The sequence below is a fragment of the Promicromonospora noduliphila genome (assembly GCF_056951025.1).
On record NZ_CM167806.1, the window covers coordinates 2,800,091 to 3,028,031 of the forward strand.

The window sequence follows — 227,941 nt, forward strand, 5'->3', positions numbered from 1 at the left end:
CATAAGTTCGTTACGGTCGATGGCGCCATGCAGAACCTCGATGAGGAACTCAAGCACATCCATCCGACCGAAACCACGGTGGCGCTGAGGGAGCCCACCGTCGCCGACGGAGCGGCGATGTGGCGCCTCGCCCGCGACTCCAAGACGCTGGACCTCAACTCTTCCTACGCGTACCTGCTCTGGGCCAGGGACTTCGCCCGGACCTCCGTGATCGTCACCGTGGACGACGAACCCGCCGGGTTCGTCACGGGATACGTCCGCCCGGACGAGCCGACCACCCTGATGGTCTGGCAGGTCGCCGTCGACCACGCCTATCGCGGGCAGCGGCTGGCCTCCCGGATGCTCGCGCACCTCGCCGGGCAGCATCCGGGGTGCACCCACGTGGAGACCACCATCACCTCGGACAACACGGCGTCCATCGCCCTGTTCATGTCCTTCGCGTCGGCCCAGGGTGCGCCCGTCGACGTGCGGACCGTCTTCCCGGCGGAGGCGTTCCCGGACGGCCACGATGCGGAGCTGGTGTTCCGCATCGGCCCGCTCACCTGACCCCGTCACACCGATCGACCCCAGAGCCGTGTCCGGTCACCGAGGCCGGACCGTGGAAGGAGCCATGCGTCCGAACACCACCATGCCAACGGACAGGTCCGACGACGTGTCCACCACCCAACCCCAGCCCGACGTCTTCGCCGAGCTCGAGTCGCAGGTCCGCAGCTACTGTCGCGGCTGGCCCACCACCTTCACCACGGCGTCCGGCAGCACGCTGCGCGCCGAGGACGGCCGAAGCTACCTCGACTTCTTCGCCGGAGCGGGCGCCCTCAACTACGGGCACAACCACCCGGTGCTGCTCGACGCGCTGCTCGACTACCTGCGCGACGGCGGCATCGTGCACGCGCTGGACATGCACACCACCGCCAAGCGGGAGTTCCTGGAGACGTTCCGCGACCTGATCCTGGCGCCGCGCGGCCTGGACTACAAGGTCATGTTCCCCGGGCCCACCGGGACCAACTCCGTGGAGAGCGCGCTCAAGCTCGCGCGCAAGGTGACCGGCCGGCAGCACATCCTCTCGTTCACCAACGCGTTCCACGGGATGACACTGGGCTCCCTGTCGGTGACCGGCAACTCCATGAAGCGCAACGGTGCAGGCCTGCCGCTCACGAACAGCTCGAAGATCCCCTACGACGACTACTTCTCCGGCGCGATCGAGGACTTCCTGTGGCTCGAACGCGTGCTCAGCGACAGCGGGTCGGGCGTGGACCAGCCCGCAGCGATCATCGTGGAGTCGGTCCAGGGCGAGGGCGGCCTGAGCGCGGCGCGGCCGGAGTGGCTGCGGGCCCTCGCCGACCTGTGCCGCGCCCACGAGATCCTGCTGATCGTCGACGACGTGCAGGCGGGCTGCGGCCGGACCGGGGACTTCTTCAGCTTCGAGCAGGCCGGCATCACACCCGACATCGTGTGCCTGTCCAAGTCGATCTCCGGGTTCGGCCTGTCGATGGCGCTCACGCTCATCCGGCCCGAGCTCGACCAGTGGGAGCCAGGCGAGCACAACGGGACGTTCCGCGGCCAGAACACGTCGTTCGTCACGGCGACGGCGGCGCTCCGCGAGTTCTGGTCCGACGACGCGTTCGCCGCGGGGGTCCGCGAGCGCAGTGAGGACCTGCACGAGGGCCTGGCGCAGATCGCGAACGGCTACGAGGGCGCTGTGGTCAAGGGCCGGGGCTTCCTGACGGGCATCAAGTTCCCGGACCCGGCGGCGGCGTCGAGCATCGCGGCGGCGGCGTACGAGCGGGGCCTGCTGGTCGAGACGTCGGGGCCGGAGGACGAGGTGCTCAAGGCGATGCCCGCCCTGACCATCACCGCGGACGAGCTGCGCTCGGGGGTGGACATCATCGCGGCGGCGACCGCGGAGGTGCTGGGGCCGCCGGCGATCTCGGACGCCGCGCGGGGTGGCGTTGCGCGGGGCGGCGTCGCACGAGGAGAGGAACCGCGAGGAGAGGAGAACACGTGATAGTCACCCGAATTGCCGACCTGGAAGGTACCGACCGCGACGTGCGGACGGAGACCTGGCGCAGCCGGCGGCTCGTGCTGGCGCAGGAGGGCGTGGGGTTCTCGTTCCACGAGACCACGATGTACGCGGGCACGGAGACCGAGATGTGGTACGCGAACCACGTCGAGGCCGTGTACTGCGTGGGCGGTACCGGTGAGCTGGAGAACCGGGAGACCGGTGAACGGCACCAGATCGCCGACGGCACGATGTACCTGCTGGACGGCAACGAGAAGCACACCATGCGTCCGACGACGGACCTGCGGCTGATCTGCACCTTCAACCCGCCGGTCACCGGGCGGGAGGTGCATGACGCCGACGGCGTGTACCCGCTGCTGACCGAGAGACCGATCACCGAGGAGGAGGCCGCCGTATGACGACGGACACCATGAACGACACCGGGAACCTCGCCGACCAGCCGGAGGACCTGTACCCGACACGCGTGGAGGGCGACGCCGTCGAGCTCCCGCGGCAGGACCGGGTGGTCTGGGGCGGGGCCGACGACGGCCCGCTGGACCAGGAGCTCCTGGACGGGTTCGAGCGGAACGGGTACCTCGTGCTCGAGGATCTCGTGACGCCGGCGGAGATCGAGGAGTTCCGCGCGGAGCTGCGCCGTCTGGCCACGGATCCCGTGGTGCGGGCGGACGAGCGCACCATCATCGAGGGGACGTCGCAGGAGGTGCGGACGATCTTCGAGGTGCACAGGACCAGCGAGGTCTTCGCCCGCATCGCGAACGACCCGCGGGTGGTGGGCCGGGCGCGGCAGCTCCTCGGGTCGGACGTGTACATCCACCAGAGCCGGGTGAACCTGAAGCCGGGGTTCGGCGGGGGCGACTTCGCGTGGCACTCGGACTTCGAGACCTGGCACGCGGAGGACGGCCTGCCCCGGATGCGGACGGTCAGCATCTCGATCTCGCTGACCGACAACTACTCGTTCAACGGTCCGCTGATGATCATGCCGGGGACGCACAAGACGTACGTCTCGTGCAGCGGGAAGACGCCGGAGGACAACTTCCGCAAGTCGCTGGTGATGCAGAACGCCGGCACCCCGGACGAGGGCATCCTGACCCGCATGGCCGACGAGCACGGCATCGACGTGCTGACCGGCCGGGCCGGGAGCGCCATCATGTTCGACTGCAACTGCATCCACGGCTCGAACGGCAACATCTCGCCGTACCCGAGGTCGAACATCTTCCTGGTCTACAACAGCGTGGAGAACACGGCGGTGCGGCCGTTCGCCGCGGCGTCGGCGCGGCCGACGTTCCTCGGGGCGCGGGACTTCGCGCCCGTCGGCTGATCCGTGCTCGGCCTCGGGGTCGGTCTCGGGGGCCTCAGGCCCCCGGGATCGACCCGGACGCCGACTCCAGGTGGGCGCGGACGAACCACTGGAACTGCTCGAGGTCGTGCAGGTGGCCGATGAGCAGGTCGTTGGTGACGTCGTCGACGCCGGCAGTGTCGGCGGCGGCCTTGCGGTGGAATGTGATGATGGAGTCGTAGACGTCGTCGAGCGCGCCGAGGTGCTCGATGGCGGGGGCGCGGCCGAGCTTGTAGTCGTCCCAGTTCCGGGCGGCGACGAGGGCGCCGGGCGTGCCGACCGGGACCGAGCCGAGCGTCGCTATGCGTTCGGCGATCTGGTCGACCATGGCGCGCACGGCGTCGACCTGGGGGTCGATCATCTCGTGGACGCCGATGAAGTGCGGACCCACCACGTTCCAGTGCACGTGCTTGAGGGTCAGGTGCAGCTCGTTGAGCGCGTGCAGCCGCTGCTGCAGGATCTCGGCGACCTCGGCCCCCTGCTCTGGCGTGAGGGACGGGACGGTGTACCGGGGCAGCTCCGGGGACATGTGGCCTCTCCTGTTCAGCCGGCGATCAGTCCTGTCCATCGTCACGCGCGGAGCCACGGGTCGCCAGCGCGGCGAGCGCGGTCCCGAGCACCGCGAGCGCGGCGAGCAGGATTGCGCCCGGCAGGGTCGCCCCGGTGGCGAGCAGGGCGAGGCCGCCGAGCAGGCCGGTCGCGCCGAGGACGACGGCGTCGCGCCGCCAGCCGGTCGCGAGCGCCGCGAGCTCGGCGCGTCCGCGGAACGGGACGTGCGCAGCCCACCAGGAGACACGGGCGACCAGGTAGCCGAGGAGCGCGACGAGGAGTGCCCACGGGTCGAACGGCTCGGCGGTGAAGCCCCACAGGAGCACCCCGGACAGCACGATGATGCCGCCCGCTGTCGTGGGGCCGGGGCGCAGGACGGCAAAGCCGGTGCTCAGGGCGACCACCGTTCCGACGATCGCGGCCGACAGGCCGGGCGTGCGGGAGGCGGCGACCAGGAGCAGCGTCGGCACGAGCAGGAGCAGTGCGGCCCGCAGCATCCAGCCCCGGAGGGTGGGGCCGGTCTCGACGGTCACCTCGGGCAGCGGTCGCGCGGCGGGGTCGGACAGGCGCAGCCTGAGCCGGGCCCAGCGTCGTCCGGCCCCGGCCGACAGGCCGCGGATCATGGCACACGCCCGGGGACGTGGCGCTGCGCGGCCCTGGCCAGGGCCTCGAACTGCACGGCCGCCCGCTCGCGCTCTGCCCCTGCCGACCGTGCGGCCCAGCGCACCACTGGCACGCCCTCGCCCGCGAGGGCGGCGAGCCGGTCCTCGCGTTCCAGGCGGGCGATGCGCCACGCGATCCACAGGTGGTGCTCGACGACGGGGTGCACGTCGGGCAGGGTGTCGACCACCACGACGGGGTGGCCCTTGGCCCGCCAGGTGCGCACCAGGTGCAGCGGCTCGTCGTCAAGCACGGTGGTGAACAGGTAGACGATGGCGTCGGCGGGCACCTGCGGCGGGCGCACCCGGTGCACCGCGGCGCGGTCCTTCGGGTGGGCCAGGGCCAGGCCGTGCACCACGCGCCGCAGGTGCCGCCGTCCCGAGGCGGGTGGGAGCGGGCGCCGTCGGCGGGCGAGGTCTTCCAGGCCGACCCGGTCGCCCGCCTCGACGAGGGCCCTGGCCACGGAGGCGGCCGCGTGCCGGGCGAGGTCGAGCGACGTCGGCTCGTCGACGCGGAGCGTGCCGTAGCCGCGCCAGGTCCGCACGTCCGGGCCGACGTCGTCCCGCGAGTCCACGACGAGCACGGCGGTCGCCTCCGCCGGGGCGTAGGTGCGCCGGACGTACAGGGTGTCGAGGTCGGGAGACCGGCGGGCGGTGGTGCGCCAGTCGATCCGGCGCAGCCGGTCGCCGGGCGTGAAGGGGTGGATGTCGCGCAGCTCGGCGCCGTCGCCCAGCCGCCGCGACGAGTGCGGTCCGGTCAGGCCGCGCAGGCGGTGCGGCAGCGGGAGCCGGCCCAGCGGGGCCGCGCCCGGCAGCACGAGGCGGCGTGCGCCGCCGACCTGTGTGGGCTCCTGCTCCCAGGCCTCGTGCCGGGACGCACGCAGGTCGACGGCGAAGGTGTCCTGCGGTCCGGTGCGCACGGAGGACAGGCGCAGCGGGATCCGCCGCTCCTCCGCGCGCGTGACGAGCGCGATGTTCGTGCTGCGGTGGCCGGCGGCTCCGATACGGAGGTGGGCGACGGCCGTGCCCGTGGTACCGGTGGCGCCCGTGAGGTGGAGCGTCGCGGTGAGCTCGCCGGCGGTGGCGGGACCCTCTGGCTCGTGCAGGCTGCCGCGCAGGAGCGGCCCGGGACGCACGGAGCGGGCCCAGGCCACCGCGAGCAGGCCCGGTACGCCGAGGAGGGCGAGGTCGGCGCGGCCCCCGGCGACGCCGAGGCCGAGCAGCACCACGCCGGTCACGACGGCGGCGGTGTGCGCGGAGGTGAGCCGCCAGCCGCGGTGACCGTCGGCCGGTGTGCCGGCGGAGGTCCGCCCGCGGGCGACGATGATGCCGCCGACGGTCATCGGGTGCGCACCGTCGCGGGCGTCGGCACGAGGTGCAGGAGGTCCGAGACCACGGTCTCGGGCCGGGTGGCGGAGGCCCACGCGGTCGGGGTGAGGGTGATGCGGTGGGCGAGGACCGGCACGGCGACGCGCTTGACGTCCTCCGGCAGCACGTAGTCGCGTCCGTCGAGGACGGCGACGGCGCGGGCGAGGAGCACAAGGTTCTGTGACCCGCGGGGCGAGGCGCCGACCTCGAGGGCCTGGTGGCCGCGCGTGGCCGCGGCGAGGTCCACGCAGTAGCGGACGACGTCGGGGTCGACCGGGACCGCCTCGGTCCCCGCCTGCATGGCCAGGACCGTCGCCGGGTCGACGACCTGCGCCACGGGGGCCGCCTCCTGCCTGCGGGCGAGCCGCCGGTCGAGGACCTCCGCCTCCTGGGCCGGGTCGGGGTAGCCGACCGCGAGGCGGACCATGAACCGGTCGAGCTGGGCCTCCGGCAGCGGGTACGTGCCCTCGTACTCGACCGGGTTGGAGGTGGCCAGCACGTGGAAGGGGCGGGGCAGGGAGCGGCTGGTGCCCTCGATGGAGACCTGCCGCTCCGCCATGGCCTCCAGGAGCGCCGACTGGGTCTTCGGCGCCGTGCGGTTGATCTCGTCGGCGAGGAAGAGGCCGGTGAAGACGGGACCCGAACGGAACTCGAACGTGCGCGTGGCCGGGTCGAACACGGAGGAGCCGGTGATGTCGGCAGGGAGCAGGTCGGGGGTGCACTGCAGCCGGGCGAAGTCGAGGCCGAGGGCCGTCGCGAGGGACCGGGCCGCGAGCGTCTTGCCGAGGCCGGGCACGTCCTCGAAGAGCACATGCCCGCCGGCGAGGATGGTGGCGAGCGCCACCTGCAGCGCCTCGCGCATGCCGACGACGGCGGTGCCCACCTCGGCGAGGACCCGTTCCCCCAGCGCGGCGACGTCGGCGACGGGAAGGGGTGCCGGGTTGGTGGTGCTCGGATCGGTGCTGCTCGGACGGGTGTGGTCAGGCACGGTTCTCCTCGGTGGTGGGCGCTGGCGGGCGCGCGGCAGGACTGACTGTCGGGGCCGACGGCGCCGGTCCCAGACGTTCGATCGCATCGAGCCACGTCTGCAGGGTGCGTGCCGTTGGCGGCTCGCGGGACCAGAGCTGGCTCAGGACACGGGCGCCGAGCAGGCGTTCGGCGTCGGGCCGGGCGGCGGGGTCGGACGGGTCGACGCCGTGCGCACGCAGCCGGTCGATAGCGAGCGCCCGCACGCGGCGCACGACCCGGTCGGTGACGCGCCCGTCGCGCCCGAACACGGACCAGCCCAGGTCGGAGACGTCGTGCCGTCCGCCGGGACGGGCCTCGACGACGACGCGCGGCCAGTCGGGGTCTTCGACACCCGTCTCGGTGCCGGACCAGAGCACGCCCGCCGCCACGGCGAGCGCGGCCGCGCCCACGGCGTGCCACAGGTCGATGACCTGCCAGAACGCGAGCGCGCCCGTGGCGAGGCCCGCCAGGACCGCGACGGTGGTGACACGCCGCCAGTTCACGGGCACCCCCGGCTCATGCCGGTCCACGGCCGGCGGCCGGTGCGGCGTCGTCGAGGCCCGTGCCGGGATCCTGGCCGGGATCGCGGACGTCCAGGCTGCGCGCGATGTCCGCGAGCGCCGACCGGGCCTGGGTGACGGCGGTGCTGTCGATGGGCCGGTCGGTGAAGCGGGCGCGCTGGTAGAGGGTGCGCAGCCGGGCGACGGCGGCGGGTGGTGCGGGGGTGGCGGCGAGGACGGCGCCGGCGAACTCGGTGGGCGTCTGGGCGGGGTCGCGGTGGGTGCCTGCGCGGGCGGCGGCTTCTTCGAGGGCTACCCAGGCGGCGACGACGGCGTCGCGGGGGCGGGCGTGGCCGTCGAGGTGGGCCAGGGCGCGGGTGACGGCGTCCTGCAGCTCGGGGAGGTCGACGTCGTCGCCGGTGGTTGTGGTGGTTGCCCCGGGGGTGAGGTGGTCGCGGGCGGTGTCGGTGCGTTCGCGGCGGGCGGCGAGGAGCTGTCGGACGACGAGGGTGAGGAGGGCGGCGACCAGGAGCACCGCGAGGGCGATCATGACCAGGCCGATCCAGGGCGGGCTGGGCGGGCCGGTGGGTGGCGGAGGTGGTGGGGTGGCGTCGGCGGTCGCTGTGTGCTGGGGCTGGGTGGGCAGGGCGATCTCCGGGACGGGTAGCTGGGGTGGGCTGAAGCGCCAGGGTCCGGCGGTGGCGGCGCCGAGTACGGCGATGGTGACGAGCAGGCAGACGGCGGTGAGGCGGGCGCGGGGGGTCATGCGGTGGGTGTGGTGTCGGTGGCGAGTGTGTGGGCGTGGAGGCCGGCGACGGCGGCCGCGACGAAGGAGGCGGGGTCGCCGTCGAGGCTGCGGCCCATGGTGCGCAGTCCGCCGGGGCAGGTGCGCAGGGTGTCGACGAGTGCGGTGTCGGCGGGGACGTCGACGAGGGTGTGCCGGGCGGTCCCGGCGTCCTCGACCAGGGACCGGGCCTGCTCGTCGATGCGGCGGGTGAGGTCGGCGCCCCAGGCGGGCAGGTTCTCGACGTCAGCGGTGGGGACGGGGACGGGGATGTCGGCGGGCGCGAGCGCGACGCGGCCGTAGGCGGTGAGCGAGTGGTGGGAGATGCCGAGGTGGCGGTCGCGCAGGTCGGCCCCGGAGACGCGCAGCGAGGCGACGGGCCGCCCGCGGAGGGTGGCGGCGGCGTTGACGGCCTCGCCCGCTGCGACGCCGGAGTAGCCCCAGCGCGTTCCGGTCCCGAGGTTGCCGGGCCCCTGGACGACGACGGCGACGTCGCACCCGGCGACGTGCCGGGCGGCCAGGAGGCCGGTGTGCACGGTGACGGCCTCCAGGTCGCCGCCGAACGCCTGGCCGACGGTGACGCAGGTGGTGAGCCAGCCGGCGTCGCGCAGGGCGGCGATGGTGCGGGAGAACGCGGCGGGCAGGGCGCCGCCGTCGGTCATGACGTAGGCGACCTTGAGCGCGTCGGGGCTTGTGTTGCCGGCGGCCGCCGCGTGCCGGAGGCCCGCGACCACGGCGGGCAGCGCGGAATGCAGGTCGGCGACGACGACGGGCATGCCGTCGAGGCTGTCGGCGTCGGCGAGGAGGCCGTGGTGGGGCGACTCCTGCTCGTCGACGCCGAGCACCATGGCCTGCAGGGGCGTGTACCGGGCCTTGACGAGGTGGCCGGGTCCGGGCGCGGGGTCGGGCGGGAGCTGGGCGGTGGCGGGGCCGACGACGAGCGCGTACCCACCGGTGCCCAGGCCGCGGCCGAGGGCGGACACGTTCAGCAGCAGGGCGTCGCCGGGGGCGGGCCGGCCGACCAGGTCGGTGTAGGCCAGGGCGCGGACGGTCACGCCGTGCGCCGTGCCCGCCATACTCCCCGCGGTGCCGAGCGGCCGGTCGAGCGTCACCTCCAGCTCGAGGGCACCCCGCCACGACTTGCCTGTGGAAATCACGGTCCCGATCCGCCACGTCATCACACGATGGAGGCTACCCAACGCTAGCGTTGTCCTGATGCCCATCGATCTGCCCCCGACACCGAGCTCGACCCCCGGCCTGAACCCCGCCGAGCGGCTCCTCAACCTCGTCATCGCGCTCGTGAACACCAACGCGGCCATGACCAAGCAGCAGGTGCGCTCCGCCGTGGCCGGCTACTCCGACGCGCCCAGCGACGAGGCGTTCGAGCGGATGTTCGAGCGCGACAAGGACATGCTGCGGGCCCTCGGCATCCCTGTGGTCACGGTCGGGACCGGTGGGCACACCGACGAGCTCGGGTACCGGATCGACCAGGACGCGTACGCGCTGCCGCCCATCGACCTCACGCCGGCCGAGCTCGGCGTGCTGTCCCTGGCGGCCCAGTTCTGGCAGGACAAGACCCTGCAGACCGACATCACCCGCGCCATGGTCAAGCTCCGCGCCGCCGGGGCGGGCGACCCGTCCGCCGACGCCCTGGCCGGGCTCGCGCCGTCCGTACGCGCGGTCGGCGACGCCTACGGACCCCTCATGGAGGCGATCGAGGCCCGGCGGGCGGTGTCGTTCAGCTACCGGGCCGCGTACAACGGCGTGGTGCTGACCCGGCACGTCGAGCCGTGGCGCATCGCGGCGCGCGACGGCGGCTGGTACCTCATGTGCTTCGACCGCGACCGGCAGGGGCCGCGCGTGTTCCGCATGTCGCGCATCGAGTCACGCGTGCGCATCACCGGGCCGGCCGGGGCCTACGAGATCCCAGACTTCGAGACCGACGCCATGCTCGGCAAGGCACACGGCGAGGTCAAGGAGGCCGTCGTCGCCGTCCGCCCCGAGCGCGCCGGGGCGCTGCGGGCCCGCGCCAAGGCCGTGCCAGAGGGCGAGCGGGAGGTCTACAGCGAGCGCCTGGTGGGCTCCGCCGCTGGTGACCAGGCGGGCTGGGACATCCTGCAGGTGCCCTACCGGTCCCTGACCGGGATGGCGTCGGAGGCCGCGGGGTACGGCGCGGCCCTGGTCGTGCTCGAACCGGAGGCCGTCCGCGAGGAGACGCTGCGCCGGCTCACCGCGGCGGCGGCGCTGGGTACGGGGGAGGGGTCCCGTGGCTGAGCGCGCCGACGACCGGCTCCTGCGCCTGCTCGGCATCGTCGCCTACCTCGACGGCGCTGGGCCCGTCCCCGTGGCCGACCTCGCCGAGCGGTTCGGCACCACGCCCGCGCAGATCCAGAAGGACGTCGACGCGCTCTGGGTCTCCGGCACGCCCGGCTACTGGCCCGACGACCTGATCGACTTCGACGCCGCGTCCATCGACCGCGGCGTGGTGCACCTCACCGAGGCGCGCGGCATGACCAGGCCCCTGCGGCTCGGTACCCGCGAGGCGGTCGCCCTGGTCGCGGCCCTGCGGGCCATGCGGGCCACCGACGCCGTCCAGGCCGACCCCGCGCGGTCCGCCGTCGTCGAGTCGGCGCTGCGCAAGCTCACCGACGCCACCGGCGAGGCAGCGAGCGCCGTGGACGTGCGGCTCGCCGCGGGCGGGGACCGGCAGGTGGTGGCGGTGATCTCGTCGGCGCTGGCGGCGCGGCACCGGCTGCGGATCCGGTACGTGACGTCGTCGGACGTGGTCAGCGAGCGGGACGTGGACCCGGTGCGGCTGCACACGCAGGACGAGTTCGCCTACCTGGCTGCCTGGTGCTACCGGGCGCAGGCGCCACGCACGTTCCGGGTGGACCGCATCCTCGAGGCCACCGAGACGGACGTGCCGGTGCAGGAGCATCCCGGGGTGGGGGAGCCGTCGGCGGAGATAGACTTCGCGGCGCTGTTCGCTGGGGGTTCCTCGCCGCTCGCGACCATCCGGTTCGCTCCGCGGGCGCGCTGGTTCGCGGAGGAGACGCCGGTCGAGTCGGTGCGCAACCTGCCGGACGGCGACTTCGAGGTGACCCTGCGGGTCACCAATCCCGGCTGGCTGCGCAGCACGCTGATCCGGCTCGCGCCGTTCGTGCGGTCGGTCTCGCCGCCGGCACTTGCCGACGACGTGGCGGGTGCCGCGCGGGAGGCGCTGGCGGTGTACGGGGCGGGCGAGGGGGCCGGTGACGCAGCCGCATCGCGAGATCGGCACTAGGCTGGTCGACCATGTGGTTCTGGGTGTGGACCCTGCTGGTCGTCGGCAGCCTGGTCGGCGCGTTCTTCCTGGCCCGCTCGCTGTGGCGGTCCGCGAAGGGCCTGATGCAGGAGCTGGGCCGGTCTTCCCGCCTGATCGCGGAGTCGACGGAGCGGCTGCAGGAGATGTCCGACCGGGCGCGTGAGGCGGCGACGCAGCACGCGGGGCCGAGCCTGTTCGACGACGTGACGATCCACTACCAGCGGGTCAACGCGCAGCGTCAGGCCCGTGCGGTGCGCAGGGAGGCGCGCCGGGCGCGGAACGTGGCGACGTGGCAGAAGTGGAAGCACTTCAACGACTGAGAGGACGCCGCCGGCGGTCGTCTCTCGTGGCCGTTCCGCGGCCCTTTCCGGGCTCCTTCTCCGGCCTTTCCCCGCCGGCGCTACCTGCCGTCCACCAGGGGGCTACCAATGTGCCCCTCCGGTCCGCGTAGGATCGGGCATATCAGCACCGCACCGCGTACCAGCACCGCACCGTAAGGAGACACCATGACTGGCGCCATGCAACCTTGGCACTGGCTCGTCCTACTCGTCGTCGTCCTGCTGCTGTTCGGGTCCACCCGCCTGCCGGGACTGGCCAAGAGCGTCGGCCAGTCGATGAAGATCTTCCGCCGGGAGATCAAGGACCTGCGCGACGACAAGTCGGAGACGTCGAACGCCGCCGACAACGCCCCGGGTAGCTCGACGAGCCCCAGCACGGGTTCGACCACCAGCACCGGTGCGAGCTCGACCACGGGCCAGGTCCCCGGCTTGATCAGCGACAAGGGCCCGGACATCCCCAAGAGCTGACCGGTGGCACGTACGAGGCGGCCGTCGGACGGCCGGATGCCTCTGCTCGAACATCTTCTCGAGCTGCGCAAGCGTTTCGTCCTGGTCGCCGCCGGGCTCCTGCTCGGCGCGATAGCGGGCTGGGTCCTGTACGAGCCGCTGCTGGTCACGCTGCAGCAGCCCCTGGAGGCCGCCGCCGAGGTCACGGGCAACGACGTCACACTGAACTTCACCGGGCCGGCATCGGCGCTGGACCTGAGGATCAGGGTGGCGTTGTTCCTCGCCGTGTTCCTGTCCTGCCCGTGGTGGCTGTACCAGGTCTGGGCGTTCGTCACGCCCGGCCTGAACAAGCGGGAGAGGTACTACGCGTACGGGTTCGTCGGCGCCTCGGTGCCGCTGTTCCTCGGCGGGGCCTACATGGCGTGGGTGGTGATCCCGCACGCCGTGCGGATCCTGACGGGGTTCCTGCCCGACAACGCCACGAACTTCACCGACGCCCAGATGTACCTGGACCTCGTGATGCGGCTCCTGCTGGCCTTCGGCGTCGCGTTCGTGTCCCCGGTGCTGCTGGTCGGCCTGAACTTCGCGGGCCTGCTGACGGGCAAGGCCCTGCTCGGCGGCTGGCGCTGGGCCGTGCTCATCGCGTTCACGTTCGCCGCCATCGCGACGCCGACGCCGGACGCGCTCACGATGATCCTGGTGGCCCTGCCGATCTGCGTGCTCTACTTCGCCGCCGTCGGCGTGTCGCTGCTGCACGACCGGCGCGTGGAGCGGCGGCTCCTGGAGGACGTGGAGGTCTGACGGCCCTGCTCCTGACGGCTCTGTCAGACGGGGACCGTAGGCTGTGCCCATGAGCGACCTGAGTCCCGCCGAGCGGTACACGGCCTTCCGGTCACAGAGCCGTTCGGAGGCGGAGCACCCCGAGCTGAGCCGCTTCCGGGAGATCCTCGGGTTCCAGCTCGACGACTTCCAGGTCGCCGCCTGCGAGGCGCTCGAACAGGGGCGCGCCGTGCTCGTGGCGGCCCCGACCGGGGCTGGCAAGACGGTGGTGGGCGAGTTCGCCGTCCACCTCGCCCTGGCCTCCGGGCGCAAGGCGTTCTACACGACGCCGATCAAGGCCCTGTCCAACCAGAAGTACGCCGACCTCGTGCGCAGGCACGGGCCCGAGAACGTCGGCCTGCTCACGGGCGACTCCACGATCAACGGCGACGCGCCCGTGGTGGTCATGACCACCGAGGTGCTGCGCAACATGCTGTACGCCGGCTCCTCCACCCTGGACGGGCTCGCCTACGTGGTCATGGACGAGGTGCACTACCTCGCCGACCGCTTCCGCGGCCCCGTCTGGGAAGAGGTCATCATCCACCTGTCCGACGACGTGCAGCTCGTCTCCCTGAGCGCCACCGTGTCCAACGCCGAGGAGTTCGGCGACTGGCTGGAGATGGTGCGCGGCGACACCGCTGTCGTCGTCTCCGAGCGCCGGCCCGTGCCGCTGTGGCAGCACGTGCTCATGTCCTCGCCCGAACCGCGCGGCAAGCCGCGCCTCCTGGACCTGTACGCCGGGCACGTCGACCCGACCGACCCCGGCACCAGCCCGCCCATCAACCCCGACCTGTCCGCGGCCTTCCGGTCCGGGCGCGGCGGCAGCCGCTCCGGCGGGTACGGCGGCGAGAACGGGCGAGGCCGCGGGTACCGCGGGCGGGGCGACCGCGGCTACCGCGGGCCGGGCGGGCGCCGCACCGGACCGACGGGCGACGGCGGAGGCATCGGGCCGAGCCGGCGCACCCCGCCGCGGTTCGTCGTCATCGACGCCCTCGACGACGACGGCCTGCTGCCCGCCATCTACTTCGTGTTCTCCCGCGCGGGCTGCGAGGCCGCCGTCGAGCAGTGCCTCAAGGCCGGGCTGCGGCTGACCTCCCCGCAGGAGGAAGCGACGATCCGCACCGTGGTGGAGGAGCGCACCGCCGCCATCCCGCCTGAGGACCTGGACGTGCTCGGCTACTGGTCCTGGTCGCAGGCCCTGGCCCGCGGCGTGGCCGCCCACCACGCCGGCATGCTGCCGGTGTTCAAGGAGACGGTCGAGGACCTGTTCTCCCGCGGCCTGGTCAAGGTCGTCTTCGCCACCGAGACCCTCGCCCTCGGCATCAACATGCCCGCCCGCTCCGTGGTCCTGGACAAGCTCGTCAAGTGGGACGGGTCCAGCCACGTCCCGGTCACCCCCGGCGAGTTCACCCAGCTCACCGGCCGCGCCGGGCGCCGGGGCATCGACGTCGAGGGGCACGCCGTCGTCGTCGACCACCCCGCACTGGACCCCGTGGCCCTGGCCGGCCTCGCGTCCAAGCGCCTGTACCCGCTGCGGTCCAGCTTCCGGCCCACGTACAACATGGCGGTCAACCTCGTGGCACAGGTCGGCCGCGACCGGGCCCGCGAGGTGCTGGAGACCTCGTTCGCCCAGTTCCAGGCCGACCGCGGCGTCGTCGGCCTGGCCAAGCAGGCGCAGGCGCACGCGGAGGCCCTCGACGGGTACGCCAAGGCCATGTCCTGCGACGTCGGCGACTTCTCCGAGTACATGGACCTGCGCCGCGCCATCAAGGACCGCGAGAAGGACCTGTCCCGCGCGGCCTCCGGCGCCCGGCGCGCCGAGGTCGTGGCCTCCCTGGAGAAGCTGCGCCGCGGCGACGTCGTCGAGGTGCCCTCCGGCCGACGGCGCGGGTACGTCCTCGTGCTCGACCCGGGCGAGCCCGGCGGGTTCGACGGGCCGCGCCCCACCGTGCTCACCCAGGAGCGGCAGGTCAAGAAGCTCACCCTGGCCGACGCCCCCGCCGGCCTGGAGACCGTCACCACGGTCCGGATCCCCAAGACGTTCAACCCCCGCAAGCCCGACGCGCGCCGCGACCTGGTCTCGACCATGCGCAACGCCCTCGGCGCCCTGGCCGACGACGTCCCCTCCGCCCACTCCGGGGCCCCGGCGGCGGCCCACTCCACCACCAGCCCGGCACGCGCCGCGCGCGGCGGGCGGGCCCCGGTCGGCCGCCGGTCCGACGCCGCGACCGACGCGGAGCTCGCGCGCCTGCGCAAGGCCCTCAAGAGCCATCCCTGCCACGCCTGCCCCGACCGCGACGACCACGCCCGCTGGGCCGAACGCTGGAACAAGCTCAAGAAGGAGCACGACCAGCTCGTACGCCGCGTCGAGGGACGCACCGGCTCCATCGCCCGCACCTTCGACCGCACGCTGGACGTGCTGCTCGCCCTCGGCTACCTGCAGCGCACCGGCACCGGCCGGATCCGCGTCACCGACGACGGCCGCTGGCTGCGCCGCCTGTACGCCGAGAACGACCTCCTGCTGGCCGAGTGCCTGCGCCGCGGCGTCTGGGACGGGCTCGACCCCGCCGGGCTCGCCGCGGTCGTCTCCACCGTCGTGTACCAGGGGCGGCGCGACGAGGCCCCCGACCCGTACATCCCCGGCGGGCCGACCGGCCGCCTCGCCGGCGTCCTCGACGACACGCAGCGCGTGTGGTCCGAGGTCGACGACCTGGAGGAGGCGCACGGCATCGAGGCCACCGGGCCGCTCGACCTCGGCCTGGTCGGCGCGATGTACCGGTGGGCGTCCGGCAAGGGCCTGGACAGTGTGCTGCGCGGCTCCGACCTCGCCGCCGGCGACTTCGTGCGCTGGTGCAAGCAGGTCATCGACGTGCTGGACCAGCTCGGCGGCGCCGCGCCGTCGGAGAAGCTGCGCTCGACGGCGCGCAAGGCGCAGGACGCCGTGCTCCGGGGGGTCGTGGCGTACTCCAGCCTGTGACGGGGCGCCGACGGTACGTTCTGGCCGTTCACCAGGGCACATGCCGAGGGGATCGTTTACAGTTCCCACCGTGAGCCAGCCCGCCCGATCGATCCTGTACCGCAACGGAGTCGTGCACTCCGCCGCCGACCCGTTCGCCGAGGCGATCCTCGTGGACGACGGCGTCGTGGCCTGGCTCGGCGCCGACGACACCGCGGCGGGGCTCGCCGCACGTGCCGACCGCGTGATCGACCTCGACGGCGCGCTGGTGACCCCCGGGTTCGTCGACGCGCACGTCCACGTGCTGGAGACCGGCCTCGCGGCCGACTCCGTCGACCTCACGCCCGCCGGGGGCGTGCACTCGCTCGCCGACGCCCTGGCCGCCCTGCACGACGGCGCACAGCGGCTCGCCGCGACCGACCCGTCCGGCGACGAGGTGCTGCTCGCCTTCGGCTGGGACGAGCAGGCCTGGCCCGAGCGGCGCGCCTTCACCCGCGAGGAGCTCGACGCCGCATGTGGCGGCCGCCCCGTGTACGCGGCGCGCGTCGACGTGCACTCCGCCGTCGTCTCGACGTCGATGGCCGTGCGCGCGGGCATCGAACGCGACCCGGCGTGGACGGGGATGGGCCTGTCCGGGTCGGGCTGGTCCGACGCCCCCGCCGACACCGGCCTGGTCACCGCGGACCTGCACCACACCGTCCGCGCCGTCGCCCACGCCCTGTCGCCCGAACGCCGCACCCGCCTCTACCGCCAGGTGCTGGCCGCCTGGGCCGCGCGCGGCATCGTCTCCGTGCACGAGATGAGCGGCCAGCACCTCGACACCCGCGCCGGCCTGGCCGAGCTGTACGCCATGACCGCGGACTCCGTCTCGGCGGACGCCCGCACGGATCCGGACGCCGCGCCTGCCCTGCCTCACCTGGCCGCCTACCGCGGCGAGCTGTGCGCGACGGCGGACGACGCCCGCGCGCTGCTCGCCGAGCTGCCGTTCCTCACCGGGATCGGGGGAGACCTCAACGTCGACGGGTCGATCGGCTCCCGTACCGCCGCCCTGCGCAGCCCCTACGCGGACCTGCCGGCCGACCCGTCCACCGGCTCCTTCGCCGGGGCCCTGACCAACCCCGACGGCACGCCGTGGACCGGCAACCTGTACCTGTCGGCCGACCAGATCGCGAACCACCTCACGGCCGTGCAGGCCGCCGGGGCGGACGGTCGCGGCCGCCAGGCCGCGTTCCACGTCATCGGCGACCGGGCCATGGACACCCTCGTGCTCGGACTGCAGATCGCCGCGCAGATGGGCGGAGAGGGCGCCCTGCGCGCCGCGCACCACCGCGTCGAGCACGCGCTGTTCGTCGACGCGGCGACCCTCGCGGCGCTCCTCGTGCACGGCGTCGGCCTGTCGGTGCAGCCCGCGTTCGAGTCGACGTTCGGCGGGAGCAAGGGCGTGTACGCCTCCCGGCTCGGCGCGATGCGTGCGGGGGCGCTCATGCCGTTCGCCGACCTCGCGCAGGCGGGCGTGCCGCTCGCGTTCGGCTCCGACACGCCCGTGACCCCCGTCGACCCGTGGCAGGGCGTGCGCGCCGCGACCAGCCACGAGGACCCCGACCAGCGCATCTCCGCCGGAGCGGCGTTCCGTGCCCACACCCGCGGCGGCTGGCGCCTGGCCGGGCTCGACCACACCGGCGCCGGCCAGCTCCGGGTGGGCGCGCCCGCGCACCTCGCCGTCTGGCGGGCCGAGCAGCTCGGCGTGCAGGCCGCCGCCGGACGGCTCAGCTCCTGGAGCGAGGAGGCCCGCGCCGGCACACCCCTCCTGCCCGACCTCTCGCCGGGCGCCGCCGAGCCGGAGTGCCTGCACACGCTGCGCGACGGCGTCGTGCTGCATGACACCTTCTAGCCGTACTGTGCTCGGCCCGGGGAACCACGCCGCACGAGGCCCGCGTTCCCACGGATAAACTGCGATCGTGCGCCTCCCCGAGCCGTCCCGGCTGCTCTCCCTGTTCCTCGCGGTCGCCGGCGGTTTCGTCCTCTGGTCCGCGTTCCCCGACGCCGGGTTCTGGCCTGCCGCGTTCGTCGCGGTCGCCGCCCTGTACTGGGCGCTCGGCCGCGACAACGCCTGGTGGAACCTGCTGGCCGGGTTCCTGTTCGGCCTCGCGTTCTTCCTGCCGCACCTGTGGTGGGCCCACGAGTCGACGGCGACCGCGCCCTGGATCGCGATGTCCACCGTCGAGGCGCTGTTCATCGGCCTGTTCGGCGCACTGTGGACCTGGGTCCGCCGCGCGCGGTTCCTGCGCCGTCGCGGCTGGCGGCTCGCCGCCGCGTTCGCCTTGCTCTTCGTCGCCGTCGAGCAGCAGCGCGCCGAGGTCCCGTTCGGCGGGTTCCCCTGGGGCCGCCTCGCCTGGACCATGGTCGACGCCCCGACGGGACGCGCCGCCTGGCTCGGCGGCACCGTCGCCGTCAGCCTGCTCGTCGCCTTCGCGGGCGTACTGCTCGCCCTGTCCGTCGCGAGCCTGGCCCGGGCGGTGCGGCGCCGGAGCGTGGGCGAGCAGGGCGGCAACCAGCACGGCCGCGCCCTGCCCGAGGTGGGCCGCGCCGCCGCGGCCCTCACGCTGGGGGTCGCGGTCGCCGTCGTGCCGCTGGTGCTGCCGCTGCCCACGTCCGGGAGCGCCGGTGCCGTCCGGACTCCCGAGGGCAACGAGGTGTACGACGCTGGGAGCGACCTGGCCGAGCGCGGGCAGCTCTGGGCGGGTGCGGTGCAGGGCAACGTGGCGGAGCCGGGTGCCGGGGCGTTCGCGAACCGGGCCGAGGTGCTGAACAACCACCTGGAGGGTACGTACACGCTCGCCGAGGACTACGCGGGTGAGCTGGACGTGGTGCTGTGGCCGGAGAACGGTTCGGACCTGGACCCGCAGACGACGCCGGAGGTGGCGGGAGGGCTGGATGAGGCGTCGGCGGCGGTCGGGGCGCCGATCCTGGTGGGGGCGCAGGAGTTCCCCGAGACGGGTGGGCGGTACAACGTGCTGCTGCTGTGGCAGGCGGGCAACGGGGTGATCGGGCGGTACGCGAAGCAGCATCCGGCGCCGTTCGGTGAGTACATACCGATGCGGTCGGTGCTGCGGCTCCTCTCCGACCAGGTGGACCGGGTGGTGACGGACATGATCGCCGCCGTCAACCCGCCGTACGTGGACGTGCCGAGCCGGCTGGGTCAGGGTGCCTACCGGCTGGGCACGATCATCTGCTTCGAGGTGGCGTACGACGAGATCGTCCGGGACGCGGTCCAGGAGGGGGCGCAGGTGCTGGTGATCCCGACGAACAATGCGTCGTTCGGGTTCACGGCGGAGTCGACGCAGCAGCTCGCGATGTCGCGGATGCAGGCGATGACGACGGGGCGGGCCGCGGTGCAGATCTCGACGGTGGGGGTGTCGGCGGTGATCACCCCGGACGGCACGGTGGTGCGGCGGACAGGCCTGTTCACCGCGGACGAGTTCGTCGCGAACCTGCCGCTGCGGTCCTCGGTCACGCCGGCGGTGGCGGCGGGGTACTGGCCGGGCTGGGTGGTCGGCGTCCTCGCGCTCGCGCTGGTGGTGGCGGGCGTCGTCAGCGGGGTGCTTGCCCGACGGCGGAGGCGGCTGGCTCTGCGGGCGGCGTACCCGGGGGCGGGGGAGACGCAGCGGGCCGACCAGGCCGGCGACGACGAGCTGGTGGGACCGCGGGGGTAGCGAAACGACGGTCGGCCCGGACCATGGGGTCCGAGCCGACCGTCGTTAGGGTTCGGTATCTGCTGGCGCGGCTCAGGCCGAGCGGCGCAGCTTGCCGGCGCGCAGCAGCTCGAGACGCTCGTCGAGCAGGTCCTCGAGCTCCTTCACCGTGCGGCGCTCCAGCAGCATGTCCCAGTGGGTGCGCTGCGGCTTGGCCGCCTTGGGCTCCGGCTTCTCAGTGTCACGCAGTACCGCCTCCTCGCCGCAGCGGCACTCCCAGATCGGGGGAACGTCCGCGTCGGTGGCGAAGGGCAGGATGATGGTGTGGCCGTTGGGGCAGTCGTAGTAGGCCTGGAACCGAGGGGCGAAGTCCACGCCCTCGTCGGACTCCATGCTCTTACTACCGATGCTCATACCGCGCAGGGACCGGTCAGGCACGATGTCCTCCAGAGGGTTGTCGGGATAGGTGGCGGAAAAAGGTCCGTACTGCCAACGCAGGGACCCTCTGTGATGTTCCAGCCCAGTTTCCGGCCGTTCATTTCCAGCCGTCTCATCAGGCTACGCGTCCGATGTGCGCTCGCAAGCGCACTACGCCCAAACTGGGCGTGGATGTGCGCGATCTCACGTGCGTCGGGGCCGGTGGGCGCCGTGGATGCGGGAACAATCGGCCCCGGCGGCCGGTTGAGGGCCACGTACATGCATCTGCATGAACAACTCAGCAGCACGATCAGCAGCAACACGATTGGGAGCGCAGCATCATGCAGTTCGGGATCTTCAGTGTCAGCGACGTGACGACGGACCCGACCACGGGGTACACCCCGGACGACACCGAGCGCGTCCGGTCGATGCTCACCATCGCGAAGCACGCGGACGAGGCAGGCCTCGACGTCTTCGCCACCGGTGAGCACCACAACCCTCCGTTCGTGGCCTCCAGCCCGACGACGATGCTCGGCTACCTCGCCGGAGTCACCAAGAACATCACCCTGTCGACGGCGACCACCCTCATCACCACCAACGACCCGGTCCGGATCGCCGAGGAGTACGCGATGCTCCAGGTCATCTCGAACGGCCGGATGGACCTCATGATGGGCCGCGGCAACACCGGCCCCGTCTACCCGTGGTTCGGGCAGGACATCCGCCAGGGCATCCCGCTCGCGATCGAGAACTACGCGCTCGTGCGCAAGCTGTGGACCGAGGACGTCGTGGACTGGGAGGGCAAGTTCCGCACCCCGCTGCAGGGCTTCACCTCGACCCCGCGGCCGCTGGACGGCATGCCGCCGTTCGTGTGGCACGGCTCGATCCGCAGCCCCGAGATCGCCGAGCAGGCCGCCTACTACGGCGACGGGTTCCTGCACAACAACATCTTCTGGCCCATGAGCCACACCAAGCAGATGGTGCAGTTCTACCGCCAGCGGTTCGAGCACTACGGCCACGGCCGCGCTGACCAGGCGATCGTGGGCCTCGGCGGCCAGGCCTTCATGCGCAAGAACAGCCAGGACGCCTGGAATGAGTTCCGCCCCTACTTCGACAACGCGCCCGTCTACGGGCACGGCCCCAGCATGGAGGACTTCACGCGCGAGACGCCGCTGACCGTCGGGTCCCCGCAGCAGGTCATCGACCGGTACGGGTCGTTCATCGACGAGGTCGGCTACTACCAGCGCCAGCTCTTCCTCACCGACCACGCCGGGCTCCCGCTCAAGACGGTCCTGGAGCAGATCGACATCCTCGCCTCCGACGTCGTGCCGGAGCTGCGCAAGATCGCCGACGCCAAGCTGCCGGCGGACGTCCCGGCGAACCCGCCGACGCACGCCGAGCGCGTGGCCGCGGCGCGGGCCAAGGGTGAGGCCGGCGCCACGCACGTGGGCGACGGCGGGGACGAGTTCACCGGCCGGCGGGCCGAGGAAGTGCTCTCGTGACCACCCCTGACATCGAGCCGGGCCGCACCGGGGCCGGCCGCACCATCGCCGTCGTGCACGCGGGGCTGGGACAGCCCTCATCCACGCGCCTGCTGGCTGACCGCCTGGCCGACGCCACGGCGCGCGAGCTCGAAGCGCTCGGCCACGACGTGACCGTCGAGATGATCGAGCTGCGCGACCACGGCCACGCGATCATCGACGCGATGCTCACCGGGTTCCCCACGGGCGACCTCGCCCGCGCCATCGAGGTGGTCACGCAGGCCGACGGCGTCATCGCCGTCACCCCGCTGTTCACCACCACGTACTCGGGGCTGTTCAAGTCGTTCGTCGACATCCTCGACAAGGACGCGCTCACCGGGATGCCCGTGCTGCTCGGCGCGACCGGCGGTACCCCGCGCCACTCCCTCGCGCTCGAGTACTCCCTGCGGCCCCTGTTCACCTACCTGCGCGCCGACGTCGTCACGACGTCGGTCTTCGCCGCCACGGACGACTGGGCACAGTCCGGGGACAGTCCCGGGCGCGACGACACGGCGAGCCTGCCGCAGCGCATCGAGCGGGCGGGCCGGTCGCTGGCCGGACTCGTGGTCGCGCGAGGGGAGCAGCCCAAGCCGGCCGACCCGTTCGCGAGCACCCCGAGCTTCCTGGACCTGCTCGGCGGGGACTAGGCCAGGTCGAGCGTGGCTGGTCGCAGGATCCGTGGCTGGTCGCAGGATCGCTGAGCGTGGTCGGTGGTCGAGCCGTCGCCGTCGGTCTCATGGTGGCAAGGGCCCCTGGGCGGGAGCAGGGGTCGGGAGGGTGCGGTGGGGCGTCCCGCCGAACCGCACGTTACGTGTCGTCAGAGTCGCCGAACCGCAAGACGCGCGTCGATCGGCGCGCTGGAGCACTGACATCTTGCGGATCGGCGGCCTCAGCCACAGTTATGTTGCGGTTCGGCGCGGGTGGGATCACGTGCGACCTGCGGTTCGACCGTCCCGCGACCGAACTGGGGGTGTCTGCGGCCGAACCGATGAGCGGACACCCTGACTGGCGGACACCCTGACGATTTGATGCCGTGCCCCGGGGCTTGCACGCCTCGTGCCTGACAGGGAACATATGGGACAGCGGTCGCCGCTGGTCGTGGCCGCGCCGAGGGTGAGGAGCGCGGTCATGGCGGACGGTACGGAGGACCGGGTCTCGGCTGATTCGAGCTCGGCCGAGTCGAGCCCAACCGGATCGAGCTCGACCGGCTCCAACCCAGCCGGTCCGGACGCTGACCTGAAGGCTGACGAGTCGCACACTGACAGGTCGAACGCCGACAGGTCGAGCACGGCCGGCACCGCTGCCGACAGCCCGGAGACGGGCGACATGCGTGCCGACTCCGGACGAGTCGCCCGGATCGTCGCGGCGTTGCGGAAGGCCCACGCCGAACAGGCCGCTGCTGCCGGTGCGCCGGCCGCCTCATCGGCTGACTCGCCCGGCACGTCGTCGCCTGCTGCAACGTCGGCTGGTTCTCCTGGCGTGTCGTCGCCCGCCGCAACGTCGGCTGGTTCTCCTGGCGTGTCGTCGCCCGCCGCATCGTCGCCTCGTTCGCCCGAGGTGCCGTCACCCGCCGCGCTCCCGCCTGGCGCGCCTTCGCCGGCGCTGTCCGAGGCCACCGCCTCGTCGGAGGCCGAGACGTCGCCCGCACCCGCGGAGCCGGAGCCCGAGCCGTCGGACGTTCCCGCTCCCCGCCGCGAGACCACCGGCGTGCGGTCCACGAAGCCGAGCACCCCGACCCTGCGCTGGAACCCTGGCGCCCGGTACCGCGCGTCGCAGCTCGCGAACCGCCCGGTGCCGCCGCCACCCGCGCCGAGCGTCGCCGACGGGCAGGCTCACGTCCCGCCCGTCCCGCCGCCCCCGGCCCTGGCGGGACGCCTGTACCGCGGCCCGGCCCGCCGGACCGCCGTCTTCGAGCGCGACATCTGGTACCCCGCGTCTCGGTCGGCCCGCATCCCGCGGGACGTCGGTGAGGCGCTCGTCGCCGCCGTCGAGCGCTACCGCAAGGGGTCGATCTCGACGTCGGGCCTCGTGCGCGCGATCGCGAGAACGCACGCCGCCTGACGCCGACGGCGGTAGTGCCCCGCGGCAGCCTCCGTGACGCGGGAGCCTCCGTGACGATGCCCCGAGCGCTGTGGGCGTGAACCCGGCCTCCTGCCGGTCATCCAGTTTTCACATCGCGGCAAAACTGGCCTCTCGACCGAGCTCGGTTCGCCCAGGTGAGCCCTTGTTCCGCCGTCCTGCACCAAGGGAGCATTCGTTGCAGTTGTCAACGATTTCACGGCAGACGCACCAGGCGCCGCGCCGGCCGCTCTCTCCTGTTGAGGGCACCGAACGCGGCGCCCGACAGCAAGGACGAGGGGGCAGGACGGCACGATGCGCAGGCACGTGTGGGCATTCCTCGGCGCGCTGGTCGTGGCCGGGCTCCTCAGCGGTTGTGCGCGGGACGCCGGCACCGCCGACTTCACGGTGCCGGAGGAGTACCAGACGGTCGAGCAGCTCGTCGCCGACGCCGACGTCGTCGCGCTGGTCCAGGCGGGCGGCTCCGCGGTCGTCGCCGTCGACGGCGTGCCCCATACGCGTACCGAGCTCCGGCTGCGCAAGGTGCTGCTGGGCGCGGTGGCCGCGGACGCCGACATGACCGCCACGCAGATCGGGTCCCTCTCGTCGCCGCCAGGGGCCAAGCTCGCGTCCGTCCTGCGGCCGGGACACGAGTACGTGGTCGCCCTGCACCGCACCGCCCCGGGGGAGTTCGAGGTGGTGGGACCGGGCGTCTGGCGCGCCGACACGCTGGGCGCCAGCCTCACCCTGTACACGGCCCGGCCGACCTGCATCCCGGCCGCCATCCCGCACGTGACGACGCCGTCGGACCTCGAGGTCGCGCTCGCCGAGGTCAGGGCGGCGCTCGGCACGAGCGTCATCGGCAGGCGCTGACGCTGACGCAAACGACGGGCTGGCGCAGGCCGCCGTCGGCCAGACTGGGTGCATGACGCGCAGCCTCGTCCTCACCGCCGACGACGCCGGGACCGACCCCGATGCGGACCGCGAGATCGCGGCCCTCCTTGCCGGGTCTCCGCTGACGGCGGTCGGCGTGATCACCACCGGACCGGGAACCACCGGTCCCCGAACGACCACCGATCCACGCACCACGACCGGGTCAAGCACCAGTACCGCGCCAGGCACCAGGGCCCGAAACGGCTGGGACGACCCCGACCCCGCACGCGCCGTCCGGCTCATCGCCGAGGCCGCGCCCGACGTCGCGCCGGGGGTGCACGTGGTGCTCCCGACGCCGGGGCCGGACGACGGCTTCGACGACGTCGTCGACCGGATCACTGCCCAGACCGACGTCCTCGCGCGGGCCGCCGACGCGGCGGGCGCGCCCGCGCCGGACCGACTCGACTCCCATCAGGGCACGCTCTACGGCCTGCTGGGCCGCTCCTACCTCGCCGAGGCGATCGGCGTCTGCGCCGAGCGCGGCCTGGCGTTCCGCCTGCCCCGCGGCCTGGAGCTGTACGGCGACGGCGACCCGGTGCTGGCCGCGCCGTCGGTCCGGGAACGGCACGCGAGCGCCGTCGCGGCCGCCGACGCCGCGGGCGTGCGCCTGCCGCGGGTGATCGCCACCCACCGGGGCGGCGACGCGGAGGCCCGGGACTACCCGGCGCTGCGTGGCCACTACCTGCGCCTGCTGGACCGGCTGCCCGAGGGGACGAGCGAGATCTTCCTGCATCCAGCCCCGGACACGCCGCGGCTGCGGGAGCTGTCGGCGGACTGGTGGCGCAAGCGGACCTGGGAGCTGCGGCTGCTGGGTGACCCGGTTTTCATCCGGGAGATCGAACGGCAGGGCATCGACCTGGTCAAGAGGTGGTGAGTAGGCTCGCCGGCGTGAACGCTGCCGAGCTCAGCTCTGCTGAGGATGCTGTGCTGAGGACGTCGTGGACGCGCCGGCGGTAGCGCGGCCGCGGACCGGCGGGACGTCGCCGCTGCGCTACGGCGCCGGCATGTTCGGCACCTCGCTGCCGATCAACCTCGTCAAGGGCTCGATGCTCTACGTGTACGTCGAGCTGCTCGGCCTGGACGCCGTCGTCTACGCGACGGTGTACGCGGTGTACGGGGTGCTCGACGCGCTGGACAACCCCGTCTTCGGGTACCTGTCGGACCGGACGCGCTCGCGCTGGGGGCGGCGTCGGCCGTACCTGGTGGTCGGTGCCCTCGTCCTGGCCGGCACGACGATCGCCCTCTTCTCGGTGCCCGGACCGGTGGCCGAGTCCGCCGTGGGGCTGGCGGTCTGGTTCGCGGTCTTCGCGATCACCACCGAGATGGCCGACTCCCTGATCAACGCCAGCTACGGCGCGCTCCTGCCGGAGCTGTTCTCGGACGAGCGGCGGCGGGCCACAGCGAACGCGATCCGGCAGGGCGCGCAGCTCATCGCCCTCGTGATCGCGCTGGCGCTGACGCCCGTCCTGGCGCGGAACGTGCTGGGCACCGACGGCTCGGCGGTCGGCTACGGGCGGCTGGCCGTCATCTTCGGCGTGGTGTCGGCCGCGGTGATCCTGTGGACGGCGTTCGGGGTGCGGGAGGACCGTGCGCTCGACGCCGAGCCGGTACCGCACTTCTTCCGGTCAGTGGGCCAGATCCTGTCGACGTCGCAGTTCTGGACCGTCGGGCTCGTCAGCGCCTGCTACGGGACGGCGATGGCGCTGGTCCTGGGCGGGCTGCAGCTCTACGTGGACCACACGCTGGGCGGCAGTGCGCTGGACGCCAGCATCCTGCAGCTCGTCGTGATCGCCGTGTCGATCGGGATGCTGAGCGTGTGGGCCGCCGTCGTGCGGCGCAAGGGCGCGGCCTGGACGTGGCGGCTCGCGCTCCCGGTCGCCGCCGTCGGGTTCGTGCCGCTGTACTTCGCGAACGACCTGGTCACCGCGATCCTCGGCGGCCTGTCAGTGGCGGTCGGGTACTCGGGTCTGCTCGCGACGAACGACCTGGTCATCGCCCGCGTGCTCGACGCGGACGCGGCCCGGCACGGCACCCACCGCAGCGGGCTGTTCCTCGCGGCCTTCGGCGTGCTGGGCCGGCTGAACGGCCTGGTGACGGCCGCCGCGCTGGCGTCGCTCGCGCTCTGGTTCGGCTACCGCTCGGGTGCCGACCCCGGACCCGATCCCGGGCAGGCGTTCCGCGTCTACCTGTCTCTGTACCCGTCCGTGCTGCTGCTGATCGGCACCACGGTGTCGCGGTTCATCCGGCTGCCGGCCGCGCCACAGGACGCCGACGGCGGGCCGGCCGAGCGGCAGGGCGGCGGGCACACCGACGGCGGAAGGGACGAGGAGCCGGTCACGCGCTGATCGCGAGCAGCGTCCGGTCGGCGGCTTCCAGCCGGTAGGGGCCGCGCTCGGGCGGGGCGGCGAACGTGACCGTGTCGCCGCGCACCCGACGCCGTCTGCCGGTGCCGCCGTCCGGGGCCTCCAGCGGACTGTCGACCAGCACGGCGCCGTCCGCATCGACGGCGACCAGGTCGTCGCCCACCCGCACGAGGACCGGCTCGTCCGGCCCGGGGAACCTGCTGATCGCGGTGCGGCCGTGCCGGATGCCCTCGAGGATCGCCTCGGGCGTGCGGTCCTCGGCCGCGACCCAGGTGGTGGGCGTGCCGGGCGGAAATCCCTGCTCGGGCGTGTGGAAGTCGCTGCCGCCCAGCAGCACGGGGTGTTCGGGGCGTGGGGGTTCAAGTCTCCCTCCGGACGGACCAGGCGCGGCCGCGGCCGCGCCGAGCGCCCGCAGATACGCCCAGGGGCCCGTGGCGGTCAGATCGAGGAACCAGGAGATGTGCCACAGCTCGAGGTAACCGGTCCGCATCGGGTACAGCCAGCCGCAGTCGTCCTGGATCGGGTGGTTCACCGACAGCAGGCCGCCCCGCTCCTCGACGTCGGACAGCCACTGTGCCGCCGGACGCCGAAAGTCGATCCAGCCGATGTCACCGAACGCGTTCGCGTGGCCCGCATGCGTGGTGACCTCCTGACCGGGCAAGAGGCACACGTCGTACGCGGCGCCCACGCCGGGCAGGTGCGGGTGGTGGGAGACCGTGTTGTGGTCCGTCACGGCGAGGAAGTCCAGGCCCCGGCCGGCCGCGGCGGCCGTGAGCTGGGCGATGCTCAGCGTCCCGTCGGAGTGCGTGGTGTGCGCGTGCAGGTCGCCCGCGTACCAGGTCCGGCCGTCGGGCGCGGGCAGGTCCCGGCCCAGCCGGGTCCGGCGTGCGCCGGCCGCGCTGCCCGACGGCGGAGGCGGCGCCGGCGGCTCGTCCTCGACCCGTCCGGCGTCGGCTCCGGTGGCGATCGTGACGGTGACGTCGACCGGCTCGGCCGGCAGCGCGTGCAGGCCGAGCACCACCGCCCACTGGCCGGGGATGAGCTCGCCGGGCTCGTACCCGGGCGTGGCGGCGCCTCGTCCGACGTGCTCACCCGATCTGCCGAGGCCGTCCGCTCCGCGGGACCGCGCGTTCGGCGTGATCGCGAAGCGCGACCGGGCGCCGCCCGACCAGCCGCGCCACCGCTCGGGGTCGCGGCACCCGAGGTCGATCACCGCGGCGTCGCGGTCGTAGGCGAGCGTGACCTCCAGGGCGTCGGTGCTGCGCCCCGCCGGGAGCTCGAACGGTACTTCGAGGTACCGGTTCTCGATCTGGTCGTCGATCGACAGGCGCAGACGGCGCTCCTCGCGGGTCACGCCCCGAGGCTAGCGCCGAGCACGGCCGAGGCCCAGGACAGGTACCGGCAGGCCGGGTTCAGCGAGCCAGCACCTCGGTGAGGAACTCGATCGCGGCCGGGTAGGCATCCTTCCGGTTCGCTCGCTGGGCCAGCCCGTGGCCCTCGTCGTGATAGACCCGCAGCTCGTGCCGGATCCCACGATCCGCGAGTGCCGCCGCGATCTGCTCCGCCTCGGACAGCGGCACACGGGGGTCGTTGGCGCCGTGGATCACGAACAGCGGGGCGCGGAGCTGGTCGAGGTAGGTGATGGGCGAGGCCGTGACGAGGAAGTCGCGGTCGTGGTCGGGGCTGCCGTACTCGCGCTCGCGGGCGGCGCGGCGGTAGGCGGACGTGTTCTCGAGGAAGGTCACGAGCGACGACATGCCGACGATGTCGACGCCGGCGGCCCACAGGTCGGGCTGCATCGTGGTGCCGGCCAGCACCATGTAGCCGCCGTACGAGCCGCCCCAGAGCGCGCTTCGCTCGGGGTCGAGGCCGAGCTCTGGCAGCCAGGCGCGCAGCGCGGCGAGGTCGGCGACGGAGTCGAGCCGCTTGTCGACGTCGTCCAGGCTGACCCAGCGCTTGCCGTAGCCGGCGGAGCCGCGGACGTTCGGGACGAGCACGGTGAACCCCGCGCCGGCGAGGGCCTGGACGGCGGGGAAGAACAGGCGCGTGGCCTCGGCCTCGGGGCCGCCGTGCACGACGATCACGGATGCGCCGGCGACGGCCGGGTCGGCGCCGGGAGCGGGCCGGTGCACGAAGCAGGGGATCTGCTCGCCGTCCGGTGTGGGAACCCGGTGCACGGTGGGCAGCGAGATCGGCAGGCCGTCGGGGATCTGGGCGCGTCCGTCGACCACGGTGGTGACGTCGCCGGTGGCGGCGTCGACGAGGTGGATGGAGCCCGGGTCGCCCGAGGTGGTGAGGTGGACGGCGAACCGCGAGGAGTCCGGGGCCCAGACGACGGTGGGCACGCCGACGTCGGGCAGCGCGACGTCGCAGCGGTGGGCGCCGTCCGGCTCGTGCACGGCCAGCGTGGTGACGCCGTCCTGGTGGTGGCCCACGACCATCGCCGAGCCGTCGGGGGAGAGGACGACCTCGAGGTCGTGGTCGTCCGCCACGACGAGCGTCTCCCAGACCGTGCTGGCGGCGGGGCGTACGCGGACGACGGCGGCGAACTCCCGCTCGTGGTCGGAGGCCATGACCAGCGCGCCGTCGTCCGCGGTCCAGGCGACCTGCGAGTGGTGAGCGTGCTCGTCGGGCGCGGTGACGGCGACGGCGGGCGTGGTGCCGCTCCGCGCCACGAGGATCTGTGTGGAACGGGGTTGGCTGCTGGCCACGGTGATGGCCACGGAGCGGCGGTCGTGGGAGGCCACGGCGGAGGCGAGGTATCCGCCGCCGTCGTACAGCGTGGTCTCGACGCCGGTCGCCAGCTCGTGCACGACGACGTCGAAGTCGACTCCGTCGCGACGATTGGTCAGGAACACGACGGAGTCGGCGGCGACGTCGGCCAGGTCGTGCTTGTACGCGGGGTCGTGGACCAGGGGAGTCAGGTCGGCCAGGGTGGCGGGCATGGGTGCCGCCTTGGGAGCGGACGTCTCCGGAGCGAGGTCCAGGAGGCTGAGCTGCATCTGCTCGTCGCCGCCGTTGTCGTGCTGCACCACCACGCGGCGCGTGCCCGGGACGTACCGGCCGGAGCAGCGCGACGGCAGGGCGGTGAGCTGCCTCCGTGTGCCGTCGGGCGCGATCTCGACGAGCTGCATGCTGCCGGACTCGTCGTTCCCCGCAAGGATCCGGCCCTCGGGGTCGACGTCGAAGACGGCCCAGGCGGTCAGGTCGAGCAGAGAGTCGATGATCTCGGCCGCCGACGGTGAATGCGCGGGCGACGAGGTTGCCACGGGCGCCGGCTGTGCGGAAGACGGGGACACGGAAGACGAGCGCGCAGAGGTCACGGAAGCAACCTAGCGGAGCGACGTGCGGTGAACGGCAGAAATTGGCCGGCCCCTACGTCAGCCTCTCGACGCTTCCGGTGTCACGCGCGCGCCCGCCTCCAGTGCCTCCCGCAACCCAGCCGCCAGGCCTTCCGCCTGCGCCTGACCTGTGAGCGCGGTGCGGCGCGCCTGTTCTGCCTCGGTCGCCTGCTTGCGCGCCGACTCCAGCTCGTCGCGCGCGCCGGAGAGCGCCCGGTGCGCTGCGGCGAGCTCACCTTCGAGCCGCGCGACCGACGTCTCGGCCGCGGCGCGAGCGGCGTCCGCGGCCGCACGGTCACGGTGCGCCTGGGTGACGTCGTTCCGCGCCGCTTCGAGCGCCCCGCGCACGTCCGCCAGGGACTCCCGCAGCCCGACGGCGGCGCCCTCTGCCTGGGCGCGGGCCGCCTCCGCATCCGACCGCGCACGCTCGGCATCGGCCACCGCGGTCCGCTCCCGCGCGAGCTCGTCGCGTGCGCCGTCGAGCGCCTGCTGTGCGGCGTGAAGCTCGCCCTCCAGCCGGGCGGCCGACGTCGCAGCGTCGGCCCGCTCCTGCTCGGCCGCCCTGCGCCCCTCGTCCGCGGCGCGGGCGTGCTCCCGCGCGGTCTCCAGCGCCGCGCGGAGCTGCGCGAGCTCGGCGTCGGCCTCGTCCACCCGGGCGGCCAGGGCATCCGCCTCGCCGACGACGGCGGTCAGCGCCTCCTCCGATGCCGCGGCAGCCGCCTCGTGCTCGGTGCGGGCCGCCACGACCGCAGCGCCCCACAGGGCCTCCAGGCCGCGCTCGGCCAGGGCGCCCACCGTGGCGGGCAGCTCGGGGAGCGCCTGCCGGGCCTCGTCCTCCGCGGCCTTGGTGTCGCGCCACTCGCGCAGGAACTTCGTGGCCGTGGCGTTCGAGCAGCCGGCGCGCTCCCGCACGTTCGTCACCGTCACGGCGATGCCCTCGGCCGCCAGGGCCTCTGCCGCCTGGAAGACCCGTTCCTTGTCTCGCACGTTGTTCCCCGCTCTGGTTCGTCGGATCGTTCTTCGGTCGATCGCCTGTCGGTCGAGCGTTCGCAGGTTGTTCGTGAATCGCTCGCAGCCCGTTCGACACTCGTAGTAGTACGAGCAGTAGCGTGATACTACTCCGACTTTCCCTCCCACAAAGTGCGCACCCGCTTTCCTGAAGCGGGTGCGCACCAACTCACGAATCCTTGTTCTACCAATGATCAAGGCCGATACGTCGGCGCAGATTCGAGGTTCGGTGAGCCCATAGTGAGCATCGAATACCCGGGGGCTCTGCGAAGCACCGCTCACCGTTCTGTACGTGCGCTCGACCCGCCGGCCGCGCCAGCGGCACCTGGCCGCTCCGACCGCAGCCGCGCCGCCTGCTTGATGAGGTGCGTCCGCTCGGCCGAGCTGGCGGCCCGGTCCGCGGCGGTCAGGTAGTGCCGCACGGCCGCCGCGGTGTCGTCGGCGCGCTCGTACAGGTGCGCGGCCACGGCGTCCCACCGGGACAGCCTCGGGTCGACGTCGGCCAGCGCCGCCAGGCCCGCGCGCGGGCCGTCCACGTGTCCGACGGCGACGGCGCGGTTGAGCGCCACGACCGGGCTGTCGGTGAGCCCGGCGAGCTCGTCGTACCACTCGAGGATCTGCGGCCAGTCGGTCTGGTCGGCACTGGGGGCGTCGTCATGCAGGGCAGCGATCGCGGCCTGCGCCTGGTACTGGCCCAGCCGGTCGCGCGACAGGGCGGTCTGGAGCACGTCGACACCCTCGGCGATCATCGCCGTGTCCCACCGGCTCCGGTCCTGTTCGTCGAGCGGAACCAGCTCGCCCGAAGCTGTGTACCGGGCGTCCCGACGCGCGTGGTGCAGCAGCATCAGGGCCAGCAGCCCGGCGATCTCGGGGTCGGCGCCCTCGGGCCGCGCCGCCGAGGCGACGGCGAGCTGCCGGGTCAGCCGGATCGCCTCGTCGGCCAGCGAGATCTCGCCGGTGAAGCCCTCGTTGAAGATCAGGTACAGCACGTGCAGCACCGCCCGGGCGTCACCGGGGGTGTCGAACCGCTCTCCGGTGATGGTGCGCTTGGCGCGCGAGATCCGCTGCGCCATCGTGGCCTCCGGTACCAGGAACGCCCGCGCGATCTGCGCCGTCGTCAGCCCACCTACCGCCCGGAGCGTCAGTGCGATCGCCGACGCCGGGCTCAGCGCCGGGTGGCAGCAGCGGCTCAAGAGCAGCAGCGTGTCGTCCGACTGCTCGGTGGGGCCCTGCGGTGGTTCGTCGTGCACCCGCTCCTCACGGCGCCGGCGGGCGGCCTCGGACCGCTGGAAGTCGATCAGCTTGCGGCCGGCTACCCGCAGCAGCCACGCCTTGGGGTCGTCCGGCGGGTCGTCCGGCCAGTGCCGCACGGCCTCGATCAGGGCCTCCTGGACGGCGTCCTCGGCCGTCGCGAAGTCCGCTCCGCGGCGGACGAGGACGCCGAGGACCTGCGGCGCGAGCGTCCGCACCCGGTCGTTCACCGCGCCGTGGTCCACGTCCAGCCCTCCTCAGGCCGCCCGCCCCACTCGGGGCTCACTCGGAGATGGTCAGGTTCTCGCCGAGGAACGGCCGCACCTCGAGCCACTCGTAGATCGGGCGCCCGCCGACCCCGGGCGCGGCGGACAGCTCGGCAGCCGCCTCGTAGGCCCGCTCCTGGGACTCGACGTCGATGATCATCCAGCCGGCGATGAGGTCCTTGGTCTCCGCGAACGGCCCGTCGGTCACCGGCGGCCGGCCCTCGCCGTCGTACCTGACGAACGTGCCCTCCGGCGAGAGCGCACCCTCGCTCACGAACTCACCGCTCTGCGTCAGCTTCTCGGCGAACCGGCGCATGTAGTCGATGTGTGCCGTGATCTCGTCCGGGCTCCACTGGTCCATCGGCACGTCGGTGCCGGGCACCCACTCCGGACCGCCGCGCCGGTAGTGCTTCAGCAGCAGGTACTTCGCCATGGTCGTCTCCCTGGGTCAGGGGCCCCGCAGGGCCCTGCGTCGTGGACGCGGTACGGACGCCGTCGTGCGCCCTCGACCCTGGGACGGAGCCCTCGTCGGGTTCTCGACATCAGGATCACCGATCGCCGAGAAAGAGTTCGGGTCAGCCCGCCCGCGTCCGCACCGCCCGGATCGGCGTGGCCGCCGCCGGCCTCTCCGACGCGCCGTTCCCGACCCCAGGAACGCTCCCGGGCTCGACGGCGGATGCCTGGAACGCCACGCTCATCGTCTCTCCCAAGGCGTCGAGGTCGTCCTCGAACAGGCCTGCGTACGTGGACAGCGTGAGCACCGGCGACTCGTGCCCGAGCATCCGCTGGACCGCCTTGACCGTGGCTCCGCCTGAGATCGCCAGGGACGCCGCGGTGTGCCGCAGGTCGTGCAGGGTGAGCGTGTCGAAGTCCTCGGCGCCTGGCGCGAGGGTCGTGCCGGACAGCGCGGTCAGCAGCCGGGTGCGGCTCACCTTCTCGCTGCGCGTCAGCGCCGCCGTCGTCGCCCCCGGTCCCCACGTGGTCCCTGCAGTGGTCCCCGCCCCTCGCGGCACGGCCGGTGCGGTTCCCGACGGCGCCCCCGCGCCCCGCGACCCGTCCAGCGCCGTGCCCCCGTCCCGGCGCGCCCGGTCGGCCCGCACCACGAGGGACCAGGTCGCGGGGTCGACGACGCCGGTCGGCTCCAGCCCGCCGTCGGACTGGAGCCGGCGGACCGTGGCGACCACGACGTCGTCGTACCGGCCGGAGGGCAGCAGGCCAAGGGCCTCGCGGAGCGTGCGGACGGCGCGGCCGGCCGCCAGGACGGCGGGGCGGAACGTCGACCGGTCGAAGCTCTCGCGGCGCAGCGGGCCGCCGCGCGTGCCGGTGAACAGCAGGTCGGCGGGCGCGCGCCCGGCGGCCTGCGCGGTGACGGCCGCGACGAGGGTCGCGGGCAGGGGGACCTCGCGCCGGGCGTGGGTCTTGGTGTCGCCGAGCAGGAGGGTGCCGTCGTCGAGGCGCGTGTAGGCCTTGGTGACGTGGACGCGGCGGCGCAGCGGGTCGACGTCGGCCACCGTGAGGGCGCTGACCTCGCCCCAGCGCAGGCCGGTCAGGGCCGTGAGCAGGATGAGCGTGCGTGCCTGGCTGTGCCCGCCGGGTCCTGCGCCTCGCGCGCTCGCGTCGGCGACGCGGCGGAGCTGCTCGTGCGAGAGGTAGCGGTGCGGTTTGGTCTTCGGCGCCCGCGGCAGGGCGGGCACCTTGCCGGACGGCGTCCGTGCGGGGTTGGTGCGCAGGCGGCGCGCGTCGACGGCGGCGTCGAGCAGGGCGACCAGGAGGCGGGTGGCGTCGCGGCGCCGGGCGGGCGAGGCCGTCTCGCCGGTGGTGGGGGAGGTCATGGTGGCGGCCCAGCGGGCGACGTCCTCGTGGGTGACCTGCCGCAGCGGCCGGTCCCCGAAGGTGGGCGCGACCAGGGAGCGGAACCGTTCCCGCTCGGCCTCGGTGGTGCGCGGCGCGCGGTCCACGCGGGACTCCTGCCAGAGGGCGAACCACTCGGCGACGGTGATCCGGCTGGAGGCGGGGTCCACCCACTCGGCGTGCTTGCCCGCCTCCTCCTGGCGGCGGGCCTCGGCGAGCGCCTCGCGCCGGGACGTGAAGCGGCGGGTGCTGCGCAGGCGCCCGTCCACGCGGAACCGGCCGATGTAGCCGGTGCGGCCCGCGGAGTCGGTGCGCTGCTCTGTGTACGCCACGGCAGGAGCGTATCCATCTCCCGGCTATCGTGAGGGCATGCGCGTTCTCGTCTCGGGTGGGGCCGGCTACATCGGCTCGCACACCGTCCTCGCCCTGGTCGCCGCCGGTCACGACGTCCTGGTGGTCGACGACTTCTCGAACTCGAAGCCCTCGGTGCAGGGCCGCCTGGAGGCCCTGGCGGGCCGGTCGATCCCGTTCCACGCGTTCGACCTGACCGACGCCGACAAGACGGAGCGGCTGTTCGCGCACGAGCGGATCGACGCGGTGGTCCACTTCGCCGGGTTCAAGGCCGTGGGGGAGTCGGTGACCAGGCCGCTGGCGTACTACCGCAACAACCTCGACTCCACGTTCGCCCTGGCGATGTCGATGGAGAAGTACGGGGTCACGAAGCTGGTGTTCTCGTCGTCGGCCACGGTGTACGGGGAGAAGGCGCCCGTGCCGTACACGGAGGACTACGAGTACCTGTCCTCGTCGTCGCCGTACGGGCAGACCAAGGTGATGATCGAGCGGGTGCTGTCGGACATCGCGCAGATCTCCGCGGGCTGGAAGGTGGCGCTGCTGCGCTACTTCAACCCGGTCGGCGCGCACGAGAGCGGGGACATCGGCGAGGACCCGCAGGGCGTCCCGAACAACCTGATGCCGTTCATCGCGCAGGTCGCCGTGGGGCGGCGGGACAAGCTCACCGTGTTCGGGAACGACTACCCGACCGCCGACGGCACCTGCGAACGGGACTACCTGCACGTCACCGACCTGGCCGCCGGGCACGTCGCGGCGCTGGAGCACCTGGACGACATGGCTGAGCCCGCCCGGGCGTTCAACCTGGGTACCGGTACCGGTACGTCGGTGCTGGAGCTGCTGAAGGCGTTCGAGCGTGCGGTCGGCCGGGAGCTGCCCTACGAGATCGGCCCGCGGCGAGCCGGCGACCTCGCGGCGTTCTGGGCGGACCCGACGCGGGCCAACACCGAGCTCGGTTGGCGCGCGACCAAGACCATCGACGACATGTGCGCGGACACCTGGCGCTGGCAGTCGCAGAACCCGAACGGGTTCCCGGAGGGCTGAGCCGGGCGCTCGGGCCTGGTCTTTCGCACGTTGCCGGGTCTTACCCGACCGGGTTCACACCACCGGGTTGCCGATGGGCGGCGTCTCCAGCCGGTCGAAGTCGAGCTGGGGCACGCCCTCGTCGGGATCGGCCCCACGGTCCCGCCCCGGCGCGGGCTGGGCCGCGGTCCTGGGGGCCGGCATCAGGATCGGCCGCAGGCCAACCCCCGGCACGGTCCGGGACTCGTGCCTGGAGTCGAGGCCGGGATCCAGACCCGGGTCCTGCCGGGGCGCCGGCTCGGCCGCCGTCGGCTCCTCGCGCACGGGCTGCCGCGGGGTGCGGTCCACCGGCTCGGCGTGCGCCTCCTCGAAGGCCCGCACGATCGACCAGGGCAGCCGGATGTAGCCCTCCACGTCGAACCCGTTGGCGATGGCCCAGGCGCGCATCTGGGCGGGTGTGGCCTTGTGGCGGCCGTCGGTCGGTGTCTTGGTCCCGGACTCGTCCACGAGCTTGGGGAACTCCACCGGCGTCGCCTCGACGATGGGCTCGATCACGGCGTCGCGCGGGCAGCCGAGCGTGTCCGCCACCCGCCACAGCTCCTGACGGGCCTCGAGGTGGTACCGGTCCGCCTCGATCGCCTGGTGGACCAGCATGTCGAAGAACTGCCTGCGCGCGGCGGCGGCCGCCTCGGGGGTCAGCCGGTAGAGCGGCTCGGCCTCGGCGAGCTCCGCGGCCGTCTCGGGGGTCAGCCGCCCGTCCTGGAGCGTCTCGGCGACGAGCGACAGGTAGCCGTGGGTGTGGATGTCCGCGACGGCGGCTATCGCGTCCGCGAGCGGCTGCCCTCCGAGCGTCGTCAGGACCCCCGGGCCGCGGCGTCCGGGCCAGGGACGCGGGGCGTCGGGCACCCGGCTGGGCGCCTGCGGCCAGGGGTAGACCCACGCGCGGAGCGTGACCTGGAGCAGCTCGGGCAGGTCCGGCACGCCGCCGACCGCCTCGACGAACCGGGCCAGCAGACCGGCTACCGCACGCGCCTCGCCCAGCGGGCTGGAGCTCGCCGAGCCGCCGCCCTCGAACGGGACCCCGGCGGCGGTGCAGCAGTCCGACAGGCGGCGGTGGATCAGGCCCGGCAGGTAGTGGTAGCTCGCGTCGATGATCGTGAGCTGCGCGAAGGCGGGCAGCTCCCACCCCAGGTGGGCCAGCTCCGCCCGCAGCACCTCGATCCCGAGCCGGCCGTTGTGCGTCACGATCGCCATCTGCGACAGGCGTTCCCGCAGCGTGGCGGCGACGTCCGCGAGCGCGATCCACGCGCCGTCGGGATGCAGTACCGCCGACCACTCGTCGACGACGGCGCCCCGCTCGTCGACGCGTACGACCGCTATCTCCCGTAGCCGCGCATGAGCCGCCTGGAGACCGGTGATCCGGGTCGACACCGCTGCGTACGCGGGCTTGCCCACGCCTTCGTCCCTCGCCATGCGCGTCCTTCCTCGACAGCCGTGCCGCCGGCGGCGCTACGACGCGCCACAGAGTGCCATCAGCGCGGGAGTCCTGAAAGTGGAGATCGTACGAAAATGTCGGATTCTGTGAAAATCACTACCAAAGATAGCGGACCGCCCCCCGATTATTAACACTTGTCATGGGTGTTTGGCCACTGTCTGGGGTGGGTCAAAAGGGAAGGTCACGATGTTGTCGAAGCTCTCGATCATGGACTGGCGCGCCATCGCGGCGCTCGCGTTCGCTCTGCCGTACGTCGCGCTGGTCCTTTCGGGGGAGCGGTTCGGTTGGCTCCAGCCGTCCGCGTCCGACGCCCTGACCAGCCCGATCACCATTGTGACACTCGGCTGCCTCCTTGCGGGAGCCGGCCTGGCGCTCGCCCCGGTGGTGCAGGGCGGCACGTACCCGATCCTGAACATCCTGGTCGGTGCGGCCATGCTGGTGGGCTTCGGCTGGGCGGTCCTGGTGCTCGCCCAGGCGAAGTACGGCTGCGACCCGCTGAACCTTTTGCCTGGCTGCGGGTGATCTTTCGGTAATCAGGGACCAAAGTCGCATGTCTGCGGTCCAGGTGTCACCGGGCAGTTCTCCCCGTTGACCTGCCCGATGGCCCGAACCAGCATGCCGTCATGACCAACCCGGTGAACCCCCGGACCTGGGACGGCGCGACCAACCTCCGCGACCTCGGCGGCCTACCGCTCGACGACGGCGGCACCACCGCGCCCGGGCGCATCTGGCGCGGTGGCGCGCCGGAGCCGATGACCCCCACCGGCTGGGCCGAGGCGCTCGACGCCGGGCTCACCACCGTCGTCGACCTGCGCAACCCCGCGGAGATCGGTCAGGCGCGCGACCTCGTGCCCGAGGCCACGCGTCCCCACGAGATCGACTTCCGCAACACCCCGACCGAGGACCCCGGCGACCCGCACTTCCTGGAGACCTGCGGACCCTGGCTCGACCACCCGCGCTCCTACGCGCCCAACATCGCGATGTACCCGCACCTGATCGCGGCCGCCCTCCGGGCGGTCGCCGACGCGCAAGGTTCAGTGCTGGTGCACTGCTCCGCCGGCCGCGACCGCACCGGGATGATCACGGCGCTGCTGCTGGCGCTGACCGGCGTCGAGCACGAGGCCATCGCGGGGGACTACGAGCAGGCGTTCCGCGGGGCCGCGCACCGCCGCGGCGTCGTGTACGACGCCGAGCAGGGCGCCTGGGTCCAGCATCCGGGCGAGACCTGGACCGCCCAGCAGATGGCCGTCCGCGTCCGCGAGCGGCGTGGGGCCCTCCTGGAATGGCTTGCCGACCTGGACCCGGCCGCCTACCTGCGGTACGCCGGGCTCGACGGGGGGCGCATCGCGCGCCTGCGTGACCGCCTCCGGTACGAGCCGGCCGCGCCCGTCGCTCAGGCGGTCCGTTCCGCGGGCTGACCGGGCGGGTCCGGGGTGGAAGACGGGTCGAGGGCCGAAGGCGGGTTCGTGTCCGAAGACAGGCCCAGGGTCATGAAGACGCTGTGCGGGTCGAGCGTGTACTGCCCGAACGGGCCGCACTCCTGGAACCCGTGCCGTGCGTAGAGGCGGCGGGCCGGCGCGAAGTAGTCCTGCGAGCCGGTCTCCAGGCTCACCCGGGAGTACCCGCGCCGCTCGGCCTCCGCGAGGACGACGGCGAGCAGCTTCGACGCCACACCTCGGCCGCGGGCGTGGGTGGCGGTCCGCATCGACTTGAGCTCGCCCTCCGGCCCTGCCGATGCCTCCGGGCTCTCGGGACCGTTGGGACTCGCGGCGAGCTCGCTCAGCGCGCCGCAGCCGAGCAGGGTGCCGTCGTCGTCCCGCGCGGTCCAGAAGGTGACCGACGGCGCGAGCAGCGCCGAGTGGTCCAGCGCGTGCACGCTCTCGGGCGGGGAGGTGGCGAACATGTCGGCCAGGTGCTCGTAGAGCAGGCGGCGGACGTCGTCGCGGGCGGGGGAGTCGGGGGAGATGTTCACGGTCGTAGTGTGCGTGATGGCGCCTGCCGCCCGGAAAACCGACCGTGTCTCCCGATGTGGCTCGCACGATGGGCCACGGGTGATCTAGAGTAGGCAGCGAAAGCCGGGGCAGGTCTCCCGGTTATAGCTAGGCCGCGACCCTTCCAGTCTTCACTGGTTGGGTCGTTTGGCATTTCCGAGCACTTCTCGACGGCCCTCGGCGGGAGCGCCGGGATAGCCATCGCGCGTCTGCTTCGAGGGCACACCGCCCGTCCGCATCGCGGGCCCGTGTGGCGCAGGTCACGTCGCGGCGGTAGGAATCTCCCTTGTGCGCGGACGGCCGCGCCCCGGCACAGGCCGGTGACCGAGGAGACCACGATGTCGTTGCCCAGCCCGAGCTACACGATCACCCTGCGCGTGGAGGTGGCCGCATCGCAGCGCGCCACGAGCACGGTGGTAGCCGCGGTAGCCGACGCCGGTGGCGCGGTCATGGGCGTCGACATCGCGCACTCCACGTCGCACGGCCTGGTCGTGGACGTCACGTGCGACACGGTCGACGCCGAGCACGGTGAGCGGGTCGTCGCGGCCGTGAACGCCGTCGAGGGTGCCCAGGTGCTCAAGTCGAGCGACTCGACGTTCCTGATGCACCTCGGCGGCAAGATCGAGGTCACGAACAAGGTGCCGCTCAAGACGCGGCGCGACCTGTCGCGGGCGTACACGCCGGGCGTGGCGCGGGTGTGCCTGGCCATCGCGGACAAGCCGGAGGACGCGCGGCGGCTGACGATCAAGCGGAACACGGTCGCCGTCGTCACCGACGGCACGGCGGTGCTCGGCCTCGGAGACATCGGCCCGGCCGCCGCGCTGCCCGTCATGGAGGGCAAGGCGGCGCTGTTCAAGGAGTTCGGCGGGGTGGACGCCTGGCCGGTGTGCCTCGACACGACCGACACCGACGAGATCGTGCGGATCGTCAAGGCGATCGCGCCGGTGTACGGGGGCGTGAACCTGGAGGACATCGCGGCGCCGCGGTGCTTCGAGATCGAGGCGCGGCTGCGTGAGGAGCTGGACATCCCCGTCTTCCACGACGACCAGCACGGCACCGCGATCGTGGTGCTCGCGGCGCTGGTCAACGCCCTGAAGGTGGTCGGCAAGGACCTCGCGGACGTGCGGATCGTCGTGTCCGGCGTCGGCGCGGCGGGCAACGCGATCATCCGGCTGCTCAAGGCGCAGGGCGCGCGGAGCATCGTGGCGTTCGGCCGCGACGGCGCGCTGCACCCGGGCGTGGTGACCGACGACCCGCACCGGCGCTGGATCGTGGACAACACCAACATCGACGGCTTCGCCGGCACGCTCCAGGAGGGCCTCAAGGGCGCCGACGTCTTCATCGGGGTCTCGGCCGGCGGCATCCTGTCCGGCGCCGACGTGGCACAGATGGCCGACGACGCCGTCGTGTTCGCCCTGGCCAACCCGACGCCGGAGGTGGACCCGCTGGAGGCGGCCGAGACGGCGGCCGTCGTGGCCACCGGGCGCAGCGACTACCCGAACCAGATCAACAACGTGCTGGCCTTCCCTGGCCTGTTCCGGGGCCTGCTCGACACGGGCGCCACGGACATCACCACGGAGCTGCTGCGGGTGGCGGCGGTGGCGATAGCGGACGTCGTCGCGCCGGACGAGCTGAACAGCGCGTACATCATCCCTGGTGTGTTCGACCACCGGGTCGCCGATGCCGTGGCCGACGCGGTGCGCAGGCAGGCCTGAGGCCGCGCGCGGTCGAGGCGGCCTGACGTCCGGCCCGCGTTGATCTGGGCTGACGCCGGCGCGATCTGAAGTCGTCTCACCGAAACTCTTGACCGGTACAGAAGACCGTGCCTACTGTACCGGTACAGACGCCTATGGGGAGGTGGCCACGATGCACGAGTACGCCGGCGGGAACCTCGCGCTGCGCCGCGCGATCGCCGAGCAGAACAGCGCCCGCCCGGACGCACCGGTCCTGGACGGTCCGCCCGGCCGCCGTCGCCGTCTCGCCGTCCCACGGCTGGACCGCGGTGGCGCCCGCATGCCGTCGCTGAACCGGCCGCGGGCCGCGCTGGCGGCGGCCCTGCGCGCCGCGGCGGCGCGGCTCGACCCGCCCTGCGCCACGCCGCAGGCCGTGGCGCGTGCCGACGGGGGAGCGGCCTGAGCGATACTGGCCTGGTTATGGCCAAGGTGACGTTGCAGTCCGTCGCGGACGAGGTCGGCGTGAGCCGGATGACGGTGTCGAACGCCTTCTCGCGCCCCGACCAGTTGTCCAAGGACCTGCGGGAGCGGATTCTCGCCACCGCGGAGCAGCTCGGGTACAGCGGGCCCGACCCGGCGGCCCGGGCGCTGGCCCGCGGCCGTACCGGATCCGTCGGGCTCCTGCTGAACGGCCCGCTCAGCGAGGCGTTCGAGGACGACGTCTCGGCGGAGTTCGTGGCCGCCGTCGCCGACGAGCTGACGCGGCGCGGGCTGGCGCTGACCGTCCTGACGCCGCCGCAGGACGACGGGTTCCTGCCCGCGCGCGACGTCGCCGTCGACGGCGCCCTGGTCTACACGTGCGACCCGGCGTCGGCCGGAGTGGCGTGGCTCGGCCGGCGCAGGCTGCCCGTCGTCGCCGTCGACCAGGACCTGGGGGCGGACGTGACCACCATCGGCGTCGACGACCTCGGTGGGGCGCGGGCCGGGGCGCAGCACCTGCTCGACCTGGGCCACCGCCGGATCGGGATCCTCGCGCTGACCGAGGAGTTCGCCCTCGACCCGCCCAACCGGGACCGCCTGATCGGGTGGCGCCAGACCCTGGCGGCGGCGGGCGTCGAGCCGGTCGTGGCGCGCACGACGCTCCTGCCCCGTTCCGCGGCTCTCGAGGCGGCCACCGAGCTGCTGGAGTCGTCCGACGTCACGGCGGTGCTGTGCTTCGATGACGTGTTCGCCCGCGCGGTGATCACGGCGGCCGCCGCCCTGGGGCGTTCGGTGCCGGGTGACCTGTCGGTGGTGGGCTACGACGACAGCCGGGTCGCCACGGCGGGCGTCCCCGCGCTGACCACGGTGCGGCAGGACGTCACGGCCAAGGGGCACCTGGCCGCCGGGGCGCTGGCCGACCTGCTGGGCGGGCGCGCGGCGGCGTCGCACATACTGCCGACGGAGCTGGTCGTCAGGGACAGCACCGGTCCGGTGCCGAAGCCCTGACGGCCAGCCCTGACTACCGGCCCCACGGGGCCGTCCGGCGGGTCAGCCGATGCTGCCGATGGTCGAGTTCACGATGCCGCCGACCAGCGCGGCGGCACCCAGGACGAGGACCAGGAGCGCGCCGGTGGAGGCGACCAGCGGGATCCACCAGCGCACGGGCTCGGGCGCGGTGCGGAAGGTGTCGGTACGGTCGTGTGCGGCAGGGTCGTGCGAGGAGCCGTCGTACGAGGCACGGCCGAACGGCGTGCTGTCGAGCGACGTGGGGCGGAGCGGAGAAGGGCTGAGCGGGGTACGGGAAACAGGGGCGTGGTTGCTGCTCACACTCACAAGGACGCTCGGGGAACGGAAAACGGTGCCCCCGCGCCGATAACAGTTCGGGAACGGTCCCGGCCCGCGGGACGGGTCGTCGGTCACGGCAGGTTGGAGTCAGCGTGAAGAAGATCGGGTTCCTGTCCTTCGGTCACTGGACGCCGCATCCGCAGTCGGGCACGCGCTCGGCGTCGGACGCCCTGCTGCAGTCGATCGACCTGGCCGTGGCCGCCGAGGAGCTGGGCGCGGACGGCGCCTACTTCCGGGTGCACCACTTCGCCCGCCAGCTCGCCTCGCCGTTCCCGCTGCTCGCGGCGATCGGCGCGCGCACGAGCCGCATCGAGATCGGCACCGGCGTGATCGACATGCGCTACGAGAACCCGCTGTACATGGCCGAGGACGCCGGGGCGGCGGACCTGATCTCCGGCGGCCGCCTGCAGCTCGGCATCAGCCGCGGGTCACCCGAGCAGGTCGTCGAGGGCTACCGGCACTTCGGCTTCGAGCCCGCCCCCACCGACGCCGGCGCCGCCAACCTGGCCCGAGAGCACACCGCCCGCTTCCTGGAGCTGCTCGACGGCGAGGGGTTCGCCGAGCCCAACCCGCGCCCCATGTTCCCCAACCCGCCGGGACTGCTGCGGGTCGAACCCCACTCCGAGGGGCTGCGCGAGCGGATCTGGTGGGGTGCCGGCTCGCGCGCCACCGCCGAGTGGACGGCGGCCCAGGGGATGAACCTGATGTCCTCCACGCTGCTCACCGAGGACACCGGCGTGCCGTTCCACCGGCTGCAGGCCGAGCAGATCCAGCGGTTCCGCGACGCCTGGGCCGAGGCCGGGCACGAGCGCGAGCCGCGGGTCTCGGTCAGCCGCAGCATCTTCCCGATCACCGACCAGCGCGACCGCCAGTACTTCGGCATGGAGGTCTTCAGCGAGGACCAGGTGGGCCACCTCGACACCGGGCCCGCCCGGTTCGGCAAGACGTACGCGGGCGAGCCCGACGAGCTGGTCGAGGACCTCCGCGGCGACGAGGCCATCGCGGCGGCCGACACGCTGCTGCTGACCGTGCCCAACCAGCTCGGCGTCGACTACAACGCGCACGTCATCGAGAACATCGTCAAGCACGTGGCGCCGGGGCTGGGCTGGCGCTGAGCCTGCCGGCTCCGCTGGGCCCGGCCGGCCAGCTCACGGACCTGCGACAGCGCCTCGGCACGCGGCATCAGGTGCACGCTCGACCACGGGCCGCGCGGACCGCCGTCGGACGCCGCCAGGAGCGAGCGCTGCGCCGTCCACCGCTCCCAGTGCCGGACGAACTCGTCCGGCTGCACGACCCGGCCCCGGTCCAGCTGCCCGTCCAGGGCATCGGCGAGCGACACGTCGACCGCCACGAGCACCGGGTCCCAGCCCCTGAGCCGCCCCAGCAGGCCGAGGGCCTCCCGCCGGCGCTCGCGCGTGGCGGTGTCGTGCACCAGGAGCGGCGCGCCGGAGCGCGGGCCACGCACCACGGTCGTCAGGGTCACGGCGGCGTGCAGCGTGTGCACCGCCCAGCGGTAGGTGCCGTACGGCACCCAGGACGGCAGCCGCGCCGCGAACCCGCGGCGGTAGGTGTCGGGATCCAGGACGGCAGCCGCGGGGACGTCGGCGTCGACCCGGGCCAGCAGGGTGCTCTTGCCCGCCCCCGGCACACCGCCGACGACGATCATCAGCGGGCCGGGAGCGCCGTCGGTAGCACCCTTGGAAGAAGCAGGCGAGGCGGGAGAGTCAGGAACCGGGCGCGGCCGGGAGAAGGGAGCGGTTGTTGTCACGTGGTCCTCCATACGTCGGGGGCCGGGTGAGCAGCATCGCGCGAGCCGATCCAGGATCACCGGGAGCACCCTGAGCGGGCGCTGGACCGGCTTCACCGGACCGGGACGTCGGGCCAGGACGAGTCGGGTGCGGGTACGCACACCGGATATCGGGAAAGGCCCCGGCCACCGACGTCGGACAGGTGCTCATTACCCCTGCTAGAACGGCCAAGAGGGTCCGTTTTGTTCCCGAGCGGGACGATCATTCGCCCACCACCTCCCGCCGCCTCGTCACGGCGCCGGCGCACCACGAGGCACGGCGGCGCCGGACGCGGGATCTTCACCCACCTTCACCCGCCGAGCCACGCCACCGCATGGCACCATCACAGACGTGACCGGCAACACCACCCAGCCTCAGGCCGACAAGCAGGCCCAGCGCCTGCGCGACCTCGCCCTGCTGCGCCGCGTCCGCGACCGCATCGACCGCGACTACACCCAGCCCCTCGACGTCGAGGCGCTCGCTGCCGGGGTGCACATGTCGGCCGGGCACCTGTCGCGCCAGTTCAAGGCCGCCTACGGCGAGTCGCCGTACAGCTACCTCATGACGCGGCGCATCGAGCGGGCGATGATGCTGCTGCGCCGCGGGGACCTCAGCGTCACGGAGGTCTGCTTCGCCGTGGGCAGCTCGTCGCTGGGTACGTTCAGCACGCGGTTCACCGAGCTGGTCGGTGTGCCGCCCAGCGTCTACCGGGCCGACCCGATGCGGGCGGCCGAGTCGATCGACACCGCAGGGATCCCGGCCTGCATCGCGAAACAGGTCGTCAGACCGGTCAGGAATCGAGAAGCGCGCACCACGGGCGGGACCTAGCGTGAGTGCCATGAGCACAGACGCCGCCCTCACCATCCAGCAGACGTTCCTCCCGCACACCGACCCGGAGGCCTCACTGGCCTTCTACCGTGACGCGCTCGGCTTCGAGGTCCTCCTGGACGTCGGCCAGGGCACGATGCGGTGGATCACGGTAGGCCCAGAGGGCCAGTCGGGCACGTCCATCGTCCTGACGCCGCCCGCCGCCGACCCCGGCGTGACCGACAGCGAGCGCCAGACCATCGCCGAGATGATGGCCAAGGGCACCTACGCCGCGGTCATCCTGGGCACCAAGGACCTCGACGGCACGTTCGAGCGCGTGCAGGCCAGCGGCGCCGAGGTCATGCAGGAGCCGATCGACCAGCCGTACGGCTTCCGCGACTGCGCCTTCCGGGACCCCGCGGGCAACACGGTGCGCATCAAGCAGCTCTGACCGGGCCGCCGGACCAGACCTGGTCCGCCCGCAGGTGCAGCACACCCTCGGCCGAGACGACGCCGCTGCCGGTCAGCTCCACGCCGTCCGGCAGCGTGCGTACCCGGATCAGGCTGCGGCGGCCCAGGGCCGTGCCCTGCTCGATCTCCACGGCCCCGCCGACCTCCTCGCCGGCCGGCGTGAACGACCGGAACCGGACGTCGGCGCGCGCGTCGGACGGCGTCAGCACGAACGTCGTCTCGGACTGGTTGAACTCCCGGGCGATCGCGCGCATCGTCCCCTCCGGGAGACCGTCGGCGTCCGGCACCACGGCCACCGGGTTGCCCGCCAGCGGACGCTCGGCGAAGACGTCCACGACGACGAAGGCGACCTGGCTCGTCCAGGTGCGTGCCGCAGGGTTCGTCTCAGGGCTCGTGTCGGTGCTCAACCTGGTCTCCCCGCTGGTCACGCTGTCGCTCACGGCGCAACTCTAGGGCCACGGCCGACCGTCCAGACACGAAACCGGACACGCAACGAGGCACGGAACCGATCAGGTATCGAGAAGCGGCGCCCGCACGTCCCTGCCTAGTGTGACCGTCATGGACACCCACCCCGCCGACAGCCATGACCTCATCCGCGTCCAGGGCGCTCGCGAGAACAACCTCAAGGACATCAGCCTCGACATCCCGAAGCGCCGGCTGACGGTGTTCACGGGCGTGTCGGGGTCGGGCAAGAGCTCGCTGGTGTTCGAGACGGTCGCCGCGGAGTCGCAGCGGATGATCAACGAGACGTACAGCGCGTTCGTGCAGGGCCTCATGCCGTCGCTGTCGCGGCCCGACGTCGACCTGCTCGAGGGGCTGACCACCGCGATCGTCGTCGACCAGGAGCGCCTTGGTGCCAACCCGCGCTCGACGCTCGGCACCGTGACCGACACCAACGCGCTGCTGCGGATCCTGTTCAGCCGGCTCGGCGAGCCGTACGTGGGCCCGGCGATCGCGTTCTCGTTCAACGTGCCGGCCCGGACGGCGAGCGGGGTGATGACCTCGGCGACGGGTGAGAAGCAGATCGTGCGCGAGGCCGTCTACCACGGTGGGATGTGCCCGCGCTGCGAGGGGCGGGGCACGGTCTCGGACATCGACCTGACCCAGCTCGTCGACGAGGACAAGTCGATCAACGAGGGTGCGATCACCGTGCCCGGGTACAAGGCGGGCGGCTGGTCGGTGCGGTACTTCGCCGAGTCGGGGTACCTCGACGGGGACAAGCCGGTCCGCGACTTCACGGAGACCGAGCGCCACGACTTCCTGTACCGGGAGGCGACGAAGCGGAAGATCGGCGGCGCCAACCTGACCTACGAGGGCCTGGTGCCGCAGGTGCGCCGGTCGATGCTGTCGAAGGACCGCGAGGCGCTGCAGCCGCACCTGCGCGCATTCGTCGACCGGGCGGTCACGTTCGTGACCTGCCCCGACTGCGGTGGGACCCGTCTGGCCGAGGCGGCCCGGTCGTCGCGGATCCGGGGGATCAACATCGCCGACGCGTGCGCCATGCAGATCGGCGACCTGGCCGACTGGGTCCGTGGCCTGGACGAGCCGTCGGTCGCACCCTTGCTGAGCAGCCTGCAGCGCCTGCTCGATAAGTTCGTGGAGATCGGCCTGGGCTACCTCTCGCTGGACCGGCCGTCGAGCACGCTGTCCGGGGGAGAGGCGCAGCGCACCAAGCTGATCAGCCACCTGGGCTCGGCCCTCACGGACATCACCTACGTGTTCGACGAGCCGACGATCGGTCTGCACCCCCACGACATCCGGCGCATGAACGACCTGCTGCTGCAGCTCCGGGACAAGGGCAACACGGTGCTCGTCGTCGAGCACAAGCCCGAGACGATCGCCATCGCCGACCATGTCGTCGACCTCGGGCCCGGCGCCGGCTCGGCCGGCGGCACCGTCTGCTTCGAGGGCACCGTCGAGGAGCTGCGGGCCAGCGACACGCTGACCGGCCGCCACCTGGGGGACCGGGCGCGCCTCAAGGAGTCCCCGCGGACGCCGAAGGGCGCCCTGGAGATCCGCGGCGCGAGCACGCACAACCTGCGCGACGTCGACGTCGACGTGCCGCTCGGTGTGCTCTGCGTGGTCACCGGCGTCGCGGGCTCGGGCAAGAGCTCCCTGATCCACGGCAGCATCGCGGGGCGCGACGGCGTCGTCGTGGTGGACCAGTCCGCGATCAAGGGTTCGCGGCGCTCCAACCCCGCCACGTACACGGGGCTGCTGGAGCCGATCCGCAAGGCGTTCGCCAAGGCGAATGGCGTCAAGCCAGCGCTGTTCAGCGCCAACTCCGAGGGCGCGTGCCCCACCTGCAACGGTGCGGGCGTCGTCTACACGCAGCTCGGCTTCATGGACACCGTGGCAACGACCTGCGAGGAGTGCGAGGGCAAGCGGTTCCAGGCGGCGGTGCTGGAGTACAGGCTCGGCGGCTCGGGCTCGGGCTCGGACGCTGGTGCGGGCGCCGAGGCCGGCGAAGGCAAGGACATCGCCGAGGTGCTCGCGATGTCCGTCGCCGAGGCCGAGGAGTTCTTCGGCAGCGGCGCGGCCCGCACGCCCGCGGCGCACACGATCCTGCGCCGCCTGGCCGACGTCGGGCTCGGCTACCTGAAGATCGGCCAGCCCCTGACCACCCTGTCCGGCGGCGAGCGCCAGCGCCTCAAGCTCGCCACCCACCTGGCGGAGGAGGGCGGCGTCTACGTCCTGGACGAGCCGACGGCGGGCCTGCACCTGGCCGACGTCGAGAACCTGCTCGCGCTGCTCGACCGGCTCGTCGAATCGGGCAAGTCGGTCATCGTCATCGAGCACCACCAGGCGGTCATGGCGCATGCGGACTGGCTGATCGACCTGGGCCCGGGCGCGGGGCACGACGGCGGCCGGGTCGTCTTCGAGGGCACGCCGGCCGAGCTCGTGGCGCAGTCGCGCGCGGGGCAGGCGACGCTGACCGGCGAGCACCTGGCGCAGTACGTGGAGGAGTAGACGGGGGAGCAGGTGCGCGGGGGAGCGGGTCAGCGGCCCGCGCGCACCAGGCCCGACTCGTAGGCGCAGACCACCATCTGCGTCCGGTCGCGCAGGTCGAGCTTGTTCAGGATCCGCGAGACGTGCGTCTTGACGGTCTGCTCGGCGAGGTGCAGCTCGGTGGCGATCTCGGCGTTCGACTGCCCCGCGGCGACCAGCTTCATGACGTCCAGCTCGCGGTCGGTCAGCGTGGACAGCGTCGCGTCCGGGGAGGCGGGCAGGGTCGGGCGCGCCGCGTAGTCGGCGATGAGGGTCCGGGTGATCTTGGGGGACAGGAGCGCCTCGCCGGCGGCAACGGTGCGGACGGCGTGCGTGAGCTCCTCGGGCGGGGAGTCCTTGAGCAGGAACCCGCTCGCGCCTGCCCGCAGCGCCGAGAACACGTATTCGTCGGCGTCGAACGTGGTCAGCATGATCACCTTGGGCGGGATGCCCGGCATGCCCATGATCGTGCGGGCCGCGTCCAGGCCGTTCACCTTCGGCATCCGGATGTCCAGCAGCACGACGTCGGGCTGCGTGCGGCGGACGACGTCGGCGATGCCCGCGCCGTCGTCGGCCGTGCCGACCACCGTGATGCCCTTGTGGGCGTCCAGGAGCGCCGCGAAGCCGGCGCGGATCATGGACTGGTCGTCGACGACCAGGACCCGGATCGTGCGCTCGGCGACGTCGGGGGCTGGCGGCATGGGACCAAACTAGCCGACGCCCCTGGGCGGGAGCTGGGAGGTCTGCGGGTCTGGGAGGTCTGCGTCCCGGGAGGCACAGGTCCCGCACGCGCGGGCGTCCGGAAGGTACCGGCATCTGAAGTACGGGCGCGGTTCGCTCTTGAGGGTGACGCGGCGGACCCGCCCGAACGCATAACCTGCACGCGATGGACCACGTACCCGATGCGACCCCGGTACCGGCCGCCGCGGCAGCACCCGCCCGCGGCGCGCGGTACCGCCGCAGGCTGCCCGCGGCGCTGCGCTCGCTGACCCGGCTCGACTTCAGCACCGTCTCGATCGCCCGGCGCGAGGTCGTGTGGATGTGGACGGTGGTCTCGATCTCCGCGGTGGCGCTGGTCGCCATCGGGTGGCCCGTGACCGCCTCCGGGTACGGCACCCATCCCGCCGCCGCCATGGCGTTCACGCTCGTGCACTGCGCCGCCGCGATCCTGGCCGTCCCGTGGCCGTGGGCCGGGCTCGGCGCGTCGTTCGCTGGCGCCCTCGCCCTCATGGTCGTGACCGCCGACGCCGCACCCCTGTGGCCCTGGCCGTGGCCCGTCACCGTGCTGCTCGCCCACTGCCTGACGGTCTTCGTGCTCGCCCTGCGGCACTCGTGGTACTGGGCCGCCTCCCTCTGGTCCGCGGGGGCCATGCTCACCGTCCTCGCCCCCGCGGCGATCGTCGACGACGCGGGCGAGGCAGCCGTCGCCAACGGCGTCGTCCTGGTCTCCCTGAGCGGCGGCATCGCCCTGGTCGGCGTACTCGTGCGCCTGTGGATCCTGAGCCTGGTCCGCATGGAGCAGGCCGAACGGCTCAGCGCCGCCGAGACCGGCCGCCGCCGCGAGCTGGAGGAACGCAACCGGATCGCCCGCGAGCTGCACGACGTCGTCGCCCACAGCATGTCCGTCATCACCGTCCAGGCCTCCACCGCGCGCTACCGCCAGCCCGGCCTCGACGAGGCGGTCCAGCAGGAGTTCGACGAGATCGCCGCCTCCTCCCGCCGCGCCCTGGGGGAGATGCGCGGCCTGCTCGGCATCCTGCGCGGCCACGACACCGCCCCCACCGCGCCACTGCCCGGCCTGTCCGACGTCGCAGGCCTCGTCGAGTCCACCCGTGCCTCCGGCGTCGAGATCACCTACCAGGGCACCGACGCCGAGGTGTCGGAGGCCGTCGGGCTCACCGGCTTCCGCGTCGTCCAGGAGGCCCTGAGCAACGCCCTGCGGCACGCCCCCGGCTCCACGGTCGCCGTCGTCATCTCCCTGTCCGACGACGGGCACGACCTGCGCGTCAGGGTCGCCAACTCGGCCCCCGAACGCCACGACGAGCCAACCCCCGGAGCCCGCCTCGGCCTGGCCGGCATCCGCGAACGCGCCGCCGCCCTCGGCGGCAAGGTCACCGCCGGCACGACGCCGGACGGCGGCTTCGAGCTCACCGCGATCCTCCCCGTCGTCGAGGACGACCCGCTGCTCACCTAGTAGGGGGCTACTCAGGAGGGGCTACTCACGTAGGGGGTGAGGTTGGCTCCTGCGGGGGACGCGCAGGCGGCAAGCCGGTTCCTAGGTTGACGCCCATGACGACGACATCGCCCGGCACCACCGTCGCGCCGCCGCGGCCGGCCCGCCAGCCCCGCTCGGCCCGCAACAAGCAGACCAACGAGTACTTCGACCTCGCCGAACGCGTCACCGCAGCGGGCCTGATGGAACGCCGCCTCGGCTGGTACGCCGGCCGCACCGCCCTCCTCGGGGCCGCCCTGGCGCTCGCGATCGGGCTGCTGCTCACGCTGGGGAACACGTGGTGGCAGCTCGCGGTAGCGGTCCTGTTCGGTGTCGTGTTCACCCAGGGGGCGTTCCTCGCCCACGACAGCGCGCACCTGCAGGTCTTCCGCTCCGGACGGCACAACGAGTGGTTCTCGCGGATCATCGGCAACCTCGTCGTCGGGCTCAGCTACGGCTGGTGGGCCCGCAAGCACAACAAGCACCACGCCAACCCCAACGTGATCGGCAAGGACGGCGACATCGCCACCGGCACGATCGTCTTCGTGCCGGGCGAGGAGGCCGGGCGGACCGGGTTCATGGGCTGGGTCACCCGGCGCCAGGGCTGGCTGTTCTTCCCGATGCTCACGCTGTTCGGCCCGGTGTTCCACGCCACCTCCGTGCACACGCTGGTCACGACGCCGGCGATGAAGCACCGGGCGACGGAGGGCTGGCTCCTGGCGGTCCGGCTCATCGGGTTCCCCGTCCTGGTCTTCCTCACGCTCGGACCAGCCCTCGGCGCGGCGTTCATGGCCGTGGAGCTCGCCACGTTCGGCCTGTACATGGGCGCGACCTTCGCGCCCAACCACAAGGGCATGCCGCTCATCCCCAAGGATGCCAAGGTCGACTTCCTGCGCCGCCAGGTGCTCACGTCCCGCAACATCCGCGGCGGGCGGTTCGTCGAGTGGGCCATGGGCGGGCTGAACTACCAGATCGAGCACCACACCTTCCCGCGGATGCCCAGCGTCAACCTGCGGCACGCGCGCCCGATCCTGCGGGAGTTCTGCGCCGAGCGCGACATCCCGTACACCGAGACCGGGCTGCTCGAGTCGTACGGGATCATCGTCGACTACCTGAACCGCGTCGGGCTGGGGCACGCGGACCCGATGGAGTGCCCGATCACAGCGCAGTACCGGTAGGGGTGCGGGCGGGCGGTCGTGTCGTCGGCTGTGGCGGTGGCTGCGCGCGCTGCTGCGGGACCGGCGCGGCGCTCGGTTGGTGGTCAGGCCTTGTTCGCCGCGCGCAGCGCCCGGCTGGCGAGGTCGGTGGCGTCCGCGCAGCCCTGTTCGAACGTCGTGCCGGCCTCGAACTCGCCGTCGCGGCTCCACGAGACGTAGAGCATCTGCCCGTCGTGCACGTCGACCAGCACGTTGCAGGCCTTGGCCACGCTGGTGCGCAGCGCGCCGACCGCCCGGTAACCGTCCACGGTGACCTCCTGCGACGTCCAGCTCTGGTCCTCACCGGCCGTCAGGTACTCGTCCAGCCCCATCCCGACCACGGCACCCACCGCGAACCCGATGTCCGTGGGCTCCACGTCGGCCATGGGGTCGTCCGGGTATCCGTCGATCCACTGGCACGCCTCGACCTGCGCCCCGGGGAACATGAGGTCCCAGTAACCGGCGGTCCAGTCGTTCGACGCCTCGGGGTTCTTCATACCGATCGACGTGCCGTCGAGGCCGCCCCACGTCCGGCAGGCCGCCGTGATCCCGCTCAGGTCCAGGTCCGCCGGCCTCGGAGCGGACGACGGCGACGGCGCGGGGGAGGACTCCGCGGCGCTCGCCGACGGGTCGGCCGACTGCTCGTTCGCCGCGGGGTCGGGGAGCACGGAGGTGCAGGCCGTCAGGTGCCAGGCTGCCGGGAGCAGCATGGCCGCCGCGGCTGCTCTGGCGGTCAGCGAGCGGTTCCGGCGCGTCAGGAGTCTCACGAGTCGTGAGGGTACGTCGGTCGGGCGGTCGGGGCGCGGTACTTCGGCGATCCCCGAAGAACTGTTGGGCGACGACGAATTAGACGGGCCATCGGATCGTGCGCCGCGTGTTCGCGCGCTGCGGGACTGATCGACGGGAGCCCAACGGTAAGGGGCCTGGTCTGCGGGTATGTCAGTGGCTGGTGCGAGACTCCTCGCGTGGCAGAACGTGCAGCAATCCCCAGCGAGGTCGTCGAACGACTGGCCGCGATCCTCGCGAGCCTCCCGCAGTGCACCGAGCGGGACGCCTGGACCGGTGTGGCCTGGCAGGTCCGGCAGGCCACCGTGGCACACGTGTTCGGGGGAGAGGACGGCCTGGTCCGCGTCACGTTCCGCGCCGAGCCCGACGAGGTGGAGGCGTTCCAGCACCTCGGCCCGCAGTACTTCAAGGCGAGCTGGGGCAGCAACGTCGTCGGCCTGGTGCTGGACGAGCGCACCGACTGGGAGGAGCTGGGCGAGCTGCTGACCGACTCGTACTGCATCCAGGCGCCCCAGACCCTCGCCGCCCAGGTGGACCGCCCCGTACCCGAAGCAGGATGAGTAACCTCGTGACCATGACGCAGCGCGCAACCGTCGAAGCCTGGGTCCACCAGTACGAACGACTCTGGCGCACACCCGGGACAGAAGGCCTGGCAGAACTCTTCACCGCCGACGCGGTCTACCGGACCTCACCCTGGGCGCCGCCCATCGTGGGACTCCCGGCGCTCGCGGAGTTCTGGGACGACGCGCGGGACGGCGCGGACGAGTCGTTCACGATGAGCGCCGAGGTGATCGCCGTCGACGGTTCGAAGGCGGTGGTCCGCGTCAGCGTCGAATACCACGTAACGGGTGACCGGTGGCGTGACCTGTGGGTCCTGGAGCTCGACGACGACGGACGCTGCACGGCCTTCGAGGAGTGGCCGTTCGCGCCCGGACAGCGTGACGGGCAGGAGTCTGAGTGACCGACGAGCCGGCTGGGTCAGCCGCCGCGTCGAGGCAGACCACGGCACGGTTATGTCAGCAGGCTACGCGGGCTGCTCGTCGTTCCAGGCTCGTGCCTGTTCCATCAGCTCACCGATCAGGGGCGCCTTGCCGGACCGGTACCGAACGCGGTCATGCCGGTCCGCGACGGCGAGTTCGTTCTTCAGTGCGGCATACCGCTGCGCCGCTCCGGCATGGGTACGCAGGTAGTCGCGGAAGAGCAGCCAGTCGCGCCAGGAATCGGAGTCGTGTTCCACGACATGCAGGTGGTGCGTGCGATGCTCGACGTTCGGGAAGCACACCGACCACTTGCGGTGCTCCGCGTCGCCCGGCTCCGGTGCGTGAACCCAGCCGATCCGCTCCAGGTCCGGCAGCACCGGGGCGAACCCCGTGTAGTCGTCGATGACGGCGACCATGTCGATGATCGGCTTGGCGGGAAGCCCAGGCACCGACGTCGAGCCGATGTGTTCGATGGGAGCCGCCAGCCGGCCGGCGAGCACGGGCTCGAGCGCAGCCCGTTGGATGTCGAAGTCCTGAGCCCAGCGGGGATCAGGAGGCTGGATGACAATCGGGTCTCGGCGCACGCCCCAGGGTCGCACGGCAACATCGCACAACAACGATGGGACGCGCGAAGAGCCTCATACCGGGCTTCGATGACTCGTAGCGTTACCTCCACCGCCGCATCCGATAATGCACATTATGTCATTACGGCGGTGAGCGGGGCCCTGAGCCACGCCCCGCCCGGTCGCGAGCTGTCATGTCGATGGCTGATCTGCTCACCCTCGTCGAGGCTGTCCGGCTCGTCTCGCTCGCGATCGACGCGGTCGCCGTATACGTCGCCGCCCGAACCTGGCGCGGCCCAAATACCTGGGCCAACCAGCGAGTGCTTGTTTCATGCGCCAGTAGGCCCGGCAACCCGCGGTCACTGTGGGTCCAAGCGAACAACTCTCGCGGGTTGCCGGGATCACCACAGCGATCGGCTGTCTCAAACTGCGCGCCGAGTTCGGTCTAATGCACAACTCTGCTCACGAGTTCGGTTGTTTGCATCGAGATCGGTCCAGCGCTGGACCGATCTCGATGCAAACAACCGAACTCACGCATCATGAGCGGCAAATGACCGAACTCGCTCGGCCAAACACACAGCCAGACGACGCACTCCAGGCCAAGCACTCCAGGCCAAGCACTCCAGCGTGTTCGATCCGCGTGATGGATCCGATCGCCCGCGCCGCGCCCTGCCCTGAGCGTCCCCTGCCCTGGGCATCCGCCCGAGCACACCCCATAGCCTGTAAATCCTGAGGCTGCCCCTACCCTGGTGATCGCACCCAAGACGTCTAAAGCATTGTGTATAGCGCAACACAACTGTCTTTCGCGGTCAAAAGACATCAACAGCCGTATGCGGCAGGAAATCTGCGGCGTCCGCCCGCACGCCAGGCATACGATCCGGAGACCATGAATCTCGCCGGGATCCTCACCCCCTCGACCACCACCGCAGTGCTGGTGGAGGGCGAGAGCGACCGGGCGGCCGTGGAGACACTCGCGACCCGCCGAGGCCTCCCCCTGGCCGACCTCGGGATCCAGGTTGTCGCGATGGGTGGGATCACCAACATCGGCCATCACCTCGTTGCCCTCACCGATGCCGCCCTCGCCAATCAGGCTCGGGCTGGTCAGACGCAGGTCGATCAGACGGCAGGCCAGCGGACACCGATCCAGCAGATGCCAGCGCAGCAAATACCAACGCAAGAGGGCGACCAGCCCGTCCGGATCGGCGGTCTCTACGACGCCGCGGAGGAACGCTTCGTCGCCAACGGCCTGTTCCGGGTGGGCCTGCGCCCGTTCGCCGCGACCTCTCCCCTGACCGAGCTCGGCTTCTTCCGCTGCGACCGCGACCTCGAGGACGAGTTGATCCGCGCCCTCGGCGTCGACGCCTGCCTGGCCCTGGTCGACGCCGAGGGTGAGCTGCGCAGCTTCGAGCGGCTGCAGGGCCAGCCCGCTCAGCGTGACCGCACCACGACTGAACAGCTCCACCGGTTCATGGGCACCCGGTCGGGCCGCAAGGAGCGGTACGGCCGCCGCCTCGCCGAGGTGCTTCCCCTGGACCGCGTGCCGGCGCCGCTCGACGCGCTCCTGCGCTGGGCGGCCTGAGCCGGATCGGCCACTACCGGTCAGGACCGAGGAAGCGCATCCGGCCCACTCACGGCTCACACCCGCCGGCGATACCAGGGATACCCGCCCAGCACGCCTCGCGGATGCCCGCGTCTGCCAGCCCGCGTGTGCCCCGCCCGTGTACACCAGACCCACCCAGGCAGACCCACCCACGAACCTCCGCGCCCCGCTCACGCCCGCCGCGGGTCCAGCACCACCATCCCCGCGCGCGGCGCCGAGTCCATGGTGGGCACCAGCCGAGCGGCCTCCTCCAGCCCGACCACCCGGTCCAGCAGGTCCTGGGGCCGCAGCGCCCCCGAGGCGACCAGGTCGAGCATCTCCGGGTAGTCGGCGGCGGCCATGCCGTGGCTGCCGAGCACGTCCAGCTCCCAGGCGATCACGCGCCCCATCGGCACGCGAGGTCCGCCGTCGACGGGCGGGAACAGCCCCACCTGCACGTGCCGGCCCTGCCTGCGCAGGCTCCCGATCGCATCGGCGCACGTCCGCTCGCTCCCGACGGCGTCCACCGCGACGTGCGCGCCGCCGCCGGTCACCTGGTGCACGACGGCGGGGACGTCGAGGCCGTCCGCGAGCGCCCTGCCGTCCAGGTGGACAGGGCTGTCGGCGACGACGGCAGGGTTGTCGGCGACTCCGGGACCACCAGCGACCACCGAGTTGCCAGCAGGAGCGGAACCAGCAGGAGCGGAACCAGGACTCGTTGCGAGCACGGTGTGCTCGGCCCCGGCGCGTCGTGCCGCCTCCAGTGCGCCCGCCGACCGGTCGACGGCGATGACGCGCGCCCCGCGGGCCACCGCGATCATGGTGGCGCTGAGTCCGACGCCGCCCGCGCCGACGACCACCACCCACTCCCCCGCCCTGACCCGTGCGCGGCCGGCCACGGCCCGGTAGGCGGTGGCGAAGCGGCAGCCGAGGCTCGCGGCTGCGGCGAGCGAGACGTCGTCGGGCACGGCGACCAGGTTGGCGTCCGCCGCGTGCAGCACCACCTGCTCGGCATAGGAGCCCCAGTGGGTGAAGCCGGGCTGGGTCTGGTCGGGGCAGACCTGGGCCTGGCCGCTGCGGCACCACGCGCACGTGCCGCAACCGCTCACGAACGGCACGGTGACCCGGTCCCCCACGCGCCATCTGGTGACGCCGGCGCCGACCTCGTGGATCGTGCCGGCGAGCTCGTGGCCGGGGACGTGCGGCAGGGTGGTGATGTCGTCGTCGTGCCCGGACCAGGCGTGCCAGTCGCTCAGGCACAGGCCGGTGGCGTGCACCCGGACGACGACGCCGCCGTCGGGCGCGGTGGGGTCCGGGACCTCCCGGACCTCGAGGGGTCCCTGGAACTCGTCGAAGACAATGGCGCGCACCAGCGGATTCAACCACGGCGGTGGTGTGGTGGGGGTCCCGTCGCAGGTCAGCGGCGTATTCCGGCAAATCGGGAGTGTCAGTGGTCCCGCCTAGGGTGACGCCATGGTCGCTCCCCCGCGCCTCGAGCGCATCACCGTCGCAGAAGCCGCCCGCCGCTATCTGGCGGCGGTTGAGGTCGAGACCATCCGCGGTGTGCTGTCCCCCGCCACGGCGCGCAGCTACACGCGCGACGTCACGGAGTTCGCGCGGCTGACGGGTGGTGACCGGATCCTCGACGACGTGACGGGGCCCGACGTCGACAGCGTCCTGGTGCGCTACCAGGCGGCGCCCGACGCCCGGTACACCGACCCGGACCGCAAGCCCGGCCCCGGGCGCAGCACCGCAACGGTCAACCGGTTCCGGCAGTCGGTCACGCGGTTCTTCGCGCACGCCGCGCGTGAGTGCTGGGTCCAGGCCGACCCCATGCGGTGGGCGGCACCGCCGGCCAAGGTGCGCGGCACACTGCGCACCGCGCGCACGGCCCTGTCGGCCGGGGCGGCGCGCAGCCTGCTGGCCACCGGGCTCGCCGCGGAGGCGCCGAGCGTCCCCGTGCGCACCGACCAGAACCTCGCCCTGCGGGACCGGCTCGTCGTCGCGCTCCTGCTCGTGCTGGGCCCGCGCGTCTCGGAGCTGGCGCGCGCCGACGTCGACGACGTCACCCGGGAGCCCGGACGCGCCACCTGGCGCATCCGCGGCAAGGGCGGCAACACGCGCACCGTGACCCTCTCCCCGCCGCTGGCCCGGGCCCTGGAGGACTACCTCACCCGGCTGCGCCCCGCCCTGGCGGCGAAACGTCCACGGGACGACGACGCCCAGCGTGCCCTCCTGCTGTCCTGGCGGGGCCGGCGCATCGACACGCAGGCGATCCGCGCCCTGCTGACCCGCGCCGTCAGCCGCATGCCGGCGCCCTACCAGCGTGAGGCCACGCCGCACGCCCTGCGGCACACGACCGCGACCCTGCTGGTGGCCGACGGCTGGGACGTCAAGGTCGTCGCCGAGCTGCTGGGGCACGCGTCGATCGCCACGACGGGGGTCTACCTCGACCGCATCGAGGGTGAGCTGGCGGCCGCCATCCGGTCCCATCCGTTGTCGGCGGCGATCGAGTGAGGCCAGCGGGGCTGGGCCTGCGGGCGTCTCGGGTCGTGGGCGCTGGCATGATCCCGGGCGGCTGGGCCGGAACCCGGTACCGTGAGTGCGTGGCGTCTCGCAAGGTCCTCGGCGATTTCAAGGTTCCCGGCAACTTCCCGAAGCTCACGCTCGACATCCCGTCCGACTTCATGCACCGTGCTCGCACGATCGCGACCCGGGCGGCGATCGTCGCGGCCGCCGTGCCGGTCACCGCCGCCATCGCGCTCACCGTGACCGACAAGATCCGGCGCCGCGTGCACCCGCTGACCGCGAAGTTCCCCACGGAGAAGCCGCTCACCGAGCGCATCGACGAGACCGCCACCACTGTCTACACCTACGGCGCCGACCTGTACGACGCGATGCTCGAAGCGATCCGCGGGGCGCGGCACAGCGTGCTGCTGGAGACCTACATCTGGAAGGACGACGAGGTCGGCCAGGAGTTCAAGCAGGCCCTGATCGACGCGGCCGCCCGCGGCGTCGACGTCTACGTCGTCGTGGACGGCTTCGCCAACCTCGTGGTCCCGTACTCGTTCTTCCGCTTCCCGCCCAGCGTGCACGTGCTGCGCTTCCCCGTGCTGCGCCCGGGCATGGCCGTCCTCAACGTCCGCAAGTCCGGGCGCGACCACCGCAAGATCCTCGTGGTCGACGACGAGATCGGGTTCGTCGGTGGGTACAACATCGGCTCCCTGTACGCCACGCAGTGGCGCGACACCCACGTCCGCCTCGAAGGGCCGTCCGTGTGGGAGCTGCGCAACGCGTTCGTCGACTTCTGGAACCGCCACCGCACGCCGCGCGACCCCGTGCTGCCCGACGTCGGCTCCGGCACCTGGCTGCCCCACCTCAGGGCGGCGCGCAACGCGCCGTCCGAGCTCGTGTTCCCGATCCGCGGCATCTATCTCGACGCGATCGACCGCGCCACGCGCCACGTGTACATCACGCAGGCGTACTTCATCCCCGACCACGACATCCACGCGGCGCTGCTTGCGGCGGCCGCCCGGGGCGTCGACGTCCGTGTGCTGGTGCCGCACCGGTCCAACCACGTCGTGGCCGACTGGCTGGCCCGCGGCCAGTACGCCTCCCTGCTGCGCGGCGGCGTGCGGATCTTCCTGTACCAGGGCGCGATGGTGCACGCCAAGACCGCCACCGTGGACGGCCGCTGGACCACCATCGGCACGGCCAACATCGACCGGCTCAGCCTCACGGGCAACTACGAGGTCAACCTCGAGATCGTCGACCCCGGCCTGGCCGCCCGCATGGAGGACGTGTTCGCCATGGACCTGTCCAACGCCACCGAGCTCACGCTCGCCCAGTGGGAGGAGCGCGGCGCGATCGCCAAGATCGGCGAGTACCTCCTGATCCCGCTGCGGCCCCTGCTGTAGTCCTCGGCCGCCCTCAGACGCCGCTGCACAGCGCGCGCTCGATGAGCACCCAGCGTGCCTCGGTCCGCGCGTCCTCGGCGGCGTCGTCGAACGACCGGCTGAACTCCACGACAGTCAGGCGGCTGGCGCCGTCGTCGGTGGCGACCGCCTCGACGTTGTAGCCGAAGCCGTTGCCGCCGTGCGTCCAGGCCCCGCCGCCGCACGGCAGGGGGTGGTAGTACAGGCCGAGCCCGTAACCCGTGTGTCCCCGAAGGTCGGGCGGGATGTCCACCAGGGTCCGCATCTCGGCGAGCTGGGCCGCTGGCAGCAGGCGGCCGCCGGCCAGCGCGGCCATGAACGTGTTGAGATCTCTGGCCGTGCTCACCATCGACCCGTCCGCCCCGCTGTCCAGCGACCGGACGGCGATCGTCGTGTCGACCAGCGGACCGCCGGGCACCCACTGCTGGTAGTTGTGCGCGTGCGGGTTGGGCAGGAACGGCCAGGTGCCCGGCGTAGTCGTGTGGCGCAAGCGCAGCGGGGCGATGATCCGCTCGTGAACCTCGGTGGTCCAGTCGCGGCCGGTCACCGCCTCGATCACCATGCCGGCCAGGACGTAGTTCGTGTTGGAGTAGGCCCACACCTGCTCCGCGGGCGCGTGCCGCATCGCCAGCGCAACGAGCTCGTCCGGGCGCGCCACCCGCCACCGCTCGCGCCGGTAGTCCTCGGGCGTCGCCAGCCTCGGGTAGATGTCGTAGGCGTAGTCGTAGAGCCCGCTGATCTGCTGCAGGAGCTGCCGCACGGTGACCTGCCGGCCGTCGTTGCCGTTGCCAGCCACCACCCCCGGCAGCCACCGCTCGACCGGGTCGGACAGGGACAACCGCCCCTCCGCGACGAGCTGCAGCACCACGGTGGCCACGAACGTCTTGGTCACGCTGCCCGCCCGCAGGTACGGGTCTCGGAGCACCGGGCGGGTGGTGCCGGCCTCGGCGACCCCGCTCCGCGCGACCTGGACACCGTCCGGAGTCTCCAGCCGGGCCAGGGCGCCGGTGACGCTCAGGTCGCGCAGGGCGTCCAGGTCACGCTGGAGCTGGGACTGCCGGACGGGCTCCCGATCCCCTGCTGCCGGCGGTGCGCCGGCCGTCAGGAGCGCCACGGTCGCAACCAGCCCTGCTACCACGATCCCCGCCGACACGAACCGCATCCTCGACCGAGTTCTCATGCCGTCGAGTGTGTCGAGGTCCCGGTCCCGCGGTCATTGGGGCCAGCCCCACGACCAACCCTGTGGACAACCCCACTTTCGCCCACCCGTGCCGGTAGCGTTCTCACCGGCGGGCGGACCGGTCGGGCGTGGGGGTGCTTCATGGGGGCAGTAGCGGGTAACACCGCCGTGGACCGCCCGGCGCCGACCACATCCGAGGCGCCACCGCAACGGGAGTGGTGGCAGGTCCTGGCCGCAGCACGAGCCCGCTGGCTGACGGCGCACCCCCGGCTCGCCCGCACCTGGGCGGTGACCCGCACCGTGGTGCTGTTCGGATCGCTCCTCTGGCTGGCCGGGCTCTGGCTGTTCGTACCCGAGCTGCGCCTGGGCATGCGCGCCTACCTCGGCTGCCTGTGGGTCGTGATCGCCTGGTTCGCCCTCGCCCGCACCAAGACCCTCACCTGGTCCGGCTACCTCGGCTTCTTCGCGGCCTGCGTACCGTGGTCGGCCGGGATCGGCCTCGTCTCCACCACCATGGCCACCCGCGTGGCGTCGTACGACTTCCTCGGCGTCTCCGAGACCGGCGCGCAGGTCGCGATCGCCGGCATCGTGGAAGAGACCGGCAAGCTCGCCGCCGTCGTCCTGCTCGCCCTCCTCGCGCCCCGCAGAGCCGCCCGGTTCGCCACCGTCGACTGGCTGCTGCTCGGCCTGGCATCCGGCACCGCCTTCCTCGCCGTCGAGGAAGCCGTGCGCCGCACGGCCCTCGCCACCGGCAACATCGGCCTCGGCTCATTCTTCGGCCCACCCGCCGACGCCGTCCTGCCACCCGGCTACGTCACGTTCGGCCTGATCCCGATCCCCACCCGCATGAACACCGACGACGCGCTGCTCGCACCGACGACCGCGGCTGAGTTCGGCGGGCACGCGATCATGACCGCGCTCGTCACCGGCCTGTTCGGCGTGGCGCTCGCGGCCTGGCAGGCACGACGGCGGCTGACCGGGCTCGCCCTCGGTCTGCTGCCGGTGCTGGCGCTGTGGTCGGCGATCGCCGACCACGCGATGTTCAACGCGGGGCTGGACCTGTTCAGTGCCCTGCCCGGCGAGGGAGACACCCCCGCGTACCTCGACCCAGACTCCACGACCATCCCGTGGTGGCTCCGCGTGCCCTGGTCGATCCTGGGCAACGGGCACGGCCGCATCGCCGTCTTCCTGCTCGTGGTGGCGCTGTGCCTCCTGGTCGACGGCGCCCGCCTGGCCACCCGCCCGGCCGCCAACCTCACCGGGCGGCCCGCACCGGGCTGGGTCACCCAGCCGGTCTCCGGAGCGCCCGCCGCCGTCCGCGCCATGGTGGGCGCTCTGACAGGCCTGGTGTGGGTGGCGGCACGCGATCTGGTGCAGGCGGTCGCCGGGTTCGCCCGACGGCGTCCCGACACCCCGGAGAGCGAGCCCGAGCCTCGCCGGGCCGCCGCCGCGCGCGGCGCAGCGCTGGTCTCCGGGCAGCGGGCGCTACGCGAGCTCGCGTACGAGCACGCGTCGGCCCGGATCCATCCCTGGGCGCGACGGCTGGCCGCCGTGGCGGTCCTGGCGGGACTCGGCTGGCTCGCGTTCGCCGCCGCCCCGGCGACGGCCCAGCAGATCGGCGACACCACGAGCGACGCATTCGACATCCCGGGGATCAGCCCGGACGACTTGCCGTCCGGACTCCCATCGGACTTGCCCACTGGCCTGCCCTCAGGCTTCCCTACGGACCTCCCGACGGCTCTGCCCACTGAGGTGCCTACCGACCTGCCCACGTGGATGCCGACGGACCTGCCTACGCAGGTGCCCACCGACCTACCCACGACTCTGCCCAGCGGCCTACCGACCGGCCAGCCCACGGACCTGCCGTCGATCGGCCCGGACGACTTCCCGTCCCTGAGCCCCGACTTCGAGTTTCCCGGCGACGAGACCGGATCCGGCTCGGGAACTGAAACTGGCGCCGGAACTGGAACAGGCGACGGCTCCGGCGCCGACGACTGGCTGGCGGGCGCCCTCGACTCGCTGGCCGGCTGGTGGAACGACCAGCCGCTGCTCACCCAGCTCGCGATCGGCGCCGGGATAGCGGCCCTCGTGGTGCTCTCGGGCGGCTCCCTCGGCCTGGCCCTCGGCATCTCCGGCGTCCTGACCTGGGGATTGGATCACTCGGCGGGCATCGCCACGTTTGTCCGCGACCCCCGCCGGGCCACCCGCGACTACTTCGCGACCGCCACCCCGGCCCAGCTCGCCGCCGACACCCTCGGCGTAGCCCTGACGTTCGCTCCGGGGAACTTCGCGGGCGCTGCCGGCGCACGGATCCTCCGAAATGCAGCCGACGACTTGATGTCCAACCCGGCGGTGTGGTTGAACACCAGACGTGACGCATTCGGTCAGATCGGCCGCGCCAGCGAGACAGGTGCAACCCACATCACCGATGCCAAAGTTACGATCGATTCCGGAAAGTGGGACTACCTGTTCGGCCGCGTCACCGGGTCGCACAACGGGCCTCGGTCGTCACAGAACGTGTCGCAGTTCTCACGGATTGGGGTCGTCGACGACCCGCAGTGGCGGGCATCCATTACACGGCACCTGGAAGAAGTGATCGCTGACCCTTCGAACATCCAGCGAACATTCACGAACGAGCACGGCACCTTTCAGGTCCGCGATTCACTGTTTGCAGGACCGGGTGGGTTCCTGAAAGTCGAGTCGACTTGGGAGATCACCGATGATGGCTACCGACTGACAACGGTAATCCCGATGGGTGAAGGCACAAGATACAGGTAGCGCTAACGGAGGTTGACCTTGATTAGTTCGGTTGAAGTTCCTCGATGGGACGACCTTGCAAGTCTGCCCGTCGAGGTTACCCCTGGCGACGCGGCTGGCGTCTGTTCTGTGACCGCCTGGGCAGGTGACGGTGACGAGGCGACTGTCACCTGGGACGAACAGGCTGCGTCGGTTCAAGTTCGTTGGCTGTCGGGAGAAGCAGTACGGCTGGAGTTTACTCGAGAGGCGCTGTCCAAGGTCTCCATTCGCAATGTTGGAGACCGGGTGGAGTTTCACATCTGGCTTCGTGCGGACGGTATTGGTGGCGAGCTCATAGTGGACATTGGTCAGCGTGTCAGCGTGACGGACACGCTCTTACGCATGTAGGCCGTATGAGGCCTCAGAGCTCCACCGACTCCCCCACCGCCAGCCGCGCGTAGGCGTAGCTCCCGCCGAGTCGCGCGGTGTCGAGCCATCGGGCTGTCAGCGTGTGCCCGATCTCCGACAGCAGGGCGTCGTGGATCGGCACCACGGTGGCCGCCGGGATCGACCGGGCGAAGTCGATTGCGCCCTCCAGCCTCATCCACGGTCCGGACACCGGCACCAGCAGGACGTCCAGGCCGGCCTCGGGCGGTGCTGCCGGCGGGTCGTAGGAGTCGCCCGGGTGGAACACGCTCACCTCGCCGGCCTCGACGGGGTATTCGACCTGGTAGGTCACGTTGGTCGCGCGCTTGACCTCCGGGTGGATCACTGCGTGGTCGCCGCCGCCCACCGTGACGCGCGTGCCGGCGACGTCCAGCACCTGGCCTGGCTCGACCTCGTGCACCTGCCCGGCCGGGGCGCCGTCCTCGCGGAGTGCGGCCGCGGTGGGGGCGGTGGCCCACACCTGGGCGTCCGGGCTCGACCTGAGGTGCTCGACGACGACGGGCACGTCCACGTGGTCGGCGTGGTCGTGCGTGATCAGGATCGCCGTGGCGCCCGTGAGGGCGGTGGCGGTGTCGCTGAAGGTGCCGGGGTCGATGACGAGCCTGCCCGCGGCGTCCGGCAGCCGGAGGGAGACGCAGGCGTGACCGTGGAAGGTGAGCATGTTCGCAGGCTACGCCTGCTGCCTGGACGAGCCCGACTGGACCCCAGACCGGCGGGCGGGCGCGCAGGCGGGCAGAGACAGCACCAGACGATCAGCGTCAAACAGCGGACCGCGCCGCCCGCCGCTCGGCCAGCTCGTCGCCCTCGACCACGGGGACGTCGCCGGACCCCGCGGGGTCGAGCGTCTCGGTGGGCATCTGGGACAGGGTGCCCTCGATCTCGCGCCACACGCGTCCGACCGCGATGCCGAAGACGCCCTGTCCCCCGGCGACCAGGTCGACGACCTCGTCCGGTGACGTGCACTCGTACACGCTCGCGCCGTCGGACATGAGGGTGATCTGGGCGAGGTCGTCCACGCCGCGCTCGCGCAGCGCCGTGACGGCGGTGCGGATCTGCTGCAGGGAGACGCCGGTGTCCAGGAGCCGCTTGACCACCTTGAGCACCAGGATGTCGCGGAAGCTGTACAGCCGGTGCGTGCCCGATCCGGTGGCCGGCTTGATGCTCGGCTCGACGAGACCTGTGCGCGCCCAGTAGTCGAGCTGCCGGTAGGTGATGCCGGCGATGTGGCACGCCGTAGTGCCTCGGTAGCCCGTCGTGGCGTCCTGTTCCGTCAGGTCCTCACCGAAGAGGAGACCCTGCGCGCCGTGCGGGACCGTAGCGCGTGTGGCTCTCTCACCGCTGGTGTTCACTGTGCCTCCTGGGGTGTCGTGGCCACGCTATGGCGCGTCGAAGGTGATTTCAAAGATGCGCGCCGTGAAACGTGTCGGCGTGTCGCGGTTCGGCCCGCTCTCAACCGGTTCGGCCGCCGCCCTGGCCTCCTCCACCCGGCGGTCCGAGGAAGTCCTCGGGTGTGACGTGGTCGAGGAAGTCGCGGAACCGTTCGACCTCCGCCTGCTGGTCGACGTCGACGATCTCGACGCCCGCCAGGGCCACGATCTCCGCCGAGCACAGCACGGGGCTGCCGGTGCGTACGGCCAGGGCGATCGCGTCGGAGGCGCGGGAGTCGAGGTGCACCCCGTTGCTCAGGACGAGCTCGGCGAAGTAGATCCCGCCCTCCAGCGCGACGATCTCCACGCGTTCGAGCGTGACCCCTACGGCGCCGAGCACGTCGCGCAGGAGGTCGTGCGTCATGGGGCGCGGTGTGGCGAGGCCCGCCTGCGCCATCGCGATGGCACTGGCCTCGCGTGCCCCGATGACGATGGGGATCGCCAGGTCGGCGGCACTGTCGAGCAGCAGCACGACGATCTCCTGATCGCGTTGCTGCTGTCGAACGCCGAGGATCTCCACGGGGACCATAGGCACGTCGTCCGGCCTCACGCTTTCACCGTACGGCTTCTAGCCGCCCCGCGTCGCGCCATCGGGTCAAATTCCTGGTCACGGACCAGTAGACCGTCGGCAAAAGGCGTGCGATCTTCGCCGCGTTCGGGCTGCCGGGGTCCGCCTGGTTCAGCCGGGTTCGGCCGTGTTCGGCCTGGTCAAGTCAGGTCAGGGCCTGCTCAGCCGAGGTCGTCGACGCCCTGGCGCACCCAGGCGGCGTGCAGGCGGGTGAACAGCTCGCCCATCTCGCCCGCCATGCTCGCAGCGCGGCCGCGTGCCGCGCTGGCCTGCTGGCTGCGCAGCGGTGCCACGACCTGGTCCACGAGGGTCACCTGCCGGTCGGCGGCGGTGCGGAAGGAGCGCAGGTGGCGCGGTTCGATGCCGAACTCGGCCAGCGCGCCAGCGATGCGGGCGACCTCGACGGCGCTCGACCCGAACGTGCCACCCGAGGACGGCAGGAGGCCCGCCTGGGCGAGGCTGTGCACGAACTCCTCGCTGACGCCGGCCGCCGTGGCCACGGCCGGGGCGGTCCAGCGGCGCCGGGCGGGCGACCCGCTGGCGGCGAGCCGGGGTGCGGGGTGCTCGGCCGAGTCGGGGTCGGCGTCCATCGCGGCGAGCCGTTCCTTGATCACCTTGAGCGGCATGTAGCTGTCGCGCTGCTCGGTGAGGACGAACCGCAGGCGCTCGACGTCGGCCTGGCTGTACTGGCGGTAGCCCGACGGCGTGCGCACCGGCTCGATCAGGCCCTGCTCCTCCAGGAAGCGGAGCTTGGAGTGCGAGACGGACGGGAAGTCCTGGCCCAGGGCACGCAGCACATCGCTGATCCGCATCGTGGCCTGGCGGGAGATGCCGCGAGGCCAGGGCGCGTCGGCGTCCGCCTCGTCGTCGTGGGCCTGCCCGCCGTCGTACTGACCGTCGGGGGCACGACGGCGGGGGTCGGTGCCGCGGTCGACCCCACGGTGGTCGCGTGCGGCGCCGGCCGTCACGGGGCGGGCGTCCCCGCTGCCCACTGCGCCGGCGCCTGGGGGCTGGCGTGGAAGGTCAGGCGGAACTTGCCTATCTGCACCTCGTCGCCCGTGACCAGGGTGGCGGCGTCGATGCGGCCGCGGTTGACGTAGGTGCCGTTCAGGGAGCCGATGTCGCGCACGACGAAGGAGTCGCCCTCGCGCACGAACTCGGCGTGCTTGCGGGACACCGTGACGTCGTCGAGGAAGATGTCCGCCTGCTCGCTGCGGCCGGCCACGGCGCGGCCGGTGTCCAGGAGGAACCGTGCGCCGAATCCCGGGCCGCGCTGCACGATGAGCAGGGCGGAGTGCCGCGGGAGGGCGGCGACGGCTGCGGCTTCTTCGGGGCTGAGCGCGGTGCGCGGCGCCTGCTCGTCCGCGGTCGGGAACGCGATGCGACCCAGGTTGGCCGTGGTATCGGGCCCGACCGGATGGGCGCTGGGGTCCGTCATCAGGTCTCCTCGGGTGCGGTGGGTGATGAACCGGGCTACTACGCTGGGACAACGGCCGGGGCCGCGTCCGGGTTCCACTCAACCTACCCCGATCGGGACGGACGCGGGAACCAAAGTTGGGAACCAACCCGGATAAACCTACTCACGTCACAGCGGTTCCGCATGCCGGTTCGCCTGCGCGGCCTCCCGAGGGCGTTCCCGCAGGTCGCGAACGTGGTCGGGTCACTGCCCGTCGGCGGGTTCCGCGTGCTCCGGCTCGCCGGGGATGCGGACGGCGTCGATGGTGACCTCGTCGGCGACGGTGGTGGTCGCTTCGCCCCCCTCCTCGCGGATCCGGGGCAGCGCACCGCCGGGGATCTCCAGGGCCCGGTCGATGGTCTCGGGGTCGCCGATCGCCGTCCACTCGTACGGCGAGGCGATCGCGGCGCCGTCGAGCACGATGCCGCCGCCCGAGTCCACGAAGTAGCTGGTCGTGACCAGCCGGACGCCGTTGACCTGGATCGCCTCCGCGCCGGCGTTGCGCAGCTCCTCGAGCAGGTTGAACAGCGCCTGCGCCTCGAGCGGCTTGCCGCCGTCGGCCACGTGGATCCGCACGCCGGGACCCTGCGCGGGCAGGCGGCCGGACAGGATGCCCTCCTGCTCGGCGCGTTGCTGGGCCAGCTCCCGCGCGGCCTCGTCGCGCCCGCCCTCCGACCGCAGGTCGTCACGGATCTGCTCCAGGTCGGTGACCTCGGCGTCGAGCTGCTCGGCGCGCTGCGTCACCTCGTCCAGGAGCCGCACCAGCTCGTCCTGGCGCAGGCTGGAGAGCTGGTCCCCCGTGGACTGCCCCACCTGGACCGCCAGCGCGAACCCCAGCGCCAGGCACAGCAGGCCCGTCAGCAGCTCCGAACGTGTGCCGCGCGGCCGCATGAGCTGCAGCAGCCGCTTCCAGCCGGACGGCGGTTCGGCGGCGGCGGTATCGGCCGCGGTACTGGCTGTGGTACTGGCCGTGGTGTCGGCCGGCGTGCTGGCCGCGGTAGTCGGTCTGGCAGCGGGTTCGGTGCCGGGTCCAGTACCAGGTCCAGTACCAGGTCCAGTACCAGGTCCGGCTCCCGCTTCGGCGTCCGCCCTGGCATCGGTCCCGGCATCGGTTCCGGCCTCCGGTCCGCCGTCCGACGGCGCAGCCGCCGTCGTGCCGCCGTCACGACCGCCTTCACGCCCGCCCTCGTCAGGATCACCGACGACGGCGTCCGCGGGCGCCTCGTCGATCCTGTCCGCGCCCGTCTCCTCGGCCCGGCCCCGGGACGTGTCATCAGCCCTGTCGTCGGCCTTGCTGGCCCTGTCCTCTTCGCTGCCCATGCTCACGCCCCGAACTCACGCCTTGAAGATGTGCCGGCGGATCGAGGCGGCGTTGGAGAAGATCCGGATCCCGAGCACCACCACGACCGCCGTCGAGAGCTGCCCGCCCACGCCGAGCTGGTCGCCGAGGAACACGATGAACGCCGCCACCACCACGTTGGACAGGAACGACACGAGGAACACCTTGTCGTCGAACAGCCCGTCGAGCATCGCGCGCAGGCCCCCGAACAGCGCGTCCAGCGCGGCCACCACCGCGATCGGCAGGTACGGCTGCAGGATCAGCGGGACGGTCGGCTGCAGCACCAGGCCGGCGACCACCCCGATGACGAGCCCGACGATCGCGATCATCCGTTGTCCTCCTCGGATCGGTCCTCTGTTGTGCCTGCTTCAGTGCTTGCGTCGGTGCCTGTCTCGGTACCCGCGCCTGCACCCGTGCCCGCCTCCGCGTCCCCCGACTGCGGGACGTGCGCCGACCGCAGCGTCGGGGAGCCCGTACCCGGCAGGTACATCCCCTCGCTCGTGGTCACCTCGTTCTCGATGTCGTACTCCGCGCTCAGGAGCTGCAGGAAGCCCAGCCCCGCCGACCGCGCGAACTCGACCTGCATCTCCTCGGGGTCGCCGACGGCCTCGATCGTGTACGTGGGGCCGTTGAGCGGCTGCAGGTCCACCAGGATTGCGTCACCTGCGTTGCGGATCGCCGACAACGATGTCAGCCGCTCGTCGTTCACCGCCACCGCCTCGGCGCCCGCGGCCCACAGCTCGTTGACGACGAACTGCACGTCCGCGTCCCGCACCCGCGACTCCGCCGGCGCGTCCCCCGGGTCCACCAGGCCACCGCCGCTGCCGTCGGTCAGCTTGACCACCATGCCGGGCCCCTGCACCGCGACGGCGCCGTTGACGAGCTGGTCCAGCCGGTTCACCTCCAGCAGCGCCGAGGGCAGCAGGCCGCCGCGCTGCAGCTCGTCCACCTCGGCGCTGAGCGCCGTCGACCGCTCCGACAGGGCCTCCACCTCCGCGCTGCGTTCCTGGATCTGCTCGATCAGCACGGTACGGCCCCTGGCGACCGACGGCTGCGGTGCGCGCAGGTCGCGCACGGCCACCGTCGTCGTGGCGCCGAGCAGGACGGCGACGAGCACCAGGACCACCACGCTCGACACGCTGTGCCGTTCGGTCTCTCCCTGCGCGCGGCGCTGCGCCATCTGCGCGTACCCGGGGTCGAGGGGGCGTTCGGTGACCTCCCGCAGGAGCGTCATCGACTCGTCGGGACGACGCCGCGTCACGGCGGCGCCCGATGTTCTGGCGTCCGGTGTGGCGCCACCCGGCGCCGTCGGACCCGGCACGGTCATCCCGCGGCCGCCAGCCGGCGCACCTGCGCCAGGTACTGTAGCCCGGCCAGCCAGTACAGCCCGACGCCCCACCAGGTGAACGCCCAGCCCACCACGTGCGCGGCGGTGCCGATCCAGCCCGGCACCTCGGCGAGCAGCAGCAGCGGGAACGCGTACAGCAGGGCGAAGGTGGCGACCTTGCCGACCAGCGTGACGTTCAGCGTGCCGTAGCCCAGGCGGGCCAGGACGGGGATGGTCAGCGTGAGCACCACGTCGCGCCCGACGATCACCAGCACCAGCCAGAGCGGCACCACCTCACGCCAGGCCAGGCCGATCAGCGTGACGAAGATGAACAGCCGGTCCGCCAGCGGGTCGAGCATCTGCCCCAGGCGGGTGACCTGGTTCAGGCGGCGGGCCAGCACGCCGTCCAGCCAGTCCGTCGCGCCGGAGACCGCGAGCACCAGCAGCGCCCAACCGTCCTCCCCCACGACGATCAGCACGGCGAAGACCGGCACCAGCGCCAGCCGCACCAGGCTGATCACGTTGGGCACGGTCAGGATCCGGGAGCTCATCTCCGCTCCAGTGGACACGCGCACCGCCCTTGCTCACGCCGGTTCGTCTCGGCCGCCATCCTACGTGGCGACCGTTGCGTATCCGTACGGCACACGCCGTCCGCCCGCCGTACGGTCCCCCTCGAAGGCGGCCTCGCGGCCCCCTCACCACGTACGACGCCGTGCGCCGGTACCCGTGACGTTCGCCGGAACCGACTTCCTCGCCGACCGGTTCGCCGACCCGCGTGCTGCACGTCACGCGCCCTGCCTCTGTGCTCTACCGGCCCGCAGCCGATAGGGTGGTGGCACACCCCTTGGAGTTCGTCGTCTTCCCGTGTGTGCACGCAGCGTGCGTGGCAGGCCCGCAGCCCTGGCTGCGGGGAAGGTGTTTTCGGGAGCGAGCGACGCAAGGGCCCTCACCTCGGCCCTGACTCCCTCCCGACGACGAACGGTGCACTACTGCATGTCTATCGACACCCCTGACCTGATCGCGCCCGCTGACGCCGACCAGGTCACCCCCGAGGCCGACGCGCCCGAGCCCACCGGCCCGACGTTCGCGAGCCTCGACCTGCCCGCCCCGCTCATGGCCGCGATCAGCGAGCTCGGCTTCGTGACGCCGTCGGCCATCCAGGCCCGGGCGATCCCCGAGCTCCTGGCCGGCCGGGACATCACGGGCGTTGCCCAGACCGGCACCGGCAAGACCGCCGCGTTCGGCCTCCCGCTGCTCGCCGCCGTCGACCCCGCGCTGCGCAAGGTCCAGGCCCTGGTCCTGACGCCGACCCGCGAGCTCGCGATGCAGGTCGCCGACGCGATCGAGTCGTTCGCCACCAGGCTCGACGACGTCCGCGTGCTGCCCGTCTACGGCGGCGCCCCCTACGTACCCCAGCAGCGCGCCCTGCGCGACGGCGTGCACGTCGTGGTCGGCACCCCCGGCCGCATCAAGGACCACCTCGAGCGCGGCGCCCTCAACCTCGACGACATCCGCTTCCTCGTGCTCGACGAGGCCGACGAGATGCTCCGCATGGGCTTCGCCGAGGACGTCGAGGAGATCTTCGGCCAGGCCCCCGCCAAGCGGCAGGTCGCCCTGTTCTCCGCGACCATGCCGCCCGCCATCCGCAAGGTCGCCGACCAGCACCTCACCGACCCGGTCCAGATCGCCGTCGCCCGGCAGTCCTCGACCGTCACCTCGGTGCGCCAGACCTACGCCGTCGTGCCGTTCCGCCACAAGATCGGCTCCCTCGCGCGCGTCCTTGCCACGTCCGACGCCGACGCCGCCATCGTCTTCACCCGCACCCGCGGCGCAGCAGAGGATGTCGGCTCCGCCCTCGTCGAAAAGGGCATCTCCGCCGCCACCATCTCCGGCGACGTGGCCCAGAAGGAGCGCGAGAAGATCGTCGAGCGCCTCCGCTCCGGCGCCCTCGACGTGCTCGTCGCCACCGACGTCGCCGCCCGCGGCCTGGACGTGGACCGCATCGGCCTGGTCGTGAACTTCGACGTCCCCGGCGAGCCAGAGGCCTACGTGCACCGCATCGGCCGCACCGGACGCGCCGGACGCACCGGCGAGGCCCTCACCTTCGTCACCCCGCACGAGCGCGGCAAGCTGCGCAGCATCGAGCGCACCATCCGCACCCAGCTCGAAGAGGTCGACATCCCCTCCCCCAAGGACGTGTCGGCCCACCGCGTCAAGCGCACCCTCGACAAGGTCGCCGCGCGCCGCGAGGCCGGCCGCCTCGAGCTGTACACCGAGATGATCCGCACCTACGCCCAGGAGCACGACGTCGACCCCGTCGACGTCGCCGCCGCCATGGCGGCGCTCGCGGTGGGCGACGACGGGCCGCGTGCCCGCGCGGAGCAGGAGGAGTACGAGCGTGAGCGGGCCGAGGCCAAGGCCGCTGCCGCCCGGCGGGCGGGCCGCGAGGGCGACCGGCACGACCGGTCGGGCGACCGGTCGTCGCGCGGGCGCTTCGAGGGCGGCCGGTTCGAGGGTGAGCGCGGCATCCGCCGTCCGGCGCGTGGCACGCGGTACCGGATCGCCGTCGGGCACACGCACGGTGTGCAGCCGGGCGGGATCGTCGGCGCGCTGACGGGCGAGGGCGGCATCACCGGCGCCGACGTCGGCAAGATCGACATCTTCGGCAGCTTCTCGCTGGTGGACATCACCGCGCCGCTGGACGCCGAGGCGCTCGACCGCCTGGCCCGGGCGCGCGTGGCCGGCAAGCCGCTGCGCATCACGCTGGACCGGGGCGCGCCGCGCGGCGACCGGGCCCCGCGCGGTGGTGGCGACCACCGTCGTCCGGACGGCGAGCGTGGGCCCCGCTCCCGCGGTGCCGCCCACCGCGAGGCGCGCAGCAGCCACTGACCGATCATGGCTACCTCGGGGCTACCTCGGGTGGCCCTGGTCGGGCTCGCTCCCCTCGCCCAGCTCGGCGATGAGGGCCACGAGGCGGCGGGCCTCGGCCATGCCGTGCTCGCCGTCGGCGCGCTGGATGCCCATGACGGCGAGCACGTCGCCGTCGGCCAGGTCGAGGTGCACCCACGGGTCGTTGGGCCCGAACCGGACGGTCACGATCTCGGCCCAGGCCAGACGGCGGCTCGTGGCGTAGTTGATCACGGTGAGCCCGGTCCGGTCCGGGACGGCGCGCACGGCGCCGAACCGCCAGGCGATGACGGCGCCGAGCAGCCCGAACACGATGATCGCCACGCGGTTGGCGGTGTCGGCGCCCTGGCCGGTGGCCGCCAGCGCCACGAACGTGCACCCGCCGGCCGACAGCAGCGCCAGGCCGTACGCCGTCGGCGTGCCGAAGCGGCCGCGGAAGGTGCGGAAGCGGTCCTCGCCCCCGTGGCCGTCGCCCCGGCGGTCGTCGGCTCCGCCGCCGGCGGCGCTGCTGCTGGTCTCGGCGCCCATGAGGTCTACAGCCGGGAGGCGTGGATCGACGTGACGATGATGGCGCGCGCCCCGACGTCGTACAGCGCGTCCATGATCCGGTTGGTGTCGCCGCGCGGGACCATGACCCGTACCGCGAAGGCGTCGCTGTGGTGCTGCGGCGAGACGGTCGGGGACTCCTTGCCCGGTGTGATCGCCACGGCCTCCTCCAGCCGGGATGCGGGGACCACGTAGTCCATCAGCACGTACTCGCGGGCCGTGATGACGCCCTCCAGGCGACGGGTCAGCACGTCCAGGCCGGCGGGCGGCTCGGCGTCGGACCGGCGGATCAGCACGGCCTCCGAGCGCAGGATCGGGTCCCCGAACACCTCGAGGCCCGCGGCCCGCAGGGTCGTGCCGGTCTCCACGACGTCGGCGATCACATCGGCGACCCCGAGCCGCACGCTCGACTCGACGGCGCCGTCCAGGTGCACTATCGCGGCGGGCTCGATGCCCTGCTTGGCGAGGTGCTGGGCCACGAGCGTGGTGTACGACGACGCCACGCGCCGCCCGGCGATGTCGCTCACCTGGGTCACGGGGTCGGCCTGGCCGGCGGCGGCCGGTGCCGCGTAGCGGAACGTGGAGCGGGCGAACCCGAGGCCGAGGTGCTCGACGGCGTCGGCGCCCGAGTCGAGCATGAGGTCACGGCCGGTGATGCCGACGTCGACCGTTCCGGTGCCCACGTAGACCGCGACGTCGCGCGGGCGCAGGAAGAAGAACTCGACGTCGTTCTCCGGGTCGGCGAGCACGAGCTCGCGGGTGTCCCGGCGCTGGCGGTAGCCCGCCTCGGACAGCATCTCGGAGGCGGGCCCGGACAGCGAGCCCTTGTTGGGGACGGCGATGCGCAGCATGTGGTTGGTTTCCTCTCTGGGTGTGCGTCGGACCTGCGGACCCGGGTCTCCCGGCGCCGGCCCGACCGGTGGTGGTCGAGCGGCGCCGGGGCCGGGTCACAGATGCGCGTACACGTCCTCGAGGGTCAGTCCCTTGGCGACCATCAGAACCTGCAGGTGGTACAGGAGCTGCGAGATCTCCTCCGCGGTCTCGCTGTCCGACTGGTACTCGGCCGCCATCCAGACCTCCGCGGCCTCCTCCACGACCTTCTTGCCGATCGCATGGACGCCGGCGTCCAGCTGGGCCACGGTGCCGGAACCCGCCGGGCGGGTCTCGGCCTTCTCGGTCAGCTCGGCGAACAGGGTCTCGAAGGTCTTCACGGGCTCAGCCTAGTCGGGCGGCGGGGGCACTACCCGCCCTCGTCCCACGTGGTGGCCACGTCCCCACTATGGCGCCGGCCACTCCTCCGGCACCCCACCGCCCGGCGCCGGGGTGATCACGCCCTGGTACGGGGTGATCAGGTGGTAGCCGACCGCGTCCTCCCCCGAGTCCTCGCCCGTGTCCTCCCCCGACGCGGCGGACAGGAGGACGATCACCGTGCCGTCCGCTCCGGCGAGACCGGAGTCCGGACCGAGCGGGTCGCCCTCGGGGTAGGCCTCGCTGCTGCAGGTCTGGGGCGTGGAGACGACGGCGATCCGCTCCCCTGGTGAGACGTCGAGCTCGGGCTGCGTCTGCGGGCGGCCCGACGGCGGGTCCGGCCGCTCGAGCACCTCCTCGACGTCGACCAGCCAGCGCTGGGACTCGACCCCGTACATCGCTACCGTGCCGTCCTGCTCCACGACGGTCCCGCGGAGCACGGCGCCCGCGTCGGACGCCGCCTCGACCGGCGTCGCGAACGAGACCCAGTCGACGCACGCAACACCTTGCGGATCCGTCGGGTCCTGCGGCGGTTCCTGCGTGGGGCTCTCCGCCGGACCGCCCGACGGGTCGGCGGTGCTTGTCCGCTCGGTGCCCCCCGCCGGCTGCGCGGAGGCACAGCCGGCGAGCCCGCCCGCCATCGCCGCGATCGTGACCGCGACGGCTACCGCCGCCAGCGTCGAACGTCCCAGCAGAGGTGCCGGCCGCGATGACCGTCGCGCACGTGAGGTTCTCATACCCCGTACATGTGCCGGCGGCTTCGTTCTTTCAGGCTGGTGGTGGGTTTTTCTCGGGTGATGGGGTGATGGTCTGAACGCTTGGCACACTATTAATGCAGTACTCGGCGAATCGCCGCATCAGCACTGCATCAGAGCTCCGTCAGGCCGGAGCGAGCCTCAGGTCACGCAGCGTCACCGCGGTGGCCACCGCGGCCTCGGCCGCCTCGGCGCCCTTGTCCTCGTGCGAGCCCTCCAGCCCGGCCCGGTCCAGCGCCTGTGCCTCGTCGTCGCACGTCAGCACGCCGAACCCGACCGGCACACCGGTGCGCACGCTCACGTCCGTGAGGCCCGACGTCGCCGCCGAACACACGTACTCGAAGTGTGGCGTGCCGCCCCGGATCACCACGCCCAGCGCGACGACGGCGTCCGCTCCCCCGGCCGCAGCACGCGCAGCGGCCACCGGCAGCTCGAACGAACCCGGCACCCGCACCTCCGTCCAGTCCGCGCCCGCGGCACGCAGCGCCCGCCGGGCGCCCTCCAGCAGGCCGTCCATCACCTGCTCGTGCCAGCTCGCCGCGATCACAACCACCCGCAGGCCCGTACCGTCGACGGTCACCTTCGGTGCTCCGGCCCCGCTCATGCGCATGCTCCTTCGTCCTCTGTCATGTCCAGGTTGTTCCTGCCCAGCTCGGCTTTCAGGTCATCCAGGTCCACGTCCCCGATGTGATGCCCCAGCACCGTCCGCTTCGTCTCCAGGTACCGGTGGTTGTGCACCCCGCGGCCCACCACCAAGCCGCGCTGCCCGACGACGTCCGTACCGGCCGCTCGGAGGCCTGCGACCTTCTCCGGGTTGTTCGTCAGCAACGTCACTCCGTCCAGCCCGAGGTCCGCGAGGATCGCCGACGCCGCGCCGTACTCGCGCGCATCCACAGGAAGCCCCAGGTCCACATTCGCCTGCACCGTGTCGCGCCCCGCATCTTGCAGCGCGTACGCCCGCACCTTTGCGGACAGGCCGATCCCCCGGCCCTCATGACCACGCAGGTAGACAACCGCACCGCCCTCGGAGGCCACGGCCGCCAGCGACGCCTGCAGCTGCGGACCACAGTCGCACCGCAGCGAGCCCAGCGCGTCGCCCGTCAGGCACTCTGAGTGCACTCGCACCAGCGATCCCTGCACCGAGCTTCCCGGCATGCCGTTCCCGCCGGCGTGCACTGAGCCCTGCGGCGTCAACGCCAGGTGTTCCGCACCCGAACGCAGATCGCGGTATGCCACCACACGGAAATCCCCGTACCGCGTCGGCAGCGACGCCTCCCCCGCCCGATGCACCCGCGCACCAGGACCGCCGTCGGCCACCACCACGGGGTCGTACGCCCGGCGCCACGCCACCAGATCGGCAACCGTCAGCACCACCAGACCCGCCTCCACCGCCAGGGCACGGGCCTCGGGTAGCCGCATCACCGCTCCGTCATCCCGAACCAGCTCCGCGATCGCACCCACCTCTCCCAGGTCTGCGGCAACGCCACCCGCCAACCGCACCAGGTCCACGGCGGCCTCCGTGTGCCCAGGCCGCTCCAGCACTCCACCCGCGCGAGCCCGCAGCGGAAGCACATGCCCGGGCCGGATCAGATCCCGCGCGCCTGCCGCCGCGTCGCCCAGCGTCCGCAGCGTCAGCGCACGATCCGTAGCCGAGATCCCCGTCGTCACACCCACCGCCGCGTCTACGGAGACCGTATAGGCGGTCCTTCGCGGGTCCTCGCTGCGCTCCACCATCAGCGGCAGCTCCAACGCGTCGGCGCGGTGCGCCGGCATCGGCGCACACAGGTACCCCGACGAGTGCCGCACAGTCCATGCGACCCACTCCGGCGTCGCCGTCCGCGCGGCGAAGACGACATCTACCTCGTTCTCCCGGCCCGCGTCGTCAGCCACCAGAACGGGCCGCCCTGCGGCGAGCTCCGCGAAGGCCCGCTCGACCAGGCTCGTGTCAACGCCGCTCGTTTCTGCCGGGCCGCTCTCTGCCGTGCGCACGGCGCGCAGCGCGCTCATCGTGCCGCCTCGGCAGCCAGGTCGCCGACCACGCCGTTCGCGGCCGACCGGGCGACCGCACCGGTCGCCATGAGTCGTTCGACGTACTTCGCGAGCACGTCCACCTCCACGTTGACGACGTCGCCGGGGACCAGCCGCCCGAGCGTCGTCACCGCCAGCGTGGTCGGGATGAGCGACACCCCGAAGCCGTCGTCCGACACCCACGTCACCGTGAGCGAGACCCCGGACAGCGCGACCGAGCCCTTCTCCGCGATGTAGCGGGTCAGGGCGGCGGGCGCGGCGAGCTCCAGGTCGTCCCAGCGCGGGCCGGGCGTGCGCCGCACCAGTGTCGCGACGCCGTCGACGTGTCCCTGCACCACGTGCCCGCCCAACCGGCCGTTCGCGGGCAGAGCGCGCTCCAGGTTCACCGGGTCGCCCGGGGCAAGCCCGCCGAGCGACGTGCGGCGCAGGGTCTCCGGCATCACCTCCGCGACGAACGCGCCGTCGGCCACGGACGTGACGGTCAGGCACACGCCGTCGACGGCAATCGAGTCGCCCGGCTGGGCGTCGGACGTGGCGAGCGGCCCGGCGACGGTCAGCACGGCATCGGGTGCCCCGCCAGATCCGGCGGCGCCGGGCCGCTCCAACGCGATGACGGTGCCGAGCTCCTCGACGATTCCGGTGAACATCAGATCTCCTCCTGAACGGGTCCAGCGGGGTGGGCGGGGCGAACAGACTCCGGGTGCCCAGGTGCGGCAGAGTGCGCATCCGCCGCGGAGTGCGCGGGCGCCGTCGCATCGGCGGGATCGGCCCGCCCGGCAGGCGAGCCGTGACGCCCCGTCCGGCGCGCGACCACGAGCACGTCGTCGCCCAGCCGGGTCACCTCCCCGGTGGCGAACCGCGCGGCCGCCCCGATGGTGGTGATTTCGAGATCGCCGACGGCGGTGGCGCCCGCCCCGAGCAGCACCGGCGCCACATAGGCGTGGAGCTCGTCGACGGCGTCGGCGGCCAGCAGGGCGGTCGCCAGGGTGGGACCGCCCTCGACCAGCAGGTGGCGCACCTCCCGGTCACCGAGCTCGCGAAGCCTGGCGTCGAGATCGCGCCCCGGCAGGTGCAGCAGGGGGCCGCCGGGCCCGCGCAGGCGGGCGTCGTCCGGCACGGGGCGGGTGCCGAGCACCACGCGGAGCGGCTGGTGCTCGGCGAGGCCGCCGTCGGCCGTCCGCGCGGTGAGGGCCGGGTCGTCGGCCAGGGCGGTCCCCGAGCCGACGGCGATGGCGTCCACCCGGGCGCGGACCGTGTGCGCGTGCGCCCGCGCCGCCTCGCCGGTGATCCAGCGGCTCGTCCCGTCGGCGGCCGCGACCCGGCCGTCGAGGCTGGTGGCGAGCTTGAGCGTCACGTAGGGGCGGCCGGTGCGTACCGCGTGCAGCCAGGCGCGGAGCAGCTCCTCGCCCTCGTCCGCGAGCACACCGGTGGTCACCTCGATCCCGGCGGCCCGGAGCCGGGTGGCGCCGCCGGTGGCCACGGGGTTCGGGTCGCTCACCGCCACGTGCACGGCGGCGACGCCGGCGTCGATCAGGGCATCGGCACAGGGGCCGGTGCGGCCGTGGTGGGCGCACGGCTCCAGCGTGACCACCGCCGTCGTCCCTCGCACGTCGACTCCGCGCGACCGCGCGTCGGCCAGGGCGGCCGCCTCCGCGTGGGGCGTGCCGGCGCCGCGGTGGAAGCCCTCGCCCACCGTGCGACCGTCGGGGTCCAGGAGCACGCAGCCGACGCGCGGGTTCGGACCGTGTGCCGGGCCCAGCGCGGCCAGCGCCAGGGCGCGGCGCATGGCCTGCTGCAGAACTTCGGCCGCAGCGAGCGGTCCGGTGGGTGTTCCCGCGTAGCCTGTCATGCGGGCCTGCGGTGCCTGGTTCATGCCGTCCTCCCCGAGCGTCGGCGCTCCGGGGGTGGACGACGGGTGCGCGACGCGGGACCGAGACGGTCCTGCGCGCGCACGGCGTCACGACGTCACGCGCCCCAGGGGACGGCGACGCCGCACGTGCTGCCTCCCATCCGGACTTTCACCGTCGGTCCTGGAGTTCCACCAGGTCAACCGGCCTTCCTGCGGAAGGACGCGGGTCGCGGACTGTCACCGCCGGCTCGGAATTACACCGACCCCGGAGCACGTGTGTGCACTGCTGCCCACAGGATGCCACAGCCTCGGGCCGGCGAGACCGTGCCTTGCGTCACAGGCGGAGGATCACGCGCGGACTGTCGCACGCGGGCCGCGCCGGCGCCGGATCACCCACTCGGCCACCACGATGTTGATCACCCACGCCGCCGTCATCAGGACCGTGATGGTCACGGGGCTGGGGGCTGCGCTGACGGCCAGGTACGGCCCGAGCAGGAACGCCTGCGTGCCCGCGCCCATCGCCAGCGCGTACGCCCGCATCATCCAGGCTGGATGCGCCACGAAGTCCCGCCGCAGGGCCGCACGCACCCCCAGGACTATCGACACGATCATCACTACGCCGACCACGTAGCGCACCCCGTTGACGACGGCGGTGTCCTTGGGCGGCAGGTCGTAGAACGCCGTCATCCAGAGGCCGGTCAGCGCGACGCCGAGGCCCGCGGGCGCCAGGACCCGTCCGGCCCACCGGTGCCACCGGCGTCGGCGCAGGCTCGGAACGAACTGGAACGCGCCCAGCATGCTGTACGTCGTCGCGCAGACGATGTGCACGAGGACCGGAAAGGGCTGGTTCACGAACCGCGCGTTCTCGGCGGTCACCGCCGGGTCGGACGCGAGCTCGGTGACCCGGAAACCACCTCCGAGCGCCGGGATGACGGACAGCAGGAGCAGCCCGGCGGGCACGAGCCACTCGGTGCGCCGGGGACGGGTCGGGGCGGTTGTTGCGTCGGTCGTCGTCATGCGTCGAGCGTCCCGGGTGCGGCGGGGTCGCGTCATCGGCCCGTGGGCCGGTCTCGTCCGGTTTCGGCCTGGCCGAAAGTACGACTCGTCGGGCCAGTTCAGGGCCGGCCGGGCCGCACCCGGCCCGTGTCGTACGCCCAGAGCGCTATCTCGACGCGGTTGCGCGCGCCCACCTTCGTCATCAGGTTCGCGACGTGCGACTTCACCGTGCTCAGGGTGACGAACAGCTCGTGGGCGATCTCGGTGTTGGTCCGCCCGCGCGCGACGGCACGGAGCACCTCCTCCTCGCGCGCCGTCAGCGGGTCGAGCGGCTGCGCGGGCGGCTGTGCGGCCGGACCGACGTCGGCGAAGGCCTCGAGCAGGCGGGTCGTGACGCTCGGCGCGATGAGGGCGTCCCCGGTCGCGGCGGCCCGTACGGCCTGGGCCAGGAGGGCGGGGCCGGCGTCCTTCAGGAGGAAGCCGCGCGCGCCCGCGCGGAGCGCCCCGTACACGTACTCGTCCAGGTCGAACGTGGTGATGACGACGACGGCGAGCGGGTCGGCCACACCCGGCCCCGCGAGCAGCCGGGTCGCCCCGATCCCGTCGAGGCCGGGCATCCGGATGTCGAACAGGCAGACGTCGGGCCGCAGCCGTCGCGCCAGCTCGACGGCGGTGTCGCCGTCCGCCGCCTCGCCGACGACCTCGATGCCGTCCTGGGCACCCAGGATCATGCACAGGCCCGTGCGCACGATCTCCTGGTCGTCCGCCACGAGGACTCTGATGGGGCGGCCGTCGCCGGCAGGTCCGCCGCTGCTCCCGCGTTCCGCGGCCTCCTGAGGCGCGGCGCTGTCCCCACGTTCGGTCGCGTTCGCACCTGCCGTGCCGTCCGGACGTCCAGCGGTGTTCGGACCCGCGACGACGTCAGGATCCGCCGCGGTGCCCGGGCGCTCAGCACGGTCGCCGGTCATGCGTGCCGACCTGGTCGTGCCCGCCCGGACAGCGGGAGGACCGCCTCGACGGTCCAGCCCCGGGCAGCACCGTCGTCGGCGTGGGCGAGACGTGCCGTGGAGCGCTCGCTGCCATCCTCGCCCGTCTGCCGTGCACCCCTGGCCCGCGCCCCGGTCGGCCCGGCGACCAACGTGCCGCCCAGCAGCGCTGCGCGTTCGCGCATCCCGGCCAGCCCGAACCCGTCGTGGGCCGGACGTGTCGGCGGGTCGCCGTCGTCGGACACGAGGAGCCGGACGTGGGCCTCGCCGACGGAGACGCGGACGGTGATCCGCGTGGCTCCGCGGGCGTGGCGGCGTGCGTTCGTGACCGACTCCTGGGCGATGCGGTGCACGGCGGCGCCGACCGCCGCAGGGACGGCCGTCACGTCGCCGTCGGCGGCGACGTGGGTGACGGGCGGGCCGGGGTCGGCGAGGCGCGCGACGTCGGCGATGGTGGGTCCCGGGTCGAGTTCGGCTTCCTCGCGCTGGCCGGGCAGGCCCGGCGGGCCGGCGCGCAGGGAGTCCGAGCGCAGGACCCGGACCAGGGTGCGCATCTCGGCGAGCGCACGTCCGGCCTCGGCCTCGATGATGCGCAGGGCGTCGGCGGCGGCGTCGGGATCGGTGCGGGCCACGGCGAGTCCCGCCTGCGCGCGGACGGCGACGGCCGAGACGTGGTGGCCCACGACGTCGTGCAGGTCGCGCGCGAGGCGTTCCCGTTCGAGCAGCACCACCTGCTCGCGCTCGCGCCGTCGGACCCCTGCCCGGTAGCGGAACGCCAGCCCCAGCGCGCCGACCGCGCCGAGGATGGCGAAACCCGCCGCCAGATCCGAGAGCGTCAGGAATCCGAGCGCCGTGTTCACGCCCATCTTGGCGAGCACCACGACGGATCCGAGCACCATGTCGCGCCCGCTCCCCCAGCGGAACAGCGCGTACTGCAGGACGAGCACGAACACGTTCGCGACCAACAGCAGCTCCCGGTCCAGGACCAGGGCGGGCACCATCGAGACCGCGTGCACGACGACGGTCATCAGCAGCGGGTGCGTACGTCGCCACAGCAGGGTCGGCGCCAGCACGACGACGCCCGCGACCTCCACCCACCGTCCCGGGAGCTCCGGGCGGACGAACCCCTCGACCACAGCCGCGGCCACGAACAGCCCGACGAGCCCCCAGTCCCGCCACGACCGCGCTGGCGGATCGGCGGGCCGCGGTTCGTCCCAGACCGAGCGGATGGCGGACACGACCTCATGCTACGAGGGCTGGTGGGCGGCCGGATCGGGCAAAAGTACGAGCCCGGGCCGGGCACTCAGTGCAGGTGTCGCGCCGCCAGCTCGCGGAGCGCCGCGATCTCGGCCGGGATGTCCTCGGCCCCGTACACCGCCGAGCCCGCCACGAAGACGTTCGCGCCGGCGTCGGCCGCGCGCTCGATCGTGTCGCGGGACACTCCCCCGTCCACCTGGATCCACACGTCGAGCCCGGACTCGCTCACGGCCTCGCGGGCGCGGCGGATCTTGGGCAGCGTGCCCTCGATGAACGACTGGCCGCCGAACCCGGGCTCCACCGTCATGACGAGGATCATGTCGATCTCGGTCAGCAGGTCAAGGTACGGCTCGACCGGGGTCGCCGGGCGGAGCGCCACGCCTGCCCGCGCGCCGCGTCGGTGCAGCTCCCGCGCCAGCCGGATCGGCGCCTGCGCCGCCTCCGCGTGAAAGGTGACCGACGCCGCCCCCGCCTCCGCGAACGCCGGCGCCCACCGGTCGGGGTCCTCGATCATGAGGTGCGCGTCCAGCGGGATCGGCGACACCTTCGCGAGCCGCTCGAACACCGGCAGCCCCAGCGTCAGGTTCGGCACGAAATGGTTGTCCATGACGTCGACGTGCGCGTAGTCCGCATCGGCGATCCGGCCGAGGTCCCGTTCGAGGTTGGCAAAGTCCGCAGAAAGGATGCTAGGGGCGATGAGTGCTGCCATGATGCCAGCGTAGAGGCCGATTCCACGCGCCGCCGACAGACCGGAGCACAGATGATTCCCGACGTGAACTACTGGGCAGTGATCGTGGCCACGCTGTCCACCCTGGTGGTCGGCTCGGTCTGGTACACCCCGAGGGTGTTCGGCAACCGCTGGATGCGGCTCGCCAAGGTGGACCCCAAGGCCGCGGAGGCTGCCGGCATCTGGCCCATCGTCGTCACGGTGATCGTCACCTTCCTGACGGCCTGGGTGCTCGCCGGCGCCACCTACATCTCGTGGGAGTTCTACGAGGGCAGCTTCTTCACGGCGGCGGTCGTGACCGCCGTCCTGCTCTGGATCGGGTTCACGGCCGCCCGCATCATCACGCACGACGCCTTCGAGGGCCGCCCGCCCGCGCTCACCACCCTGAACCTGGCGCACGAGCTGGTCACGATCCTGGTCATGGCCGTGATCATCGGTGTGTGGCCGCCGGCGGGCGTGTAGAAGTTCACCCACCAGGCTTGCCAGATCCCGGACCTGTCGGCGGGACGCACCGCTAGTCTCCCGACGTGGCTGAAGGGCGGGAGGACGTGGCTGAAGGGCGGGAGCACGAGGGCGAGTCGCCGAGCAGTCGGCACCGACGTGTTCAGTCGCTGCGCGCGACGTTCCGCGTGGACGAGATCAGGGCGCGGTCGACGCCGCACCTTGTCGCCATCGTGGGAGGTATGGCAACCCTGGCGACCGGATTCTTCTGGACGACGATCTCGCAGGTCCGTGCCGGTGCACCGTCCGACTGGCGATTGCCCGCCGCGCTGTTCGTCGACCTGGTGGTGGTGGTCTGCCTGCCCGGGGTGGTCATCGCAGGCGGCGAGGTCGTCCGGCGCCTGCGGCACCTCCTCACCTCGGACGACGACGGTCCGCTGGCCACCCGGTCCGCACGAGCAGTCGCCCGGTTCACGGCCCAGGCCCGCACGGACACGCGCCGCTGGTTCGACGGCATGGACATTCGTCTCGTGCTCATCATGCTGATCACTCCGCCCCTGTACGCGGGATTCGGCGTCTTTGTCGCCGTCGACGGGATCCGGAACGGCTGGACGTTGGACATGCGGGTAATTGTCGCCGTCGGGGTCGTCGCGCTCTCGCTCGTCCCGCTCTCGGTCCCAGCCGCGCTGGGGTCGCTCATTCGCCGACGCCGCAGGCGGCCGGAGTGACGCGGCGGCAGAAGGCGGCACGCCGCGCGATGGAGCGGCAGATCGCCGCGCAGGATCAAGAGTCGCTGGGCTCGCGCTGGTCCACGGTACGGGCCCGCCTGGCCGCGCAGTCGGCAAGGACACGGGCAGCCCTCAGGTCCGCGGCCGTTGGTGCGCTCGTGGCGATGATCTGTGGGCTTCTCGCCTTCGCAGCGTTTCCCGCCTATCTGACGTTCGGGTATTTCCAGGAGCGGGCAGTCCTTGAGAGTCACGGCGTACGCGCCGAAGCCTCGGTGCTGCACCACAACACGGCAGGTCGCGGGTCAGACTCGCTCACGGTCCGACCCATCGAGCCGCCACGCTTCGAGACAACCCTCGACAGGTGGCCACGCGGCGTCGACGTGGGCGAAACGATCGACGTGGTCTACGACCCTCAGAACCCGAGTGTGGCCATCGCCGTCGGCGAGCCCCTGGTCGACTTCAACATCATTCTTGTCGCACTTTTCGACCTGTTCGCTCTCGTACTGCTGCTCTTCGCGCTTCTCCCCCTCGGCGAGCTCCTTCGACGCGCCTGGACCCGTCTGCGCGACGGGTGTCCCGGCAACGAGCATCTCCTGCGCCAACGACCACCGCTCAGAACCCGCCCACCTGGGCGCCGTCAGCAGATCCTCGCCCGCCTCGAGACGCCGCAGATCGTGTTCTTCCTGTTCCTCGCGCCCGTGGCGAGCGCGGTGCTGTTCGGGCTGTTCGCGGCGGATTCCGTGAACGACGCGCGATCTCTCCAGGACACCGGTGCCCGCGCGCGGGGGATCGTCGAGAGGAGCGACTGGAGCGGCGGCAGTGGCTGGCTCGACGTGCGTTTCCAACTGCCGGATGACACCGAGGCGACCTCCTCGATCAGCCCGTGGGACCACGTCTACTTCGAGGGCAACGTCGTGGAGCTGGTCTACGAGCCGGGCAGGCCGGGCAACGCGCAGGCCCTGGGAGACAGTGGTTGGCAGGCCGAGACGCAGTTCGTCGTCGGCCTGTCCGTCGTACTCACCGCCACAGCGTCGATGGCCGTCCTCGCCGCAGCCGTCGCGCTCGTCCAGCGCGCCCGCGCCCGGCGGACCACGACAGACCAGGCGGCCAGCCCACCAGCCGGATGACGACAGGGCAGGCGGGCCGACAGGTCAAGCGACCTTGCGCAGCAGCGTCAGGTGCATCGCGTCCGTGCCGTGCACGTGCGGCCAGAGCTGCACGTCGGAGCGGTCCGCGAGCGGGATCTCTCCGTCGTCCGCCGAGCCCGGCCGCTCCGGCGTCCGCACGGCCGCGCGAACGGCGGCCGGGGTGTCCAGCCGTTCGACGTCGGCGCGCTTCTTGAGCACGTCCGACACCACGAGCTGCGTCTCGGCGAGGTGCGGCGAGCAGGTCACGTAGGCCACCACTCCCCCGGGGCGGACGGCGTCCAGCGCGGACGCCAGCAGCTCACGCTGGAGTCCGGTGAGGGTCGCGAGATCCGACGGCGTCCGCCGCCACCGGCTCTCGGGCCGACGGCGGAGTGCGCCAAGACCCGTGCACGGCGCGTCGACGAGCACGCGGTCGTACGCCCCCGGCTCATCGGTGCCGACGTCGCGTCCGTCGCCGGTCCGCACCTCCTCGACCGCGCCGTCGGGCAGCGCTGCCAGGGCCTTCTCCACCAGGCGGGCGCGGTGCGGCGCGACCTCGTTGGCGACCAGCCGCGCCCCCCGCTGTGCGGCGAGCGCGGCCAGGAGGGCCGCCTTGCCGCCCGGGCCCGCGCACAGGTCGAGCCAGCGCTGGTCGCTGCCCTCGACGGGCACGCCGGCGAGGGCGAGCGTGACGAGCTGCGACCCCTCGTCCTGGACACCGGCCAGGCCCTCCCGGACGGCAGGGATCCCGGACGGGTCGGCGCCCTCGAGCCGCAGTGCGGTAGGCGCCCAGCGGCCGGCGACCAGGTCGGCGTCGCCCCAGGCGTCGTCGTCGGACACCTCGACCAGGCCCGGCCGGGCGACCAGGGTGACGCGCGGCGCGGCGTTGTCGGCGGCCAGCAGCTCGCCGAGCTCGTCGACGCTGCGCCCGTTGCCGACCAGCGCCTCGCGCAGGGCCCGCGCGATCCACAGCGGGTGCGACTCGGTGACCGCGAGTCCGGCCAGGGCGTCCGGCGCCTCCTTCTCGAGCACGGACAGCCACTCCTCCAGCGAGCGCTCCGACACCCGCCGCAGCACGGCGTTCACCATCTGCGCTGGCCCCGCACCGACCCGGTTGCGTGCGAGCCCCACCGTCTCCGAGACCGCCGCGTGCACGGGCACGCGCATGCCGAGGAGCTGGTGGGCGCCCAGGCGCAGGACGTCGAGCAGCGCCGTGTCGAGCCCGGACAGGGGCCGGTCCACGCAGGACGACAGGATCGCGTCGTACCGGCCGCGCAGCCGCAGCGTGCCGTAGGTCAGCTCGGTCGCGAAGCCGGCGTCGCGACCGCGGATCCGCCGCTCGCGCAGCAGCGGGGGCAGCACCAGGTTCGCATAGGCGTCGGACTCGTCGACCTCGCGCAGCACGTCGAAGGCCGCCGTCCGCGCGAGGTCGGTGCGCTTGCGGCGTTCCGACGGCGCCTGCGACGTCCGTCCCCGCTCGCCGCGGGACCGGGACGCCGAGCGCTGGCGGCCTGAGGCGTTGCGCCGGTCGTCGTCGAAGCCTCGGCCGCCGCGCGAGCCGGCGCTGCCCGCGGTGCCGCGGCCGCCGTCGTCGTACGCCCTCATGCGGACGCCTCCGCCGGGCCGGTCGCAGTGACGCGAGTCCCCGCGTCGCCCAGCACCAGTCCGGCCTCGACGAGCGCCCGCCCGCCGCCTCGTGCCCAGTCCGGCGCTGGCATCGCCTTCTTGCCGACGGGCCGCACCTCGCCGAGCGCCACGGCGTGCGTCGCCGTCCCGACCAGGACCTCGTGCTTCAGCGCGCGCACCTCACCGGGCCGCAGGTCGGTGACCTCCGGACGCGGCGAGACCGGTCCGAGGCCCAGGCGGGCGCTGCTGTCCGTGTCGAACCCGGGCAGCGTGGTCCACGCGCCGGGCGCCGGCGTGCAGCCGCGCACCAGCCGGTCGACGGCGAGCGCCGGGTCGGTCCAGGCCACGCGGGCGTCGTCGGTGGTGAGCTTGGGGGCGACGGAGACGCCGTCAGTGGGCTGGGGCTGCGGCTGCAGGGTGCCGTCCTCGAGCGCGTCCAGCGTGGCCACGAGGAGCTCGGCGCCGGAGACGGCGAGGCGGCCGAGCAGGTCGCCGGACGTATCGGTGGGCCGGATGGTCTCCGTGGTGGTGCCGAGCACGGGTCCGGTGTCCATGCCCTCGTCGAGGAGGAAGGTGGTGGCGCCCGTGACCTCGTCGCCGGCGATCACGGCGCGCTGCACCGGTGCAGCGCCGCGCCAGGCCGGGAGCACGGAGAAGTGCAGGTTGACCCAGCCGAGGCGGGGCACGGCGAGCACGGCGGGCCGCAGGATGTGGCCGTAGGCGACGACGGGGGCGGCGTCGATCTCCAGCTCGCGCAGCATCGCGACGAAGTCGTCGCCGCGCGGGACGTCCGTGATGACCCGGATCCCGACCTCGTCGGCCCGGGCGCGCACGGGGCTCGGTGTGAGCTTGCGGCCCCGGCCGGACGGCGCGTCGGCGCGGGTGAGGACGGCGACGACGTCGTGGCGCGAGCCGAGCAGGGCCTCCAGCGAGGCGACGGCGGGTTCGGGGGTTCCGGCGAAGAGAAGACGCACCTGGTCAGTCTAGGTGTGCGGGTCCGGAGGAGCTGCCTCAAGCGGCGACCGGGAGACCCAGCGCACGCAACTCCTTGCGCAGCGCCGCGGTGTGCGTGAACACGATGCCGTGGAATCCGACGCCGCGTGCCGCGTCCACGTTCACGGGCCGGTCGTCGATGAACACGGCGCGGGCCGGGTCCACCCCGAACCGCTCGACGACCAGCTCGAAGATGCGCCGGTCCGGCTTCGCCATGCCCTCGCGGCCCGAGACGATGACGTCGTCCATCAGCCCGATCGCTGGTGCGGCGGGCTCGGCGCTGTGGAAGGTCTCCGCCTGCCAGTTCGTCAGCCCGTAGAGCCGCAGCCCGAGGCCCTTGAGCTCCGCCACGAGCTCCGCAGACCCCTCGATCGGCCCGGTCAGCGTCTCCTCGTAGCGGTCGACGTACCGGCGCAGGTCGTCGACGAGGTCCGGGTGCGTGCGGGCCACACGTTCGAGCAGCACGGCGTACGACGTTCCGGCGTCGGCGGCGTGGTTGATCGTGTTGAAGTCGACGGCCTCGAAGAACGCCTCGGCGTCGGCCCTGGTCCGGTCCGTGTAGATGCGGAAGGGGTCCCAGCCGACCAGCACGTTGCCGAAGTCGTACACGACGGTGTCGATCGCCGGGGTGGTCGCGTTGTCGGTCGCGATCTCGGTCGTGGTCTCCGTCCCGGAGTCGGTCATGGGGTCGGTCCCGAGATCGACCGCCGTATCGGTCGCCTGTCCGGCAGCGATCTGGATCCAGCGATCGGTCAGGGAGTCGGCTGCCGAGTCGGTCGCCGAGTCGGTCGCTGGGGTCAGGTCGGCAGAGCTCACAACATCTCCTTGGGGTCGAGCTGCACACGGACGGTCCCGCCCTCGCGTCGCGCGGAGCGGACGGCGAGGCTCGCCCTGAGCCTACGGGCGAGCTCGTCTCCCTGGGCAAGGGGTACGCGCAGCACGGTACGCACGGGCAGGTCCAGCGCCTGGACCGGGGCCACGCTCCTGCCGCCGCTGCTGCCCCCGTCGGCCGCGCTGGTTCTGCTGGCTGCGCTGGTCCGCCCGGCCCCGCCGCCAACCTTCGCGCCGCCGGCCCGCGCGCTTCCGGCCCTGCCGCCCGACGGCGTCGCCGTACCCCGCCCGCCCGGCCCACGCCCGGAGGCCTCAGGGTCCACCTCGACGGGTCCGAGAACGCCCGCGCCTGTTCCGGCATCCTCCCGCAGCCCGACCCGGCCCACGACGGCGTCCACCGCGACCCGGTCGCCCGTCACCGCGGCGACGCGCACGGCCGGCGGGAGGTGCAGCCCGGCCCGCTCGTCGAGCTCCCGCTCCGCGAAGCCCGCGGGATCCCAGCGCACCAGGGCCTGGGTGGGCCCGGGTGCGCCGTCGCCCACGAGCAGCACCTGGCCCTCCGGTCCGGGCCGCACCAGCGACGCCGCCGCCAGCCAGCGGTGCAGCGCCTCGGTTCCGGCGGCGAGGCCGGTGCCGCCCGTCATGACGGCGGCGTCGAGCAGGAGCGCCGTCGCGTAGCCGGCCTCCGCGACGGGCTCGGCCCCTGGCGTCGCGACGACGAGCGCGGGCGTGGCGGGAACGACGTCGAGCACCCCGCCGGGAGCCGACGCCGACGACTGGCGCACCGGAACTCCCGGGAACGCCCGGCCCAGTTCCTCGGCCGTACGCGCCGACCCGACGCGCACCGACCGCAGGCCCGTCCAGCCGCACTGCTCGCAGCGCCAGCCGCCGGCCAGGCGGCCGCACCAGGTGCACTGCGGCGCGCCCTCGGCGTGCGGCAGGCCCAGCGGGCCATGGCAGTGGGCGCAGCGCGCCGCGACCCGGCACCGCGAGCACGCCACGACCGGCAGGTAGCCCGACCGCGGCACCTGCACCAGCACCGGTCCGCGCGCCAGGGCGTCCCGGGCGGCCCGCCACGCGGCCGACGGCAGCCGGGCCGCCGCCGCGGCACCCTCCCGCGCCAGCTCGACGGAGGTCAGCGCCCGCACGCGCGGCGCCCTGGCCCGCACCACGTCCCGGGGCGCCGCCAGCTCACGCGCCCAGCCCGAGGCCAGCAGCGCCTGCGCCTGCACCGTCCGCCCGGGCGAGCCCAGCAGGAACGCCGCGGCCTCCCGCTCAGCGCGCAGCGCCAGCACGTCGCGGGCATGCGGGTAGGGGGCGTGCGGCTCGGCCAGCGTCTCCTCGCCGTCGCCCCACAGGACCACCAGGCCGAGGTCCGCAACGGGCGCGAACATCGCGGCCCGCGTGCCCACCACCACGCGCGCGGAGCCACGCAGCGCCCGCAGGAACGCGCGGTAGCGGGGGGCGGGCCCGTCGTCCGCCAGCAGCCGTACCACGTCGTCCGCGCCGAGCCCCACACCCTCCAGTGCGGCGGTCACCCGGGCCGCGTCCCGCGCGTCCGGCACCACCACGAGCGCCCCGCGCCCGCCCGCGGTGCACGACCGCACGGCCTGCGCGACGGCGGCGGCCCAGTGCGGCGTGACGGCGCCCGTGGTGCCGTGTGTGCTGCCGTCGGTGGGGCGGTCCCTGCTGGCGTCGGTGCTGTGGTCGTTGCTGCCGCCCGTACGACGGTCGCCGGCGCCACCGGCACCGCTGGTCCTGCCGTCGTCCTCGTCGGTGTTGCCGCCTACCCCTGGCAACGCCGACCACACGGCCCGCGGCGCCTCGCCCGCGAGGATCCGCCGCAGATACGCCTCACCTCCGCGGTACGAGGCCCAGGCCGAGGGGACCTGCGCGGAAACCGGGACGGTATCCGCGGGCGGCGGAATCACAGCTTCCGGCCCCAGTCCCGCCTCCTTCTCCACGCGCGCGTGCCGCGGCGGCACCGCCAGGCGAAGGACGTCGGCGAGCGTGCCCGCGTACCGGTCGGCGACGGCCCGGCACAGCTCCAGCACCTGCGGCGTCAGCACCCGCTCGCCGGACACCACACGGCGCAGCGGCACCAGCCGGCCGTCGTGGTCCGAGGTCTCCAGGCGCGCGACGACGTACCCGGCGACCTCCTGCCGCCCGAACCGGGCCTTGATCCGGACGCCGGGCTGGGCATCCTCGGCCATGGTGGCCGGGACCAGGTAGTCGTACGGCTGGTCGAGGTGTGCGGGCTGCAGGTCCAGCACGACCCGCGCGACCGGCAGGGTCTCGGCGATGGGGATGCCGTTGGTCTCGGCCTTGTCGAGCGGGTTCCGGAGCTTGACGTTGCCGCGACCGCGCGCACGGGCGGGCGCGGCGCCCACCTCGTCGAGCCCGAGCAGCGCCTCGTCCTGCGGGGCTCCGCCGGGCAAAGCCCTGTCGAGCGCCTCGGCTCGCCCCGCTTCCCCGTTCACGCCCCTATCCCACCACGCGCCACCCACATCCCGAGGGCCCACATCCCGAGTCCAGGCCCCGGGGCCAGACCGCGAGCCCACACCCCGAGGCAAGGCTCACGCCCGGCCCGACACACCACGCCGGGCCCGACGCACCACGCCCGGGTCGGCAGTTCGCCCCGCCCAACTCGGCACCTTCGCAACGAGGTCGGCAGTTGGCATCGAGATCGGCACAGGCCTGGACCGATCTCGATGCCAACTGCCGACCTCACGAGGAAGATGCCGATCTCGCGGCAAGGTCCGGGGCTGGCAGCAGCGCCAAGAGCGGGTGGGCTAGACCTGAACCAGAGTCGCCCGGCCCTCCGACCAGGACAAGTTCAGAACCCAGGGCCCAGAACCACAGAACTCAGGCCCCAGAACTCAGAACAAGCTCAGCAGGTCCTCGACCCGGTCCGTCCGCTCCCACGTGAAGTTGGGCAGGTCCCGCCCGAAGTGCCCGTACGTCGCCGTCGCGCGGTAGATGGGACGCAGCAGGTCGAGGTCCCGCACGATGGCGGCCGGGCGCAGGTCGAACACGTCGTGGATCGCCGCGGTGATCATCTCGACGGGCACCGTCTCGGTGCCGAACGTCTCGACGTACAGCCCCACGGGGTGCGCCTTGCCGATCGCGTAGGCCACCTGCACCTCGCAGCGCCGCGCGAGCCCCGCCGCGACCACGTTCTTGGCCACCCAGCGCATCGCGTACGCCCCGGACCGGTCCACCTTGGACGGGTCCTTGCCCGAGAACGCCCCGCCGCCGTGCCGCGCCATGCCGCCGTAGGTGTCCACGATGATCTTGCGGCCGGTCAGGCCGGCGTCACCCTGCGGCCCGCCGATCACGAACTTGCCGGTCGGGTTCACGAACTGCCTGGCGCCCGACCAGTCGAGGCCCGCGGCGTCCAGCACCGGGGCGATCACGTGCTCCGCCACCTCGACGTGCAGCTTCTCCTGCAGCACGTCGGCGTCGTGCTGCGTGGAGAGCACCACCGTGTCGACGGCGACGGGGCGGTCGCCGTCGTACCCGATGGTGACCTGGGTCTTGCCGTCGGGCCGCAGCCCCAGCAGCTCACCCGACTTGCGCACTGCCGCCAGCCGCTCCGACAGGCGGTGCGCCAGCCACCCGGCCATCGGCATGTAGGCGGGCGTCTCGTCCGACGCGTAGCCGAACATCAACCCTTGGTCGCCGGCGCCCTGGGCGTCCAGCGGGTCGAGGTCGCTCATGTCGTCGCGCATCTCGAGCGCCTTGTCGACCCCCTGCGCGATATCGGGCGACTGCTGCCCGATCGAGACGGACACCCCGCACGAGTCGGCGTCGAACCCGATGGCGGACGACGTGTAGCCGATCCCGCGCACCACGTCCCGCACGATCTGCGGGATCTCCACGTACGCCTCCGTGGTGACCTCGCCCGCCACGTGCACCAGGCCGGTGGTCACCATGGTCTCCACCGCGACGCGCGACGTCGGGTCCTGCTCCAGCAGGGCGTCGAGGATGGCGTCGCTGATCTGATCGCACACCTTGTCCGGATGACCTTCGGTCACGGACTCGGACGTGAACAGACGCAGCTCGCTCATGCCGACCAGCCTACGGTCTCGCACAGCGAACAGTCGATCCTGAAAGGTGAGACGACGGTCACGACTGCGCTTTGATCCCGGCTGATGTTCGATCGCCCCAGAAGGTTACGACACCCGAAGCCGTCACAGCAGCGGCTGTCCCAACAGCGGTCCTCACGGCAGCAGCTTCACGACGGCGTCCCACAGCGCGTCCGCCACCTCGCGCTTGGTCCCAGAGGCCTGTCCGACGACGTCGCCCGCTCGGTCCAGGAGCGTGACGTCGTTGCTGTCGGTGCCGAAGCCGCGCCCGGAGCCGACGGCGTTCACCGCGATGAGGTCGGCGCCCTTGCGCTGCGCCTTGGTGCGGCCGTGCTCCAGCACGCTGCCGGACGCGTCACCCGTCTCGGCGGCGAAGCCGACCACGACCTGGCCTGGCCGCAGCCGCTCGTGCGCGAGCTCCGCGAGGATGTCCGGGTTCTCGACCAGCTCGATCGGCGCGGGCCCCTGCCCTGGCACCTTCTTGATCTTGGCGTCGGGTGTGGCGGCCGGGCGGAAGTCCGCCACGGCGGCAGCCATCACGACGACGTCGGCGTCGGCGCCCGCCGCCCGCACGGCGTCGCGCAGCTCGGCGGTCGACTCCACCTGGACCACCGAGCAGGCGTGGGGACCCACGGCCACCTGGTCGGTCACGTCCTGGGCGAGGTTCGCCGCCACCAGGGTCACGTCCGCGCCCCGCGCGGCAGCGGCCTGCGCCAGCGCGACACCCTGCCGGCCGCTGGACCGGTTGCCGATGAACCGCACCGGGTCGATGGCCTCCCTGGTCCCGCCCGCCGAGACGACCACACGGCGGCCGGCCAGGTCCCGGATCTCCGGGCGCGTCTCGACGGGAGCGACAGCAAACGGCCGAGCGTGCGCCCGACCGGCGCGCCCCGGCTCGTCCTGGCCTGCCTCGGCCACTACCGTCGGCTCAGCCGACGTGGGCTCGGCCAACACAGGCTCGACCGACGTGGGCACGACCAGCGCCAGCGCCTCCCGCGCGATGTCTTCCGGCTCGGGCAACCGCCCCGGGCCGCTGTCCGCGCCGGTCAGCCGGCCGGAGGCGGGGTCGATCACGTGCACGCCCCGCTCGCGCAGGGTCGCCACGTTCGCGCGCGTCGCGGGGTGGTCCCACATCTCGGTGTGCATGGCCGGCGCGAACACCACCGGGCAGCGCGCGGCCAGCAGCGTGGTGGTCAGCAGGTCGTCGGCGAGGCCGGCGACGGCGCGCGCCATGAGGTCGGCGGTGGCGGGGGCCACGATCACGAGGTCGGCGCCCTGCCCCAGCGCGACGTGCTGCACGCCCGGCACGTCGTCGAACACCTCGGTGCTGACGGGCTCGCCCGACAGCGCCTCGAACGTCGGGGCGCCCACGAACTCGAGCGCCGCCCGGGTGGGAATCACGCGGACCGCGTGCCCCTGCTCGCGCAGCAGCCGGAGCAGGAGCACCGCCTTGTACGCGGCGATCCCGCCGCTCACGCCGAGAAGGATCCTCATCGGTGGCCGCCTGTACCGCGCCGCCTGACGGGGCCGGTCAGGCCGGGAACTCGGGCAGCGACTGCTCGGCCTTGGCGGCGGCAGCGGCGTCGGCCTGCGCCTGGACCTCGGCGGGGTCGACCTCCTCGATGGTGAGCAGGCCCTGGTTGATCTCGCGCATCGCGATGGAGAGCGGCTTCTCCTGGTTGCGGGTCTCGACGAGCGGGCCGACGTTCTCCAGGAGGCCCTCGTTGAGCTGCGAGTAGTACGCGTTGATCTGACGCGCGCGCATGGACGCGTACAGCACGAGGCCGTACTTCGAGTCGATGCGCTCGAGCAGCTCGTCGATCGGCGGCTCGGTGATGCCCTCGGGGGCTGCGACGGTTCCGGCCATGGTGAAGCTCCAGAAGTCTGAGTGACGGGGAAAGTCCGAGGAACGAGTCTACCTGCTCCGTCGCTCGGAGCGGGTCGTCGCTCGGGGTAGATCGCGTCAGCCGGCGACCGGTGTGGTCGAACCCACACCCATCACGGCGACCAGCTTGTCCGTGGCCCTGTGCACGTCGTCGTTCACGATCGTGACGTCGAACTCCTGCTCGGCCGCGAGCTCGACCCGCGCGGTGGCGAGCCGGCGCTCGCGCTCCTCGGCGTCCTCCGTGCCGCGCCCGACGAGCCGGCGGACCAGCTCGTCGAAGCTCGGCGGGGCGAGGAAGACGAACCGCGCCTCCAGGCCCGACGCCGTCACGGCGTCCCGCACCTGCCGCGCACCCTGGAGGTCGATCTCCAGGAGCACGGGCACCCCGGCGGCGAGCTTCTGCTCGACGGGCCGCCGCGGTGTCCCGTACCGGTTACGACCGTGCACGACGGCCCACTCGAGCATCTCGCCGGCGGCGACCATGCGGTCGAACTCCTCCGGCGAGACGAACAGGTAGTGCACTCCGTCCACCTCGCCCGGGCGCGGCGACCGGGTGGTCGCCGACACGGAGAGCCAGACCTGCGGATAGCGGTCCCGCACGTCAGCGGAGACCGTGCCCTTGCCCACGGCGGTGGGGCCTGCGAGCACGGTCAGCCGTGCGGGTCGTGTAGTACTGATCTCAGCCAAACCTCTCGATGAGCGCCGCCGTCTGGTGCGGTCCGAGGCCTCGGACGCGGCGGGTCTCGGCGATCCCGATCTCTTCCATGATCGCCCTCGCCTTAACCTTACCGACCCCCGGCAGGGACTCGAGCAGCGAGACGACCTTGAGCTTGCCCACGACGTCGTCCTTCTGGCCCTGCTCGATGACCTCCCTCAGGGAGCCCTGCGAGTACTTGAGCTTGTTCTTGATCTCTGCCCGCGCACGTCGCGCCTCGGCTGCCTTCTCGAGTGCTGCCGCACGCTGCTCGGGTGTGAGGGGTGGTAGTGCCACGCAAGTCACCTACTCGTCTCTCGACCGGTCTCCTGGCTCGGGTGTCCGGTCCTCGCTCGGGCCGGATGCCCAAGTCCGTGACCTGGCCCGCAACCGGTCTGGTGTGAACTGCTGCATCGAAAGTAGCCACCGCCTCAGTGGTCGGCAATCGCAGAACGCCACTTCGTGAAAACTCATGCAGAAGCGCATTTAGGCATTTAGTACATTTCACGCTAAAACGCCCTCGATCCCTATGGATCGAGGGCGTTTTGTCCACCGTGCGGATCAGCGCGCGCTCGCCCGCCGACGCGCACGCCGACCCGCACACTGACCCGTACGCGGAGTCAGCCGCGCAGGGCCTGGGCGGCCTCCCGCGCGGCCGCGCGTGCGGCACTCACCAGCGCGTCCGGGTCCGGTCCGGCGGCCAGCACCGCCCGGGACGACGACGCGAGGACGTTCCGCCGGGCGGCGCCGAACGTCGTGGCCAGCTCCCGCTCCCCCGCGCCCTGCGCACCCACTCCCGGCGCCAGCAGCGGGCCGTTGACGGCGACCAGGTCGGTCCCCGTAGCACCGACGGCGTCGCCGATCGTCGCGCCCACCACGAGGCCCACCGACCCCATGGGCTCGGCGCCGGCGTTGAGCACCGCGGCGCGCGCCGCCATGAGGGCGGCCACCGAGATGCCGGGGCCGCCGTCGACCTGCCCGTCGCCCCGTCCGGGGCCCCGCCCGCCGTCCTGCCCGTCGACCTGTTGACCAACCACCGGCCCGCCGCCCAGCCCGGCGCGCTGGACAGCGTGCTGCACCTCGTAGCCCTCCTTGTTGGAGGTGAGGCACAGGACGAACAGCCCGCGGCCCGTCGCGGCGGCCAGTTCGACGGCGGGGTCGAGCGAGCCGAACCCGAGGTACGGCGACACCGTCAGGGCGTCACCCGCGAGCGGCGAGCCGTCCGCGAGGAACGCCTCGGCGTAGGCGCCCATCGTCGAGCCGATGTCGCCCCGCTTCGCGTCCACGATCGTCAGGGTCCCGGAGCCGCCACCAGAACCCGTCGCGCGCGCCGCGGCGATGACCTCCTCGAGCACCGCGAGGCCGCGCGAGCCGTGCCGCTCGAAGAACGCCGACTGCGGCTTGAACGCCGCGACCTTGCCCCCGAGCGCGTCGACGACCCGCAGGGAGAACTCGCGCAGGCCGCCGACGTCGTCCGGCAGGCCCCACGCCCGCAGGAGCGACGCGTGCGGGTCGATGCCGACGCACAGCGGGCCGTGGACGTCCATCGCAGCGGCGAGCCGCGCGCCGAACGGCACGACTCCCGCTGCCCCGACGTCGCTCACGCGCTCGCCCCGTCCAGCGCGCCCACCGCGCCCACCGCGCCGTCCAGCGCCGGGGCGTCCGCGAGCCGGGCCGCCGCCAGGCGGGCGGCCGTCGCCGCCTGGTGCTCCTGGAGGCTCGCCACCTCGAACGGCCCGGCGAGCACCGCCTCGATGCCCTGCACGGCCGCGGCGAGCTGGTCCACCGTGGTCACTATCGGCTTGTCGGCGGCCGTCGTCGCGGCCCGGATCTCGTACCCGTCGGCGCGGGCGCCCTGGCCGGACGGCGAGTTCACCACCAGGTCGATCTGCCCCTCGGTGATGAGCCCGAGCACCGTGAGCTCGCCGTCCGGCCCGCGGCCCTCCGTGTGCTTGCGCACCACCGTGGCCTCGATGCCGTTGCGGCGCAGCACCGTGGCGGTGCCGGCGGTGGCCAGCACCGTGAACCCGAGCTCCACCAGGCGCTTCACGGGGAAGACGACGTGCCGCTTGTCGCTGTCGGCCACCGACACGAACACCGTGCCCGACGTCGGCAGCCCGCCGAACGCCGCGGCCTGCGACTTGGCGAAGGCGTGCGGGAAGTCCTTGTCGAAGCCCATGACCTCGCCCGTCGAGCGCATCTCCGGGCCGAGCACGGAGTCGACGACCAGGCCCTCGCGGGTGCGGAACCGCTTGAACGGCAGCACGGCCTCCTTGACGGCCAGCGGCGCGCCCAGGTCGAGCGTCGCGCCGTCGTGCTCCGGGAGCACGCCTGCCGCCCGCAGGTCGGCGATGGACTCGCCGACCATGACCCGGGCCGCGGCCTTGGCCAGCGGCGTGCCCGTCGCCTTCGAGACGAACGGCACCGTGCGGGACGCGCGGGGGTTGGCCTCCAGGACGTACAGGACGTCGCTCACGAGCGCGTACTGGACGTTGAGCAGACCGCGCACCCCGACCCCGCGCGCGATGGCCTCGGTCGAGCGGCGGATGCGGGCGATCTCGGTCTCGCTCAGCGACACCGGGGGCAGCACGCACGCCGAGTCGCCCGAGTGGATGCCCGCCTCCTCGATGTGCTCCATGACGCCGCCGAGGAACAGCTCCTCGCCGTCGTAGAGGGCGTCGACGTCGATCTCCATCGCGTCGTCGAGGAACCGGTCGATGAGCAGCGGGGCGGCCAGGGTGCCGTGCGGCCCGGAGTCGGCGTGAGTCGCGGCGGCGGCCTCCAGCGCGCGCTCGACGTAGCCCGTGAGCTGGTCCTCGCTGTAGACGATCTCCATGCCGCGGCCGCCGAGCACGTAGGACGGGCGCACGAGCACCGGGTAGCCGATCCGGTCGGCGACGTCGCGCGCCTGCGTGAGCGACCGCGCCGTGCCGAAGGCCGGGGCGGGCAGGCCGGCGTCCAGCAGGACCTGGCCGAAGATGCCCCGGTCCTCCGCCGCGTCGATCGCCTCGGGGCTCGTGCCGAGGATCGGCAGGCCGGCCTCGGCCAGCCGCCGCGCCAGACCCAGCGGCGTCTGCCCGCCGAGCTGCACGATGATGCCCTTGACCGGTCCCGCGGCGAGCTCGGCCTGGTAGACCTCCAGGACGTCCTCGAAGGTCAGTGGCTCGAAGTACAGGCGGTCGGACGTGTCGTAGTCCGTCGAGACGGTCTCCGGGTTGCAGTTGACCATGACGGTCTCGTACTTCTCCGCGAGCGCCAGCGTCGCGTGCACGCAGGAGTAGTCGAACTCGATGCCCTGGCCGATGCGGTTGGGGCCGGAGCCGAGGATGATGACGGCCTCGCGCTCGCGGGGTGCCACCTCAGTCTCGGCGTCGTAGCTGGAGTAGTGGTAGGGGGTCTTGGCCTGGAACTCAGCGGCGCAGGTGTCGACGGTCTTGTACACCGGGCGGACGCCGAGGGCGTGGCGGATCTCGCGGACGGTGACCTCGCCGGTGGGGCCCATGCCGCGCAGGCGGGCGACCTGGGCGTCGGAGAGGCCGTGGCGCTTGGCGTGCCGCAGCACGTCCTCCGTGAGCGTGGGCGATGCGGCGACCTCTGCGGCGACCTCGTTGATGAGCTGGATCTGGTCGAGGAACCAGGGGTCGATCTTGGTGGCGTCGAAGACCTGTTCGAGGGTGGCGCCGCCGGGCTGCCCGACGGAGCGCAGCGCCTGCTGCACCTGGACCAGGCGCTGCTCGGTGGGTCGCTCGATCTCCTTGAGCAGGGTCGTGAGCTCGTCGCCCGCGGGGGCTTCGCCGTCCCAGTGGAAGGTGACGCCGCCCTTGTCGATGGAGCGCAGGGCCTTGCCGAGGGCCTCGGTGAAGTTGCGGCCGAGCGCCATGGCCTCGCCGACGGACTTCATGGTGGTGGTGAGGGTGTCGTCGGCGGCGGGGAACTTCTCGAACGCGAACCGCGGGACCTTGACGACCACGTAGTCGAGCGTGGGCTCGAAGCTGGCGGGGGTCACCTTGGTGATGTCGTTCGGGATCTCGTCGAGCGTGTAGCCGACTGCGAGCTTGGCGGCGATCTTCGCGATCGGGAAGCCGGTGGCCTTGGACGCGAGCGCCGAGGAGCGGGAGACGCGGGGGTTCATCTCGATGACGATGACGCGCCCGTTGGTGGGGTCGACGGCGAACTGGATGTTGCAGCCGCCGGTGTCGACGCCGACCTCGCGGATGACGGCGATGCCGATGTCGCGCAGCTTCTGGTACTCGCGGTCGGTCAGCGTCATCGCGGGGGCGACGGTGACGGAGTCGCCGGTGTGCACGCCGACGGGGTCGACGTTCTCGATGGAGCAGACGACCACGACGTTGTCGTGCTTGTCGCGCATGAGCTCGAGCTCGTACTCCTTCCACCCGAGGATGGACTCCTCCAGGAGCACCTCGGTGGTGGGCGAGTAGTGCAGGCCCTGCCCGACGATGCGGTACAGGTCGGCCTCGTCGTAGGCCAGGCCGGAGCCGAGGCCGCCCATGGTGAAGGAGGGGCGCACGACCATCGGGTAGCCCAGGACCTCCGCGGCCTTGAGGGCCTCCTCCATGGTGTGCACGATCTCGGAGCGGGCAGACTCGCCGCCGCACTTGGCGACGACGTCCTTGAACTGCTGGCGGTCCTCGCCCTTCTGGATGGCGGGGATGTTGGCGCCGATGAGCTCGACGCCGTACTTCTCCAGCACGCCGGCCTCGTCCAGGGCGATGGCGGCGTTGAGCGCGGTCTGGCCGCCCAGGGTAGGCAGCAGGGCGTCGGGGCGCTCCTTGGCGATGATGGTGGTGAGGACCTCGGTGGTGATCGGCTCGACGTAGGTGGCGTCGGCGAACTCCGGGTCGGTCATGATCGTGGCCGGGTTGGAGTTGACCAGGATGACCCGCAGGCCCTCCTCCTTGAGCACCCGGCAGGCCTGGGTGCCGGAGTAGTCGAACTCGCAGGCCTGGCCGATGACGATCGGGCCGGACCCGATGACCAGGACCGAGGAGAGGTCGGAACGGCGAGGCATCAGTGGTTCTCCTCGGTGTGGTGGGACTCGGTGTGGTGGGACTCGGTGTCGCGTGTCTTGACGGCGGGCGGCCACGCGGCCGTCCCGTCGGACCAGCCGGTCATCAGGTCGACGAACCGGTCGAACAGGTAGGCCGCGTCGTGCGGGCCCGCGGCGGCCTCCGGGTGGTACTGCACGGAGAAGGCGGGCAGGTCGAGGCAGGTCAGGCCCTCGACCACCTGGTCGTTCAGCCCGACGTGGGAGACGAGCACGCGGCCGTACCGGCCGCCGTCGTGCGGGGCCTGCGAGACGGCAGGGGCGCCGGTCTCGTCCACGACCGGCGCGTCGACGGCGAAGCCGTGGTTGTGCGCGGTGACCTCCACCTTCGCGGTGGTGCGGTCGAGCACGGGCTGGTTGATGCCGCGGTGCCCGTAGCCGAGCTTGTACGTGCCGTAGCCGAGGGCGCGGCCCAGGAGCTGGTTGCCGAAGCAGATGCCGAAGAACGGGATCCTCCGGTCCAGGACCGCGCGCAGGAGCTCGACCTCGTGGCCGGCGGCGCCCGGGTCCCCCGGGCCGTTGGAGAAGAAGACGCCGCGCGGGGCGCCGTCCGGCAGTGCGCCGAGGATCTCCTCGACGTCGGCGACGGTGGACGCCTGCGGGACGACGACGACGCGCACGCCGCGCTCGGCGAGCCGCACCGGCGTCATGGTCTTGATGCCCAGGTCGACGGCGACCACCGTGGCGACAGGGGTCCTGCCCGCGTGGTCGCCCGTCGGCTCCACCGTGTACGCCTCGGTCGTGGAGACCTCTGGCGCGAGGTTGGCGCCCGCCATCTGCGGCGCGGACCGGACCTCCGCCACCAGCTCCTCGACGGGGCGCGCGTACCCGCCCCGGACCAGGTCGTCGCCCGAGAAGATCCCGGCGCGCATCACGCCCTCCTCGCGCAGGCGGCGGGTCAGGGCCCGCGTGTCGACGTCGGAGATGCCGACGACGCCCTGGCCGGCGAGCTCGTCGCCGAGCGAGTGCTGCGCGCGCCAGCTCGACACGCGGCGCGCGGGGTCGCGGACCACGTAGCCGGAGACCCAGATGCGGCCCGACTCGGGGTCCTCGTCGTTCACGCCGGTGTTGCCGACGTGCGGCGCCGTCATGACGACGATCTGCCGGTGGTAGGACGGGTCGGTCAGGGTCTCCTGGTAGCCGGTCATGCCGGTGGAGAAGACGATCTCGCCGAACGTGGTGCCCGTCGCGCCGTAGGCCCGGCCGCGGTAGGTGGTGCCGTCCTCAAGGACCAGTGCTGCGGACTGCGCGGCCGGCTGGGCTGCGGATGTGGTCGGGGTGGTCACCGGGCCTCCTGCTGGTACGGGCCCTGCTGGTAGGGGCCTTGCTGCTGATGCGGGTCGTGCTGGTACTGCGGCTGCTGGTACTGGTCCTGCTCGTACTCGGGCTCTTGGTACTGCGGCTCCTGGTACCCGGGCCCCCGGTAGGAGTCCTGCGGGTACGGCTGGGGCTGCCGGGACTGCTCGGCCGCGAGCAGGTACCGGACGGCGTCGACGAGGCCGCCCCGGTCCTCGGCGCGCCGCGTGCGCAGGCCGGTGTCGACCAGGGCCGGCGCGACGCCGTCGGCCTCCGGGACGGCCCAGGTCAGGACCACGAGGCCGTCCGCGCCGACGTACTTGCCCGCCATGCCGGGTGCGAGGCCCGCGCTGCGGATGGTGCTCACGGGGATCCACAGGTCGTCGGCGCCGTCGCGCTCGATCAGGACGCCGGCGTCGTGTGCGGAGTTGTAGGCGGGGTTGTTCCCGGGCGCGGGAGCCTGGTCGAGCACGGAGACGAGCGCGCGCGACCGGTCGCCCAGGCCGTGCGCGCCGACACGCGCGAGCCAGTCGCCGTGCAGCGTGGTCGAAACGTAGACCGCCTCGAGGGGGCCGAACCGCACCGGGCTGCCTGGGCCGCCTGCACCGCCGTCTGGGCCGCCGTCCGCACCAGGACCCGGCCCGACGCCGTCCGCGAGCGCCTCGGGGACGGGCGGCGGTACCGGGACGACGGTGGTGGTGCGCTGCGCGAGCCGTCGTCGGCCGATGAGGGTCACGTACAGCACGAGGAAGATCGCGAGGGCGACCAGGATGGCGATGGCCAGGATCTTCATCATCGGGTGGCTCCTTCGAGGGTCTGCGCCGTGCCGTCGACCACCGCGCCGTCCAGGACGGTCGCGCGGCCCCGCAGGAACGTCGCGACCACGCGGCCGGGCAGCTCCATGCCGGCGAACGGGGTGTTGCTGCTGGCGGTGACCTGGGTGCGGCCGTCGATCGTGCGGGTGGCGGCCGGGTCGACCAGGGTCAGGTTGGCGGGCTCGCCGACGGCGATCGGGCGGCCCTGGCCGCCTCTGCCGTCGCCGCCTCTCTCGTCACCGTGGCCGCCCTCGCCGTTGATCCGGCCGATGCGGGCGGGGTTCTCCGAGAGCACGCGGGCGACGTCGGCCCAGGTCATGCGGCCGGTGTCGACCATGGTCTGCTGCACGACGGACAGCGCGGTCTCCAGGCCGGTCATGCCGAACGCGGCCGAGGACCACTCGCAGTCCTTGTCCTCGACGGGGTGCGGGGCGTGGTCGGTGGCGACGATGTCGATGGTGCCGTCGGCGAGGCCCTCGCGGACCGCCTCGACGTCGGCGGCGGTGCGCAGCGGCGGGTTGACCTTGAACACCGGGTCGTAGTCGCGGGCCAGCTCGTCGGTGAGCACCAGGTGGTGGGGCGTCACCTCGGCGGTGACGTCGATGCCGCGGCCCTTGGCCCAGCGGATGATCTCGACCGAGCCCGCTGTGGACAGGTGGCACACGTGCAGGCGCGAGCCCACGTGCTCGGCGAGCAGCACGTCGCGCGCGATGATCGACTCCTCGGCCACCGCGGGCCAGCCGGTGAGGCCGATCTGCGCGGAGACGATGCCCTCGTTCATCTGGGCGCCCTCGGTGAGGCGCGGCTCCTGGGCGTGCTGGGCCACGACGCCGTCGAACGCCTTGACGTACTCCAGGGCGCGGCGCATCAGGACCGGGTCGTGGACGCACTTGCCGTCGTCGGAGAAGACGCGGACGCGGGCGGCGGAGTCGGCCATGGCGCCCAGCTCGGCGAGCTTCTCGCCGCCCAGGCCCACGGTGACGGCGCCGACGGGGTGCACGTCCACCCAGCCGGCCTGCTGGCCGAGCCGGTAGACCTGCTCCACCACGCCCGCGGTGTCCTGCGTCGGGTTGGTGTTGGCCATGGCGTGCACCGCGGTGAAACCGCCCGCCGCGGCGGCCCGGGTGCCCGAGAAGACCGTCTCGGCGTCCTCGCGGCCGGGCTCGCGCAGGTGGGTGTGCAGGTCGACGAGCCCGGGCAGCAGCACGAGCCCGGCCTTGCTGCTCGCTCCGCCGCTCGCCCGGCCGCTCGCCTCGGTGCCGGCTTTGGTACCGGCCTCGCTGCCGCTCCCCGTGCCCGTCCCGTCGCCCGACGCCGGAACCTCGACCGCACCGTCGGGCACCTCGACCGTCCCGGGGGCGCCGATCGCGGCGATCACGCCGTCCGCCAGCACGACGTCCACCGGGTCCGTGCCGTAGGGGCGTACCCCGCGCAGGACGTAGGGCGTGCTCGAAGGGCTGCTCACAGGGCGATCCTCTCGTCGGTGCTGGTCTTGCCGCCCGCAGCGGTCTGGGGGCTGCCGGTGCTCGCGGCGCTCCCCGTGCTCTCGCTGCCGGCGAGCAGCAGGTACAGCGCGGCCATCCGGACGGCGACCCCGTTGGCCACCTGCTCCACGATCACGGAGCGGGGGTGGTCGGCGGCGTCGGCCGAGATCTCCAGGCCGCGGTTCATGGGGCCGGGGTGCATCACTATCGCGTGGTCCGGCAGCACCGCCAGGCGGCGGGCGTCGAACCCGAACTTGCGGCTGTACTCCATCGGGCTCGGGAAGAACGCGCCCGAGCCGCCCGACATCCGCTCGCGCTGCACCCGCAGCATCATGACCGCGTCCGGCTGCCACTGCTCGAGCGTCTCGTCCAGGTGGTAGGAGACCCGGCACGGCCACGTCTCGACGCCCACCGGGACCAGGGTGGGCGGCGCGACCAGCGTCACCTCGGCGCCCAGGGTGTGCAGCAGGTAGACGTTCGACCGGGCGACCCGCGAGTGCAGCACGTCGCCGACCACCGCGACACGCACGCCCGAGAGGTCAGCGCCCATCGAGGTGTCGGTGCCGCGGCCGTCCACGCCGACGTTGCCCACCAGGTGCCGGCGGATCGTGAACGCGTCCAGCAGCGCCTGCGTGGGGTGCTGGTGCATGCCGTCGCCCGCGTTGAGCACACCGGCGTCGAGCCAGCCCGCGTGCGCGAGCTGGTGCGCCGCGCCCGACGCCGAGTGGCGCACCACCACGGCGTCGGCGCCCATGGCGTGCAGCGTGAGGGCCGTGTCCTTGAGGGACTCACCCTTGGACACGCTCGACCCCTTGGCCGAGAAGTTGATGACGTCCGCCGACAGGCGCTTGGCCGCCGTCTCGAACGAGATCCGGGTGCGCGTGGAGTCCTCGTAGAACAGGTTCACCACCGTGCGGCCGCGCAGCGTGGGCAGCTTCTTGTTCTCGCGCGCCTGGGTGGCGGCCATCTGCGCGGAGGTGTCCAGGAGCAGGATCGCGTCGTCCTTGGACAGGCCCTGGGTGGTCAGGAGGTGCTTCACCGGGCACCTCCGCCGGGGGTGGCTCTGGTGGTCGCGGCGGTCCCGCCGGTGGCTCCGCCGGTCGCGCCCGGCGCAGACCCGTGGGCGGCGGCGGTCCTGTCCGTGCCCGTGGTCCTGTCCGTGCCGGCGGCCCCGGCGGCCGGGCCGCTGATCACCACCGCGTCGGCTCCCCCGTCGACGTCGGACAGCCGCACCTTGACGCGCTCGCTGCGCGAGGTGGGCAGGTTCTTGCCCACGTAGTCCGCGCGGATCGGGAGCTCGCGGTGCCCGCGGTCCACCAGCGCGGCGAGCTGCACCACGCGCGGGCGGCCCAGGTCGTTCAGCGCGTCGAGCGCGGCGCGGATGGTGCGGCCCGAGAACAGCACGTCGTCCACCAGCACCACCACCTTGTCGTCGATGGTGCCGTCCAGGCTGCCCGGCAGCACCGTCTGCCCGACGGCACGGGTGGGCTGCCGGCGCAGGTCGTCGCGGTACATGGTCACGTCGAGCGTGCCGTACTCGCCGTCGAAGGCGGGCTCGATCTGCGCCAGGCGCTGGGCCAGCCGGTCGGCGAGCTGCACGCCGCGCGTCGGGATGCCGAGCAGGACCAGGCCGGCAGCACCCTTGTTCCGCTCGACGATCTCGTGGGCGATCCGGGTCAGCGCGCGGGCGATGTCCGCCTCGCCGAGCACGGTCCGCGCGGCGGCGGTGCCGGGGTCCGTGCCCTGCGCCGGGCCGGATGTTGGACCGGACTGCGTCGGGCCGGATGTTGGGCCCGAGGCCGCGCTCTGGGCGCCGCTCGGGGTATCGCTCACGGTGTTGGACGGCGCGGCGCTTGGCGTTGCGCCCGATGTCGCACTGGATTCGGGCATGCGGGTGCCAGGGTGCATCTGGCGACCTCCTTCTCCGCCTCACAGGACGGGTTTAAAGGGAGTCTGACCCTCACACCCTAACCCGGCACACCAACAGCGGACGCCGGGCCGCCGCCCGCCGGGAGGGACGTTGCTCACACCCCGGCCCGGTCCACACAGGGCGACCGCCGGCCCTGACGTCAAACCCACGGCTCGCCGCGCCGGGCCATGAGGGTCGACAGCATGCCCCGCCATAGGAGATTGGCTGCGTGCGCCGCCATGGGAGATCGGCTGCGTGCCCCGCCAGGCGAGATCCGGCAGCGTGCGCCGCCACGCGAGATCGGCAGTATGCCCTGAGGGCGGCAGTTGGCATCGAGATCGGTCCAGGGCTGGACCGATCTCGATGCCAACTGCCGACTTCGATGGACCCAGAGGAGCAAGCTGCCGACCTCGGGGCGAGCGACGGTCAGCTCACTCCCGGTTCTCACCTGGCGCGGTTCTCACCTGGCGCCGGTCAGCGCGCTCCAAGTTCTCACCCGCGCCGGTCAGCTCGTTCCAGGTTCTCCGCAATGCTCGCGATGCGGCCCAGGCGCGCCTCCCAGGCATCCCCGATGCGCTCCAGCCGCCGGCCCAGTGCCGTCAGCTCCGCGCCGAGCGCGCGGTACCGGCGCTCGCGGCCCACCGTCCACGACTCGACCAGCCCGGCGGCTTCGAGGACGGCGAGGTGCTTGGCGATCGCCTGCCGCGTCACCGGCAGCCGGGCAGCGAGGGCCGACGCCGTCAGACCGGTCGCGAGGGCGTCACCGGCGCCGCTCGCCCGGTCACGGGCGGAACCAGCATCGGCAGGGCCCGCATCGGCAGAGCCCCCACTCGCAGTGCCGGCGCTCGGGTAACCCGCACTCGGCGAACCCGCACCCGCGGAACCGATGCCCACAGAACCCGCACCCGCGGAACCGGCGCCTGCGGAATCGGCGCCCACGGAACCGGCGCCTGCGGAATCGGCGCCCACGGAACCGGCGCCCACGGAACCGATGCCCGCGGAACCCGCTCCTGCCGAACCCGCTCCCGGAAGCCCGACCTCTGCCAGCGCCTTCAGCACCGCCCAGCGCGTCTCGTCCGCGAGGGCGGCGAACGCGGCCACGGGCGAGACCGCCGACGTCGCCGCGTCCGTCTCGGCCGACGTTCCGACGGACGCCGACGCCGACGGCTGCGCCGTTGCCGCCGCCTTTGCCGATCCCGATCCCGATACCAATCCCGATGTGGGCCCCGGCGCCCGTGTCGCCGTCACGTCCGGTCGCGCGGCCCGCCTCACCACGTCCGCGACTCGACGTACTCGACGAGCTCGTCCAGCTCGCTGTCCCAGCCCTCGCGGTTGCCGTCGAGGGCGGCGCGCACGGCGTCCTCGGTGTCGCCACTGAAGCCGGTCTCGTGCACGGTGAGGTAGGTGCCGTCGCCGTCGGGCTCCAGGGTGAAGCGGGCCTCGGTCATGCGGTCGGGCTCGTCGGGCGACTGGCCCCAGCGGTAGGCGAGCACCCGGCCGGGCTCCACCCGCGTGACCTCGAAGGCGAACCAGCCGTAGCCCTCGAAGTGCAGCCGGCCGCGGGTTCCGGCGGCGAACGGGCCGCCGTCGTCGGTCTCGCAGCCGTCGCCGAACCAGCCCGCAACGTGCTCCGGCTCGGAGATCGCGCGCCAGACGGCGTCGGGGCGGGCGGCGATCCGGACGGTGCGGGTGACGGAACGCGCGTCGAGATCGATGGTCGCGCGGGGCTGCGTGGTGGTCATGACGTCCTCCGAGAGCGGTGGGTTCCTGTCGATTGAACGCAACCCTTCGGTTGCACTTCCATCATGCACCGCGACCTAGGAATGCGCAACCGTCAGGTTGCACTCCAGCACCAGCCGCTCATCTCAGCGCCCGCCCACTCAGCGCCGCCCCACTCAGCGCCGGCTCAAAACAGCGCTTAGACGATGGACGCTCAGACAGCACGCGCCCAGACAACGCCCACCGCGGCCACCGTCAGTCATGCAGCACCGCCGCCGCGAGCCCCACCGCGACGGCGACCAGCGCGAACACCATCCCCACCGTCCCCGCCCAGCCCGCCAGCGCGAACCCCACGCCGCCGAGCCAGCCGAACAGGCTCGACCCCGTGTAGTACGCCAGGTTGTAGACGGCGGCGGCCTGCGTCCGGGCCCGCGGCGCCGCGACCGGCGTCCAGCCACTGGCCACGGCATGCGCCCCGAAGAACCCGGCGGTCAGCACGACCAGGCCCGCCAGCACGAGCGGCAGCCAGCCCGACAGGGTGGCCACCACGCCGGCCGCCATCACCCCGGTCGAGGCGATCAGCGTCCGGCGCCGGCCGTGCCGCACCACGAGCCGCCCCGTCCTGGCCGACGACCACGTGCCGGCCAGGTAGGCGAGGAACACCAGGCTCACCACGCCGGGCGACAGGCCGAACGGCTCGTCCGCCAGGCGAAAGCCCAGGTAGTTGTACACGGCGACGAAGCCGCCCATGAGCAGCAGGCCCTGGGCGTCGAGCACGAGCAGGCGCGGGCTCAGCAGCTCGCGCAGCCGCCCGGCCCGGCCGCCGGCCCGAGAGGCACCGTCCGACGACCCGCTGCGAGACGCTCCCCCGCCGGACATCCCGCCGTCGGGCACTCCGCCGTCGGACGCCCCACCGTCAGACGGTCCGCCGTCAGACGCCGCGCCGTCGTGTGGTCCACCATCGGGTGGTCCGCCACCGAACGGCCCGCCGTCATACGCCCCGCCGTCGGACACCAAGGGCACCCCCGCCGCACCCCCGTGCCCGCGGTCGCGCGGCGCCAGCCACACGAACACGCCGACGGCGACCAGGCACGCAACAGCGACGGCGCCCACCCCGGCGCGCCAGCCGAACAGCTCGGCGACGCCGCCCGAGACGAGCCGTCCGAGGAGCCCGCCCATCGACGTCCCCGCCACGTACGTGCCGGCCGCGCGGGGCACGGTCGACGCAGCGCCGGCCTCGGTGAGCATCTCGGTCAGGTACGCCATGGCGACGGCGGGCACCCCCGCCACGAGCAGCCCCTCGACGGCGCGCCCCGCAACCAGCAGTTCCAACGACGGCGCGAACGGCACCGCGAGCCCGACCGCCGTCGCGCCCAGCATCGCGCTGGTCATCGCCCGCACACGCCCGACCCGGTCGGCCACCCACGCCCAGGGCAGCACGCCGACGGCCAGGCCGAGGGTCGCCGCGGACACGAGCAGCGCGGTCGCCGACGCCGACGTCGCGAGCTCGCGGGCGGCGTCGGGCAGGACGGACTGCGGTGCGTAGAGCTGCGCGAACGCCGCGGTCCCTGCACCGAACAGCGCGACGAGCAGGCGTCGCTCGTCGAACCGTCCGGCGCCGGGACCGGCGCTCACCTGTGCCGACTCATCTCTGCTGACTCACCTCTGCCGACTCACCTCTGCCGACTCATCCGTACCGACTCCCTCGTGCTCGCCCGCGCCGAATCACGCGCGCTCACCCGCGCCGAATCACGCGCGCGCCTGCGGCGGCCGTCATGTCAGCGTCACACCGGCGTGCGCGCCGGCCGTTCACGGCAGCATTCACTCCGACGCTCACGCCGGCCTTCACGCCAGCGTGTCACGCCAGCAAGGTCGGCTTCAGGTCCTTGACCCGGCCGAGCAGGCCGTTCACGAAGGCCGGCGAGTCGTCCGTCGACAGGTCACCCGCGAGATCGACGGCCTCGTCCACCGCGACGGCGTCGGGAACGTCGTCGTTGAAGAGCACCTCCCACGAGCCGATCCGCAGCAGCGCGCGGTCGACGGCTGGCATGCGCTCCAGCGTCCAGCCCTGCGAGTAGGTCTCCAGCACCTCGTCGATGCGGTCGCGGTGCGCGATCACGCCCTCGACGATCTCGACCGTGTACTGCGGCACGGGGGCCTCGGTGTGCGGCACGGCCACGCGGTCGGCGAGGAGCTTCAGCGGGTCGATACCCCGCTGCTCCGCCTCGAAGAGGATGTCGGCGGCGCGCTTGCGCGCCTTGGTGCGTGCGCCCATGGTCCCTCTGTGCTCGCTCTGTACTGGCGGGGTCAGTCGGTGACGCGGCCGAGGTAGTCGCCCGTGCGGGTGTCGACCTTGACCTTGACACCCTGCTCGAGGAACAGCGGGACCTGGATCTCCGCGCCCGTCTCCAGGGTCGCCGGCTTGGTGCCACCCGTGGACCGGTCGCCCTGCAGGCCCGGCTCCGTGTAGGTGATCTCCAGGACGACGGACGCCGGGAGCTCGATGTAGAGCGGGGTACCGTCGTTCGAGGCGAGCATGACGTTCATGCCCTCGAGCATGTAGTCCTTCGCGTCGCCGACGGTCGCGGCCGACACGTTGATCTGGTCGTACGTGTCGTTGTCCATGAAGACGAAGTCCTCGCCGTCCATGTACAGGTACTGGAAGTCGCGGCGGTCCACGTTGGCCGTCTCGACCTTGATCCCCGCGTTGAACGTCTTGTCGACCACCTTGCCGGACAGCACGTTCTTCATCTTCGTCCGGACGAACGCGCCACCCTTGCCCGGCTTGACGTGCTGGAACTCGATGACCGTCCAGAGGTTGCCGTCGATCCGGAGCACGGTGCCGTTCTTGATGTCGTTGGAGGTAGCCACGTTCGTCTTCCTGTGTCGGTGAAGGGTGGGTGTTCCAGCGCACGCCGACGGCGAGCCGGGGGCTGGAGGGTCAAGCCTGAAGGTCAAGCAAGGGTGTCAAGCAGCAGCGGTCAAGTCTAACGGACCGGTCACACCACGAGCACATTCAACGCCACGAGCCCCAGGAGGCCCGTCGCGACGGACCAGATGAGCGACGCGAGTGTGCCCACGACGAACCGCTCCGACGCGACCGGCTGGTCGCGCAGCTCCGCGTACCGGCCGAGGCCCTTGATCGCGATCACTATCGCGATGCCGTACGGGTAGCCCGCCAGCAGGGAGCCCGTGATCGCGAGGCGCTCCAGCACGCCGAGCCAGGCGCCGCCCCGCAGGATGGCCACGGCGTCCGGGTGCATCGTGCCGGTCGGCGACTCCTCGCCGTCGGACCGGGTGCCGCCGTTGCCGCCCACCTTGGTGGGCCCGCCCTCGCTGGCAGAACCCTTCTCGGCCTTCTCGGCCTTCTCGTCCGTCCCGGGCTCGTTGCCCTCCCCGGCGCCCAGGGCGCCGTCCGGCCCCTCGCCGGACGCCCCGCCCGACCCCTCACCCGGCTCAAGGGACTGCGGGTACACGGGCGGCTTGTAGCGCGCCCACGGCAGGTCTCCCCGGCCCGCGCGGCGCAGCACCCACGGCACCACCCACGAGCCCACGATGACGCTGAGCGCCAGCGCGACCAGCCAGATCGCGGCAGCCGCGAACCACTGCCATCCGTCGGTGAAGTCCAGCATCTCCCAGGTCACGGCGTGACGTTCCCCTCGGTCTCGGCTCGTTCGGTTCGTTCTGTGGCGTTCCGTGGCACGTTCGGCGGCGGGCGGCGGCAGTCAGTGGCAGTCAGTGGCAGCTCATGGCAGTCGGTGGCGCCGCTCAGCCCTCTGCGCCCGCCGCGACGCTCAGCTCGGCGAGCAGGCGGGCCACGACCGGCCGTACCGCTTCCTCCTCCTGCCAGAGGGCCGCACGGACCCGCTGGCTCACAGCCTGCTCGCTGACCTGCAAGGTCTGCGCGGCGATCTTCTGCCGCCCCGGCCTGTCCGCGAGCGAGGCGAGCGTATCGGTGACCTCCCACCCTTGGGGAGTCCGGCGCGCGCGAACCGCGCCGAGCAGTCGGAGCAGCGCCTCGACCTCGGCGGCCAGGTCCACGCCTCCCGCGCCCGCTCCCTCGTCTGCTCGGGTGTCCGTTCCGGTGCCCATTCCGGTGTCGGCCCCTGTGTCCGACGGCGGCGGCCCGGCCACCGCGACGGACGTGCCCTTGCTCCGGGTCTTCGCCCGCTCGACCGCGTCACGTGCCCGGTACAGCGCGGACCCGCGCGCCTCCCTGGACACGGCCGGCAGCGGCGCCTCCACCTGTCCGACGCCGATCCCGACACTCCAGCCCGCATCCCGCAGCAGGTAGAGCACGATGTCCACGGCGAGCTCGGCGGCCGGGCGGCCGGCGTCGAGGATCGCCTGCACCTCGTCGCCGACCGTCCGCTCGAACGGCACCACGAGCCCCTCGCGGCCGCGCGCCAGACGCGCGAGCTCCGCGAGCACCTCGGGAACCTTGTCGACGTCGTGGGTCGAGCCCCGCTGGTCGACGGTCAGTGCGATCACATCTCAAGGCTAGAGTCTTGACTGGCGCCAATCAAGCCAAGAACCTTGAGTAGCGTCAATCAAGGCTGGCAGCTTGACTAGTTCAAGCGTGCCGCGACCGCCGTCAGCGCCAGCCGGTACGAGTCGAACCCGAACCCCGCGACGGTCCCCGTCGCGACACCCGCGACCACCGAGTAGTGCCGGAACGACTCCCGCGTCGCCGGGTTGGAGAGGTGCACCTCGACGAGCAGCAGGCCCGCCGAGGTGACCTGGGCGGCGGCGTCGCGCAGCGCGTAGGAGTAGTGCGTGAACGCCGCGGGGTTCAGCACGACGTGCGCGCCGGCGTCGACCGCCTCGTGGAGCCAGCCGACGATCTCGGACTCGCCGTCGGTCTGCCGCACCTCGACCTCCAGGCCGAGCTCCGCGCCCCACTTCGCCGCGGCGGTCTTGAGCTCGGCCATCGAGGAGTGCCCGTAGATCTCCGGCTCGCGGACGCCAAGCCGACCGAGGTTGGGACCGTTGAGCACCAGGACGCGGGGAAGTGCGGAAGCCATGGCGGCGAGCCTAGTGGGCCGCGGCGGCTCGCGCTGGCAGCAGCGGCGTCACGCCCCGTCCGGCTCCAGACCCTCCACCAGCAGCCGACGCGGGCCGGGGCCCGCCTCGGCCAGCTCGTCGTGCGGGTTGGTCAGGGCGCACCGCCGCAGCGACAGGCAGCCGCAGCCGATGCAGTCCGTGAGGTGGTCGCGCAGCCGGGAGAGCTGCTCGATCCGCGCGTCGAGGTCGTCGTGCCAGGCCTGCGAGATGCGGCGCCAGTCCTTCGCCGTCGGCGTGCGGTCACCGGGCAGGGTCGCCAGCGCCGCGCCGATGTCGGCGAGCGGGATCCCGACCCGCTGGGACACGCGGATGAACGCCACGCGCCGCAGCGTCTCGCGCCGGTAGCGCCGCTGGTTGCCCGAGGTGCGCCGGCTGGTGATCAGCCCCTTACGCTCGTAGAAGTGCAGCGCGGAGACCGCCACACCGCTCCGGGCGGCGAGGTCGCCGACGGTCAGCTCGTCACGGTCCCATGGGACGGCGGGGTTGGGCGCTTCCATGCGTGCACTCCTGTTGGTCGTTTTGGTCGTTGCGGTCGGTGGGGCTCGGTCGTCGAGCACTCCGCGTCCGGTCCGAGTCACGGTTGACCTCAACTTTGGTTCAGGTTAGAGGATGACCGCATGGATGCCATCAGACACCACTCCTTCGGGCCGCCAGAGGTCCTCACGCTCGAGCAGGTCCCCGACCCCGTCGCAGGCCCTGGCGAGGCGCTCGTCGACGTCGTCGCGCACGGCGTCCACCTGGTCGACACCAGCATCCGCCGCGGTGAGGCCGGCCCGCCGCTCCCCCTGCCCAGCCTGCCGACCATCCCCGGCCGCGAGATCGCGGGCACCGTGTCGGCCGTCGGCACGGGCGTCGACGCCGCATGGATCGGACGGCGCGTGGCCGCCCACCTCGGCCCGACGCCCGACGGCGGCGGGTACGCCCGGCGCGCCGTCGTCGCCGTCGAGCGGCTGCACACGATCCCCGACGGCCCCGACGGCACTCCCCTCGACCCGGCCGACGCCATCGCCATGATGGGCACGGGCCGGATGGCCGTCTACACGCTCGACCTCGCGGCCGTGACCGCGACGGACGTTGTTGTCGTGACCGGCGCTGCCGGCGGGCTTGGCACACTTTTTGTCCAGGAGGCGCTGCAGGTCGGCGCCCGCGTCGTCGCCCTGGCGAGCCACGCGACAAAGCTCAAGCTCCTCCGGGACCTGCTGCCCGACGACGCCGTCGGCTCCGGCCGTCTCGCGCTCGTCGACTACTCCGCACCCGACTGGCCGGACGCCGCCCGCGCGGCCCTGGGCTCGACCCCGGCGACGCTGGTGTTCGACGGCGTGGGCGGTGACCTCGGCACCGCTGCCACCGCTCTGCTGGAGGGGGCCGCTCTGCCCGACGGGACTGCCCTGCCCGACGGGACTGCCCTGCCGAACGAGGCCGGAGTGCTGGACGAAGCTGCCCTGCCGGAAGGGACTGTGCCGGACGGAACCGACGATCTGAAGGGCGCCAGCCGTGTACCGGGAACGACGCCCCGCGACGGAGCCCATGTGAGCACCGCACCCGGCCGTCTCGTCGCGTACGGCTGGGCGTCCGGCGCACCCAACCGCTATACCGCTTGGGCGGACGCCGACCGGATCGTGTCGCCGATCGAGGTGCGCTACGCCGTCGGACCCGACGCTCCCCCGATGCCCGACCAGCGGCCGTACCAGGAGCGCGCGCTGGCGAACGCGGCGTCGGGACGGTGGCGGGTCCTTATCCATCGCGTGCCGCTGGCCGAGGCCGCCCGCGCGCATCGCGAGCTCGAGGAGCGCCGCACCACCGGCAAGGTGGTGCTGGTGTGACCGCCACGATCTCGGGCCAGTCGGGAGCCCAGCGCGACCCGGCTGCGACCCAGCCCGGCCAGGCCGCGACTCAACCCGGCCAGGCCGAGTCGCGGCCGGATCAGCCCAAGCCGGGTCAACCTGGAGCGCGGCCTGACCGATCCCGGTCGGGGTCCGGTCGGCCCGGCGCACGTACCAGTCGGCCTGAAGCCGCACGTACCAGTCGGCCTGGCGCACAGCCCGGTCGGCCCGAGGCACGGTCTGGCACACAGCCAGGCGCGTTGAGCGCCGGCGCGCAGCGGCTCGTCCTGACCGGGATGGTCGCGCTCTGCTCGCTCGCGGCGTTCGAGGCCCTCGCCGTGGCGACGGCGATGCCCGCCATCGCCGTCGACCTGAACGGCCTGCGGTACTACACGCTCGCCTTCGCCGTGGTGTTCGCGACCAGTGTGGTCGGCATGCTCACCGCCGGGCGGTGGTGCGACCGCACCGGCCCGACGCCGGCAATGTGGACCGGCGTCGGACTCTTCGTGGTCGGTCTCGTGGTCGCCGGGACCGCGACCGGCATGGGCGTCCTCATCGCGGGGCGTGCCGTGCAGGGCGTGGGCAGCGGGCTGTTCGGTGTCGCGCTGTACGTGCTGGTCGCCCGCGTCTTCGCCCCCGACCGACGTCCCGCGGTGTTCTCCGCGTTCGCCGCGGCCTGGGTCGTGCCGGCGATCGTCGGGCCCGGGGTGGCCGGTCTCGTCGTGGACCACCTGGGCTGGCGCTGGGTCTTCCTCGGCGCGGCCGCGCTCACCGTCCCGGCTGCTCTCCTGATGCGCCCGGGGCTGACGGCGGCGCAGGGCAACCGGGGCGAGGCTGAAGGCAGCGCGGCTGAGAGCGGCGAGACCCAGGTCGGCGCGGCCGACGGCCGCTCCGCCGGGCGCGCGCAGGACGGCGATGCGCTCGCGGGCGACAAGCCGGCCGACGACATGCCGACCGACCACAGCTCAGGGGACGGCAGCTCAGCAGACGGCGGCTCAGCAGACGGCGGCTCGTTCGCCCGCCCGACGAACGGCATCACGGCTGGCCGAGCCACCACGGATGGTGCCACCCCACACCCGACCACCGCAGACCTGACCATCGCAGACGGCGCCGCGCCGGACAGAGCGGCCGCTGAAGGCGCCGCCACAGACGGTGCCGCCACCGCCGTCAGAGAGCCAGAGCGGCCGATGGTGCAAGCGCTGCGCCTGGCCCTGGCCGTGCTGCGGGCCGGACGTGGCCTGCCCGCCGTCGTGTCCGTGCGGGCCCTGGTGTCGGGGGCGTTCACAGGCGCGGAGGTGCTGCTGCCGCTGCTTCTCGTGCACGAGCGACACCTCAGTCCTGGTGGCGCCGGGCTGATCCTCACGGTGGGGGCGCTCGGCTGGTCTGCGGCGTCGTGGGTGCGCGGGCGCAACCTGCTGCGCCTGAGCCACACCGGATACGTGCGGCTCGGCGGCGGTCTGCTCGGCCTCGGCATGGTGGGGGCGGCGCTCCTCGTGCTCCCGGCGGTGCCGGCCGGGGTCGGGATGGCGTTCTGGGTGCTGTCGGGCACCGGGATGGGTCTGGTCTACCCGACGCTGTCCGTGCTGACGCTCGAGCTCGCGCCGCCGCACGAGCAGGGTTCGGCGTCGTCGGCGCTGCAGGTGGCGGACGCCATCGCCGCAGCGCTGGCGTCGTCCGCGACCGGGACGCTCCTCTGGGCCTTGTACGACGTCGCAGGGCTGCCCGCGTACGCCCTCGTGCTCGGGCTCACCGGTCTGCTGGCCTTGACCGCCCTTCTGCTCGCGGGTCGAACGCGGGCGCCGCTCGGGTCCTGACGCGCATGGCCGCCTGACGCCCCTCTGCCGGAGCCGATCCGCGAGGGGTTTCAGGGCCGTGGACCCGCTCGCCGTGGCCTGGCCGAATGCCCTGACGGCGGGTGCCGAGCCGAATGTCGGGCAGACAGGCCTAGGTCGAGCACCCGTCGGGCACGATCTGGCCGGTACCGCCAGACGTCGCCCGGCCAAACGCCAGTAAGACTGCCACGGCGGTCGGCGGCACGGGCGGGTCGACGGACGAGGGCAGGCTCGTGAACCGGGTGCCCGTCGGGCGCTGATCTCGCCGGACACCAGTCAATAGCGCCGCCTGGCCAGGTGCGTCGGTCATGCGGCTGCGGCGGGCGGCGGCATGGAGGGGTCGACGGACGAGCCCAGGCTCGTGAACCGAGTGCCCGTCGGGCGGCGATCCCGCCGAGCACCGGCCGACGGCTCGACCTTCGCGGTGAATGCGGTGGTCATGCGGCTGCGGCGGGTGGTGTGTCGGCCGGGTCCTCAGGCGGGTCGGTGTCGGTCGTGGGTGCTGGTCCGGTGGGTCCGGGCAGGGGCGCGACGGGTTCGGGCAGGCGGATGCGGTGGCCGCGGGCGTCGGTGAACGCCCAGCCCGTGTCCACCAGGGCACCCACGAGGGTCTCCGCGTCGCCGACACGACCGCTGCCGCCACCGCCGCCACTGCCGACACCACTGCCGCTGTCGCTGACACCGTGGTCGCTGACCGTCTTGCCGGTCCAGTGCATGGTGATGCCCCGGGTGTCCACGAGCTGGTGGTGGTACCAGCACAACAACGCACTGTTGGCCACCGAAGTCGCCCCACCACTGGCCCAGTGCACGACGGCGTGGTGCACCTCGCACCGCGAGGGTGGCTGGTCGCAGCCGGGGAACACGCAATGCCGGTCCCGGGCGATCACCGCGCGACGCATCTGCCCCGTCACCGTCCGCTGGGACCGCCCCACATCCAGCACCGCACCATCGGGCCCGAACACGACGCGAGTGATCGCACTGTCACACGCCAACCGGCGCAACAGCGCCCGCGGCACCCGGCCACCGGTCTCGGTGAACACCGGGCCACCCGCCGAGAGCAGCCCCGGACCGATACCCGGACCCGCGGTGCCCGCAGAACCACCCACCGGACCCGCCAGGCCCCTCGGACCCGCAGCGCCCACCGTGTCCGCCTCGCCTGGCACGCTCGCAACCTCTGCGGTGCCCGGCCATCCGACGCTTGCCAGGCCCCCGACGCCTGCTGCAGCGCCCACGACCGGGACGTCTACGGGGCCCAGCGCTCCGGCGGCGTCCGCACCGCCCACCGGCCCCACGCCCGCCGCGTCCGTAGCGTTCGGAGCGTGTGTGGTGCGCGGGCCGGTGCCCGTGCTCGCCTTCCCCCGCCCACGCCCACGCCCGCGGCCGGGTGTGGCTTGCCCGCAGGTCAGGCACAGGCCATCACGCGTCCGAGTAACCTGGGCGACCAGCTCCGACCAGGACACCGTGACGTTCAGGTGCGGGGCGATCGCCGCCCCGGGTGATACCAGGTTCGCGTCCAGAAGGGTGCGGGCCAGGTCCGCCAGGCCCTGTGCGCGACGCTGACCCGGGGTCCGGTCATCCTCCGCGGCCGGCGCCCCCAGCATCGCGTTGACCGCCGTAGACACCAGCAGGCCGTGCTCGTCGGTCAGGAACCCCGCCACGTGGTAACCGTCCAGCGTCTTGGACAAGTCCAGGAACTCCCCCGCAGCGGCCTTGTCATCGTCCTTGTCGTCGGTGTCCGGGTCGGTCACCGACGCGAACCGGCGCGCCACCACCCGGAACTGGTCCGCGTTCAACACGCCCGCCTCACGTAGCACCACACCCTCCCCCGTCACCAGCGTTCCTTCAGCGACGGCTTCCTCCAACAGCGACGTAATCTGCTGGCGGGTGCGCGACCCGTCCGGGTCCTCGGCCGGGTCGGGAAAGTCCACCGCCACGGTCTGCACGAACAACTCCGGCGTCGTCGGCTCACCCGTCCTGGTGTCGATCAACCAGGCCAACGCGTCCTGACGGGTCGAGCTGGTCGGCGCCTCCTGCGTCATCACGTGCGCATGATCGGCACCCAGCGTGCCCGCGACCAACCGCTCCCGAGTGACCGGCAGCGCCATGGCCAGGCGGCGTGCGGTGGTCACATCCTTACGGGCCGTGGACGCCGCCACGCCCTCCCGCAACCGCAACCACGACGCGAACGTGCGCGCCATACCACCCGACCGCCACGACCCCTCATCCTCGATCCGCGGCAACAACGTGAACCGCACACCATCCAACCGGCCCGTCAACCCACGAACCCGCGCATGCGCAGCGGTCAACCGACCCACGCTCGGAGCGCCCCACCCGCCCAACACCTCAGGTGTCACCAGGGCCGCGAGATCCGCGACCGCAGTCTCGATCCGGCCCAACACCTCTTCCAGCGAGCCCGACGGGGGCACACCGCCAGCCCTCGCAGACACACCAGCCCCCGCAGACACGCCAGACTCCGGAGGCACGCCAGACCCTGGGGACACACCACCAGGCCCTGGCGGCAGGCCACTGGATCCTGGATCGTTCGTCGATTCCACCTGCACACCCCCTCTCGCCGTCCCATCGACCACACCCCGGTCGCCCACCTGGTCGATCGCATCTGGTCGACCGCACCAGTCGACCGCACCAGTCGACCGCAACCGGTCGATCGCATCTCGTCTGGCACCATTGTCTCGAACATTTATACGCACCGCACGTGCCATTTGAAATCTGTGGATAACCCTTCGCGATGCCTCTAGCGTTCGGTCGGCTTCCGGCCAGGATCCGCAAGGCTCCAGGCCTCGCAGAAACCGCCCGACCTGACGAGGCTGTAACCATGGACGAGTTCACCGAGTACATCGCCGAGCTGGACGGCCCGGCCCGGGACGCCGTCGAGCATGTACGGGCGCGGGCGCTCGAGCTCGTGCCGGACGCCGAAGAGGGCATGAGCTACGGCATGGCCGCCCTGCGCTATCGCGGCAGCCCGCTCGTCTCGGCGCGGGCCACGGCGAAGCACATCGGGCTCTACCCGTTCAGCCCCCCGGCTATCGAGGCGCTCATGCCCGACCTGGCCGGCTTCTCGACGTCCAAGGGCACCGTTCGGTTCGCACCGGACCATCCCCTGCCCGACGACGTCCTGGACCGCCTGATCCTGTTCCGCCGCGACGAGATCGACGCCATGCGCTCGCGCTGAACCGCTGAACCGCCGTGCCTTCCGGCCCTTCACCTTCACCCAGCGCCCGCACGTGAGACTTCGCGCGACGCCGTGTACGACACCCCACCTGACGGCGCTTCCACCCGGCAGCACCCACATCACTTCACCCAAACACTCGCGCGGAGCCTCACGCAGCACCGCACGACGCTCCCCCGGCCAGGCTTCGGGTTGCCTTGAACCGCTCTGGGTTCCGTTCCGATGCTGATAGGAGAAGGATTGGGCGATGCCAAGCAAGTGCCGGCACCGAAAGCGTTCACGCGCGACACCCCGACTGCACCTCACGCAACGCGGCACACCAGACGACGCCCGTGTCACGTTTCGCGAGCACATCCCGTCGTCGGAGGTATGACGCGAGAGCATGGCCTCATGACGGATCCCGACAGCCCTCGGTCCGGCGCCGCGCGGGACGAGACCCCGCACGCCGGCGCGCCGGCAGGCGACGCCCAGCTCGACGACGCCACGCTCGCCCGCCTGCGCCCCCTCGCCTTCACCGTGGCCTACCGGATGCTCGGCAGCGTCGCCGAGGCGGAGGACGTCGCGCAGGAGGCGCTCACGCGGGTCGCGCAGGCCGACGGCGTCCGCAACCCGGACGCGTTCATCACCACCGTGACCACGCGGATGGCGATCGACGTGCTGCGCTCGGCGCGCGTCCGGCGCGAGTCGTACGTGGGCGACTGGCTGCCTGAGCCGCTGGTCGGTCCGGTGCCGAGCGTGCCCGTCGCGATGGCCGCCCCGCCGTCCGACGCCGCCGCGCACGCCGAGCTGGCCGACGACCTGTCGACGGCGTTCCTCGTGCTCCTGGAGACCCTCACCCCGACGGAGCGTGCGGCGTTCCTGCTGCACGACGTGCTCGGTTTCTCGCACGGTGACGCCGCCGACGTGATCGGCACGAGCGTCGTCGGGGCGCGTCAGCTCGCCTCGCGCGCACGACGTCGGATCGCGCGGCACCGCGGCGACGTCGGCGAGGGCGAGGCGCTGGACGGCGCATCCGCGAGCGCCGAGGCACGCGGCGCGTCCGCGAACCGTGCGGCCGGGAACAACACTGTCGGGAGCAGCACTGCCGATAACACTGCCGGGAACAACGCTGCCGGCAACCGTGCGACCGGCAACCGTGCTGCCGAGGACCATGCCGCTACGAGCGACACGGCCGCGAACAGCGCCGCTGCGACCAGCGCCGTCGCACACGATGCCGCCGCAAACGATGCCGTCGCAAACGATGCCGTCGCAAACGATGCCGTCGCCAACGGTGCCGCCGACGACGACGGCGCCGCGGACGGTACGCGCACCGGCGTCTCGTCCGCGCGCACCACGTCGCGACGTCCCCCGCAGGTCGGACGGTCGCGTGGCGCCGTCGGGCGGCCGCGGGGCGCCGAGGACAAGGCTCGTGCCGAGGAGCTCGTGGCGCGCTTCCTGGCCGCGTGCGAGGAGGGTGAGGTGGATCCGTTCCTGGAACTGCTCACCCAGGACGTCGTGTTCACGGGCGACGGCGGCGGCAAGACCCCTCGGGGCATGGCGATCTCGCGCGCGGTGTCGGGGCGCGAGTCCGTCTCGCGGCTGCTGGCGAGCTTCGCGCGCCGTGGGCTGCCGGTGCGGTTCGAGCGCGCGCTGATCGGCGGCGAGCCCGGTCTGGTGGTCGTGGCGGACGACGTCGTGGGCGGCGGCGTGCTGGGCACGCTGGCGTTCGAGGTGTCGGGCGGGCGGATCTCCGCCGTCCAGAGCGTGGTGAACCCGGAGAAGCTGGGGCACGTGGGTCCGCTGGCGGACCTGGACCGGCTCGAGGCCTGGTGGAAGAACGCGCGGAAGGGCCGGGCCGCCCGTTAGCCCGGCGGACCTGGCCCGGGGATCCGGCCTCCCCGGGCGGCCATGCGCCCTCTCGCTAGCGCACCGCCCCGGGCCAACAGGGCACCAGAAGAGCGGCACCAGAAAACCGCGCCAGAGAAAGCACGGCACCAGAGACGTCGGCAGCGGCACAACGCGGCACCCGGGATACGCCTCCCGGAGACACGTGCGCCGAGCTACGCCTTCCCTTGGGTCGGCGCGTCGGCCCGAGGGTCTGATGCCTCGGTCAGCGGCGCCTCGCGCACGAACCACATGAGCACAAGGCCGGTAAGCACCACGGCGACGATCCCGAGAGTGCCCCAGATCGTGGCGCCCGTCGCGGTGATCGTGATGGTCCACAGCGCGCTCGACATCCAGGACGTGGCGCGGCCGGTGGTGGCGTAGAGGCCGAAGATCTCCGACTCCTTGCCCGCGGGCGTGACGCGGGCGAGGTAGGACCGGGACGCGGCCTGAGCCGGGCCGACGCAGGCCGACAGGATCAGCCCGCCCACCCAGTAGACGACGGGGCCCAGGTCCCGCAGGAACACGATGGCGAGCCCGGCGACGACGATGACGCTGAGCGTGCTGAGGATGACCGAGCGAGGGCCGAAGCGGTCGTCGGCGAAGCCCACGAGGGCGGTACTGACCCCGGCCACGAGGTTGGCGGCTATGCCGAAGACGATCACCTGGTCGGCGGAGAAGCCGAAGCTCACACCGCCGATGATCGCGCCGAACGCGAAGACGCCGCTCAGGCCGTCCCGGAAGACGGCGCTGGCCAGCAGGAACCAGAAGGTGCGGCGCGAGGAGCGCCACAGGCCCTGGATGTCGCGGAACAGCACCACGTAGCTGGCGAAGAACCCGACCTTGTGGCGGCCCTTGGTCGGGGGCAGCTCTGGCACGAAGGCGAGCACCGGCCAGGCGAACGCGATCGCCCAGAGTGCGCAGCCCACCGCGATCACGCGGAAGGCGAGACCGTTGTCGGTGGGCATGCCCCACCAGTCGGAGCTGTTCGCGATCACCACGAACAGCAGGGCAAGGATGCCGCCCACGTAGCCAAGGCCCCAGCCGAGCCCGGACACCTTGCCGACGGTCTTCGGCGTGGCGACCGACACCATCATGGCGTTGTAGTTCACCCCGGCGATCTCGTTGAGCACACTGCCCAGGCCGATCAGGGCGGCACCGAGCACGAAGTAGGCCGGGTCCGCCTCGACGAACCACAGCGCGAGCATGCACAGCACCATGCCGGCCGTCCCGCCGGCGAGCCACGCCTTGCGCCGGCCGGTGACGTCGGCGCGCTGCCCCAGCACGGGGGCGAGGACGAGGATGAGCACGCCGGCGAGGGTGTTCCACAGGCCCACGCCGCTGGTCAGCTCGGCGAGTCCGCGCTGATAGGCGGGATCGTCCTCGCCCAGCGCCGCGACGGCCGGCTCCAGGAACGACTCCGTGGTCAGGTACAGGGCGGTGAACACGAACGTGAGGATCACGGTGTTGAACGGCTGGGTGCCCCAGTCCCACAGCGCCCACGAGAGGACCTGGCGGCGCGGGATCCGTGCGCCCTCCCGCAGCTCCAGGCCCGTCGTCGGAGGTGTGGCCGTTGGGCTGGGGTTCGGCGTCGAGGTCGGCGTCGGTGTCTCGGGAGCCGAGGGAGCCGGCGAGTCGGGTCCGGGTACGGCGTCGGTCATGGCGGCAGTCTGCCCGGATCGCGTGAACGACGGGGAGTGGGCCGGTCACGATCTCATACCGACCGACCCGTCAGGCGCACGGATCACCCGAGTGACATGCCCGTCTGGCAAGTCGATCGGTTACTCGCGAGCCCGTCACTGTGCGAGGTTGTGCCGGCCGATCTGGTCCGTCCGGGTCACGCCGGCCAGGGCCATCGTGAGGTCGAGCTCGGCCAGGACGTGCTCGGCCACGGCGCGGACGCCGTCCGCCCCCGCGAGCGCGAGGCCGTAGACCCAGGGGCGGCCGAGGAGCACGGCGTCGGCGCCGAGGGCGAGGGCGGTGAAGACGTCGGCGCCGGTGCGGATGCCGGAGTCGAACAGGACCGGGATGCGCGCGCCCGGTCCGGCGTCGGTCGCCTGGGCGCTCGACCCTCCGCGCGGGTGGGCGCGCACGGCGTCGACGACGGGGCCCAGCGCGTCCAGCGAGGCGACGGCGTTGTCGACCTGCCGGCCGCCGTGGTTGGACACGACGATGCCGTCGGCGCCGTGGTCGAGGGCGGCGCGGGCGTCGTCGGGGTGCTGGATGCCCTTGACGAGGATGGGCAGGGTGGTGCGCTCGCGCAGCCAGGCGAGGTCCTCCCAGGTCAGGGTGGAGCGGGAGAAGACGTCGAGGAAGGTCTCGACGGCAGCGCGCGCGTGGGGCTGGGTCAGGTTGCGCAGGGTGGGGCCCGGGTGGTGGCGCGCCATGGACAGCAGGGCGCGGACGGCGGCGACGGTCGGCCGGGCCGACGGCGGCCCTGCGTCGGCCGAGCCGACCCGCTCCGCGCCGTCGACGCGGGCCTCGACGAGCCTGCGGAACTCCGGGTCGCTCAGGTACTGGGCGATGCCCTCGGCGCGGGCGAACGGCAGGTAGCCGAGGTCGAGGTCGAGGGTGCGCCAGCCGAGCACGTGGGTGTCGAGGGTGACCACCAGCGCCTCGCAGCCGCTGGCCTCGGCGCGGGCGACGAACGAGGCGACCACGGCGTCGTCGGAGGACCAGTAGAGCTGGAACCAGCGCGGGCTGTCGCCGAGGGCGGCCGCGGTGTGCTCCATGGGCGTGGAGGCCTGGGAGGAGATGACGACGGGCAGGCCGAGGTCGCGGGCGGCGCGGGCGAGCGCCGGCTCGGCGTTGCGCGGGGCCGCGGCCCGGCCTCCCCGGCCGACCTGGTGCTGCACGGCCAGCTCCAGGGCTCCGACCGGCCCGAACAGCACCGGCGCGGGCAGCTCCCGGCCGAGCAGGGTGGTGGCCAGCGACCGCTCGCCGACGTCGACCATCTGGCGCGGCACGATGCGGTGCCGGCCGAAGGCCTCACGGTTGGCCTCGACGGTGCGCTGCGCGCCCGCGCCGCCCGAGACGTACGACCAGCCGGTGCGGGTCATCCGGCGCCGCGCGGCGTCGGCGAGCGCGTCGGGGCTGGTGGGCACCACCGGCCGGCGCCCGTAGACCCCGTTGCGGTAGATCGCGGACTGCACCGTCCGGCCGAGATTGTGCATGGCGGACATCCTGCCACCCGGCGGACAGAACGGGCCCGGCACGAGTGTGTCGCGCCGGGCCCGCTCTCTACCGGCCGGTCCTACCAACCGGCGTCAGGTGCGCGGTTACTCCTCCCCGGGCATCCGCCCCAGGGCGGTCGCCATCGCCATACCGAGCTCACGCCGGCGCCGGATCAGCACCGCACCGACCGTGAGCAGGAGCACGACGCTCGTCACCAGCGTGGCCAGGTCGGCGCCGGTCGAGGCCAGACCGCCCGACCCGTCGCCCGACCCGCCGTCGGCACCGTCGTCACCACCGGCACCGCCGTCGTCACCACCGTTGTCACCGCCGCCGTCGCCGCCACCGACGGGCGCCGGCACCACCTCGAACGTGGCGGACGCCGAGTCCCCCATCGTCGTGCTCGTGGCGATACCGGTGTGCATGCCCGTCGGAAAGTCGGACGGGACCGTGAACGTCCACTGGACCGTCCCCGACTCGTCCGCCGCGACGGCCGGCATCCGGATCGACGTCGAGTAGATCACCCCGGCGACCATCTCGTCCGGCTCGAAGCCCGAGGCGTAGAACGTCTGGCTCGCGCCAGGGGCCACCGAGTCCTCCTCGAACCAGGCGATCAGCGTCCTGGCGCCGGGCCCGGTGACCTCGATCGGCACCTCTGCGCCGTCGCTGCCGTCCTCCGGCTCGGCGACGATGACGTGGATGCCCGGCTCGGCGTCCTCCGGGACGGTGATCGTGACCGTGAACCCGCACGTGTCGTCCGGGACGACCATCACGGGGTCGCCCACCGGCTCCCCCGCTGCGTCGGTCAGCGTGACGCTGACCTCCACCCCGGCCGGGAAGCCCGTGCCGGTCACGGTGACCTCGCCGCCCGGCTCGACCGTCGTCGGGTCGGCGACCAGGGTCGGGTCGGTGCACTCCTCGCCGGGCCCACCGTCGTCGGTCACGGTGAGCGGCGCCTGGGCGCCCTCGCTGCCGTCCTCGGGCTCGGCGCCGATCTCGTAGTCACCGGGCTCCGTGCCCTCGGGGACCGTGTAGTCCGTCGAGAAACCGCAGTTCTCGTCGGCGGTCACCGCCACAGGGTCACCGACGGGGTCGCCGTCGGCGTCGAAGAGCCGGACCGTGACGTCCACGCCCGCCGGGAACCCGGTCCCGACCACGGTCACCGTCTCACCAGCCGGCACGGAGCTCGGGGCCACCGTGATCTCCGGTGCCGACTCGCACTGCTCGGCGCCGGTGATCACGGTCAGGGGCGCCTCCGCCGGGGTGCCGGTGGTGTCGTCCGTGCCGACGACGGTGTAGTCGCCCGGCTCGGCGTCCTCCGGCACCACGAGCGGCGTCGTGAAGCCGCCGTTCTCGTCGGTCTCGACCGTGATCGGGTCGCCCACCGGGTTGCCGTCCGGGTCGGTGAGCTGCACCGTCACGGTCGCGTTCGGCGTGTAGCCCTCGCCCGTCACGGTGGTCGTGCCGCCCGGCGTGACCTCCGCCGGGTCCACCGTGATCGTCGGGTCGATCGCCGCGGCGGGTGTGACCGTGAGCGGTGCCTCGGCCGGGGTACCCGTGGTGTCGTCGGTGCCGACCACCGTGTAGTCGCCCGGCTCGGCGTCCTCCGGCACGCACAGGTCCGTGGTGAACGCACCCGTATCGTCCGTCTCGGCCGTGACCGGGTCACCCACCGGGTTGCCGTCGGCGTCCGTGAGCTGGACCGTCACCGTGCTGTTCGGCGTGTAACCCGTACCCGACACCTCCGTGCACTCCCCCGGAGCCACTTCCGTCGGGTCCACCGTCAGCTCCGGCGTGATCGCCGCGGCAGGCGTGACCGTCAGCGGTGCCTCGGCCGGAGTGCCCGTCGTGTCATCCGTACCGACCACCGTGTAATCACCCGGCTCGGCATCCTCCGGCACACACAGCTCCGTGGTGAACGCGCCCGTGTCGTCCGTCTCGGCCGTGACCGGGTCGCCGACCGGGTTGCCGTCCGGGTCCGTGAGCTGGACCGTGACGGTCGCGTTCGGTGTGTAGCCCTCACCCGTCACCGTCGTGCACTCGCCCGGCGGAACCTCCGTCGGGTCCACCGTGATCGTCGGGTCGATCGCCGCGAGGTCGCAGGCGTCGATCCGCACGCCGGCGTTGCCCAGCCCGATCCGGCCGGCGTCGGCCGACTGCACCAGGCCGAGGCTCAGCGCGGACACCTCGAGCTGGCCGAGCCGCTCCTCGCCGTCCGCCGTGGTGCAGGTCGCCGTCTCCTGGTGGTTGATCTGCAGCGAGACGAACTGCACCAGCACGTCGAACACGGGCGACAGCGCGGCCCCGATGGTCGAGGTGATGCCCGTCTTGAGGTCGTTGATCAGCAGGTCGAAGATCTGGTCGCCCTCGTCGCTGATGATCAGGTCGTAGACGGTGCCGAAGATGGGCGCCGCCGCGTTGCCCAGACCGTTGATCGTGGTGGCCAGCAGCGTGCCGGTCACGGCCTGTGCGCCGGTGCTGTTGTTCACGACCTGCGGGAAGTTCCCGTTCACGGCGTCGGCCAGCGGCACGCTCCAGGACACGTCGAGCGTGCCGAGCGGGGACTCGTCGAAGAACGCGATGTTGATCGTCACCGCGTTCAGGGCGTCCTCGATCGCGCCGATCATGATGCGCGTGGCCTCCTGCATGATCTCGTGCACGCCCTCGGCGATCTGCGGGTACGTCTGGTCGTCCAGCAGCTCGTAGTCGGGCGCCAGGCCGTTCATGCCGACGTCGTCGCCACCGCCCCACGGGTCGTTGCCCTCGGCCAGGTGCTCCAGGTGCACCTGGAACTCACCGGTGGAGAAGTCGATGGTCACGAGCTGGTTCGCCGACGTGATCGGCTCGCCGACCACGGACTGGAACAGCGTCTCCTGCATGTTCGAGTCCACGGTCACCGTCGGCTCCGGGATGCCCGGGACCGCCGACAGCAGGGCCGTGAGCTGCGAGACGTCGAACGTGTCGTTCACCAGCGTCTCGATCTGCGAGTCGACGGCGCCGCCGATGTCGTAGATCGACGCGGCCGCGTCCTCGACCACCGGCGAGTGCAGCAGCAGCGTGCCGTCGCCGAGCCGGTACTGGCCCGGCCCGGTCACCCCGCCGTCGGGGTCCAGGATGACGCCGTCCTCCGCGATGACCTCGGCGCCCAGGGCACCCAGCTCGATCGTGAGCTGGTCGACCACCGCGTCGGAGATGCCGTCGACGCCGGCCAGCCGCGCCAGCGACAGGACGTCGATGCTCGCGGTGCCGAACTCGTCCTCCGCGCCGTCCAGCGTCACACCGCCGTCGGCGCCGAGCAGGCCGGACACGGCATGCGCGTCGGCCGGGCCGGACGCCTCGCTCGTGCTAGCGAGCGCGCCGATCTGCCCGAAGTCGAGGAACTGGTCCACCGGGAGCTGGATGTCCCCGAGCTGCAGCACCTGGGAGCCGAGCAGGTCGGCGTCCAGGTTCTCGGTGTTGGGGCCGGGGTTGCTCACCGAGCCGGCGTCGGAGGTGGCCGCGCCCAGCAGCGCCTGCTGCATGAGCTCGGCCGCCAGCACGCTGGCCTCCGCCTCTGACGGCTCGTCCGGGTAGTTGTCCACCGCGACCGCCGGCAGACCCGCGGTCGTGGCCAGGAGGGCCGAGGCAGCCACCACCGCGAGCCCGCGGCGCCATGCCGCACCGCTCCGCCCGCGTTTCCGCGTCAACGACACATGCGTCGAGATCAAGAGATCACTCCTCACATTCGCGCCCCTTGCGGCGGCGTCCTGGTGAATGCAGGCCGCGCGGGAATGCCACGCGTCCCGGACCTCAGAACACCTATGTCCGGGGATTTCCGCCATGTGGCCCACCACTTGTGCACGAACGCAAGACAAGGCAAGACAGCGCAATCAAACTCTGCACTAAGGCAACCGCGGACATTTCAGCGCACAACGGCGTCGCCGTTTCAGGAGACTTTTCTCGATGCGGCGAAAATGCCGAAAATGGGCGGGTGAAATAATGCCTCAGGCCGAATCGGTGAGCCACTCGGGCGGGTCGGCAGACGCCCGCTCGACCAGCTCCCTGCGGTCCCGCACACCCAGCAGCACGTAGATCGAGCTGAGCCGGTTGGCCACCGACCGCACCGAGAGATACACGGCCTCCGCGATCTGCGCGTTCGTCGCCCCCCGCAGGGCCAGGCGGACGATCTCGCGCTCGTTGTCGCCGAGCCGCTCCCAGGCCAGCCCGTCACGGGCCGCGCCCGCGAGGCCGAGGTCGGCCGTGTGCCAGCCCGGCGCCCCGAGCAGCGCCGCGAGGGCCTTGGCCTCCCGCAGCGCCGGTTCGGCCGCGGCGCGGTCACCGTGCGCGGCGCAGTGGCGGCCGTAGGCGACGAGCGTGCGCAGGCGCTGCCAGAGCGACGGCGTCGGCCCGGCTGACGATGCGGTGGGCGGTGCAGTGGGCGATGCAGCGGGCGATACGGCCGGCAGCCAGCCGTCGACGCCGGCGGAGGGCGCGGCGCCTCCCGCGGGCAGCGCAGCGCCTCCCGCGGGCAGCGCAGCGCCTCCTGCGGGCAGCGCAGCGCCTCCCGCGGGCAGCGCAGCGCCTTCCGCGGACGGGGCGCCTCCCACGGATGACGCGGCGCCCCCGGCGGACGACGCGGTGCCCTCGGCAGACCGCCCCACACCCTCGGCGAGCAGCGCGCTCATCCGGGCGTGCGCGGCCGCTGCGTCGACGTCAGCCCGCTCCTCCGGCTCGACCGGGGGCTCGATCAGCCGCAGCACGCGGCCCGGGACGCCGTCGCGGAACCGTCCGGCGGCCACCACGGCCTCCACGAGGTCGGCCCGGGAGTGCGTGCGCCCGCGGTAGGGCCAGGCGCAGCGTTCGAGCCCGATCGTGAGCAGCTCGGCGGCCCGGTCGGCGAGGCCGACGGCGAGATAGGCGACCCCGAGGTCGGTGGCGAACTCGCCCAGGGCGCGGGACGACGGCACCCCCGCACGCGGAGGCGTGTCGGTCGCCGGGGGCCGGCCGTCGAGCATCGCGTCGGCGGCGATCCGCAGCCCGCGTACGGGCAGCCAGTCCGCGACGCCCGGCCGGAGCCGTGTCGCGCGCTCCAGGTGGGCCCGCACGTCCGCGGCCCGGCCCTCGACCATCGCGACCCGTGCCTCCGCGACGTCCCTGGCCACGATCTCCGCGACCGTCCGGTCCTCCGTCGCACGGTCGTTCGTCGCTTGGCCGTTCGTCGCGTCAGACTCCGCCAGCAGCCGCCTGGCGCGCGCGACGTTCCCGAGCATCAGGTGGCCCCGCACCTCGAGGCACAGGCCCACCCAGTGCCGGCCGGGGGACGTCGCGATGAGGTCGAGGTCGGCGCGCAGGCGCGCGGGGTCGGACAGGCGGCCGGTGCCCTCCAGCGCCAGGAGCTCCGCCGCCGCCCGCGCGCCGGCGGCCCGCACGCCGTCGTCGGCTCGCACGTCGCCATCGCCTCGCACGGCGTCGGCGGCGGCGCCGGCGTCCTTCCACCAGAGATGGTCCGTCCACGCGGGGTCCGCCGACGGCGGCAGCCACTGCCCCACGCCCCTGCCGGTCCAGGTCGTCCCCGTCAGGAGCGCGATGCCGACCGCGCGGGCGGCGGCGCGCGGGTCCCGCCCGCCGAACCGTGCCGCCGGCAGGTCGTCCAGGTGCAGCCCGTCGAGGGCGGCCTCGGCGGACCGGCCTGGGCGGCGTCCAGCAGCTCGCCCGACGGCGGTCGCGGTACCCGGGCGTTCGACGTCGGCCCGCTCCCCGCGCAGCAGCGCGAGCAGCGGGTGCGAGTCCGCGAGCCCCGCAGGATCCCGCTCGTCCAGCATGGCCCGGTACACGCGCCGCGCCACGGGTCCGACGGCGTCCGGCCCGGCCCACTCGGCGCTCCCCCGGAGCTGGGCGGCGCTGAGCGTGTCGGCCAGCTCCAGCGCGATCCGTACGTTCCCCGCGCTCCACCGGTGCAGCAGTGCGGCGACATCGGCGGCGACCGGCTCCCGGCGGGCCGCGTCGAGAACACGGCGCAGCGACGCCTCGTCCAGCGGCCCGACGTCGAGCACCTCCACGTCGTCGGGCAGCGGCGCGCCCACCTGACGGGTCGCGGCGACGACCCTCCAGTTGCGCGCGTAGGCGACGTCGGCCAGACGGCGCAGCCACGCGGCCCGGTCCGGGGACAGCGCCTCGATGTCGTCCACGAACAGGACCCGTAGCCGCGAGCCCGTGGGCTCGAGCCCGGTCACGGCGTCCACCAGCCGCTCCGGGTCGAGGTAGTGCTCGGCCTCCGGCCCGGCCGCCGTCGTCCACTCCGACAGGTCCAGGCGGCGCCCGTCCGTCAGGTCCTGCGCGGAGGGCCGCGCCGTGCCCGACCGGACCACCCGCACCGCCGACGCCTGCGTGCCGAGCTGCCGCAGCGCGGCCAGCACCGTCACGCTCTTTCCGATACCGCTGAGACCGCTCACGACGAGTGTCGTCGGGTCCAGACCGGTCGCGAACGCTGCGACAGCTCGCAGCTCGCGGTCACGACCGTGGACCACGCGATCCAGCCCCCCGTCGCCCTCGGCCGCCGCCCACCCGGATACCAGCACCGGATGCACCGCCGCAGAGAGCCCGCTCTCTGGACCCACGCTTGTTTCCTTCCGGCCACTCCATGAATATCGATGGTTGATTCCACGGGCAGCCTACGACCACTTCCCCGTACCGCCATTGGGACCCTCGGGCGCATTTTCGTATGGTGGAGTCCTTGCGTTCGATTTTCTGGGTTATTACGGACACGCTTCACATGTTGGTCAATTGGTGCTTTACCTCCCGATCGCGGGACGCGACCGGTGGCGGGCAATGGGGGCGGCGGTCAATGTCAGAGGCAGTGAACGAAGGCGGAACGGGGAGGGGACGGCGTGACTGATGACCTGTGGGTTCACGATTGGGTGGTGCATCGCCCGAATGTCGTGCGGTCCGTCCAGGCACGCGTGCCCGGCATCGACGCCGAAGAAGCCACCAGCCGCGCCCTGGAGAAAATGGTCCGCATCGTCTCCACCGGCGGCACCATCACCGAACCCGCCCCGTACTGGCGGCGGGCCGCGGTCAACGAAGCCATCACCATGACCCGCGAAGCCGGCCGGGCCCGGCCGGTCGAGGACGACACCCTGGACGGCCTGACCCCACCCGCCCCCGGCGCCGAACTCGACACCGAACGCCAGGCCGACGTGTCCATGCTGCGCACCGCGCTGGCGGATCTTGCCGAACCCGACCGGCAGCTCCTGCTCGACCGGCACGTGCACGACCACGCCGTGACCGACATCGCCACCCGCCTCGGGGTGCGCCCCCACGCGGTCACCATGCGGCTACGCCGCGCCGAGGAACGCCTCGCCGGGGCGTTCGCCGCCGCCCACGCCCACGCGGTCAACCAACCTGAATGCCGCACCACCCGCGCCGCCATGCACGACTACCTCAAAGGCCGCCTCCTGCCCAGAAGGCAACGCAGCCTGGAAGTCCACATGGACGGCTGCGCCGAATGCACCCGCGCGTTCATCGACGTGCGCGAAGTGTCCTGGATGCTGCGCGACCTGGGCCAGCACCTCATCGCCGGCGGCACCATCACCGGCGCCATCGGCGGGGCCGCCGGCGCTGCCAGCGCGACCGCTACTGGTGGCACTGCTGCGGGTGGCACCGCAGCGGGTGGCACCGCAGCGGGTGGGGGCGCCGGCACCACTACTGGCACTGCTAGTGGGGCCGCCGGTAAGGCCGGTAGGGGTTGGCCGCGGTCGTTCGGGAAGGAGGCCGGCGTGGCCGCCGGGGTCCTCGTCGCCCTGGCCATCGGCGCCGGCGCCACGGCCATCCTCATCAACCAGCTCGACGAGCCCCCGGTCCAGGCGATCGACGGTGCCGGCCCCGGCGGCGCCGTCGGTGAGGGCGGCGGGGCCGACGGCGGTGGCGGCGACCCGGGTTCTGGACCCACCTCGGAGCGGCCCACGACCGAGGAACAGCCGCCCGCCGTCCCTCCCGCCAGGCCTCGACCACGCCCTTCAACGCCCGACGAGGAGGCTCTCGTGGCCTCCGATCCGGCGCCGATCGAACCCGAGCTGGTGGCCGATCCCGCACCGGCACCCGAGGCCGAGCGCTCGGACCCCGAGGCCGCGCCGGAGCCGGTCGACCCCGAACCTGCTCCCACCCCGACGCCGGACGAGCTGGCACCGGCCGACCCTCCGGCGCCGCCCGCGCCCGAGGATCCGGCAGATCCTCCCGCGCCAGAACCAGAGCCGGAGCCCACTCCCGAACCGCCCGCCGAGGAGGCTCCGGGCGGCCCGCCCGGCAACCCGGGCAACGCGAACGGCAAGGGCCCGACCAAGGACAACGACCAGGGCCCCGGCAACGGAAACGGCAACAGCAACGGGAACGGCAACGGGGGCGGGAACGGAAACGGCAAGGGCCCCGGAGGCGGCGGCCACGGCCGACCGGCCGACCCCGGGAAGCGCTGATTTCTTGGTCGTCGCGGACCTGCTCGGCGATCTCCTCTTGGCGATCTCCTACTGTCGAGTGTCCTGTCGAAGGTTGGTCGTGGCGGGGCCGGTTGGGACGGCGGGGGTTCGAGGCCAGGTCCAGGCGGAGCGCAGGATGAAGGCCAGGAGCAGCACCTCGATTCCGATGGAGAGGCCGTAGAAGGAGGCCCACTCCCAGGACTCCCCTACGGCGTTGAACACTGTGACGGGGAGGTACAGCGATGCCACGACGAGGTTCGTGGTGCGGTTCACCCGGGCGGGTAGCGTCATGGAGAGGACCACCATCAGGGCCGGGATCGTGATCAGGCCGAGGAACGCGGTCATCAGCGCCGGGCTGATGTCGAACTCGAAGACGACGCCGGCCAGGATGTCGTCGACAGTGCCGGGCTTGTAGAGGTGGTAGTAGTCGACGTAGATGTAGAGGAGCATGAAGGTGGTCCATGCGGCGGCGACCTTGGCCTGCACGGGGATCGGCGGGGTGTCGAGCAGGTTCGGGGTGGTCGTTCGGATGGTGGTCATCGGTTCTTCTTTCGAGAGGAGGTCCCTGCGCCGCAGTGGCGGCAAGTCGAGAGTGTACTTAGTACACTACGGGTAGGCTGTCGGCATGACAAGGCCCGCCCGCGCCCCTCGCAACTCCTTGTCGCGCGCGCGTGTGGTCCAGGCTGCCTTCGAGCTCGCTGACGCCGAAGGGCTCGATGCGCTCACCATCCGCGCGGTCGCCTCGCGACTGGAGGCGACGCCGATGTCGCTGTATCGCCACGTCGCGAACAAGGACGACCTGCTCGACGCGTTGGTCGAGCGGATGTACGCCGAGTTCGAGACGCCCGACCCACAGCGACCGGACTGGCGCGCCGAGCTGCGCCGCCGGGCGAGCTCGGTCCGCGAGGTCCTGGTGCGGCATCCCTGGGCGGTCGCACTGATCGAGACCCGCGCCGGCCCGGACCGGCCCGTCACGTTCGCCCACGCCGACGCCGTCCTGGCGACCCTGATCGCGGCGGGATGCTCCCCGCGCCTGGCATCGCGCGCGTTCGTCGTCCTCGACAGCTACGTCTACGGCTTCGCGGTGCAGCAGATCACCATGCCCACCACCGAGCCCGGCGACGTCGAACCCGACCAGGAGGCCGCGATGCGGCAGTACCCCAGCATGCTCGCGGCGATGGACGCCGTGACGGCAGACCCCGAGTACGACTTCATCGCCGAGTTCGACGCCGGGCTCGACCTGGTCCTCGACGGCATCGACCGCTGGCGCCAGCGGTCGATGCCGTCAGCCGGCTGAACGCCTCACGCCGAAGCCACCCGGGCGGGGTGCCCCGGCCTCAGGCCGCGACCGAGATCGCCTGTCCGACGGCGGTCCGGTCGGTCAGGGCGTCAAGGATCGCCAGCGCCAGGTCCGGCCGGGCGATCGTCCAGGCCCAGCGCACGTTGCCGTCGCGCCGCGCCTTGTAGCGGCCGGTGCCCCGCCGGTCCTGGAGGCGCGGCGGGCGCATGATCGTCCAGTCCACGTGGCTGGCCCTGATCACCTGCTCCATGGCCTCCAGGTCCGCGTTCGCGTCGGCCAGGGCCCGCTTGAGGATCGGCTTGGCGACGTAACGGGAGAGCGGGTCGTCGCCGTCGACCAGCCAGCCGCTCGCGCTGATCGCGACCAGGCGACGCACGCCCGCGCGGTCCATCGCCTCCAGGACGGCGGTGACGCCGTCGCGCAGCACGTGCGCCGACTCGCCCGGCACCGGGCCGAGGCAGCTCGCGACGGCGTCGACCCCGCTGAACGCGGTGGCGAGCGCCGCGACGTCGGACGCGTCGGCGACCCGGACCTCGCCGGGCGGATCGGCCAGCCGGGACGGGTCGCGGACGACGGCGACGACGTCGTGGCCGGCCGCGGCGGCCAGCCGGACGAGCTCGCGGCCGGTGCGGCCGCTCGCTCCGACGACAGCGATCTTCATGACATCTCCTCGGAGGTCGGTTGCGCTTCGCCCTGGTAAGGCGAACACTGGTGAGTGAATACTTACTTACACCGTGTCACGGGACATGGCCGCAGGTCAAGGGAGAATGTCTGGCATGAGCACACGGGAGCGGATCCTCGACGCGGCGGCGCGGGTGATGCGCGAGCAGGGGGTCGCGCACGCGACGACCAAGGAGATCGCCCGCGCGGCCGGCTGCTCGGAGGCGCTGCTGTACCGGCACTTCGAGGACAAGCAGGGCCTGTTCATGGCGGTGCTGCAGGAGCGCCTGCCCGGCTTCGCCCTGCCCGACGACGCCGTCGGCTCGGCGACCGTCGAGGCCAACCTCGTGCGGCTGGTCTCCGGGCTGCTCGACTTCTACGTCGACAGCTTCCCGATCTCGGCGTCGATCTTCTCCAGCAGCACCCTCCTGGCCCGCCACCGCGAGGCGATCGCGGCGCACGGCGCCGGCCCACAGGTGCCGCAGCTACGGCTGCAGGCCTACCTGGAGGCGGAGCGCGCGGCCGGCCGGGTACGCGCGGACGCCGACGTCGAGGCGGCCGCCCGGCTGCTCGTCGGTGCCGCGCTGCACGAGGCGCTCCTGGTCACCTTCTGGGGCGACGGCGGCAGCGGTGCCAGCAGCGGTGCCGGCAGCGACGGCGGTAGCGCCGACGGCGACGACGCGGCGCGGCCCGGCCTCGGGCGGCGGCTCGTGACCTCGGTGCTGCCCGCGCTCCTGCCCGACTGACGATCAGGGCGGCCGCCAGATCAGGGCCGCCAGATCAGGAAGGAACCTCCGGGGCCGACCCGGTGAGCTTCTGCGTGCCGATCACGGCGAGCAGCTCGAGCAGGTCGGCGCTGTCGGTGTCGGGCACGGGGGTGAACCAGAGCAGGCGCTGCCGGCCGTCCTCGCTGATCAGGGTGCGGCAGTTGATGTGGAGCAGGCCGAGGGCGGGATGGTTGAGGCGCTTGCGCTCACGGCGGCGGAAGGCCACGTCGTGCCTGGCCCAGATCTCGGTGAACTCGGCGGAGGCCTCCTGCAGCGCCTCGATCAGGGATCGCGCCTCGGTGTCCTTGCCGCCCCGGCGGGCGGCCGCGGCACGCAGGTCGGCGACGAAGGCGCGGGACTGGGTGTCGTGGTCGGCCTCGGGGTAGATGTCGCGGGCCTTCGGGTCCGTGAACCAGCGGTAGGCGAGGCTGGCCCGCCGGCCGGTGAACCGCGACTGGTCGCCCAGCAGCGCATCGGCGAGCGGGTTCTGGACCAGGGTGACGTGCAGGTCGGTGACCACCTTGGCCGGCGTCGTCGTCAGGCGGCCGAGCAGGTCCAGCATGCCCGGCTGCACGTGCGACGCCGTCCCGCCCTGCTGGGGCACGGGCCGCTCGGCCAGGTGGTAGAGGTGGTTCCACTCGTCGTCGGTCAGCCGGAGCGCCCGGCCCAGCGCGGCGAGCATCTGCTCGGAGGGCTGGGAGCCGGCGCCCCGTTCGAGCTCGTTGTAGTAGTCCACCGACGCGCCGGCGAGCTGCGCCACCTCGTCGCGGCGCAGCCCGGGCACGCGACGGCGCGGACCCGACACCAGGCCGACGTCCTCGGGCCGTATGCGCGCGCGGCGAGAGCGGAGGAAGGCGCCCAGCTCGGCGTACCTGCCGACTGTCATGCCCCCAGTGTCACGTGCGGGGAGCCGTCGGCACAGGGGATGGCATCCCCTGTTTCACCCGCGGTGCTCACCGTCGGCCAGGGGCCGCAGCGGCGGGCACCGCCCCCGACGTCGGCGCCGTCCGAGACGGCCCGTGCGGCGCCTCCGGCGGGATCAGCCCGAGCTGCCCGGCGCGGGCGAGCGCGCCGGCCCGGTTCGTCGCGCCGAGCTTGCGGTAGATCTTGCGGATCTGGGTGCGCACGGTGTTGACCGAGACGCCGTGGTCCGCCGCGATCCGTACCGGGCTGGCCCCGGCGGCCAGCCCGACCAGCACCGCCTGCTCGCGGCGCGTGAGCAGGATGATCGGGACCGCGACGCTGGTGCGCCGCGCTCCGCCGGCTGCGACCACGATCCCCAGGTGGCGGGGGTCGGTGCCGGTCCGCGCGCACAGGTCCGCCAGCTCCTCCTGCGGGAAGAGCGCGAACGGCGCCAGCAGCCCTTGCCGCCCGAGGGCGACCGCCTGCGCGAAGCGCGCGCACGCGTCGTCGAGCTCGCCGGAGCGCAGGTGCACCACGGACATGACGAGCTGCAGCTCGACCGCGTCACGCGGCGTGACGGCGGGGTCCCGCACCGCCCGGCCGGCCACGGCCAGCGCGCCGCTGTCGTCACCGGCCAGCAGCCGGGCGCGTGCCGCGGGCGGCAGCAGCCGGCTCGTCGCGCGGGTGTCGGCCAGCGCCACGACGCGGTTGCCCTCCCCGGTCGCCGCGAGCAGGTCGGCGTGCGCCCGCAGCAGCACCGGGTGGGCGCCCGGACCCGGGCGTTCGGCCATCCCGTGCGCGAAGCAGGCGGCGTCCAGCCGCAGCAGGCCGTCGGTCGGCTCGCCGAAGGCCACGGCGTACGCGGCGTGCGCGGCGGCCAGGTACGGCCACAGCTCGCCCGGTTCCTCACCACTGCCCGCCCGCCCGAGCAGGTCCGCGGCGACGGCGGGCTCCAGCCGGTCGACGGCGAGGAGCGCTCGGGCGACGGCGGCGCCGAGCAGCAGATGATGTTCGAGCCAGTCCGGGACCGGCCCGCACCGGGACATCCGGTCCAACCAGGTCTCGGCCATCGCGTGGTGCCCGCGCACCGCCGCGAGCAGCGCGAGGTTCGCGCAGGCCGAGGCGCCGGCAAAGTGCTGGAACGGCGGCGGGCCGGCCTGCTCGTAGGCACGCTGCAGATGCCCGATCGCGACGGCGGGCTGCCCCGCCTGCATCGCCACCACGCCCCGGTGCAGGGCGATCAGGCCGGGACGGCCGGTCAGCCGGTCCTGGCTCCAGGGCAGCGCGCCCGAGTCGTCGATCCGCAGCAGCCGGTCCTCGGTCCACGCGCCGATCCGTTCGGCCGCCTCGTACTGGCCCCGCGCGCCCGCCGCGTGCATCGCCAGCGACCCGGCGGCCAGCGCATCGCTCGGCCGGGTGAAGGTGCTGAGCTGCTTCGACAGGCGTGCACCGTGCATCTCGAACAGGCGCATCGCGGCGCGCAGCCCCGGGTCCTGGTGCTCCACGGCGAGCTGGTACGCCAGGAAGCCCGCCATCAGCAGGCGCGGGCGTCCGGAGACCACGGTGACGGGCAGCCGCTCCAGGAGTCCGAGCAGCTCCGCGCCGAAGCGGGCGGGCAGCTCGAACCACCACTGGTCCGCCAGGTCCTCGAGCGCGTTCAGGTCGCCTGCGGCGATCGCGTTCGAGACCTCGGCGTCGGGAGAGCCGCCGGGCCAGGTCCGGAGCACGGCGGTGCTCGGTTCGGCCAGGACGAAACGATTCAGATGGTCGACCAAGTCGTCGCATCCCCTTCGGAGCAAGTCGCATCGGATGAACCATTGGACGGCACGCCGGGGTGTCTGTAAAACGCAACAGGGAGCGTGCGATCAACCGTGTCGGGACGGCGGGTTCGGGTCGGCCGGCTGGGGGAACACGACGCCCGGTGAGTACCGCTGCCAGGGCCTTTCGCCCCGCCGACCGTTCGGCGGGGCGAAAGGCCGTCCGACCTAGCTGAGCCGGCGCCAGCGGGTGAAGATCAGCGCAGTGGCGCCGAGCAGCACGAGCAGCGTCCCGAGGCCGGCGGCCCACCCGATCGTGGCGCCGGTCGAGGCCAGCACCCCGCCCGGACCGTCGGCCCGGTCCGGCTCCGGCGCGTCAGGAGCGTCCGGGGCATCCGGGGCATCCGGGGCGTCCGGCACCGGCTCGACCGGGATCTTCGCGGTCGACGGCGGCGACGTCGGCGGCGGGGTGCCGTCCGGCGGCGTACCGGTCGCGGTGGCCGTGTTGGTCAGCTCACCCGTCTCGACGTCCGCCCGGGTGACCACGTAGGTGGCGGTGCAGGTGATCGAGGCGTCCGGCGCGAGCGGGCCCTCGGGGCACGTCGGCTCCGGCAGGTCGCCCGAGCCGGAGAACTTACCCTCCTCGACCGTCACGTCGGTCAGCGGCACGTTGCCGGTGTTGGTCACCTCGAAGGTGTAGGTCACCTGCTGCCCGGCCCTGGTGATCTCCTCCGTGTCCGAGGTCTTGACCACCTCGATCGAGGGGTCGGGGGCCGCGGGCACCTCCACGGTCGACGGCGGCGACGTCGGCGGCGGGGTGCCGCCCGGCGGGGTGCCGGTGGCGGTGGCCGTGTTGGTCAGCTCACCCGAGTCGAGGTCGGCCTGCGTGACCTCGTAGGTGGCGGTGCACGTCACCGACTGCCCGGGCGCGAGGCTGGCGGCCTCGTCGGGGCACTCGACCGCCGACAGCTCACCGGAGCCGGAGAAGTCGGTGTCGTCGATGGTGATGTCACTGAGCGTGACGTTGCCGGTGTTGGTCGCCTCGAAGCTGTAGGTGACCTGCTGGCCCACCTCGGAGATCTCGTCCGTGTCGGACGTCTTGACCACCTCGATCCCGGGCGCCGGGACGTTCGGGATCTCGACGGTCGACGGCGGCGACGTCGGCGGCGGGGTGCCGCCCGGCGGCGTGCCGGTCGCGGTGGCCGTGTTGGTCAGCTCACCGGAGTCGACGTCGGCCTGCGTGAGCGTGTAGCTCGCGGTGCAGGTCAGCGAGCCGCCCGGGGCCAGCGCCTCGTCAGGGCATGTGGCTTCCGGCAGCTCCCCGGAGCCCGAGAACTCGGTCTCGTCGATCGTGATGTCGCTCAGCGGCACGTTGCCGGTGTTCGTCACCTCGAACGTGTACTCGATCACCTGGCCCGCCTCGTACGCCTCCGCGCCGGACGGCGACGCCGACTTCACGACCGTCAGCGCCGGGTCCGGCGCCTCCGTTGGCGTGCTGGTCTCCGACGGCGGGGAGCTGATCGGGGTGGTCAGGCCGGGCGGGGTGCCCGTCGCGGTCGCGGAGTTGTCGGCCGAGCCGGCCTCGACGTCCTCCGCGGTGACGACGTACGGCGCGTCGGCCGCGCAGGTGACGGTCTCGCCCGGCCCGACGGAGGTCGCCGCGCAGGTGACCGCGCCCACCTTCGGGTCGTCGACGGCCACGCCGTCGATCGCGACGTCGCCGGTGTTCGTCACCTCGAAGGTGTACTCGATGGTGTCGCCGACGTCCGTCAGGCCGTTCCCGTTGACGTCTACGGGCTCGCCGGCGATCTTGACGAGCTCGAGGCTCGCGTCACCGAACGTCACGGTGGAGGTGCCTGGGTAGTCCAGGCCGATCGCCGACACGTTGTCGGCGTCGTTGGTGTAGCTCCCGGCCTGGTCCGAGGTCACGTTCACCGTGATGGTGCACGAGGTCATCCCGACGTCCAGGTTGCCGGTCACCGACACGGACGTGCCGCCGGCATCGGCCGTCACGACGGCGGCCGGGCAGGTGGTGGCCGTGGCGGGCGGGTCGGCGACCGTCAGACCGTCCGGAAGGCTGTCGGTGAACGACCAGCCGTTCTTCGAACCCAGCTCGCTGGTGTTCGTGACCGTCAGGGTCAGGGTGGAGACGCCACCGGTGGCGACCGACGTCGGGCTGAACTCCTTGTCGAGCTGCGGCGTCACGTCCAGCACACGGATGTTGTCGTACGCCCCGTCGTTGCCTCCGCCGCCGCCGCTCTCGTTGCGCATCACGATGCCGAACGAGCCGCCGGTCACGAGCGTCGAGCCGTCGGCGGGAAACCGACCGCCCATCACGTCGCGCGGTGTGCCGTCCTGGGCGGGGGCGTTGTACAGCGTGGCCCGGGAGTCGGTGCACGGGTTGATCGCCGTCTCCGACACCGGGACTTCCTCCCCGGCGCCGTTGACGAGGTAGAACCGGAGCTCCGGGTCGGTGGGAGCGGTGCAGTTCTGCGCGACCGCATCGACGGAGAACGTCACGAACCTCCCTTCGGTGGGGAGGGTCAGCGGGGCGGCCGTGCGGAACTGGACCTGGTTGTCCGCGGAGCTGCCCGAGGTGTAGGACGACGCCGCGGCGTTGGCGGCCGGATCGGTGCCGTTGATCATGCCGAGTGCGTACGGCAGGGACATCAGGCTGTTGTAGATACCCGCGCCCGCAGGGTCGCCGAACGTACCGTTGCAGTCCCCCGGCACGCGTGGGCTGCCGTGGTTGACGATGAAGCCGTTGCAGGCGTTGCGGTCCACCCAGAACGGATCGGCCGCGTAGGTGGTGCCGCTCGCGCCCGTGTAGTCGGTCAGGAGCACGTTCGAGTTGGCCGCCCGGTTCTCGAAGTCCTCGACGAAGAGGACCAGCGGGTCGCCCGGCACGCCCGGGTTGCCCGGCGCCGCGACCGCGCTCGGTGGGGCGGACGTCAGCGACGTGGCGACCAGGCCGGCCCCGATCAGGCTCAACGTCATCAGGACCGCCGGACCACGTCTGAACCGGCGGAGAGCGAACCTGCCACGGGTCGTCGTCGTTGGCCTTCGTACGCGCATGTGCTGTCCTCTCGCTCGCGAACCGAACGGTCCGCATCGACTAGTACGGCGTAATCAATGCCATCCGCTTCGCGCCCGATCACCAGTCGGAACCCAAGAAATCACCAACCGAGTCATCAACTCCGGGGGCTTTTTCACCCGCTCCGGGGTGGCGGCGGGGTCGATCGACGTCCGCCGCCTGCGAAGACGTCCGGCCGCCCAACGCCTGCGCCGCCGCGCACCGCCCCGCGCTGACCAGTGCCCGTGGGCCGTCGCGCGGCCATCCCGCCCACGGCGGGCCCCGAGAGTCAGACGTCGGCGATCTCGCCGGGTACGCCGCGCCGACTCGTGATACTGCTTTTACTGCTTGTTGACCGGGGTGCATGCACCGCGCACCGCCCGGCACGCACCGACCGAAGGGGCGATGGGTGAAGGACCAGTCGAAGCAGCTCGTCTCGCGGCTCTGCCGACCGAGCCGGCGCAGGTTGTCCCGCACGGCGTGGGCGGGTGCCGTCGCCACCGTGACCGCAGGCGGCCTGCTGTTCGCCGCGGCACCGAGCGTCCCCGCCGGGCCCGCTCCCGCTACCGACGGCGGTCCGGCGATCCAGCTCGATGCGGCGACCGAGGATGCGCCGGGCGGGCCCGCCGAGGCCCTCCCGGTGGGTGCCGGCCAGGCCTTCGCCGTCGTCCCGGAGCGAAGGGAGCAGCAAGGACGGGAGCGGGAGCACGGCCCGGACCTGGACCCGGCGGCGACCGAAGAACCGGACGCCGAGGAGCCCCGGCACTTCTCGCTGCGCGAGAGCCTGCTCGACGTGGTGACGGCGTTCGCCGGCTCGACGCTCGGCTACGCCAACGGCCGGATCCCGGCCGCGGTGCTGTGCCCGCTGGCGTTCGCGCCGGGGCACCTGCTGCGCTGCGACGCGGCGGAGCGGCTGACCACGGTCAACGACGAGTTCGAGCGGGAGTTCGGGTACCCGATCCCCGTCACCGACTCCTACCGGCCCTACGTCCAGCAGGTCGCCCTCGCCGGCACCAAGCCGCACCTTGCGGCGATCCCCGGCACGTCAAACCACGGCTGGGGCCTGGCCGTGGACCTGGGTGCCCCGATCGCCGGCGGCATGTCCAGGGAGTACCGGTGGCTGCGGGTGCACGGCACGGACTACGGGTGGGACAACCCGCCGTGGGCGCGGCCCGGCGGCGCGAAGCCCGAGCCGTGGCACTTCGAGTTCTTCGGGGCGGGTCCGGTCCCCGACCACGCGGTCTACGCCGCCGACGTCGGCCCGTGGGCCTGGGGCGGGCGGGCGGGCTCGTCCGGGGTCGCGGGTGCGCGGCACGCGGCGGAGCCCGCGCCGGATCCGGAGCAGGGTCCGGCGTCCGGCGGGGTGCGTCAGCGACCTGAAGGGCCGACGGCGGGGACGAAGCCGGCGGACCGGCCGGGTGATGGTCCGCGTGAGCCGGCCAAGCCCACGCCGAAGCCGAGCGACCCAGCGCCCAAGCCGACACCGACACCGACACCGACACCGACACCGACACCGACACCGACACCGAGCCAACCCGCGCCGAAGCCGACCGCGCCCACGACCGGGCCGACTCCGGATCCGAAGCCCTCGCCGAAACCTTCGCCGTCGGAGCCCGGCCAGGAGCCCTCGGCTTCCCCGTCGCCCTCGCCCTCATCGTCGCCGAAGCCCTCGCCGTCGAAGCCCGGCCAGGAGCCCTCGGCCACCCCGTCGGCGCCCTCCCCGTCGCCGACCTCGTCCGAGTCGGTCCCGTCGAAGCCGAAGCCGAACCCGGCACCGGCTCCCAGCGACGACGAGGCGGCGAAGCACCCGCCGTCGCCGACACCGACGCAGTCACCCGTCGCCTCGCGAAGCATCGCCACGTCCGGCGACGGCCCGGGGTGATTCCGCGCCATCGCCATCGCCCGCGTGTCGTCGAAGCGGCGGGCGCCGTCCGAACCGCGGACCTTCGGTCAGTGGGCGGGGAACCGCAGGACGCGGTCGTCGCCCTCGCGGGGCTGACGCGGGTGGTTGGACGTGGTGACCCAGAGGGCGCCGTCGGAGGCGATCTCCACGGTCCGGATGCGGCCCCAGACCCCGGGGAGGTGCTCCGTCGGCTCGCCGATGCGGCCGTTGACCAGCGGCATGGTGAACAACGCCTGGCCGGTCAGGCCCGCCAGGTAGAGCGTGCCGCCGGAGATCGCGATGCCCGAGGGGCCGACGGCGGTGGGGAAGGTGATCAGCGGGTTGGTGAGGCGGCCGCCGTCGGTGTCGCCGGCGCCCTCCACCAAGGGCCAGCCGTAGTTGCGGCCGGGCCGGATGAGGTTGATCTCGTCGAAGGCGTCCTCGCCGAACTCGGCGGAGTACATGCGGCCCCTGGCGTCCCAGGCGAGACCCTCGGGGTTGCGGTGGCCGTAGCTCCAGACGGGCGAGCCGGGGAACGGGTTGCCCGGCGCCGGGCGGCCGATCGGGGTGACCCGCAGGATCTTGCCGTTGAGGTTGTCCAGGTCCTGCGCGTTCTCGCCGTTGCGGCCGTCGCCGACGGTCACGTACAGCATGCCGTCCGGGCCGAACTTGAGGCGTCCGCCGCTGTGGTTCTCGCCGCGGGTGAAGGTCAGGATGATCTCGATCGGTTCGTCGGAGCCCAGCTCGAACCGGGCGATCCGGGACTCGCCGCCGACGGCCGTGTAGAACACGTACACCAGCCGGTCCCGGGCGAACCGCGGGGAGAGGTCCAGGCCGAGCAGCCCGCCGTCGCCGCCCGGGAGGTACACGTCGGGGATGGTGCGGATGTGCTCCGGCTCCTGCCCCGGTCCGATGCGCAGCACGCGGCCCGTCTGGCGTTCGGTGGTCAGGGCGTCGCCGTCGGGCAGGAAGGCAAGACCCCACGGCATCTGGATGTCGGTGGCGATCTCCTCGGGGACGGCGGTGAGGTCCGGCACGCGCGCGCTCGCCTTGGACGACGGCGCGCCCGACGACTGCCCGCCGGGCCGCGCCTCGCCGGACGACGCCGCGCCGGAGGAAGGGCCGGCGGACTGGCTCGACGACTGGCCGGACGACGCCGATGCCACCACCAGTGCTGTCCCGCCCGCCAGGCCGACGAGAGACAGGACGATCACGGCGGCAGCGGCCCGCCGGAACGGCACGGACTTGGTCATGGGACCTCCTCGGTCGGATTCACCCTGCCAATGTCCCGTGGCCAGGAAGCACGGAACCAGGGGTTGCCGACCCCTGGGTGAGCGGCCCGTGGGTCTGTGGGCCCAGACCATGAGGTGGTCCGGTTGCCGAGAGCGCCGTTCAGGGCGCCGAGGGCTGCGTCGGCCAGTGGTGTCCGGTCGGTTTGGGGGCAGCCGCGCTCGACCTCAATGCAGGCACGCGGCGTCCTGCGCGAAATCCGTGCCGCGCCTACGCCAAGGAATGCCACAATGCCCGACATGGCTGGCCCTGAGGGTTTCAACTACACGATCCGCTCGGACGGCTCGGTGCTCATTACACACCGGGGCCGCGGCGCGACGACGGTACGTGGCGGCCGGGCGGCGGCGTTCCTGGCCGAGGTCGAGCGGGACGATCCGCAGGAAGTCATGGCGCGTTGGACCGGCAACTACCGGCGCGGCAATGAACGCCGCGCGAAGGACCACCCACGTAACGCCCGCCGTTGAAGGGCAGGTCACGGCACGCCTGGTGGAGCAGGCCGGCGATCGGGCCGGTCGGGCTCAGCACCCCCAGACCGGGTCGCCATCCGGCTGCCAGCTCGATGCGGAAATCCACGCGGATTCCACTCGTGCACACGGAGGCAACACGACCTATGCACGCGCATCGCTCTACAGTTCTGGCATGGGCGAGACGGAGGCGGTGCACGGGGATTCAGAACGGCTTGGACAGCTCACGGGATACCCGCCCGACACCCGGGATCCGGCGTCGCAGGTCAGCCTCCTCTGGCGCACCGACCACCTCCTCGGCGAACCGTTCCAGGAGGCGCCGCTCGGGCCGGCCACCCTCGTACGGTACCCGCACCCGTCCGGCCTGCCGGCGCCGCGCGCCGCCGTCGTCCACGTGCACGGGTACAACGACTACTTCTTCCAGGAGCACCTGGCCCGCGCCTTCGCCGCGGCCGGGTACGCGTTCTACGCCGTCGACCTCCGGGCCGCCGGGCGGTCGCTGCGGCCCGGCCAGCTCCCGCACTTCGTGACGGACCTGCGCGAGCAGGCGACCGACGTCGCCGCGGCCGCCCGGGCCGTGCGCGCGCTGGAGCCGGGGCTGCCGCTCGTGCTGCACGCCCACTCGACCGGCGGGCTCACCACGTCGCTGTGGGCGCACGCCCACCGCAACGCCGCCGGGGCCGACGCCGGACCCGACGCGCTGGTGCTCAACTCGCCGTTCCTCGACCTGCGGGCCCCGCACTGGCAGCGCACGGTCGGGACGCGCGTGCTGGACTCCGTGGGCCACCTGGCCGCGACCGCGATCATCAGCGACGGCCCGTCCCGGTATGCCGAGCACCTGCTGGCCGCCAACGGCGGACGGTGGGAGTTCGACACCACGCTCAAGCGTCCGGAGGGCCTGCCGGGCCGGGTCGGCTGGTTCGTCGCGGTGCGACGCGGGCAGGCGCGTGTGGCCCGCGGGCTGGAGATCGCGTGCCCCGTGCTGCTCGCGCGGTCCGACTCGTCCGGCCCCGACTCGCTCGACAACCCGCTGCTCGACGCCCAGGACACGGTGCTCGACGTACGGCACATGGCCGCCCTCGGGCCGGGCCTCGGCCGCGACGTCACGGAGCTCGTGGTGCCGGGCGGCGTGCACGACCTGTCGCTGTCGGACGACGGGCCGCGCGAGGACTACCTGCGCGGCATGCTGAAATGGACGGACGGCCAGGTGGAGGCCCTGGCCGGCGCCCGGGACACCGCGTAGCGGGCGGCACGTGGCCGACATCATCCAGCCGGCGCCGTCCGGCCGTCATCACCCGGACGACATCACCCACGACCTCACGCAGACAACATCACCCAGACGACATTGCAGACGGGGAACAGCCAGTGACCTACTTCGAGGGGCCCTTCCAGGCCCTCGCCCACCGCGGGTTCGCGCACGCCTCTGCCGGCACCGAGGGCCTGGAGAACTCGCTGGCGGCGTTCGGCGCCGCCGTCGACCTCGGCTACCGGTACGTGGAGACGGACGCCCACGGGACCATCGACGGCGTGGCCGTCGCGCTGCACGACGAGTCCCTCGACCGCACCACCGACGGCACCGGCCTGGTGGCCGAGCTCCCCTGGTCCGAGGTGGGCGAGGCGCGCATCGGCGGCGTCGAGCCGGTGCCGCTCCTGGAGGACGTGCTCGGCGGCTGGCCCGACCTGCGCGTGAACATCGACGTCAAGCACGGCTCTGGCGTCGGGCCGGTGGCCAGGGCCATCGAGAAGACCTCGTCGTGGGATCGCGTGTGCGTCACCTCGTTCGACCACGCCCGGCGGCGCGCCACCCTGGCCAAGCTGTCCCGCCCGGTCGCGACGTCGGCCGGACGCCGGGAGATCGCCGCCTTCCTCGCCGGAGTCCGGCTGCGCGTGCGCCCCCTGGCGCGGCGTGCCCTGCGCGACGTCGACGCGCTGCAGGTGCCGGTGCGCGAGGGCTCCGTCACCGTGGTGAGCCCGGCCTCGATCGACGCCGCGCACGCGCTCGGCAAGAAGGTGCACGTCTGGACCGTCAACGAGCCGGACGAGATGACCCGGCTCATCGAGGCCGGCGTCGACGGCTTGGTCACGGACCGCGCCGACCTGCTCAAGGACGTGCTGACGGAACGCGGCCTCTGGGCCTGAGCCCTGGGCTTGGGGCCTGAGCCTTGGGCTTGGGAACCGAGCCCTGGGCTTGGGAACTGAGGGCTGAGGAGCGCCGGCCTGCCGCCGCGCGAACCACGCTGCCCCCCCGAGATCGGCACCTAGCTGGCCCTCCCCCTTCGAGGTCGGCAGTTGGCATCGAGATCGGTCCAGGCCTGAGCCGATCTCGATGCCAACTGCCGACCCCGGCGGCCCCCGCCGAACCTCGACGTGGCCCGGCCGCCAGGGCCCGCTCAGCCCAGGCCCATGGTGACCGGGGTGCCACTCAGCCCAGGGTCAACGTGACCGGAGTACCAGGTCCCTTGGTCGGGGGCTCCTTGGAGACCTCCGCGTAGGCGGCGGCCAGCAGGGTCGGGTCGGGGCCCTCCAGGCGTACGGGCTTTGCGACGTCGTCCAGCACCACGAACCGCAGCAGGTCGCCGCGCGCCTTCTTGTCGCGGCGCATCGCGGACAGGAGCTGGTCCCAGCGGTCGCCCCGGTAGTGCACCGGCAGCCCGAGCGAAGACAGCAGGGTGCGGTGCCGGTCGGCGACGTCGTCGGGCAGCTTGCCCGCCATCCGGGCGAGCTCCGCCGCGAAGACCATGCCCACGCTCACCGCTGCGCCGTGCCGCCATTGGTACCGCTCGGCCAGCTCGATCGCGTGGCCCAGCGTGTGCCCGTAGTTCAGGATCTCGCGCAGGCCGGCCTCCTTGAGGTCCTCGCCCACCACCCGGGCCTTGACCCGCACCGACCGCTCGACGAGCTCCGCCACCACGGCCCACGTCTCGTCGGTGGCGTCCGTGCCGGCCCAGTTCCGCAGCTCGTCGACGTGCGCCTCGACCAGGTCGAGGATCGCCGGGTCCGCGATGAAGCCCGTCTTGACCACCTCGGCCAGGCCCGCCACGAGGTCCCACTTGTCGAGCGAGGCCAGCGCCGCCAGGTCGCACAGCACGCCAGCCGGCGGGTGGAACGAGCCCACGAGGTTCTTGCCCTCGGAGGTGTTGATGCCCGTCTTGCCGCCCACGGCGGCGTCGACCATCGCGAGCAGGGTGGTCGGCACGTGCACCACGCGGATCCCGCGCAGCCAGGTCGCGGCGACGAAGCCCGCCAGGTCCGTGGTGGCACCGCCGCCGACGCCCACTATCGCGTCCGACCGCGTGAAGTCGAGCTGGCCCAGCAACCCCCACAGGAACGCAGCGACCTGCGGCGTCTTCGCCGCCTCCGCGTCCGGCACCTCGGCTACGAACGCCTCGTAGCCCGACGCCTTCAGGTCCTCCGCGATCGCGTCCGCCGTGGCCGAGAGCGCCGCCGGGTGGATCACCATGACCTTGGCCGCTTTGCCGACCAGCGCGGGCAGCTCGCCCAGCAGGTGGCGGCCGATGACGACGTCGTAGGGCGCCTCACCCTGGACGGTGACCCGGGTCGGGGCGCTGTGGGTGCTCACCTGGTGCTCTCCTTGCTGCTCTCGCTCGACCGGCCGCTCCCGGTCGAGCCGCCGCTCGCGACGGAACCGCCGCTCTCGTCCTCGCTGTGCTTCGGGTCCACCAGCTCGGCCACCTTCAGCTCCAGGCCAAGGGCCTCGACGATCTCGGCGGCCACCTGCTCGCCGGGCCGCTCGCTCGACAGGATGGTCAGCGTGGCGAGCCGCTCGTAGGTGGGTCGGCGCTCGTTCATCAGCTTCTGCCACTGCGCGCGCGGGTTGCCGAGCAGCAGCGGCCGGGCCTGGTTCATGCCCACCCGCTGGGCGGCGATCGCCAGCGGCACGTCCAGGAAGACGACGTTGCCGCCGCCCGCCGCGTACTTCTCGAGCGCCTCCTGCGTGGTGGCGTTCATGACGGCGCCGCCGCCGAGCGACAGCACACCGTCGTGCTCGGCGAGGGCCGTGAGCACGGCGGCGGACTCGAGCTCGCGGAACCGGGGTTCGCCGTCGTCCACGAAGATGTCGCTGACCGGCTTGCCCGCCGCCGCCTCGATGTCGGCGTCGGTGTCCCGGACCGTGACGGCCAGGCCGGCTGCGAGGATGCGGCCCACCTTGGACTTGCCGGACCCGGGCGGCCCGATCATGACGGCGACGGGGCCGTTCGCGGGGACGGTCGCCGCGCTCACCGCAGCAGCTCCGGGATGGCGGCGACGTAGGACTCGACGTTGCGGCGCACCTCGGCGACGGAGTCGCCGCCGAACTTCTCGACCGCCGCCTCGGCCAGCGTCAGGGCGACCATCGCCTCGGCGACGACGGCGGCGGGCGGCACCGCGCACACGTCCGACCGCTGGTGGTGGGCCGTGACGGGCTCGCCCGTGGCGGTGTCGACGGTCGGCAGCGCGCGGGGCACCGTCGAGATCGGCTTCATCGCGGCGCGCACGCGCACGATCTCGCCGTTCGACATGCCGCCCTCGATGCCACCCGCGCGGTTGGTGGTACGGCGGATCCGGCCCGGCCCTGCGGCGCCGTCGGCTCCCGCCTCCCGCACGATCTCGTCGTGGGCGGCGCTGCCGCGGCGGCGGGCGGTGCGGAAGCCGTCGCCGACCTCGACCCCCTTGATCGCCTGGATGCCCATGAGGGCGGCGGCCAGGCGCGCATCGAGCCTGCGGTCGCCCTGCACGTAGGTGCCCAGGCCCGACGGCACGCCGTAGGCGAGCACCTCGACCACACCGCCGAGGGTGTCGCCGTCCTTCTTGGCCAGGTCGATCTCCTCGACCATGAGCTTCGACGACGCGGCGTCCAGGCAGCGCACCGGGTCGGTGTCCAGCGCGGCGACGTCGTCCGGGGTCGGCAGCGCGGCGTCGTCCGGCACGCCCACCTCGCCGATGGCGACGACGTGCGCCACGAGGCGGACGCCGAGGGCCTGCTCCAAGAACTTCGCGGCGGCGACGCCGAGCGCGACGCGCGCGGCCGTCTCGCGGGCCGAGGCGCGCTCCAGCACGGGCCGCGCGTCCTCGAAGCCGTACTTGCGCATGCCGACCAGGTCGGCGTGGCCGGGGCGCGGGCGCGTCAGCGGGCGGTTGCGGGCCACCTCGCGCTCGTCACCCGTCCCGGCGTCGACCAGCAGGGCCTCCGGGGGCACCGGGTCGGGGGACATGACGTCGGTCCACTTGGGCCACTCGGTGTTGGCGATCTCGATGGCCAGCGGTCCGCCCTGCGTGCGGCCGTGGCGCAGGCCGCCGAGCACGCGCACCTCGTCCTGCTCGAACTTCATGCGAGCACCGCGCCCGTAGCCGAGGCGGCGGCGCGCGAGCGCGGCCTGGATGTCCGACGTGGTCAGCTCCACGCCCGCGGGCAGACCCTCCATCACGCCCACGAGAGCAGGGCCGTGCGACTCACCCGATGTCAACCAACGCAGCATGTTCGGATTGTTTCACGCGGGTGACGGGCTCGGCGCACCGGTCCGGGGAGCGACACCGACTGCTCCGATCTGATCGAGGGCGACCCCTTGTCGCGCCTTATATTTAACGTTAAAGTCCAGCCGGGCCGGATCGTCGTCGTGCGAGGGAGCACGCCTTCGAATCGAAGGTTCACGGCGTGGTGCCGGTCCTCGTAGCCGAAGACATCGAAGTCTGAACGAGAGGCAGGTCGATGGGGATCTCAAGGGGTATCTCAAGGAGCAGGGAATCTCAGGCAAGGCCGGCCCGCCCGGTTCGACGAGCACGGCAGACGCTCGGGGCAGCCGCCGCGACCGCGGTGGTGGCGGGGGCGTTGCTCGGCGCGCCACCCGCTGCCGCGCAAGCGGTCAGCGCCGACCCGTGGGTGGGTGAGGTGCCGAACAACCCGGTCTCGGACGTGTACCGCTTCACGGTGCCCCGCGCCGCGGTGACCGAGGCGACCGGGATCGAGAACGGCCCCGTCGCGGTGCAGGGGAACTTCGGCCCCGGGAAGGCGTGGACCGACCTCAACATGGGGACCAGCGGGTCGAACCTGACCGCCACGCTCGGACCGCTGGAGCCCGGTCTGTACTACTACCAGTACGCCGCACGCCCCGCCGCGAACCAGGACGCGGTCGCGTTCCGTAACCCCGACGCGCCCCAGGAGGTGACGTCGAAGCCCACCTACAGCACCCTGTTCGTCCCCGGACCGGGCGCGGAGTGGCTCGCCGACGTCGCCGGCGGCGGTGAGCTCGAGACGCTGGAGTACGGCACGGGACTGCGCGAGAAGGAGGCGCTCGTGTGGACGCCCCCGGGCTACGACGCCGATCGCGCGGAGCAGTACCCGGTGCTGTACCTGCTGCAGGACGGCGGGCAGAACTACCGCGAGTGGGTGGAGCTGGGCCGGCTCGGCCAGATCATGGACAACCTCACGCTCGACGGCGACGCCGAGCCGATGGTCGTCGTCATGGGCGACGCCGACGCACCAGGCCCCGCCGGCGTGGCCAAGGAGCTGCTGCCCGCCGTCGAGCGTGCGTTCAACGTCTCCGACGAGGGGCCGGGCCGCGCGATCGCCGGGATCGGCCGCGGTGCGGAGCTGGCGTTGGACGCCGTGGTCGCCAAGCCGCGCGAGTTCGGCGGCGTCGCCTCGTTCTCGGGCGGCTACGACAAGAGGATCTCGCGGGGCAAGGCCAAGCAGCTCAACGACGCGACCGACATCGTCCGCCTGTACGCGGGCAACGTCACCGACCCCGCGTACAACGACACGGTCGCGCTGGCCGACACGCTGACGAGGGCGGGCGTGGAGTTCCAGTCCGACGGGTCGGATCCGGAGACGGGCGGCACGTGGGACACGTGGCAGAAGAGCCTGCACGACTTCGCCGGGCGCATCTTCCAGGAGGTCGACGACGAGGGCCCGAGCGAGGGCCACCTGCCGTTCGTGCGGCACGAGCTGCCGCCGGCGGGCACGACGCCGACGCCGTGGATCGACGAGAACGGCGTCGTCACCTTCGAGCTCGGCCCCGAGTTCGCCGACGCGAACAACATCAACGTCTGGGGCAACTTCGGCCCGGCCGGAAGCTGGCCGCGCACCCACATGGTCAAGCAGGACGACGGCTCGTGGCGGCTCTCGCTGGCCGTCGAGGGCGGGTCGTACTACTACAAGTTCGTGGTCGACGGCGTGGACCGCAAGGACGCCGGCAACCCCACGAAGGTGTTCTCGGAGCCGACGTGGAGCACGTTCACCGTCGAGGGCGACACGCTCCGCGGCCGGTACACGGCCCAGGTGCCCGAGGAGGCGCGCGGCGACGTCAGCGTCATGAAGTACACGAGCACCGCGGGCGGCGGCGAGCAGCGTTCGGCGTACGTGTGGACGCCCCCGGACTACGATGCGGACCGTGCCACGGAGTACCCCGCCTTCTACCTGCAGCACGGCGGCGGGCAGACGTGGACCGACTGGGTCGAGGTGGGGTACGTCCAGCGCATCCTGGACAACCACTACCTGCGGGGCGACATCGTGCCGATGGTGGTCGTCATGGCCAACGGCAACGGCGTGAACTTCCCCACCGAGATCACGACGCGCATCGTGCCGGCCGCCGAGGAACAGTTCAACATCAGCTCCCAGGGTGACCAGCGCGCTCTGGCGGGTCTGTCGATGGGTTCGGGCCACACGCTCAGCACGCTCTGGGCGCACCCGGGCGAGTTCGGCTACATCGGCGCCATGTCGGCGTTCGGCGCGCCGCCGGCCACCGCGGACGTCGAGGCCATCAACGAGGGCACGAAGCTGCTGCGCGTCTACTCGGGTGACGTGCAGGACTTCACCTACGGCGCGACGTTGCAGCTCATCGCGGCCATGGAGAGCCGCGGGATCAACCACGAGTTCGCGCCCATCGTCCCGGGTCCGCACAGCTGGGACGTCTGGCAGAAGTCGCTCATCGACTTCCTCCCCCGGCTCTTCACGGAGGATGCCGCCGGCTAGCGGCGCACGGGCACCGAGCGCGGTGCCCAGCACGATGCTGAACATGGTGCGGTCGGCGGGTCCTCCCCGCCGGCCGCACCGCTGTTTCCCGGCGGGGGCTCGCGCCGGGCGAAGGACCGAACCCTCGGGTTTCCGTGGGCGGTGGAATCGCGGCGCCAGGGATCTTGACACGGTCGGCCGCCGCCCCGGACGATGGTGCGGCTGGGAGCGCTTCCATAATCTTCCAGTTCCTGTGCACACCCCGTGCAGCACCGCGACGAACACGCAATGACGCGTTCGCAGAGACCTCGGGAGACCCCGCATGACACGACCGACCCCTCGGCGCCGGCTCATGGCCGCGCTGACCGTGTGCGCGCTCGGCGCCGGCCTGCTCGGCGGCAGCCCTGCCTGGGCGAGCAACGACGTCCTGGCCCCCGGGACCACGATCTTCAACGACCCCCACAGCTCCACGAAGGAGGCCGCGCACGAGCTGCGCGGCCAGGCCAGGCGGGACGCACTGCTGCTCAGCAAGATCGCCAGCTCCACCTGGTTCACGGACGGCAGCCCCGCCGAGGTGGAGCGGGACGTCCGCAAGCTCGTCAAGCGCACGGGCACCAAGGTGCCCGTGCTGGTCGCGTACAACATCCCGTTCCGCGACTGCGCGCTCTACTCGGCCGGCGGTGCCCTCGGCGTCGAGGAGTACAAGGCGTGGATCGACGGCTTCGCGGCCGGCATCGGGCGCGAGGAGGTCGCCGTCGTCCTGGAGCCGGACGGGCTTGGCGTCATCCCCTGGTACACCACGCTGGACGGGCAGCTCGAACGGTGCCGGCCGCCGGAGTACGACCCCGAGACCACCGGCCGGGACGCCGCCGCGGAGCGCTTCGAGATGCTCAACTACGCGGTCGACCGGCTGAAGCAGCAGCCGAACGCCGTCGTGTACCTCGACGGCACGAACACGTCCTGGCTGAACGTGGGTGAGGCCGCCGACCGCCTCGTCAAGGCCGGCGTCCAGCGCGCTGACGGGTTCTTCCTGAACGTGTCCAACTACGAGTTCACGGAGAACAGCGTCGCGTACGGCACCTGGATCTCCCGGTGCATCGCCTACGCCACGCAGGTGGCACCCGGCGACTACGCGAACTGCGGCAACCAGTACTGGAGCGGTGGCCCGGCGAACGGCTGGACCGGCGTGACGCTGTCCAACCAGGGCATCTGGAGCCCGACCGCCGCGGACCCCGCGCTGAACACCGCGGGCATCGACTCGCGGTACGACGCCGCGCTCGGCGACGTCGAGCCCACCACGCACTTCGTCGTCGACACCAGCCGCAACGGCCGGGGCGCCTGGGCCGCGCCAGCCGGCGTCTACCCCGACGCCGAGACCTGGTGCAACCCGCCGGACCGCGGCCTGGGCCTGCGGCCGACGGCGAACACCGGCAACGAGCTCGTCGACGCCTTCCTGTGGATCAAGATCCCCGGCGAGTCCGACGGCGAGTGCTTCCGCGGCCTCGGCGGGCCTCAGGACCCCGAGCGCGGCATGGTCGACCCGCCCGCCGGGCAGTGGTTCCCCGAGCAGGCACGTGAGCTGATCGAGTTCGCCCAGCCGCCGCTGCGCCACCCCTGACGGCCGCCATCAGCCAGCTATCAGGCAGACACACCAACCCGCTACCAGTACCGATGGAGGTACCCATGCGATCAACGACGACGCAGCACCGCTCCACCACACGCCGCCGGCTTCTGGGCCTGGCTCCGGCCTTGGCCCTGGGCCTCCTGCTCGGGTTCTCGGCGACGCCGGGGCTGACGCCCCCGGCCGCCGCCGTCGGCGGCAGCTTCACCGACAACCTCGACTCCTACAACACCGGGCGCTGGAACAAGGCCGACGGGTGGAGCAACGGCGGCATGTTCAACGCCGGCTGGCGCGCCGACCACGTCTGGCACAGCGGCGGCGTCATGGGCCTGAACCTGAACAACACCCCGTGCCCGGGCGGCTGCTCGGGCAAGCCGTACGCCTCCGGGGAGTACCGCAGCAACGAGCTGTACTCCTACGGGCGCTTCGAGGTCCGGATGAAGGCGGCGTCCGGGTCCGGGATCGTCACCTCGTTCTTCACCTACACCGGGCCGAGCGACGGCCAGCCGTGGGACGAGATCGACGTGGAGATCCTCGGCAAGAACACGTGGCAGATGCAGACCAACTACTTCACGAACGGGGTCGGCGGTCACGAGTCGGTCATCAACCTCGGCTTCGACGCCGCGGCCGGCTACCACGACTACGCCATCGAGTGGTGGCGCGGCGGCACGATCAACTGGTTCGTCGACGGCCGCCTCGTCCACCAGGAGAACGGGTCGCGGGGCCCGCTGCCGACCCGCCCGCAGCGCATCATGATGAACCTGTGGCCGGGGACCGGCGTCGACGGCTGGCTCGGGCCGTTCAACTACACCGGACAGCGCACCGCTACCTACGACTGGGTCCGGTACACGCAGTACTGACCGCGACACCGACCGTGCGACACCGTCCGGGGCTCGGCGCCGTCAGCCCGGCGCCGAGCCCCGTACGACCAGGCGCGTCGGCAGGATCACCGGCGTCGGCGACTCACCACCGATCAGGCGCACCAGCATCGTGGCCATCTCCTGACCGAGACCACGGATCGGCTGGCTGACCGTGGTGAGCGCCGGCTCCGTGTGCCGCGCGACGTCCAGGTCGTCGAAGCCGACCACCGCGACGTCCTCGGGGACGCGGCGCCCGGCCGCCTTGAGGGCGCGTACGGCGCCGGCCGCCATGTTGTCCGAGGCGGCGAAGACGCCGTCGACGTCGGGGTGCGCGGCGAGGAGCCGGGTCATCGCCTGGGCGCCGCCCTCGAAGCTGAAGTCGGCGTGCTCGACCCAGTCCGAGCCCAACCAGTCCGAGCCCAGGCGCGCCACCGCCATGGCGTCGGCGAACCCCTCGTACCGGGCGACCGACGCCTGCAGGTCCATCGGGCCGGTGATCGTGGCGACGCGCCGACACCCAGAAGCGAGCAGGTGCTCGGTGGCGAGGCGGGCACCGCCCCGGTTGTCCACGTCGACGTACCAGCGGGCCTCGCCGTGCAGCGGCCGGCCGCCGAGCACCACCGGCAGCTCGGTCGCCGCCGCGAGCCGGTTCAGCGGGTCGTCCCCGCGCAGGGCCATGAGCATCACGCCGTCGGAGCGCCGCGAGCGCAGCAGCCGCTCGAGCCGGGCCTGACCGCGCTCGGAGGACGCGAGCATGAGCGTCAGGTCCAGCTCCGACCTGTCCAGCGCCGCCGCCACGCCGACGAGCACCTGCGAGAAGAACGGGTCGCCGAACAGCGCCGGGTCGTCGTGAGAGACCGCGAGGACCACCGACCCGCCCGTGCTCGTCGCCAGGGCCCGGGCGGTCGCGTTCGGGACGTAGCCGAGCTCGGTCGCCGCCCGGGCGACCGCCGCACGCTTCGCCGGGCTCACGTTGCGCGCGTTGTTCATCGCGCGGGACGCAACGGAGCGCGAGACACCCGCCCGGAGGGCGACCTCGTCGAGCGTGGGTGCCTTGAGCGCCTGGCCCGGCGCCCCTCCTGGCGAGGTCTCGCGACGGTCCACGGGACCGGCCGTCGTGGGGTCTGGCATGCGGCCCAGCCTAGTGCGGGACGGCGCGGCGCCCGCGCCGTCCCCCACCGTGCGCCCGCCCGCGTTTCAGTACAGGATCGATGCCTGCTCGCGCGGCCAGGCGAGGGTGGCGTAGATCTGGACCATCGCCGCCTGCTCCAGCAGCTCGGTGTGCTCGTTCCCGGCGTCGAACAGCCCGGTCGCGCGGTTGCGCTCCGTGCGCCACTGGCGGTCGGCGTAGTCCGCCATGGCGTCCCGGTACCTCGTGCCGCCGGTCACGGACTCCAGGAGGAGGAGGTTCTTGAACCAGATGGAGTTGAAGAACATCGGCTGGCCGGTCAGCAGCCCCTCGGTGACGTAGTGGCGGTAGGACGCCGCCGCGACCGCCTTGGCCTTCTTCAGGTAGCGCGCGTCGCCCGTCGCCTCGTACAGCAGGGTGAAGGTGCCAACGGGGACGCCCTGGTTGTACGACCACTGCGTGCGTTCGATGGACCCGTCGAGCGTGATGTGGTCCCAGTAGAGGCCGTTCGGCGCGAGCAGGTGCTCGTCGGTCCACCCCACCATCCGCTGCGCCCAGTCGAGGTAGCGCCGCTCCCCGGTGATCATGAACAGGCGGGTGGCGAGCTGCGCGCCGGGCATCGTGGAGACGGTGTTGCGGTCGCTGCTCCACGTGGCCTGGGTCCAGAACACGCCGCCGGGCGCCGGGTGCGACGGGTCGGTGTCCCACCCGGAGACCACGAGCTCGAAGATCTCCTCGGCGCGCTGCAGCGCCGCCTCGTCGCCGGTCGCGAGGTACCGCTGCACCTTGGCGAGGGCTACCCACTCGTTGTCGTCGTAGAACATGTCGCCGCCACCGCCGTAGGGCGCACGCGGGTACGAGTCGTAGCCGGGCAGCCCGGTGGTGCCGCCGGCAGCGTTCCAGAAGTGCTCCTGCCCGCGGGCGACGTCAGCGAGGTCGTCCTCGAACGACCGGCCCAGGGCCCCCGGCAGCCCGGTGAGGTCGAGGGTCGCGACGTGCGCCTGGGAGTGCGGCCACTCGAACGAGTAGGTGCGGTCCTCGGCGCCGCTCGGGTATCGCTCGCGGTAGAGGCCGGAGCCGTCGTCCGCGGCCATGTACTCCTGCATCGCGTCGTACGACGCGAGCGCCCGCTGCACCTGCGTGCGCTGCGACGCCGTGGGGGCACCGGCCTGCTGTGCGCCGGCGGGGGCCGCAGCCCCCAGCGCGCAGGCCAGCGCGACGACCGCGGCGGCAACTCTGGTGAACCTCATCGTTCGCTCCTTCGTTCGGTGGTGCTCGGTCATTCGGTGGTGCCCGATCGTTCGGCAGCCGCGACGCCAGCTCAACAGCGGTCGGTGTCAGCGCTGTCATCGGCAGGCTGACCTCTCGGCATCTCCTCGTCGATCTACCTCGTCCCACGCCCGCGAGGTGCTTGGCCGGGGACGGCGGTGTGGCCGGCGCAGCCTCACGGAGTCTCCTTCGACCCCGGGTCGGCCCCGAGCGTCCTCGACACCCGGCGGTCAGGCTAAGGGGTCCGGACATCACCGGTCAACGAGGGGATCCAGCCGTCGGCCAGCACTGGTCAGCACCCAGCGCGGGCCGTCACCGCCCCGTCACCGCGAACTTTGTGATGGCCAGAAACTCCCGCACATAGTCGACGGGAACCTCGTACCACGGCGTGTCCGCATGCGTGCGAGTCGCGCGCACCCCTGCCGTCTTGGCGATCCCGGCCGCCCGGAACCCGTGGTAGTCGCTCGTGACGAAGGCCGTCGTGTACTCCGTGCCGAAGCGTGCGTCGAGCAGGCCCTTCGCGTAGACGAAGTTCTCGAACGTGCTGGTCGACCGCCCCTCCTGGATGATCCGATGCTCTGCGACCCCGCGGGTGACCAGGTACCGCTCCATCGCGAGTGCCTCGGTGACGGTTTCTCCGGGCGCCAGACCTCCAGCGACCACGATGACGGCGTCCGGGTTCGCGATGGAGTAGTCGACAGTCACGTCGAGCCGGGAGCGGAGCGCCGGTGTCACGTCGCCATCCTTCACGGCCGTCCCGAGCACGACGACGGCGTCCTCCTCCTGCGAGGCGGTGTCCATCCTGCCGAAGACCGCAAGACTTGCGAAGAAAAGGAGCATCAGCGCAGTGAAGCTCGGGACGAAGATCCGAAGCCACCGGGGCGGCCCCTGCTGCCGGGCTCCGGGCCGGGTTCTGTGTCGGGAGAGCCCGTAGAACACGTACAGGATGCCGATCACGAATGTCGCGACGATGCCGGTGTGCATGCTGCTCACGAACAGCACGACCAGGGCATCGAGGATCAGGACCGCGCCGACGAGCACCCAGAGGACCGCAGCCAGGCGAGCACCTCTGTCCGGGCAGCGCAGATCCTTTGATGCGAGCACTTCGGAACGTTAACGTGTTCGGCGCGGCGACCATGGCGTCCACCAAGGATCCGCTGGGACACCTACGATCGGTCCATGGACGTGCGTCCCGTAACCGCAAGTCGGACCGGCGAGACGGCCGCGCTGATGGCCGAGGCCTTCCTGGACGATCCGGGATTCACTCACGTGGTCCCGGACGTCGGGCACCGGCGTGCGGGCCTGCGCACGATCCTGACCGTCGCGCTCCGTGACGCGCGTGCGGCGGGCACCGCGGAGGTCGTCGAGAACGACGGCGTAGTCGCCGGCGGGGCCATCTGGCAGCCACCGGGGCGCTACCCACTGAGCGTCGTACGCCAGATTCGTGCCACGCCCGCGATGGTCTCCCTCGGCGTGCGTATCGGGGCCGACGTCGCCCGCCTCGCCCGCATGGGCAGTGCGATCGACGGGCGGTTCCCCGAGGACCCGGTCTGGTACCTGCAGGCCCTTGCCGTGGATCCCGCGCGACAGGGTGAGGGGATCGGTGGGGCGTTGCTGCGGCACGGGCTCGCGCGTGCCGACCGCGCCGGGGTGGACGTCTACCTCGAGACCAGCAAGGAGGCGAACGTCGCGTACTACGAGCGCTTCGGGTTCACGGACGTGGACGCGACGGACGCGCTCTTCGACGGTGGCCCGGCGATGTGGTTCATGCGACGCGCGCCCGCGTGATCCCGATTGCTGGTGCCTCAGCGCGCAAGAGCCGCCCGGAGAGCCTCGTCCATGGCCGCCAGCGGCGCCGGGTACCCCGTCATGAGGCGCACCTGCTCGGCGGCCTGGTGCAGCAGCATGCGCTCACCGCCGACGGCGGGCGCACCCAGGGCGGTCCACGCCGCCTGCAGGGCCGTCGGCCGGGGGTCGTAGACGACGTCGAGCAGCACGCCACGGGGCACGGCCCCGCGCTCCCCGGCCGCGCCGGCCCCCGCGGCCCCGCCCGCGCCGTCGGTCAACAGCTTGGCCCAGACGTCGGCGGCGTACTTCGGCGTCGTCGAGACGACGGCGTCCGCCGCCACCAGTGCCGACGTCGTCGCCTTGTCGTCGAACACCTCGAACGACGGGCGCACGCCCATGCGGGCCACGGCCTCGCGCAGCGGGCCGATCCGGTCCAGGGAGCGCACGAACACGCGGGGGGCGGGGCAGCCGAGCTCGGCCAGCGCGGCCAGGGCCGAGGCGGCCGTCGCTCCCCCGCCCACGACGACGGCGTCCGCCACGCGGCCGGTGCCGAGGCGCTCGCGCAGCGCCGCCACGATGCCGTGCACGTCGGTGTTGGTGCCGGTCCGGGTGACCTGGCCGCGCACGGTTGAGAACAGGACGGTGTTCACCGCGCCGACCGCCTGCGCGAGCGGCTCCACGTGGTCAACCAGGCCGATGACCACCTGCTTGAGCGGCATGGTCAGGCTCAGGCCCGCCCAGGTGGGGTCGAGCCCGTCCAGGAAGCCGGCCAGCGCCTCCTCGGTGACGTCGTGCCGCTCGTACGCCCAGTCGTCCAGGCCGAGCGCGCGATAGGCGGCGGCGTGCAGCACCGGGGACAGCGAGTGCGCCACCGGGTGGCCGAGCACGGCCGCGCGGCGCCCGCCCGGCCGCGCTGAGTCCGAGCGCCCGGCCGACCCGGCCGGGTCCAGGCGCCCGCCCGGCGTGGCCGGGCCCGGGGTGGTGGTGCTCATCGTCAGTACCCGTTCTCCGCCGCCCACGCCTGGTACTCCTCGCGGTAGACCAGGAACTCGTCGTAGTTGTCGGTGAACTTGGTCTCCTGGGTGTCCAGGTTGACCGTGACGTACCAGCGCCACGTGCCCTGCGGCGGGTTGAGCACGGCCTCCACCGAGGCCCGGCTCGGCGCACCGATGGCGGTCGGCGGCAGCCCGGGCACCACGCGCGAGGCGTACGGGAACGACTCGTCCTGGAACTCCTCGGTGGTGATCTGGTGCGACGGCTTCTTGCGCCCGTAGGAGTCGATGGCGTCCAGGCCAAGCGGCTCGTTCGCCGCCAGCCGGTTCTCGATCACCCGGGCCACCTGGCCGCGGTATTCGTCGGGCGCCTCGCGCTCCACCAGCGAGGCCTTGATGATCACGTCGTTGCGCTGCGCGGGCGGCACATCGAGCTCGTTGAGCTCCTGCACGGTCAGGGCCACCATCTGCTTGAGCACGTCGGCGGCGGGCATGGTGTCGGGCTTGGCGTCGTACGTGCTCGCCGCGAGCCAGCCCTCCAGGTGTCCCCCGGCCTCGGCCGGCAGGCCCAGCGCCTGGGGATTCTCCATGGCCGCCCGGACGTCCTGCTCGGGCCAGCCGGCCTCGACCATCGTGTCGCGGACCTGGTCCACGGTGTATCCCTCGACGACGGTCAGGCCGCCCCGGGCCACCTCGTTCTGCGCCAGCAGCTCGACGGCGGCCGCCGCGCTCATCTGCAGCCGCATCCCGTGCGTGCCCGGCTGGATCGCCGCGGAGTCTGGGTTGGCGTTGAACGCACGGATGAACGCGTCGGTGCTGGCCACCACGTCCTTCTCGACGAGCTCCTCGGCGATCACGTACCCGTTGGCGCCCTCGGGGATGTCCACGTCGACCGGCTCCCCGCCCGCGCCCTCGTAGTCCGGGGCGGCCAGCGGCGTGCGGATGCCGAACAGGTAGCCGTCCTCCTTGACGGTCCACGCGCCCAGACCACCGACGACCACCACGACGGCGACCACGGCGATGACCAGCGGCCGCGGGAACCGCCCGTCGCCCCGGCCGCGGTAGACGTCGCGCTCCCCCCGCTTGCGGAAGCCGCTCGCGTGCCGAGGCGGCCCCTGGTAATTCACTTCCGGAAGGGCCTCGGTCACGCTCGCTCCGTCTCTGTGCTGCCTTGTGCTGTGCTGCCTGTGCTGTTCTGCCGGGATCAGTCCGCGTGGACCACTGATCCCAGCCTGGGTCTACCAACCGGACAGCCGACGCCGCGACCGCAAAGTCACGATCGCATCACTGCCCGGGCGCCGCGAACGCTACCCCGATCGGCGCATTCCCGGCCAACTCCCGGGTTTCATCGCGGCGAACTTCCGGCGTCCCCGCCGCCGACGGCGCGTGTCCCCGCCGCCGACGGCGCGTGTCCCCGCCGCCGACGGCGCGTGTCCCCGCCGCCGACGGCGCTTCCGCACCGCCGACGGCGCTTCCGCACCGCCGACGGCGTCAGCCGCCGTTGGCGGCCTGCCAGTCGCGCAGCTCCTGCACGTACTGCTCGTGCTCGGGCTGGGTCTCGGAGAACTTGGTCTCCCCCGTGTCGAGGTTGACCGTGACCCAGAACTTCCAGTCGCCGGGGGTCGGGTTGAGCACCGCATCGATCGAGACGGCACCCGGGTTCGCGATGGGCCCCGGCGGCAGGCCCGTGTGCTCGTAGGTGTTGTACGGGTTCTTCGCGTTGTCGAGGTCTGCGTCGGTCAGCTCGGTGCCCGGCTTGTCCGCGCCGTAGGCCACGGCGGCGTCGATCTGGAGGAACATGTCGTCCTCGAGCCGGTTCTCGATCGCCCGCGCCATCTTGCGCCGGTCCTGCGCGACCAGGCCCTCGCGCTCCACCAGCGACGCCTTGATGAGCACCGGCTGCCAGTCCGCCACGGGCACGCCCTTCTGCCTGAGCACGCCCTTGGTGCGGTCCACCATCCGCGACAGCAGCCCGACGGCCGTGTCGTTCGGCTTCACCATGTACGTCTCGGGGTACAGCCAGCCCTCCACCTTGCCGTCGGCCTGCTTCGGCACGCCGAGCTGGCCGGGGTGCCGCAGGGCGGCCTCGAAGTCCTCGACGGGCAGGCCCGTCACCTGCACCGCGCGCTCCACCACCTGGTCGACCGTGTAGCCCTCCGGCAGCGTGAGCTGCAGGTCCACCATCTCGTTCTTGACGAGCAGGGCGACGGCGTCCTTGGCCGCCATCTCCTCCAGCATGGCGTGCGTGCCGGGCCGGATCAGCACCGAGTCCGGGTTGGCCTCGAACGCCGCGGTGAAGGCCGACACGCTCGCCACCACGCCGGCGTCGTAGAGCTCCTGGCCCATCACGGTGCCCGTGGCGCCCTCGGGGATCTCGACGTTGACCTGGTCGCCGCCGGGCCCAGGGAAGTCCTTGGACTCGAGCGGGTTGGTGATGCCCGTCAGGGAGTCGCGGTTGGTCCACACCGCGTAGCCAGAGCCGCCCACCAGCACGAGGGCGACGACGAGCACGAGGACCGAGCGCCCGCGCCGGTTCCGCCGACGGCGGCGCTGCGCCCTCCTGTCCGATCGCGGTCCGGGGAACGCGGGATCTGTCTGGGGGCGCGGGGGCGCCGTGAAGAGGTCCGTCACCGGAGTCTCACTCGTCCTTCGTCGGGGGGTGGCGCTGGGTCATTCGTGCGTGTCGTGCACGGTCCGCACAGCGACGAGCTCGCCGGCGCGCTCCCCCTTCGCCCGCTCCGCGTCGAGTGCAGATTGCAGAATGATAACGGCTGCGGCCTGATCGATCACGGACCTGTGCTTCTTGGTTTTTCGGCCCGCCGCGTGGAGGGCCTGATGGGCCGACACGGTGGTCATCCGCTCGTCCACGAGCCGCACCTCCGCGCGCTCCCCCGCGGCGGCCAGGGCGGCCGCGAGCCGGTCCGCGAACCGGCGCGCGTCGGCCGTGGCGGCGCCCTCCTTCCCGGACAGGTGCCTGGGCAGGCCCACATAGACGACGGCGGCGAACCGCTCGGCCGCCTCGTCCACGATCCGGGTGACGTCGGCGGTCGTGCCCGTGCCCGCCGCAACCCGCTGCACGGTCTCCACGGGCGTCGCGACCAGGCCGTCGGGGTCGCTCGCGGCCAGCCCGATCCGGGCCATGCCGACGTCGACCCCGAGCCGGGCCCCGCGCGGGAGCCCGGCCCGGGCCTCGACCGGGTCGGTCACGGTCACGCGCCGACGGCGGCCAGGCGCACGCCCTCGGCGATGCCCGCCAGCGCCTCGCCCAGCTTGGCCGGGTCGGTGCCGCCGCCCTGGGCCATGTCCGGCTTGCCGCCGCCACCGCCACCCAGCGTCTGGGCGGCGGTGCGCACCAGGTCGCCGGCCTTGTAGCCGGCGGCACGCGCGGCGGCGTTGGTCACGACCACCACGACGGGGCGGCCGCCCGAGACGCCGCCGGCGGCGGCCACGACGGGCTCGGCCTCGCCGAGGCGCGAGCGCACGTCGAGCACGAGGGCGCGTAGGTCGTCGGCCTGGGCCTCGCCGGCGTCGTGCGTGACGACGCGGACGTCGCCCACGCGCGGGGCCTCGGCGGCGAGCTTGCCCGCCGCGGCCAGGAGCTGGCCCTGGCGCACGGCGGCCAGCTCCTTCTCGACCTCCTTGAGGCGCGACACCAGCGAGCCGACCCGCTCGGTGAGGTCCTCGGCGCGCGTGTTGAGCAGGCCCGTGAGCTGCCCGACCAGGGCGTGCTCCTTGGCCTGGAAGCCGTACGCGCCATCGCCCACCAGGGCGTCCACGCGGCGCACGCCCGAGCCGATCGACGACTCGCCCAGCAGCGTGACGCGGCCGAGCTGGCCGGTCTGCTTCACGTGCGTGCCCGCGCACAGCTCGCGCGACCAGTCGTCGCCGATCGAGACCACGCGCACGATGTCGCCGTACTTCTCGCCGAACAGCGCCATGGCGCCGGCGGCGCGGGCCTCGGCGATCGGCATGAGCTGGTCGGTCACCTCGAGGTTGTCGGTCAGCCGCTCGTTGACGCGCTCCTCGATCTCCGACAGGGCGGAGGCCGAGACCGCCGACGGCGAGCGGAAGTCGAACCGGATGCGGCTCGGGGCGTTCTCCGAGCCGGCCTGCGTGCGATCCGGACCCACCAGCTCGTGCAGCGCCTTGTGGATCATGTGCGTGGCCGAGTGGGCGCGGCTGATGGCCTTGCGGCGGGCCGTGTCGATCTGCGCCGTGCCCGGGTCGCCCAGCGCCACCGTGCCCTCGATGAGGCGCCCGCGGTGCACGCTCAGCCCCTTGATGGGGCGCTGCACGTCGTCGACCTCGATGGTGGCGCCGCCGTCGAGCACGATGGTGCCGTGGTCGGCGAGCTGGCCGCCGGCCTCGGCGTAGAACGGCGTGCGGTCAAGGACCACCTCGACCTCGGCGGGGGCGGTGACGGCGGGGGCCGGCACGCCGCCGGCCAGTAGGCCGGCCACGCGCACGGTGGCGTCCGTCTGCGTGTAGCCGAGGAACTCGACGGGGGCCGTGAGCTCCTTCTCCAGGGCCTGGTAGGCGGCGACGTCGGCCCCGCCGGTGCGCTTGGCCAGGGCGTCGGCGCGGGCGCGCGTGCGCTGCTCCTGCATGAGGGAGCGGAAGGCCTGCTCGTCGACCTGCACGCCCTGCTCCGCGGCCATCTCCAGGGTGAGGTCGATCGGGAAGCCGTAGGTGTCGTGGAGCTGGAAGGCGGCCTCGCCGGGCAGCACGAGGCTGTCGCCGCCCTGCCTCTTCAGGTCGGCCACGGCGCTGTCCAGGATGGTGGTGCCCGAGGCGAGCGTGCGCCGGAAGGCGTCCTCCTCGGCGTAGGCGACGGCGGAGATCTGCTCGAAGTTGGTGGCCAGCTCCGGGTAGGAGGGGGCCATGGCGTCCTTCGAGACGGGCAGCAGCGACGGCAGGGCCACGCCGTCCACACCGAGCAGGCGCATCGCCCGCACGGAGCGGCGCAGCAGACGGCGCAGCACGTAGCCACGGCCCTCGTTCGAGGGGCGCACGCCGTCGCCGATGATCATCAGGGCCGAGCGGACGTGGTCGGCCACGACGCGCATGCGCACGTCGTCGTCGTGGTTCTCGCCGTACTTCTTGCCCGAGAGCTTCTCGGCGGCGTCGATGACCGGCCGGACCTCGTCGATCTCGTACATGTTGTCGACGCCCTGCAGCAGGAACGCGACGCGCTCCAGGCCCATGCCGGTGTCGATGTTCTTGGCGGGCAGCTCGCCGACGATGCGGAAGTCCTCCTTGGACCGCACGTCGTCCAGCGAGTACTGCATGAACACGAGGTTCCAGATCTCGATGTACCGGTCCTCGTCCACGGCCGGACCGCCGTCGGCCCCGTACTGCGGGCCGCGGTCGTAGAAGATCTCCGAGCAGGGGCCGCCCGGGCCGGGCTGCCCGGTGTGCCAGTAGTTCGTCTTCTTGCCCATCCGCTGGATGCGCTCGTCCGGCAGGCCGGCGATCTGCTTCCAGAGGGCGATGGCCTCGTCGTCGGTCTCGTAGACCGTCACCCACAGCAGGTCCGGGTCGATCCCCAGCTTGCCCTCGTCCCGCGACCCCGTCAGGAAGTCCCAGGCGTAGGTGATCGCCCCTTCCTTGAAGTAGTCGCCGAAGGAGAAGTTGCCGTTCATCTGGAAGAACGTGCCGTGGCGCGTGGTCTTGCCCACCTCGTCGATGTCGAGCGTGCGCACGCACTTCTGCACGCTGGTGGCGCGCTGCCACGGCGGGGTCTGCTGGGCCGTCATGTACGGGATGAACGGCACCATGCCGGCGATGGTGAACAGCGTGGACGGGTCGGGTGAGACCAACGACGCAGACGGCACCACCGCGTGACCCTGAGCTTCGAAGTAGTCGAGCCAACGCTTGCGGATCTCGGCGGTGCGCATGAGGTCAGTGATCCTTCTTCTCGGTCGTGCGGGAGTGGTGCGAAACTCAGGTGCGCGAACCGTGTCGCGCACCTGCCTATTCTGCCGCTGGTAGGGCGGCAGACGGAAACTGAATGGTGCGGCGCGGGCGGCGTCCGGTCCGACGGCGTCCGGTCCGACGGCGTCCAGCGGGACGGCATCCAGCGGGACGGCATCCGGCCGGAGGGCGGCGCGGCGGCGCTACCGGTGGTCGTCGGGCAGCTCGCCGCGCAGGGACGCCATGAGCTCGGCCTCGCGCTCGGCGCGGGCCGTGGCGAACTCCGAGCGGAACGTGCGCGCCATCTGGTTCAGGCGCGCCCCGGCGTCGTCCACCGCGGCGGCGGCACGCTCGCTGACGGCCTCCGGCGTGTAGCGCGCGACGAGCTGGCGGCCCTTGTGGATCACGACGACGGTGACGGCGACGCCCACGCCGATCCAGAACAGGCGGCGGATCACGTGTCGGCCCCGCTGCCCCCGGAGCGGCGCGCCGCGCCGGGCTCAGCACCGGCCGTGGGGTCCGTGTGCCGTCCGGCCCGGCCCCGTGCCCGGCCGAAGGCCTGGCGCACGCCGTACGAGAAGGCGGCGACCTTGACCAGCGGGCCGCCGAGCGTCGCGGCGTACAGGCCGGTCAGCGCCGACACGTTCTCGCTGACCGACGCCGCCGACGTCGTGATGGTGTCGACCTTGACGAGCTGCGTGTTCGCCGAGGCGACGGTGCTCGCCGCCTCGTCGAGGATCGGCACAGAGTGCTCGGTGACGTCGCGGACGCTCAGGCGCGCCTCGTCGAGGAGCTTTCCCAGCTTCCACAGGGGGACGGCGAGGAAACCCACGAGGAGCACGAACGCGATGGCCGCGATCAGTCCCGCCACGTCTCCGAGGTCGCCGAGGGTCATACCCGATCAACTCCTGGTCTGTCCGGTGTCACTGGTGGTCGGCCGAGCGTCCGTCCCGGGCGCCGCCCGGGGCGCGCTGCGCCCCGGTCCCTGCCGCGTCGTCACCCTATCCCGCTCGGCGGCCCGGTCGCCTGCCGTCCCCTCCCGGATCTCTCGCCACCACCCCGCCGACCCCGCCACGCCGAACCGAGGCCGACACGCCGAGACGACAACCCGTCGAACCGAAACCTGATCGTGAGTGGCGGCGCCGAAGCGCAGCGAACCGGTCGATCAGCGGCCGGAAGGACGCGCAACCTTCGGTTCGGCGGCCGGTCCTCCGGCGGGAGACACCTCGACGGCCGGTCGTCCGGCGGGAAGCACGCAGCCCCGTCCACGGCGGAGCGTGGACGGGGCTGGGTACGGGTGCCGAGCCGGCCGGGTCAGCGAGCGTAGTACTCGACGACCATCTGCACGTCGCAGGTCACGGGGACCTCGGCGCGCTTCGGCTGGCGGGTCAGCGTGGCCGACAGCTTCTCGAGCTGCACGTCCAGGTAGCCCGGCAGGGCCGGCAGCACGTCGCGGTGCGCGCCGGCGGCGGCGACCTGGAACGGCACGGTGGCCTGGCTCTTGGGCTTGACCTGGATGGTCTGGCCCGGCTTCACGCGGAACGACGGGCGGTCCACGATCTTGCCGTCCACCAGGATGTGGCGGTGCGTCACGTGCTGACGTGCCTGCAGGATGGTGCGGCCGAAGCCGGCGCGCAGCACGAGCGAGTCGAGCCGCGTCTCCAGGTCCTCGACCATGACCTCACCGGTCAGGCCGGCCTGCTTGCGGGCGTTCTCGTACACCTTGAGGAGCTGCTTCTCACGCAGCGCGTACTGGGCGCGCAGCCGCTGCTTCTCGCGCAGACGCACCGCGTAGTCCGACTCGGTACGACGGCGGGCGCGGCCGTGCTCACCCGGCGGGTAGGGCCGCTTCTCGAAGTGCTTGACCGCCTTGGGCGTGAGCGCGAGGCCCAGCTTGCGGCTCAGGCGCACCTGGCGGCGCGAGCGGGTCACAGAAGTCACTGTGTTTCCTGTCCTGTAGTAAAGGGAAGAGGTCACACCCGGGCACGGCTGTCTCATGAGACTTCCCCTGAGGGGAACCACGCCGGGTGCGGGACCAGCCGATGGAGCGCGGCGACCAGGTCGACGACCGGACCGCCCCACCCGCGGGGCCGAGGTCCCAGGGAGCTGCCATAGGCAACCTGGATATCTTAACGCACGTCAGCGCTTCGGCTCGCCGTGGGCCTGGTCACCACGGGGCTCGTCGCTCGCAAGGATCCCCCTGATGCGGTCCAGCCGCTCGGCCACCTGCCGCTCGTACCCGCGGTCGCTCGGGTCGTAGTAGCGCGAGCCCGCCAGCACGTCCGGCAGGTACTGCTGCGGGGCGACGCCGTGCGGCCAGTCGTGCGCGTACCGGTACCCGTCGCCGTGGCCGAGCTGTTTGGCGCCCGCGTAGTGCGCGTCCCGCAGGTGCTGCGGCACCGTGCCCACCCGGCCGGCCCGCACGTCCGCGAGCGCCGCGTCGACGCCGAGGTACGCGGCGTTGGACTTCGGCGCGGTGGCGAGGTGCACGACGGCCTCCGCCAGCACGATGCGCCCCTCGGGCATGCCGATGAGCTGCACGGCCTGCGCCGCCGCGACGGCGGTCTGGAGCGCGGACGGGTCGGCCATGCCGATGTCCTCGGCCGCGGAGATGACCAGGCGCCGGGCGATGAACCGCGGGTCCTCCCCCGCCGCCACCATCCGGGCGAGGTAGTGCAGCGCGGCGTCGACGTCGGACCCGCGGATGGACTTGATGAACGCGGAGATGACGTCGTAGTGCTGGTCGCCGTCGCGGTCGTAGCGGACGGCGGCGACGTCGATGGCGCGCTCGACGTCGGCCAGGCCGATCCGCGGGACGGCGCCGTGGCCGGTCCCGCCGTCAGCCCCGGCACCGGCGCCCTCACCGCGGGCAGTGTCGTCACCGGCAACGCCGTCGCCCGCCGCACCGTCCGACAGGACGGCGCCCGCCGCCGCCTCCAGGATGGTGAGCGCCTTGCGCGCGTCTCCCCCGGCCAGCCGCAGGAGGTACTCGGTGGCCTCGTCGTCGAGCTCGACGGACCCGCCCAGCCCGCGCTCGTCGGTCACGGCGCGCAGCACGAGCTCGCGCACGTGCTCGGTCTCCAGCGGCTTGAGCGTGAGCAGCAGCGAGCGGGACAGCAGCGGCGAGTTCACGGAGAAGCTCGGGTTCTCGGTGGTCGCGGCCACGAGCGTGACCCACCGGTTCTCCACGCTGGGCAGCAGGGCGTCCTGCTGCGACTTGGAGAAGCGGTGCACCTCGTCCACGAACAGCACGGTCTCGTCGCCGCCGGTGGCGAGGCGGCGCCGCGCGTCCTCCACCACCTGGCGCACGTCCTTGACGCCGGCGGTGACGGCGCTCAGCTCCACGAAGCGGCGCCCGGACACGGTGGCCACGAGGTAGGCGAGCGTCGTCTTGCCGGTGCCGGGCGGCCCCCAGAGGATGACCGACGACGGCGCGGCGCGCCCGCCCCCGCCGGGCTCGATGAGCCGCCGCAGCGGCGACCCGGGCACCAGGAGGTGCTCCTGGCCGGCGATCTCGTCGATCGAGGCCGGGCGCATGCGCACGGCCAGCGGCGACGACGCGCTCGCGGCGGGGGTGCCCGCCGCGTCCGTCGTCACCGCACTGAACAGGTCGTCGAACACCGCCCCAGCCTACGGATGCTCACTGACACTCGTGTCCCACCGACCGCGGCCCTGCTCACGGCCAGGCACGGACCAGCCACGGGCCTACGCTCGCGCCGACCGCACCGGCGCCTCCGCGGGCCACGGCTCGTTGGGCTCGCGCGGGTCCTCGGGCAGGAGCGTGCCGACCCAGGCGTCCCGCCGCACGCCCCGCTGCAGCCCGTGCCTGCGCAGCGTGGCCTCGACGCGGAAGCCGAGGCGCCAGGCCACCCGGCGCGACGCCCAGTTCCCGACGTAGGCCGCCCAGGTCACCACCGACAGCCCGAGCCCCTCCGGGTCCATGGCCCAGTCGACGACCAGCCGGGAGGCCTGCGTGCACAGTCCCTTGCCGCGGGCGTCCGCGGTCATCCAGAAGCCCAGCTCCCCTGCGCGCTCGTCGTCGGGGCCGCCCTCGCACGTGATGCCGACCATGCCGATCAGCGCCCCGTCGACGTCGCCGGGCTCGCGCACCGCCCACGTGTACACGGAGCCCTTGGCCCAGCCGTCCGCGACGTGGTAGCGCACGAAGCCCTCGGCATGCCTGCGCTCGTACGGCACCGGCACCACCGTCCACTCGGCCACGGCCGGGTCCTGGCAGGCCGCGGTGATCGCGTCCACGTCCGCGTACGTCGGGACGCTCAGGCGGACGTGCTCGGTGGCCAGGACGAACGGTTCCATTCCTCGATGGTGCCACAGAAAGAGGCTGCTACCTGCGGCTTTACCCGCCGCTCCCGGGTACGGGCGTGACCTGTGTCACACGTCCGGCGGAGCCGGCCCGTCGGCACCCGGCGGCCCGCCGCCTTCGTCGTCGTCCGGGCCGACGGCGGCAGGGGCGCCGTCGAGCGGCTTGCGCAGCGTGCTGTACACCGCCCAGGCCACCGCGATGAGCGGGACCGCGATGATCGCGCCGAGGATGCCGCCCACCACCGTGCCGCACGTGACGCCGAGCGCGACCACCACCGGGTGCAGCGAGACCTGCTTGCCCATGATGAGCGGCTGCAGCACGTGTCCTTCGAGCTGGCCGATGCCCGCGATGCCGACGGTCACGATGAGCGCCGTCAGGAGCCCGTCGGCCGCGAGCGCCACGACCGCCGCGACGATCATGGCCAGCGGCGCGCCGATGAGCGGGATGAACGTGCCGATGAACACCAGCACGGCCAGCGGCGCGGCCAGCGGCACGCCGAGGATGGACAGGAAGATGCCGGCGAGGATGCCGTTGGTGATCGCGACGAGCACGATGCCGCGCGTGTAGCCGGAGAACGTGTACCAGCCGGCGCCCGCGGCGTCGTGCCAGCGCTGCCGCGTGCGGGGCGGGACCTGCGCCATGAACCAGCGCCACATCGCGCCGCCGGAGGCGACGAAGAAGACGGTGCAGAAGATCGCCAGCACCAGCACGGCGATGCCCTCGACGATCGAGCCCGCGCTCTCGGCCGCCTGGCTCACCAGGGCCTGGGAGTTCTCCTGGATCCAGTTGGCGGCGTCGTCGATCCACTGGTCGCGGGTGTCGAGCTCGAGGTCGACCGGCAGCGGGCTGTTCTCGATCAGGTTGACGATCTGGTCGATGCCGGTGTTGAACTCCCCGGCGAGCCGTTCCCACTGCCCGGCGACGGAGACGACGACGTAGGTCAGCAGGCCGCCGACCACGAGCAGGCCGGACAGGATGGCCGCGGCCGTCGCCAGGGGGCGGGGCATGACGCGGGTGTAGAGGTCGGTGAGCGGGTTGAGCACCGCGGTGAAGACCAGGGCCAGGAACACCGCGACGAAGACGATCAGCACCTGGGTGACGGCCCAGAACACCAGGGCGATCCCCGCGACGAGCAGGATCAGGCGCCACGACCAGCCGGCCGAGGTGCGCAGCCAGGGCGGCGGGTCGCTGTCGCGCGGCGCGGGGGCGCCGTGCGGTGCGGCCGCCCGTGGTGCGGCGGTGGTGTGTGGTGCGGGGTCGGACACCGAGTCAGTCTGCCGCATGGGCAGCTCCGCCGCCCTGCGCCGCCTCGGCGCTCCGCGGCGCCACCTGTGCGTCCGCCGTGCGGCCTGCGGCCGCCGTGCCCGCCGTCCGCCGCAGCCTGCTGAACACCGCCCAGCTCACCGCGGTGAGCGGCACGGCGACGACGGCGCCGAGCAGCCCGCCCAGCACCGAACCGGCGGCGACCACGAGCGCCATCACGACGGGGTGCAGCGAGACCTGCTTGCCGGTGATCAGCGGCTGCAGCACGTTCGCGTCGATCTGGGCCACCACGACCATGCCGATCAGCACCACCAGCGCGAGCACCGGGCCCTTGGCGGCCAGCGCCACGAGCGCGCTGATCACGATGGCCGCGACGGGACCGATCATCGGCACGAACGCGCCGAGGAACACCACCACCGACAGCGGCAGCGCCAGCGGCACGCCCACGACGGTGAGGAAGATCCCGGCCATGACGCCGTCGGTCAGCGCGACGAAGAACATGCCCCGCGTGTACCCGGAGAACGTGGTCCAGCCCGCGCTCGCGGCGGTCTCCCAGCGCTCGTGCAGACGCTCCGGGACGAGGCTGAGCGCCCACTGCCACATGCGCTCGCCCTGGGTCAGGAAGAACACGGTGCAGAAGATCGCGAGCACGACGGCGGTGGCGCCCTGCGCTATCGACCCGGCGCTCTGGGCGGCGGTGGTCACGTAGTCCCCCGCGTTCGCCTGGAACCACTCGCCGCCTTGGGTGAGCCACTCGCTGGGCGTGCCGAGGCCCTCCAGCATCGGGGTGCCCGCGATCAGGTCCGCGAGGTCCGTGAGGCCGGTGGCGAACTCGGTGGCGAGCTCCTCCCACCGGTTCACCACGGAGGACACCACGTAGGTGACCAGCGCGCCGACGGCGAGCACGGCGGTCAGCAGCGAGGCCGCCATGGCCAGTCCGCGCGGCATGACGCGGTCGTAGAGGTGCCCCAGCGGCAGCAGCACGGTGGTGAAGGCCAGAGCCAGGAACAGGGCGACGAACACGAGCTGCACCAGGCTCACCACGTAGAACACGACGGCCACGGCGACCGCGATGCCGACCAGCTTCCAGGCCAGGTCACCGGTCGACCGGATCCACGGTGCGCCGAAGCTCGACGTCGGCGGAGCGGTCGGCTCGGGCACGCTCGGCGGCGTGGTGGTCGGCGGTTCCGCCGCTGTCGTCAGCGCTACCGTCGGCGCGTCAGCCGTCATCGCCATGCTCCAAGTATTGTTTTTGGGCGAATTGTCCAACCGGACGTTAGCGGCACGCCGGTTCTCGCGACAACCGACGCGCGGGCACGAGCCTATGCGCCCGCCCGGGACGGGGCGCGCCGATGTTCCTCCAGCGGCACGCCGCGCCGCAATGCGCTTCACCGAACAGGGCGTCGGGGTCGTACTCGGGCGCCGAGTGTTGCGGCGTCGAGCTGCGGATACGACGAAGCCCCTGGTTGTGGACCCAGGGGCTTCGCGTTCGCTGTCTCAACGAGTGTCCGGAGGGGGACTTGAACCCCCACGCCCGATAAAGGGCACTAGCACCTCAAGCTAGCGCGTCTGCCATTCCGCCACCCGGACAGGTGGACCCGACCGGCGTTTCCGCCGTTTCGGTGCGGGGAAAAACATAGCACGGGCGAGCGGCCCACCCCGAATCGAAAACCGTGTGAGCTGGGTCGCCGTCCCGGCACCGCCGTACGACGTCAGCGTGCCGGCCGGGACGGTGCCCGCTACGTGGCCTGTCCCCGTCCTGCTGCCCGCCGTCGAACAGGGCGCCGTCGAACAGAGCCGAGTACTCGCCGGCAAGGCGCGGATGGCGAGTACCGCGTCTCGTCCGCCGGATCGTGGCCGTCGGGCGGCCGTGTTAAGAAGGAACGGTCCTGGTGGTCTGGGAACGTCCGTGAGGAGCGGGTTCAGATGACGGATACCTCAGGAAGGCCGGTCGTCGTCGGTGTGGACGGCTCGGCGTCCGCCACACGGGCCGTGCAGTGGGCCGCGCAGGAGGCCGTCCGCCGCGACGTGCCGCTGCTGCTCGTCAACGTGTGGACGTCCGTACCCCCTGCCGTGCCCCATGCGACGGCGATGCTGGCCTCTTACGAGGACGCCATGGTCCAGCAGGGCCACCAGTGGCTGGAGGCGGCGACGGCGGTGGCCGAGGAGGCGGCGCCCGGGGTCCGGACGAGCACCCAGCAGCTCTCCGGTTCGACGGCGGGCCGGCTCATCGGGCAGTCGGCGTCCGCGGACCTGGTCGTGGTCGGTTCACGAGGGCTCGGCGGGTTCAGCGGGCTGGTGATCGGATCGATCGCCGTGGCGCTCGCCACCCACGGACACTGCCCGACGGTGGTCGTGCGCGGGGCGGACGCCCCGGGCGCGCCCCGGCCCGACGCCCCGGTCGTCGTCGGCGTGGACGGGTCGCCGACCAGCCGGGCGGCGGTCACCTTCGCGTTCGCGGCCGCCTCGGCCCGACGCGTCCCGCTGATCGCCGTGCACGCCTGGAGCGACCTGCCGGTCCCGACCGGCTGGGAGCTGACGGCGCCGTGGCCAGCGATCGAGCAGGAGGAGCAGGAACTGGTCGGCACGTGGCTCGCCGAGGACCAGGAGCGGCACCCGGACGTGCCCGTCGAGCGCGTGGTGGTGCGCGACGCCCCCACCCGCGTGCTGCTCGACCACACCGCCGGAGCCCAGCTCGCGGTGGTCGGCTCCCGGGGCCGCGGCGGCTTTCGCGGGCTGCTGCTCGGGTCCACCAGCCAGGCCCTGATCTACCACGCCGCCTGCCCGGTGGCCGTGGTGCCGCCGCCTCGTTAGATCGCCTCGTTAGATCGCCTCGTCAGGTCGCCTCCGAGGGCAATCTCGGGCAGCGATCTCCGCGGGCCATCTCCGCGGGCCAGGAATGGCGACGATTTCAGATGGTGTAATGCGCACGCCCCCGGCCGTCGCGTTCGATATCCGCGAGGTAGCGTCTTCGGCATGGGGATTGTTCACGATCCCGCTTTCCGTCCCGTCCGCCTGGTCGACGGCTACCCCGCCCTGGAAGACCTCGGGCTGATCGGCGACGGCTCCACCACGGCACTGGTCGGTCGCGACGGCGCCGTGCACTGGATGTGCGTCCCCGCCTTCGACTCCGAGCCCCTCGTGTGCGGTCTCCTCGACCACCGGGCGGGCGGCGAGTTCGTCGTCGCCCCCGAAGGCCTGCTGGACTCCCGCCAGACGTACGAGACCGACACCGGCGTGCTGGTCACCGACCTGCGCGGACCCGAGGGCACCGTCCGCGTGACGGACGCCCTGGTGCTGCGCTCGGGAGCCGACCTCGCCGACGACGCCCCCGCCGGCCGGTCCGAGCTCGTGCGTTCCGCGGTGGTGCTGTCCGGCCGGGTCCGCCTCCGGGTCGCGCTCCGGCCGCGCGGCGGAGCCCTGGCCCACCCGTCGCTGGACGGGCTCGCGGTGCGGCCCGCACGCCGGCCCGAGCTCCGCCTGCACCTGCGGGCCAACCTGACGCTGACGGGCCTGGACGACGTCTACGAGCTCGCCCAGGGTGACCGGCTGGACCTGGTGCTCTCCTGGGGTCGCTTCCACCGCCACCACGCCCTGGACGTGGAGTCCACCCTCCAGCAGACCAGGGACGCGTGGCGCCGGTGGATGGGCCGGTTCAGCTACGACGGCCCGGAGCAGGCGATGGTCCGGCGCTCGGCCATCACCCTCAAGCTCTGCGACCACTGGGAGAACGGCTCGGTGGTGGCGGCGCCGACGTCGTCCCTGCCCGCGCCGGTCGGCGGCGTGCGCAACTGGGACTACCGCTACACCTGGATCCGGGACGCGTCCTACACCGTCTTCGCGATGCGCCGGATCGGCTTCGTCACCGAGGCCGACGCCTTCCTCGGCTGGGTCCTGGACGCCTTCGACCAGAGCCGCGACGCCCGGATCATGTACACCATCGACGGGCGCCGCGTCCCGGACGAGCTCGAGGACGGCGAGCTGGAGGGCTACCGGCGCTCGCCGCCGGTCCGCTGGGGCAACGGCGCGGCCGACCAGCGGCAGCACGACGTCTACGGCGAGGTGCTGGACTGCGCCGACCAGTGGGTCAAGGCCGGCGGCCGGCTCCAGCCCGCCCTGTGGCAGCGGCTCAGGTCGCTCGCCGACACGGCCGGCCGAGCCTGGCGGGAACCCGACCAGGGCATCTGGGAGGTGCGGAGCGAGGGCCGCATCTTCACCTACTCGGCGGCCATGTGCCAGGTGGCGCTCGACCGCGCGGCCGCGCTCGCCGAACGGCTCGGGCAGGACGGACCCGTCGCGCGCTGGCGGTCGGAGGCCAGGGCGCTGCGCGAGACCATCCTGACGCGGGCCTGGAACGACGACGCCAAGCTGCTCTCCGAGCACCTCGACGGCGGCACGAGCCTGGACGCGAGCCTGCTGGCGCTGTCCCTCCGCGGCGTCGTACCGGCCGACCACCCGCGCATGGTCGCCACCACCGCGGCGATCTCGGAGCGACTGTCCGCCGGCGACGGGCTGCTGTACCGCTACCGGCACGACGAGTCGGCCGACGGGCTGCCGGGCGACGAGGGCGCGTTCCTGCTGTGCAGCTTCTGGCTGGTCGACAACCTGGCGGGCCAGGGGCGCCTGGCCGAGGCCGAGGAGCTGTACGCATCGCTGTGCGCCCGCGCGAGCCCGCTGGGCCTCCTGTCGGAGCAGGTCGACCCGGCCACGGGTGCCCTGACCGGCAACTTCCCCCAGGCCTTCAGCCACATCGGGGTGATCGCGAGCGGGGTGACGTTGGCCCGGGCGCACGCTGCGGCCCGGACCGGGCCCGGGCAGCACGCCGACGGGGAGACCGGATGACGATCCAACGGCTGGCGATCTTCGGCGCGACGGGCGACCTGACGGCCCGTTTCCTGCTCCCCGGGCTGGCCGCCCTGCGCGCCGGCGGGCACCTCGCGGACGGGTTCCGGCTCGTCGGTGCCAGCCGGGAGGGCTGGGACGACGAGCGGTTCCGGCGCTGGGCCGCCGAGCAGCTCGACCGGCACGCGGCCGGGTACCCGGCCGAGGCGCGCCGGTTCGTCGTCTCGGCGTCGCGCTACCGGCGCGCCGACGTCACCGACCCCGCCGCCGTCGCGGCCGTGACCGCAGGGGACGGCCCGGTCGCCGCCTACCTCGCGCTGCCGCCGTCGGTCTTCGGTGCCGCCGTCACGGCGCTGCGCGACGCCGGCCTGCCGCCGGGCAGCATGATCGTCCTGGAGAAGCCGTTCGGGGAGGACCTCAAGCAGGCCGAGGAGCTCAACTCCCTGCTCCTTGGCGCGGTCGGCGAGGAGTCGGTCTTCCGCGTCGACCACTTCCTGGCCATGACCACCGTGCAGAACGTGCTGGGCACCCGGCTCGCCAACCGCATGATCGAGCCGATCTGGAACAGCGCGCACATCCGTGACGTCGACATCGTCTGGGACGAGTCGCTGGCGCTGGAGGGACGGGCGGGCTACTACGACGGCGTCGGCGCCCTCAAGGACATGCTCCAGAACCACCTGCTGCAGCTCCTGTGCCTGGTCGCCATGGAGCCGCCGGTCAGCCTGGACGCGCGGGGCCTGCGCGACCGCAAGCTCGACGTCCTGCGGTCGGTGCGCCCGCTGTCGGACGCCGACGTCCGGCACCGGACGCGCCGGGCCCGGTACACCGCGGGGACCATCGGCGGCCGCCCGGTGCCCGCGTACGTCGACGAGGCAGGGGTCGACCCCGGCCACCGGACCGAGACGTACGCCGAGGTCACCCTGCGCCTGGACAGCTGGCGCTGGTCCGGCACGAACTTCCGGCTGCGGACGAGCAAGGCGGTCGGCGCCGACCGCAAGGAGGTCGCGGTCCGATTCCGCCCCGTACCGCACCTCCCGGCGGGCTTCGCCGGCGACACCGCGCCGAACGTCCTGCGGTTCGAGCTCGAACCTGAGGGGGTGCAGGTCGAGCTCACCGGCATCGGCAGGCACGGCAGCACGCTGGCCCCGGTGCGGCTGGCGGCCGAGCTCGAACCGCCCGCGCTGCCGGCGTACGGCCGCCTGCTCCTCGACGTCCTGCGGCGCGACACCGCGCTGTCGATCCGCGGCGACGAGGCCGAGGAGTCCTGGCGGGTCCTCGACCCCGTGCTCGCAGCGTGGGCCGAGGACCGCGTGCCGCTGGAGGAGTATCCCGCCGGGTCCGACGGGCCTGCACCCCGTCCGGAGGCGGGCCCGACCACCGGAGGGGACCGCGATGGGTGAGCGGAGCTCCGGGCCGATCGACCCGCGCACGCTGCGCAGCCAGCACCTGCGGGAGATCAACTTCCAGGGTGACGCGCTGCGGCTCGGCATGAACTGGACCGAGGAGGACCTCGGCAAGCCGCAGGTGCTCGTGGAGAGCGCCTACGGGATGGGGCACCCCGGCACGTTCCACTTCCGCGGCCTGGTCGAGGAGGTCTCGAACGGCGTCTTCGAGGCGGGCGGCAAGCCCGCGGAGTTCGTGGTGTCGGACATCTGCGACGGCGTCGTCCAGGCGACCGAGGGCATGAGCTACTCGCTGATCTCCCGGGACGTCATGACCGCCATGATCGAGATCCATGCGCTGGCCCACCCGCACGACGGGATGGTGCTGATCTCCGGCAACGACAAGTCCGTCCCGGCGCACCTGATGGCGATCGCGCGCTGCGACCTGCCCGCCGTCCACGTGCCCGGGGGCACCCAGCTCAACGCCCCCGACTCCGTGGCGTCGAACCAGATGTGGGAGATGGGGGCGGCCGTCACGCGGGGCGAGCTGGCGGCCGCCGAGCTCGAGCTGGCCCAGCGCGGTGCGTGCCCGACGTGCGGTGCGTGCCAGTTCATGGGCAGTGCCTCCACCGGACAGGTGCTGGCCGAGGCGCTCGGCCTCGCCCTCCCGGGCTCTGCCCTGGTCCCCGAGCCGCTGACCAAGCTGCTGCGCTACGCCCGCGCCGCCGGCAAGCAGGTGCTGCGCCTGATCGCCGAGGACATCACGCCGCGACGCATCCTGACCCGGGAGGCGTTCGAGAACGCGATGGTGCTCCACGCCGCCGTCGGCGGCTCGACGAACGCCCTGCTGCACCTGCCCGAGATCGCCCGGGAGGCCGGCGTGGAGGTCACGATCGACGACTTCGACCGCATCCACCGGGACGTCCCCGTGCTCGCCGACGTGATGACGACCGGCCGCTTCCCCGCCGAGTACTTCTGGTACGCCGGCGGCGTGCCTGCGCTGATGCTCCAGCTCCGTGACCTGCTGCACCTGGACTGCTTCACGGTGACCGGCCGGACGCTGGGCGAGAACCTCGACGAGATCGAGCGGGACCCGTACTTCCTGCGCGAGCGGCAGGGGTACCTGAAGAACGTGAAGGTCCGTCCGGAGGAGATCATCCGGCCGCGCGCCGAACCGTTCGCCACCGACGGCGGCGTGGCGATCCTGCGGGGCAACGTGGCGCCGGAGGGCGCGATGATGAAGACCTTCTCCGTGCCGGAACCGATGCGCACGCACACCGGGCCGGCCCGCGTCTTCGAGGACGAGCCGCAGGCCGTCGAGGCCCTGGTCGAGCGCAGGATCGTGCCGGGCGACGTGATGGTCATCCGGTACGAAGGGCCGCACGGCAACGGCATGCCGGAGATGTACTTCGCCGCCGCGATCCTGTCGGCCGACCTGGTGCTCGGGCACACCACGGCGATCGTCACGGACGGCCGCTACTCGGGCGCGATGAGCGGCCCCTGCGTGGGGCATGTCGCGCCCGAGGCGCTCGACGGCGGCCCGATCGCGCTGATCGAGGAGGACGACCTGATCGAGATCAACGTGCCCGAGCGGCGCCTCGCGGTGGTCGGCGTCGGCGGCGAACCGCGGACGGAGGCCCAGATGTCGCAGATCCTCGCCCGGCGGCGGGAGCGGTGGACGCCCCGCCCGCCCCGGCACACCCGGGGCATCCTCTCGCTGTACGAGCGGATCTCGAGCTCGGCGTCGCACGGCGCGTCGCTGCTCGGCGACGGGCACACCGCGTTGGCCTCCGGCGCACGCGCCGCGGAAAGGACCGGCGATGACGACCACACGTGAGCCGGTGGTGATCGCCGACTACGACTTCGGCGACGTCGACATCGAGCGGGCGATCATCGAGGACGCCGGGTTCGAGCTGGTCGCCGCGCAGTGCAAGAGCGAGGACGAGGTCATCGAGGCGGCGCGCGACGCGGCCGGCGTCGTCACCCAGTACGCGACGCTGAGCGCGCGTGTCATCACGGAGCTGACCCGGTGCCGCGTGATCGCACGGTACGGCACCGGCGTCGACGTCGTGGACGTCGAGGCCGCCCGCGCGCACGGCATCGTGGTCACGAACGTGCCCAACGACTGGTGCGAGGACGAGGTCGCCGACCACGCGATGGCCCTGCTGCTGGCGGTGGCCCGCCGCATCACCGGCTACGACCGCGCCACCCGCGCCGGCACGTGGCACTGGCGGTCGGGAGCGCCGATCCACCGCCTGCGCGGCAGCGTGCTGGGCCTGCTGTCGTTCGGCGCCATCGCCCAGGAGATCGCCGTCCGGGCGGCCGCGTTCGGCATGGTGGTCACCGCCCACGACCCGTACCTGCCGCCCGAGCGCCTCACCGCGGCGGGCGTGCGGCCGGTGACCCTCGACGAGCTGGTCAGCACCTCGGACGCCCTGGTGATCCAGGCTCCGCTGACCCCCACGACGCACCACCTGTTCGACGCGGCCCGGCTCCGGCGGATGAAGCCCACCGCGATCCTGGTCAACACCGCGCGCGGCCCGATCGTCGACGACCGCGCCCTGCACCGGGCGCTCACCGAGGGCTGGATCGCGGGCGCCGGCGTCGACGACCTCGAGGAGGAGCCGGCGAAGGTCCGCGGCTGGCGGCCGGACAACCCGCTGCTCACCCTGGACAACATCGTCGTCACGCCCCACGCGGCCTACTACTCGGAGGAGTCGATCGCCACGGTGCGGCGGTTCGCCGCGGAGGAGGTCGTGCGGGTGCTGACGGGCAAGGAGCCGCTGTCGCCGGTCGGTGTCGGGGCCGACACGTAGCTGCCGGGCCCCGGCACCGGTGCCCTTGTCTCACGGGGGTGCGGCTGAGGTCGCCCGGCCAGGTCACGGTTCCGCGATGTCCAGCGTCACCTTGGACAGCGGGCAGCCCACGCAGGTCAGGACGTAGCCGTCGGCCTTCTGCTGCGGGGTCAGGCAGTTCGGCTCGTTCATAGCGACCTGCCCGTCTCGGAGCCGCACCATGCAGTCCCCGCAGCTACCGACGGTGCACGAGTAGGGCATGGGCAGTCCCGCGGCGAGGCCGGCGTCGAGCAGGGTCTGACCGGGCTCGACGACGACGGTGCCGACCTCGTGCTCCCCGTCCTCGACCACCAGCTCCTGCGGCGCCGTCGAGGCAGCCGCCGTGTCCGCGCCGCTCGTGTAGCGCTCCTGGTGCACGCGGTCGTCCGGCACGCCCAGCTCGGTCAGCACGCCGTGGACGGTGTCCATGAGCGCCTCGGGCCCGCACAGGTAGTACCGGGCGTTCGCCGCGGGCCGCGCCTCGGCGAGCCAGCCGCGCACGCCCGCGGCGTCGAGGCGCCCGCGCTCCCGGGTCAGCACGTGCGTGACCGACAGCCGCCCAGGGCTCTCCCGCTCCAGCCGGCGCAGCTCGTCGGCGAAGATGACCTCCTCCCGGGTGCGGTTGCTGCACAGCAACCAGATCCGCCCCGACGACGGCCGCGCCAGCAGCGTGCGGATCACGCTCATCATCGGGGTGACTCCGCTGCCCGCCGCCACCAGGACGACGTCGTGCGCCGCCGCTGGGTCGATGTGGAACGTCCCGGACGGGCCGCGCAGCGACAGCACGTCCCCGGCGCGCAGCCGCTCGTGGACGTGGGTCGAGAACCGCCCGTCCGCCACCCGCTTGACCGTGACCTCCAGCCGCGACGCACCCGGCGCCGACGACGCGGAGTAGGCGCGCCGCACCGGCCGGCCCTCGACGTCGGCGACCAGCGTGAAGAACTGCCCGGGCCGGAAGTCGAAGGTGCCCGTGCGCGCGGCGTCCTCCAGCACCAGCGTCACAGCGCTGGGCGTCTCCGGGCGGACCTCGGCGATCCGCACCTCCCGCAGCGGGTGCTCCGCCCGCCCGGCGGCTGCCACCTCCGTCCGCCCGGCGCGCGGCGACCCGACCTCGACGTTCGCGTAGCCCTCCTTCAGCAGGCCGGACCGGTAGGCGCGGTCCATCGCCAGCCGCATGAGCCGGCCCGCCCCGGGGATCCGCATGACGGCCCTGAGCACGGTGGCCAGCGGACCCTGCCCGGTGTCCGCCATGCCGGCGGCGAGGTGGTCCGAGGCTATGGCCGCCAGGTCCGGTGCGGTGTCCCGGTCGAGGTGCGTGGCCGGGTTCCACACGCGCGAGCGGGCCAGGGCGTCGCTGGCGGCCACCTCGGCATGCTCGACGTCGATGAGCAGCGCCGCGTGCGGAGCCGTACCGCGCAGCGCCAGCGTCTCCAGCAGCCCGGGGTCGTCGGTGATCGATCCCCTGCCGCTGACGTGCAGCACCCCGGTCCGGCCCGGCACGAGGGCCGCGAGCGAGAGCCGGTCGTCCTGGAGCAGGTTGTGGAAGCTGTCCGCGCGCTTGTTGCCCCTGCGGTCGGGGATGACGAGCGTCCGGCCGTCGAGGATCCGCGCGACGGCCTGCTGGTCCCCGCGCGGGCTGGTGTCACTGCCGTCCGACTCGTCCCAGGTGGACAGGACGAGGAACGGGGCCGCCGCGAGGAAGCCGGCCACGCCCGGGCGGTGCAGCGGGTCGTCCGGCACGGGCTCCCCCGGCCCGGCCGTCCCGGCCGATCTCGCCGGTGCGGACGGCTGCCCCGCAGGAGCCGACGGCTGTCCCGACGGCGTCGGCGCCTGCCCTACCGCCGTAGACGCCTGCCCTACCGCCGTAGACGCCTGCCCTACCGCTGTCGCCAGCCGCCCCACCGCCGTCGGTGGCTGCCACAGCCGCGAGCGGATCACGGCCTGCGCGCAGTGTACGTACGCCTCCCGGACGTCGACGAACGTCTCGGCGCCCTTGCGCCGGGCGACCGTGCCGTTCACGCGCAGCGTCTCACCCACCCCCGGCAGCAGGAAGACGAACGACACCGCGCCGTGCGCGGCGCCGTCGGGCAGGGTGAACGAGAAGCGGGTGGGCGAGTGGACGCGGACGAATCCGGGTGTGCCGCCGATGAAGGTCGTGCGGCTGGCACCGCTGGCGTCGCGGTAGCCGAATCCGGCGAGCGGGCAGTGCGCCAGGACGGTCCGTGAGCCCTCGTCGAGGACGCTGAGCTGCTTCAGCCTGACCGCCGACGGCGCCCGCCCCACGAGCGCCTCGATCTCGTCGACAGTGGTCATGCGGTGGAGCGCGGTCGGCGGCCGCCCGTACTCCGCCGAGCTCACGAGCTGGTCCACGGTGCTGTTTTCCCAGGTCACAGTACTATTGTGAGTAGCTGGCTCAGGTTTTTCTACTCGCTTTTGTCGCCCTCGGGGAGGATCCGGATGTCGTCGGCCGACCGTCGCTTCGCACCACGTCGCAGGCCGCGCCAGGTGCGCGCAGAGCTCACCCGCGAGCGCATCCTCGCGGCGGCTGCTCACGTTTTCGCCGAGCACGGCTACGCCGCCGGCACCACCAACCGCATCGCCGAGCGGGCCCGGGTGTCGATCGGGTCGCTGTACCAGTACTTCCCGAACAAGGACGCGATCCTCGCCGAGCTCCTGGTCCGGCACGTCGACCGCGGGGCGTGGGCCGACGCCGACCGGCTCGACCTCTCGGCGGGCACGCTGGAGGCGACCGTCCGGGCGCTGGTGCGCGACGTGATCGAGCACCACCACGACGACCCGCAGCTCCTGCGGGTGATGCTGGAGAAGGCGCCGGCCTCCCAGGAGCTCTTCGACACGATCGACCGGTACGCCAGGCTGCGGACCGCCCAGGTGCGCGACGTCATCGTCCGGCATCCCGACGCCCATGTGGGCGACCCCGACCTCGCCGCCGAGCTGATCCTGACCACCGTGGAGCTCAACGTGCACAGGTTCATGGCGGCCCCGCGGACGGTTCCCGTCGGCGCGATCGAGGACGAGCTGGTCACCATGGTGACCAGCTACCTGCGCGGGAAGGAGGTCCTCTGATGTGGTGGCGGGACACCCTGATCGGGCTCGGCATCGCCGTGCTGGTCACCTGGCTGCTGCTGGTGGTCGCGCTGCTGGTCGTACGCCCCCAGGGCAACGTGCTCCGCGAGGCCCTGCGGATCCTGCCGGACCTGATCCGGCTGCTGAAGAACCTCGCCACCGACCCGGACCTGCCCCGCGGCGTGCGGATCCGGCTCGGGCTGCTGATGGCCTATCTCGCCGTCCCGTTCGACCTGGTCCCCGACTTCGTGCCCGTGCTCGGCTACGCCGACGACGCCATCATCGTGGTCGCCGTGCTGCGCAGCGTCGTCCGTCGCGTCGGCCTCGAACCGCTGCGCCGGCACTGGCCGGGCACCCCGGACGGGTTCGCCGCGCTGTCCCGCGCTGCCGGGCTCGACCCGACGCCTCCGGCCGAACCCCAGCCATAGGGGCTGAACCGTCCCGCACCGCTCAGTACGGCAGCCAGACCACGGCGGCGCACGTCCCCACGTAGAGCGCCTGCTCCACGAGGCGCCGTCCGATCGGGGTGGCGGGCTTGCCGCCGAACAGGACGCCGCGCCGCGCCGCCGAGATGTTCGCCGGGGTCAGTGCGAGCGTGAGGAGCCCCAGGCAGATCGCCGCCGCGGGCGCCGTCGCGGGTACGAGCAGGCCGATCGCGCCGGCCAGCTCCAGGATCCCGGTGCCCGCGACGAGCAGGTCGGGGCGCGGCAGCCCGGGCGGGACCATGCGCTCCAGGTCCCGGCGCACGTCGGGGATGAGCCGGCCGGAGGCCGCCAGGAGGTAGACCGCGGCGAGGCCGACCCGGGCGGCGTCGTGCCAGGAGTCCAGGGCGGGGACCGCGAGCAGCCCGAGCAGTCGGGCCACGGCGGTGATCCCGAGCAGCAGCACGGGGAGCGGGACGGGCATGACGATCCAATCTTGACGGCGACAAGTTCGAGGGAGACTTCATCACTTCCGGTGCTATCTTGTCAATGGAAAGATTGGAGCCCGATGACCTACCACCACGGAGACCTGCGCCGCGCGATGACCGAGGCCGCCGCGAGGGCGGTCGCCGAACGTGGGCCTGCCGCCCTCAGCCTGCGGGAGCTGGCGCGTCTGGCCGGGGTCTCGCACGCCGCGCCGGCCCACCACTTCGGCGACAAGGCGGGCGTGCTCACGGCTGTGGCGACCGAGGGCTTCGTGCTGCTCGCGGCGACCCTGGAGCGGGCGGGCGACGACCTGCTGGCCGCCGGCCTCGCCTACGTGCGGTTCGCCGTGGACCACCCCGGCCACTTCGCCGTGATGTTCGACCGCAGCCTGCTGCACGCGGATGACGCCGACCTGCGCACGGCCGAGCAGGCGGCCGCCGACACCCTCGCGAGCCTGACGCCCGACGCCGACGGCGCCCGGGCCGCCTGGTCGGTGGCGCACGGCTTCGCGAGCCTGTGGCTCTCCGGCGCCATCACGGGACCCGACGTCGTCGCGGCCGCCGAGCCGGTGCTGCGCCGAACGGTCCCGCGGCAGCCCTGACGCCGTTCCCCCGGTTCAGTCCTCGACGATTCACTCCTCGACGGTTCAGTCCCCCGAGCGGTTCAGTCCTCGGCCGTTCGTCCTCAGCAGTTCAGTCCTCAGCATGCAGAGCCGCCAGGATCCCCGCGCCGTAGCGCTCCAGCTTGGCCTGACCGACGCCGCTGATCCCGCTCAGCGCGTCGAGATCCGCCGGGCGCTGCGCGGCCACCGCGCGCAGCGTCGCGTCGTGGAACACCACGTAGGCGGGCACGCCCTGCTCCTTGGCGGCCGCCGCCCGCCAGGCGCGCAGCCGCTCGAAGACCTCCCGGTCGGCGTCCGAGAGCTCCGCCGCCTCCGGGCGCGCGCCGCCCGACCGCGCGGGCCTGCGCGTGCCGCCCTGGGGTGCCGGATCGCGCCGCAGCCGCACCTCGCGCCGTCGGCCCAGGACCTCCGCGCTGGCGTCGGTGAGGAGCAGCGTGCCGTGGTTCGGGTCCACCTCCAGCAGCCCGAGGGCCAGGAGCTGACGCGCCACGGACCGCCACTCGCCGTCGGACAGGTCGGTGCCGACACCGAACACGGTGAGGCTGTCGTGCTCCCACTGCGTGATCTTGGGCGTTGACCTGCCCCGGAGGATGTCGACCACGTGCCCCACGCCGAAGCGCTGGTTGCGCTCGCGGTCCAGCCGGTAGACGGCGGACAGGAGCTTCTGGGCGGCGATGGTGCCGTCCCAGGCCTCTGGCGGGTTCTGGCACGTGTCGCACGCGCCGCAGCCGCCGGGATGGTCCTGGCCGAAGTAGCGCAGGAGCTGGGCGCGGCGGCACTCGACGGTCTCGCACAGGGCCAGCATCGCGTCGAGGTGGGACGAGAGCCTGCGGCGGTGGGCGAGGTCGCCGTCGGACTCGGCGATCATCTTGCGCTGCTGCACCACGTCGGCCAGGCCGTAGGCGAGCCACGCCGTGGACGGCAGGCCGTCGCGTCCGGCGCGGCCGGTCTCCTGGTAGTAGCCCTCGACCGACTTGGGCAGGTCGAGGTGGGCGACGAACCGGACGTCGGGCTTGTCGATCCCCATGCCGAACGCGATGGTCGCGACCATGATCACGCCGTCCTCGCGCAGGAACGCCGCCTGGTTGGCCGCGCGCACGGGGGCGGGCAGGCCCGCGTGGTACGGCAGGGCGCGGATGCCCTGGTCCGTGAGCTGCTGGGCGGTCTTCTCCACCGACGCGCGGGACAGGCAGTACACGATGCCGGCGTCGCCCGCGTGCTCGGTGCGCAGCAGGTCCAGGAGCTGCCTGCCCGGGTTGTCCTTGGGGGCCACCCGGTAGGTGATGTTGGGGCGGTCGAAGCTGGCGACGAAGTGCCTGGCCTCGGTCAGCCCGAGGCGCGTGGCGATCTCCTCGCGGGTCTGCCGGGTGGCCGTCGCGGTCAGCGCGATGCGCGGGACGCCGGGCCAGCGCTCGGCCAGCTCGCCCAGCCGCAGGTAGTCGGGGCGGAAGTCGTGGCCCCACTGGGACACGCAGTGCGCCTCGTCGATCGCGAACAGCGCGATGGTGCCATCGGAGAGCAGCCGGGCGGTGGACTCGACGCCGAGCCGTTCCGGGGCCAGGTACAGCAGGTCGAGCTCGCCCGACCGGTAGGCCCGCTCCACCTCGCGCCGCTCGTCCGGGTTCTGCGTGGAGTTCAGGAAACCGGCCCGGACGCCGAGCGCGTCCAGGGCGTCCACCTGGTCCTGCATCAGTGCGATCAGCGGCGAGATCACGACGCCGGTGCCGCGCCGCACGAGCGCGGGGATCTGGTAGCACAGCGACTTGCCGCCGCCGGTCGGCATGAGCACGAGGGCGTCGCCGCCACCCGCCACCGTCTCGATGATCTCCTGCTGGTCGCCGCGGAAGGCGTCGTAACCGAAGACCTCACGCAGCACGTCGAGCGGAGTCGGTGCGACGTCGAGCGCGGGTGTGGCGGCATCCGGGAGCGTCATGTCGGCCAGTGTGCCAGGAGCCGGTGACACGGGGCAGGCTTTCCACAGGGCGGCTCTCCTTCGCTGCTCTGAGCAGCCCTGCTGTGGGCAGATTCCGCCCCGCACGGCCCCCTCCGGCAGGCACGGTGGTGCCATGACTGACGACACACCCAAGCCGCCGCTGTTCGGCGAACGCTCACGACGCGACCTGTACGAGCGCCGGGTCCTGGTGCTCGACGGGCCGCTCGACGACGACAACGGGACGCTCCTGATGACCCAGCTCATCGCCCTTGCCACCGAGGACCCGTCCGCCGACGTCGACCTGTGGATCCACTCCCCCGGCGGGTCGGTGCCCGCGATGCTGGCCATCCGCGACCTCATGCGCACCGTCCCGAACGACGTCTCGACGCTGGTGCTGGGCATCGCCTACAGCGCGGGACAGTTCCTCCTGTCGGCGGGGACGCCGGGCAAGCGCAGGGCGCTGCCGAACGCGCGGGTCCTGATGCACCAGGGTTCCGCGGGGATCGCGGGGACGGCGGTCGACATCGAGCTGCAGGCGGACGACCTGCGGCACACCCGCGACACCGTGCTGCGGCTCATCTCCGAGGACACGGGGCAGCCGGTCGAGCGGGTCTTCGAGGACTCGCTGCACGACCACTGGTACACGGCCGAGGAGGCCCGCGAGTTCGGGTTCATCGACACGATCGTTCAGGGCTTCGACGACATCCGGCCACCTGATCGTGTACCAACCGGCTTCATCGCAACGGTCGAGGGGGACGCCCGATGAGCAGCTACACCATCCCGAACGTCATCGCGTCGCACCCACGCGGCGAGCGGATCATGGACGTCTACTCCCATCTGCTCACCGAGCGGATCATCTACCTCGGCACGGCGGTCGACGCCGGCGTCGCCAACGCCCTGATCGCCCAGCTCATCCACCTGGAGTCGAGCAACCCGGACGGCGACGTCCAGCTCTACATCAACTGCGAGGGCGGCGACCCGAGCGCCGGCATGGCCATCTACGACACCATCCGGTACATCCGGCCCAAGGTGTCCACGACGTGCGTCGGGCAGGCCGTCGCCGTCGGCGCGGTGCTCCTGGCCGCGGGCGCCGAGGGACGGCGGGCGGCGCTCCCGCACGCTCGGGTCGTGCTGCACCAGCCCGCCGCGCAGGGGCGCGGCGCGATCCCCGACCTGATCCTGCAGGCCGACGAGGTGGTCCGGATCCGCGCCGACATGGAGGCCGCGCTGTCCCGGCACACCGGCCAGAGCGTCGAGACGCTGCGGACGGACACCGACCGCGACCGTATCTTCACCGCGGCTGCGGCGCGGGACTACGGCCTGGTGGACCACGTGATCGACCAGCGGTGACACGGGCGGGAGTCAGGCCGCGAGCGCGAAGGCCGCCCGGCAGGTCGGCTGCCACAGGTTGTCGCGGACGGCGACCAGGCGGTCGGCGACGGCGAGGACCAGCTCGGCGAGCGTGATGTCCAGCGCACCCGTGAGGGCCGCGATCATCTCGCTCGACGGCTCCTTGGCGCCGCGCTCGATCTCCGAGAGGTACTGGGGCGAGATCCCGGCCCGGCGGGCCGTCTGGTCGAGGGTCTCACCCCGCGCGTGACGAAGCTGCCGCAGGCGTTCCCCGAGCAGGTGCCGCAACAGCGGTTCCCGGTTCCTCGGCGGCGGGGTGTCGGTCTCATCGGGTGCCCGGTCGCGCTCCGGGCGCGCGGGCGAAGCGGTGTCGGCCATACCTGAGGGTAGAACCGCTGGTGCGGCGGACGGCGGCGGTTCTGCTGCGAGCAGATGGACTCCCGCGCCCAGCCGTCGTCAGTCGTCGCCGTCCTGGTCGCCCCGTCGCCGTCGTGATCGTTGTCCGACCAGCCGCCTCCCGAGCCCCAGCGGGTACCGCCGTCCCAGCCGTCATCCCCCGTCCACACCCGCTCGTCGTCCGAACGGTCGTCGTCCGCCTCGCCGTACTCCACCCCGTCGCGTCCCGCGCCCACCGGACGCCCGAGTCGGACCGCGAAGGTCCACAGCACCGTGTACCGCCCCTGGCGCAGGCGGCCCGGTCCTGCCACCGTCTGTCCGGCAAACAGTTCCAGGACCACCGGGCCCGGCTCGATCACCTCGTCCTCCGTGCCGTCGGGAAACAGGAGGTGCGCGTACCGCTCCTCGCCGTCGTGCTCGACGACGACGGTGCGCAGCGTGAACCCGGAGACCGTGCGCCGGCGCGCCACCGCCCGGCCGTGCAGCGTCAGCGCGACCCGGCCCCGGGAGGCGCGCAGCCAGCGCAGGCGCACCACCACCGCGTCCGCCGTCGAGCCGATGGCGAACAGGCCGGTCAACGCCATCAGCGCCAGCGGGAACACCACGAACAGCCCGCCGCCGTTGGCAGCGACGACCGCCGCCATGAGGCCGAAGAAGGCCGCCCCGAACCACCAGGGGCCGCCGCCCCCGCTCTGCGACGCGCGCCGCGCGGCCTCACGCTGCCCTCCCGGGTATCCGACCTCGTACCTGGCACCGTTCCACGGCTCGTCCCGCACGGCCCGAGCCTAGCGGCCCGAACCGTCGTCCGGCCCGGCCCCGCGATCAGGCCCGGTCCGCCGTCAGGCCCTGTTCGTACCCCGGGCCGCCTCGCCCCGGCCCGGGGCCGTCGGCGCCCTCAGCGCGACGATCTGCCATCTGCGGGCCCCTACGGACGGACCCTCAGGTGGCCTCCGGATCGGCCCCCTGCGCCGCGCGTCCGCCGTCGACCGGCAGGACGGCGCCGCTGACGAACGCCGCCGCGTCGGAGAGCAGGAAGGCCACGACGTCGGCCACCTCCTGGCCGGTCCCGACGCGGCCGAGCGGGTGCAGCGCGGCCATCTGGCGGTCGACGCCGGGATGCTCCCGCCGGTACTCCTCGTAGCGCGCGGTCGCGATGGAGCCGAGGGCCACGGCGTTCGCGCGGATCCCGTCGGGCCCGTGGTCGACGGCGACCGCCCTGGTCAGCGCCTCGACGGCACCCTTGGCCGTGGCGTACGGCAGCGCGCCGCGCACCGGCCGCTGCGCCTGGTGGGACGAGACGTTGACCACCGCCCCGGGCCGCCCGTACCGCAGGAAATGGCCGACGGCGGTGTGGCAGCCCGTGACGGCGAGCGCCAGGTTCGCGGTGATGATCCCGAGCACGTCCGACGGCGGCGCGGTGACCGGCGCGTCCCGGAAGATCGCGGCGTTGTTGACCCAGCCGGACAGCGGGGCCGCGGCCTCCGCGGCGTCGGCGGCGCGCCGGGCGACGTCGGGATCGGCCGCGTCGCCGCTGACAAGCGTCACGTCGGGGTGGTCCCAGTCGAGCGACGCCGCGACGTCGAGGATCACGACGTGGCCCTCGGCGGCCAGCCGCTCCACGATGGCGCGCCCGACGCCCTGGGCGCCGCCGGTCACCACGAACGAGCACGTCGGAGCGCGACCGTCCGGACTACGTGTCTCGGCCTCACGGCGGGTCGCGTCCCTGTGTGCCTCGTCCCCGTGTGCCTCGCCCCCGTGTGCCTCGTCCCCGTGTACCGGCCCACTACCTGCCGCGCCCGCAGGGCGTGCCTCGCCTCCGCCGCGGGCCTCGTCCCCGCTGCGAGTCTCGTCAGCGCCGCGAGCCCCGGCGCCCTGTCCCGTCGCATCTGCGTTCCCGGTCACCCCCCGATCCTGCACCCGGAGCGCGCCGCAGACCGAGTAGGGTGCGGCGCGAACGGGTGAATGCCGCGGGCCACGAAGGGAAGACAAGGGTGTACGACCAGGTCACGCCACGTCGGCGCGCGCCGATCGGCCTGCTCGTGGGGGTGCTGGCCGGCGTGCTGGCACTCGGGGCCATCGCGGGCACGGTGTGGGTGCTGAACCGCGACGTGTCGGCCGACGCGTCCGGCCCGGCCACCTCGACCCCCGGCACGACCGAACCGAGTCCGACGGCGAGCCCGTCCGAGGCGAGCCCCGTGAGCGACCCGGCCGGCCCGGAACCGTCGCCCACCCCGACCGCGTCCGCCCCACCGCCGCCGACGGTCGTACCGCTGCGGAGCGCCGGGTCGGGCCGGTGTCTCGACGTGCCCGGCGGCGCCGCCGTCGACGGCACCGCGCTGCACATCTACGACTGCAACGGGACCGCCGCCCAGCAGTGGACCGCGTCGCCGTCGGGCGAGCTGCGCGTGCTGGGGACCATGTGCCTGGACGACCCGAGCGGCGGGCAGGCCGGTACCGCCGTCACCGTCTGGACGTGCCACGGCGCCGCCAACCAGCAGTGGAGCCCGCAGGCCGACGGCACCGTGCGCAACGTCGCGACAGGGCTGTGCCTCGACGTCGCGAACGCGCTCGTGGACAACGGGACGCCGGTCATCGTGTACGACTGCCACGCGGGGCCCAACCAGCAGTGGTCCACCTCCTGATCCGCTGACGCCGGTTCAGCAGCTCTTGGCGACCGGAATCCGAGGGGGTCGTGGTCGCCCTGCTGAACGCCGGCCAGTCCGGGGTCACCGCTGGGCCGCCGTCCGCAGGCCGAGGGCTGGTCCTCAGACCGGGCGCTGAGCCTTCACCACCTCGCGGAGCGCCTCGACCACCAGCGCGTGGTCGTCCTGCTGCGCCAGGCCAGACACCGTCACGACGCCGACGATCCCCACGCCCGCGACCCGCACCGGGAACGCGCCGCCGTGGGCGGAGTACTCCTGGAACGGCAGGCCGTGGTCGGCGTTGAAGTCCGAACCCTTCGCCCGGGCGCGCAGCCCCACGAGGTACGACGACGCCCCGAACCGGTACACGACCCGCACCTTGCGCTCGACCCACGAGTCGTTGTCGGGCGTGGTGCCGGGGCGGGCGGCGTGGAACACCTGCTGGGTCCCCTTGCGGAGGTCCACGGTGACGGGCAGCCCCCGCTCGACGGCCAGCTCGACGAGCCGGCTGCCGAGCCGCCAGGCGTCGTCGTGCGTGAAGGACGCCAGTTCCAGCTCGGCCTCCTGGGCCTCGACCTCGGCGATGACCGCGGTGACATCGGATTCGCTCATGGCCCCATCCTGCCGTGCCCCCGCCGCGCCGAAGAACACCGGGTCGGGCTGATCGATCACGTTCAGCGAAGGTCCGCTTCGAGAACGCACCTGTGCATGGTCCGGAGCCACGAACCATGCACAAGGGCGTTCTCGAAGCGGACCTCCGCGAGATCGGCAGAACGGCGCGCGCGCCGCTAGCTCACGACGCCGTGTAGCCCGCCACCACGTGGTAGACCCCGCCGCCCCAGCCGTCCTCGGGGAACGCGTCCGACACCCGCACGTACGCCGCCTTGTCCGGGCCGAGGTGGGGCGTCAGGTCGATCGTGTGGTCCGCCCGGTTGGAGCCGTCCCGGATCTGCTCGTCCTCGGTCAGCACCGTCGTCCAGCTCTCGCCGTCCGGCCCCACCTGCACCACGTACTGGTTGTCGATCGTCAGCGTCACCTGCGCCGACGTCGTCCCAGCCGGGAACGGGAAGCGGTAGACGAAGTAGCTCACGCCGTCGGCGTACCGGCTGCCTCCCCCGCTGAAGCCGGAGCCGCCCGCGTCCCAGAGCCACGGGATCTCCTCGGTCGACCCGGCGTCGAACTCGACGGTGCCCGCCACCAGGATGTCGGCGTGCGCCGTGTAGACGAGCCCGGACCGGGCGCTGACGGTCACCGTCACGCGGTAGGTCCCGTCGGGGGTGTTGGACGGGATCCGCACGTCCACCGGCACGGTGGCCTGCGCGGGCTGCGCGTGGCCGTCGGGCCGCAGCCGGATCACCTCGTCCGTGATGACCCGCCAGCCGCGCGGCCCGGCCGTCCGCACGGACACCAGCATCGGCTCGGGCCGGGCGGACGTCGCGGCCACCCGGACGTCGAGGCTCGTCCGCGCGGCCCTGCCCGGGCTCGGGATGACCGCCACCACCGCTGGTGACGCCGCGGCGGAGAGGGTGCGCCGCGGCAGGGTCCGCGGGACGTCGGCGATCAGGGCGCTGAGCGCGCTGGCCTGGGTGCGCCAGTCGAAGACGTTGGGCTGCTCGGCGCTCGGACTGCCGGCCCAGCGCAGGCCCAGCCGGTCGGCGACGTCACGGTCGTGCGCCCAGATCGTCTCGGCCTGGTGCGCGACGAACTCCTGGTAGCGCGCCTCGCCCGTGGTGTCGGCGAGGTCCATCAGGTACCGCAGGAAGATGCCCTTGAACTGCTTCTGGTTGTCGTCGCACGACCGGCCGGGCGCCTCGCACCACTCGGTCAGCACGCCGTCCCGGACGAGCACGTCGGAGCCGAGCGCCGAGTCGGCCAGGTACCGGGCCGAGTCCAGCAGCTCCGGGTCCCCCGTGGCCCGGTAGAGCTCGAGCGCCGCGCCGATGCCGAGGCCCTGGTTGTAGGTCCACACCGTGTCGTTGTTGCTGGTGCAGTCGTCCCGCAGGCCGTCGTTGACCAGGCCGTCGGCGTTGATCATGCCGCTGGCCTGGTACCAGTCCCAGGCCTCCTGGGCACGGTCCAGCCAGACGGTGTCCCCGGGAACGCGGTTGTGCAGCTCGGCGGTCAGGCGGATCCACTGGCCGTTGGTGACGGCGTTCTTGTACGTCCGCTCCTCGTTCCACCAGATGCCGCCGCCGCACGTGCTCGGGTCCCAGAACCCGTTCATGAACTCGCCGATGGTGACGGCCATGTCGAGGTACTTCCGGTCGCCGGTCAGGTCGTAGGCGGTGACCCAGTTCAGCGCCCACCACCCGGCGTCATCGATGGCCCGGCTGGTGAAGTTGCCGTAGATCTCGTCGGTGGACCGCTCGCCGGCGGGGAACGGCCCCTTGTTGGTCTCGAAGCTGTGGTCCAGCTCGTCGACATAGCGCCGGTCACCCGTGCGCAGCATGTAGTCACCCACCGTCTGCAGCGCGACGGCGGAGTTCCACCAGCTCGACGGGAACCAGGCCTTCTGCTGGTCGTAGGAACCCATCAGGACGTCGGTGGCGACCCGGGCGCGGGCCACGTCGTCGGCGGCGTCCGCTCCGCCGTCCGGGGCGGACGCCGGGACGGGAGCGGACGACGGGACCAGGCCGGACGACGGCGCCAGGGCGGACGACGGGACCAGGCTGGACGCCGAGGCCAGGCCGGACGACGGCGCCGGGACCACGGAGTGTGCGGGTGGCGGCCCGGCGTGCGCCAGAGCGACCGGCTGCAGGCCGACGATCAGGGCGGCGGTGATCAGGACACGTCGGGCACGACGCAACATCGACATCGATGGGCTCCTCCCCCTGGGCGCGACGTTGCCCCCAGGCGCTCGTGATTTCCCCCAAAACCTACCGGACAATACGCCGAAATACACCCATTCACCCCACCCGGGCTGCACCGCGTGCCGGAGGTGCGCTTCTACCCAGTCATCAGGCCCGTAAACCGCACCACATATGGGCCCGATGACTAGGTAGAAGCGCACTCCCGGCCCCGCGCACCCCAGCCTCGCGCGCCCCGTCCCGCGCACCCAGCGCCGCGCCCTCCGCGCCGCGCGTCAGCGGGTCGAGCTACCGGGCACCAGCTCCGTCGGCAGTGTCACCTTCGTGACCTGGCCGGCGCCGCGGAGCTGGGCCAGCACGAGGTTCAGCGCCTCGGTCCCCATGCGCGCCTCGTCCTGCCGGATGTGGGTGAACCGGTAGCGCGCCTGGTCGTAGAACGCGTCCGGGTGGTCGAAGCAGACGATGCCGAGGTCGCCGGGGATGGACCGCCCGGCGCGCTGGGCGGCCTCCCGCAGCAGGACGGCGATGTTGTACTCGGTGGCCACCAGCCCCGTCAGGCCCGGGTTGGTGGCCAGGAACTTCTCCAGCTCGGCGATGTCGTCGTCAGGCACCACACCGCTGCCGGGGACCGTGGAGCGGACCTCGCGGAACTGGTGCGCCGGGTCGAACGGGACGTGCCGGGTCGCGTGGGCGTCGATCACGCCGTCGAGCCGGTCCTGCACCGTGGACACGGTGCTCGCCGCCGAGACCAGGCCGACGTGGTCGTACCCGGAGGCGAACAGGACCTCGGCGGCCTGGCGGCCCGCCGAGACGTTGTCGGAGCACACCGACGACACGGGGACGCCGTCGAACACACGGTCCAGGATGGCCACGGGGAACGACTGCGTGATGAGCTCCAGCACGGCCGGCGGCACGTACTGCGACGAGCTCGGCTCGAGGATCAGCCCCTGGACGCCGTCGGCCACGAGGCCCCGCACGAGGTCGCCCTCCGCCTCGCCGTTGCCGAGGGTGCGCTTGACCACGAGGTTCGCCACGCCGCTCGACGCGTCGAGCAGCCCGGCCAGGACCCGGGTGCCGAAGGTGTCGTCGAAGTCGGTCAGCACGCAGCCGATCAGCGGCGCCGGGCCTGTGCGTGCACCCGGGGCGCTCGTGGCGGTCTCGCTGACCACCACCGTGCCGAGCCGGGGCCTGCGCGTGATGTAGCCGTCGTCGCGCAGCAGGTCCATCGCGCGCTTGAGCGTGATGGCGCTGACCTTGAGCTGCTTGGTCAGCTCGGCCTCCGCGGGCAGCCGGTCGCCCACGCGGTACGTGCCCGCGTGGATCTCGTCGCGGAGCTTCTCGTACACCTCGAGGTAGAGCGGCTGGCTCACTGGTGCCCCTTCACTGGCGGGACAGGTCCCGGTCGGACAAGTCCAATGAATCTACCTTCGATCATTCGTCCCCTGTTGTTCACGTCCGTGCGCTTGCATGGCCCTGCCATGGAGCTGCGCCAGCTTGAGATCTTTCGCGCCATCGCCGAGGAGCTGCACTTCGGCCGGGCGGCGCGGCGCCTGTTCCTGGCCCAGGCGTCCGTGAGCCAGCAGCTCCAGCGGCTGGAGGCCGACGTCGGCGTGCGGCTGGTGTACCGCAGCTCGCGGACCGTGCGGCTCACGCCGGCCGGCAAGGTGTTCCTCACCGAGGCCGAACGCGTCCTGTCGGCGGCCGAGCGGGCGGTGGACCGCGCCCGCCAGGTGGCGGCAGGCCGCCACGGGGCGCTGCGCATCGCCACGAACTACCCGGCCAGCCGCCTGCTGCTGCTCCCGCTGCTGGAGGACCTGCGCGCCCAGGACCCCGGCCTGACCACCATGCTGCGCGAGATGGACTCCCCCGAGCAGCTCCGCGCGCTGCGCCGCGGCGACCTCGACCTCGCGCTCGTCTACGGGCCCGTCGACGTGCCGGGCATCGCCAGCACGCACCTGCTCGACGTGCCCGTGGTCGCCGTCGTGCGGCCGGGGCACCCGCTGGCCGACCGCGAGCGCGTGCGGTTCGGCGACCTGCTCGGCTACCCCGCGATGACCGGCTACGCGGGCGGCAGCCCGGTGATCGAGGAGGCGCTCGTCACCACCGCCGCCGCCCACGGCACCCCGCTGCCGCGCGCCCCGAGCACCACCGACCTGTCCGGCTACCTGCTGGAGCTGGAGACCAGCGACGCGATCGGGTTCTGCTCGCTGCCGCGCGGCGAGCAGAACCGCGCGAACGGTATGCACCTGCTGCGGCTCGACCCGGCAGAGCCCGTCCTGCAGATCCACGTGGCGTGGAGCGAGGCGGCCGACGAACCCCTGGTGAACAGCGTCGTGGCGCAGCTCGTGCGCCTGGCGGAGACGGCGCGCAGGGCGGCGTAGTGCCCGCCGCCATCGATCGCCGTGACCGATCGATCGATAGCGAACTGGCCGTTGATGGGGTCCGACGGCGGCGCCCAGCATGGGTCCGGAGCGGCGCCGGCCCGGCGCCCCGGACGAGAGCGACCCATGGACCTGCACCCCCTCGGCATCATGGCCGGCATGCCGGACGGCGGCCGCGCCAGCAGCGGCTACCTCGTGCGTGACGGCGGCGTCACCCTGCAGCTCGACGCCGGCCCCGGCACCGCGCTGCGGCTCGGCACGACTATCCCGGGCACCCTCCCGGACGCCGTGGCGGTCACCCACCTGCACTCCGACCACGTCTACGACCTGCTGCCGCTCGGCAAGCTGCTGCTGCGCCGCCGCATCCGCCGGGCCGACGAGAGCGCGGAGCTGGAGATCGACGACTCGGTGCCGCGGACCCCGCTGTTCGTGCCGCGCGGAGCAACCGGGATCCTCACCGCGCTCGCCGCCCTCTTCCCCGTCACCACCCACCCGCTCCTGGACCGGGCCTTCGACGCCGCCTTCGCCGTGCACGAGTACGAGCCCGGCGAGACGGTCGCCGTCGGCCACCTCACGCTGCGGTTCGAGCTGCTGCGGCACGCGGCGCCCAACTGCGGCATCCGCGTCGAGTCGCCCGCGGCAAGCCTCGTCTACACGGGCGACACCGGCGTCACCGACGCCCTGCCCGCCCTGGCCGACGGCGCGGGCCTGCTGCTCAGCGAGTGCACCCTGCGCGAGACCGACCGCAGCGGCCACGGGCACCTCAGCTCGCGCGAGGCGGGCCGCGCCGCGGCCGACGCCGGGGCCGCCGAGCTCGTGCTCACCCACTTCTCCTCCACCGACCCGCTCGAGCTCGAGTGGCACCGTGAGCGCGCCGCAGGCGAGTTCGACGGACCGGTCCGGATCGCCGATCCGGACCATCGCATCCCGGTCGCACCGACCCGAAAGGTCTTCTCATGAACCGCCTCCACCACGCGTGCGCCGCGGCGCTCGCGGCCGGCGCCCTGCTGGGCCTCGCCGCCTGCTCGACGGCGGCGCCGTCCGGCTCCCCCGACCAGGCCGGCCCCACCACCATCACGTTCAGCTCCTACAACTACGGCACCCAGGGCGCAGCGGGCACCGGCACCCAGAAGCTGCTGGACCGGTTCGCCGAGCTGCACCCGGACATCACCGTGCAGCCCCAGTCGGTCGCCGTCGGCGACGTACTGACCAAGACCAAGGCGGCGGTCGCCGCCGGCTCGCCGCCCGACGTGGTGCAGATGGGCTACAGCAAGCTCGCCGAGGCGTTCGACACGCTGCCCGTGCAGTCGCTGGAGGACCTCGCGGGCGACGAGTGGGGGCCGTCCGTCGAGGGCATCGACGAGGCCTTCGTCACCACCGGCACGTCCGACGGCGACGTCCGCGCCCTGCCGTACACCGTCTCGGTGCCGACGCTGTTCTACAACGCCGACCTGTTCCGGGACGCGGGCCTGGACCCCGACGACCCGCCCGCCACGATCGAGGACGTGCGCTCCGCCGCGCGGGCCGTCGTCGACACCGGGCACAACGGCGTCTACTTCGGCATCGCCGACCCCTCCAAGTCCGACTACGTGACCCAGTCGGTCATCAACTCGGCCGGCGGCTCGCTCATTGCCCCGGACGGTTCGGTGGCGCTCGACTCCGACGAGGCCGTCGCGGGCCTGACGGCCCTCCAGGAGCTGACCGAGGACGGCCTGCAGCCCGCCGTCGGCGTCGAGGACGCCCTGTCCGACTTCGCGGCGGGCAACCTCGGCATGTTCGTGGTGAGCACGGCCGTCTCCGGCCAGCTCGCGGAGGCCGCCCAGGGCTCGTTCGAGCTGCGCAGCGCCGGCTTCCCCACGTTCGGCGCGCCCGAGCCGCGCCCGACCTTCTCCGGCGCGAGCCTCGTCGTGCTGAGCGACGACCCGGCCAAGCAGGCGGCGGCGTGGGAGCTGGTCAAGTTCCTCACCAGCAAGGAGGGCTACACGATGATCACAGAGGACATCGGCTACCTGCCGCTGCGCGCCGACATCGTGGACGACCCGGAGTACCTCGGCGACTACTTCGCCGACAACGACCTGCTGGTCCCGCCCCTGGAGCAGCTCGGGACGGTGAGCCCGTACCAGTCGTTCTCGGGACCGCAGGCCAACCAGGCGGTGGTGCTGCTGCAGGACGACGCGGTCGAGCCCATCGTTCTCCGCGGCGCCGACGTCCGCTCCACGCTCGACGAGACGGCGGACCGCCTGCGCGACCTGGTCGGGACCGAATGACCCTGCCCGCCACCACCCGGTGGGGCGCCTCCATGCGAGGCGCCCCACCGCCGCGCGCCCGGGCACGCCGCCCGCGCGGCGGCTGGGCCTACCTCACCCCGCTGCTCGCCGCGCTCGGCGTGTGGGTCTACGGTCCCGCGCTCGTCACGCTCGCGCTGAGCTTCGCCGACTGGCGCCTCACCGACACCCCGTCGTGGTCGGGCCTGGCCAACCTGCAGGCGCTGTTCGCCGACGGCGACTTCGTCCGGTCCGCCGGCCAGACGGTGCTCTACGCGCTCGCGCTGCTGCCGTTCGCCACGGTGGTGCCGCTGATCATCGCGACCATGCTCTGGCTGCGCCCGGGCCGCGCCGCAACCGTCTACCGCTCGCTGCTCTTCCTGCCCGTCATGGTCGCGCCCGTCTCGGTGGCCGTGGCGTGGCGGTTCCTGCTCAACCCGCTCAACGGGCTGCTCGCGCGCACGCTGGAGGCCGTGGGCCTGCCCGCCGTCGACCTGCTGGGCGACCCGGCCACCGCGCTGGTCACCATCGTGCTGGTCACGGCCGCGCGCGTGACCGCCTTCAACATGCTGCTGTACGGCGCGGCGTTGTCCGGCCTGGACCGGCGCCTACTGGAGGCCGCCCGGCTGGAGCGCGCGACCCCCTGGGAGACCGTGCGGTTCGTGGTGCTGCCCCAGCTCGTCCGGCCCACGATCGTGCTCGCGCTGCTCAGCCTCGTGCTCGCCGGGCAGTGGACGTTCACGAACGTCGCGGTGCTCACCCAGGGCGGCCCCGACAACGCCACCGACTCCGTGTACTACCGCATCTACACGCTCGGCTTCACGTTCTTCCAGATCGGCCCGGCGTCGGCCGCCGCGATGCTCGTGCTGGCCGCGCTCGCCGTCGTCGGTGCGGCCGTGGCGCTCGTGCGCCGGGGTGCGCGGGCGGAGAGGACGGCGCCATGAGTCACCGCCTCGCCGTCGTGGGCTGGCACGCGGTGCTCGCCACGCTCTCGCTGCTCACCGCGTTCCCCCTGCTGTGGGCCGTGCTCACGTCGGTCAAGCCCGCCAACGAGATCTTCGACGTCGTCCCGGTGAGCGCACACCCGACCCTCGCCAACTACGCGGACGTGCTGACCCGCTGGCCGGCCGGCGAGCTGATCGGGCGGACGGCGGTCATGGCCACCGGGGTCGCCCTCGGGCAGCTCGTGATCGCCGTGCTCGCCGCCTTCGCGCTCGCCTACTTCCGGCCCGGTGCCCGCCCGCTCGTGCTCGGGCTCACCATGGTGTCGCTCGCGATCCCGCCGCAGGCGCTCATCGTTCCGCAGTTCCTGCTCACGGCCCGGCTCGGCTGGCTGAACACCGAGGCGGGGCTCATCGTGCCGCAGCTCGGCTCGTCGGCCCTGGCCGTGCTCGTGCTGCTGCAGCACGTGGAGGCGCTGCCGCCGTCGCTCACGGCCGCCGCCCGCCTGGAGGGCGCGCGGCCGCTGGAGGTGCTGTGGCACGTGGTGCTGCCGGCGCTGCGTCCGGCCGTCGCTGCGCTCGGCGTGCTCGTGTTCATCACCACCTGGAACGAGTACCTGTGGCCGCTGCTCGTCACCCCCGACGCCCTGCACACCACCGTGCAGGTGGGCCTGGCCCAGTTCGAGACGGCGGAGGGCATCAACTACGGCGGCCTGCTCGCGGCAGCCACCCTGACGAGCCTGCCCATCGTCGTCGTCTACCTGACCGCCTCGCGCCGGATCACCGACGCCTTCCTCACCTCGGGACTGCGATGACCGCCCTCGTTCCCTCCCCCGACCGGTCCTCGACCCGCCCCGCGCCCGCGCACGTCGAGCTCGCCGGCGTCACCCGGTCGTTCGGGGCCACCGTCGCGCTCGCCGGCGTCGATCTCACCGTCCCGGCCGGGTCGCTCACCGTGATCGTCGGGCCGTCGGGCTGCGGCAAGTCCACCATCCTGCGGATGGTCGCGGGCCTCGACTCCCCCGACGGCGGCACGCTGCGCATCGGCGACGACGACGTGACCGCGCGGGCCGCCGGCGAGCGCGACCTGGCCATGGTGTTCCAGGACTACGCGCTCTTTCCGCACATGACGGTCGAGGGCAACATCTCGTTCGGGCTGCGCCTCCAGGCCCGGCACGACCGCCGCTCGGGGCCGAGCCGGCACGAGATCCGTGAGCGGGTCGACGAGGTGTCGGCGCTGCTCGGCCTCGACGACCTGCTCGGCCGCCGCCCGGCCCAGCTCAGCGGCGGCCAGCGGCAGCGGGTCGCGCTCGCCCGCGCGATCGTGCGGCGGCCCTCCCTGCTGCTGCTCGACGAGCCCCTGTCCGCCCTCGACCCGCAGCTCCGCGCGTCGGCCCGCGCCGAGATCACGCGCCTGCACCGCGAGCTCGGCACCACGCTCGTGCTCGTCACGCACGACCAGCACGAGGCCCTCTCGATGGCCACCCACCTCGTGGTCATGGAGCGGGGCGTGGTGGCGCAGAGCGGCAGCCCTGACGAGCTCTACCGCAGCCCGGCGAGCGAGTTCGTCGCCGCGTTCCTCGGCACGCCCGCGATGAACCTGCACGACCGGGACGGCGTCCGCATCGGCTGGCGCCCGGCGGACGGGCGGCTCGACGGCGGTTCGGAGCCCGGCGCCTTCGACGTCAGGGGTGTCGTCGAGTCGTGCGAGTTCACCGGCGACGGCCAGCACGTCCGCTGCGCCGGCCCCGACGGCGGCTTCACGCTGGTCCAGCGCGAGGGCGAACGATGGCTCGTGCCCGGCGACGCCGCCCGCGTGACCGTCCCCGCCGAACGCCTGCACCGGTTCGGTCCCGACGGGAAGCGGCTGCCGTGAGCGCCACCCCGCTCGTCGGCGTCCTGTGGTGCGACTTCGGCGGTGTGCTCACGCCGCCCGTGGCCGAGGCGGCGGCTCAGGTCGCCGCCGCGAGCGGCGTGCCGTGGCCCGAGCTCGCGGCGGCCGCCGAGCGGGTGGCGGGCGAGCTCGGCCTGCACGGCCTGGGCCCGCTCGAGCTCGGGATCCTCACCCAGCGCGAGTGGGCCGACCGGCTCACCGCCCACCTGCCACCCGCCCTACGCACCAGCCTCCGCATCGACCTGGGCCAGTGGGACGAGCACTGGTACGCTGGCCGGCCCCTGAACCACGAGCTCGTCGACGAGCTCCGGCGCATCGCCGCCCGCGGCGTCCGGGTCGGGATGCTGACCAACAGCGTCGCCGAGTGGGAGCCGCACCGCGCGCGCCTGCTCGCCGGCGTCGAGATCTTCGACGCCGTCGTGCGGTCGCACGAGATCGGGCTCGCCAAACCCGATCCCGCGATCTTCCGGCACGCCGACGCCGTCCTGTCCCCGCCCCCGCGCGCGCGGACGCTGCTGGTCGACGACGACGCAGGCAACTGCGCCGCCGCCGAGCAGCACGGCTGGCTCGCGGTCCACCACCGCTCGACCGCCCGGACCGTGGCCCGCCTCCGCGAGCTGGTCCCGGCCGGCCAGGCCCCCGGTCAGACCTCGGTCACCGCCGGGCGTTGAGCTCCTCCAGCGCCGTCCGCAGCCGCTCGGGTGCGCCGGACGGCAGCCGCACCAGCTCCTCCTCCAGGGTGCGCTGGTCGGTCCACTCCTTGAGCGAGCGCAGGGTGCCGCCGAGCTCGGCCTCGATCTCGTCGACCGCGGCGAGCACCGCCTCGTACGCCTCCGGATCGTCGGCGATCTCGCCGAGCGTCGAGCCCAGCGTGACCTCGCGCGGCTCGGCCCGAGTCCGCGGGTCGGGCACTGTCCACTCGTGCCGGCCCGAGCCCACCTCGATCTGGCCGTCAGCCCCCGGCAGCACCACGACCGCCGAGGCGTTCGGCGGCACCACGGCGCGCACCACGACCTGCCCGTCCTGCGCCTCCCACCCGGCCTCCGCCGTCCCGTAGGGCGTCTCGTGCCGGGTCCAGGCCCGGTCCAGCCCAGCGATCGGCACCGGCGCCACCCGTAGGCGCCGGTAGCCGGGCGTGTCCGGGGCGAGCCCCGCCACGCTGCGGTGCAGCCAGTCCGCCACCGCGCCGAAGGCGTAGTGGTTGAACGACGTCATCTCGCCCGGGTTGATGCTCCCGTCGGGCAGCATGCTGTCCCAGCGCTCCCAAACCGTCGTCGCGCCCATGGTCACGGCGTACAGCCAGGACGGCACGCCGGTCTGGAGCAGCAGCCGGGCGGCCGTCCCGGCGTGCCCCGTCGTGGTGAGCGCGTCCTGCACGATCGGCGTGCCCACGAACCCCGTGCCGATCCGGTACCCCGCGCGGCGCACCAGCCAGGCCAGCCGGTCGCCCATCACCTGGCGCGTCGGCTCGTCCACGAGGCCGAAGGTGATGGCCAGCGCGTAGGCGGTCTGCGCGTCCGAGACCACGCGCCCGGCCGGGGTCGTGTACTCGCGGACCCAGGCCTGCCGCGCCCGCTCGGCCAGGTCTCCGTACCGGCCCGCCGCCGCGGCGTCGCCCAGCTCGCGCGCCGCCGCGGCCACGAGCGCCAGCGAGCGCACCAGGTAGGCGCTCGCCACGATGTCCGGGTCCGCCTTGGCCGCGGCGGGGTCGTCCGGCGGCGCGTCGGGGTCGAGCCAGTCGCCGAACTGGAACATCCCCTCCCAGAGCAGCCGGTCCCCCGCCTTGCCCAGCAGCACGTCGGCCCACGCCCGCATGCTCGGGTACTGCTCGGCGAGCGCCCGCCGGTCGGCGAACCGCTCCAGGAGCGTGCTCGGCACCACCGTGGCGGCGTCGCCCCAGGCGGCGGCCGGGGCCGACCCGAAGGGCAGCACGAACGGCACCACGATCGGGCAGACGCCGTCCCGGGCGGCCTGTTCGGCCGCGACGTCGCGCAGCCACGAGGCCAGGAAGGCGTCGGAGTCGAACAGGTAGCTCGCCGTCGGGCCGAAGACCTGGATGTCGCCGGTCCAGCCGAGGCGCTCGTCGCGCTGCGGGCAGTCGGTCGGCAGCGAGACGAAGTTGCCGCGCATGCCCCAGACCACGTTCTCGTGCAGCCGGTTCACCCGCTCGTCCGAGCTCTCGAACCAGCCCGTGCGGCGCATGTCGCTGCTGACGACGACGGCGGTCACCGCCGCCCGCGCCGCGGCCACGTCGAGCTCACCGGGCCAGCCCTCGACCTCGGCGTACCGGAACCCGTGGAAGGTGAACTCGGGCTCGAACACGTCGTCCCCGCCCGACAGCACGAGGTGGTCGGTGGCCTCGGCGGCACGCAGCGGCCGCACGCCGAGCTCCCCGTGCTCCAGCACCTCGGCATGCCGCAGCGTGATCACGCGCCCCCGCTCCCCGGTGACCCGCACCCGCAGCCGCCCGACCAGGTTCTGCCCGAAGTCCAGCACCGTCCGCCCCGACGGCGTGGTGATCATGTCCTGGACCTCGAGCTCGTCCACCCGCCGTACGGGTTCGGCGACGGCGGGCTCCGGCACGACGTCGGACGCGTCCACCCGCACGGCCGGCCACGCCGAGTCGTCGAAGCCGGGGCTGCTCCAGCCCGGCACGGCGCGCCCGGCGTCGATCCGCTCCCCGGCGTAGATGCCGCTGGTCACCACGGGGCCGGCCGCGGCCCCGCGCCAGTCCGGCCCGGTGGTGAACACGCGGGTCGTCCCGTCCGCGAGCTCGACGTGGAGCTGCACGGCCGCGGCGGGCTGCTCGCCGTAGAACGCACGGGCGGCGCCGCGGAAGCCGTACCGCTCGGTCCACCACCCGCCGGCCAGGCGCACGCCGATCGCGTTCGCGCCCGGCCGGAGCAGCGCGGTGACGTCTGTGGCCTCGTGCACCACCCGGTACTGGTAGGACGTCCAGCCGGGCTTGAGCACGGCGTCGTCCACGTCCTGCCCGTTGACCTCCACCTGGTAGACGCCGTGCGCGGACGCGTAGAGCGTCGCGCGGGCCACCTCGCCGTCCAGGTCGAGCTCGGTGCGCAGCAGGCCGGGCGTCGCGGGCTGTGCCGGGTCGGCGAGCCCGACGAACGACGCCGCCCACTCGCCGTCGGCCAGGAACGCCGCCTGGACGGTGACGGGGGCGCTCCAGGGCGAGGTCCCGCCGTCGACGCCGGTGACGCGCACCTCCAGCGTGTGCCGGGCGTGCGGGCGCAGCGGGTCGAACGGCCAGGGCACGAACCGGGACTCGTCGGTGTCCAGGCGCGCGACCCGTTCGCCGTCGAGCCGGACCTCGGCCCCTGCCTGCCACCAGCCGTCGGTGGTGCTCTCGACGGTCCAGCTCAGGCGGGGTGCGGGGTTGTCGGCGAAGTGGCCGTCCGTGCGGCGCTCGACGCGCACCTCGCGGACGGACGTCGTGCCGCCGGAGGTGGTGCTGCCGGGGGTCAGGCCGCCGGAGGTCGGGGAATCGGTGTGCATCGAGGGAACCCTTTCTCAGCCCTTCACCGCGCCGGACGTCATGCCGGCCACGATCTGGCGGTTGAAGAAGATGTACATGACCAGCGGCGGGATGGTGATCAGCAGGATGTCCATGAACAGCAGGTTGAACTGGCTGACCATCTGGCTCGTGAAGTTGTAGAGCGTGAGCTGGACCGTGGCGTTCTCGTCGCCGGGCAGGAAGTACAGCGGGTTCGTGAAGTCGTTGAACACGTTGACCGCCTGCACCACCACCACGGTGATGATCACGGGCCGCAGCAGCGGCAGGATGACCGTGAAGAAGAGCCGCAGGGGTCCGGCGCCGTCGATCACCGCCGCCTCGTCCAGCTCTCGGGGAATCGTCGCGACGAACGCCCGGAACAGCAGGATGCAGAACGAGAGCCCGAACGTCGCCTCGATGAGGATGAGGCCGGGCATGGTCTTGAACAGCCCGATGGTCTGCAGCACCCACACGGTGGGCACCACGGCCGGCGGCACGATCAGCCCCGCCAGCACGAAGAAGTTGACGACGCCGCTCAGCCGCGACGGGCGCCGCTGCAGCAGGTACCCGACCATCGCGGACAGGACCACCATGACCACGACGCTCACCACGGTCAGGACCGTGCTGTTCACGAAGGCCCGCACCACTATGCCGTCGCGCGTGGCGAGCACCTCGCCGAGGTTCTCGGCGAAGGCCCAGGTGGTGGGCCAGGAGAACTCCAGCCGCGAGGCCTCCGACGCGTCCTTGGACGCCGTGAGGAAGATGAACACGAACGGCACCAGGAACACGACCACCGACACCGCGATGGCCACGATCCCGGTGACCCAGGAGCCGGCGCGCCTCATCGCTCGACCGCCTTCCGGTTGAGCAGGATCGACACCGGCACCATGATCGCCGTGACCACCAGGAACAGGATCACGTTGCCCGCCGTCGACAGCCCGTAGAACCCGGCCTGGTACTGCTTGTAGATGACCGAGCCGATGACGTCGCTGGTGAACCCGGGGCCGCCGCCCGTGGTGGCCCAGATCAGGTCGAACGACCGCAGGCCCCCGATGAGGGACAGGATGATCACGGTCGCCGTCGCCGGCTGGACCAGCGGCAGCGTGATCGAGCGGAACACCTGCCAGCGGCCCGCGCCGTCCACCCGCGCGGCCTCGTAGTACTCCTGCGGGATGGCCACGATGCCCGCGATGTAGATGAGCGTCGCGATGCCGAGCCCCTTCCAGACGTCGACGGCGGCGATGGTCAGCAGCGCCAGGTTCGGGTCGGTGAACCACCCGGGGCCGTCGATCCCGAACGCGGCGAGCATCGTGTTGACCACGCCGTCGAACGGGTCAAGGAGCGCCGTGAACGTGATGCCGACGCCGATCGTGGACACGAGCACCGGGAAGAACACGACCGACCGCAGGTAGCCGCGGCCGACGAGCTGCGACGTGAGCAGCACGGCGAGCGCCAGCCCGAGCACCACCTTGGCGGCCGACGTCACGAACCCGTAGATCAGCGTGTTCACGAACCCCCGCGAGAGCTGCGGCTCGGCGAAGAACTGGACGTAGTTGTCCAGCCCGATGAACTCGACGTCGAACAGGGTCCAGCGGGTGAGGCTGAAGTAGAACGACGCGAAGGTGGGGATCGCGAAGAAGATCAGGTAGAGCACGCCGGCCGGCAGGTAGAACCACGACGGGTAGACGGCGCGCTGGGTCAGGGAGGCGCGGGCCGCCGTCCGACGGCGTGCGGCGGGCCGCACCTCGGTGGCGGCAGCCATCACCAGCCCTCGAGGCCGAGCTGCTTGGCCTGCTTCTCGACGTCCTCGTCGTAGAACGCCGCGGCGTCCTCGGCGCTGCGGATGCCCGAGCCCACCTCGACGGTGGCCTGCTCCAGGTTCGGGCCCTTGACGGGCGAGATGAACTCCAGCGCGTTGGCGGTCTTGCCGGCGTCGAAGTACGCCTGGATGTCGTCGAGCAGCGGCGGGGCGGAGTCCGCCACCTCGCACGAGCTCGCGTACGGACCGGCCGGCGGGAGCAGCTCGTTCTGGATGTCGCACCCGGCCTCGCTGTTCACGAACGCGACGAACTCCTTGGCCGCCTCCAGCTCTGCGCCCTCGGTGGACCGCGGGATGTAGACGGCGTTCGGCTGCCAGATCGTCGCCTGGGTGTTCTCCGCCTCGGTGGCGGGGAGCGCGAAGAAGCCGATGTCGTCCACCGCGTCGGGCGTGTTCTGCGCGATCGTCTGGACCACGCTCGACAGCATCGGGTAGTGCACGCCCTCGCCCTCGGCGACCATGCGGGCGCCGTCGGGGAACGTCGCGGACGGGAAGTCCTCGTTGAAGTAGCCCGCTTCGGCCACCTCCTGCTGGTGCTGGAACCCCAGGAGGGCCGGCTCCTCGGCGTAGAACCGCTGGTGCGCCGTGTACTGGTCGGCCCACTCCGGGTCGACGGCGAGCACGTTGGCGAAGTCGCCCAGCACGAAGAGCTGGCTGGTCCACGTCTCGCCGTAGGTCTGGATGACCGGCGCGACGCCGTCGCCCTCCGCGGCGATCGTCTCGTTGTTCGCCATGAACTCGTCCCAGGTCTCCGGGATCTCCAGCCCGAGCTCCTCGTAGAGCGGCCGGTTGTAGACGACGCCGCCCGCGAACGCGGCGCCCAACGGCGCGCCGTAGGTGCCGGCGTCGGTGCTCACCGTCGGCAGGAACTCCTCGGTGAGGGTGCCCACCCACTCCTGGTCGCTCAGGTTCACCAGGGTCGAGTCCGGGTTGAGCGCCTGCAGCAGGGAGCCGGAGTTGTAGAAGAACACGTCGGCCATCTCGCCCGTGGACAGCCGGGTCTTGATCAGGTTGTCACCCTCGGCGCCGCCGGGCCGGATCTCGACCTCCACCGTGACGTCGGGGTGCTCGGCCTCGAAGGCCTCGACCAGCGCCTCGGCGACCTCGGGGTTCGGCGCGTCGTTGGTCGTGAGGAACGTGATCTCGGTGGGTCCGGCGTCGGCTCCACCGGACGACGAGCAGCCGGCGAGGGCGAGCAGCGGGACCGCCGCGGCGGCCACTGCCGCGCGATGACGGGTTGCACGGGACATCTCTCTACCTCCTCGTAGAGCGAAAGGATCGTAGAGCGATCTACACTCCCTCGAATGAATCCTTTCAGCGAGTCCACGCTAGCGAGGGTCCTATAGGGTGTCAACCGATCTACAGAACCGGGATGAGAGTTGTGACCTCAGCTGAAACCGGGCCGGACGGCGGGCGGGCCGCGGGCTCGCGGGTGTCGTCGGGCGCTGGGCCGCGGGCGTCGTCCGCCGCAGGACCACGGACGCCGTCGACCGCAGGACCGCCGGCGCCGTCGACCGCAGGACCACGGGCGTCGTCGGCCGCAGGACCACGGGCGTCGTCGGCCGCAGGACCGCGCCCCCGGCCCTCGACCATCCAGGACGTCGCCCGCGAGGCGGGCGTCTCGCGCGCCGCCGTCTCCAAGGTGATCCGCAACGCCTACGGCGTGAGCGACCGGATGCGGGCCCAGGTCGAGGCGGCGATCGAGCGCCTGGAGTACCGGCCGCGGGTCGCCGCGCGGGCGATGCGCGGCGCGAGCTTCACGTTCGGGTTCGAGGTGCCGCAGATCGGCAACGACTTCCTCACGATGATCGTCAACGGCGCCACCGACGCCCTTGCCACCACCCCGTACCAGATGATCATCGCGCCCCTCGGCCGGGACCAGAAGAGCGACGTGGCGATCAACAGCCTCGCCGACCGCCAGGTGGACGGCATCGTGGCCATCGCGCCGCGGGTGGATCCGGCGTGGCTCGAACGGATCGCCGAACGCACCCCCCTGGTGATGATCGGCCGGCACGACCGGTCGGACCGCTACGACACCATCGCCGGCGACGACCGGTCCGGCGCCGAGCAGGTCATGACGCACCTCATCGAGCTGGGCCACCGGCGGATCACCCACCTGACCATCCACCCGGCCCGCCCCGAGCCGCCGTGGGCGGGTCAGGCCGGCGACGAGCCCCACGTGGCCCGCGCCGCCGTCTACCGCGAGCGCATGCGGGCGCTGGGCCGCGAGCCGTCGGTGATCCACACGATGTTCGACGGCTCGGAGGCCCACGCGGTCACGCGCGAGCTGCTGAGCTCCCCCGAGCCGCCGACGGCGATCTTCGCGGGCAACGACACGCTGGCGATCGGCGTGCTGAGCGCCATCGCGGAGGCCGGGCTCGACGCGCGGGACGTCTCGGTGGTCGGCTACGACGACGTGCCGATCGCCCGGCACCCGCTCGTCTCGCTCACCAGCGTGGACCAGAGCGGCGTCACCATGGGCCGCGACGCGGTACGGCTCCTGCTCGAACGGCTGGACGGCCGCACGGAGGCGGTGCGGCGCGAGTCCGCCGCCACGCTCCAGGTACGCCGCTCGACGGCGCCGCCGCGCCGGCCGTGAGCGACTGTCTGACGTTTCATCCGCCGAACCGCAAGTTCCTGGTCGCGACGGGCGTCGAACCGCAGGTTCCTGGTCACGATCGATGCCGAGCCGAATGTTGCGTGTCCGGATGGGCACTGATCGACGTGTACCTTGCGTTTCGGCAGCGAGGGTGGCGACCAACTTGCGGTTCGGCGCACTACCCGGCCGGAGGTCCCCGGGGGCGGTCGAAGGGTCAGTGGTTCCTGGCCACCAGCGGCACCCAACCGCAAGCTAATGGTGTACCGGGTCGCCGAACCGCAAGTTCCGAGTCGCCGCCGACGTCGAACCGAACGTTGTGTGTCCTGACGGGCCCTGATCGACGAGTACCTTGCGTTTCGGCGGCGAGAAGGGCGACCAACTTGCGGTTCGGCCGCCGGGCGGTGATCAGGAACTTGCGGCTCGGCGCCGACAGCCCTGTTCGCACGTCCTAGTCCCCCGGCTCGTTGGCCCGCGCCTCGAGGTCGGCGGCTCCGACGGGGCAGTGCGTGGTCCTGCCGTCCGCGCACGTGTCGCGGTCGCAGAGCCGGCAGAGCACGAAGGTGTTCGGGTTCTCGTCGTACGCCGCGACCAACAGCTTCTCCAGGAGGGCCGAGAGCGTGTCCCGCTCGCCGTCGTCCAGGGACGAGAGCAGGGCGGCCACCCGGTCCTCCCGGGTCGACAGGGCGGCCTCGGCCGCCTGGCGGCCACGCTCGGTCGGGTGGACGGCGACCCACTTGCCGATCGACGGGCGGCGCTCGACCAGCCCGCGCGACTCCAGGGAGTCCACCATGCGCGTCGCGGCCGACTGGGTCAGGCCGACCCGGCGGCCGACCTCGGTCGCCGACAGCCCGGGCGCCCTGGACAGCGCGATCAGCGCCGCCGTGCCGCTCGGCCCGGTGGCGGCAGCGGCGGCGGTCGCCCCCAGCATCACGTCGGTGACCGCGAGGGACGCCGCTCCGAGCAGGTTTGCCGTCCTATCATGCATGACTCATGCATAACACGTGACGCGCGCCACTCGCAATGGCGCCGCTGGTCGGGCGAGTTCGGCATGTGGCATCGAGATCGGTCCAGGGCTGAGCCGATCTCGATGCCAAGTGCCGACCTCACTGGGAAGTCACGAACTCACTGGGAAGTCCCGGAAGTACAGGCTCAGGTCAGTCCGAGACGTCCGGGCCCGTCGCTCCCCCGTAGGTCGCGATCTTGTACTCCGTCGCGGCCAGCGAGAGGGTCAGCTCCCGGATCCGACGGCGGATGGTGTCGCGGTGCTCGATCAGGAGGTCCAGCCGCTCGGGCTCGGTGTGCTGCCCGGCGTCGACGAGGGCGACGTAGTGCTGCAGGTCACGCATCGGCATGCCCGAGAGCCGCATCCGGGTGAGGAACACCAGGCGCCGCACGGCCGCGGCGTCGTACACGCGGTGGCCCGTGGCGTCGCGGCCCACCTCCACCAGGCCGGCGCGCTCGTAGTAGCGCAGCGTGTGGGGTGAGACGTCGAGGTGGGCGGCGGCCTCGGCGATCGTCATCGGCTCGGTCGTCCCGCCCAGGTCGGCGAGGGCGCGGATCACCTCGACCGACGGCGCGCCGTCGTCCCCGAGCGCCGCCAGCGCGCGGGACATCAGTTCGTCCGTCGCCATGCTCACCAGCCTAGATCGGCCGCACGGACGCCGGGGCGTCGGCGAAGTCGGCGCTGCGGGCGGTCTCGGCCCAGCGCTCGATCTCGGCCAGGCCGCGCTCGTGCATGGCCGAGATGCGCTCGACGGCCTCGCGGCCGAGCGGCAGCCGCAGCGGCACCTCGGTGCCGTGCGCGAGGGACACGATGATCTCGGCGGCGCGTTCCGGGTCGCCCTCCTGGATCCCGTCGGCCCCGGCCATGTCCGCGCGGACGGCGGCGAGCCCGTCGCCATAGGCCTCCGACGGCGCGACGATCTCCAGCTCGGCGTGGAACCCGGTCCGGAACCGGCTGGGCTCGACGATCAGCACCCGGATACCCCAGGGAGCGACCTCCCCGGCCAGGGCCTCTGACCAGCCCTCGAGCGCGAACTTGGACGCCGAGTAGGCCGCGACGCCCGGGAAGGACATGCGCCCGCCCTGGCTGCTCATCTGCACGATCGTCCCGTGACCCCGCGAGCGCATGGCGGGCAGCGCGGCCCGGACGAGCGCGGCGGGGCCGAACAGGTGCAGGTCCATGAGTTCGCGAAGCTGCGCGTCGCTGACCTCCTCGACCCCGCCGACCAACCCGCGGCCGGCGTTGTTGACGAGCACGTCGAGCCCGCCGAACCGGTCGAGGGCTGCGGTCACGAGACCGTCGGCGGCGCCGACGTCCCGCGCGTCGAACGGGACGACCAGACAGCCGTCGGGATGGGCGGCGGCCAGCTCCGCCAGGCTCTCGGGGCGGCGCACCGCCGCCACCACGCGGTCGCCGGCCGCGAGCGCCGACGTCGCCAGGGCGCGGCCGAGGCCGCGGGACGCGCCGGTGATGATCCAGGTCTGTGTCGTCATGCCGGCGACGCTAGGTCTTCGAGCGCGCTCGAAGGCAAGCCCGGGGGCCGACCGGTCAGTTCACCAGCTTCATGCGTGCGTCCCTTCGACGGAGCGGACGGCGGCCTTGCGCGCCTCGGCACGCGACGGCGCCGGCATCCGGAAGACCGCGACGAGGGTCACGACGATCGCCACCACGAGGACCGCGATCACCGGCACCAGGAGATCGGACCCCAGCGACGGTCCGGTCGCCAGGAGGCCCCAGCGGCCGACGGCGACCGCGCCGGAGAGCATCGCCCAGAGCGCGGTCGCCAGCGCGGGCAGCCACTCCCCGGCCCGGATGTGGAAGCCGCTCGCCATCAGCGCGATGACCGAGAGGCCCACCGCGGCCAACGGCGTCGTCCACTCGAAGGCGCCCACGAGCGGCGGGAGGATGAGCGCGACCGACGCGGCAAGCTCCGCGACGCCGATCAGGATGGTGACGGGACGCGGGATGTCGTCGAACCCGAGCCAGCGGTCGAGGCCGGTGCCGAGGATCTTGGGCAGGCCGCCGAACACGAAGTACAGGGCGAGAACGGTCTGGGCCGTCCACAGGGTCGTGGTGAGCATGGTGCTCCTTGGGTCGTCGGCGGGCGGGTTGCCTGCCGGTGCGGGGACAGGACGAACCACCGTGCTCGGATGTGACCGTCACACCAGAGGGGTCACGATCGTCCTGTGCGCATGAGCGGGTACAGCGGAGCTGACGGCGGCGACACCGAGCGGCCCGCCACAGAACGGGGCGCCACAGAACGGGGCGCCACAGAACGGACAGCCACGGAACGGACAGCCACGGAACGGACAGCCACGGAACGGGTCGCGGCCGCCTCACGGGACGACCGGGCCTACCTGCTCGCCGTCGCGAGCCGGATCCTCGCGGACCCCACCGAGGCCGAGGACGTGGTGCAGGACGCGTTCGCGCGCCTGGCGACCCAGGACGTGGGCGAGATCCGGGACCTGCGCGGGTGGCTGGTCGTGGTCGTGCGGCGCCTCGCCCTGGACCGGATCGGTTCGGCGCACGGGCGGCTGTCGGCGCCGCACGACCCCACCACGTAGACCTTCGGCGCCGTGGCCGCCGCGCCGGACCCGGCCGACCGGGTCACCCTGGACGACGAGATCCGGCGCGCGCTGTCCGTCGTGCTGGCACGGCTCACGCCCGGCGAGCGCGCCGCGTTCCTGCTGCACGACGTGTTCGGCATCCCGTTCGAGACCGTCGCGGAGACGGTGGGCCGCACGCCCACCGCCGTCCGTCAGCTCGCCAGCCGCGCTCGGCGGGCGATCCGGGAAGCCGGCCCGACGCCCGAGTCACCGCGCGTGGACCCCGAGCTGCAGGACGTCGTGGACAGGTTCATCGCGGCGTGCGCCGGAGGCGACCTGGACGCGCTCGCCAGGGTGCTGCACCCCGACGTCTCCGGGTGGGCGACCCTCCGCGGCGCGCGCCTCGGGTTCGACACGGGCGCGGAGCGGGTGGCCACCGGATCGCTGCGCTACCTGGGCCCAGGCGGGGGCTGGACCCTGACGCCACTGGCCCTGGACGACGGGATAGCCGTGATCGCCACGCAGGACGGCGATCCGGTGGCGCTGATCCGCCTCCTGATCACGGACGGGCTGATCGCAGCGATCCACACCGTGCTGCTGCGCCGAGCGCCCGGGTTCAGGCCGAGCGCCGCCGCGCCGTGAAGGCGCGGCGGCGCTGGCACGCCGTCACTGTACGACGGCGGCGCGGGCACCCGCACGGAGCTCAGCGCCGCCCCACCCGCCCTGGCCGCAGGTCGAGCCGGCGCAGGAGCTGCGCGTTGAGCGCGACCACGACGGTCGAGAGCGACATCAGCACCGCGCCCGCCGACATCGGCATCACGAAGCCGACCGGCGCCAGCACGCCCGCGGCGAGCGGTACGGAGATCAGGTTGTACCCGGCCGCCCACCAGAGGTTCTGCTTCATCTTCCGGTAGCTGGCCCGGGACAGCTCGATCACCGACAGCACGGACCGGGGGTCGTCGCTGGCGAGGATGACGCCGGCCGACGCGATGGCGACGTCAGTACCGGCCCCGATCGCGATGCCGACGTCGGCCTGGGCCAGCGCGGGAGCGTCGTTGACGCCGTCGCCCACCATCGCGACCTTGCGGCCCTCGCCCTGGAGCTGCTGCACCTTGGCGGACTTGTCCTCGGGCCGCACGCCCGCGAAGTACCGGTCCACGCCGAGCTCCTCGGCCACCGACCGGGCCACCGCCTCGGCGTCGCCGGTGATCATGACCACCTGGACGCCCAGGTCGTGCAGCGCACGGACGGCGTCGGCGGACTCCTGGCGCACCTCGTCCGCGAGCTTGATGCCGCCGATCACCGCGCCGTCGCGCAGGACGTGCAGGATGATCGCGCCCTCGCGGCGCCACTCGTCGGCCACGTCCAGCTCGTCCCGGCCGGTCTCCTCCAGCAGGCGCGGCCCGCCGACGCGGACCTCGTGCCCGTCGACCGTCGCCGTCACGCCGACGGCGGGCGACGACGAGAACCCGGAGGCGCGCGGCACCGGCACGCCGCGCTCCTGCGCGGCCCGCACGATCGCCCTGGCCAGCGGGTGCTCGCTGTCCGACTCCGCGGCGGCCGCGAGCGCGACGAGCGTGTCGCCGTCGACGCCGCCGGCCGGCTGGGCCTCGACCACGGTCGGCTCCCCCTTGGTGAGGGTGCCGGTCTTGTCGAACAGCACGGTGTCGACGGTGCGCATGCTCTCCAGCGCCAGCCGGTCCTTGACCAGCACACCCCCGCGGGCGGCGCGCTCGGTGGCGATCGACACCACGAGCGGGATGGCCAGGCCGAGGGCGTGGGGGCACGCGATCACGAGCACGGTCACGGTCCGGATGACGGCGTCGTCCGGCATGCCCGCGAGGGACCAGACCACTGCCGTGACGGCGGCGGCCGCCAGGGCGAACCAGAACAGCCAGCCCGCCGCGACGTCGGCCAGGCGCTGGGCGCGCGACGACGAGTTCTGCGCCTCGGTGACCAGGCGCTGGATGCCGGCCAGGGCGGTGTCGTCGCCCGTCGCCGTCACCTCGATGCGCAGGCCGGAGTCCGTGGCGACCGTCCCGGCGGTCACGGACTCCCCCGGGGCGCGGGGTACCGGGCGCGACTCGCCCGTCACCATCGACTCGTCGAGTTCGGCACGCCCGTCGACGATCCGGCCGTCGGCGGGGATGCTGCCGCCCGGCCGCACGACGACGACGTCGCCCACCACGAGGTCCGCCGGGGCGACCTTGACGACCTGGTCGCCGTCCACGCGCTCCGCCTCGTCCGGCAGCAGCGCGGCGAGCGAGTCGAGGGCCGACGTCGTCTGCGCGAGCGAGCGCATCTCGATCCAGTGGCCCAGCAGCATGATCACGATCAGGAGCGCCAGCTCCCACCAGAAGTCGAGCTGGTGGTCGAGCAGCCCGAGGCTGGCGCCCAGCGATGCGACGAACGCGACGGTGATCGCGAGACCGATCAGCAGCATCATCCCCGGCTGGCGGGAGCGGAGCTCGCTGACGGCCCCGGTCAGGAACGGCGAGCCGCCCCAGACGTACATGACCGTGCCGAGCACGGGCGGGATCGCGGTGACCCAGCCGGCGTCGGGCAGGGTGTAGCCGAGGATCATCGAGAACATGGCCGAGAAGCCGACGACCGGCACGGCCAGGGCGAGCATGATCCAGAACAGGCGGCGGAACTGGGCTACGTGGTCGCCGTGGTCGGTGTGACCGGCGTGCGCGCCGTGCTCGGTGTGTGCCGCGTGATCGGTGTGTGCGTCGTGCCCAGCCTGTTCGTCGTGACCGGCGTGGTCGTGACCGGCGTGGCCATGACCAGCGTGGTCGTGCTGCGCAGCCGGCGGGGGCGCGACGGGCTGTCCGGTGGAGTGGTGGTGCGGCTCGCTCATGGGGAACAGCTCCTGGGTCGGTACGGATCTGTGGGCGCCAGTACCAACCTTCATACCCCTAGGGGGTATTCCCGTCAAGTGATGCCCGCGAGCGCCGACGACGCCGGCTGTGACCCAGGTCACTCGACACGTCCCCGACCGTCCCGCGTCCTATACGAGTGTGATCGGTGTTGCAGACCTGCCGGGTGCGTGCGCCGCCCGGCCCTGTCGTCCTATCAGAGGGGGCTGAGTGGATAGTCGGTCGCTCCGGCTGACGACGCCCCCGCTGCCGCCCGAGTCGCTCCTGCGTGCCGAGGAACACGTTCCCGCGCCGCCCCGCGGCGCGATCCGCAGGCCGACCGTCGAGAAGGTGCTCGACGGCGCGCTCCGCACGCGCCGGGCCGGCCTGGTGATACTGCGCGGTCCGCGCGGCACCGGCCGCCGGACGGCCGTCGCGCTGTGGTCGCGCCGGCTCGTCCGCGACGGGACGGTCGTCGTCTGGGTGGACGTCGCCGAGTCGAGCGCGCTGGACGGCCCCACGCTCGCCACGGCGGTCCGCGCGAGGCTCGCGTCCGTGACCGGCCAGGTCAGGTCCGACGGCGGCGGGCGGCTCGCGTACGCGGCGGGCGAGGCTGGCCCGGAGCTCGACACCGACGAGCCGGCCGCGGCCAGCCCCGCTGGCAAGGCGAGCACGACCCCCGAGAGTCTCGCCGCCGCGCTCGACGTCCACGAGGTGGTGCTTGTCGTCGACCGGCTGGGTACCGCCTCGGAGGCCGCGCTGGCGTACCTCGCCCGGGTGGCGGGCCTGCTGCGCAGGAGTCACGTCGTCGCGCTGACGGCGATGGCCCTGGCCGAGCCAGAGCCGACGTTCGGCGGGTGGTCGCACGCCGCCCTGCTCGGCGCGGCACCGAGCGATGCCGGTCCCGACATGGTCCCGCGCGGCCCCGGTCCCGGCACCACGCCGAGCGCCACCGGCCTCGGTCCGGCCCCGCACGCCGTCCCCCACGACACCGTCCCCCACGACACCGTCGCTCACGTAGAGCTCACCCTGCGCGACCTCGCCGTCCGACCCGCCGAGGCCCAGACCGCCGCCGCGGCGCTCGGCGCCAGCCTCAGCGGCGCGCAGGCGCGCCTCCTGGTGCGGGCCACGGCCGGCTGGGCGGCCGTCGTCCACCCGGTGCTGGCCGAGCTGCACCGCCTGGGCGCCGCCGGGGAGCCGGTCACCGACGACCTCGTGGCGACCGTCGCGGCGGCGCACCGGGCGGCGTTTCTGCGCGGGGCGCTGCCGGAGGCGGCGATCAGCGTGCTCGTCGAGGCGTGCCTGGCCCCGCAGTTCAGCCGGGGCGAGCTGACCGCGACGGGCCTGCTGTCGGCGGTCCCGGACGCGCACGTGTTCGTCGACCGGCTCGCGAGCACCGGCGTGCTGCGCGACGACCCGGCGTCGCCCGACGACGTCCTGGCCGTGGAGCCGGGCGTGCGCCGGGCGCTGCTCGACTACGCGCGCGGGCGGGACCCGGACGAGCTGCACCTGCGCGCCGCGAAGGCGGCCCGCCGCCGGGAGCGCGCGCACGACCCCCGCGGCGCCCTCCTGGTCGCGCTCGAGGCCGGCGACCCCGACCTGGTGCGTGACCTGCTGCGGGCCCTGTGGACCGACGTCCTGGACGGCCGCGACCCCACCCTGCCCGAGGCGCTGTGGAGCGCGGCGTCCGCGGCCGCCCAGCGGATGCCGGCCGAGCTGCGCGCGCTGCTGTCCGTCATCCGGAGCACGCCCGGGCGACCCGGCCGGCGAGAACCGCCGGCCGACCGCCCCGCCGCGCCCGACGAGCCCCTCGTGCTGTTCATCCGGACCGCGCGGCTGCGGCGGGCGGGCCGTCCCGCGGAGGCGCTCGGCCTGGCCCGCGCCTGGCTGCGGGTGGCGGACGGCGCGCCGGTGGTCGCGCGGATCCTCGTCGGCCTCCAGGCGGCGGTCTCGGCGGCCGAGGCCGGGCTGCTCCACGAGGCGTCGCGGTACGCGGAGACCGCACACCACAGCGCGCTCGGCGCCGGCACCCTGCCGCTGGCGGCCGCTGCGGCGGAGACGGCAGCCCTCGTCCACGCGCTCGACTCCGACGTGCGGACCGCCGACGACTGGTCCGTCGAGGCCGCCGCCCTGCCGGAGCCGCCCGGCTGGTGGCGGCACGCGGTCGGCGACGCGCCCGCCCTGGCCGCGGCCCTCTTCCACCTCGACCGGTTCCGGGACGACCTGCCGGGGCACCTGCTGGGCACGGCCCAGGAGGCGGCCCGGTCGGACCTCTGGTTCGTGGGGCTGCACGTGGACACCGTGGTGGCCGCCCTACGCGGGCAGGAGGAGCTCGCCGTGGACCAGCTCCGCGACGTCCTCGCCCAGCGCGGGCTGGTGCCGTCCGGGGCCGACCCGACCGCCGCCGACCTGCGCGTCCCGCCGCTGCTCGCCCTCGACCTGGGCCGGCTCTACCTGGCGCTGGGCCGCGGCACGAGCGCCCTGGTGGTCGCGGACGCCCTGACCACCGACACCCCGGCGTCCGCCCTGCTCGACGCACAGCTCCACCTCGCGCAGGGGCAGCACCACGAGGCGCTGCGCGCGGTTGCAGGCGTCGGCTCGGTCCGGGAGAGCTTCACGCCCGGGGCGCGCATCCAGGCGCACCTGATCGCGAGCGAGGCGCGCGCCGCCGTCGGCGATGCGGCCGGAGCGCGGCGCGAGCTCACGCACGCCATTGCCCTGGCGCGGCGGGGCGGCGGATACCTGCCCTTCTGGTGGGCGTCGCCGGAGGTGCTGCGTTCCGTCGCCGACGGCGCACCGGGCGAGCTGGGCGAACGGGTCGCCCAGGTGCTCCTCCGGCGCCGCGCCCCGGCCGACGTCGAGTTCGTGGTGGTGCCCGACCGGCAGCTTCTCGTGCTCAACGGGCTGGCCGACGGCCTGACGTCGACGCAGGTGGCCAAGGCGGCGTTCGTCTCGCACAACACGGTCAAGACGCAGATCCGGGAGGTCTACCGGCGGCTCGGCGTGCACGACCGGGCGGCGGCCCTCCAGCGGGCCAGGGAGCTGGGCCTGCTTGACCCGATGGTGCGCGCCCGGCTCAGGGCCGGCTCCCCGTCACGACCGTCACCGCGCCGAGCGTGAACGCGTCGCCGTCCGAGACGACGGTGACCTCCGCGCGCGGCGCGGCCAGGGCGACGGGCTGGAACGGCTTGACGTCCACGCCGAGCCCGTTGGCGTGCGACCAGCCCCACACGGTGGAGTCGAAGGCGTTGTCCGCCGTGCCCGCCCCGGCCGCCGCTGAGCCGTCCCACCGCTGCGGCACCAGCGGCGCGCCGTCCAGCAGGACCTGGTCGCCCGCGGCGCTCCGGTCGCCGTCCCACGCGATTGCGCCCACCCTGGCGGACGTACCCGCGCGGCCCGCCACGGCGAAGGTCGCCGTCTCGTCCGGGGTGGTGACGGGCATCCGCCCGTCGTAGACGATCGCGAGCCCGGAGGCGCCCGGGTCGGCGTCGGCAGGGCGGTGCACGACGACGAGGGCCCACCCCGCCCACCGGCCCGTGCCCGCGGTGGCGCACACGTCGGCCACCGCCCAGGTGCCGGCGCCGCCGTCCCGGACCAGGCCGGTGACGTCGGCGCTGGCCTGGTAGGCGGATCCCGCCCGGTCCACGGTCAGGTCGGCAGGTTGTCCGACGGCGGCCAGCGCACCGCCGGGCGGCGCCATCCGCACGGGCTCGACGTCGCCCGCGCAGGCGCCCGCCCAGTAGAGCCGCGCGGCGAGCACCTCGGCGCCGGCCGGGAGGTCGAGCTCGGTGGTGGACGAGCCGGTGCCGGTCCCCAGGTCGTCGACCGGCGTCATGTTCCAGCCGTTGTTGTTCAGCGCCTGCCCGCTGCCGATGCCGTCGGCGGCAGCCGCGCAGCCGGGGGCCGACGGCGCGCAGTGCAACGCCGGCGCGCCCACCTGGGTCACCGCCACGTCGCCGGTCGCGACGTAGCGGGCGGCGAGGGGGCTCTGGCGCACCGGCACCGCCCGGCTCGCGCCGACGGGCTCGACGTCGGCCCCGCGTACGTCCAGCCGCAGGTCGACGGTGCCCTCCGCGACGTCGGCGGCCACCAGCACCGGCACGAGCAGGGTGGACCGGCCGCCGGGCGCGACGCCGTCGACGGCGCAGGCCACGCCCGTGGGCGAGCCGGCACCGGCGGAGCAGGTCCACGCGGACACGGCGCGCGCGGCGCCCGCTGCGTCCAGCTCGACGCCGGGCGGCAGGGTCACGTCGACCGTCACGGCGCCGGTCGGGTCGGCGTTCGGGTTGGAGACCGTTGCGCCCAGCACGCCGGGGCGGCCGGGGACGAGGTCGCCCAGGTCGTCGTGCTCGATCTCCACGGCGAGCGGCTCGGGGTCCGGTGCGGGCGGGTCGGTGGGCGGCGGCGTGGGGCGCGGTCCGGGGGCGGGCGGGCCGGTGGGGGCCGGGTCGGGTTCCGGGGTGGGGTCGGGGCCTGGGGCCGGGTTGGTGCCCGGGGTCCGGTCCGGCTCGGGGGACGGAGCGCCGTCCGACGTTGAGTCGGGGGCCGGTGTCGGGTCGGGCGTGGGGGCGACGTCCGGCTCGTCGCCGGTATCGCGCGGGTCGGTGTCCTCGCCGGCCGGGGGCCGCTCGCCGTCGTCCGGCGGGCCTGCCGGGGGCTCGTCGGACGGCGGGACGCCGTCGCCGGGCGCACCCGTCCCGGGAATCCACGGCTCCTCGGGGCCGGACGCCGCGGCCGGCGGGTCGACGCGCCCCGACGGGTCGAGCACGTCCGAGGCGGCGACCGTCGCGAGGATGAGCAGGCTCACCAGCAGGACCGGCGCTGTGAGGAGCACCGCCCGGCGCGTGCCGCGGGGACGCGCCCACCACAGGCGTCGGGCGAGCGTGCGGGCTCGCCCGGTGAGGGCCAGGAGCGCGGCGAGGCCAGCGGCCGCTGTACCCGCCGCGTTCCCGCCACGGTCCGGCGCCTCCCCCGGCTCCGCCGCCGCGATCGGCAGCCCGAGCGGGAACAGGATCACGCGCATGCGCCGCTTGAGGTCCCGCATCTGCTCGACGGCGGCCGTGCAGTGCGCGCACGCCAGCACGTGCACGTCCACGCGGTGCTGCACCGGCGCGGCCAGCGTCTCCTGGACGTACCGGGCCAGGTGCGGCGCGTAGTCCTCGCACCCCGGCGCCACCCGGTCCTGGTGCGCCTGGAGGTACTCGCGCTGGAGCCGTTCGCGCGCCCGTCGGACGAGCGACGACACGGCGTTGGGCGAGATGCCCAGCAGCGGGGCCACGTGGGCGGGGGCCAGCTCGTGCACGTCGGCGTACCAGAGCACCCGGCGCCAGCGCGGCGGGAGGGCCGCGAACGCCCGGCGCACGCGCTGCTCGTCGTCGGCCGCGACCAAGGCGTCGGCGTCGTGGTGCGGCCGGTCGATCATCTCGGCCTCCGCCGGGACCGTCCGCTCCCGCGCCCGCAGGTAGCCGATCGCGGCGTTGCGCACGCTCGTCAGCAGGTACGAGCGGACGTTGGTCGACGGTCCTCCCCCGGCGCGCACCGCCGCCAGCAGCGAGGTGAACGCGTCCGCCACGACGTCCTCGACGGCAGGCCCGCTGCCCACCACCTGCCGCGCGACGCTCTCCGCCGTCCGGTGGTGCCGCACGTAGAGCTCGGCGAAGGCCTGGTCCTGCCCGGCGCGCAGGTCCGCGATCAGCGCCTCGTCCGACGCCGGGGTCGCCGCCGCGGCCGATCGTCGCACCCGAGCGGAACGAGGCAGATCGAGCATGCGCTGGCACTCCCTGACGCCGTGATGGACGTGGTGCTGAACCCGCACGTGGGCATGCCGCTGCCCACCCGAGCCACTCCGGGCCGGGCGCCGTGCGCGTCTGATTTCGCTGGATTTTACGGCTAAAGAGGCTGAAATCGCACATCACAGCTGGGTGATCCGGGGGGTGACCGGGGCGTTCCGGGTTGCGCGCGTCACCAACGGGTGGTTGGGCCGTCTAGCCCCGCGATGGAAACCACACCCGCACGTGACGACGCCCTCGGCACGCTGTGCGCCCGCTGGCGCAGGCGCACGCTCGCCGACGGCTGGCGCATGCCCGACGACTGGCCAGCCCCGGCCGCCGTCCGCCTCGCCGACGCCGTCCTGAACGACCTGCCGGCCGAGCCGCACGCCGAGGCGCTCGGCACGACCCGCGCCCTGAGCGGCGTCGGCGTGGTGGAGGGCCTGCGCGACGTCGCCACGCTCTACGCCGTGCACTTCAAGCCCGTGCCCGCCTCGGTCATGCTGGCGTTCGCGTCGGGCTGGGAGGCCGCCGACGCCGGGCCGGCGGACCTGCCGGTGCGCGCGGGGATGAGCGGCCTGCCGCGCTACGAGGAGTTCCTGGCGCGGGCCACCGACGTCCTCGCGGGCGCCCAGGGCGCGCGCGAGGGCAGGTCACCCGTGCTGGTGACCCTCGACGGCAGGCTCGACCAGGACGACGGCGGCGCGGGCGGGCCGACGGGCGAGAGCGGACCGGTCGGGGCGGCCGCCCAGCTCGCGCGCTGGGAGCGTGACGTGCTGCTCGGCGAGGCCGTGCACCTGGCCTTCGACGCCGACGACCCCGCCGGCTACCAGGACGGGGTGGCCATGGTGCTCGGGTGGTCGGAGCCCAGGGGGCAGGTCCGGGCCGCCGTCGAGCTCGCCCGGACCACCCTGACCCGGCTGTCCCGGCACGGCGCGGGCCTGCTGCGCACCCCGGTCCGGATCACGGTGCGGGCACTGCCGGACGACCCGGCCGCGCTGCGGCGGCTGGTGGGCGTGGACGTCGGCGTGGACGGGGCCGCGTGATGGGCGCGCGGTCAGTCGCGCTCGTGCATCCGGCGCGCGACGAATCGCCGGATCGATTCGCGGGCGCGCACGAGCAGGGCCGCGACGGCGTTCTTCGAGATCCCCAGGTCGGTGGCCACCACGGAGATGGAGACGCCCTCGAACACCGTGCGCTCGAGCGCGTACCGCTGGCGGGGCGGGCAGGCGGCCAGGCCCGCGAGGACGTCGGCGAGCTCCATGGAGGACACGACCGCCGCCGCGGTGTCGTCGTCCGCCGGCACGTCGTGGGCCTCGTCGATCACCGTGGTCGGCAGGGTCTTGCGGCGCGAGCGGTCGGTGGCGATGTTGCGCACCGTGCGGGCCACGTAGGTCTTCGCGTACTCGCGCGGGCCGCGGCCCTCGCGCAGCAGCGACAGGATGCGGACGAACGCCTCGGCGGCGAGGTCGTCGGCGTCGGTCAGGTCGCGGGTGTAGCGGCGGGCGACCTTGAGCGCGTAGGCGTAGTGCCGGCGCCAGACCAGGTCGATCGCGGTCATGTCGCCGGACCGCGCGCGGTTGAAGAGCTCCGTGTCACCCGGCTCGCCCGGCTCCTCCGGCTCGTCCGCTGGTCTCGTCGCGTCCGCCGCGTGCTCCGCAGCGCTCACCGAAAGACCGATCTCGCGCTGCCACGTCACCGTCGTCACCGACATCCCAGCTCCCCTCCTCGCAGTGACGGCCCGCTCGGCTCGGCCGGGACCGTCGGCGCACGGGTGTGCGCGATGGGGAAGACGTGAGAGCGGTGGCGGCGTGTCGGACGCCACAGAGGTGATCGACAGGGTGATCTGCCTGGTCAGAGTGGGTGATCCGGCGTCGTGACGCCCGCGTTCCGGCGTCTTGACGCCCTGAGGGCCGGCGCCGTCGTGCGCTGTTCCCCGCCCCGCCCGTGACCACGAGGAGCCACCCATGAGCAGCCTGCCCGCCGCCGTATCGCCCGAACCCGCCGTGTCCCGTCCGGCCTGGCGGGCGGTCGCCGTCACGCTGCGCCTCGTGGTCGCGGGCGCCGTCGCCGTGCTGGCCGCGGTGGTGCTGACGTCGGTCGAGCGGTTTCAGTACGCGGAGGCCGCCGTCGCGGCGTGGACCCTCGCCGAGGTGCTGGGCCGGCCGTCCCGGCTGCTGACCACCGAGCCGACCTACCTCTTCCAGAAGGTCCCTGGCGACGACACCTCGTGGACGGGGCTCGTGGTGACGCACGAGTGCTCGGCCGCGCTGTTCGTGGGCGGCACGCTGGCCCTGACCGCCGTCCTGCTGGCGGTGTGGCACCGGGCGCGGGCCGGCCGGCTCCTGGCGGCCGCCCTCACCGCCGTCGTGCTGCTCTGCCTGGTCAACACGACGCGCCTGGTGCTGATCGGCGAGTCGGCGGCGCGCTGGGGTGAGGTGGGCTTCGGGTGGATGCACACCGTGGTGGGCACGTTCCTCATGGTCGCGACGCTCGCGCTCTGCGCGGTGCTGTTCGCCCGGATCGGGCTGCTGCGCTCCGCGAAGAAGTGACGCAGGTCACCCGTCACCGTCGCGCTCGGGTCCCGTCCATCTGAGTGCACCCGCGGCCCGTCACCAGGTCGCGGGTGCACCTCGGGCGGTCGGCTACGTGGTCGACGACCGCACGGGATCGGTAGGTCCGGTCTCTCCGCTGGGGGGAGAACAGGGCGATGTCCCGCCACTCCTGGGGAGTGGCGGGACATTTCCGTGAACGACGACGAGCTCCGAGCCGAGCCTGTCAGGATGCCAGTACTCACTTGTATAAGTAGAGACCGGCAGGTCGAGGCCACCACCGCGTTCTACGCGCCCGACCCGACCTGACGTCTGCGAGCCATGCGACGCCATGTCGTCCCGCACCGAGAAGGAACCCGCGTCATGAAGTACACCAACTCGATCGAGATCGCCCTGCCGCGGGAGAGGGTGGCCCAGATGCTGGCGGACCCGGCACTCCTCCCGAAGTGGCTGCGGGGCATGGTGGTGCACGAGCCGCTGAGTGGGGTGCACGGGCAGCTCGGCACCACGTCACGGGTCGTGCTGCAGTCGGGGAAGCAGAAGATCGAGGGCACCGAGACGATCACCCGGCGGGAGCCGGCAGACCTGCACGGGATCCCCGAAGGGGCCGTGGTTCACTTCGACCGCGAGATCGTCGCCGCGGGCATGTGGAGCGTCGTCCGCGATTCGCTGACCGAAGCCGGCCCGACGACGACGCTCTGGAAGCAGGAGAGCGAGTACCGGTTCGACAGCGTGCTGATGCGGCTGATGGGGCGCCTCATGCCCGGTGCCTTCCGCAAGCAGTCGCAGCAGCACATGGAGGATTTCAAGGCGTTCGCCGAACAGGGCAAGGACGTCCGCGAAAGAAGCAACTGATCTCCGCCGCCAGCATCACCCCGATCTACCGCTGTAGCACTAGCTCTGCGCGAGCCGGAGCGCCTTCTCCGTGAAGTAGCTGACCTCGCCGTCGGCATCCTCGACGCCGAAGACGAACTTGCCCGAGGGTGTTGCCCGGACGTCGACCACTACGCCGCCTCCGCGCGTGGTGATGACGTCTGCTCCTGGCGTGAAGACCGTGTCGCTCATACGCGAGATTATGCGGGCGTCCGACGGCGGTCCGCCTCCCCCGCGAGACGGATAACGGTGCGTGCGCGCCGGGTCCTGGTCTCGGCACCGTGTCGATTGGTCAGCACAGACTGTATGGTCAGTACATGCTGACTCTTGCCTCGCGGCTGGACGTGATGAACCGCCTCGGGCGGGCGATGGCTGACCCGACCCGGTCCCGGATCCTGCTCAGCCTGATCGACCAACCCGGGTACCCCGCCCAGCTCGCGCGCGACCTCGACCTGACGCGCACGAACGTGTCCAACCACCTGGCGTGCCTGCGGGGGTGCGGCATCGTCGTGGCTACGCCCGAGGGTCGGCAGACCCGGTACGAGATCGCCGACCCGCACCTGACCCGCGCGATCGGAGTGCTGGTGGAGACGGTGCTCGCGGTCGACGACGGGGT

General features: G+C 73.0%; 202 protein-coding genes, 1 tRNA gene, 1 pseudogene and 1 riboswitch (1 of these 205 only partly in view). Of the genes and pseudogenes, 83 read left to right on the forward strand and 121 right to left on the reverse strand.

The annotated features are described in order from the left end of the window. The first annotated feature begins 27 nt into the window (after positions 1-27). The 4 genes from ectA (at position 28) to thpD (ending at position 3,338) form a co-directional block, all read left to right on the forward strand. Complete coding sequence (gene ectA / locus AC0QU1_RS12225; protein WP_483569621.1) at positions 28-546, forward strand: diaminobutyrate acetyltransferase; 519 nt, start codon at positions 28-30, stop codon at positions 544-546. Between the two features lie 64 nt (positions 547-610). Then, positions 611-2,005: a diaminobutyrate--2-oxoglutarate transaminase gene (gene ectB, locus AC0QU1_RS12230; RefSeq protein ID WP_483569622.1), complete on the forward strand. Its 1,395-nt coding sequence runs from the start codon at positions 611-613 to the stop codon at positions 2,003-2,005. Continuing rightward, a complete protein-coding gene (locus AC0QU1_RS12235) occupies positions 2,002-2,418 on the forward strand; it encodes an ectoine synthase (protein WP_483569623.1) in 417 nt (138 codons plus the stop codon). The genes ectB and AC0QU1_RS12235 overlap by 4 nt, the downstream gene beginning before the upstream one ends. Further along, positions 2,415-3,338 carry an ectoine hydroxylase gene (gene thpD, locus AC0QU1_RS12240; RefSeq protein WP_483569624.1) on the forward strand — a complete coding sequence of 308 codons (924 nt, stop codon included), beginning with the start codon at positions 2,415-2,417 and terminating at the stop codon, positions 3,336-3,338. Before AC0QU1_RS12235 ends, thpD begins: the two co-directional genes overlap by 4 nt. Before the next feature lie 34 nt (positions 3,339-3,372). On the opposite strand, the gene AC0QU1_RS12245 is transcribed toward thpD, so the two are convergent. From AC0QU1_RS12245 to AC0QU1_RS12275, 7 genes are read right to left on the reverse strand one after another with little or no spacing between them, the layout of a single operon-like run. Further along, positions 3,373-3,885 (reverse strand): Dps family protein, encoded by a 513-nt coding sequence (locus tag AC0QU1_RS12245; RefSeq protein WP_483569625.1) that lies wholly within the window; start codon positions 3,883-3,885, stop codon positions 3,373-3,375. Between the two features lie 25 nt (positions 3,886-3,910). Further along, positions 3,911-4,528 carry a hypothetical protein gene (locus tag AC0QU1_RS12250; protein ID WP_483569626.1) on the reverse strand — a complete coding sequence of 206 codons (618 nt, stop codon included), beginning with the start codon at positions 4,526-4,528 and terminating at the stop codon, positions 3,911-3,913. Then, complete coding sequence (locus AC0QU1_RS12255) at positions 4,525-5,907, reverse strand: DUF58 domain-containing protein (protein WP_483569627.1); 1,383 nt, start codon at positions 5,905-5,907, stop codon at positions 4,525-4,527. The genes AC0QU1_RS12250 and AC0QU1_RS12255 overlap by 4 nt, the downstream gene beginning before the upstream one ends. Beyond that, a complete protein-coding gene (locus tag AC0QU1_RS12260; RefSeq protein ID WP_483569628.1) occupies positions 5,904-6,920 on the reverse strand; it encodes an AAA family ATPase in 1,017 nt (338 codons plus the stop codon). The genes AC0QU1_RS12255 and AC0QU1_RS12260 overlap by 4 nt, the downstream gene beginning before the upstream one ends. After that, a complete protein-coding gene (locus tag AC0QU1_RS12265) occupies positions 6,913-7,443 on the reverse strand; it encodes a hypothetical protein (RefSeq protein ID WP_483616517.1) in 531 nt (176 codons plus the stop codon). The genes AC0QU1_RS12260 and AC0QU1_RS12265 overlap by 8 nt, the downstream gene beginning before the upstream one ends. 13 nt (positions 7,444-7,456) lie before the next feature. Then, a complete protein-coding gene (locus tag AC0QU1_RS12270) occupies positions 7,457-8,206 on the reverse strand; it encodes a DUF4129 domain-containing protein (protein ID WP_483569630.1) in 750 nt (249 codons plus the stop codon). Then, positions 8,203-9,405 carry a DUF3866 family protein gene (locus AC0QU1_RS12275; RefSeq protein ID WP_483569631.1) on the reverse strand — a complete coding sequence of 401 codons (1,203 nt, stop codon included), beginning with the start codon at positions 9,403-9,405 and terminating at the stop codon, positions 8,203-8,205. The genes AC0QU1_RS12270 and AC0QU1_RS12275 overlap by 4 nt, the downstream gene beginning before the upstream one ends. A gap of 34 nt (positions 9,406-9,439) precedes the next feature. On the opposite strand from AC0QU1_RS12275, the gene AC0QU1_RS12280 reads away from it, so the two are divergent. The 8 genes from AC0QU1_RS12280 (at position 9,440) to lnt (ending at position 19,801) form a co-directional block, all read left to right on the forward strand. Beyond that, a complete protein-coding gene (locus AC0QU1_RS12280) occupies positions 9,440-10,498 on the forward strand; it encodes a helix-turn-helix transcriptional regulator (RefSeq protein WP_483569632.1) in 1,059 nt (352 codons plus the stop codon). After that, on the forward strand, positions 10,491-11,507 hold the full coding sequence (locus AC0QU1_RS12285; RefSeq protein WP_483569633.1) for a helix-turn-helix transcriptional regulator: 1,017 nt from the start codon (positions 10,491-10,493) through the stop codon (positions 11,505-11,507). Before AC0QU1_RS12280 ends, AC0QU1_RS12285 begins: the two co-directional genes overlap by 8 nt. An 11-nt stretch (positions 11,508-11,518) precedes the next feature. Further along, on the forward strand, positions 11,519-11,848 hold the full coding sequence (locus AC0QU1_RS12290) for a hypothetical protein (protein ID WP_483569634.1): 330 nt from the start codon (positions 11,519-11,521) through the stop codon (positions 11,846-11,848). Positions 11,849-12,034: 186 nt separating this feature from the next. Next, positions 12,035-12,334 carry a Sec-independent protein translocase subunit TatA gene (gene tatA / locus AC0QU1_RS12295; RefSeq protein ID WP_483569635.1) on the forward strand — a complete coding sequence of 100 codons (300 nt, stop codon included), beginning with the start codon at positions 12,035-12,037 and terminating at the stop codon, positions 12,332-12,334. A gap of 36 nt (positions 12,335-12,370) precedes the next feature. Continuing rightward, positions 12,371-13,114 carry a twin-arginine translocase subunit TatC gene (gene tatC, locus AC0QU1_RS12300; RefSeq protein WP_483569636.1) on the forward strand — a complete coding sequence of 248 codons (744 nt, stop codon included), beginning with the start codon at positions 12,371-12,373 and terminating at the stop codon, positions 13,112-13,114. A gap of 49 nt (positions 13,115-13,163) precedes the next feature. Further along, on the forward strand, positions 13,164-16,109 hold the full coding sequence (locus tag AC0QU1_RS12305) for a DEAD/DEAH box helicase (protein ID WP_483569637.1): 2,946 nt from the start codon (positions 13,164-13,166) through the stop codon (positions 16,107-16,109). A 70-nt stretch (positions 16,110-16,179) separates the two neighbouring features. Continuing rightward, complete coding sequence (locus AC0QU1_RS12310; protein ID WP_483569638.1) at positions 16,180-17,979, forward strand: amidohydrolase; 1,800 nt, start codon at positions 16,180-16,182, stop codon at positions 17,977-17,979. Positions 17,980-18,046: 67 nt separating this feature from the next. Further along, positions 18,047-19,801 carry an apolipoprotein N-acyltransferase gene (gene lnt, locus AC0QU1_RS12315; RefSeq protein WP_483569639.1) on the forward strand — a complete coding sequence of 585 codons (1,755 nt, stop codon included), beginning with the start codon at positions 18,047-18,049 and terminating at the stop codon, positions 19,799-19,801. A gap of 72 nt (positions 19,802-19,873) precedes the next feature. Here lnt and AC0QU1_RS12320 read toward each other — a convergent pair whose 3' ends face one another. Continuing rightward, positions 19,874-20,218 (reverse strand): RNA polymerase-binding protein RbpA, encoded by a 345-nt coding sequence (locus AC0QU1_RS12320; protein ID WP_483569640.1) that lies wholly within the window; start codon positions 20,216-20,218, stop codon positions 19,874-19,876. 320 nt (positions 20,219-20,538) lie between these two features. On the opposite strand from AC0QU1_RS12320, the gene AC0QU1_RS12325 reads away from it, so the two are divergent. The 6 genes from AC0QU1_RS12325 (at position 20,539) to AC0QU1_RS12350 (ending at position 27,050) form a co-directional block, all read left to right on the forward strand. Then, a complete protein-coding gene (locus AC0QU1_RS12325) occupies positions 20,539-21,696 on the forward strand; it encodes an LLM class flavin-dependent oxidoreductase (RefSeq protein ID WP_483569641.1) in 1,158 nt (385 codons plus the stop codon). After that, a complete protein-coding gene (locus tag AC0QU1_RS12330) occupies positions 21,693-22,361 on the forward strand; it encodes an FMN reductase (protein ID WP_483569642.1) in 669 nt (222 codons plus the stop codon). Before AC0QU1_RS12325 ends, AC0QU1_RS12330 begins: the two co-directional genes overlap by 4 nt. 871 nt (positions 22,362-23,232) lie before the next feature. Then, on the forward strand, positions 23,233-23,775 hold the full coding sequence (locus AC0QU1_RS12335) for a hypothetical protein (RefSeq protein ID WP_483569643.1): 543 nt from the start codon (positions 23,233-23,235) through the stop codon (positions 23,773-23,775). 312 nt (positions 23,776-24,087) lie between these two features. Beyond that, the gene (locus AC0QU1_RS12340; protein ID WP_483569644.1) at positions 24,088-24,645 is read left to right on the forward strand and encodes a hypothetical protein; all 558 of its coding nucleotides are present in this window, start codon (positions 24,088-24,090) and stop codon (positions 24,643-24,645) included. 52 nt (positions 24,646-24,697) lie between these two features. After that, positions 24,698-25,579: a ChbG/HpnK family deacetylase gene (locus tag AC0QU1_RS12345; protein ID WP_483569645.1), complete on the forward strand. Its 882-nt coding sequence runs from the start codon at positions 24,698-24,700 to the stop codon at positions 25,577-25,579. Positions 25,580-25,643: 64 nt separating this feature from the next. Beyond that, positions 25,644-27,050: an MFS transporter gene (locus tag AC0QU1_RS12350; protein WP_483569646.1), complete on the forward strand. Its 1,407-nt coding sequence runs from the start codon at positions 25,644-25,646 to the stop codon at positions 27,048-27,050. Here the strand turns inward: AC0QU1_RS12350 and AC0QU1_RS12355 are convergent. The 6 genes from AC0QU1_RS12355 to AC0QU1_RS12380 all read right to left on the reverse strand — a co-directional run bounded on the left by AC0QU1_RS12355 (position 27,040) and on the right by AC0QU1_RS12380 (position 35,117). Beyond that, positions 27,040-28,422, reverse strand: a complete 1,383-nt coding sequence (locus tag AC0QU1_RS12355; protein WP_483569647.1) for a CehA/McbA family metallohydrolase — start codon at positions 28,420-28,422, stop codon at positions 27,040-27,042. The genes AC0QU1_RS12350 and AC0QU1_RS12355 overlap by 11 nt on opposite strands. 58 nt (positions 28,423-28,480) lie before the next feature. After that, positions 28,481-30,337: a S9 family peptidase gene (locus AC0QU1_RS12360; RefSeq protein WP_483569648.1), complete on the reverse strand. Its 1,857-nt coding sequence runs from the start codon at positions 30,335-30,337 to the stop codon at positions 28,481-28,483. 111 nt (positions 30,338-30,448) lie between these two features. Further along, on the reverse strand, positions 30,449-31,396 hold the full coding sequence (locus AC0QU1_RS12365) for a DNA-binding protein (protein ID WP_483569649.1): 948 nt from the start codon (positions 31,394-31,396) through the stop codon (positions 30,449-30,451). Positions 31,397-31,695: 299 nt separating this feature from the next. Then, on the reverse strand, positions 31,696-32,913 hold the full coding sequence (locus AC0QU1_RS12370; protein ID WP_483569650.1) for an RNA polymerase sigma factor: 1,218 nt from the start codon (positions 32,911-32,913) through the stop codon (positions 31,696-31,698). A 37-nt stretch (positions 32,914-32,950) separates the two neighbouring features. Continuing rightward, on the reverse strand, positions 32,951-33,367 hold the full coding sequence (locus AC0QU1_RS12375) for a YciI family protein (RefSeq protein ID WP_483569651.1): 417 nt from the start codon (positions 33,365-33,367) through the stop codon (positions 32,951-32,953). 142 nt (positions 33,368-33,509) lie between these two features. Next, positions 33,510-35,117 (reverse strand): tyrosine-type recombinase/integrase, encoded by a 1,608-nt coding sequence (locus tag AC0QU1_RS12380; RefSeq protein WP_483569652.1) that lies wholly within the window; start codon positions 35,115-35,117, stop codon positions 33,510-33,512. Positions 35,118-35,154: 37 nt separating this feature from the next. Here AC0QU1_RS12380 and galE point away from each other — a divergent pair, with 37 nt between their 5' ends. Continuing rightward, positions 35,155-36,177, forward strand: a complete 1,023-nt coding sequence (galE, locus tag AC0QU1_RS12385) for a UDP-glucose 4-epimerase GalE (protein WP_483569653.1) — start codon at positions 35,155-35,157, stop codon at positions 36,175-36,177. Positions 36,178-36,231: 54 nt separating this feature from the next. Here the strand turns inward: galE and AC0QU1_RS12390 are convergent, their stop codons facing one another. Continuing rightward, positions 36,232-37,629, reverse strand: a complete 1,398-nt coding sequence (locus AC0QU1_RS12390) for a 3'-5' exonuclease (RefSeq protein WP_483569654.1) — start codon at positions 37,627-37,629, stop codon at positions 36,232-36,234. Positions 37,630-37,837: 208 nt separating this feature from the next. On the opposite strand from AC0QU1_RS12390, the gene AC0QU1_RS12395 reads away from it, so the two are divergent. Continuing rightward, positions 37,838-38,173, forward strand: coding sequence for a hypothetical protein (locus AC0QU1_RS12395; RefSeq protein ID WP_483569655.1), 336 nt, complete (start codon positions 37,838-37,840; stop codon positions 38,171-38,173). A gap of 101 nt (positions 38,174-38,274) precedes the next feature. Next, the gene (locus AC0QU1_RS12400) at positions 38,275-39,069 is read left to right on the forward strand and encodes a tyrosine-protein phosphatase (RefSeq protein WP_483569656.1); all 795 of its coding nucleotides are present in this window, start codon (positions 38,275-38,277) and stop codon (positions 39,067-39,069) included. Here AC0QU1_RS12400 and AC0QU1_RS12405 read toward each other — a convergent pair. Next, positions 39,045-39,623: a GNAT family N-acetyltransferase gene (locus tag AC0QU1_RS12405; RefSeq protein WP_483569657.1), complete on the reverse strand. Its 579-nt coding sequence runs from the start codon at positions 39,621-39,623 to the stop codon at positions 39,045-39,047. The genes AC0QU1_RS12400 and AC0QU1_RS12405 overlap by 25 nt on opposite strands. Positions 39,624-39,980: 357 nt before the next feature. On the opposite strand from AC0QU1_RS12405, the gene AC0QU1_RS12410 reads away from it, so the two are divergent. The 3 genes from AC0QU1_RS12410 to AC0QU1_RS12420 all read left to right on the forward strand — a co-directional run bounded on the left by AC0QU1_RS12410 (position 39,981) and on the right by AC0QU1_RS12420 (position 42,803). Further along, complete coding sequence (locus AC0QU1_RS12410; RefSeq protein WP_483569658.1) at positions 39,981-41,357, forward strand: NAD-dependent malic enzyme; 1,377 nt, start codon at positions 39,981-39,983, stop codon at positions 41,355-41,357. A gap of 151 nt (positions 41,358-41,508) precedes the next feature. After that, positions 41,509-41,778: a hypothetical protein gene (locus AC0QU1_RS12415; RefSeq protein ID WP_483569659.1), complete on the forward strand. Its 270-nt coding sequence runs from the start codon at positions 41,509-41,511 to the stop codon at positions 41,776-41,778. 17 nt (positions 41,779-41,795) lie between these two features. Further along, positions 41,796-42,803, forward strand: a complete 1,008-nt coding sequence (locus AC0QU1_RS12420; protein WP_483569660.1) for a LacI family DNA-binding transcriptional regulator — start codon at positions 41,796-41,798, stop codon at positions 42,801-42,803. A gap of 42 nt (positions 42,804-42,845) precedes the next feature. Here AC0QU1_RS12420 and AC0QU1_RS12425 read toward each other — a convergent pair whose 3' ends face one another. Further along, on the reverse strand, positions 42,846-43,124 hold the full coding sequence (locus tag AC0QU1_RS12425) for a hypothetical protein (RefSeq protein WP_483569661.1): 279 nt from the start codon (positions 43,122-43,124) through the stop codon (positions 42,846-42,848). Positions 43,125-43,234: 110 nt separating this feature from the next. On the opposite strand from AC0QU1_RS12425, the gene AC0QU1_RS12430 reads away from it, so the two are divergent. After that, complete coding sequence (locus AC0QU1_RS12430; RefSeq protein WP_483569662.1) at positions 43,235-44,257, forward strand: LLM class flavin-dependent oxidoreductase; 1,023 nt, start codon at positions 43,235-43,237, stop codon at positions 44,255-44,257. Here AC0QU1_RS12430 and AC0QU1_RS12435 read toward each other — a convergent pair. Next, positions 44,194-44,910 (reverse strand): AAA family ATPase, encoded by a 717-nt coding sequence (locus AC0QU1_RS12435; RefSeq protein ID WP_483569663.1) that lies wholly within the window; start codon positions 44,908-44,910, stop codon positions 44,194-44,196. The two genes, AC0QU1_RS12430 and AC0QU1_RS12435, sit on opposite strands and share 64 nt — an antisense overlap. 370 nt (positions 44,911-45,280) lie before the next feature. Here AC0QU1_RS12435 and AC0QU1_RS12440 point away from each other — a divergent pair, with 370 nt between their 5' ends. Both AC0QU1_RS12440 and AC0QU1_RS12445 read left to right on the forward strand, forming a co-directional pair. Beyond that, on the forward strand, positions 45,281-45,757 hold the full coding sequence (locus AC0QU1_RS12440; RefSeq protein ID WP_483569664.1) for a helix-turn-helix transcriptional regulator: 477 nt from the start codon (positions 45,281-45,283) through the stop codon (positions 45,755-45,757). 10 nt (positions 45,758-45,767) lie between these two features. Continuing rightward, positions 45,768-46,187 (forward strand): VOC family protein, encoded by a 420-nt coding sequence (locus tag AC0QU1_RS12445; protein WP_483569665.1) that lies wholly within the window; start codon positions 45,768-45,770, stop codon positions 46,185-46,187. On the opposite strand, the gene AC0QU1_RS12450 is transcribed toward AC0QU1_RS12445, so the two are convergent. After that, the gene (locus AC0QU1_RS12450; RefSeq protein ID WP_483569666.1) at positions 46,174-46,647 is read right to left on the reverse strand and encodes a PhzF family phenazine biosynthesis isomerase; all 474 of its coding nucleotides are present in this window, start codon (positions 46,645-46,647) and stop codon (positions 46,174-46,176) included. The genes AC0QU1_RS12445 and AC0QU1_RS12450 overlap by 14 nt on opposite strands. A gap of 118 nt (positions 46,648-46,765) precedes the next feature. Between AC0QU1_RS12450 and AC0QU1_RS12455 the strand changes: the two genes are divergently transcribed. Continuing rightward, complete coding sequence (locus tag AC0QU1_RS12455) at positions 46,766-49,177, forward strand: ATP-binding cassette domain-containing protein (RefSeq protein WP_483569667.1); 2,412 nt, start codon at positions 46,766-46,768, stop codon at positions 49,175-49,177. Between the two features lie 29 nt (positions 49,178-49,206). Here the strand turns inward: AC0QU1_RS12455 and AC0QU1_RS12460 are convergent, their stop codons facing one another. Beyond that, the gene (locus AC0QU1_RS12460) at positions 49,207-49,896 is read right to left on the reverse strand and encodes a response regulator (protein ID WP_483569668.1); all 690 of its coding nucleotides are present in this window, start codon (positions 49,894-49,896) and stop codon (positions 49,207-49,209) included. A gap of 185 nt (positions 49,897-50,081) precedes the next feature. Between AC0QU1_RS12460 and AC0QU1_RS12465 the strand changes: the two genes are divergently transcribed. Beyond that, on the forward strand, positions 50,082-51,389 hold the full coding sequence (locus AC0QU1_RS12465; RefSeq protein ID WP_483569669.1) for a sensor histidine kinase: 1,308 nt from the start codon (positions 50,082-50,084) through the stop codon (positions 51,387-51,389). A 95-nt stretch (positions 51,390-51,484) separates the two neighbouring features. Beyond that, positions 51,485-52,585, forward strand: coding sequence for a fatty acid desaturase family protein (locus AC0QU1_RS12470; RefSeq protein ID WP_483569670.1), 1,101 nt, complete (start codon positions 51,485-51,487; stop codon positions 52,583-52,585). 83 nt (positions 52,586-52,668) lie between these two features. Here AC0QU1_RS12470 and AC0QU1_RS12475 read toward each other — a convergent pair whose 3' ends face one another. Further along, positions 52,669-53,370, reverse strand: a complete 702-nt coding sequence (locus tag AC0QU1_RS12475) for a DUF3558 family protein (protein ID WP_483569671.1) — start codon at positions 53,368-53,370, stop codon at positions 52,669-52,671. Positions 53,371-53,568: 198 nt separating this feature from the next. On the opposite strand from AC0QU1_RS12475, the gene AC0QU1_RS12480 reads away from it, so the two are divergent. Together AC0QU1_RS12480 and AC0QU1_RS12485 are read left to right on the forward strand one after the other, a co-directional pair. After that, positions 53,569-53,949 (forward strand): MmcQ/YjbR family DNA-binding protein, encoded by a 381-nt coding sequence (locus AC0QU1_RS12480; RefSeq protein WP_483569672.1) that lies wholly within the window; start codon positions 53,569-53,571, stop codon positions 53,947-53,949. A gap of 14 nt (positions 53,950-53,963) precedes the next feature. Then, a complete protein-coding gene (locus AC0QU1_RS12485; protein WP_483569673.1) occupies positions 53,964-54,350 on the forward strand; it encodes a nuclear transport factor 2 family protein in 387 nt (128 codons plus the stop codon). A gap of 63 nt (positions 54,351-54,413) precedes the next feature. Here AC0QU1_RS12485 and AC0QU1_RS12490 read toward each other — a convergent pair whose 3' ends face one another. Further along, positions 54,414-54,968: a GrpB family protein gene (locus AC0QU1_RS12490; protein ID WP_483569674.1), complete on the reverse strand. Its 555-nt coding sequence runs from the start codon at positions 54,966-54,968 to the stop codon at positions 54,414-54,416. 850 nt (positions 54,969-55,818) lie between these two features. Here AC0QU1_RS12490 and AC0QU1_RS12495 point away from each other — a divergent pair. Then, complete coding sequence (locus tag AC0QU1_RS12495; protein ID WP_483616519.1) at positions 55,819-56,511, forward strand: TOPRIM nucleotidyl transferase/hydrolase domain-containing protein; 693 nt, start codon at positions 55,819-55,821, stop codon at positions 56,509-56,511. A 191-nt stretch (positions 56,512-56,702) separates the two neighbouring features. Here AC0QU1_RS12495 and AC0QU1_RS12500 read toward each other — a convergent pair whose 3' ends face one another. After that, entirely contained in the window at positions 56,703-57,881 is a 1,179-nt protein-coding gene (locus AC0QU1_RS12500; protein WP_483569676.1) for an alcohol dehydrogenase catalytic domain-containing protein, read from the reverse strand. 103 nt (positions 57,882-57,984) lie between these two features. Here AC0QU1_RS12500 and AC0QU1_RS12505 point away from each other — a divergent pair, with 103 nt between their 5' ends. Together AC0QU1_RS12505 and AC0QU1_RS12510 are read left to right on the forward strand one after the other, a co-directional pair. Beyond that, positions 57,985-59,028, forward strand: a complete 1,044-nt coding sequence (locus AC0QU1_RS12505; RefSeq protein WP_483569677.1) for a tyrosine-type recombinase/integrase — start codon at positions 57,985-57,987, stop codon at positions 59,026-59,028. A gap of 170 nt (positions 59,029-59,198) precedes the next feature. Further along, positions 59,199-60,428, forward strand: coding sequence for a phospholipase D-like domain-containing protein (locus AC0QU1_RS12510; protein WP_483576681.1), 1,230 nt, complete (start codon positions 59,199-59,201; stop codon positions 60,426-60,428). Between the two features lie 13 nt (positions 60,429-60,441). Here the strand turns inward: AC0QU1_RS12510 and AC0QU1_RS12515 are convergent, their stop codons facing one another. Next, a complete protein-coding gene (locus AC0QU1_RS12515) occupies positions 60,442-61,626 on the reverse strand; it encodes a serine hydrolase domain-containing protein (RefSeq protein ID WP_483569678.1) in 1,185 nt (394 codons plus the stop codon). Positions 61,627-61,767: 141 nt separating this feature from the next. Here AC0QU1_RS12515 and AC0QU1_RS12520 point away from each other — a divergent pair, with 141 nt between their 5' ends. After that, positions 61,768-64,404 (forward strand): hypothetical protein, encoded by a 2,637-nt coding sequence (locus AC0QU1_RS12520; protein ID WP_483569679.1) that lies wholly within the window; start codon positions 61,768-61,770, stop codon positions 64,402-64,404. Positions 64,405-64,512: 108 nt separating this feature from the next. Further along, complete coding sequence (locus tag AC0QU1_RS12525) at positions 64,513-64,770, forward strand: hypothetical protein (protein ID WP_483569680.1); 258 nt, start codon at positions 64,513-64,515, stop codon at positions 64,768-64,770. 13 nt (positions 64,771-64,783) lie between these two features. Here the strand turns inward: AC0QU1_RS12525 and AC0QU1_RS12530 are convergent, their stop codons facing one another. The 9 genes from AC0QU1_RS12530 to clsA form a co-directional block, all read right to left on the reverse strand. Next, positions 64,784-65,470, reverse strand: coding sequence for an MBL fold metallo-hydrolase (locus tag AC0QU1_RS12530; RefSeq protein ID WP_483569681.1), 687 nt, complete (start codon positions 65,468-65,470; stop codon positions 64,784-64,786). 97 nt (positions 65,471-65,567) lie between these two features. After that, positions 65,568-66,158, reverse strand: coding sequence for a MerR family transcriptional regulator (locus AC0QU1_RS12535; protein WP_483569682.1), 591 nt, complete (start codon positions 66,156-66,158; stop codon positions 65,568-65,570). Between the two features lie 100 nt (positions 66,159-66,258). Continuing rightward, the gene (locus AC0QU1_RS12540) at positions 66,259-66,765 is read right to left on the reverse strand and encodes a bifunctional nuclease family protein (RefSeq protein ID WP_483576682.1); all 507 of its coding nucleotides are present in this window, start codon (positions 66,763-66,765) and stop codon (positions 66,259-66,261) included. Positions 66,766-66,965: 200 nt separating this feature from the next. Further along, on the reverse strand, positions 66,966-67,772 hold the full coding sequence (ftsR, locus tag AC0QU1_RS12545) for a transcriptional regulator FtsR (RefSeq protein ID WP_483616521.1): 807 nt from the start codon (positions 67,770-67,772) through the stop codon (positions 66,966-66,968). After that, positions 67,769-68,242 (reverse strand): FHA domain-containing protein, encoded by a 474-nt coding sequence (locus tag AC0QU1_RS12550; protein WP_483569684.1) that lies wholly within the window; start codon positions 68,240-68,242, stop codon positions 67,769-67,771. The genes ftsR and AC0QU1_RS12550 overlap by 4 nt, the downstream gene beginning before the upstream one ends. Before the next feature lie 222 nt (positions 68,243-68,464). After that, positions 68,465-69,580: a DUF881 domain-containing protein gene (locus AC0QU1_RS12555; protein WP_483569685.1), complete on the reverse strand. Its 1,116-nt coding sequence runs from the start codon at positions 69,578-69,580 to the stop codon at positions 68,465-68,467. 15 nt (positions 69,581-69,595) lie between these two features. Further along, complete coding sequence (locus tag AC0QU1_RS12560) at positions 69,596-69,928, reverse strand: small basic family protein (protein WP_108494149.1); 333 nt, start codon at positions 69,926-69,928, stop codon at positions 69,596-69,598. Then, complete coding sequence (locus AC0QU1_RS12565; RefSeq protein WP_483569686.1) at positions 69,925-70,926, reverse strand: DUF881 domain-containing protein; 1,002 nt, start codon at positions 70,924-70,926, stop codon at positions 69,925-69,927. The genes AC0QU1_RS12560 and AC0QU1_RS12565 overlap by 4 nt, the downstream gene beginning before the upstream one ends. After that, complete coding sequence (gene clsA / locus AC0QU1_RS12570; protein ID WP_483569687.1) at positions 70,923-71,477, reverse strand: cardiolipin synthase ClsA; 555 nt, start codon at positions 71,475-71,477, stop codon at positions 70,923-70,925. Before clsA ends, AC0QU1_RS12565 begins: the two co-directional genes overlap by 4 nt. A 442-nt stretch (positions 71,478-71,919) precedes the next feature. Here clsA and AC0QU1_RS12575 point away from each other — a divergent pair, with 442 nt between their 5' ends. Next, positions 71,920-73,815, forward strand: coding sequence for a DEAD/DEAH box helicase (locus tag AC0QU1_RS12575; RefSeq protein WP_483569688.1), 1,896 nt, complete (start codon positions 71,920-71,922; stop codon positions 73,813-73,815). Positions 73,816-73,836: 21 nt separating this feature from the next. On the opposite strand, the gene AC0QU1_RS12580 is transcribed toward AC0QU1_RS12575, so the two are convergent. The 12 genes from AC0QU1_RS12580 to rpe all read right to left on the reverse strand — a co-directional run bounded on the left by AC0QU1_RS12580 (position 73,837) and on the right by rpe (position 84,207). Next, complete coding sequence (locus tag AC0QU1_RS12580; protein WP_483569689.1) at positions 73,837-74,361, reverse strand: PH domain-containing protein; 525 nt, start codon at positions 74,359-74,361, stop codon at positions 73,837-73,839. Positions 74,362-74,366: 5 nt separating this feature from the next. Beyond that, positions 74,367-75,230, reverse strand: coding sequence for an ATP phosphoribosyltransferase (hisG, locus tag AC0QU1_RS12585; protein ID WP_483569690.1), 864 nt, complete (start codon positions 75,228-75,230; stop codon positions 74,367-74,369). Between the two features lie 96 nt (positions 75,231-75,326). Beyond that, entirely contained in the window at positions 75,327-75,590 is a 264-nt protein-coding gene (locus tag AC0QU1_RS12590) for a phosphoribosyl-ATP diphosphatase (RefSeq protein ID WP_483569691.1), read from the reverse strand. 66 nt (positions 75,591-75,656) lie between these two features. Next, a complete protein-coding gene (locus AC0QU1_RS12595; protein ID WP_483569692.1) occupies positions 75,657-76,268 on the reverse strand; it encodes a hypothetical protein in 612 nt (203 codons plus the stop codon). Positions 76,269-76,506: 238 nt separating this feature from the next. Beyond that, positions 76,507-76,986 (reverse strand): 6,7-dimethyl-8-ribityllumazine synthase, encoded by a 480-nt coding sequence (gene ribH / locus AC0QU1_RS12600; RefSeq protein WP_483569693.1) that lies wholly within the window; start codon positions 76,984-76,986, stop codon positions 76,507-76,509. Next, a complete protein-coding gene (gene ribB, locus AC0QU1_RS12605) occupies positions 76,983-78,389 on the reverse strand; it encodes a 3,4-dihydroxy-2-butanone-4-phosphate synthase (RefSeq protein WP_483569694.1) in 1,407 nt (468 codons plus the stop codon). The genes ribH and ribB overlap by 4 nt, the downstream gene beginning before the upstream one ends. Further along, the gene (locus tag AC0QU1_RS12610; RefSeq protein ID WP_483569695.1) at positions 78,386-79,057 is read right to left on the reverse strand and encodes a riboflavin synthase; all 672 of its coding nucleotides are present in this window, start codon (positions 79,055-79,057) and stop codon (positions 78,386-78,388) included. Before AC0QU1_RS12610 ends, ribB begins: the two co-directional genes overlap by 4 nt. After that, positions 79,057-80,259 (reverse strand): bifunctional diaminohydroxyphosphoribosylaminopyrimidine deaminase/5-amino-6-(5-phosphoribosylamino)uracil reductase RibD, encoded by a 1,203-nt coding sequence (ribD, locus tag AC0QU1_RS12615; RefSeq protein ID WP_483576683.1) that lies wholly within the window; start codon positions 80,257-80,259, stop codon positions 79,057-79,059. The genes AC0QU1_RS12610 and ribD overlap by 1 nt, the downstream gene beginning before the upstream one ends. A gap of 143 nt (positions 80,260-80,402) precedes the next feature. Beyond that, positions 80,403-80,537: riboswitch (FMN riboswitch) on the reverse strand. 70 nt (positions 80,538-80,607) lie between these two features. Further along, a complete protein-coding gene (locus AC0QU1_RS12620) occupies positions 80,608-81,276 on the reverse strand; it encodes a DUF2306 domain-containing protein (RefSeq protein ID WP_483569696.1) in 669 nt (222 codons plus the stop codon). A gap of 98 nt (positions 81,277-81,374) precedes the next feature. Beyond that, positions 81,375-81,986, reverse strand: coding sequence for a LuxR C-terminal-related transcriptional regulator (locus tag AC0QU1_RS12625; protein WP_483616549.1), 612 nt, complete (start codon positions 81,984-81,986; stop codon positions 81,375-81,377). A gap of 233 nt (positions 81,987-82,219) precedes the next feature. After that, positions 82,220-83,479, reverse strand: a complete 1,260-nt coding sequence (locus AC0QU1_RS12630; protein ID WP_483569697.1) for a sensor histidine kinase — start codon at positions 83,477-83,479, stop codon at positions 82,220-82,222. 65 nt (positions 83,480-83,544) lie between these two features. Continuing rightward, on the reverse strand, positions 83,545-84,207 hold the full coding sequence (gene rpe / locus AC0QU1_RS12635) for a ribulose-phosphate 3-epimerase (RefSeq protein ID WP_483569698.1): 663 nt from the start codon (positions 84,205-84,207) through the stop codon (positions 83,545-83,547). A gap of 51 nt (positions 84,208-84,258) precedes the next feature. Here rpe and AC0QU1_RS12640 point away from each other — a divergent pair, with 51 nt between their 5' ends. The 3 genes from AC0QU1_RS12640 (at position 84,259) to AC0QU1_RS12650 (ending at position 86,521) form a co-directional block, all read left to right on the forward strand. After that, positions 84,259-84,687 (forward strand): DUF1761 domain-containing protein, encoded by a 429-nt coding sequence (locus tag AC0QU1_RS12640; RefSeq protein ID WP_483569699.1) that lies wholly within the window; start codon positions 84,259-84,261, stop codon positions 84,685-84,687. 65 nt (positions 84,688-84,752) lie between these two features. Next, a complete protein-coding gene (locus AC0QU1_RS12645; protein WP_483569700.1) occupies positions 84,753-85,394 on the forward strand; it encodes a hypothetical protein in 642 nt (213 codons plus the stop codon). 29 nt (positions 85,395-85,423) lie between these two features. Next, complete coding sequence (locus AC0QU1_RS12650; RefSeq protein WP_483569701.1) at positions 85,424-86,521, forward strand: DUF3592 domain-containing protein; 1,098 nt, start codon at positions 85,424-85,426, stop codon at positions 86,519-86,521. Positions 86,522-86,545: 24 nt separating this feature from the next. On the opposite strand, the gene AC0QU1_RS12655 is transcribed toward AC0QU1_RS12650, so the two are convergent. The 25 genes from AC0QU1_RS12655 to soxR all read right to left on the reverse strand — a co-directional run bounded on the left by AC0QU1_RS12655 (position 86,546) and on the right by soxR (position 114,487). Next, positions 86,546-88,126 (reverse strand): RsmB/NOP family class I SAM-dependent RNA methyltransferase, encoded by a 1,581-nt coding sequence (locus AC0QU1_RS12655; protein WP_483569702.1) that lies wholly within the window; start codon positions 88,124-88,126, stop codon positions 86,546-86,548. Next, entirely contained in the window at positions 88,123-89,121 is a 999-nt protein-coding gene (gene fmt / locus AC0QU1_RS12660; RefSeq protein WP_483569703.1) for a methionyl-tRNA formyltransferase, read from the reverse strand. Before fmt ends, AC0QU1_RS12655 begins: the two co-directional genes overlap by 4 nt. 37 nt (positions 89,122-89,158) lie before the next feature. Beyond that, complete coding sequence (locus tag AC0QU1_RS12665) at positions 89,159-89,956, reverse strand: HAD family hydrolase (RefSeq protein WP_483569704.1); 798 nt, start codon at positions 89,954-89,956, stop codon at positions 89,159-89,161. Further along, on the reverse strand, positions 89,953-92,451 hold the full coding sequence (locus AC0QU1_RS12670) for a primosomal protein N' (RefSeq protein ID WP_483569705.1): 2,499 nt from the start codon (positions 92,449-92,451) through the stop codon (positions 89,953-89,955). The genes AC0QU1_RS12665 and AC0QU1_RS12670 overlap by 4 nt, the downstream gene beginning before the upstream one ends. A gap of 399 nt (positions 92,452-92,850) precedes the next feature. After that, positions 92,851-94,041, reverse strand: a complete 1,191-nt coding sequence (metK, locus tag AC0QU1_RS12675; RefSeq protein ID WP_483569706.1) for a methionine adenosyltransferase — start codon at positions 94,039-94,041, stop codon at positions 92,851-92,853. Between the two features lie 153 nt (positions 94,042-94,194). Beyond that, positions 94,195-95,553: a bifunctional phosphopantothenoylcysteine decarboxylase/phosphopantothenate synthase gene (locus AC0QU1_RS12680; protein WP_483569707.1), complete on the reverse strand. Its 1,359-nt coding sequence runs from the start codon at positions 95,551-95,553 to the stop codon at positions 94,195-94,197. 37 nt (positions 95,554-95,590) lie between these two features. Continuing rightward, positions 95,591-95,926, reverse strand: coding sequence for a DNA-directed RNA polymerase subunit omega (gene rpoZ / locus AC0QU1_RS12685; RefSeq protein ID WP_483569708.1), 336 nt, complete (start codon positions 95,924-95,926; stop codon positions 95,591-95,593). Between the two features lie 96 nt (positions 95,927-96,022). Continuing rightward, a complete protein-coding gene (gene gmk, locus AC0QU1_RS12690; RefSeq protein WP_483569709.1) occupies positions 96,023-96,592 on the reverse strand; it encodes a guanylate kinase in 570 nt (189 codons plus the stop codon). A 31-nt stretch (positions 96,593-96,623) separates the two neighbouring features. Continuing rightward, entirely contained in the window at positions 96,624-96,935 is a 312-nt protein-coding gene (gene mihF, locus AC0QU1_RS12695) for an integration host factor, actinobacterial type (RefSeq protein WP_483569710.1), read from the reverse strand. Positions 96,936-97,258: 323 nt separating this feature from the next. Then, complete coding sequence (gene pyrF, locus AC0QU1_RS12700) at positions 97,259-98,185, reverse strand: orotidine-5'-phosphate decarboxylase (protein ID WP_483616551.1); 927 nt, start codon at positions 98,183-98,185, stop codon at positions 97,259-97,261. 53 nt (positions 98,186-98,238) lie between these two features. Then, a complete protein-coding gene (gene carB / locus AC0QU1_RS12705) occupies positions 98,239-101,667 on the reverse strand; it encodes a carbamoyl-phosphate synthase large subunit (RefSeq protein WP_483569712.1) in 3,429 nt (1,142 codons plus the stop codon). Further along, a complete protein-coding gene (gene carA / locus AC0QU1_RS12710) occupies positions 101,667-102,989 on the reverse strand; it encodes a glutamine-hydrolyzing carbamoyl-phosphate synthase small subunit (protein WP_483569713.1) in 1,323 nt (440 codons plus the stop codon). The genes carB and carA overlap by 1 nt, the downstream gene beginning before the upstream one ends. Further along, the gene (locus AC0QU1_RS12715) at positions 102,986-103,795 is read right to left on the reverse strand and encodes a PH-like domain-containing protein (protein WP_483569714.1); all 810 of its coding nucleotides are present in this window, start codon (positions 103,793-103,795) and stop codon (positions 102,986-102,988) included. Before AC0QU1_RS12715 ends, carA begins: the two co-directional genes overlap by 4 nt. After that, positions 103,792-105,279, reverse strand: coding sequence for a dihydroorotase (locus tag AC0QU1_RS12720; RefSeq protein WP_483569715.1), 1,488 nt, complete (start codon positions 105,277-105,279; stop codon positions 103,792-103,794). The genes AC0QU1_RS12715 and AC0QU1_RS12720 overlap by 4 nt, the downstream gene beginning before the upstream one ends. Beyond that, the gene (locus tag AC0QU1_RS12725) at positions 105,276-106,337 is read right to left on the reverse strand and encodes an aspartate carbamoyltransferase catalytic subunit (protein WP_483569716.1); all 1,062 of its coding nucleotides are present in this window, start codon (positions 106,335-106,337) and stop codon (positions 105,276-105,278) included. The genes AC0QU1_RS12720 and AC0QU1_RS12725 overlap by 4 nt, the downstream gene beginning before the upstream one ends. Then, positions 106,334-107,008 carry a bifunctional pyr operon transcriptional regulator/uracil phosphoribosyltransferase PyrR gene (gene pyrR / locus AC0QU1_RS12730; RefSeq protein ID WP_483616553.1) on the reverse strand — a complete coding sequence of 225 codons (675 nt, stop codon included), beginning with the start codon at positions 107,006-107,008 and terminating at the stop codon, positions 106,334-106,336. The genes AC0QU1_RS12725 and pyrR overlap by 4 nt, the downstream gene beginning before the upstream one ends. 691 nt (positions 107,009-107,699) lie before the next feature. Beyond that, complete coding sequence (locus AC0QU1_RS12735) at positions 107,700-108,308, reverse strand: ArsR/SmtB family transcription factor (RefSeq protein ID WP_483569718.1); 609 nt, start codon at positions 108,306-108,308, stop codon at positions 107,700-107,702. Between the two features lie 167 nt (positions 108,309-108,475). After that, the gene (locus tag AC0QU1_RS12740) at positions 108,476-108,949 is read right to left on the reverse strand and encodes an SRPBCC domain-containing protein (RefSeq protein WP_483569719.1); all 474 of its coding nucleotides are present in this window, start codon (positions 108,947-108,949) and stop codon (positions 108,476-108,478) included. Positions 108,950-109,181: 232 nt separating this feature from the next. Then, on the reverse strand, positions 109,182-110,561 hold the full coding sequence (locus tag AC0QU1_RS12745) for an MFS transporter (protein ID WP_483569720.1): 1,380 nt from the start codon (positions 110,559-110,561) through the stop codon (positions 109,182-109,184). Positions 110,562-110,784: 223 nt separating this feature from the next. Continuing rightward, positions 110,785-111,201, reverse strand: coding sequence for a transcription antitermination factor NusB (nusB, locus tag AC0QU1_RS12750; RefSeq protein ID WP_483569721.1), 417 nt, complete (start codon positions 111,199-111,201; stop codon positions 110,785-110,787). Between the two features lie 32 nt (positions 111,202-111,233). Further along, on the reverse strand, positions 111,234-111,797 hold the full coding sequence (efp, locus tag AC0QU1_RS12755) for an elongation factor P (RefSeq protein WP_483569722.1): 564 nt from the start codon (positions 111,795-111,797) through the stop codon (positions 111,234-111,236). 128 nt (positions 111,798-111,925) lie between these two features. Further along, a complete protein-coding gene (locus AC0QU1_RS12760) occupies positions 111,926-112,570 on the reverse strand; it encodes a hypothetical protein (RefSeq protein ID WP_483569723.1) in 645 nt (214 codons plus the stop codon). Between the two features lie 124 nt (positions 112,571-112,694). Next, positions 112,695-113,417 carry a serine/threonine-protein kinase gene (locus tag AC0QU1_RS12765; RefSeq protein WP_483569724.1) on the reverse strand — a complete coding sequence of 241 codons (723 nt, stop codon included), beginning with the start codon at positions 113,415-113,417 and terminating at the stop codon, positions 112,695-112,697. Positions 113,418-113,494: 77 nt separating this feature from the next. Continuing rightward, positions 113,495-113,950, reverse strand: coding sequence for a type II 3-dehydroquinate dehydratase (locus AC0QU1_RS12770; protein WP_483569725.1), 456 nt, complete (start codon positions 113,948-113,950; stop codon positions 113,495-113,497). A gap of 48 nt (positions 113,951-113,998) precedes the next feature. After that, positions 113,999-114,487: a redox-sensitive transcriptional activator SoxR gene (gene soxR, locus AC0QU1_RS12775; protein ID WP_483569726.1), complete on the reverse strand. Its 489-nt coding sequence runs from the start codon at positions 114,485-114,487 to the stop codon at positions 113,999-114,001. A gap of 120 nt (positions 114,488-114,607) precedes the next feature. On the opposite strand from soxR, the gene AC0QU1_RS12780 reads away from it, so the two are divergent. After that, positions 114,608-115,813 (forward strand): alcohol dehydrogenase catalytic domain-containing protein, encoded by a 1,206-nt coding sequence (locus AC0QU1_RS12780; protein WP_483569727.1) that lies wholly within the window; start codon positions 114,608-114,610, stop codon positions 115,811-115,813. 260 nt (positions 115,814-116,073) lie between these two features. Further along, positions 116,074-117,627, forward strand: coding sequence for an MFS transporter (locus AC0QU1_RS12785; RefSeq protein ID WP_483569728.1), 1,554 nt, complete (start codon positions 116,074-116,076; stop codon positions 117,625-117,627). 455 nt (positions 117,628-118,082) lie between these two features. Here AC0QU1_RS12785 and AC0QU1_RS12790 read toward each other — a convergent pair whose 3' ends face one another. After that, on the reverse strand, positions 118,083-119,843 hold the full coding sequence (locus AC0QU1_RS12790; protein ID WP_483616523.1) for an HNH endonuclease signature motif containing protein: 1,761 nt from the start codon (positions 119,841-119,843) through the stop codon (positions 118,083-118,085). A gap of 635 nt (positions 119,844-120,478) precedes the next feature. On the opposite strand from AC0QU1_RS12790, the gene AC0QU1_RS12795 reads away from it, so the two are divergent. Both AC0QU1_RS12795 and AC0QU1_RS12800 read left to right on the forward strand, forming a co-directional pair. Further along, positions 120,479-120,835, forward strand: coding sequence for an iron chaperone (locus tag AC0QU1_RS12795; protein ID WP_483569730.1), 357 nt, complete (start codon positions 120,479-120,481; stop codon positions 120,833-120,835). Positions 120,836-121,222: 387 nt separating this feature from the next. Next, a complete protein-coding gene (locus AC0QU1_RS12800; RefSeq protein ID WP_483569731.1) occupies positions 121,223-122,677 on the forward strand; it encodes a sigma-70 family RNA polymerase sigma factor in 1,455 nt (484 codons plus the stop codon). 194 nt (positions 122,678-122,871) lie between these two features. Here AC0QU1_RS12800 and AC0QU1_RS12805 read toward each other — a convergent pair whose 3' ends face one another. The 4 genes from AC0QU1_RS12805 to AC0QU1_RS12820 form a co-directional block, all read right to left on the reverse strand. Beyond that, complete coding sequence (locus AC0QU1_RS12805; protein WP_483569732.1) at positions 122,872-124,356, reverse strand: MFS transporter; 1,485 nt, start codon at positions 124,354-124,356, stop codon at positions 122,872-122,874. A 135-nt stretch (positions 124,357-124,491) separates the two neighbouring features. Further along, positions 124,492-125,868 (reverse strand): alpha-hydroxy-acid oxidizing protein, encoded by a 1,377-nt coding sequence (locus AC0QU1_RS12810; RefSeq protein WP_483569733.1) that lies wholly within the window; start codon positions 125,866-125,868, stop codon positions 124,492-124,494. A gap of 105 nt (positions 125,869-125,973) precedes the next feature. After that, on the reverse strand, positions 125,974-129,498 hold the full coding sequence (locus AC0QU1_RS12815) for a choice-of-anchor G family protein (RefSeq protein WP_483569734.1): 3,525 nt from the start codon (positions 129,496-129,498) through the stop codon (positions 125,974-125,976). A gap of 351 nt (positions 129,499-129,849) precedes the next feature. Beyond that, positions 129,850-132,462 carry an AAA family ATPase gene (locus AC0QU1_RS12820; RefSeq protein ID WP_483569735.1) on the reverse strand — a complete coding sequence of 871 codons (2,613 nt, stop codon included), beginning with the start codon at positions 132,460-132,462 and terminating at the stop codon, positions 129,850-129,852. Between the two features lie 303 nt (positions 132,463-132,765). On the opposite strand from AC0QU1_RS12820, the gene AC0QU1_RS12825 reads away from it, so the two are divergent. Beyond that, positions 132,766-134,313, forward strand: a complete 1,548-nt coding sequence (locus AC0QU1_RS12825; protein WP_483569736.1) for a zf-HC2 domain-containing protein — start codon at positions 132,766-132,768, stop codon at positions 134,311-134,313. 48 nt (positions 134,314-134,361) lie between these two features. On the opposite strand, the gene AC0QU1_RS12830 is transcribed toward AC0QU1_RS12825, so the two are convergent. Further along, on the reverse strand, positions 134,362-134,853 hold the full coding sequence (locus tag AC0QU1_RS12830; protein ID WP_483569737.1) for a DUF6326 family protein: 492 nt from the start codon (positions 134,851-134,853) through the stop codon (positions 134,362-134,364). An 85-nt stretch (positions 134,854-134,938) separates the two neighbouring features. Between AC0QU1_RS12830 and AC0QU1_RS12835 the strand changes: the two genes are divergently transcribed. After that, positions 134,939-135,610, forward strand: a complete 672-nt coding sequence (locus AC0QU1_RS12835; protein WP_483569738.1) for a TetR/AcrR family transcriptional regulator — start codon at positions 134,939-134,941, stop codon at positions 135,608-135,610. 40 nt (positions 135,611-135,650) lie between these two features. On the opposite strand, the gene AC0QU1_RS12840 is transcribed toward AC0QU1_RS12835, so the two are convergent. After that, positions 135,651-136,274, reverse strand: coding sequence for an NAD(P)-dependent oxidoreductase (locus tag AC0QU1_RS12840; protein WP_483569739.1), 624 nt, complete (start codon positions 136,272-136,274; stop codon positions 135,651-135,653). 115 nt (positions 136,275-136,389) lie between these two features. Between AC0QU1_RS12840 and AC0QU1_RS12845 the strand changes: the two genes are divergently transcribed. Beyond that, positions 136,390-137,019 (forward strand): TetR/AcrR family transcriptional regulator, encoded by a 630-nt coding sequence (locus AC0QU1_RS12845; protein ID WP_483569740.1) that lies wholly within the window; start codon positions 136,390-136,392, stop codon positions 137,017-137,019. A 34-nt stretch (positions 137,020-137,053) separates the two neighbouring features. On the opposite strand, the gene AC0QU1_RS12850 is transcribed toward AC0QU1_RS12845, so the two are convergent. The 3 genes from AC0QU1_RS12850 to AC0QU1_RS12860 all read right to left on the reverse strand — a co-directional run bounded on the left by AC0QU1_RS12850 (position 137,054) and on the right by AC0QU1_RS12860 (position 142,697). Beyond that, positions 137,054-137,926: a helix-turn-helix transcriptional regulator gene (locus tag AC0QU1_RS12850; protein ID WP_483569741.1), complete on the reverse strand. Its 873-nt coding sequence runs from the start codon at positions 137,924-137,926 to the stop codon at positions 137,054-137,056. Between the two features lie 67 nt (positions 137,927-137,993). Beyond that, positions 137,994-139,670 carry a helix-turn-helix transcriptional regulator gene (locus tag AC0QU1_RS12855; protein WP_483616525.1) on the reverse strand — a complete coding sequence of 559 codons (1,677 nt, stop codon included), beginning with the start codon at positions 139,668-139,670 and terminating at the stop codon, positions 137,994-137,996. A 258-nt stretch (positions 139,671-139,928) separates the two neighbouring features. After that, positions 139,929-142,697: a DUF7507 domain-containing protein gene (locus tag AC0QU1_RS12860; protein WP_483569743.1), complete on the reverse strand. Its 2,769-nt coding sequence runs from the start codon at positions 142,695-142,697 to the stop codon at positions 139,929-139,931. Between the two features lie 485 nt (positions 142,698-143,182). On the opposite strand from AC0QU1_RS12860, the gene AC0QU1_RS12865 reads away from it, so the two are divergent. Next, positions 143,183-144,655 (forward strand): M15 family metallopeptidase, encoded by a 1,473-nt coding sequence (locus AC0QU1_RS12865; RefSeq protein WP_483569744.1) that lies wholly within the window; start codon positions 143,183-143,185, stop codon positions 144,653-144,655. Between the two features lie 68 nt (positions 144,656-144,723). Here AC0QU1_RS12865 and AC0QU1_RS12870 read toward each other — a convergent pair whose 3' ends face one another. Beyond that, a complete protein-coding gene (locus tag AC0QU1_RS12870) occupies positions 144,724-145,908 on the reverse strand; it encodes a PQQ-dependent sugar dehydrogenase (RefSeq protein WP_483569745.1) in 1,185 nt (394 codons plus the stop codon). A gap of 276 nt (positions 145,909-146,184) precedes the next feature. Here AC0QU1_RS12870 and AC0QU1_RS12875 point away from each other — a divergent pair, with 276 nt between their 5' ends. From AC0QU1_RS12875 to AC0QU1_RS12885, 3 genes are all read left to right on the forward strand, one after another. After that, positions 146,185-146,409 (forward strand): hypothetical protein, encoded by a 225-nt coding sequence (locus AC0QU1_RS12875; protein WP_483616527.1) that lies wholly within the window; start codon positions 146,185-146,187, stop codon positions 146,407-146,409. Positions 146,410-146,584: 175 nt separating this feature from the next. Further along, entirely contained in the window at positions 146,585-147,652 is a 1,068-nt protein-coding gene (locus tag AC0QU1_RS12880) for an alpha/beta fold hydrolase (RefSeq protein WP_483569747.1), read from the forward strand. Between the two features lie 122 nt (positions 147,653-147,774). Beyond that, positions 147,775-148,548 (forward strand): glycerophosphodiester phosphodiesterase family protein, encoded by a 774-nt coding sequence (locus tag AC0QU1_RS12885; RefSeq protein WP_483569748.1) that lies wholly within the window; start codon positions 147,775-147,777, stop codon positions 148,546-148,548. A 283-nt stretch (positions 148,549-148,831) separates the two neighbouring features. Here the strand turns inward: AC0QU1_RS12885 and aroB are convergent, their stop codons facing one another. The 3 genes from aroB to aroC are packed head-to-tail and all read right to left on the reverse strand — an operon-like array spanning position 148,832 to position 151,886. Then, complete coding sequence (gene aroB, locus AC0QU1_RS12890; protein ID WP_483569749.1) at positions 148,832-149,989, reverse strand: 3-dehydroquinate synthase; 1,158 nt, start codon at positions 149,987-149,989, stop codon at positions 148,832-148,834. After that, the gene (locus AC0QU1_RS12895) at positions 149,986-150,651 is read right to left on the reverse strand and encodes a shikimate kinase (RefSeq protein WP_483569750.1); all 666 of its coding nucleotides are present in this window, start codon (positions 150,649-150,651) and stop codon (positions 149,986-149,988) included. Before AC0QU1_RS12895 ends, aroB begins: the two co-directional genes overlap by 4 nt. After that, a complete protein-coding gene (gene aroC, locus AC0QU1_RS12900) occupies positions 150,648-151,886 on the reverse strand; it encodes a chorismate synthase (protein ID WP_483569751.1) in 1,239 nt (412 codons plus the stop codon). Before aroC ends, AC0QU1_RS12895 begins: the two co-directional genes overlap by 4 nt. A 410-nt stretch (positions 151,887-152,296) precedes the next feature. Between aroC and AC0QU1_RS12905 the strand changes: the two genes are divergently transcribed. The 3 genes from AC0QU1_RS12905 (at position 152,297) to bglS (ending at position 156,838) form a co-directional block, all read left to right on the forward strand. Next, on the forward strand, positions 152,297-154,378 hold the full coding sequence (locus AC0QU1_RS12905; protein WP_483569752.1) for an alpha/beta hydrolase-fold protein: 2,082 nt from the start codon (positions 152,297-152,299) through the stop codon (positions 154,376-154,378). 301 nt (positions 154,379-154,679) lie between these two features. Then, positions 154,680-155,975, forward strand: a complete 1,296-nt coding sequence (locus AC0QU1_RS12910) for a glycoside hydrolase family 6 protein (RefSeq protein WP_483569753.1) — start codon at positions 154,680-154,682, stop codon at positions 155,973-155,975. Between the two features lie 65 nt (positions 155,976-156,040). Continuing rightward, positions 156,041-156,838: a beta-glucanase gene (gene bglS, locus AC0QU1_RS12915; RefSeq protein WP_483569754.1), complete on the forward strand. Its 798-nt coding sequence runs from the start codon at positions 156,041-156,043 to the stop codon at positions 156,836-156,838. 42 nt (positions 156,839-156,880) lie between these two features. Here bglS and AC0QU1_RS12920 read toward each other — a convergent pair whose 3' ends face one another. From AC0QU1_RS12920 to AC0QU1_RS12930, 3 genes are all read right to left on the reverse strand, one after another. Further along, complete coding sequence (locus AC0QU1_RS12920) at positions 156,881-157,969, reverse strand: LacI family DNA-binding transcriptional regulator (RefSeq protein WP_483569755.1); 1,089 nt, start codon at positions 157,967-157,969, stop codon at positions 156,881-156,883. Between the two features lie 66 nt (positions 157,970-158,035). Beyond that, a complete protein-coding gene (locus AC0QU1_RS12925; protein WP_483569756.1) occupies positions 158,036-159,217 on the reverse strand; it encodes a glycoside hydrolase family 76 protein in 1,182 nt (393 codons plus the stop codon). A 331-nt stretch (positions 159,218-159,548) separates the two neighbouring features. Then, entirely contained in the window at positions 159,549-160,340 is a 792-nt protein-coding gene (locus AC0QU1_RS12930) for an ElyC/SanA/YdcF family protein (RefSeq protein WP_483569757.1), read from the reverse strand. A 75-nt stretch (positions 160,341-160,415) separates the two neighbouring features. On the opposite strand from AC0QU1_RS12930, the gene AC0QU1_RS12935 reads away from it, so the two are divergent. Then, positions 160,416-161,024, forward strand: a complete 609-nt coding sequence (locus tag AC0QU1_RS12935; protein ID WP_483569758.1) for a GNAT family N-acetyltransferase — start codon at positions 160,416-160,418, stop codon at positions 161,022-161,024. A 17-nt stretch (positions 161,025-161,041) separates the two neighbouring features. Here the strand turns inward: AC0QU1_RS12935 and AC0QU1_RS12940 are convergent, their stop codons facing one another. The 13 genes from AC0QU1_RS12940 to AC0QU1_RS13000 all read right to left on the reverse strand — a co-directional run bounded on the left by AC0QU1_RS12940 (position 161,042) and on the right by AC0QU1_RS13000 (position 175,106). Further along, a complete protein-coding gene (locus AC0QU1_RS12940) occupies positions 161,042-162,016 on the reverse strand; it encodes a shikimate dehydrogenase (RefSeq protein WP_483569759.1) in 975 nt (324 codons plus the stop codon). Between the two features lie 2 nt (positions 162,017-162,018). Further along, a complete protein-coding gene (locus tag AC0QU1_RS12945; RefSeq protein WP_483569760.1) occupies positions 162,019-163,164 on the reverse strand; it encodes an endolytic transglycosylase MltG in 1,146 nt (381 codons plus the stop codon). Between the two features lie 343 nt (positions 163,165-163,507). Beyond that, on the reverse strand, positions 163,508-164,647 hold the full coding sequence (gene mltG / locus AC0QU1_RS12950; protein WP_483569761.1) for an endolytic transglycosylase MltG: 1,140 nt from the start codon (positions 164,645-164,647) through the stop codon (positions 163,508-163,510). 39 nt (positions 164,648-164,686) lie between these two features. Beyond that, positions 164,687-165,223 (reverse strand): Holliday junction resolvase RuvX, encoded by a 537-nt coding sequence (gene ruvX, locus AC0QU1_RS12955; protein WP_483576685.1) that lies wholly within the window; start codon positions 165,221-165,223, stop codon positions 164,687-164,689. A 2-nt stretch (positions 165,224-165,225) separates the two neighbouring features. After that, complete coding sequence (gene alaS, locus AC0QU1_RS12960; protein WP_483569762.1) at positions 165,226-167,913, reverse strand: alanine--tRNA ligase; 2,688 nt, start codon at positions 167,911-167,913, stop codon at positions 165,226-165,228. Between the two features lie 219 nt (positions 167,914-168,132). Further along, positions 168,133-168,387 carry a hypothetical protein gene (locus AC0QU1_RS12965; protein WP_483569763.1) on the reverse strand — a complete coding sequence of 85 codons (255 nt, stop codon included), beginning with the start codon at positions 168,385-168,387 and terminating at the stop codon, positions 168,133-168,135. Next, the gene (locus AC0QU1_RS12970; RefSeq protein WP_483569764.1) at positions 168,384-168,824 is read right to left on the reverse strand and encodes a DUF948 domain-containing protein; all 441 of its coding nucleotides are present in this window, start codon (positions 168,822-168,824) and stop codon (positions 168,384-168,386) included. Before AC0QU1_RS12970 ends, AC0QU1_RS12965 begins: the two co-directional genes overlap by 4 nt. A gap of 419 nt (positions 168,825-169,243) precedes the next feature. Continuing rightward, a complete protein-coding gene (rpsD, locus tag AC0QU1_RS12975) occupies positions 169,244-169,870 on the reverse strand; it encodes a 30S ribosomal protein S4 (protein WP_483569765.1) in 627 nt (208 codons plus the stop codon). Between the two features lie 198 nt (positions 169,871-170,068). Beyond that, positions 170,069-171,550, reverse strand: coding sequence for a replication-associated recombination protein A (locus tag AC0QU1_RS12980; RefSeq protein ID WP_483569766.1), 1,482 nt, complete (start codon positions 171,548-171,550; stop codon positions 170,069-170,071). An 84-nt stretch (positions 171,551-171,634) separates the two neighbouring features. After that, positions 171,635-172,246: a GNAT family N-acetyltransferase gene (locus AC0QU1_RS12985; protein ID WP_483569767.1), complete on the reverse strand. Its 612-nt coding sequence runs from the start codon at positions 172,244-172,246 to the stop codon at positions 171,635-171,637. A 75-nt stretch (positions 172,247-172,321) separates the two neighbouring features. Beyond that, positions 172,322-173,536 carry an AI-2E family transporter gene (locus AC0QU1_RS12990; protein WP_483569768.1) on the reverse strand — a complete coding sequence of 405 codons (1,215 nt, stop codon included), beginning with the start codon at positions 173,534-173,536 and terminating at the stop codon, positions 172,322-172,324. After that, positions 173,523-174,752, reverse strand: coding sequence for an AI-2E family transporter (locus AC0QU1_RS12995; protein WP_483569769.1), 1,230 nt, complete (start codon positions 174,750-174,752; stop codon positions 173,523-173,525). The genes AC0QU1_RS12990 and AC0QU1_RS12995 overlap by 14 nt, the downstream gene beginning before the upstream one ends. Positions 174,753-175,021: 269 nt before the next feature. Next, positions 175,022-175,106, reverse strand: a tRNA-Leu gene (locus AC0QU1_RS13000). Between the two features lie 336 nt (positions 175,107-175,442). On the opposite strand from AC0QU1_RS13000, the gene AC0QU1_RS13005 reads away from it, so the two are divergent. From AC0QU1_RS13005 to AC0QU1_RS13025, 5 genes are all read left to right on the forward strand, one after another. Continuing rightward, positions 175,443-176,330 (forward strand): universal stress protein, encoded by an 888-nt coding sequence (locus tag AC0QU1_RS13005; RefSeq protein ID WP_483569770.1) that lies wholly within the window; start codon positions 175,443-175,445, stop codon positions 176,328-176,330. Positions 176,331-176,492: 162 nt separating this feature from the next. Beyond that, on the forward strand, positions 176,493-178,358 hold the full coding sequence (locus AC0QU1_RS13010) for a glycoside hydrolase family 15 protein (RefSeq protein WP_483569771.1): 1,866 nt from the start codon (positions 176,493-176,495) through the stop codon (positions 178,356-178,358). After that, positions 178,355-179,758: a glucose-6-phosphate dehydrogenase gene (locus tag AC0QU1_RS13015; protein ID WP_483569772.1), complete on the forward strand. Its 1,404-nt coding sequence runs from the start codon at positions 178,355-178,357 to the stop codon at positions 179,756-179,758. The genes AC0QU1_RS13010 and AC0QU1_RS13015 overlap by 4 nt, the downstream gene beginning before the upstream one ends. After that, a complete protein-coding gene (gene ilvD, locus AC0QU1_RS13020; protein WP_483569773.1) occupies positions 179,751-181,577 on the forward strand; it encodes a dihydroxy-acid dehydratase in 1,827 nt (608 codons plus the stop codon). The genes AC0QU1_RS13015 and ilvD overlap by 8 nt, the downstream gene beginning before the upstream one ends. Further along, the gene (locus tag AC0QU1_RS13025; RefSeq protein WP_483569774.1) at positions 181,561-182,556 is read left to right on the forward strand and encodes a C-terminal binding protein; all 996 of its coding nucleotides are present in this window, start codon (positions 181,561-181,563) and stop codon (positions 182,554-182,556) included. Before ilvD ends, AC0QU1_RS13025 begins: the two co-directional genes overlap by 17 nt. A 63-nt stretch (positions 182,557-182,619) precedes the next feature. Here AC0QU1_RS13025 and AC0QU1_RS13030 read toward each other — a convergent pair whose 3' ends face one another. Further along, positions 182,620-184,965 carry a 2Fe-2S iron-sulfur cluster-binding protein gene (locus AC0QU1_RS13030; protein WP_483569775.1) on the reverse strand — a complete coding sequence of 782 codons (2,346 nt, stop codon included), beginning with the start codon at positions 184,963-184,965 and terminating at the stop codon, positions 182,620-182,622. 114 nt (positions 184,966-185,079) lie between these two features. On the opposite strand from AC0QU1_RS13030, the gene AC0QU1_RS13035 reads away from it, so the two are divergent. Together AC0QU1_RS13035 and AC0QU1_RS13040 are read left to right on the forward strand one after the other, a co-directional pair. Next, positions 185,080-185,658, forward strand: a complete 579-nt coding sequence (locus AC0QU1_RS13035) for a TetR/AcrR family transcriptional regulator (RefSeq protein WP_483616529.1) — start codon at positions 185,080-185,082, stop codon at positions 185,656-185,658. After that, on the forward strand, positions 185,658-186,086 hold the full coding sequence (locus tag AC0QU1_RS13040; protein WP_483569777.1) for a YkvA family protein: 429 nt from the start codon (positions 185,658-185,660) through the stop codon (positions 186,084-186,086). The genes AC0QU1_RS13035 and AC0QU1_RS13040 overlap by 1 nt, the downstream gene beginning before the upstream one ends. Before the next feature lie 22 nt (positions 186,087-186,108). Here AC0QU1_RS13040 and AC0QU1_RS13045 read toward each other — a convergent pair whose 3' ends face one another. Continuing rightward, on the reverse strand, positions 186,109-186,564 hold the full coding sequence (locus AC0QU1_RS13045; protein WP_483569778.1) for a DoxX-related protein: 456 nt from the start codon (positions 186,562-186,564) through the stop codon (positions 186,109-186,111). A gap of 84 nt (positions 186,565-186,648) precedes the next feature. On the opposite strand from AC0QU1_RS13045, the gene AC0QU1_RS13050 reads away from it, so the two are divergent. Further along, the gene (locus AC0QU1_RS13050) at positions 186,649-187,167 is read left to right on the forward strand and encodes a TetR/AcrR family transcriptional regulator (protein ID WP_483569779.1); all 519 of its coding nucleotides are present in this window, start codon (positions 186,649-186,651) and stop codon (positions 187,165-187,167) included. A 91-nt stretch (positions 187,168-187,258) separates the two neighbouring features. On the opposite strand, the gene recQ is transcribed toward AC0QU1_RS13050, so the two are convergent. Next, positions 187,259-189,121, reverse strand: coding sequence for a DNA helicase RecQ (gene recQ, locus AC0QU1_RS13055; RefSeq protein WP_483569780.1), 1,863 nt, complete (start codon positions 189,119-189,121; stop codon positions 187,259-187,261). Positions 189,122-189,254: 133 nt separating this feature from the next. Between recQ and AC0QU1_RS13060 the strand changes: the two genes are divergently transcribed. Together AC0QU1_RS13060 and AC0QU1_RS13065 are read left to right on the forward strand one after the other, a co-directional pair. Further along, positions 189,255-189,887 (forward strand): ClpP family protease, encoded by a 633-nt coding sequence (locus AC0QU1_RS13060; protein ID WP_483569781.1) that lies wholly within the window; start codon positions 189,255-189,257, stop codon positions 189,885-189,887. Beyond that, entirely contained in the window at positions 189,884-190,471 is a 588-nt protein-coding gene (locus AC0QU1_RS13065) for a ClpP family protease (protein WP_483569782.1), read from the forward strand. The genes AC0QU1_RS13060 and AC0QU1_RS13065 overlap by 4 nt, the downstream gene beginning before the upstream one ends. A 12-nt stretch (positions 190,472-190,483) precedes the next feature. On the opposite strand, the gene AC0QU1_RS13070 is transcribed toward AC0QU1_RS13065, so the two are convergent. Beyond that, positions 190,484-190,618, reverse strand: a complete 135-nt coding sequence (locus tag AC0QU1_RS13070; protein WP_483576809.1) for a hypothetical protein — start codon at positions 190,616-190,618, stop codon at positions 190,484-190,486. Further along, a pseudogene (locus tag AC0QU1_RS13075) lies at positions 190,619-190,849 on the reverse strand (helix-turn-helix domain-containing protein); the annotation flags it as partial. A gap of 456 nt (positions 190,850-191,305) precedes the next feature. Between AC0QU1_RS13075 and AC0QU1_RS13080 the strand changes: the two are divergent. Continuing rightward, the gene (locus tag AC0QU1_RS13080; RefSeq protein ID WP_483569783.1) at positions 191,306-191,656 is read left to right on the forward strand and encodes a hypothetical protein; all 351 of its coding nucleotides are present in this window, start codon (positions 191,306-191,308) and stop codon (positions 191,654-191,656) included. A 150-nt stretch (positions 191,657-191,806) separates the two neighbouring features. Here AC0QU1_RS13080 and AC0QU1_RS13085 read toward each other — a convergent pair whose 3' ends face one another. Next, complete coding sequence (locus tag AC0QU1_RS13085) at positions 191,807-192,526, reverse strand: SDR family NAD(P)-dependent oxidoreductase (RefSeq protein ID WP_483569784.1); 720 nt, start codon at positions 192,524-192,526, stop codon at positions 191,807-191,809. A 332-nt stretch (positions 192,527-192,858) separates the two neighbouring features. Between AC0QU1_RS13085 and AC0QU1_RS13090 the strand changes: the two genes are divergently transcribed. After that, the gene (locus tag AC0QU1_RS13090; RefSeq protein WP_483569785.1) at positions 192,859-193,509 is read left to right on the forward strand and encodes an RICIN domain-containing protein; all 651 of its coding nucleotides are present in this window, start codon (positions 192,859-192,861) and stop codon (positions 193,507-193,509) included. 123 nt (positions 193,510-193,632) lie between these two features. Here AC0QU1_RS13090 and AC0QU1_RS13095 read toward each other — a convergent pair whose 3' ends face one another. From AC0QU1_RS13095 to AC0QU1_RS13105, 3 genes are all read right to left on the reverse strand, one after another. After that, positions 193,633-194,121, reverse strand: coding sequence for a heme-degrading domain-containing protein (locus AC0QU1_RS13095; protein WP_483569786.1), 489 nt, complete (start codon positions 194,119-194,121; stop codon positions 193,633-193,635). A 181-nt stretch (positions 194,122-194,302) separates the two neighbouring features. Then, on the reverse strand, positions 194,303-196,324 hold the full coding sequence (locus AC0QU1_RS13100; protein WP_483569787.1) for a glycoside hydrolase family 76 protein: 2,022 nt from the start codon (positions 196,322-196,324) through the stop codon (positions 194,303-194,305). 267 nt (positions 196,325-196,591) lie between these two features. Next, positions 196,592-197,686, reverse strand: coding sequence for a GntR family transcriptional regulator (locus tag AC0QU1_RS13105; protein ID WP_483569788.1), 1,095 nt, complete (start codon positions 197,684-197,686; stop codon positions 196,592-196,594). Between the two features lie 108 nt (positions 197,687-197,794). Here AC0QU1_RS13105 and AC0QU1_RS13110 point away from each other — a divergent pair, with 108 nt between their 5' ends. From AC0QU1_RS13110 to AC0QU1_RS13140, 7 genes are all read left to right on the forward strand, one after another. Next, positions 197,795-198,697: a LysR family transcriptional regulator gene (locus tag AC0QU1_RS13110; RefSeq protein WP_483569789.1), complete on the forward strand. Its 903-nt coding sequence runs from the start codon at positions 197,795-197,797 to the stop codon at positions 198,695-198,697. Between the two features lie 126 nt (positions 198,698-198,823). Continuing rightward, on the forward strand, positions 198,824-199,657 hold the full coding sequence (locus AC0QU1_RS13115) for an MBL fold metallo-hydrolase (RefSeq protein ID WP_483569790.1): 834 nt from the start codon (positions 198,824-198,826) through the stop codon (positions 199,655-199,657). After that, positions 199,654-200,964 (forward strand): ABC transporter substrate-binding protein, encoded by a 1,311-nt coding sequence (locus AC0QU1_RS13120; protein ID WP_483569791.1) that lies wholly within the window; start codon positions 199,654-199,656, stop codon positions 200,962-200,964. The genes AC0QU1_RS13115 and AC0QU1_RS13120 overlap by 4 nt, the downstream gene beginning before the upstream one ends. Beyond that, positions 200,961-201,905, forward strand: a complete 945-nt coding sequence (locus AC0QU1_RS13125; RefSeq protein WP_483569792.1) for a carbohydrate ABC transporter permease — start codon at positions 200,961-200,963, stop codon at positions 201,903-201,905. Before AC0QU1_RS13120 ends, AC0QU1_RS13125 begins: the two co-directional genes overlap by 4 nt. Further along, positions 201,902-202,717, forward strand: a complete 816-nt coding sequence (locus tag AC0QU1_RS13130; protein ID WP_483569793.1) for a carbohydrate ABC transporter permease — start codon at positions 201,902-201,904, stop codon at positions 202,715-202,717. Before AC0QU1_RS13125 ends, AC0QU1_RS13130 begins: the two co-directional genes overlap by 4 nt. Continuing rightward, positions 202,714-203,778: an ABC transporter ATP-binding protein gene (locus AC0QU1_RS13135; protein ID WP_483569794.1), complete on the forward strand. Its 1,065-nt coding sequence runs from the start codon at positions 202,714-202,716 to the stop codon at positions 203,776-203,778. The genes AC0QU1_RS13130 and AC0QU1_RS13135 overlap by 4 nt, the downstream gene beginning before the upstream one ends. Then, on the forward strand, positions 203,775-204,467 hold the full coding sequence (locus AC0QU1_RS13140; protein ID WP_483569795.1) for an HAD-IA family hydrolase: 693 nt from the start codon (positions 203,775-203,777) through the stop codon (positions 204,465-204,467). Before AC0QU1_RS13135 ends, AC0QU1_RS13140 begins: the two co-directional genes overlap by 4 nt. Here the strand turns inward: AC0QU1_RS13140 and AC0QU1_RS13145 are convergent. Genes AC0QU1_RS13145 through AC0QU1_RS13160 form a run of 4 tightly spaced genes read right to left on the reverse strand, consistent with a single transcriptional unit; the run spans position 204,451 to position 210,376 of the window. Continuing rightward, a complete protein-coding gene (locus tag AC0QU1_RS13145; RefSeq protein ID WP_483569796.1) occupies positions 204,451-207,309 on the reverse strand; it encodes an alpha-L-rhamnosidase in 2,859 nt (952 codons plus the stop codon). The genes AC0QU1_RS13140 and AC0QU1_RS13145 overlap by 17 nt on opposite strands. Positions 207,310-207,324: 15 nt before the next feature. After that, the gene (locus tag AC0QU1_RS13150; protein WP_483569797.1) at positions 207,325-208,152 is read right to left on the reverse strand and encodes a carbohydrate ABC transporter permease; all 828 of its coding nucleotides are present in this window, start codon (positions 208,150-208,152) and stop codon (positions 207,325-207,327) included. Then, a complete protein-coding gene (locus AC0QU1_RS13155) occupies positions 208,149-209,069 on the reverse strand; it encodes a carbohydrate ABC transporter permease (RefSeq protein ID WP_483569798.1) in 921 nt (306 codons plus the stop codon). Before AC0QU1_RS13155 ends, AC0QU1_RS13150 begins: the two co-directional genes overlap by 4 nt. Then, a complete protein-coding gene (locus AC0QU1_RS13160) occupies positions 209,069-210,376 on the reverse strand; it encodes an ABC transporter substrate-binding protein (protein ID WP_483569799.1) in 1,308 nt (435 codons plus the stop codon). The genes AC0QU1_RS13155 and AC0QU1_RS13160 overlap by 1 nt, the downstream gene beginning before the upstream one ends. A gap of 131 nt (positions 210,377-210,507) precedes the next feature. On the opposite strand from AC0QU1_RS13160, the gene AC0QU1_RS13165 reads away from it, so the two are divergent. Next, positions 210,508-211,725 carry a LacI family DNA-binding transcriptional regulator gene (locus tag AC0QU1_RS13165; protein ID WP_483569800.1) on the forward strand — a complete coding sequence of 406 codons (1,218 nt, stop codon included), beginning with the start codon at positions 210,508-210,510 and terminating at the stop codon, positions 211,723-211,725. Positions 211,726-212,173: 448 nt separating this feature from the next. On the opposite strand, the gene AC0QU1_RS13170 is transcribed toward AC0QU1_RS13165, so the two are convergent. The 4 genes from AC0QU1_RS13170 to AC0QU1_RS13185 form a co-directional block, all read right to left on the reverse strand. Beyond that, positions 212,174-212,710, reverse strand: coding sequence for a MarR family winged helix-turn-helix transcriptional regulator (locus AC0QU1_RS13170; RefSeq protein ID WP_483569801.1), 537 nt, complete (start codon positions 212,708-212,710; stop codon positions 212,174-212,176). Positions 212,711-212,879: 169 nt separating this feature from the next. Further along, positions 212,880-213,356, reverse strand: coding sequence for a MerR family transcriptional regulator (locus AC0QU1_RS13175; RefSeq protein ID WP_483569802.1), 477 nt, complete (start codon positions 213,354-213,356; stop codon positions 212,880-212,882). A gap of 10 nt (positions 213,357-213,366) precedes the next feature. Further along, the gene (locus tag AC0QU1_RS13180) at positions 213,367-214,221 is read right to left on the reverse strand and encodes an SDR family NAD(P)-dependent oxidoreductase (RefSeq protein WP_483569803.1); all 855 of its coding nucleotides are present in this window, start codon (positions 214,219-214,221) and stop codon (positions 213,367-213,369) included. A gap of 69 nt (positions 214,222-214,290) precedes the next feature. Next, positions 214,291-214,809 (reverse strand): DoxX family protein, encoded by a 519-nt coding sequence (locus AC0QU1_RS13185; RefSeq protein WP_483569804.1) that lies wholly within the window; start codon positions 214,807-214,809, stop codon positions 214,291-214,293. A 111-nt stretch (positions 214,810-214,920) separates the two neighbouring features. Here AC0QU1_RS13185 and AC0QU1_RS13190 point away from each other — a divergent pair, with 111 nt between their 5' ends. Together AC0QU1_RS13190 and AC0QU1_RS13195 are read left to right on the forward strand one after the other, a co-directional pair. Continuing rightward, positions 214,921-215,292: a sigma factor gene (locus AC0QU1_RS13190; protein WP_483569805.1), complete on the forward strand. Its 372-nt coding sequence runs from the start codon at positions 214,921-214,923 to the stop codon at positions 215,290-215,292. A gap of 12 nt (positions 215,293-215,304) precedes the next feature. Continuing rightward, the gene (locus AC0QU1_RS13195; RefSeq protein ID WP_483569806.1) at positions 215,305-215,916 is read left to right on the forward strand and encodes a sigma factor-like helix-turn-helix DNA-binding protein; all 612 of its coding nucleotides are present in this window, start codon (positions 215,305-215,307) and stop codon (positions 215,914-215,916) included. Between the two features lie 61 nt (positions 215,917-215,977). On the opposite strand, the gene AC0QU1_RS13200 is transcribed toward AC0QU1_RS13195, so the two are convergent. Beyond that, positions 215,978-218,134 carry a heavy metal translocating P-type ATPase gene (locus AC0QU1_RS13200; RefSeq protein ID WP_483569807.1) on the reverse strand — a complete coding sequence of 719 codons (2,157 nt, stop codon included), beginning with the start codon at positions 218,132-218,134 and terminating at the stop codon, positions 215,978-215,980. A 229-nt stretch (positions 218,135-218,363) separates the two neighbouring features. Here AC0QU1_RS13200 and AC0QU1_RS13205 point away from each other — a divergent pair, with 229 nt between their 5' ends. Further along, on the forward strand, positions 218,364-221,252 hold the full coding sequence (locus AC0QU1_RS13205) for a LuxR C-terminal-related transcriptional regulator (protein WP_483616532.1): 2,889 nt from the start codon (positions 218,364-218,366) through the stop codon (positions 221,250-221,252). Here AC0QU1_RS13205 and AC0QU1_RS13210 read toward each other — a convergent pair. Next, the gene (locus AC0QU1_RS13210; protein WP_483616208.1) at positions 221,209-223,899 is read right to left on the reverse strand and encodes a sigma-70 family RNA polymerase sigma factor; all 2,691 of its coding nucleotides are present in this window, start codon (positions 223,897-223,899) and stop codon (positions 221,209-221,211) included. The genes AC0QU1_RS13205 and AC0QU1_RS13210 overlap by 44 nt on opposite strands. A 228-nt stretch (positions 223,900-224,127) precedes the next feature. Between AC0QU1_RS13210 and AC0QU1_RS13215 the strand changes: the two genes are divergently transcribed. Beyond that, the gene (locus AC0QU1_RS13215) at positions 224,128-224,946 is read left to right on the forward strand and encodes a hypothetical protein (RefSeq protein ID WP_483569811.1); all 819 of its coding nucleotides are present in this window, start codon (positions 224,128-224,130) and stop codon (positions 224,944-224,946) included. Between the two features lie 11 nt (positions 224,947-224,957). On the opposite strand, the gene AC0QU1_RS13220 is transcribed toward AC0QU1_RS13215, so the two are convergent. Further along, positions 224,958-225,614 (reverse strand): RNA polymerase sigma factor, encoded by a 657-nt coding sequence (locus tag AC0QU1_RS13220; RefSeq protein WP_483569812.1) that lies wholly within the window; start codon positions 225,612-225,614, stop codon positions 224,958-224,960. A gap of 253 nt (positions 225,615-225,867) precedes the next feature. Here AC0QU1_RS13220 and AC0QU1_RS13225 point away from each other — a divergent pair, with 253 nt between their 5' ends. Beyond that, positions 225,868-226,452: a hypothetical protein gene (locus tag AC0QU1_RS13225; protein WP_483569813.1), complete on the forward strand. Its 585-nt coding sequence runs from the start codon at positions 225,868-225,870 to the stop codon at positions 226,450-226,452. Between the two features lie 363 nt (positions 226,453-226,815). After that, positions 226,816-227,307: an SRPBCC family protein gene (locus tag AC0QU1_RS13230; protein WP_483569814.1), complete on the forward strand. Its 492-nt coding sequence runs from the start codon at positions 226,816-226,818 to the stop codon at positions 227,305-227,307. A gap of 39 nt (positions 227,308-227,346) precedes the next feature. Here AC0QU1_RS13230 and AC0QU1_RS13235 read toward each other — a convergent pair whose 3' ends face one another. Further along, positions 227,347-227,517: a hypothetical protein gene (locus AC0QU1_RS13235; RefSeq protein ID WP_483569815.1), complete on the reverse strand. Its 171-nt coding sequence runs from the start codon at positions 227,515-227,517 to the stop codon at positions 227,347-227,349. A gap of 125 nt (positions 227,518-227,642) precedes the next feature. On the opposite strand from AC0QU1_RS13235, the gene cmtR reads away from it, so the two are divergent. Further along, positions 227,643-227,941 carry the 5' portion of a Cd(II)/Pb(II)-sensing metalloregulatory transcriptional regulator CmtR gene (gene cmtR, locus AC0QU1_RS13240; RefSeq protein WP_483569816.1) on the forward strand. Its footprint extends 61 nt past the window's final position, so only the first 299 of its 360 coding nucleotides appear in the window; it begins with the start codon at positions 227,643-227,645; the stop codon falls past the right edge of the window.

What these genes read in the sequence shown, in the direction of transcription:
- AC0QU1_RS12465 (WP_483569669.1), top strand. Translation starts at nt 50,082, where the DNA reads ATGGACCACGTACCCGATGCGACCCCGGTACCGGCCGCCGCGGCAGCA.
- AC0QU1_RS12830 (WP_483569737.1), bottom strand. Translation starts at nt 134,853, where the DNA reads ATGACCACCATCCGAACGACCACCCCGAACCTGCTCGACACCCCGCCG.
- AC0QU1_RS12920 (WP_483569755.1), bottom strand. Translation starts at nt 157,969, where the DNA reads ATGCCAGACCCCACGACGGCCGGTCCCGTGGACCGTCGCGAGACCTCG.
- AC0QU1_RS13125 (WP_483569792.1), top strand. Translation starts at nt 200,961, where the DNA reads ATGACCCTGCCCGCCACCACCCGGTGGGGCGCCTCCATGCGAGGCGCC.
- carB (WP_483569712.1), bottom strand. Translation starts at nt 101,667, where the DNA reads ATGCCTCGCCGTTCCGACCTCTCCTCGGTCCTGGTCATCGGGTCCGGC.
- AC0QU1_RS12505 (WP_483569677.1), top strand. Translation starts at nt 57,985, where the DNA reads ATGGTCGCTCCCCCGCGCCTCGAGCGCATCACCGTCGCAGAAGCCGCC.
- AC0QU1_RS13010 (WP_483569771.1), top strand. Translation starts at nt 176,493, where the DNA reads ATGGGGATTGTTCACGATCCCGCTTTCCGTCCCGTCCGCCTGGTCGAC.
- AC0QU1_RS12305 (WP_483569637.1), top strand. Translation starts at nt 13,164, where the DNA reads ATGAGCGACCTGAGTCCCGCCGAGCGGTACACGGCCTTCCGGTCACAG.
- AC0QU1_RS12995 (WP_483569769.1), bottom strand. Translation starts at nt 174,752, where the DNA reads ATGGCGATGACGGCTGACGCGCCGACGGTAGCGCTGACGACAGCGGCG.
- AC0QU1_RS12420 (WP_483569660.1), top strand. Translation starts at nt 41,796, where the DNA reads ATGGCCAAGGTGACGTTGCAGTCCGTCGCGGACGAGGTCGGCGTGAGC.
- AC0QU1_RS12790 (WP_483616523.1), bottom strand. Translation starts at nt 119,843, where the DNA reads ATGGCGCGCACGTTCGCGTCGTGGTTGCGGTTGCGGGAGGGCGTGGCG.
- AC0QU1_RS13120 (WP_483569791.1), top strand. Translation starts at nt 199,654, where the DNA reads ATGAACCGCCTCCACCACGCGTGCGCCGCGGCGCTCGCGGCCGGCGCC.
- AC0QU1_RS12575 (WP_483569688.1), top strand. Translation starts at nt 71,920, where the DNA reads ATGTCTATCGACACCCCTGACCTGATCGCGCCCGCTGACGCCGACCAG.
- AC0QU1_RS13155 (WP_483569798.1), bottom strand. Translation starts at nt 209,069, where the DNA reads ATGGCTGCCGCCACCGAGGTGCGGCCCGCCGCACGCCGTCGGACGGCG.
- ectA (WP_483569621.1), top strand. Translation starts at nt 28, where the DNA reads ATGCAGAACCTCGATGAGGAACTCAAGCACATCCATCCGACCGAAACC.
- AC0QU1_RS12925 (WP_483569756.1), bottom strand. Translation starts at nt 159,217, where the DNA reads ATGAGGTTCACCAGAGTTGCCGCCGCGGTCGTCGCGCTGGCCTGCGCG.
- AC0QU1_RS12325 (WP_483569641.1), top strand. Translation starts at nt 20,539, where the DNA reads ATGCAGTTCGGGATCTTCAGTGTCAGCGACGTGACGACGGACCCGACC.
- AC0QU1_RS12625 (WP_483616549.1), bottom strand. Translation starts at nt 81,986, where the DNA reads ATGATCCTGGGTGCCCAGGACGGCATCGAGGTCGTCGGCGAGGCGGCG.
- tatA (WP_483569635.1), top strand. Translation starts at nt 12,035, where the DNA reads ATGACTGGCGCCATGCAACCTTGGCACTGGCTCGTCCTACTCGTCGTC.
- AC0QU1_RS12740 (WP_483569719.1), bottom strand. Translation starts at nt 108,949, where the DNA reads ATGACCACCACGCAGCCCCGCGCGACCATCGATCTCGACGCGCGTTCC.
- AC0QU1_RS13175 (WP_483569802.1), bottom strand. Translation starts at nt 213,356, where the DNA reads ATGGCGACGGACGAACTGATGTCCCGCGCGCTGGCGGCGCTCGGGGAC.
- AC0QU1_RS13235 (WP_483569815.1), bottom strand. Translation starts at nt 227,517, where the DNA reads ATGAGCGACACGGTCTTCACGCCAGGAGCAGACGTCATCACCACGCGC.
- AC0QU1_RS12485 (WP_483569673.1), top strand. Translation starts at nt 53,964, where the DNA reads ATGACGCAGCGCGCAACCGTCGAAGCCTGGGTCCACCAGTACGAACGA.
- ectB (WP_483569622.1), top strand. Translation starts at nt 611, where the DNA reads ATGCGTCCGAACACCACCATGCCAACGGACAGGTCCGACGACGTGTCC.
- ribD (WP_483576683.1), bottom strand. Translation starts at nt 80,259, where the DNA reads ATGACAGGCTACGCGGGAACACCCACCGGACCGCTCGCTGCGGCCGAA.
- clsA (WP_483569687.1), bottom strand. Translation starts at nt 71,477, where the DNA reads ATGAGCTCCCGGATCCTGACCGTGCCCAACGTGATCAGCCTGGTGCGG.
- AC0QU1_RS12845 (WP_483569740.1), top strand. Translation starts at nt 136,390, where the DNA reads ATGAGCACACGGGAGCGGATCCTCGACGCGGCGGCGCGGGTGATGCGC.
- soxR (WP_483569726.1), bottom strand. Translation starts at nt 114,487, where the DNA reads ATGGAAGCGCCCAACCCCGCCGTCCCATGGGACCGTGACGAGCTGACC.
- AC0QU1_RS12990 (WP_483569768.1), bottom strand. Translation starts at nt 173,536, where the DNA reads ATGCGGCAGACTGACTCGGTGTCCGACCCCGCACCACACACCACCGCC.
- AC0QU1_RS12870 (WP_483569745.1), bottom strand. Translation starts at nt 145,908, where the DNA reads ATGACCAAGTCCGTGCCGTTCCGGCGGGCCGCTGCCGCCGTGATCGTC.
- AC0QU1_RS12970 (WP_483569764.1), bottom strand. Translation starts at nt 168,824, where the DNA reads ATGACCCTCGGCGACCTCGGAGACGTGGCGGGACTGATCGCGGCCATC.
- AC0QU1_RS12560 (WP_108494149.1), bottom strand. Translation starts at nt 69,928, where the DNA reads ATGATCGCGATCGTCGGGCTCGTCATCGGGGTGGTCGCCGGCCTGGTG.
- AC0QU1_RS12395 (WP_483569655.1), top strand. Translation starts at nt 37,838, where the DNA reads ATGTTGTCGAAGCTCTCGATCATGGACTGGCGCGCCATCGCGGCGCTC.
- AC0QU1_RS12550 (WP_483569684.1), bottom strand. Translation starts at nt 68,242, where the DNA reads ATGACGGACCCCAGCGCCCATCCGGTCGGGCCCGATACCACGGCCAAC.
- AC0QU1_RS13095 (WP_483569786.1), bottom strand. Translation starts at nt 194,121, where the DNA reads ATGAGCGAATCCGATGTCACCGCGGTCATCGCCGAGGTCGAGGCCCAG.
- AC0QU1_RS12770 (WP_483569725.1), bottom strand. Translation starts at nt 113,950, where the DNA reads ATGGCTTCCGCACTTCCCCGCGTCCTGGTGCTCAACGGTCCCAACCTC.
- tatC (WP_483569636.1), top strand. Translation starts at nt 12,371, where the DNA reads ATGCCTCTGCTCGAACATCTTCTCGAGCTGCGCAAGCGTTTCGTCCTG.
- AC0QU1_RS12940 (WP_483569759.1), bottom strand. Translation starts at nt 162,016, where the DNA reads ATGAGCACCACCACCCCGGGCCCGGCCACGCCGGGCGGGCGCCTGGAC.
- AC0QU1_RS12715 (WP_483569714.1), bottom strand. Translation starts at nt 103,795, where the DNA reads ATGATGAAGATCCTGGCCATCGCCATCCTGGTCGCCCTCGCGATCTTC.
- AC0QU1_RS13230 (WP_483569814.1), top strand. Translation starts at nt 226,816, where the DNA reads ATGAAGTACACCAACTCGATCGAGATCGCCCTGCCGCGGGAGAGGGTG.
- AC0QU1_RS12655 (WP_483569702.1), bottom strand. Translation starts at nt 88,126, where the DNA reads ATGAGGGCGTACGACGACGGCGGCCGCGGCACCGCGGGCAGCGCCGGC.
- AC0QU1_RS12935 (WP_483569758.1), top strand. Translation starts at nt 160,416, where the DNA reads ATGGACGTGCGTCCCGTAACCGCAAGTCGGACCGGCGAGACGGCCGCG.
- AC0QU1_RS12410 (WP_483569658.1), top strand. Translation starts at nt 39,981, where the DNA reads ATGTCGTTGCCCAGCCCGAGCTACACGATCACCCTGCGCGTGGAGGTG.
- AC0QU1_RS12270 (WP_483569630.1), bottom strand. Translation starts at nt 8,206, where the DNA reads ATGACCCCCCGCGCCCGCCTCACCGCCGTCTGCCTGCTCGTCACCATC.
- hisG (WP_483569690.1), bottom strand. Translation starts at nt 75,230, where the DNA reads ATGCTGCGCATCGCCGTCCCCAACAAGGGCTCGCTGTCCGGGCCCGCC.
- AC0QU1_RS12780 (WP_483569727.1), top strand. Translation starts at nt 114,608, where the DNA reads ATGGATGCCATCAGACACCACTCCTTCGGGCCGCCAGAGGTCCTCACG.
- AC0QU1_RS13060 (WP_483569781.1), top strand. Translation starts at nt 189,255, where the DNA reads ATGACTGACGACACACCCAAGCCGCCGCTGTTCGGCGAACGCTCACGA.
- AC0QU1_RS13100 (WP_483569787.1), bottom strand. Translation starts at nt 196,324, where the DNA reads ATGTCGATGTTGCGTCGTGCCCGACGTGTCCTGATCACCGCCGCCCTG.
- AC0QU1_RS13210 (WP_483616208.1), bottom strand. Translation starts at nt 223,899, where the DNA reads ATGCTCGATCTGCCTCGTTCCGCTCGGGTGCGACGATCGGCCGCGGCG.
- AC0QU1_RS12985 (WP_483569767.1), bottom strand. Translation starts at nt 172,246, where the DNA reads ATGGAACCGTTCGTCCTGGCCACCGAGCACGTCCGCCTGAGCGTCCCG.
- AC0QU1_RS12390 (WP_483569654.1), bottom strand. Translation starts at nt 37,629, where the DNA reads ATGGCGAGGGACGAAGGCGTGGGCAAGCCCGCGTACGCAGCGGTGTCG.
- AC0QU1_RS12620 (WP_483569696.1), bottom strand. Translation starts at nt 81,276, where the DNA reads ATGACGACGACCGACGCAACAACCGCCCCGACCCGTCCCCGGCGCACC.
- AC0QU1_RS13215 (WP_483569811.1), top strand. Translation starts at nt 224,128, where the DNA reads ATGGAAACCACACCCGCACGTGACGACGCCCTCGGCACGCTGTGCGCC.
- AC0QU1_RS13045 (WP_483569778.1), bottom strand. Translation starts at nt 186,564, where the DNA reads ATGCCCGTCCCGCTCCCCGTGCTGCTGCTCGGGATCACCGCCGTGGCC.
- recQ (WP_483569780.1), bottom strand. Translation starts at nt 189,121, where the DNA reads ATGACGCTCCCGGATGCCGCCACACCCGCGCTCGACGTCGCACCGACT.
- AC0QU1_RS12805 (WP_483569732.1), bottom strand. Translation starts at nt 124,356, where the DNA reads ATGACCGACGCCGTACCCGGACCCGACTCGCCGGCTCCCTCGGCTCCC.
- AC0QU1_RS13190 (WP_483569805.1), top strand. Translation starts at nt 214,921, where the DNA reads ATGAGCGGGTACAGCGGAGCTGACGGCGGCGACACCGAGCGGCCCGCC.
- rpoZ (WP_483569708.1), bottom strand. Translation starts at nt 95,926, where the DNA reads ATGGCCGGAACCGTCGCAGCCCCCGAGGGCATCACCGAGCCGCCGATC.
- AC0QU1_RS13130 (WP_483569793.1), top strand. Translation starts at nt 201,902, where the DNA reads ATGAGTCACCGCCTCGCCGTCGTGGGCTGGCACGCGGTGCTCGCCACG.
- metK (WP_483569706.1), bottom strand. Translation starts at nt 94,041, where the DNA reads ATGAGCGAGCTGCGTCTGTTCACGTCCGAGTCCGTGACCGAAGGTCAT.
- AC0QU1_RS12250 (WP_483569626.1), bottom strand. Translation starts at nt 4,528, where the DNA reads ATGATCCGCGGCCTGTCGGCCGGGGCCGGACGACGCTGGGCCCGGCTC.
- AC0QU1_RS13160 (WP_483569799.1), bottom strand. Translation starts at nt 210,376, where the DNA reads ATGTCCCGTGCAACCCGTCATCGCGCGGCAGTGGCCGCCGCGGCGGTC.
- AC0QU1_RS12530 (WP_483569681.1), bottom strand. Translation starts at nt 65,470, where the DNA reads ATGCTCACCTTCCACGGTCACGCCTGCGTCTCCCTCCGGCTGCCGGAC.
- AC0QU1_RS13050 (WP_483569779.1), top strand. Translation starts at nt 186,649, where the DNA reads ATGACCTACCACCACGGAGACCTGCGCCGCGCGATGACCGAGGCCGCC.
- alaS (WP_483569762.1), bottom strand. Translation starts at nt 167,913, where the DNA reads ATGCGCACCGCCGAGATCCGCAAGCGTTGGCTCGACTACTTCGAAGCT.
- AC0QU1_RS12910 (WP_483569753.1), top strand. Translation starts at nt 154,680, where the DNA reads ATGACACGACCGACCCCTCGGCGCCGGCTCATGGCCGCGCTGACCGTG.
- AC0QU1_RS12840 (WP_483569739.1), bottom strand. Translation starts at nt 136,274, where the DNA reads ATGAAGATCGCTGTCGTCGGAGCGAGCGGCCGCACCGGCCGCGAGCTC.
- AC0QU1_RS12445 (WP_483569665.1), top strand. Translation starts at nt 45,768, where the DNA reads ATGAGCACAGACGCCGCCCTCACCATCCAGCAGACGTTCCTCCCGCAC.
- AC0QU1_RS12795 (WP_483569730.1), top strand. Translation starts at nt 120,479, where the DNA reads ATGGACGAGTTCACCGAGTACATCGCCGAGCTGGACGGCCCGGCCCGG.
- AC0QU1_RS12850 (WP_483569741.1), bottom strand. Translation starts at nt 137,926, where the DNA reads ATGACAGTCGGCAGGTACGCCGAGCTGGGCGCCTTCCTCCGCTCTCGC.
- AC0QU1_RS13110 (WP_483569789.1), top strand. Translation starts at nt 197,795, where the DNA reads ATGGAGCTGCGCCAGCTTGAGATCTTTCGCGCCATCGCCGAGGAGCTG.
- AC0QU1_RS13135 (WP_483569794.1), top strand. Translation starts at nt 202,714, where the DNA reads ATGACCGCCCTCGTTCCCTCCCCCGACCGGTCCTCGACCCGCCCCGCG.
- AC0QU1_RS13170 (WP_483569801.1), bottom strand. Translation starts at nt 212,710, where the DNA reads ATGCATGATAGGACGGCAAACCTGCTCGGAGCGGCGTCCCTCGCGGTC.
- AC0QU1_RS12255 (WP_483569627.1), bottom strand. Translation starts at nt 5,907, where the DNA reads ATGACCGTCGGCGGCATCATCGTCGCCCGCGGGCGGACCTCCGCCGGC.
- AC0QU1_RS12460 (WP_483569668.1), bottom strand. Translation starts at nt 49,896, where the DNA reads ATGCCGCCAGCCCCCGACGTCGCCGAGCGCACGATCCGGGTCCTGGTC.
- AC0QU1_RS12810 (WP_483569733.1), bottom strand. Translation starts at nt 125,868, where the DNA reads ATGCACAATCTCGGCCGGACGGTGCAGTCCGCGATCTACCGCAACGGG.
- AC0QU1_RS12415 (WP_483569659.1), top strand. Translation starts at nt 41,509, where the DNA reads ATGCACGAGTACGCCGGCGGGAACCTCGCGCTGCGCCGCGCGATCGCC.
- AC0QU1_RS12340 (WP_483569644.1), top strand. Translation starts at nt 24,088, where the DNA reads ATGCGCAGGCACGTGTGGGCATTCCTCGGCGCGCTGGTCGTGGCCGGG.
- AC0QU1_RS12610 (WP_483569695.1), bottom strand. Translation starts at nt 79,057, where the DNA reads ATGTTCACCGGAATCGTCGAGGAGCTCGGCACCGTCATCGCGTTGGAG.
- AC0QU1_RS12375 (WP_483569651.1), bottom strand. Translation starts at nt 33,367, where the DNA reads ATGGCGAAGTACCTGCTGCTGAAGCACTACCGGCGCGGCGGTCCGGAG.
- AC0QU1_RS12875 (WP_483616527.1), top strand. Translation starts at nt 146,185, where the DNA reads ATGGCTGGCCCTGAGGGTTTCAACTACACGATCCGCTCGGACGGCTCG.
- AC0QU1_RS12860 (WP_483569743.1), bottom strand. Translation starts at nt 142,697, where the DNA reads ATGACGTTGAGCCTGATCGGGGCCGGCCTGGTCGCCACGTCGCTGACG.
- AC0QU1_RS13040 (WP_483569777.1), top strand. Translation starts at nt 185,658, where the DNA reads ATGTGGTGGCGGGACACCCTGATCGGGCTCGGCATCGCCGTGCTGGTC.
- AC0QU1_RS12455 (WP_483569667.1), top strand. Translation starts at nt 46,766, where the DNA reads ATGGACACCCACCCCGCCGACAGCCATGACCTCATCCGCGTCCAGGGC.
- AC0QU1_RS12650 (WP_483569701.1), top strand. Translation starts at nt 85,424, where the DNA reads ATGGAGCGGCAGATCGCCGCGCAGGATCAAGAGTCGCTGGGCTCGCGC.
- AC0QU1_RS12835 (WP_483569738.1), top strand. Translation starts at nt 134,939, where the DNA reads ATGACAAGGCCCGCCCGCGCCCCTCGCAACTCCTTGTCGCGCGCGCGT.
- AC0QU1_RS12555 (WP_483569685.1), bottom strand. Translation starts at nt 69,580, where the DNA reads ATGGGCAGCGAAGAGGACAGGGCCAGCAAGGCCGACGACAGGGCTGAT.
- AC0QU1_RS12540 (WP_483576682.1), bottom strand. Translation starts at nt 66,765, where the DNA reads ATGGTCCCCGTGGAGATCCTCGGCGTTCGACAGCAGCAACGCGATCAG.
- AC0QU1_RS13180 (WP_483569803.1), bottom strand. Translation starts at nt 214,221, where the DNA reads ATGACGACACAGACCTGGATCATCACCGGCGCGTCCCGCGGCCTCGGC.
- ilvD (WP_483569773.1), top strand. Translation starts at nt 179,751, where the DNA reads ATGGGTGAGCGGAGCTCCGGGCCGATCGACCCGCGCACGCTGCGCAGC.
- AC0QU1_RS12510 (WP_483576681.1), top strand. Translation starts at nt 59,199, where the DNA reads ATGCACCGTGCTCGCACGATCGCGACCCGGGCGGCGATCGTCGCGGCC.
- bglS (WP_483569754.1), top strand. Translation starts at nt 156,041, where the DNA reads ATGCGATCAACGACGACGCAGCACCGCTCCACCACACGCCGCCGGCTT.
- AC0QU1_RS12495 (WP_483616519.1), top strand. Translation starts at nt 55,819, where the DNA reads ATGAATCTCGCCGGGATCCTCACCCCCTCGACCACCACCGCAGTGCTG.
- AC0QU1_RS13015 (WP_483569772.1), top strand. Translation starts at nt 178,355, where the DNA reads ATGACGATCCAACGGCTGGCGATCTTCGGCGCGACGGGCGACCTGACG.
- ribB (WP_483569694.1), bottom strand. Translation starts at nt 78,389, where the DNA reads ATGAGCGCGCTGCGCGCCGTGCGCACGGCAGAGAGCGGCCCGGCAGAA.
- AC0QU1_RS13185 (WP_483569804.1), bottom strand. Translation starts at nt 214,809, where the DNA reads ATGCTCACCACGACCCTGTGGACGGCCCAGACCGTTCTCGCCCTGTAC.
- pyrF (WP_483616551.1), bottom strand. Translation starts at nt 98,185, where the DNA reads ATGGACGTCCACGGCCCGCTGTGCGTCGGCATCGACCCGCACGCGTCG.
- AC0QU1_RS13145 (WP_483569796.1), bottom strand. Translation starts at nt 207,309, where the DNA reads ATGCACACCGATTCCCCGACCTCCGGCGGCCTGACCCCCGGCAGCACC.
- ribH (WP_483569693.1), bottom strand. Translation starts at nt 76,986, where the DNA reads ATGAGCGGGGCCGGAGCACCGAAGGTGACCGTCGACGGTACGGGCCTG.
- AC0QU1_RS13220 (WP_483569812.1), bottom strand. Translation starts at nt 225,614, where the DNA reads ATGTCGGTGACGACGGTGACGTGGCAGCGCGAGATCGGTCTTTCGGTG.
- AC0QU1_RS13225 (WP_483569813.1), top strand. Translation starts at nt 225,868, where the DNA reads ATGAGCAGCCTGCCCGCCGCCGTATCGCCCGAACCCGCCGTGTCCCGT.
- AC0QU1_RS12800 (WP_483569731.1), top strand. Translation starts at nt 121,223, where the DNA reads ATGACGGATCCCGACAGCCCTCGGTCCGGCGCCGCGCGGGACGAGACC.
- AC0QU1_RS12595 (WP_483569692.1), bottom strand. Translation starts at nt 76,268, where the DNA reads ATGGCGGGCGGGCTCGCCGGCTGTGCCTCCGCGCAGCCGGCGGGGGGC.
- AC0QU1_RS12565 (WP_483569686.1), bottom strand. Translation starts at nt 70,926, where the DNA reads ATGACCGTGCCGGGTCCGACGGCGCCGGGTGGCGCCACACCGGACGCC.
- thpD (WP_483569624.1), top strand. Translation starts at nt 2,415, where the DNA reads ATGACGACGGACACCATGAACGACACCGGGAACCTCGCCGACCAGCCG.
- AC0QU1_RS13150 (WP_483569797.1), bottom strand. Translation starts at nt 208,152, where the DNA reads ATGAGGCGCGCCGGCTCCTGGGTCACCGGGATCGTGGCCATCGCGGTG.
- AC0QU1_RS12880 (WP_483569747.1), top strand. Translation starts at nt 146,585, where the DNA reads ATGGGCGAGACGGAGGCGGTGCACGGGGATTCAGAACGGCTTGGACAG.
- AC0QU1_RS12290 (WP_483569634.1), top strand. Translation starts at nt 11,519, where the DNA reads ATGTGGTTCTGGGTGTGGACCCTGCTGGTCGTCGGCAGCCTGGTCGGC.
- AC0QU1_RS12580 (WP_483569689.1), bottom strand. Translation starts at nt 74,361, where the DNA reads ATGGGCGCCGAGACCAGCAGCAGCGCCGCCGGCGGCGGAGCCGACGAC.
- AC0QU1_RS12515 (WP_483569678.1), bottom strand. Translation starts at nt 61,626, where the DNA reads ATGAGAACTCGGTCGAGGATGCGGTTCGTGTCGGCGGGGATCGTGGTA.
- AC0QU1_RS13005 (WP_483569770.1), top strand. Translation starts at nt 175,443, where the DNA reads ATGACGGATACCTCAGGAAGGCCGGTCGTCGTCGGTGTGGACGGCTCG.
- AC0QU1_RS12245 (WP_483569625.1), bottom strand. Translation starts at nt 3,885, where the DNA reads ATGTCCCCGGAGCTGCCCCGGTACACCGTCCCGTCCCTCACGCCAGAG.
- AC0QU1_RS12470 (WP_483569670.1), top strand. Translation starts at nt 51,485, where the DNA reads ATGACGACGACATCGCCCGGCACCACCGTCGCGCCGCCGCGGCCGGCC.
- AC0QU1_RS13065 (WP_483569782.1), top strand. Translation starts at nt 189,884, where the DNA reads ATGAGCAGCTACACCATCCCGAACGTCATCGCGTCGCACCCACGCGGC.
- nusB (WP_483569721.1), bottom strand. Translation starts at nt 111,201, where the DNA reads ATGGGCGCACGCACCAAGGCGCGCAAGCGCGCCGCCGACATCCTCTTC.
- AC0QU1_RS13200 (WP_483569807.1), bottom strand. Translation starts at nt 218,134, where the DNA reads ATGAGCGAGCCGCACCACCACTCCACCGGACAGCCCGTCGCGCCCCCG.
- AC0QU1_RS12640 (WP_483569699.1), top strand. Translation starts at nt 84,259, where the DNA reads ATGATTCCCGACGTGAACTACTGGGCAGTGATCGTGGCCACGCTGTCC.
- AC0QU1_RS12345 (WP_483569645.1), top strand. Translation starts at nt 24,698, where the DNA reads ATGACGCGCAGCCTCGTCCTCACCGCCGACGACGCCGGGACCGACCCC.
- aroC (WP_483569751.1), bottom strand. Translation starts at nt 151,886, where the DNA reads ATGCTGCGTTGGTTGACATCGGGTGAGTCGCACGGCCCTGCTCTCGTG.
- AC0QU1_RS12400 (WP_483569656.1), top strand. Translation starts at nt 38,275, where the DNA reads ATGACCAACCCGGTGAACCCCCGGACCTGGGACGGCGCGACCAACCTC.
- AC0QU1_RS13115 (WP_483569790.1), top strand. Translation starts at nt 198,824, where the DNA reads ATGGACCTGCACCCCCTCGGCATCATGGCCGGCATGCCGGACGGCGGC.
- galE (WP_483569653.1), top strand. Translation starts at nt 35,155, where the DNA reads ATGCGCGTTCTCGTCTCGGGTGGGGCCGGCTACATCGGCTCGCACACC.
- AC0QU1_RS13025 (WP_483569774.1), top strand. Translation starts at nt 181,561, where the DNA reads ATGACGACCACACGTGAGCCGGTGGTGATCGCCGACTACGACTTCGGC.
- AC0QU1_RS12280 (WP_483569632.1), top strand. Translation starts at nt 9,440, where the DNA reads ATGCCCATCGATCTGCCCCCGACACCGAGCTCGACCCCCGGCCTGAAC.
- AC0QU1_RS12680 (WP_483569707.1), bottom strand. Translation starts at nt 95,553, where the DNA reads ATGAGGATCCTTCTCGGCGTGAGCGGCGGGATCGCCGCGTACAAGGCG.
- AC0QU1_RS12520 (WP_483569679.1), top strand. Translation starts at nt 61,768, where the DNA reads ATGGGGGCAGTAGCGGGTAACACCGCCGTGGACCGCCCGGCGCCGACC.
- rpe (WP_483569698.1), bottom strand. Translation starts at nt 84,207, where the DNA reads ATGGCAGCACTCATCGCCCCTAGCATCCTTTCTGCGGACTTTGCCAAC.
- AC0QU1_RS13070 (WP_483576809.1), bottom strand. Translation starts at nt 190,618, where the DNA reads ATGATCGCGGCCCTCACGGGTGCGCTGGACATCACGCTCGCCGAGCTG.